This window comes from Qaidamihabitans albus (assembly GCF_016464705.1).
GTDB lineage: Bacteria > Actinomycetota > Actinomycetes > Mycobacteriales > Pseudonocardiaceae > Qaidamihabitans > Qaidamihabitans albus.
The window spans coordinates 1-198,201 of record NZ_JAEHOB010000014.1; the positions used below are offsets into that span (position 1 = coordinate 1).

Annotated in this window: 148 protein-coding genes and 1 pseudogene; 50 read left to right on the top strand and 99 right to left on the bottom strand. The window is 71.4% G+C overall.

What is annotated here, in order from left to right; translation table 11 throughout:
- Positions 1 to 129: 129 nt before the first annotated feature.
- On the bottom strand, positions 130 to 543 hold the full coding sequence (locus JAP66_RS23670; RefSeq protein ID WP_199434172.1) for a PQQ-dependent sugar dehydrogenase: 414 nt from the start codon (positions 541 to 543) through the stop codon (positions 130 to 132).
- Positions 544 to 1,052: 509 nt separating this feature from the next.
- Entirely contained in the window at positions 1,053 to 1,319 is a 267-nt protein-coding gene (locus JAP66_RS23675) for a thioredoxin family protein (protein ID WP_307849694.1), read from the bottom strand.
- Positions 1,320 to 1,451: 132 nt separating this feature from the next.
- On the opposite strand from JAP66_RS23675, the gene JAP66_RS23680 reads away from it, so the two are divergent.
- The 8 genes from JAP66_RS23680 to JAP66_RS23715 all read left to right on the top strand — a co-directional run bounded on the left by JAP66_RS23680 (position 1,452) and on the right by JAP66_RS23715 (position 8,180).
- Positions 1,452 to 1,667, top strand: a complete 216-nt coding sequence (locus JAP66_RS23680) for a hypothetical protein (protein ID WP_199434041.1) — start codon at positions 1,452 to 1,454, stop codon at positions 1,665 to 1,667.
- A gap of 716 nt (positions 1,668 to 2,383) precedes the next feature.
- Positions 2,384 to 2,818 carry an SRPBCC domain-containing protein gene (locus JAP66_RS23685; RefSeq protein WP_235999347.1) on the top strand — a complete coding sequence of 145 codons (435 nt, stop codon included), beginning with the start codon at positions 2,384 to 2,386 and terminating at the stop codon, positions 2,816 to 2,818.
- Entirely contained in the window at positions 2,815 to 3,153 is a 339-nt protein-coding gene (locus tag JAP66_RS23690) for an ArsR/SmtB family transcription factor (protein ID WP_199434043.1), read from the top strand. Before JAP66_RS23685 ends, JAP66_RS23690 begins: the two co-directional genes overlap by 4 nt.
- Positions 3,154 to 3,288: 135 nt before the next feature.
- Positions 3,289 to 4,098, top strand: coding sequence for an SDR family NAD(P)-dependent oxidoreductase (locus JAP66_RS23695; protein ID WP_199434044.1), 810 nt, complete (start codon positions 3,289 to 3,291; stop codon positions 4,096 to 4,098).
- 7 nt (positions 4,099 to 4,105) lie between these two features.
- Positions 4,106 to 4,867, top strand: a complete 762-nt coding sequence (locus JAP66_RS23700; RefSeq protein ID WP_199434045.1) for an isocitrate lyase/PEP mutase family protein — start codon at positions 4,106 to 4,108, stop codon at positions 4,865 to 4,867.
- Positions 4,868 to 5,449: 582 nt separating this feature from the next.
- The gene (locus JAP66_RS23705; RefSeq protein WP_199434046.1) at positions 5,450 to 6,610 is read left to right on the top strand and encodes an acyl-CoA dehydrogenase family protein; all 1,161 of its coding nucleotides are present in this window, start codon (positions 5,450 to 5,452) and stop codon (positions 6,608 to 6,610) included.
- 16 nt (positions 6,611 to 6,626) lie between these two features.
- The gene (locus JAP66_RS23710) at positions 6,627 to 7,643 is read left to right on the top strand and encodes an acyl-CoA dehydrogenase family protein (RefSeq protein ID WP_199434047.1); all 1,017 of its coding nucleotides are present in this window, start codon (positions 6,627 to 6,629) and stop codon (positions 7,641 to 7,643) included.
- Positions 7,644 to 7,739: 96 nt separating this feature from the next.
- Entirely contained in the window at positions 7,740 to 8,180 is a 441-nt protein-coding gene (locus JAP66_RS23715) for a VOC family protein (protein WP_199434048.1), read from the top strand.
- Positions 8,181 to 8,198: 18 nt separating this feature from the next.
- On the opposite strand, the gene JAP66_RS23720 is transcribed toward JAP66_RS23715, so the two are convergent.
- The 7 genes from JAP66_RS23720 to JAP66_RS23750 form a co-directional block, all read right to left on the bottom strand.
- On the bottom strand, positions 8,199 to 9,689 hold the full coding sequence (locus JAP66_RS23720; RefSeq protein ID WP_199434049.1) for an MFS transporter: 1,491 nt from the start codon (positions 9,687 to 9,689) through the stop codon (positions 8,199 to 8,201).
- Positions 9,690 to 9,691: 2 nt separating this feature from the next.
- Complete coding sequence (locus JAP66_RS23725; RefSeq protein WP_199434050.1) at positions 9,692 to 11,737, bottom strand: class I SAM-dependent methyltransferase; 2,046 nt, start codon at positions 11,735 to 11,737, stop codon at positions 9,692 to 9,694.
- Positions 11,734 to 12,969 (bottom strand): acyl-CoA reductase, encoded by a 1,236-nt coding sequence (locus JAP66_RS23730; protein ID WP_199434051.1) that lies wholly within the window; start codon positions 12,967 to 12,969, stop codon positions 11,734 to 11,736. Before JAP66_RS23730 ends, JAP66_RS23725 begins: the two co-directional genes overlap by 4 nt.
- A complete protein-coding gene (locus JAP66_RS23735) occupies positions 12,966 to 14,048 on the bottom strand; it encodes a LuxE/PaaK family acyltransferase (RefSeq protein WP_199434052.1) in 1,083 nt (360 codons plus the stop codon). Before JAP66_RS23735 ends, JAP66_RS23730 begins: the two co-directional genes overlap by 4 nt.
- Positions 14,039 to 15,439, bottom strand: coding sequence for an AMP-binding protein (locus JAP66_RS23740; RefSeq protein WP_235999349.1), 1,401 nt, complete (start codon positions 15,437 to 15,439; stop codon positions 14,039 to 14,041). The genes JAP66_RS23735 and JAP66_RS23740 overlap by 10 nt, the downstream gene beginning before the upstream one ends.
- A 4-nt stretch (positions 15,440 to 15,443) precedes the next feature.
- Entirely contained in the window at positions 15,444 to 16,649 is a 1,206-nt protein-coding gene (locus tag JAP66_RS23745) for a cytochrome P450 (protein ID WP_199434053.1), read from the bottom strand.
- 86 nt (positions 16,650 to 16,735) lie between these two features.
- Positions 16,736 to 17,653: an SDR family NAD(P)-dependent oxidoreductase gene (locus JAP66_RS23750; protein ID WP_199434054.1), complete on the bottom strand. Its 918-nt coding sequence runs from the start codon at positions 17,651 to 17,653 to the stop codon at positions 16,736 to 16,738.
- 95 nt (positions 17,654 to 17,748) lie between these two features.
- On the opposite strand from JAP66_RS23750, the gene JAP66_RS23755 reads away from it, so the two are divergent.
- Positions 17,749 to 18,960 (top strand): cytochrome P450, encoded by a 1,212-nt coding sequence (locus JAP66_RS23755; RefSeq protein ID WP_199434055.1) that lies wholly within the window; start codon positions 17,749 to 17,751, stop codon positions 18,958 to 18,960.
- Between the two features lie 17 nt (positions 18,961 to 18,977).
- Here JAP66_RS23755 and JAP66_RS23760 read toward each other — a convergent pair whose 3' ends face one another.
- Together JAP66_RS23760 and JAP66_RS23765 are read right to left on the bottom strand one after the other, a co-directional pair.
- Positions 18,978 to 20,078: a methyltransferase domain-containing protein gene (locus tag JAP66_RS23760; protein ID WP_199434056.1), complete on the bottom strand. Its 1,101-nt coding sequence runs from the start codon at positions 20,076 to 20,078 to the stop codon at positions 18,978 to 18,980.
- The gene (locus JAP66_RS23765; RefSeq protein ID WP_199434057.1) at positions 20,075 to 21,055 is read right to left on the bottom strand and encodes a ferritin-like domain-containing protein; all 981 of its coding nucleotides are present in this window, start codon (positions 21,053 to 21,055) and stop codon (positions 20,075 to 20,077) included. The genes JAP66_RS23760 and JAP66_RS23765 overlap by 4 nt, the downstream gene beginning before the upstream one ends.
- Positions 21,056 to 21,147: 92 nt before the next feature.
- Here JAP66_RS23765 and JAP66_RS23770 point away from each other — a divergent pair, with 92 nt between their 5' ends.
- The 6 genes from JAP66_RS23770 (at position 21,148) to JAP66_RS23795 (ending at position 27,797) form a co-directional block, all read left to right on the top strand.
- Positions 21,148 to 22,467: a condensation domain-containing protein gene (locus JAP66_RS23770; protein ID WP_199434058.1), complete on the top strand. Its 1,320-nt coding sequence runs from the start codon at positions 21,148 to 21,150 to the stop codon at positions 22,465 to 22,467.
- Between the two features lie 61 nt (positions 22,468 to 22,528).
- Positions 22,529 to 23,917, top strand: a complete 1,389-nt coding sequence (locus tag JAP66_RS23775; protein WP_199434059.1) for an LLM class flavin-dependent oxidoreductase — start codon at positions 22,529 to 22,531, stop codon at positions 23,915 to 23,917.
- Between the two features lie 50 nt (positions 23,918 to 23,967).
- Positions 23,968 to 25,125 carry an acyl-CoA dehydrogenase family protein gene (locus tag JAP66_RS23780; protein WP_199434060.1) on the top strand — a complete coding sequence of 386 codons (1,158 nt, stop codon included), beginning with the start codon at positions 23,968 to 23,970 and terminating at the stop codon, positions 25,123 to 25,125.
- Positions 25,122 to 26,357, top strand: coding sequence for a cytochrome P450 (locus JAP66_RS33025; RefSeq protein WP_199434061.1), 1,236 nt, complete (start codon positions 25,122 to 25,124; stop codon positions 26,355 to 26,357). The genes JAP66_RS23780 and JAP66_RS33025 overlap by 4 nt, the downstream gene beginning before the upstream one ends.
- A 107-nt stretch (positions 26,358 to 26,464) precedes the next feature.
- Complete coding sequence (locus JAP66_RS23790; protein WP_199434062.1) at positions 26,465 to 26,761, top strand: acyl carrier protein; 297 nt, start codon at positions 26,465 to 26,467, stop codon at positions 26,759 to 26,761.
- On the top strand, positions 26,739 to 27,797 hold the full coding sequence (locus JAP66_RS23795) for a methyltransferase (RefSeq protein WP_199434063.1): 1,059 nt from the start codon (positions 26,739 to 26,741) through the stop codon (positions 27,795 to 27,797). Before JAP66_RS23790 ends, JAP66_RS23795 begins: the two co-directional genes overlap by 23 nt.
- Before the next feature lie 50 nt (positions 27,798 to 27,847).
- Here the strand turns inward: JAP66_RS23795 and JAP66_RS23800 are convergent, their stop codons facing one another.
- Both JAP66_RS23800 and JAP66_RS23805 read right to left on the bottom strand, forming a co-directional pair.
- Entirely contained in the window at positions 27,848 to 29,068 is a 1,221-nt protein-coding gene (locus JAP66_RS23800; protein ID WP_199434064.1) for a cytochrome P450, read from the bottom strand.
- Complete coding sequence (locus JAP66_RS23805; protein WP_199434065.1) at positions 29,065 to 30,300, bottom strand: cytochrome P450; 1,236 nt, start codon at positions 30,298 to 30,300, stop codon at positions 29,065 to 29,067. Before JAP66_RS23805 ends, JAP66_RS23800 begins: the two co-directional genes overlap by 4 nt.
- Positions 30,301 to 30,437: 137 nt before the next feature.
- On the opposite strand from JAP66_RS23805, the gene JAP66_RS23810 reads away from it, so the two are divergent.
- The 7 genes from JAP66_RS23810 (at position 30,438) to JAP66_RS23840 (ending at position 36,464) form a co-directional block, all read left to right on the top strand.
- Positions 30,438 to 32,063 carry an FAD-dependent oxidoreductase gene (locus tag JAP66_RS23810; RefSeq protein ID WP_199434066.1) on the top strand — a complete coding sequence of 542 codons (1,626 nt, stop codon included), beginning with the start codon at positions 30,438 to 30,440 and terminating at the stop codon, positions 32,061 to 32,063.
- Positions 32,060 to 32,800 (top strand): alpha/beta hydrolase, encoded by a 741-nt coding sequence (locus JAP66_RS23815; protein WP_199434067.1) that lies wholly within the window; start codon positions 32,060 to 32,062, stop codon positions 32,798 to 32,800. The genes JAP66_RS23810 and JAP66_RS23815 overlap by 4 nt, the downstream gene beginning before the upstream one ends.
- Complete coding sequence (locus JAP66_RS23820) at positions 32,797 to 33,648, top strand: alpha/beta fold hydrolase (RefSeq protein ID WP_199434068.1); 852 nt, start codon at positions 32,797 to 32,799, stop codon at positions 33,646 to 33,648. Before JAP66_RS23815 ends, JAP66_RS23820 begins: the two co-directional genes overlap by 4 nt.
- The gene (locus JAP66_RS23825) at positions 33,645 to 34,667 is read left to right on the top strand and encodes a 3-oxoacyl-ACP synthase (RefSeq protein ID WP_199434069.1); all 1,023 of its coding nucleotides are present in this window, start codon (positions 33,645 to 33,647) and stop codon (positions 34,665 to 34,667) included. The genes JAP66_RS23820 and JAP66_RS23825 overlap by 4 nt, the downstream gene beginning before the upstream one ends.
- A gap of 68 nt (positions 34,668 to 34,735) precedes the next feature.
- Positions 34,736 to 35,032 (top strand): acyl carrier protein, encoded by a 297-nt coding sequence (locus JAP66_RS23830; RefSeq protein WP_199434070.1) that lies wholly within the window; start codon positions 34,736 to 34,738, stop codon positions 35,030 to 35,032.
- Entirely contained in the window at positions 35,029 to 36,075 is a 1,047-nt protein-coding gene (locus JAP66_RS23835; RefSeq protein ID WP_199434071.1) for a methyltransferase, read from the top strand. The genes JAP66_RS23830 and JAP66_RS23835 overlap by 4 nt, the downstream gene beginning before the upstream one ends.
- On the top strand, positions 36,072 to 36,464 hold the full coding sequence (locus JAP66_RS23840; RefSeq protein WP_199434072.1) for a VOC family protein: 393 nt from the start codon (positions 36,072 to 36,074) through the stop codon (positions 36,462 to 36,464). Before JAP66_RS23835 ends, JAP66_RS23840 begins: the two co-directional genes overlap by 4 nt.
- Positions 36,465 to 36,472: 8 nt before the next feature.
- Here the strand turns inward: JAP66_RS23840 and JAP66_RS23845 are convergent, their stop codons facing one another.
- The 11 genes from JAP66_RS23845 to JAP66_RS23895 all read right to left on the bottom strand — a co-directional run bounded on the left by JAP66_RS23845 (position 36,473) and on the right by JAP66_RS23895 (position 57,349).
- Positions 36,473 to 37,246 carry a thioesterase II family protein gene (locus JAP66_RS23845; RefSeq protein WP_199434073.1) on the bottom strand — a complete coding sequence of 258 codons (774 nt, stop codon included), beginning with the start codon at positions 37,244 to 37,246 and terminating at the stop codon, positions 36,473 to 36,475.
- Positions 37,243 to 38,376: a Gfo/Idh/MocA family oxidoreductase gene (locus JAP66_RS23850; RefSeq protein WP_307849695.1), complete on the bottom strand. Its 1,134-nt coding sequence runs from the start codon at positions 38,374 to 38,376 to the stop codon at positions 37,243 to 37,245. The genes JAP66_RS23845 and JAP66_RS23850 overlap by 4 nt, the downstream gene beginning before the upstream one ends.
- Complete coding sequence (locus JAP66_RS23855; RefSeq protein WP_210770583.1) at positions 38,373 to 39,512, bottom strand: saccharopine dehydrogenase NADP-binding domain-containing protein; 1,140 nt, start codon at positions 39,510 to 39,512, stop codon at positions 38,373 to 38,375. Before JAP66_RS23855 ends, JAP66_RS23850 begins: the two co-directional genes overlap by 4 nt.
- Positions 39,509 to 43,744, bottom strand: a complete 4,236-nt coding sequence (locus tag JAP66_RS23860; RefSeq protein ID WP_199434075.1) for a non-ribosomal peptide synthetase — start codon at positions 43,742 to 43,744, stop codon at positions 39,509 to 39,511. Before JAP66_RS23860 ends, JAP66_RS23855 begins: the two co-directional genes overlap by 4 nt.
- Positions 43,741 to 50,367, bottom strand: a complete 6,627-nt coding sequence (locus JAP66_RS23865; RefSeq protein ID WP_199434076.1) for a non-ribosomal peptide synthetase — start codon at positions 50,365 to 50,367, stop codon at positions 43,741 to 43,743. The genes JAP66_RS23860 and JAP66_RS23865 overlap by 4 nt, the downstream gene beginning before the upstream one ends.
- Complete coding sequence (locus JAP66_RS23870; RefSeq protein WP_199434077.1) at positions 50,354 to 51,997, bottom strand: (2,3-dihydroxybenzoyl)adenylate synthase; 1,644 nt, start codon at positions 51,995 to 51,997, stop codon at positions 50,354 to 50,356. The genes JAP66_RS23865 and JAP66_RS23870 overlap by 14 nt, the downstream gene beginning before the upstream one ends.
- A gap of 111 nt (positions 51,998 to 52,108) precedes the next feature.
- A complete protein-coding gene (locus JAP66_RS23875) occupies positions 52,109 to 53,752 on the bottom strand; it encodes an AMP-binding protein (protein ID WP_199434078.1) in 1,644 nt (547 codons plus the stop codon).
- Between the two features lie 13 nt (positions 53,753 to 53,765).
- On the bottom strand, positions 53,766 to 54,113 hold the full coding sequence (locus JAP66_RS23880; protein WP_199434079.1) for an MmcQ/YjbR family DNA-binding protein: 348 nt from the start codon (positions 54,111 to 54,113) through the stop codon (positions 53,766 to 53,768).
- Positions 54,114 to 54,151: 38 nt separating this feature from the next.
- Entirely contained in the window at positions 54,152 to 55,393 is a 1,242-nt protein-coding gene (locus tag JAP66_RS23885) for a cytochrome P450 (RefSeq protein WP_199434080.1), read from the bottom strand.
- 43 nt (positions 55,394 to 55,436) lie between these two features.
- Positions 55,437 to 56,195: a class II aldolase/adducin family protein gene (locus JAP66_RS23890; protein WP_199434081.1), complete on the bottom strand. Its 759-nt coding sequence runs from the start codon at positions 56,193 to 56,195 to the stop codon at positions 55,437 to 55,439.
- Positions 56,195 to 57,349 (bottom strand): LLM class flavin-dependent oxidoreductase, encoded by a 1,155-nt coding sequence (locus tag JAP66_RS23895; RefSeq protein WP_199434082.1) that lies wholly within the window; start codon positions 57,347 to 57,349, stop codon positions 56,195 to 56,197. Before JAP66_RS23895 ends, JAP66_RS23890 begins: the two co-directional genes overlap by 1 nt.
- Before the next feature lie 150 nt (positions 57,350 to 57,499).
- On the opposite strand from JAP66_RS23895, the gene JAP66_RS23900 reads away from it, so the two are divergent.
- The gene (locus JAP66_RS23900) at positions 57,500 to 59,905 is read left to right on the top strand and encodes a CoA transferase (protein ID WP_199434083.1); all 2,406 of its coding nucleotides are present in this window, start codon (positions 57,500 to 57,502) and stop codon (positions 59,903 to 59,905) included.
- 28 nt (positions 59,906 to 59,933) lie between these two features.
- Here the strand turns inward: JAP66_RS23900 and JAP66_RS23905 are convergent, their stop codons facing one another.
- The 15 genes from JAP66_RS23905 to JAP66_RS23975 all read right to left on the bottom strand — a co-directional run bounded on the left by JAP66_RS23905 (position 59,934) and on the right by JAP66_RS23975 (position 73,797).
- Entirely contained in the window at positions 59,934 to 61,391 is a 1,458-nt protein-coding gene (locus tag JAP66_RS23905; protein WP_199434084.1) for a class I adenylate-forming enzyme family protein, read from the bottom strand.
- A gap of 46 nt (positions 61,392 to 61,437) precedes the next feature.
- Positions 61,438 to 62,586 carry an acetyl-CoA C-acyltransferase gene (locus JAP66_RS23910; protein WP_199434085.1) on the bottom strand — a complete coding sequence of 383 codons (1,149 nt, stop codon included), beginning with the start codon at positions 62,584 to 62,586 and terminating at the stop codon, positions 61,438 to 61,440.
- Positions 62,583 to 63,269 (bottom strand): 2-hydroxychromene-2-carboxylate isomerase, encoded by a 687-nt coding sequence (locus tag JAP66_RS23915; protein ID WP_199434086.1) that lies wholly within the window; start codon positions 63,267 to 63,269, stop codon positions 62,583 to 62,585. The genes JAP66_RS23910 and JAP66_RS23915 overlap by 4 nt, the downstream gene beginning before the upstream one ends.
- A gap of 23 nt (positions 63,270 to 63,292) precedes the next feature.
- Positions 63,293 to 64,201: a thioesterase family protein gene (locus JAP66_RS23920; RefSeq protein WP_199434087.1), complete on the bottom strand. Its 909-nt coding sequence runs from the start codon at positions 64,199 to 64,201 to the stop codon at positions 63,293 to 63,295.
- A complete protein-coding gene (locus tag JAP66_RS23925) occupies positions 64,198 to 64,995 on the bottom strand; it encodes an alpha/beta fold hydrolase (protein WP_199434088.1) in 798 nt (265 codons plus the stop codon). The genes JAP66_RS23920 and JAP66_RS23925 overlap by 4 nt, the downstream gene beginning before the upstream one ends.
- The gene (locus tag JAP66_RS23930) at positions 64,992 to 65,876 is read right to left on the bottom strand and encodes a beta-ketoacyl synthase N-terminal-like domain-containing protein (protein WP_199434089.1); all 885 of its coding nucleotides are present in this window, start codon (positions 65,874 to 65,876) and stop codon (positions 64,992 to 64,994) included. The genes JAP66_RS23925 and JAP66_RS23930 overlap by 4 nt, the downstream gene beginning before the upstream one ends.
- Positions 65,873 to 66,997 carry a beta-ketoacyl synthase N-terminal-like domain-containing protein gene (locus JAP66_RS23935; RefSeq protein WP_199434090.1) on the bottom strand — a complete coding sequence of 375 codons (1,125 nt, stop codon included), beginning with the start codon at positions 66,995 to 66,997 and terminating at the stop codon, positions 65,873 to 65,875. Before JAP66_RS23935 ends, JAP66_RS23930 begins: the two co-directional genes overlap by 4 nt.
- On the bottom strand, positions 66,978 to 68,069 hold the full coding sequence (locus JAP66_RS23940) for a beta-ketoacyl synthase N-terminal-like domain-containing protein (RefSeq protein ID WP_199434091.1): 1,092 nt from the start codon (positions 68,067 to 68,069) through the stop codon (positions 66,978 to 66,980). Before JAP66_RS23940 ends, JAP66_RS23935 begins: the two co-directional genes overlap by 20 nt.
- Positions 68,066 to 69,271, bottom strand: a complete 1,206-nt coding sequence (locus tag JAP66_RS23945; protein WP_199434092.1) for a beta-ketoacyl-[acyl-carrier-protein] synthase family protein — start codon at positions 69,269 to 69,271, stop codon at positions 68,066 to 68,068. Before JAP66_RS23945 ends, JAP66_RS23940 begins: the two co-directional genes overlap by 4 nt.
- A gap of 3 nt (positions 69,272 to 69,274) precedes the next feature.
- A complete protein-coding gene (locus tag JAP66_RS23950) occupies positions 69,275 to 69,529 on the bottom strand; it encodes an acyl carrier protein (protein WP_199434093.1) in 255 nt (84 codons plus the stop codon).
- Positions 69,526 to 70,062: a 3-hydroxyacyl-ACP dehydratase FabZ family protein gene (locus tag JAP66_RS23955; RefSeq protein ID WP_199434094.1), complete on the bottom strand. Its 537-nt coding sequence runs from the start codon at positions 70,060 to 70,062 to the stop codon at positions 69,526 to 69,528. Before JAP66_RS23955 ends, JAP66_RS23950 begins: the two co-directional genes overlap by 4 nt.
- Positions 70,059 to 70,472 (bottom strand): ApeI family dehydratase, encoded by a 414-nt coding sequence (locus tag JAP66_RS23960; protein WP_199434095.1) that lies wholly within the window; start codon positions 70,470 to 70,472, stop codon positions 70,059 to 70,061. Before JAP66_RS23960 ends, JAP66_RS23955 begins: the two co-directional genes overlap by 4 nt.
- Complete coding sequence (gene fabG / locus JAP66_RS23965) at positions 70,469 to 71,293, bottom strand: 3-oxoacyl-[acyl-carrier-protein] reductase (protein WP_199434096.1); 825 nt, start codon at positions 71,291 to 71,293, stop codon at positions 70,469 to 70,471. The genes JAP66_RS23960 and fabG overlap by 4 nt, the downstream gene beginning before the upstream one ends.
- Positions 71,290 to 72,393 carry a ParB/RepB/Spo0J family partition protein gene (locus JAP66_RS23970; RefSeq protein WP_199434097.1) on the bottom strand — a complete coding sequence of 368 codons (1,104 nt, stop codon included), beginning with the start codon at positions 72,391 to 72,393 and terminating at the stop codon, positions 71,290 to 71,292. Before JAP66_RS23970 ends, fabG begins: the two co-directional genes overlap by 4 nt.
- A 783-nt stretch (positions 72,394 to 73,176) precedes the next feature.
- Positions 73,177 to 73,797, bottom strand: coding sequence for a TetR/AcrR family transcriptional regulator (locus JAP66_RS23975; protein WP_199434098.1), 621 nt, complete (start codon positions 73,795 to 73,797; stop codon positions 73,177 to 73,179).
- Between the two features lie 96 nt (positions 73,798 to 73,893).
- Here JAP66_RS23975 and JAP66_RS23980 point away from each other — a divergent pair, with 96 nt between their 5' ends.
- The 3 genes from JAP66_RS23980 (at position 73,894) to JAP66_RS23990 (ending at position 77,042) form a co-directional block, all read left to right on the top strand.
- Positions 73,894 to 74,718, top strand: coding sequence for an oxygenase MpaB family protein (locus tag JAP66_RS23980; protein ID WP_199434099.1), 825 nt, complete (start codon positions 73,894 to 73,896; stop codon positions 74,716 to 74,718).
- Between the two features lie 547 nt (positions 74,719 to 75,265).
- A complete protein-coding gene (locus tag JAP66_RS23985) occupies positions 75,266 to 76,231 on the top strand; it encodes an arginase family protein (RefSeq protein ID WP_199434100.1) in 966 nt (321 codons plus the stop codon).
- Between the two features lie 370 nt (positions 76,232 to 76,601).
- On the top strand, positions 76,602 to 77,042 hold the full coding sequence (locus JAP66_RS23990; RefSeq protein WP_199434101.1) for a VOC family protein: 441 nt from the start codon (positions 76,602 to 76,604) through the stop codon (positions 77,040 to 77,042).
- A 774-nt stretch (positions 77,043 to 77,816) separates the two neighbouring features.
- On the opposite strand, the gene JAP66_RS23995 is transcribed toward JAP66_RS23990, so the two are convergent.
- From JAP66_RS23995 to JAP66_RS24050, 12 genes are all read right to left on the bottom strand, one after another.
- Positions 77,817 to 79,013, bottom strand: coding sequence for a class I SAM-dependent methyltransferase (locus tag JAP66_RS23995; protein WP_199434102.1), 1,197 nt, complete (start codon positions 79,011 to 79,013; stop codon positions 77,817 to 77,819).
- 30 nt (positions 79,014 to 79,043) lie between these two features.
- Positions 79,044 to 79,844 carry a thioesterase family protein gene (locus JAP66_RS24000; protein ID WP_199434103.1) on the bottom strand — a complete coding sequence of 267 codons (801 nt, stop codon included), beginning with the start codon at positions 79,842 to 79,844 and terminating at the stop codon, positions 79,044 to 79,046.
- Positions 79,841 to 80,680: a fatty acid desaturase CarF family protein gene (locus tag JAP66_RS24005; protein WP_199434104.1), complete on the bottom strand. Its 840-nt coding sequence runs from the start codon at positions 80,678 to 80,680 to the stop codon at positions 79,841 to 79,843. The genes JAP66_RS24000 and JAP66_RS24005 overlap by 4 nt, the downstream gene beginning before the upstream one ends.
- A 105-nt stretch (positions 80,681 to 80,785) precedes the next feature.
- A complete protein-coding gene (locus tag JAP66_RS24010; protein ID WP_199434105.1) occupies positions 80,786 to 81,739 on the bottom strand; it encodes a molybdopterin cofactor-binding domain-containing protein in 954 nt (317 codons plus the stop codon).
- Positions 81,740 to 81,812: 73 nt separating this feature from the next.
- A complete protein-coding gene (locus JAP66_RS24015; protein WP_307849696.1) occupies positions 81,813 to 83,012 on the bottom strand; it encodes a thiolase family protein in 1,200 nt (399 codons plus the stop codon).
- On the bottom strand, positions 83,009 to 83,770 hold the full coding sequence (locus JAP66_RS24020) for an enoyl-CoA hydratase/isomerase family protein (RefSeq protein WP_199434106.1): 762 nt from the start codon (positions 83,768 to 83,770) through the stop codon (positions 83,009 to 83,011). The genes JAP66_RS24015 and JAP66_RS24020 overlap by 4 nt, the downstream gene beginning before the upstream one ends.
- Before the next feature lie 97 nt (positions 83,771 to 83,867).
- Complete coding sequence (locus JAP66_RS24025) at positions 83,868 to 85,427, bottom strand: class I adenylate-forming enzyme family protein (protein ID WP_199434107.1); 1,560 nt, start codon at positions 85,425 to 85,427, stop codon at positions 83,868 to 83,870.
- Positions 85,428 to 85,438: 11 nt separating this feature from the next.
- Entirely contained in the window at positions 85,439 to 86,341 is a 903-nt protein-coding gene (locus JAP66_RS24030; protein ID WP_199434108.1) for an SMP-30/gluconolactonase/LRE family protein, read from the bottom strand.
- Complete coding sequence (locus tag JAP66_RS24035; RefSeq protein WP_199434109.1) at positions 86,325 to 87,197, bottom strand: enoyl-CoA hydratase; 873 nt, start codon at positions 87,195 to 87,197, stop codon at positions 86,325 to 86,327. The genes JAP66_RS24030 and JAP66_RS24035 overlap by 17 nt, the downstream gene beginning before the upstream one ends.
- Positions 87,194 to 88,342 carry an acyl-CoA dehydrogenase family protein gene (locus tag JAP66_RS24040; protein WP_199434110.1) on the bottom strand — a complete coding sequence of 383 codons (1,149 nt, stop codon included), beginning with the start codon at positions 88,340 to 88,342 and terminating at the stop codon, positions 87,194 to 87,196. The genes JAP66_RS24035 and JAP66_RS24040 overlap by 4 nt, the downstream gene beginning before the upstream one ends.
- Before the next feature lie 7 nt (positions 88,343 to 88,349).
- Positions 88,350 to 90,020, bottom strand: coding sequence for a long-chain fatty acid--CoA ligase (locus JAP66_RS24045; RefSeq protein ID WP_199434111.1), 1,671 nt, complete (start codon positions 90,018 to 90,020; stop codon positions 88,350 to 88,352).
- Between the two features lie 14 nt (positions 90,021 to 90,034).
- Entirely contained in the window at positions 90,035 to 90,796 is a 762-nt protein-coding gene (locus JAP66_RS24050) for an SDR family NAD(P)-dependent oxidoreductase (protein WP_199434112.1), read from the bottom strand.
- 181 nt (positions 90,797 to 90,977) lie between these two features.
- Here JAP66_RS24050 and JAP66_RS24055 point away from each other — a divergent pair, with 181 nt between their 5' ends.
- Both JAP66_RS24055 and JAP66_RS24060 read left to right on the top strand, forming a co-directional pair.
- Positions 90,978 to 91,640 (top strand): TetR/AcrR family transcriptional regulator, encoded by a 663-nt coding sequence (locus JAP66_RS24055; RefSeq protein WP_199434113.1) that lies wholly within the window; start codon positions 90,978 to 90,980, stop codon positions 91,638 to 91,640.
- A gap of 123 nt (positions 91,641 to 91,763) precedes the next feature.
- Positions 91,764 to 92,816 carry a saccharopine dehydrogenase family protein gene (locus JAP66_RS24060; RefSeq protein WP_235999352.1) on the top strand — a complete coding sequence of 351 codons (1,053 nt, stop codon included), beginning with the start codon at positions 91,764 to 91,766 and terminating at the stop codon, positions 92,814 to 92,816.
- Between the two features lie 205 nt (positions 92,817 to 93,021).
- On the opposite strand, the gene JAP66_RS24065 is transcribed toward JAP66_RS24060, so the two are convergent.
- The 14 genes from JAP66_RS24065 to JAP66_RS24130 all read right to left on the bottom strand — a co-directional run bounded on the left by JAP66_RS24065 (position 93,022) and on the right by JAP66_RS24130 (position 113,988).
- Positions 93,022 to 94,644: a PucR family transcriptional regulator gene (locus JAP66_RS24065; RefSeq protein ID WP_307849697.1), complete on the bottom strand. Its 1,623-nt coding sequence runs from the start codon at positions 94,642 to 94,644 to the stop codon at positions 93,022 to 93,024.
- Positions 94,645 to 94,732: 88 nt separating this feature from the next.
- On the bottom strand, positions 94,733 to 95,839 hold the full coding sequence (menC, locus tag JAP66_RS24070) for an o-succinylbenzoate synthase (RefSeq protein WP_199434116.1): 1,107 nt from the start codon (positions 95,837 to 95,839) through the stop codon (positions 94,733 to 94,735).
- The gene (locus tag JAP66_RS24075) at positions 95,839 to 96,774 is read right to left on the bottom strand and encodes a GNAT family N-acetyltransferase (RefSeq protein WP_235999353.1); all 936 of its coding nucleotides are present in this window, start codon (positions 96,772 to 96,774) and stop codon (positions 95,839 to 95,841) included. Before JAP66_RS24075 ends, menC begins: the two co-directional genes overlap by 1 nt.
- Positions 96,771 to 97,919, bottom strand: a complete 1,149-nt coding sequence (locus JAP66_RS24080; protein WP_199434177.1) for a M20/M25/M40 family metallo-hydrolase — start codon at positions 97,917 to 97,919, stop codon at positions 96,771 to 96,773. Before JAP66_RS24080 ends, JAP66_RS24075 begins: the two co-directional genes overlap by 4 nt.
- 19 nt (positions 97,920 to 97,938) lie before the next feature.
- Complete coding sequence (locus tag JAP66_RS24085; protein WP_199434117.1) at positions 97,939 to 101,274, bottom strand: serine hydrolase; 3,336 nt, start codon at positions 101,272 to 101,274, stop codon at positions 97,939 to 97,941.
- 22 nt (positions 101,275 to 101,296) lie between these two features.
- Positions 101,297 to 102,235 carry an ABC transporter ATP-binding protein gene (locus tag JAP66_RS24090; RefSeq protein WP_199434118.1) on the bottom strand — a complete coding sequence of 313 codons (939 nt, stop codon included), beginning with the start codon at positions 102,233 to 102,235 and terminating at the stop codon, positions 101,297 to 101,299.
- Positions 102,228 to 104,132, bottom strand: a complete 1,905-nt coding sequence (locus JAP66_RS24095) for a dipeptide/oligopeptide/nickel ABC transporter permease/ATP-binding protein (protein ID WP_199434119.1) — start codon at positions 104,130 to 104,132, stop codon at positions 102,228 to 102,230. The genes JAP66_RS24090 and JAP66_RS24095 overlap by 8 nt, the downstream gene beginning before the upstream one ends.
- A gap of 4 nt (positions 104,133 to 104,136) precedes the next feature.
- Positions 104,137 to 105,138 (bottom strand): ABC transporter permease, encoded by a 1,002-nt coding sequence (locus JAP66_RS24100; protein ID WP_199434120.1) that lies wholly within the window; start codon positions 105,136 to 105,138, stop codon positions 104,137 to 104,139.
- 13 nt (positions 105,139 to 105,151) lie between these two features.
- Entirely contained in the window at positions 105,152 to 106,732 is a 1,581-nt protein-coding gene (locus tag JAP66_RS24105; protein WP_199434121.1) for an ABC transporter substrate-binding protein, read from the bottom strand.
- A gap of 340 nt (positions 106,733 to 107,072) precedes the next feature.
- Positions 107,073 to 109,151 carry a BTAD domain-containing putative transcriptional regulator gene (locus JAP66_RS24110; protein ID WP_199434122.1) on the bottom strand — a complete coding sequence of 693 codons (2,079 nt, stop codon included), beginning with the start codon at positions 109,149 to 109,151 and terminating at the stop codon, positions 107,073 to 107,075.
- 45 nt (positions 109,152 to 109,196) lie between these two features.
- Positions 109,197 to 110,114 (bottom strand): carbohydrate ABC transporter permease, encoded by a 918-nt coding sequence (locus tag JAP66_RS24115; protein WP_199434123.1) that lies wholly within the window; start codon positions 110,112 to 110,114, stop codon positions 109,197 to 109,199.
- Positions 110,111 to 111,469, bottom strand: a complete 1,359-nt coding sequence (locus JAP66_RS24120) for an ABC transporter permease (RefSeq protein ID WP_199434124.1) — start codon at positions 111,467 to 111,469, stop codon at positions 110,111 to 110,113. Before JAP66_RS24120 ends, JAP66_RS24115 begins: the two co-directional genes overlap by 4 nt.
- 12 nt (positions 111,470 to 111,481) lie before the next feature.
- Positions 111,482 to 112,780 (bottom strand): ABC transporter substrate-binding protein, encoded by a 1,299-nt coding sequence (locus JAP66_RS24125; RefSeq protein WP_199434125.1) that lies wholly within the window; start codon positions 112,778 to 112,780, stop codon positions 111,482 to 111,484.
- A gap of 11 nt (positions 112,781 to 112,791) precedes the next feature.
- Entirely contained in the window at positions 112,792 to 113,988 is a 1,197-nt protein-coding gene (locus tag JAP66_RS24130; RefSeq protein WP_199434126.1) for an ABC transporter ATP-binding protein, read from the bottom strand.
- A gap of 423 nt (positions 113,989 to 114,411) precedes the next feature.
- On the opposite strand from JAP66_RS24130, the gene JAP66_RS24135 reads away from it, so the two are divergent.
- Both JAP66_RS24135 and JAP66_RS33030 read left to right on the top strand, forming a co-directional pair.
- Positions 114,412 to 115,140, top strand: a complete 729-nt coding sequence (locus JAP66_RS24135; RefSeq protein ID WP_199434127.1) for a response regulator transcription factor — start codon at positions 114,412 to 114,414, stop codon at positions 115,138 to 115,140.
- The gene (locus JAP66_RS33030) at positions 115,137 to 116,489 is read left to right on the top strand and encodes a sensor histidine kinase (RefSeq protein WP_199434128.1); all 1,353 of its coding nucleotides are present in this window, start codon (positions 115,137 to 115,139) and stop codon (positions 116,487 to 116,489) included. The genes JAP66_RS24135 and JAP66_RS33030 overlap by 4 nt, the downstream gene beginning before the upstream one ends.
- A 164-nt stretch (positions 116,490 to 116,653) precedes the next feature.
- Here the strand turns inward: JAP66_RS33030 and otsB are convergent, their stop codons facing one another.
- The 4 genes from otsB to JAP66_RS24160 form a co-directional block, all read right to left on the bottom strand.
- Positions 116,654 to 119,203 carry a trehalose-phosphatase gene (gene otsB, locus JAP66_RS24145; RefSeq protein WP_199434129.1) on the bottom strand — a complete coding sequence of 850 codons (2,550 nt, stop codon included), beginning with the start codon at positions 119,201 to 119,203 and terminating at the stop codon, positions 116,654 to 116,656.
- 74 nt (positions 119,204 to 119,277) lie between these two features.
- A complete protein-coding gene (locus JAP66_RS24150; RefSeq protein WP_199434130.1) occupies positions 119,278 to 141,213 on the bottom strand; it encodes a WXG100-like domain-containing protein in 21,936 nt (7,311 codons plus the stop codon).
- A 44-nt stretch (positions 141,214 to 141,257) separates the two neighbouring features.
- A complete protein-coding gene (locus JAP66_RS24155) occupies positions 141,258 to 141,560 on the bottom strand; it encodes a hypothetical protein (protein WP_199434131.1) in 303 nt (100 codons plus the stop codon).
- Positions 141,550 to 141,966, bottom strand: a complete 417-nt coding sequence (locus JAP66_RS24160) for a YbaB/EbfC family nucleoid-associated protein (RefSeq protein ID WP_307849698.1) — start codon at positions 141,964 to 141,966, stop codon at positions 141,550 to 141,552. Before JAP66_RS24160 ends, JAP66_RS24155 begins: the two co-directional genes overlap by 11 nt.
- 60 nt (positions 141,967 to 142,026) lie before the next feature.
- On the opposite strand from JAP66_RS24160, the gene JAP66_RS24165 reads away from it, so the two are divergent.
- Positions 142,027 to 143,328 (top strand): S8 family serine peptidase, encoded by a 1,302-nt coding sequence (locus tag JAP66_RS24165; protein WP_235999354.1) that lies wholly within the window; start codon positions 142,027 to 142,029, stop codon positions 143,326 to 143,328.
- 100 nt (positions 143,329 to 143,428) lie between these two features.
- Here the strand turns inward: JAP66_RS24165 and JAP66_RS24170 are convergent, their stop codons facing one another.
- The 5 genes from JAP66_RS24170 to eccD form a co-directional block, all read right to left on the bottom strand.
- On the bottom strand, positions 143,429 to 143,719 hold the full coding sequence (locus JAP66_RS24170; RefSeq protein WP_199434132.1) for a WXG100 family type VII secretion target: 291 nt from the start codon (positions 143,717 to 143,719) through the stop codon (positions 143,429 to 143,431).
- 45 nt (positions 143,720 to 143,764) lie between these two features.
- Complete coding sequence (locus tag JAP66_RS24175; protein ID WP_199434133.1) at positions 143,765 to 144,106, bottom strand: hypothetical protein; 342 nt, start codon at positions 144,104 to 144,106, stop codon at positions 143,765 to 143,767.
- A gap of 179 nt (positions 144,107 to 144,285) precedes the next feature.
- Positions 144,286 to 145,200: an SseB family protein gene (locus tag JAP66_RS24180; RefSeq protein ID WP_199434134.1), complete on the bottom strand. Its 915-nt coding sequence runs from the start codon at positions 145,198 to 145,200 to the stop codon at positions 144,286 to 144,288.
- A 31-nt stretch (positions 145,201 to 145,231) separates the two neighbouring features.
- Positions 145,232 to 146,659: a type VII secretion protein EccB gene (eccB, locus tag JAP66_RS24185; protein WP_199434135.1), complete on the bottom strand. Its 1,428-nt coding sequence runs from the start codon at positions 146,657 to 146,659 to the stop codon at positions 145,232 to 145,234.
- 2 nt (positions 146,660 to 146,661) lie between these two features.
- The gene (gene eccD / locus JAP66_RS24190; protein WP_199434136.1) at positions 146,662 to 148,071 is read right to left on the bottom strand and encodes a type VII secretion integral membrane protein EccD; all 1,410 of its coding nucleotides are present in this window, start codon (positions 148,069 to 148,071) and stop codon (positions 146,662 to 146,664) included.
- Between the two features lie 151 nt (positions 148,072 to 148,222).
- On the opposite strand from eccD, the gene eccCa reads away from it, so the two are divergent.
- The 5 genes from eccCa to JAP66_RS24215 all read left to right on the top strand — a co-directional run bounded on the left by eccCa (position 148,223) and on the right by JAP66_RS24215 (position 157,589).
- The gene (eccCa, locus tag JAP66_RS24195; RefSeq protein ID WP_307849702.1) at positions 148,223 to 152,191 is read left to right on the top strand and encodes a type VII secretion protein EccCa; all 3,969 of its coding nucleotides are present in this window, start codon (positions 148,223 to 148,225) and stop codon (positions 152,189 to 152,191) included.
- A gap of 186 nt (positions 152,192 to 152,377) precedes the next feature.
- On the top strand, positions 152,378 to 153,502 hold the full coding sequence (locus JAP66_RS24200) for a hypothetical protein (RefSeq protein ID WP_199434138.1): 1,125 nt from the start codon (positions 152,378 to 152,380) through the stop codon (positions 153,500 to 153,502).
- A gap of 33 nt (positions 153,503 to 153,535) precedes the next feature.
- Entirely contained in the window at positions 153,536 to 155,497 is a 1,962-nt protein-coding gene (locus JAP66_RS24205; protein WP_199434139.1) for a WXG100 family type VII secretion target, read from the top strand.
- Between the two features lie 166 nt (positions 155,498 to 155,663).
- The gene (locus JAP66_RS24210; protein WP_307849699.1) at positions 155,664 to 156,644 is read left to right on the top strand and encodes a sigma-70 family RNA polymerase sigma factor; all 981 of its coding nucleotides are present in this window, start codon (positions 155,664 to 155,666) and stop codon (positions 156,642 to 156,644) included.
- 66 nt (positions 156,645 to 156,710) lie between these two features.
- Positions 156,711 to 157,589: an SGNH/GDSL hydrolase family protein gene (locus JAP66_RS24215; RefSeq protein ID WP_199434141.1), complete on the top strand. Its 879-nt coding sequence runs from the start codon at positions 156,711 to 156,713 to the stop codon at positions 157,587 to 157,589.
- Between the two features lie 60 nt (positions 157,590 to 157,649).
- Here JAP66_RS24215 and JAP66_RS24220 read toward each other — a convergent pair whose 3' ends face one another.
- The 4 genes from JAP66_RS24220 to JAP66_RS24235 all read right to left on the bottom strand — a co-directional run bounded on the left by JAP66_RS24220 (position 157,650) and on the right by JAP66_RS24235 (position 162,111).
- Positions 157,650 to 157,967: a hypothetical protein gene (locus JAP66_RS24220; protein ID WP_199434142.1), complete on the bottom strand. Its 318-nt coding sequence runs from the start codon at positions 157,965 to 157,967 to the stop codon at positions 157,650 to 157,652.
- A gap of 116 nt (positions 157,968 to 158,083) precedes the next feature.
- A complete protein-coding gene (locus tag JAP66_RS24225; RefSeq protein WP_199434143.1) occupies positions 158,084 to 159,145 on the bottom strand; it encodes a hypothetical protein in 1,062 nt (353 codons plus the stop codon).
- The gene (locus tag JAP66_RS33035; RefSeq protein WP_199434144.1) at positions 159,142 to 160,266 is read right to left on the bottom strand and encodes a type VII secretion protein EccE; all 1,125 of its coding nucleotides are present in this window, start codon (positions 160,264 to 160,266) and stop codon (positions 159,142 to 159,144) included. The genes JAP66_RS24225 and JAP66_RS33035 overlap by 4 nt, the downstream gene beginning before the upstream one ends.
- A 156-nt stretch (positions 160,267 to 160,422) precedes the next feature.
- Positions 160,423 to 162,111: an AfsR/SARP family transcriptional regulator gene (locus JAP66_RS24235; RefSeq protein WP_199434145.1), complete on the bottom strand. Its 1,689-nt coding sequence runs from the start codon at positions 162,109 to 162,111 to the stop codon at positions 160,423 to 160,425.
- A gap of 271 nt (positions 162,112 to 162,382) precedes the next feature.
- On the opposite strand from JAP66_RS24235, the gene JAP66_RS24240 reads away from it, so the two are divergent.
- A complete protein-coding gene (locus JAP66_RS24240; protein WP_199434146.1) occupies positions 162,383 to 164,068 on the top strand; it encodes a right-handed parallel beta-helix repeat-containing protein in 1,686 nt (561 codons plus the stop codon).
- Positions 164,069 to 164,104: 36 nt separating this feature from the next.
- Here the strand turns inward: JAP66_RS24240 and JAP66_RS24245 are convergent, their stop codons facing one another.
- The 7 genes from JAP66_RS24245 to JAP66_RS24270 form a co-directional block, all read right to left on the bottom strand.
- Entirely contained in the window at positions 164,105 to 164,299 is a 195-nt protein-coding gene (locus JAP66_RS24245; protein WP_199434147.1) for a hypothetical protein, read from the bottom strand.
- A gap of 165 nt (positions 164,300 to 164,464) precedes the next feature.
- A complete protein-coding gene (locus JAP66_RS24250; RefSeq protein WP_199434148.1) occupies positions 164,465 to 167,518 on the bottom strand; it encodes a BTAD domain-containing putative transcriptional regulator in 3,054 nt (1,017 codons plus the stop codon).
- Between the two features lie 358 nt (positions 167,519 to 167,876).
- Complete coding sequence (locus JAP66_RS24255) at positions 167,877 to 168,761, bottom strand: divalent metal cation transporter (protein ID WP_199434149.1); 885 nt, start codon at positions 168,759 to 168,761, stop codon at positions 167,877 to 167,879.
- Between the two features lie 404 nt (positions 168,762 to 169,165).
- Complete coding sequence (locus JAP66_RS24260; RefSeq protein ID WP_199434150.1) at positions 169,166 to 170,251, bottom strand: sialidase family protein; 1,086 nt, start codon at positions 170,249 to 170,251, stop codon at positions 169,166 to 169,168.
- Entirely contained in the window at positions 170,248 to 170,583 is a 336-nt protein-coding gene (locus JAP66_RS32380) for an aldolase/citrate lyase family protein (RefSeq protein WP_372449010.1), read from the bottom strand. The genes JAP66_RS24260 and JAP66_RS32380 overlap by 4 nt, the downstream gene beginning before the upstream one ends.
- A complete protein-coding gene (locus JAP66_RS33040; RefSeq protein WP_307849700.1) occupies positions 170,580 to 170,798 on the bottom strand; it encodes an HpcH/HpaI aldolase family protein in 219 nt (72 codons plus the stop codon). Before JAP66_RS33040 ends, JAP66_RS32380 begins: the two co-directional genes overlap by 4 nt.
- A gap of 237 nt (positions 170,799 to 171,035) precedes the next feature.
- Positions 171,036 to 172,046: an aldo/keto reductase gene (locus JAP66_RS24270; RefSeq protein ID WP_235999357.1), complete on the bottom strand. Its 1,011-nt coding sequence runs from the start codon at positions 172,044 to 172,046 to the stop codon at positions 171,036 to 171,038.
- Between the two features lie 229 nt (positions 172,047 to 172,275).
- On the opposite strand from JAP66_RS24270, the gene JAP66_RS24275 reads away from it, so the two are divergent.
- The 4 genes from JAP66_RS24275 (at position 172,276) to JAP66_RS24290 (ending at position 175,783) form a co-directional block, all read left to right on the top strand.
- A complete protein-coding gene (locus tag JAP66_RS24275) occupies positions 172,276 to 173,547 on the top strand; it encodes a four-carbon acid sugar kinase family protein (RefSeq protein ID WP_307849704.1) in 1,272 nt (423 codons plus the stop codon).
- Positions 173,544 to 174,617 carry a 4-hydroxythreonine-4-phosphate dehydrogenase PdxA gene (pdxA, locus tag JAP66_RS24280; RefSeq protein ID WP_199434152.1) on the top strand — a complete coding sequence of 358 codons (1,074 nt, stop codon included), beginning with the start codon at positions 173,544 to 173,546 and terminating at the stop codon, positions 174,615 to 174,617. The genes JAP66_RS24275 and pdxA overlap by 4 nt, the downstream gene beginning before the upstream one ends.
- On the top strand, positions 174,607 to 175,395 hold the full coding sequence (locus JAP66_RS24285; RefSeq protein WP_199434153.1) for a DeoR/GlpR family DNA-binding transcription regulator: 789 nt from the start codon (positions 174,607 to 174,609) through the stop codon (positions 175,393 to 175,395). Before pdxA ends, JAP66_RS24285 begins: the two co-directional genes overlap by 11 nt.
- A gap of 127 nt (positions 175,396 to 175,522) precedes the next feature.
- Entirely contained in the window at positions 175,523 to 175,783 is a 261-nt protein-coding gene (locus JAP66_RS24290; RefSeq protein WP_199434154.1) for a hypothetical protein, read from the top strand.
- A gap of 152 nt (positions 175,784 to 175,935) precedes the next feature.
- On the opposite strand, the gene JAP66_RS32765 is transcribed toward JAP66_RS24290, so the two are convergent.
- Positions 175,936 to 176,442, bottom strand: coding sequence for a MarR family winged helix-turn-helix transcriptional regulator (locus tag JAP66_RS32765; RefSeq protein WP_307849701.1), 507 nt, complete (start codon positions 176,440 to 176,442; stop codon positions 175,936 to 175,938).
- A gap of 124 nt (positions 176,443 to 176,566) precedes the next feature.
- Between JAP66_RS32765 and JAP66_RS24300 the strand changes: the two genes are divergently transcribed.
- The 3 genes from JAP66_RS24300 (at position 176,567) to JAP66_RS24310 (ending at position 178,965) form a co-directional block, all read left to right on the top strand.
- The gene (locus JAP66_RS24300) at positions 176,567 to 177,652 is read left to right on the top strand and encodes an alkene reductase (protein WP_199434156.1); all 1,086 of its coding nucleotides are present in this window, start codon (positions 176,567 to 176,569) and stop codon (positions 177,650 to 177,652) included.
- A 12-nt stretch (positions 177,653 to 177,664) separates the two neighbouring features.
- Positions 177,665 to 178,414, top strand: coding sequence for an SDR family NAD(P)-dependent oxidoreductase (locus tag JAP66_RS24305; RefSeq protein ID WP_199434157.1), 750 nt, complete (start codon positions 177,665 to 177,667; stop codon positions 178,412 to 178,414).
- Positions 178,415 to 178,476: 62 nt separating this feature from the next.
- A complete protein-coding gene (locus JAP66_RS24310; protein WP_199434158.1) occupies positions 178,477 to 178,965 on the top strand; it encodes an SRPBCC family protein in 489 nt (162 codons plus the stop codon).
- Positions 178,966 to 179,051: 86 nt separating this feature from the next.
- On the opposite strand, the gene JAP66_RS24315 is transcribed toward JAP66_RS24310, so the two are convergent.
- Entirely contained in the window at positions 179,052 to 179,351 is a 300-nt protein-coding gene (locus JAP66_RS24315; protein WP_199434159.1) for a hypothetical protein, read from the bottom strand.
- A gap of 61 nt (positions 179,352 to 179,412) precedes the next feature.
- Here JAP66_RS24315 and JAP66_RS24320 point away from each other — a divergent pair, with 61 nt between their 5' ends.
- On the top strand, positions 179,413 to 180,048 hold the full coding sequence (locus JAP66_RS24320; protein ID WP_199434160.1) for a TetR/AcrR family transcriptional regulator: 636 nt from the start codon (positions 179,413 to 179,415) through the stop codon (positions 180,046 to 180,048).
- 78 nt (positions 180,049 to 180,126) lie between these two features.
- Here the strand turns inward: JAP66_RS24320 and JAP66_RS24325 are convergent, their stop codons facing one another.
- The 6 genes from JAP66_RS24325 to JAP66_RS24345 form a co-directional block, all read right to left on the bottom strand.
- Entirely contained in the window at positions 180,127 to 181,281 is a 1,155-nt protein-coding gene (locus tag JAP66_RS24325) for a low temperature requirement protein A (RefSeq protein WP_235999358.1), read from the bottom strand.
- 339 nt (positions 181,282 to 181,620) lie between these two features.
- Positions 181,621 to 184,671 carry a M14 family metallopeptidase gene (locus JAP66_RS24330; RefSeq protein WP_199434162.1) on the bottom strand — a complete coding sequence of 1,017 codons (3,051 nt, stop codon included), beginning with the start codon at positions 184,669 to 184,671 and terminating at the stop codon, positions 181,621 to 181,623.
- Between the two features lie 163 nt (positions 184,672 to 184,834).
- Positions 184,835 to 185,278 (bottom strand): SRPBCC family protein, encoded by a 444-nt coding sequence (locus JAP66_RS24335; protein WP_210770584.1) that lies wholly within the window; start codon positions 185,276 to 185,278, stop codon positions 184,835 to 184,837.
- 41 nt (positions 185,279 to 185,319) lie between these two features.
- Positions 185,320 to 185,898: a hypothetical protein gene (locus tag JAP66_RS32395; protein ID WP_235999360.1), complete on the bottom strand. Its 579-nt coding sequence runs from the start codon at positions 185,896 to 185,898 to the stop codon at positions 185,320 to 185,322.
- Positions 185,899 to 185,943: 45 nt separating this feature from the next.
- Entirely contained in the window at positions 185,944 to 186,078 is a 135-nt protein-coding gene (locus tag JAP66_RS32770) for a hypothetical protein (protein WP_268963296.1), read from the bottom strand.
- 81 nt (positions 186,079 to 186,159) lie between these two features.
- Positions 186,160 to 187,185: a helix-turn-helix transcriptional regulator gene (locus tag JAP66_RS24345; protein ID WP_199434163.1), complete on the bottom strand. Its 1,026-nt coding sequence runs from the start codon at positions 187,183 to 187,185 to the stop codon at positions 186,160 to 186,162.
- A gap of 68 nt (positions 187,186 to 187,253) precedes the next feature.
- Between JAP66_RS24345 and JAP66_RS24350 the strand changes: the two are divergent.
- Together JAP66_RS24350 and JAP66_RS24355 are read left to right on the top strand one after the other, a co-directional pair.
- A pseudogene (locus JAP66_RS24350) lies at positions 187,254 to 187,835 on the top strand (DinB family protein).
- Positions 187,832 to 188,293: a VOC family protein gene (locus JAP66_RS24355; protein ID WP_199434164.1), complete on the top strand. Its 462-nt coding sequence runs from the start codon at positions 187,832 to 187,834 to the stop codon at positions 188,291 to 188,293. The pseudogene JAP66_RS24350 and the gene JAP66_RS24355 overlap by 4 nt, the downstream one beginning before the upstream one ends.
- A 131-nt stretch (positions 188,294 to 188,424) precedes the next feature.
- Here the strand turns inward: JAP66_RS24355 and JAP66_RS24360 are convergent, their stop codons facing one another.
- Positions 188,425 to 189,327: a bile acid:sodium symporter family protein gene (locus JAP66_RS24360; protein ID WP_199434165.1), complete on the bottom strand. Its 903-nt coding sequence runs from the start codon at positions 189,325 to 189,327 to the stop codon at positions 188,425 to 188,427.
- Between the two features lie 255 nt (positions 189,328 to 189,582).
- Between JAP66_RS24360 and JAP66_RS24365 the strand changes: the two genes are divergently transcribed.
- The gene (locus tag JAP66_RS24365; RefSeq protein ID WP_199434166.1) at positions 189,583 to 189,786 is read left to right on the top strand and encodes a hypothetical protein; all 204 of its coding nucleotides are present in this window, start codon (positions 189,583 to 189,585) and stop codon (positions 189,784 to 189,786) included.
- A 129-nt stretch (positions 189,787 to 189,915) separates the two neighbouring features.
- Positions 189,916 to 190,323, top strand: a complete 408-nt coding sequence (locus tag JAP66_RS24370; RefSeq protein WP_199434167.1) for a RidA family protein — start codon at positions 189,916 to 189,918, stop codon at positions 190,321 to 190,323.
- Positions 190,324 to 190,359: 36 nt separating this feature from the next.
- Here JAP66_RS24370 and JAP66_RS24375 read toward each other — a convergent pair whose 3' ends face one another.
- Both JAP66_RS24375 and JAP66_RS24380 read right to left on the bottom strand, forming a co-directional pair.
- Positions 190,360 to 190,740, bottom strand: coding sequence for a winged helix-turn-helix transcriptional regulator (locus JAP66_RS24375; RefSeq protein ID WP_199434168.1), 381 nt, complete (start codon positions 190,738 to 190,740; stop codon positions 190,360 to 190,362).
- Positions 190,741 to 190,836: 96 nt separating this feature from the next.
- On the bottom strand, positions 190,837 to 192,723 hold the full coding sequence (locus tag JAP66_RS24380) for a heavy metal translocating P-type ATPase (RefSeq protein ID WP_199434182.1): 1,887 nt from the start codon (positions 192,721 to 192,723) through the stop codon (positions 190,837 to 190,839).
- Positions 192,724 to 192,871: 148 nt separating this feature from the next.
- On the opposite strand from JAP66_RS24380, the gene JAP66_RS24385 reads away from it, so the two are divergent.
- Positions 192,872 to 193,225, top strand: coding sequence for an ArsR/SmtB family transcription factor (locus JAP66_RS24385; RefSeq protein WP_199434169.1), 354 nt, complete (start codon positions 192,872 to 192,874; stop codon positions 193,223 to 193,225).
- 78 nt (positions 193,226 to 193,303) lie between these two features.
- On the opposite strand, the gene helR is transcribed toward JAP66_RS24385, so the two are convergent.
- From helR to JAP66_RS24400, 3 genes are all read right to left on the bottom strand, one after another.
- The gene (gene helR, locus JAP66_RS24390) at positions 193,304 to 195,532 is read right to left on the bottom strand and encodes an RNA polymerase recycling motor ATPase HelR (protein WP_199434170.1); all 2,229 of its coding nucleotides are present in this window, start codon (positions 195,530 to 195,532) and stop codon (positions 193,304 to 193,306) included.
- A gap of 749 nt (positions 195,533 to 196,281) precedes the next feature.
- Positions 196,282 to 197,604 carry an SGNH/GDSL hydrolase family protein gene (locus JAP66_RS24395; RefSeq protein WP_235999364.1) on the bottom strand — a complete coding sequence of 441 codons (1,323 nt, stop codon included), beginning with the start codon at positions 197,602 to 197,604 and terminating at the stop codon, positions 196,282 to 196,284.
- A gap of 134 nt (positions 197,605 to 197,738) precedes the next feature.
- The coding region (locus JAP66_RS24400) for a glycoside hydrolase family 11 protein (RefSeq protein ID WP_199434171.1) at positions 197,739 to 198,201 on the bottom strand (463 nt) is incomplete at its 5' end.

A 198,201-nucleotide genomic window follows, 5' to 3' on the forward strand; every position in this document is an offset into this window, starting at 1 on the left:
CACGTGCCGAGAAGTGGTCAAGATTCGCGTGCCGTTGACAGATGTGGTCGTCGCCAGGGCGCGGGGCGGTCCCGCCCCAGGTGGCCTGATCAGTGTTCGAGGTCACGCCCCACAAAGCTCCGTCCGGGGCTACTTCGACCGTACGGATGCGACCGTACTCGCCGACGAGGTGGTCGACGGCCTCACCGCTCGCCCGCGACCGTCGACAGGCAGCTGCCACAGGCGCTGCCCGCCCAGTGCTCCCATCCAGAGTGATCCGGCGGCGTAGGCGATGCCTGACGGAGACGCGTCGTCGGGGTGGATGATGAAGATCGGCGGCCGCCCGCCTTCGCCGTCGGTGCCCTCGGCCTCGGGCCAGCCGTAGTCGGCCCCGGACGTGAGCACGTTCACCTCGTCCCACGTGCGATGGCCGAGCTCCGAGGCGTACGTCGTTCCGTCGGGGCCGAACGTGATGCCCTGGACGTTCCGATGCCCGCTGGAGTAGATGGCGGTGCCGGACGGATTGTCGTCCGGGATACTGCCGTCCAGCCGAATTCGCAGGATCTCACAGCGGAGGAGGACGCTGGCGTGCTTGTGCTCGCGTCCGCATCAGACGATCCGATATCGCAGCTGCGGGCCAGGAAGCGATGAGCCAGGTTCTGCTCACCGCCACCGGTCTGAGACTGGCCGGTTGCCCGCTCACCGAACCGCTGGAGGTCAAAGGGCTCGGCACACGATCCGGCAACAGGTCCTCGCCGGCGACGGGCACCCACAGGCCGTGCTCCGTGTGGGCTGGGCCTCGGTGAACGCGGAACCATCGCCCGCCACACCACGGCGTCCGGTCGGTGAGGTGCTGTCCGCACTCGGTAAACCTCCGTCACCTCCCGCTACGGAGCCCGTGAGCTGACGCCCAGCAACAGGGCCCGCAAGCGGAAGCACTGCTTGCGGCCCCTGTCGTCTTTGCGTTCTTGCTAATGACGGAGTAGTGGTGACTGTATGAGCTATCGATTGCTTCAATGCAGTCGTGTATAGAGCATTATACATCTTGATGCGGCATGGCGTTGGGGGCGGGCTCAGCCCACGCGCCCCAGCTCACGGCTGTTCGGCTGGACCGTGCGCAACGTCGCGATCAGCTGGTCCAGCATCGACTCCGGCATGGCACCGCGCAGCGCCACAAGGGTCGGGATGGACCGAACGTGGAACGCACGGGCGATCTGCGGCTGCGCCTCGGTATCGACCTTGCCGAAGACAATGTCCGGATGTTTCTCCGGCACCCGCTCGAATACCGGCCCGAACATCCGGCACGGCCCGCACCACGCTGCCCAGAACTCCACCAGCACGCTTCCCGGCCCGTTGAGGGTCCGGGAAAGGTTTCGCTCGTCAGCTCCACAGTCGCCATCTGACTCCTCAATTTCGAACCACTCACCTCGTTCGTGTGGTGGACGCTCGCGGCCACTCTGCTTGCCGGTGCCGTGGCCGCCCTGCTGGGGAGATGGGAGCGCGGCGGCTGGGCGACCCACGACCGGTTGGCGGCATGCTTCGGCGCGACGCTCGCGGCGGCGTCGTTCGGGCTGCTGCTGGTATCCCTAGCAGACCGGACGGAAGACGTCGTGTTCCAGGTGATCATGATCGGCGCGATCGTGGCCGGCTACGCCTGGTGCCGCCGACGCATCAGCATGGCGGGATGAACCTCGTACCTCCCTGGCGCTTCGGGGCACTATCAAACATGTTCCGCAAGGCCCTGGAGCGCTACACCGCGCGCGCCCGACATCCCCACGGGTGCCTGGGCGTCCAGGGCGCCCTGGCCACCGGCGACTCCGGGCGCGCGGTCCGCGACCTTCTCGCCGCCTGGCGTAACAACGGCTGCTTCCGCGTCCGGGACGCTTCCAGCGCGCCGTCGACGACGGCGACCTGCCTCGGGAGACCAATCCGGCGTTAGTGGCCCGCTACGTCACCACCCTGGCATTCGGCATCTCCGTGCAAGCCGCGAGCGGAGTCGGCCGCGACGAACTCCAGGAAATGGCCGACACCGCCCTACGCAACTGGCCACTCTCCTGAGAACCACCCGGCGTTCGTCTTCGCGACCAACTGAACTTTGCCAAGCTGGTTTACGCGACGCCCCGGCTGACCTTCATTCAGCTCGGCCTCAGTGGCGAACAGGAACGAGTGGATCGCCGTCGTCACGCGCTCAAGGACCTGCGCGTCCCGTTACGTCATTCCGAGCGCCTGCCCGCGCTGACCGAGCGACGGAGCCAGAACCATCTCGTCGTCGTTGTCGAGGAACGTCCTGGCCGGTCAGGCCTGCCCGGCGCGCAACAAGCGGTTGCGCAATGCTGCTTGTGTGTGGCACAGTGAACCGCAACAGGTGGTTGCCTATCGGAGGTCTGCAATGGAGTTCAGAACGTTGGAACGCGAGATCCGTATCGACGCGGCACCGGAGGTCGTGTTCGATGTGGTGAGTCGTCCCGAACACATCAAGATGTGGTGGGCCGATGACGCGTCGTTCAAGCCCGTGCCGGGCGAAGTCGGCGAACTGACCTGGGGCGACCGCTCGAAGGTTGCACCTCTGACGGTCGTCGAGGTCGACCCGCCTCGCAAGTTCGCGTTCTACTGGGTCGCTCCTGACGGCCAGACGCCTGCGGCAGACAACGCGCTGCTCGCCACCTTTGAGCTCGAAGCCTCCGGTGACGGCACGATCCTGCGCCTGACGGAGAGCGGCTGGCGGGACAAGGGCTGGGAACCTGATGTGCTCGAGGAAGCGTTCCACGACCACGAGCGCGGCTGGGACCTGTTCCTGCCCAGGTTGCAGAGGTATGCGGCGTCCGTGGTGACGCGATGACTGTCACCGTTGATGATGAAGTCTGGTCGGCGATCGGCGACCCGATCAGGCGCCGCGTGATCGATCTGCTGCTCGCGCACGGAGTCGCTACGCCGACCGGCCTTAGTGATCGTCTTCCGATATCGCGCCAGGCGGTCACCAAGCATCTGGGTGTTCTCGACCGCGCCGGCCTGGTGCACGCGACACCGATGGGCCGTGAGCGCCGTTACGAAGTGGACCAGGCGCAGCTCTCCCGCGCTGTCCGGCAACTGAATGAAGTCGGCAAGACCTGGGATGAACGCCTGAACCGCATCAAGCGCATCGCAGAACAGATCCAGCGTCAGCAGCACAGCTGACGACAGGTTGCCGGAAGCGACCCCTTCGGCCGATGTCGGCCCTTGTCGATGTCGCACGCACTCAAGCGGAGTAGCAGATCATGCTGCAAGAAACTCACCCCGCCGCGCTTTGGCCAACCCACGAAAGGTCAGGTCGTGACTGAATTGCTGTTGGAAAAGAAGAACGCGGTCATCTATGGAGGCGGAGGCGCTATCGGTGGCGCCATCGCGCGGGTATTCGCCCGGGAAGGCGCACGGGTCTTCATCGCAGGTCGGACGCAGGCGAAGCTCGACGCCGTCGCGGGCGATATCACCGCCACGGGCGGAATGGTCGAGACCGCACAAGTTGACGTATTCGATCAACAGGCGACCGAAAGACACGCAGATGCGATCGCGGAGACGACCGGCAGCATCGACATCGCCGTCAATGCCGTGAGCATCATGCATGACCAGGGGACCATGCTCGCAGACCTCTCGCTGGGCGAGTTCATGCGGCCAATTGACGGCTTCCTGAGGACGATGTTCATCACCAGCAAGGCCGTGGCGCGCCACATGGGTCGCGAGCGTCCCGGCGTCATACTGACCTTGTCCGAACCGGGTGCCAAGCTGGCTGTCGGCGGCATTCTGGGGCACGCGGCGAGCGCCGCCGGCAAGGAGGCCTTCTCGCGGGTGCTGGCCGCGGAGCTGGCCCCCAGCAACATCCGGGTCATCGGCATCCGCCCGCACGCTGTCGCCGATGCGCCTGCGGCAGGTTCCTACACGAAGGACCTCTTCCAGCCGGGTGCGGAAGCAACCGGGAAAACAGTGCAGGAATTCCTCGACGAGGGACTGGCTCAGGGAACGCTGCTCAAGAGACTGCCTACGCTTTCTGAGATAGCAGAGACGGCCGCGTTCCTGGCCGCAGATCGAGGTGGGGTCATGACCGGAACCATCGCCAACCTCTCCGCCGGCGCACTCGTCGACTGAGGCCACTGTGTCCGATCAGACCGACAAGGCCAAGCTCCTTCGTTCCTTGCACATCCCGGGCGCTCCGCTGGTGCTGCCGAACGCCTGGGATGTGGGAAGCGCCCGCGCCGTCGCCGACGCGGGCTTCGCGGTAGTCGCGACCGCGAGCAACGCGATCTCCGCCGCTTTGGGCTATGACGACGGTGAGGGCGCCCCGAGAGAGGAGATGATGTTGGTCGCCCAACGCATCGCAGCCTCTGTCGACGTGCCGGTCACCGTCGACGCCGAGGCCGGCTACGGGATGGCGCCGGAGGAACTCGTCGAACTGCTGCGCGGGATCGGAGTCGTCGGCTGCAACATCGAGGACTCCGATCACGCCAACGGCGGCCTTGTTGACGCCGATGTCCGCGCCACGTACATCGCCCAGATGCGCGCGGCCGCCGACCGCATCGGGGTACCGCTGGTCATCAACGCCCGGATCGACTCGTTCGTCTCCTCCTCGCCTCTGGTGGGGAATCAGAAGCGTGCCGATGCAACCAGCAGGGCTGCGGCGTACTGGTCGGCCGGCGCTGATTGCGTATTCCCTATCGGAGCAGGGCCGGATGATCTCCGTGCCATCGTCGCCGAGGTCGGCGCACCGGTGAACGCTGGTCTTTCGCTGAAAGGCGGATCGCTGGACGAGCTTCGTGCCATCGGCGTGGCCCGGGTTTCCGTGGGACCCCAGCTCTACCGCAGCGCGCTTGACCACCTGCACACCGATCTCCAACGTCTTCTCGCGCTGTGCGGCTGATACTGGTCTGACGCCGACCCCCGGATCGCACCGACGTACTGCCTTGAGAACGTCCGTCCGCCGCTGGATCAACGAACGGAACGCCGACTCGAAGCCGTTCGTGTCGACCAGGACCGCCGACCAGATCCGCGACACCCTCGCCGCATACTGCACACGCCTGCGGATCTGGGATTCGCACAGCGGAACCGCCCTGGCCTCGATGCCCGTCGACGGGCCCCTCCGCTCATGCCATTGGCTCGGAGGATTCCGGACGATCTGCGCGGTCGGGGTGCGCGGGTGCTACGCGTTCGATTGGTTCGGCCGGAGCGGCCGCTCGGAGCAGGCGCCAGGCCGTCGCTTCGCGGCAAGCCGGGCAGGAACCCTCATCGAAGCCCTGTTATCCCAGGAGAACCAACAGTATCGTCAAAGAACTTCCGCCGATACTCGAACAGTAGAGGACCGACCAAACCACCAGCTGTCGCATGTCAATGGACCGACACGGTCGACCTGCACACTCAACTTTCGCCAGAACCGGAGCATGCGGCGGGCTCATCGTTCACCGAGGCTGTCCCGCCAGGGCCATCCCGGCTACCTTCGTGGGCCATGCGCCTGAGCGATAGCGAGCGGGAGCGCGAGTTCCGCGCTGCAGTCCGGGAATGGCTCGACGCCAATGGCGCACCCGCTGGTCCGGGTGCGCCACGCGTCTGGGACGCCGCCGCGTTGCGTGAATGGAGCCGCGCATCGTGGAAAGCCGGATACGCCGGTATCACCTGGCCGACCGAGTACGGCGGTCGCGCGCTCGACGGAGGCTACCAGGCCATCCACACCGAGGAATGCGCGCTGGCGGAAGCGCCCGACCACGTCAACGTGATCGGCACGAACATGGTCGGACCGACTATCATCCGGTACGGCACCGACCGGCAACGCTCGGCCTTCCTGCCCCGCATTCTGTCCGGAGACGCCTTGTTCTGTCAGGGTTTCTCCGAGCCGGAGGCAGGATCCGACCTCGCGGCCGTGCGAACCGTCGCCAGGTCGCACGCGGACGGGTTCGTACTCGACGGCGAAAAGGTCTGGTCCTCATACGCCCACCTCGCCGACCACTGCCTGCTGCTGGCCCGCACCGAGCCGGAAGGGCCGAAACACGAGGCGTTGAGCTGTTTCCTGATAGACATGCGCGCTCCCGGGGTGGAGGTGCGGCCCCTGCGCCAGATGTCCGGTGACGCCGACTTCAGCAGGATCGCGCTCACCGGCGTGGTCGTGCCCGAGGATCGCCTGCTCGGCCCACGCGGTGGTGGCTGGCGGGTCGCCATGACCACTTTGGCGCACGAGCGGGGCACGTTCGGCATCGCACTGACGGCACGCCTCTCCGTCCAGTTCGCCAGGCTGGTACGGACGGCCATCGAGTTGGGGAAGGATCGAGATCCCGTGGTGCGCAAGGACATCGCGGACCTGCACGTGCAGCTCGAAGCCCTGCGGCACACCGGCTACCGTGCGCTCGCCGCTCTCGAACGCACGGGCGAGCCCGGCCCGGAAAGCGCCATCCTCAAGCTGCGCTGGTCGAGCGTGAACCAGCGGGTCGCCGCGCTGGGCTGCCATCTGCTCGGGGAGCAGGCGCAGCTCGGCGGACCGGGCACCTTCTGGGGCGGTTACTGGCAGCGGCAGCGGTTGCGCAGCAGGACGAACAGCATCGAGGGAGGTACCTCGGAGATCCTGCGCGGCGTTGTCGCCGAGCGGGTGCTCCGGTTGCCCCGGTCGCGGACCTGACGGAGGACGACGGCGGATGGACTTCTACCCGACCCGGACGCAGGCCGATCTCAAGGCCACAGCCCGCCGATACCTGGACGACCGCTACCCGCTCGAACGGGTCGCGCAGCTATGCCAGTCCGGTACGCCGCACGAGCACTGGACGGAACTGGCCGAACTGGGGTGGCTCGACGCCGAGCTGGGCACCGTCGAGCTCGCCCTGATCGCCGAGGAGACGGGGCGGACGCTGGCTCCGGCGCTGTGGTACGCCGCCGCGGGAGCGGCCCTGCCGTGCTACCGGGCCGCGGGCGTCGAGCCGCATGGTCCGGTCGCCTTTGCCGGCAGCGTGGCCACGTGCGACGCACGCAACGGAGGCGAGCGATGGGCCCTCCACGGCAGACTCGCCCTCGTGCCCGGTTCCCGGTCGGTCGGCGAGATCGTCGTCGCGGCGAGCACGGCGGACGGTCCCGCGCTGTTCGCAATCTCGTCGGACGGCCCTGGTGTGGCGGTGCTCGACCACTACGGCGTCGACAGCATCGACCCGCTCAGGCGGCAGGCCGACGTCGAGCTCTCGGCGGCGCCGGCCCGGCTGCTCGCGGCCGATCCGGACGGCCGGCTGCTCGGCACGGTCACCGAGCGCACCGGCATGATGCTCGCCTCGGAGGGGGTGGGCGTCGCCGAGCGAGGGCTCGAACTGGCCGTCGACCATGCCACGAACCGGGTGCAGTTCGGCAAGCCGATCGGCTCCTACCAGGCCGTGGCACACCCACTGGCCGAGGCGTACGCCGACGTCGAACTCGCCCGCTCGCTGGTCTACCGCGCCGCGTGCGTACTGCAGGACGGACCGGGCGGCGAGGCGGAGGTCGCCGCGGCCGTTCACGCCTCGACGCGGTGCGCCGTCTCGGTGTGCGAGACCGCCGTGCAGACGTTCGGAGGTACCGGCGTCACGTGGGAGTTCCCGCTGCACTGGTGGTACCGGCGGGCGCTCTGGCTCGACGCGCACCTGTCACGGACCGGCCCCCTCGACACGATCGCGGACACCGTCCTCGGTTGATGGCGGTGTGCGCGTCCACAACGACCAACTGGCCGGAGGCGGCCACCGAGGCCACAATGACGAGCGTCACCACAGCAGCCGCAGGAGGTACAGACCATGGAACAGACCGGCACGGCGACGGAAGCCGGCGAAGGCACGGCCGCGGCGCGTCCCTCGGCGGTGTGGCCCACTCTGCGCTACACCGACGCCAAGGCGGCCATCGCGTTCCTGTGCGAGACGTTCGGCTTCCGGCAGACGATCGAGGTGCCCGAAGGGGACCTCGTCGCTCACGCGGAGCTCGTCTGGCCGGACGGGGGCGCCGTGATGATCGCGTCCGCCGCTGTGGACGAGGGCGCGCCGGATCCCCTTCCCGCCGGTGTCGGTGCCGTGTACCTCGTCACGAGCGAGGACCGCGTGCGCACGCTGTGGGAGCGGGTACGCCAGCTGGACGTCCGCGTCATGTTCGAGCTGCACGAGGCCAGCTACGGGTCCACGACCTTCACCATCCGCGACCACGAGGGCGTGTACTGGACGATCGGGACCTACGCCGGCGCCTGACCCGGACAGCACGTCCAGTCAGGCCCGCGCCGCCCGCGTGGGCTCGGCCGGTACGCGCTTACCGGCATCAGGGCCGACGAGCCAACCCGCGATGGCGGCGGCGAGCGCCGCTGCGGCGGCCGCGGTGAGGATGGCGGCGCGGAAACCGTCCACCGCGGTGGCGGCGCCCGCGCCGCCCCCGACCGACGGCCCCACGGTGGTGGACACGGCCACGAGTACGGCGATCCCCAGCGAGCTACCGATGTGGCTGGCCGAGGTCTGCACCCCGGACGCGAGGCCGGCGTTGTCCTCGGTGACCCGGTGCAGCGCGCCCACGGTGAGCGTCGGCAGGGTGAGCCCGGCGCCGAGGCCGATCACCAGTGTCGCCGGCAGGAATGCACCGCCGAACGTCGCGTCCGGCCCGATCAGCAGGGCCAACAGCGCGAGCCCGGCCACGGTGACGAGACTGCCGCACACCAGCATCGCCCTCGCCCCGACGCGGGGCACCAGCATGCTCGACGTCGTCGCCCCGCCGACGATCAGCAGGCCGTAGGGCACGTACGCGAGGCCGGTGCCGAGCGCGCTCCAGCCGAGCACGCCCCGCACGAACAGCGTGAGCAGGAAGAACATCGCGAAGAACCCGGACGCGAAAAGCAGGCTCGCCACGCACGCGGCGACCCGGACCCGGTCGCGGAAGAACCCGAGCGGCACGAGCGGCTGCGCCGAGCGCCGCTCCACCACCACGAACGCGGCGGCGAGCAGCACGCCCAGTGCCAGCGGCCCGGTCACCGACGGATCCGTCCACCGGTGGTCCGCGGACCGGAGCACGGCGTACACGATCCCGAGCGACCCGCCGGTGAGTGTCAGCGCGCCGAGCACGTCGGTGCGGCCCGCGAGGTCGCGCCCCGGCGAGCCGCGGGCGACGAACCTGCCGGCGAGCAGCATCGCGACCAGGCCGACCGGCACGTTGATCAGGAACACCCAGCGCCACGACGCGTACTCGTTGAGCAGGCCGGACAACGTGATGCCGAGCGTCCCGCCGACGCCGCTGAGTCCGGCGAGCACACCGAGTGCCTTGCTGCGCTCCCCCGGCTCCGTGAACGTCGTCGCCACGATCCCGAAGATCGCCGGCGCGGCGAGCGCGTCGCCGACGCCCTGCGCGAACCGCCCGGCCACCAGCATCCACGGCTCCTGCGCGAGTCCCGCGGCCAGTGAAGCGGCGGTGAACAGACCGGTGCCGACGAGGAACAGTCGTTTACGCCCGAACAGATCCCCGGAACGGCCGCCGAGCAGCAGCAACCCGCCCGCCATCAGGGCGTAGCCGTTGACCACCCACGCGAGCCCGGACTCGGCGAACCCGAGGTCGGCGCGGATGCTGGGCAACGCAACGTTCACCACGGTCAGGTCGAGCACGAACACGGCCTGCACCGTGCCGAGCACGGCCAGCGCCCACCAGCGGCGGGGATCGGCGGCCCGCGGTCGGCCCCCGGCGAGCGGCGTGCCGACCGGCGGGGTCGGTGGTTCCGTCATGGTCAGGCCCCCCTCTTGTTCGGCTCTCCCGGTAGTTGCGGCTGTTCCGGTGGTTCCCGGTTCGCGGGTGGACCTTCCGGTGGGCCTGCCGTGGCGATCAGCAACGTCTGCCCGAGCGCGGCCCCTTCGTGTTCGACCGGCGGCAGCTCGCACTCCACGCGGAACCCGGCAGCGGCCAGTTCCGCCCGCCACTGGCCGGCGTCGAGGAAGATCCGGTCGGTGCCCGCACGGCCGTCGGCGGAGCCGGGGCGCGCGCCCCCGTCGTCGGCGGACATCAGGAACTGCATGGACGCGAGCAGCGGGTAGCTCTCCCGCGTGGACTCGATCACGGCGAGCATGCCGCCCTCGCGCAGGGTGGCGCGGATGGTGTGCAGTGTTCTGCCGATTTCCACCGCGTTGTGCAGGACGTGCGCGGCGACGACGGCGTCGGCCGACCCGGCGGGGGCGCCCTGCGCGACGAGGTCGCCGTCGATGTCGAGCAGCGCGTGCCGCATGCCCGGCCAGGACCGTTGCCTGCGCGCTGCGGCTACGAGGAACAGCCGCGAGATGTCGCTGAAAACGTACCGGAGATCCGGAGGTCCAGCGCCGGCGAGCTCATCGAGAACCGCGGTGGTGGTGGCGCCGACACCCGCGCCGAGCTCCAGCACGGTCGGGGTGCCGTGCGCGCGGTCCAGCACCGCGCGCACGGCATGTGCCACGGCGGCGTTGAGGTAGCGGCCCGGCCATCCTCGCGCGTACAACGCCTCGGCGATCTCCGTACCACCCCGGGGAAACAGCAACTCCCGCACCGACGTCTCGTCACGCACGATCTCCGCGAGGCGCGCACGGACCTCGGCGTGGAACGCGCCGACGTTCGGCGGGAAGCCCAGCGCCGCATACGCACGCTCGATGTCCCCGTCCGCTCCGCCCTGCCCGTTCTCCCCGCGCGGCGCGACGGCGGCGCGCAGGCTGCCGCCGCGGGCCTCGAGCAGTCCCTCCTCCGTGAGCACGGCCACCCAGCGGCGCAGGATCCAGGCGTGCCGGCCTGCCGCGCGCATGCGGCCCAGTATGTCGTCGACCGTGCGCCACCGCCCGTCCCCGCACGGGCCCCCCAGCACCTCCGCCATCGCGGCGACGGCCGTGCGATCGAGGTCCCGCGCGGCACTGGACGGCACCGAGGGATCGCCGGCATGGCGCAACCCAGCCTGGTGCGCGGCATCGCAGAGCCCGGGCGGGAACGTGGGCGGCGGGGTCTCGCCGAGCGCCGTGTTCAGTTCCTCGGCGAGCCGGGTGATCGAGAGGTCGAGCTGGGCGTCCGCCGCGTCCCTGGCCCCGGTGCGGCCGGCGGCCACCGCAGCGTGCCACGTGGCCAGCCGCTCCCGCAGCGTCGCCACCAGGCCGGGCATTCCGCCCTGCCGGCTCGGCTCGCCTCCGAACGGACCGGGTAGCCACGTGACGCCATCGGCGGAGCCGATGACGGTACCGGCGGGGCCGCGCAACACGATCCGGTCCGGCTGGAGATCCGCCGGACCGGTGGCGGGGCGCATCGCGATCGTGGTCGCGGCGCCCGCGACCGTGCCGACCGCCAGCCCTGGTGTACGCGCGGTGAGGCGCCACGGTCGCAGGGCGGGAAGCACCGCATGCAGAACGCGCAGCGCGGTGTCGAGGCCCCCTTCGGGAGTCGACACCTCCACTTCGGACACGCCACCGTCCCCGAGCCGTTCCCGTGCGGCGGTGACGAGCGGGTGCACCGCTCCGGAAAGGTCGACCAGCGAGCAGCCCACCCCGGACCGCCGCGCGGCGCGCAGGGCCGACGCGAGCGCCCGGTGACGCGATGGCGAGTGCATCAGCACGGGTGTCCCGCGGCCGAGCAGGCCCTCGGCGTGCGCACCGGCGTCATCTGCCCCGAGGTAGGCGGCGTCGATGTCGTCGATGTCGTCGCCGAGCCCCTCTCGCACGCTGAACCAGTCCCCCAGCCCGGCAAGGGCCGACCACACCGGATGCCCCGGCTCGGCGTGCACGCCGAGCCGGGGCATCCGCGGATCTCCCGGTGCGGCCTGCGGGATCATCCGCGCACCGTCACGATGCGGGTGAACTCACGCGGCAGGTCGTACCCGTCCCACACCGCGCCGAACCGCATAGCCTCGCCGGCGGGCACCAGCCGGTCGACACCACGGGAGCCGAGCGCCCTCGCCAGCCGGAGCAGGTCCGCCCGCGCGAGTCCGAAATGGACGACCGTCTGGTCGCGCCGGTGCAGCAGGGGAACCAGCTCGACGGGGTCATCGAGGCGGATCTCGGCAAGGGTGCCCGCGCCGAGCCAGCGGCGGGGCAACCGGTCCGGCGAGACAGGGTCGAGCACGGCGATGTCGTTGCCGTGGAAGCGCACGGTCCGCACCGCCGACGTCGCGGCCAGCCCGTACGTGGCGACGTGCTTCTCGACGGCCATCGCGGCGTCCACCGACGTGCCACGCCTCGCGACGGTCTCCCCGAGCAGCTCGACCAGCTCGGCACCGGCATCCCGCGCGGTGGCCTCGTCGCCGACCCACACGAGGGTGCGCGGCGAAGCGCACGCCGCCTGGTCGAACAGGAACACGTCGTCGTGCAGGCCGGCGGCCGCCGCCCGTCGCTGCCGTGGTGTCGCACTCGCCCAGCCCTCCGCGCTGAACAGGGCCAGCGAGGAGCGGTCGGGGAACGTGAGGTCGCGGGCCCTCGGCGGGAGCGGGTTCCTGCGGATCGCGTCGACCGTGGCGTCCCCGCCCCAGATGACCCGCAGATCGCACGCCGAGGACAGCTCGGCGGTCGCGGCGTCCTCGCGTGGGTAACGGACGAACCGCTGGGTGCGCGCGAGGTCGGGGTCCGCCTCGGCGAGCACATCGGCCACGATGTCCAGCAACGCGGTCGCGGCGCCCGAGACGCGCTCGGAGACGCGGACGACGTTGGCATTGCCCGCGAGCAAAGACAGCGCCCATGAGTAGCCGAGCAGTGTGTCCACATTGGCTGGTGGGATGTGGAACACGAGACCGCGGGGCAGCCGCACCTCGCCTTCGCCACCGTCACCACCGTCGAGGCGGCGCAGAATGCCCGAAACGCCCGCCCCGCGCAGGAAGAACCCGAGCGGCGCCAGTTCCGGGTGCCGCCGCGTCAGCGCGGGATCGAGCAGCCGCCGCGCGAGCTCCGCCAGCAGCTCGCGAACACGGGGGTCGCCGACCTCCAACGGCCTCGCCGGCGCGGCCACCTCGGCGAGCACTGCCGCGACCTCCACCGGGCCTCCCGTGGGCACGACCGGCGCCACCACGCTCATGGTCCCGCTCCGGTGTCGCCGCAGCCGCGGGCCTCCGCGCGTGGCAGCCTGCCGAGCACGGAGAACCACGTGCCGTCGCCATCGGTGTCGGCGTGGGCCATCCCGAGGTCCTCGGTGAGCAGCGAGTGTCCCGGGTAGGACCGGGGCAGCGTGCTCACGACCTGGATGAGCCCGGCCTGGCCGGGCGGCGCCTCGCGCCACGTCGCCGGGTCGCGGATGATCACCTCGGCGCCGTCGGGTGGGCAGAGCAGGCCGGGGGTGTCGTGTTCCAGGTGCACGACACCGATCTGCTCGACCATGCCGTAGAAGTCGTGTGCGCGAGTCAGCCCGGTGCGCAGGGCGGCGGCACGGAACGTGCCGGCGTCGACCGCCTGGTCGGCGAGCCGCTTCCAGCCACCCGAATGCAGCAGGATCCCGCCGGAGAGGTCCATGCCGGCCTCATCGGCAGGCCGGATGAGCCGGGTCCACACGAGATAGGTGAAGCCGAAGACGAGAAACGGCGTACCGGAGTGGCGACGCAGGAACGCCGACAGCGCGGTGGTGTCGAGCCGGTCGTCGGCGTCGAGCACGAACGTGTGGTCGCGGCCGGCACCCATCACGCCGAGCACGCCCGCGGCGCGGGCCGACCGGGTGGCACCGCGGCCGGCCTGCGCGCGGCTGTCGACGACGAGCATCGGCAGCCGCCTGCCGTCGAGAACCGGCCGCAGGGCGTGCAACAGGGAGCGCTGGTGCGCGCGGGTGGCGGCGGCGTCGAGGTGGATAGTGCTCGGGCGTCCGGTGGTACCACTCGACGTGAGCACGGACGCGACCCGCTCGGCGGGCACGCTGCGCAGCAAGTGCTCCTTGAACAGCCGCGCCGGCAGCCATGGCAGCTCCTCGACGGTGGTGTAGCTCCGCCCGGGCCCGTGACCGGTCGCGGCGAGGATCCGCGCGTACTCCGGGCAGTGCCACCGGTGATGCTCGACCAGCTCCGCGAGCTCGGGCAGCAGCTCGGCCCGGCGCCTGCCGGTGCGCCGCCCCTCCGCGGCGCCCGCCCCGGCGTCCCGCTGGGCGTTCGACGCCGTGTCCGCTACCCGCACGGTGCCCGTCCTGCCTCGGCTACCCGCAGCCGCTGGTAGTCGACCTTGCCGTTGGCCAGCCTCGGCAGCGCGGCGACCCTGCGCACGACGAAACCCGAACGGTGCACCTGGAACTCGCGGGCCAGCCTGCCCAGCAGCTCGGCGTCGCTCGCGGCGCCCGCCGACCACACGGCCACCCGGTCGTCCTCGGCGAGGGCGGCCGCGGGGCCGAGGTCGTCCAGTGCGTGCTCGACGTCGTCGAGATCGACCCGTACCCCGAACACCTTGCCGAGCCGGCCGAGCCGGCCGGTCAGCCACAGGAAGCCCTCGTCGTCGAGGGTTCCGGTGTCACCCGTGCGCAATGTCCCGCCCAGCTCGTCGCCACGCGCGAGGTCGTCGGCGTCCTCGGCGTACCCGAGCATCACGTTGGGCCCCCGGTAGACCACCTCCTCGCCGTCGACCCGCACGCTCCCGCCCGGGATCGGCGGCCCGACGGAGCCCGCCTTGTCCCGCAGCCGCCCGGGTGGCAGCACGGTCATCCTCGCCGTCGCCTCGGTCTGGCCGTACATGACGAACATGCGACCTGCACACGCGTCGGCCATACCGGCGAACCGCCCGACGAGCCTCGGCGCGAGACGGCCACCGGCCTGCGTGAGCGTGCGCAGTGTGGGGTGCGCGGCCAGGCGCCACCCGGCCCGGTCGAGTGTCTCGTAGGTGTGCGGGACACCTGCCAGCGACGTCGCGCCGTAGCGGTCGACGGCACGCCAGAATCCGCGCGAGAGCACCCCGCCTTCGCAGAGCACCACGGTCGCCCCGGCGAGCAGGTGGCTGGTCAGCACCGAGAGGCCGTAGCTGTAGAACAACGGCAGGCTGGTCGGCGCGACCTCACGGGGCCCGATACCGAGCGCGGCGCCGATCGAGGCGGCGTTGGCCCGCACCGCCGCCGCGGACAACCGGACGGCCTTGGGCGCACCCGTGGACCCCGACGTGGTCAGCAGGAGGCCGAGGTCGCCGTGCGGGGTGACGTCCAGACCACCGGTGCGGACCCAGCCGGACAGCTCGGGGTGCTCCTCGCGGCGGTGGCCCGCCGGCGGGTCGTCCCGAACCGGTTCGGCGTCCGCCAGCCCGAGCACCGCACGCAGGCCGAACCGCCCCGCCAGCCCGGCGAGACGCTCCGCGAGGAGCCGGGGCGGCAGCAGCATGACGGGCCTGCCGGTCTCGAGTGCGGCGAGCAGCCGCAGCACCGAAGGCAGGCACGGTGCCGTCCTGGACCCGACGGCGCCGGGCGGCAGCCGGTCGAGCGCCGCCTTGACCCGGTCCACCGCCTGGCGCAGCCCGGGGGCATCGAGCGTGGCGCCCGTTCCCGCTTCGACGAGCCGGGCACCATCGGAGGCGATCATCCCCTCGCCCATCGGCTCACCAGGTCACGGGCAGTTCGAGGTACCCGCCCGTCATCACGTGGCTGCGGATCCGCAGCCGCTCCTCCGGCACGGCGAGCGCCAGGTCCGGGAACCGCCGCGGCAATGTCGCGAGCAGCGTCTCCAGTTCCAGGCGGGCCAGTGTCGCACCGACACAGTGGTGCGGGCCGAAGCCGAACACCATGTGCGGGTTGGAACGCCGGGTGATGTCGAACCGCTCCGGGTCCGGTCCGAACCGCTCCGGGTCCAGCGCGGCGGAGGCGAAGCACAGCAACACGAAGCTGTCCTTCGGGATCGTGACGTCGCCGAGCTGGATGTCGGTCGCGGCCCAGCGCTGGTGCCCCGACGTGCCGACGCCGGGCGGGTACAGCCGGAACACCTCCTCGGCCGCGCCCGCCGCGAGCCCGGGGTCCTCGCGCAGCGCCTTGTACTGCTCGGGATGGCGCAGCAGCACGACCACCGAGTACTCGATCTCCACGGTCGTGGTCTCGTATCCGGCGACGAGCGTGCCCGCGGCCAGCATCGTCGCCTCGTGCAGCGTGAGCCCGTCCTCGCCGTCGAGCTTGCCTGCCAGGTCGGTGAGGAAGTCGTCGGCGGGCTCGGCCTTGCGCCGCCCGAGCATCTCGCCGAGGTAGGACGCAATGTTCTGCCACGCCGCCGCCGGTTTGGCCGGGTCGCCGTCCGGCGACATCAGCAGGTCGCCGGACCACTCGACGAACTTGCCCCTGTCGTCCATCGGGACGCCGAGCAGCTCGCAGCTGACCTCCATCGGCAGCGGCAGGGCCAGGAGGGTGTGCAGGTCGGCGGGCTTCCCCGCAGCGACGACCCCGTCCAGCAGCCGGTCCACCACCGCCTGGACGCGGGGGCGCAGCCGCTCCACCCGCTTCGCCGTGAAGGTCGGCCCGATGATCCGCCGCAACCGCGCGTGCTCCGGGCCGTCCATGGACAGCAGCCCCGCCTGCGTGAACACGGGCGGCACGCCGTAGGGAATCGCCCGTTCCCCCACCGAACCCGGCGCGCGCAGGCGCGAGTCGACGAGCAACGTCCGCACGTCGTCGTAGCCGGTGACGAGGTAGCCGGTCAGGCCGTCCTCGCCGACCCCCACCTCGATCACGCGGCCGCGGTCATGCAGCTCGAACAGTTCCGGTGACGGGTCGATACCCCGGGGCCGGCGAAACGGCACGACCGGCAGCTCTGCGGCCATCGGCTCCCCTCCTTCCACAATGGCCGGTGCGGTGGCCCGCACGGTGGTATGCCGGACTTTGTACGGCAGGCGCGGCGAGGTGTCCATCAGTCCGGAACACCCTCGCCGACGACGGTGGCGACCAACCGCCGGGACAGCTCCCGCAGCTGCTCCGGCGAGTCCGGCCCTCCCGCCTCGGCGGGGCGCGGATGCACGGCGAGGTCCTCGCAGAACCCGCCGGAGCCCTCCGCGGCCGCTTCGCCCGTCGCCGCCCACACGATCTGCTCCGCGCCCTCGGCAGGCGTGCGCGGGCGCATCCGCCTTCGCTGTTCGCGATCCCGTGGCACGAGGGACATCAGGTGCTTGATCTGGTCGCGGGTCAGGTGCTTACCGAGGTCGGTCACGGCGACGCCGGGGGCGACCGACACCGCGACGAGCCCGTCCTCGCCGAACCGCTGGTGCAGCCCGGCCGCGTGCAGCACCGCGGCCGACTTGCTCTGCCCGTACGCATGGAACGGGTCGTAGTCGCCCTCGTCGAAGTTCGGGTCGTTCCAGCGAATCGGGCGCAGCACGGGTGCGCTCGTCGTCACCGTCACCACGCGGCCCCTCGGTGCCGCCAGCAACGCCGGCAGCAGCCGCTCGATCAGCACGAAGTGGCCGAGGTAGTTGGTCGCGAGCTGGAGCTCGAATCCGTCCACGCTCCGCGCGAACGGCACGGCCATGATTCCGGCGTTGGCGACGACGAGGTCCACGGCCGGCAGCCGCCGTGTCAACCGGTCGGCGCAGTCCGCGGCACTGCGCATCGACGCCGTGTCGAGGTGCTCGAACGACACCTCGCCGGCTACCTCCGGAGTAGACAGTTCGGCGACGGCTTCGGCGCCGCGCCGCTGGTCGCGGCCGGCGAGCACGACATGCGCTCCTCTCGCGGCGAGCGCGCCGGCGGTCTCCCTGCCCAGGCCGCGCAGTGCGCCCGTCACCACGGCGACCGTGCCGCGCAAGTCCTCCGCGATCTGCTGTGCCTGCATACTCGTTGTCCCTCCAAGGTTTTTCCGGCGACGCGTTGCCTCGACGCCGGGCGGCTCGGCTTGTCCGTCCCCGTGCGCCTTCCTACTGTCGGCGCATGAGCCCGGCCCGGCGTAGCAGTCTGCCTCGCTTCGACTCGCACGATCCCGCCGTCTTGGACGATCCGTACGCGGTCTACGCGAGGCTGCGTGAGTACGGCCCGGTGTGCAGGGGCGGGACGGGCCAGTGGGTGCTGACGCGGCACGAAGATGTCGCCGCCTTCCTCGCGGACCCCCGGCTGAGCTCGGAGTACCCGCCCGAGTATCACCGGCTTTCCGTAGGCGACGGCCCCGCGGTGTCGTTCTTCTCCCGGATCCTGCTCGACCGCGATCCTCCCGCGCACACCCGGCTGCGCAAGGCCATGCACCGGGCGTTCCGGCCTGCCGCCGTCCGCGCGCTCACCGACCGGATCGGTGCGCTCGTCGACGACTTCCTCGTTCCCGCTCTGGACCGGGGCAGCCTCGACGTGGTGGAGGAGCTCGCGTTCCCGCTGCCGGTCAGTGTCGTGTGCGAGCTGATCGGCATCCCGGCGGCCGACCGCGCGCTGATCCGTCCGCACGCCGTCGACCTCGCGCGCGGGTTCGGCCTCGTCGTCGCGGACGACGACCGAGCGGCGACCCACGTCGCCGTGACGTGGCTCCGGGAGTACGTCGGCGCGCTCGCGGCCGACCGTCGCCGGAGCCCGGGTGACGACGTGCTCTCGCATCTGCTCGAACCGGACGCCGACGGCATCCGCCTCGACCTCGACGAGGTGGTGGACAACGTGGTGTTCCTGTTCTTCGCCGGGTTCGAGACGACGATGAACCTGCTCGCCAACGGTGTCGCGGCGTTGCTCGACACTCCGGACGAGCTGCGTCGGCTGCGTGCCGACCCCGCACTCGTACCGTCCGCCGTCGAGGAGTTCCTCCGCTTCGACGCGCCGATCCAGGCGGCGGCGCGGCTGGTCCGCGAGCCGATGACCGTGCACGGGCACGCCATCCGGTCGGGCAGGCTGCTCGTGCTGCTGCTCGGATCGGCGAACCGGGACGAGCGCGCGTTCGCCGACCCGGATCGGCTCGACGTGGCCAGGCGCCCCAACCCCCACGTGAGTTTCGGCGGTGGCGCGCACCTGTGCCTCGGCGCGGCACTCGCCCGCATGGAGGGTCGCATCGCGTTCGACCGGCTGGCGCGGCGGTTCCGGGACATCGAGCCCGCGGGTGAGCGGCAGCGCAGGCACAGCACGTCCTTCCGGTCGCTGTCGCGGCTGCCGGTCACCGTGCGCGCCACGTGAGCCGCACGAGCTCGCGGTCACGCCAGCCGGTACAGGCGGTGGAACCGGTGGGCCACGTCCACGATCCGCACGTCGGTGAACCCGGCGGCCGCCGCGTACCGGCGTACCCGCTCCGGGCGGATCATCGTCCCGGTGGCCACCGAAGGTGTCTCGGCGAGACCGACGGGAAGGCAGTGCAGCAAGCTCACGGTGTAGAAGAACCGCTCGGTCTCGTCCGAGGGCGCGTGGAACTCCTCGCGGACTCGCGGTTCCATGAGCAGCAAGGTCCCACCCGGTGCGAGCATGCGCCGGCAGCCGGCCAGCACGGCGACCGGGTCCGGCATGTCGTGCAGTGCGTCGAAAACGGTCACGACGTCGTAGCACCGCTCTCGCCGCAGTCGCGCGACATCGGCGACTTCGAACCGCACCCGGTCGGCCACCCCGTCCTCCCGCGTGGCGGCGCGGGCGAGGCCGATCGACGGCTCGTCGAGGTCGAAACCACTGACCTGAAGGCCCGGGTACGCCGCGGCGAGCGCGAGGCTCGACCGGCCGGTGCCACAGGCGACGTCGGCAAGGCACGCACCGTCACGGCGCAGCACATCGTGTACGTCCGGCAGTGCCCTCCGGATCCAGCCCGGAAGCTGCGCGCGGAAAACGTGCTCGTTCAACCCGGCTTGCCCGCCCCGGAAGTCGGCGCCGTACGCCCCGTAGGGCACTCCCTCGCCGCTGCGGTAGGCGTCGAGCAGCAGCGGCAGCACCGCGCCCATGCCCCCGACCGGCATCAGTGTCAGCGGGGCCACCGCAAACGGGCTGTCGCCGTCGAGCAGTGCCTCGGCATGCCCGCCGGGCAGCGTGTACCGGCGGCCCGCCGGGTCCAGCAACGGGTCGTCGACGTCGAGGAAGCCGGCCGCCGCCTGCTGCTCCAGCCACTCGCGGGCGTACCGGGACGCGACGCCGGCCCGCTCGGCCAGCTCGGCGGCCGACGCGGGCGTGTTCCGCAGTGCCGCGTACAGGCCGAGCTTGATGCCGAGGTAGACGGTCATCAGCTCGCCCGCCCCGAGGCTCGCCGTGAACAGCCGCGCCGCGAGGGCCTGAGCCCGCGCCGCGTCACCGAGCGAGCCGCCGTTGCCCCCGGTCATCGACGCGCGCCAAGACCGACGGCCGCCGCCCGGCCGGAGGAGTAGCCGAGCAGGTCCAGCTTGGACAGCCCATCGTGGACGGCCGGCGTCATCAGCCCGATCCGGCCGAGCGAGGTCACCACCCGGGCGAAGATCGCCTGCCGGTAGGCCACCATCAGCTCGTGGCCTGCCGCGAACGTCACCCCCTCCGCCGTGTCCACCTCGAGCCGCTCCCACACGTCCTCCAGCAGGAACCGCCTGCGCATCAGCGCGGCCCCCTCCAGCACGAGCTCCTCGCGTTCGGCCAGCTCCGCCGCGGTCAGCTCACCGTAGATGCCTTCCAGCGACAGCACGCCGAACGAGACATGCCTCGCCTCGTCCCGCGCCACGAGCCGCACGATCGAGCGGATCAGCCCGTCGTGGAACGTCCGGTCGGCGAGCCGGAACGCGGCCATGGCGAGCGCCTCGACCAGGATCTGCATGCCCAGCGCGGTGACGTCCCAGCGCTCGTCGCCGAGGATGTCGGTGAGCAGGGTGCGCAGCGACGGCGAGATCGGGTACGGCTCGGGCACGTTCTCCCGCAGGTAACGGGAGAACACCTCGGCATGCCGTGCCTCGTCGACGGCCTGGCTCGCGGCACAGTACTTGCTCTCCAGGTCCGGCATGGTCGCGGCGAGCCTGCCTGCGACGACGAGCGCACCTTGCTCCCCGTGCAGGAACTGCGACACCATCCACGACTGCAGCTCCCACTGGAACATGTCCCACATCGGCTTCCCGCCGCGCGCCAGCGGGGATGATGAGAACGCCGCCACGGAGAACCACGACGTCTCCGGCAGCGGCTCCCCGAAGGGCACCTCGATGGACCAGTCGATGTCGTGCTCCGCGCTCCACTGCGCGCTCTTCGCCCGCTCGTACAGGGTGCGCAGCGACGGGTGCGTTGGCTCGTAGCTCCAGTCCAGGACGGACTCGAGCTCGCCACGAACCTGCAAACGTGCCATGCGGGCATGATGTCCGCGCGCGCGAGACGGCGACAAACAACCACGAGCGCGCCCTTCGCGTCCGCCCTGGCATCACGGCTACGTTCGCCCGCATGAACCAGGTCACCGGCAACCAGTCCACGGCCCCTCCCCCCGCCGAAGGGGTGCAGACCGCGTCAGCCTCACTCGGCCAGCGCATGCTGTGGGCGCTGGCGCGGCACAGCAGCGACAAGTCGGTACTCAACGTCCCCGTGCTCGCCCGGCTGCGTGGGCCGCTGCCCCTGGACCGGTGGCGGGCGGCGCTCGACCGGCTCGTCGCCGAGCACGAGACGCTGCGAACGACGTTCGACGGAGCCGGTCACCGGCTGCGCCAGGTCGTGCACCCACCTGCGCCCGTCCCGCTGCGGGTCGTCGAGCTCGACGGCGCGGCCGATCCGGAGGCAGCGCTCACGGAGGCCGTCGCGGAGGAGTCCGCTCGCCCGATCGACCCCACGGTGTGGCCGACGCGCGCGACGTTGTGGCGTGTCGCCGCCACCGACCACGTGCTGAGCCTCAACGTCCACCACCTGTGCACCGACACGGCGTCGTCCGCGCTGCTGTTCCACCGCCTTGCCGAGCTGGCGAGCGGCGAGGCCGGACCGCCCGCCCCGGCCTGGACCTACCGGCGGTTCGCGCGGTGGCAGCGGGAGCGGTTCGCCTCCCCCGCCGTCGCGGAGCAGCTCGGCTACTGGACGGACCGGCTGCGCGGCGTGTGGTTCACGGAGCTGCCGCATCCCAGCGGCGGCGCCGATCCCGGCGGCCGGCTGACCGGTGAGCTCGGCACCGGGCTCACCGATGCGCTTCGCGCCGTCGCCCGCACGCATTCCACGACGCTGTTCACGGTGCTGCTGGCCATCCACTACACCGTGCTGCACGCCACGACCGGGCACCGGGACCTCACCGTCTCGTCGATCTTCGCCAACCGCGGCAGGCCCGAGACCGAGGGCACGGTCGGCTTCCTCGCCAACATGCTCGTGCTGCGCGCCCGCATACCCCGCACCGGCACGTTCGCGGACCTGTTGCGCGAGGTCCACACCACAGTCAGCGGCGCCGTGCGGCACCAGGAGGTGCCCTACCACCTCGTGCCACGCCCCGGCGACGCGGCCGGGCCCGCACGCGCGGACGAGGTGGTCTTCCAGATGATCACGGACCGGGTGGGCAGGGTGCCCGCGGGGCCGGTCGAGGCCGAGGCGCTCGTGCCGGAGGGCGTCGGCGGCAGGTTCGGCCTCGAACTCGGGATCGTGCCGGTCGGCGAGGGCATGCGGGTGGTGCTGATGGCGGCGGCGAACCGCTTCCCGCAGGGGCTGCCGGCGACCTTGCTGCGCCGTTATCTCGCCACCGCGGCACTCGTCGCCCGCACGCCGTCGGTGCCGCTGTCCGCGGTCGTCGGCTGAGTGCCGGTGCCGCGTTCACGATCCGGCGGGGCCGCACCGCCGCCGCCGTTACGCTCGCGCGGTGCATCTGAACCTGTTCACCGAGTGTGCCCCGGTTCCGTCCTTCGAGGGCCTGTGGCGCGACCCGGGCGATCGCACCGCCGAGGGCCACGGCAGCCTCGAGTACTGGACGGGCGTGGCGCGGCGGCTGGAGGAGGCGTGTTTCGACGCCCTGTTCTTCGCCGACGTGCACGGCACCTACGACGTGTACGGCGGCTCGTGGGCCACGGCGGCGCGCGACGGCGTCGCGCTCCCCTCGATCGATCCGGTGCTGCTGATCCCCGCGCTCGCCGCCGTCACCGAGCGGCTCGGGTTCGCCGTCACGTACTCGACCACGTACCACCCGCCGTACCTGTGTGCCCGTGCATTTTCCACACTTGACCACCTGACGCGGGGCCGGATCGCGTGGAACGTCGTCACGTCGTACCTGCGCTCGGCCAGCGACAACGGGCTCGGCGAGTTCTTGCCGCACGACGAACGGTACGACCGCGCCGACGAGTATCTCGCGGTGGCGAGGGCATTGTGGGAACGCAGCTGGGACGAGGACGCCGTGCGCGTCGACCGCGAGGCCGGCGTGTTCACCGATCCCGACCGCGTGCGCCAGATCGACCACCACGGCCGCTGGTACGACGTCCGCGGACCGCATCAGTGCGCGCCGAGCCCGCAGCGGACGCCGGTGCTCTACCAGGCGGGAACGTCCGAACGCGGCCTGCGGTTCGCCGCCGAGCACGCGGAGGTGGTGTTCGTGACGCTCGCCGAACCGCGCCGCGGCGCGGAGGTGGTCGCCGACCTGCGCCGCAGGGTCGCCGACGCGGGCCGCGACCCCCGCTCGGTCACCGTGCTGCAAGGGATGCCCGTGGTGGTGGGCGCGACCACCGAGCAGGCCAAGGCCCGGCTCGCACTCATGGAACGCTTCCACAGCGCGGAGGGCAGGCTCGCGAAGTGGTGCGGCTGGACCGGCATCGACCTCGCCGGTTACCCGGAGGACATGCCATTGTCCGAGCTTCCCGTGCAGGGCACGCGCAGCGCGCTCGACGCGGTGCGGCGCACCGACCCGGGCAGGGAGTGGACGGTCGGCGACGCCCGCCGGACGGTGTCGACCGTCCACCTTCCGATGCGCGGCGGGCGGTTCATGCTCTTCGGCTCGGCCGGCGAGGTGGCCGACCAGATGCAACGCTGGCAGGAGGTCTCCGACGTGGACGGGTTCAACCTCGTTCCGTTCCCTCCTTCCAGCGGCATCGACGACATCTGCGACCTGCTGGTGCCCGAGCTGCAGCGGCGCGGCGTCTTCCGCACGTCCTACGACCCCGCGGAGACGACGCTGCGGGAACGCTACCGGGGAGCGGGCAACGCGCGGCTGCCGTGGCGGGACCCGGCCCGGTCCCCCGCGGTGAGCACGGCACCCGGCTGACCGGCACCTGGCTGCCAGCACACGAGTCCGGCACCGGCCTAGGGAGGGACATGGCGAGCACGACCGAGGAACGCGCCCGCGAACTCGCCGGGGACGTCACCCGGTGCGCCGAGCGCACCGAGCGGGAACGACAGGTGCCCGGCGAGCTGCTCAAGGACCTGGCTGCCTCCGGCTGCCTGCGCATGGCGGCCCCGCGCGAGCACGGCGGCGACGAGCTGCCACTGCCCGACGTGCTCGGCGTCGTGGCTGAGCTCGCGAGGGCCGACGGGGCGGTCGGCTGGACGGTCGGGCAGGCGGCCATGGCCCAGGTCGTGCTGTCGCGGTTCCCGCGCGAGACCATCGACACCGTCTACGCGGCGGGCTGCGACGTCGTGGGAGCCGGCGCGGCGGCACCGAAGGGCAAGGCGCGCAAGGCGGAGCACGCGTGGCGGGTCTCGGGGAGGTGGCCGTTCGCCACCGGGATCGGGCACGCGTCGTGGTTCTACGGCCAGTGTGTCGCGTTCGGCCCAGGCGTCCCGGAGGGCTCCGGCGGGGTACCGGCCACCAGGATGGCCCTGCTGTGGCCCGCCGAGTACACGGTGCTCGACACGTGGAACGCCACCGGACTGTGCGGTACCGGCAGCCACGACGTCGTCGCGCACCGCCTGGACTGCCCCGCCGAGCGGACCGCCGTGCTCAGCGGCTCGTCGCCGACACTGGACCGGCCCGCCTACCGCGTGCCCGCCGTGGAGTACAGCGGCATGGTCGTCGCCGCGTCCGGGGTCGGCATCGCCGCGGGCGCCGTCGAGGACGTCCTCGAACTGGCCACCGGCGGGAGGCGGCCGTCGTTCAGCCCGCGCAAGCTCGCCGACTCCCCCGTGTTCCAGGACCGTGTCGGTGCCGCGCTGCTGGAGGCCGAGGCCGCCCGCGCGCTGCTGCACCGGCTCGCCGGGCTGCTGCACGCGCATGCCGGGAAAGGCACTGTGCCCAGCGTGGAGGAACGGGCGCTGGTGCGCGGCGGCTGTCACCACATCGCCGCCGCCGTCACCAGAGTCGTCGACACCGCGCACACACTGGCCGGAAGCTCCGGTGTCTACATCGGAGCTCCGATCGAGCGCAGGCTGCGGGACGTGCACACGCTGACCCAGCACGCGACGACGGCGCGAGAGTCGGTCAAGGTGCTCGGCGCCACGCGGGTCGGTGAGATCGACCCCTCACTGACCTGGTGACCACACGCACCCGGGAGGCGACGATCAGCACGACGAACAGCGCCACCGAGCACCTCTTCCACCCGAGCGTGGCCGCCGACCCGTACCCGTACTACGCGCGGCTGCGCGCGGCCGGCGGCGCCGTGTACTCGCCCGAGCTCAACGCATGGCTGGTGAGCACCCACGAGCACGTCTCGGCGGGGTTCCGCGCCCACGACGTGCTCTCGTCGGCGCCGCCCGGCGGTTCACCCGACGGCGCGCGGTTCCTGCTCAACTCCGACCCGCCCGAGCACACCGCGCTGCGCAAGGCGGTCAACCGGTTCTTCGACGCGGCAACGATGCGCGCGCTGGAAGGCCGCGTGCGCGCGGTCACCGAGCAACTCGTCGACGGGCTGCTCGCGGCCTCCCGCGCGGGCGAGGCGGACCTCGTCCGCGACGTCGCGGGCCCGCTGCCCATCACGATCATCGCGGAGCTGCTCGGCGTGCCCCCGCAGCGCCGGGACGACTTCAAACGGTGGTCGGACGCCACGATCGGCGGGCTGAACATGCCGCCCCGCGAGATCGCCGTCGCCTCGTGGGAGATGGGCCGGTTCTTCGCCGAGACCGTGGCCGACCGCAAGGCCGACCCCGGCGACGACCTGATCAGCCGCCTCACCCGCCGCGAAGAACTCACCAGCAGGGAGATGGAGGCGTTCTGCACCCTGCTGCTCATCGCGGGCAACGAGACGACGACCAACCTGATCACCAACCTGTGCCTGGCCCTGCTGGACCATCCCGAGCAGGCCGAGCGGGTACGCGCCGACCGTGACCTGATCGGGCCCGCCGTCGAGGAGACGCTGCGGTTCGACGCGCCCGTGCAGGCGGTGTGGCGGCTGGCGCTGACGGAGTACGACATCGGCTCGGCCCGCGTGCCCTCGGGCGCACGCGTGCTGCTGTTGCAGGGGTCGGCCAACCGCGACCCCGAGCGGTTCGCCGAGCCCGACCGGTTCCTGCCCGGCAGGCCCGCCCGCGAACACCTCGGCTTCGGCACCGGCATCCACTTCTGCCTCGGCACCCAGCTCGCGAGGCTGGAGGCCAGGATCGTGCTGGAGACGCTGCTCGACCGGGTCGCCGCGCTGGCGAGGGCCGGCGAGGCCGAGCGCATCCTGCCTGCTGCTTCGGCCCCGCGGCGCCGTGGCAGGCCGCGTGTGCGCCGGCATCCCGTGGTGCGCGGGCTGCGCAGGCTACCGGTGCACGCCGTCGAGTCGTCCTGAGTGGACATTCTCGGGGTGCGGTGTGCGGGGCACGTTGCCGAAGCGGCGGGCCCAACCCTAGCGTGCAGGCCAATGGCAAGGAGTCTGCACGCGACGGAGGGCACGAGATGACGGAAGCGGTCGCAGAGGAACGCTCCGAGGAGGAGGTCCGCCAGACGATCCGCGGCATCATCGCCGAGGTCGCGCCCGAAGGCGGCGACGAGGTGCGCAGCGAGCTGCGGCTGGTGGAGGACCTCTCGTTCCACTCGCTGTCGCTGCTGGAGCTGGCGTTCACGCTCGAGGACGAGTTCGACCTCCCGCCCATCGACGAGGAGGTGGCCCGCTCGATCACCACCGTGGACCACGTCGAGCAGCACGTCGTCGACAACCTGGCCGAGCGCGGTGAGCTCGCCGGCCGGGAGTGAGGCACGCGGGGCGCGGCGGGCGGCCCCGCGCTTCGACGTGCCCTCGGTGCTGCGCCTGACGGAGTTGGCCGACATCGTCGTGCCCTTCGCGGTGCGCGTTGCGTGCGAGCTGCGCATCGCCGACGAACTGGCCACGGGGCCGCGCGACGTCGACGACATCGCCACCGCGGTGGGCGCCCAGCCGCGCTCGCTGCTTCGGCTGCTGCGCGCCCTCGCGGCCAGAGGGGTGTTCACCGAGGTGGAACCCCGCACGTTCGGCAACACCCCGTTGTCCGAACCGCTGCGCGAGGACCACCCGCTCTCGATGCGCGAGGCGTACCCGCTGATCCCCGCCGACATCGAGGCGTGGGCGCGGCTGGACGTGAGCGTGCGCACGGGCGGCTCGGCGTTCGAGCACGTACACGGGCAGGGCTACTGGGAGCACATGGCCGAGCGGCCCGAGGAGAGCGAGCGGTTCGACGGCACGCAGCGCGCCGCGACCCGCCTCGAGCTGCGCACGATCCTGCCGGCCTACGACGGCTGGGGCAGCGTGCGCACACTCGTGGACACCGGAGGTGGCAACGGCGCGTTCCTCGCCGGGATCCTGCGCCGGTTCCATGGCACGCGCGCGACCCTGCTCGACCTGCCGCACGTGGTCGCCGGTGCCGAGCGGGTGCTCGCGGCCGAGGGCGTGCTCGACCGGTGCACGGTCGTCGGTGGCAGCTTCTTCGACGAGATCCCCCCGGGCGCCGACGCGTACCTGCTCAAGCGCGTGCTCTACCACTGGGACGACGAGCAGGCCGGTGTGCTGCTGGGCAACCTGAGCGCGGCCATGCGGCCCGACAGCAGGCTGCTGCTGCTGGAGCCGGTCGCCGAGCCCGGTGACGACCTGAACGCCGGCAAGCTCTACGACCTCATTCTGCTCACCATGGCGGGCGGCGGGCTGCGCTCGCTCGACGAGATCGAACGGCTGCTCGCCCCCGCGGGGCTGCGGCTGGCGCGCGTCGTGCGCACTCTCATGTTCCCGCTGCTGGAGATCGTGCCCGCCGGCTCGTGAGTGTCCAGCCGGGTCGGTCGGCACCGGTTCAACACTCCCGACCGTGACGTTCAGCAGGGTGTGCCGCGCACGGGCACCGACTCGTGGGCCCGGAAGTTCGGGTGCAGCGCCCGCACCGGTTCGCCGGCGAGGTCCAGTTCCCGGAAGCGGTCCAGCAGGGCGCCGACCGCCTCCTCGCAGACGGCGCGGCCGAGCGCCCTCCCGACGCAGTGGTGCGGCCCGCCGCCGAAGGCCACGTGCCGCAGATCGCGGCGGCGCACGTCCAGGCGGTCCGGATCGGCGAAGCGGCGCTCGTCCCGGTTCGCCGAGCCCATCATGAGCAGCACCATGCGTCCCGGTCGCAGCACTCTGTCCCCAACTGCCAGTCGCGCCGAGGTCAGCCGGATCGTGTACTGCGCGGGGGCGTCGAAGCGCAGCAGCTCGTCGACCGCGGCGGGGACCAGAGCGCGGTCGTCCGCGACGACCCGCCACTGACCTGAACGGCTCGGCAGCAGCTCACTCACCGAGCCGAGCACGTTCATCGTCGTCTCGAACCCGGCGAAGCACAGGAACACGAGGTTGTCCACGGCGAGGGCGCGGGAGACCCGCCCCTCGGAGACGGCGCGGGCGAACGCCGTAAGCAGGTCGTCGCGTGGTTCGGCGGCCCGCTCCGCCAGCCCGCGGCCGAGCAGCTCCCGCAGGTCGGTGGTGATTCCGTCCGCCACGCGGACCTGCTCGGGCCCGGGGATGCGGTACGGGATGAACGTGCGGCCCAGCGTCATCGCGCGCGGCCACACGACCGCCCGGTCCTCATCGGACAACCCGACCAGCCGGGCGACGACCTCGGCCTGCAACGGGAACGCCAGGTCGCCGACGAGGTCGAACGGGGCACCGTCGGCGTGTGGTTCGAGCAGCCGGGCCGCGGCGGTGGCCGTGAAGGCGCGTAGCCGCCCGACGGCGGCGGGCGCGAGCCCCGTGCGCAGTACCTTCCGCACCGCCTCGTGGTCAGCGCCCTCCAGCGCGCTGGTCATCCGGCCGGACAGCTCTCCGGCGGGTCCGGTGCCGAACAGTGGCAGGTCCCTGCCGACCCCCTCCGGCAGCCGCTGGGTCAGCGCCGGATGCGCCAGCAGCGCGCTCACGTCGGCGTACCTGGGGACCATCCACACCCCCGGCCCTCCCCGGCACAGGGGCCCCGCCGCACGCAGCTCGCGATAGCGTGGGTAGGGATCGAGCAGCACGTCGGGGTCCATGGCGTCGAACCTCGGTGGCCGCGAGGCCGTGCCGGTGCTCATGCCGCGCGCACCGCGACGGGCACGGCGGCGTAGCCGCGCAGGTTGGGATGTGGGCGCACCACCGGGGGACCGGCCGCCTCCAGCTCCGCGCACCGCCGCAGCAGCCCGCGCAACGACGCCGCGGCCTGCGCCCGCCCGAGGTGCAGGCCCATGCACCGGTGGATGCCCGAACCGAACGACAGCTGCCCGTTCGGCCGCCTTCCGATGTCGACGCGATCCGGGTCGGCGAACTGCCGGTCGTCGCGGTTCGCCGAGGCCAGCAGGAGCAGCAGCATCCGGCCCGCGCGCACGGTGCGCCCCGCGGCCTCGACCGGCTCGCTCGTCACCCGCACGATCCACTGGATCGGGGCGTCGTAGCGCGCGAGCTCCTCGACGGCCGTCGTCATCAGCGAGGGGTCCGCGCGCAGCCTCGCGAGCTGGTCCGGAAACGACAGTAGCGCCGACAACCCGCTCGCCAGCAGGTGAATCGATGTCTCGAAGCCGGCGAAGAACAGGAAGACGACGTTGTCGACGATCTCGTCCGTGGAAAGCTCCCCCGTGCGGCCCGCGGTGGTGACGAGGGTCGAAACGAGGTCGTCCTCCGGCCGTCGCCTGCGCTGCGCGACGAGGCCGGCGACGTAGTCGCGCAGCCACCGCGCCTCCGGCACACCGTCGCCGAGCTCGGGCGAGACGAAGGGGAAGAGGATCAGCGACCGGCCGAGCGCGACACCGTGCCTCGTCACCTCGGCCCTGTCCTCCTCGGGCACTCCGACCAGCGTGCAGGTCATCGCGACCTGCAACGGGAACGCCAGCTCGGTGACGGCATCGAACTCGCCCCGCTGCAACGCGGTGTCCAGCAGCTCGTCCACCGTCCGCTCGATCAGGGCCGTCATCCCGCGCACCACCGGTGGCGTCAGTGCCTGGCTCAGCGCGGCGCGGATCCTGGTGTGCGCGGGCGGCTCGATCGCGGACACCACGGTGGGCAGCTCGAAGTTGGGCCGGGTGCCGAGCAGCCGGTCCGGGCGGCCGAGCTCCTCGGGAAACGCGTGCCCGACCCTCGGATCCCGCAGCAGCGCGGCGACATCGGCGTAGCGGGTCACCGCCCAGGTGGCCGGACCGCCCCGGCACAGCGGCGACTCGTCCCGCAGCCGCCGGTACAGCGGGTACGGGTCGATGAGCAGCTCCGGGTCGAGCGCGTCGAACTTCGGCGGTAGCCCCGACGTGACCATCTCCACGCCCGGCAGTGTCCCCACGACGGAAAACCCCGGCAACGCAACGGCAACACCGTCCACCGGGAGCAGCGGCCGGTGCCGCGCAAGCCGTGTCGGGACGGCCGCCCGGTGTTACCGTCGCCACGTCTGGACAACATAGCGTCGCCGAGGGGGTCACCGTGACCGCTGCTGACCAGGAATCCACCGACTACGACGTGATCGTCGTCGGCTCGGGAGCCGCGGGGCTCACCGCGGCGCTCGCGGCCGCACGGTCCGGGGCGACCGTCACGGTGCTGGAGGCATCGGGGAGATTCGGAGGCACCACGTCGGTGTCCGGAGGCCAGGTGTGGATTCCCGGCAACGACCACATGGCCGAGATCGGCGAGCAGGACAGCACTGCCGACGCGCGTGCGTACTGCGCGGACCACTCCCCCGGCCGCGACCCGGCGCTCATTGACGCCTTCATCGACGCGGCACCGGTGGCGGTACGCGAGATCGAGCGGCACTCCCCCATCCGGTTCACGCCGATGGACACACCGGACTCACTCGCCGAGCATCCCGGTGCGCGGCTGCGCGGCCGCAACCTCGAACCGGCCCCGCTGGAGACCGGGCCGTTCACGCCGTGGGAGGAGTGGACATGGTCGCCGCCGTACCCTGCCGTGCTCACCAACGCCGAGGTGGCCGGACTCAAGCTGATCTCGGGTGGCGCGCCGCCCATGGACCTCATCGGCCAGCGGATGCGCGACTCGCTGGTGACGCTCGGTGTGGGGCTGGTCGTGGGGTTGCTGCGGGGCTGCCGCGACGCCGGTGTCCGGCTGGAGCGCGGCTGCCCGGTGCGGGAGCTGGTCCGCTCCGGCACCGGGGTCGTCACCGGCGTCGTCACCGAGCGTGAAGGGCGGCCGCTGACCATGTCCGCGCGGCACGGCGTCGTGCTCGCCACCGGCGGCTTCGAACACGACGAGGCGATGCGCCGCATGCTGCTCGACCTCCCCGACCCGGTGCCGGCCTCGCCGCCGGTGAGCAAGGGAGACGGGCTGCGGCTGGCCGCGAGTGCCGGCGCGATGCTCGGGCACCTCTCGGAAAGCTGGTGCTGGCCGGTGATCGTGGGCAAGGCGACGTGGGACGACGAGCAGGCGACGCCACGCGCCGACCTGATGATCGCCGAACGCGCCCTGCCGCACACGATCTGGGTGAACGCGGCGGGCCGCCGGTTCGTCAACGAGGCCGCCCACAACTGCGCGCTCGCCTTCACGGAGACCGACCCGGCCACGGGCCGCCCCCGCAACCTCCCCGCGTACGTCATCGGTGACGCCCGGTACCGCGAGCGGTACGCGCTCGCCGGCGCCCCGCCCGGCGAACCCGCGCCGGAGGGCGTCGTCACCGCGGACTCCCTTGGTGAGCTGGCCGTCGGCACCGGCATCGACGCGGAAGCGCTGCAGGCCACGGTACGCGCGTTCAACACGGACGCGGCGTCCGGTGTGGACACCGCGTTCGGCAGGGGCGAGGGCGCCTACGACCGCGGGATCGGGGACGGCGACGCGGCGCACCCGAACCTCGGCACTGTCGAGCGGCCACCGTTCTTCGCGCTGCCGGTGCGCACCGGCATGGTCGGCACCAAGGGAGGTCCGTGTACCGACGGCGACGGCAGGGTCCTCGACTGGTCGGGCGTCCCGATCGCCGGCCTGTTCGCGGCGGGCAACGCCGCCGACTCCGTGATCGGTCCAGGCATCCTGTCGTCCGGGATGACGCTCGGCCTCGCCGTCGCGTTCGGATGGCGCGCGGGGACCGTGGCGGCGGGCCGGTGACCGCCGCGGTCCTCGTCGGCGCCCCCACGTTCCGGGTGGGCCTGCTCGGTGAGGCGCTCGCACCGGCACTGGCGGGCTCCGGCCTCGAGCTGGACGTCGTGCCCTGCGGGGAGCTCGTCGAGAGGGGCGCGGAGCCGACGCCTGCCGGGCTGGCGGCCGCGCTCGGCGAGCGGCTGGCCACCGCCGGGCGCCCCGAGGTCCTCATCGGCGATCGCGCAGGCGTCCTCCTCGTCGCACACGTGCTCGCCGCGGATCCGGGCGCGGCGGGGTGTGCGGTGCTCACCGGGGCCCGCAGGGTCCCGAACGCGCTGGAGCGGCTTGAGGCCGCCGAGCTGGCCGCCCGCGAAGGCCCGGTCGGCGCGAGGCCGCTCGCGCTGCTGCGCGCCGCCGGGCTGCTGGGCCCTTCCCGGCTCGCGGACGACACCGCGCTGGCCGCGCTCCTCGACCGGCTGCGGCCCTGGCCGGAGGAGTCGGCCGCCGACGTGGCGGTCCTCACCGCCGCGGCGGCCGCCGAGCTCCCCGCCGAGACGCTCGCCGCCGTCACCACGCGCTGCCTCGTGCTCGCCGCGGCACTGGACCCGGTGACGTCGCCGCACGCGGCGCGTGCGGTTGCCGACGCGCTGCCGGAGGCCACCCTGCGGTCGGTCCAAGCAGGCGGTGGCGGCGCGATCGACGCGCCGCAGCCCTTCGGCGAGGAGGTCGGCGGGTTCGTCGAGTCGGCCAGGGTCGTGCCATGACCGCCGGCTCGCCGACGGCCACCGAGACGTTCGCCGTGCCGCTGCCCACCGGGATCACCGCCAGCGTCAACATCGACGGCGTCGACGGCGACGGACCGCACCTGCTCATGCTCGGCGGGCCGCACAGCGCCGAGCTGATGCGCGGCTTCATCGGCCCGCGCTTCACCTCGGCAGGCTTCCGGCTCGTCACCGTGGAGTACCGGGGCATCCCGCCCACCGACGTTCCCGAGGGCCACTACACGGTCGCGCAGCTCACCGCCGACCTGATCGCGCTGCTGGAGCAGTGCCGCCTCGCCCCGATCCGCGTGTACGGCTACTCGCTCGGCGCGAACGTGGTACTCGAACTGCTCGCCGAGCGGCCCGATCTCGTGGAGCGCGCGGTGCTCGGGGGCACCCGCACCGCGCACCCGTTCGCGTCGGCCGAGATGCACGACGAGTACCTCGCGAGGACGGCGGGCTCCGGGGAGCCCGAACCCCCGCCACACACCGAGTTACTGCTGCGCGCCCGCCTGATGTTCGGGCCACGGCGGCTCGCCAGCGACGCGTTCACGGGGGCGATCCGGCAGGTGCTGACGCTGCCGCCGACCGAAGGACACAACGTGCCGGGACTGACCGCGGCCTCCCGCGGCCACGAGCCGAGCCCGGACCGGCTCGCGACGATCCGCACACCGTGCCGGGTGATCGGCTTCGAGCACGACGTACTCACCCCGGCCGCGGGCGCGCGCGAGATCGCCAGGCTGCTGCGGGCCGAGTACCGGGAGATCCGCAACTGTGGTCACGGCGCCTTCATCGAGCAACCGCGCGAGCTGACCCGGCTCGTCACCGAGTTCCTTGGAGGGGCCGCATGAGCACGCATGTCGCTATCCTCGGCACTGCGGGCTACCTGCCGAGCCGATGCCAGCCCGCGAGCGAGGTCGCCGAGCTCGCCGGGCTGCGCGAGCGCACCGTCACCGGCAAGTTCGGCCTGACCGGCAAGTACCGCGCCGCGGAGGACGAGCACGTCTCCGACATGGCCACCGCGGCCGGCGAGCGTGCGCTCGCCGGCGCCGGGATCGGCCCCGCCGACGTCGGCGCGGTCGTCTACTTCGGATCGACCTTCAAGGACTACGCCGTGTGGCAGGCGGCGCCCAAGATCGCCCACAACCTCGGCTGCTCCGGCGCGTTCGCGCTCGAGCTCGACTACGTGTCGTGCGGAGGTCCGGTCGCACTGCGCGTGTGCCGGAACATGTTGCTCGCGGAGCCGGACATCGGGCCGGTGCTCGCCGTGGGGGCGTCCCGCGAGTCCGACCTGCTCGACCACACCGACCGCTGGTCCCAGTTCGTGCTCAGCTACGGCGACGGCGCGGCGGCCGCGGTGCTCGGGCCCGCGGGCGAGCCGCCCGAGGTCGAGGTGCTCGGCTCGCACATGATCACCGAAGGGCGGTTCGCCGACGACACGATGGTGCCCGCCGGTGGCTCGGCCGAGCCCGCCAGCCACGACACCGTCGACAAGGGACGGCACGTGCTGCGCGTCGAGAACCCTTCGTCCATGGCGGGCCTGCTGATCGTCACGCTCAGCAGACTCACCGACGCGGCGAGCGGTGCGGCCAAGCGCTCCGGGCTGTCCCTCGACGACATCGACTTCGTGTGCACCTCCCACGTCAAGCGGACCGCCCATGCGGCTTTGCTCGACGCGTTCGGCGTCGACGTGGAACGGTCGGTCTACCTGGCCGACACCGGCCACATGACCGGTGTCGACACCCTGTTCGCTCTGGACAGGGCCGCCCGCGAGGGCAGGCTGAACCCTGGCGAGCACGTGCTGCTCGTCGCGTCGGGAACCGGCTGCACGTGGGCGGCGACCATCGTGCGCTGGGGCACGCGCGGCTAGGCCGAGCCCGCCGGCGCCCGGTGAGCCGGCGACGAGACGGCCGCGATGGCGGCCGGGAAGGGACAGCAGTGGCAGACGATCACGGGGCTCCCCCTGTCGGCGAGGTGGCCGTGGACCCGGACACACGGCTGCGGCAGGTGTTCGCCGAATGCCTGCTCGACGAGAACGGCAACGCACCACCCGACCCCACGGCCGGCAGGCGCGGCGAGACCAGCGGTTGGGACTCGGTGACCCACCTGCAGCTCGTCGCGCGGATCGAGGAGTGTTTCAGCGTCGAGCTCGATATCGACGACATCGTCGAACTGGAGAGCTACGCCGACGCCGTGAGCATCCTGCGCAAGCTCGGAGCGGAGGTCGGAGCATGACCACGGAAACCACCTCCGCGGGGACCACCGCGGAGCAGAACCCACCGGCCGACGTCGCCGCCATGAACCAGCTCGTGCGCATCGGCGACTACGTGACGCCGATCGCGCTGCGCGTCGTCGTCGAGCTGCGCGTGCCCGACGCGCTCGCCGGCGGCCCCCGCACGGCCGACGACCTGGCGGCCGAGGTCGGCGCGCACGGTCCCTCGCTGTACCGGGTGCTGCGCGCACTCACCGCGAGCGGCGTTCTCCACGAGGACCGCGGACACCGGTTCGCGCTCACGCCCGTCTCGGACCTGCTGCGCGAAGCGCACCCGTACTCGATGCGCGGCATGTACCGGCTGTCTCCCGCCGACCTGCACGCGATGGCGGAGCTGGAGCACGGCGTGCGGCACGAGGAGTCGGCGTTCGAGCACGTGCACGGCATGAGCTTCTGGGAGTACACCGCCACCCATCCCGAGCACCACGAGCGCTATCAGCACAACATGTGGTCGATGGCGACCCTGGAGATCCCCGCCGTGCTGCGGGTCTACGACTGGTCGGCCACCCGCACGCTCGTGGATCTCGGCGGCGGCACGGGGCAGATGATCGCGGGCATCCTCAAGGAACATCCCGGGATGCGTGGCGTGCTGCTCGACCTGCCCGACGTCGCGCCGCACTCACGCTCCTTACTGGAGCGCGAGGGCGTGCTCGACCGGTGCGAGATCGTCAGCGGGGACTTCTTCCACTCGGTTCCCGCCGGTGGCGACACCTACCTCCTGAAGCGGGTGTTCTACGACTTCACCGACGACGAGTGCACCCGGATCCTGCGCTCCGTGCGCAGTGCGATGCACCCGGACGCACGCGTGCTGGTGCTCGACGGCGTGGTCCGCTCGGACAACCGGCACGACTCCGGCAAGCTGCACGACCTGTACGTACTCGCCATGGGGCAGGGCAGGTGCCGGTCGAAGGCCGAGCTCTCCGCCGTATTCGCCGGCGCCGGCCTGCGGCTGACCAGGGTCATCCCCACCGGCGCGTTCCCGCTCGTCGAAGGGAGGGCGGCATGAGCGCCCAGCCCGCGGTGGTGCCGTACCTGCTGTGCTCCGACGTCGCCGCGGAGGCCGAATGGCTCGCGAAGGCATTCGGCTTCACGGTGCGGCACCAGGCCACCGACGAGACGGGCCGCGTGACGCACGCCGAGCTGGAAACCGGTGGCGGCGGTGTCGTCATGCTCGGCGACCCTGGCCCCGACTACCGCAATCCCGCCGCCGTCGGGCACGCGACACAACTCCAGCTCGTCACGGTCGCCGACGTGGACCAGCACTACGCCACCGCCGTCGCCGAGGGCGCCCGCGTCGTCGCCGAGCTGACCGGCCGCGACTACGGCCGCTCCTACGGCGCCGAGGACCGCGAGGGCCATCAATGGTACTTCGTCGCCGGTTCCCCGCCCTCGTGAGCTCTACGTCACGGCGTCGACGGCCACGGCTGGTCCGGCAGCAGCCGCGCGAGCCTGCGCAGGATGTCGGCCGTGACGGCCTCCCGCCCCGGCACCAGGAAGAAGTGGTCGCCGGGCAGCACCCGCAACGTGAAGTCGGAGCTCGTGGTACGGGCCGCCCATGCCTGCATCGAAGCGGGATCCACCTCGGGGTCGTCCCGGCCGCCATAGGCCGTCACGGGGCAGTCGACGGTCGCGCCCTCGTCGCCGACGTAGGTCTCGCTGAGCCGGTAGTCGGCACGCATCGGCGGCAAGGCCATGGCCCGCACGGCAGGGTCGTCGACCAGCTCCTCGGGAGTGCCACCGAGCCCGCACGCGTCCGCCCACAGGGTGTCGTCGTCGGCGAGGTGCCGCCGTCCCGGCCAGGTCGGCTCGGGCCGGCCGGAAACGAGCAGATGCGCGGGTGGGTCGCCGCGCCGCGACCGCGCGAGCGCCACCTCGAAGGCCACCGCCGCGCCGAGGCTGTGCCCGAACAGGGCCAGTGGCGGGGCCGTCCCTCCGGCGAGCTCGGTGTCGAGCGCGCGGGCGACGGCGACGGCCAGCGTCCGTAGGTCGGGACAGAACTCCTCGCGGGCACGCTCGGCCCTGCCGGGGTACTGCACGGCTACGACTTCGACGGCGGGCGGGAGCCGCAACGCCCACGGCCGGTAGAACTGCGCCGACCCACCCGCGTGCGGGAAGCACACGAGCCGCAGGGCGGGCCGCTCGGCGGGCCGGTAACGTCGCAGCCAGGACCCGGTCATGGCGCCACCCTTGCCGCTCGGCCGGACGAGGCGTGCCCTTCGCGGGCCGGGTTCGCCTCGGCGTACGGGAGGACGGCTTCGGCGCCGAGCACCGTGGGATCGGGCCTGCGCACGAGCCGCACCGGGCCGAGCAGTTCGTTCACCTCCCGCGCGAACCGGGCGAGCCGCAGCTGGCGCTGCCCATGGGCGCGGCCGTCCTCGTCACGCAGCGCGGATACGGCACGCAGGATGGCCTCCGGCCACAGCGTGTCGACCGCCTGCCGGTAGCTCGGGGCGTCGGCGGAACCGATGACCCGAGCGCTCGGCAGGTCGAGGTGCGGGGCGGGGCTGTCCCCGAGCCGCACCGCGTTCGCCGGCTCGGCCGGCAGGTGCGGCCTGGGGCTCCATACGACGGGACCGTGCGTGTTGACCAACGTCAGCTGTCCTCCCTCGGTGCCGATCGTGATGCGGTGCAGCAGATGCGCGTGGTTGTCCGGCTGCCCGGGATCCAGCTCGTGCTGCACCCGCACCGCGAACGGCACACCGGCCAGCTCACCCTTAACCGTCCGAAAAGGACTCGGTTCGGGCGGGGTCACGGAGAGCGCCCGAACCCGCAGTCCGCCGAGCGCGGCACCGAGCACGTCGAGCAGGGTGTACAGCACCTGGTACGCGCAGGTCGCCTCCACGAAGATCGCCTGCTGCCGGGCGAGCAGCCTCCGCGCCGACGCCACGAAGCGGCGCACGGGCTCGACGTGTACGAACAGGGTGTCCACGTGGTAGGTGACGCCTTCCCGGTGCGCGGCGCGCAGGCAACAGGCCAGCTCGTCCGGATGCAGTGGATGTTCCTGCAACACGTGCATGCCACGGTCGAGAAACCGCTCGGCGAGCGCGGCGCCCGGCCCGCCGGCAAGCCCCGACCCGACCACGACGCAAGCCAGCTCCACGTCGCCGGGCACGTCGTCCACTTCGTGGTACAGCGGCACGCCGTAGTACTCGGCACACGCACGCGAGCGCTCACTGCCGCGGGCCACCACGCCGCGGAGCCGGTAGGGACTCGCCGGCAGGCCGAGGGCCCTGAGGTAGATCCTGCCGAACCGCGTTCCGCAGACGACGGCCCCCGGACGGTCGTCGCCGGCCCCGGCGGCCGTCACAGTGCGCCCTCCTCGACGGCGTCGTCGACAGCGCCGTCGACAGCGCCCTCGGCGCCGGTGCCGGCATCGAGCCGTTCGAGCGCGGAGACAACCGGTTGCTCGCGCAGCCATGCGCACAACGCCGCGGGGTCCACGACGTCCTCGACGTGGTGGGCTCCCGGCGGCACGGCGCCGTCGAGCAACCGCTGTGCGGTGAAGGCGGCGACAGCCGCCGTCAGCTCGTACGTATCGGTGCCGCGCAGCAGCAGTGTGCGGCTCTCCCGCTGTCCGTTCTCGCCGGAGCCATCCAGCCGGAACAGGAGGATCTGGTACGGCTCACGGCCGAAGAGGTCCAGCTCGGCCGCGGCGCAGAGCTGCCGCGCCGCGGGCTCGACGTCGCCGCCGATCCCCTCCGCCTGGAGCCTGCCGAGGGTCCGCAGCATGTTGCCCGCGCCGTCGAAGGCGTTCCACCAGTCCACATCGGAGACACCGAGCCGGGCGGCGAGTCGCTCGGTCTCCAGGCTGAGGTATGGCTGCAGGTCCACGGGTGCGGGGAAGAACGGTACGCGCACGGCCGAGTCCGGTTGCAGCGCGCGGGAGCGGCGCGCGCCGTCCCGCCACGCCGCCATGGCCTCACCGTGCTCACCGGCGAGGGTGAGCAGGTACTCGGCCGCGCCGACCGGTGTGAGCCGGTCGAGCAGTCCGACGTGCGCGGTCAGCGATCGGCACTCCCGCATCCCGGTGGCGAGCCAGCGCGGCAGGATGCTCGTCAGGCCCGGCATCAGGCCCGCGTTGACGACGGCGGCGGTGCGGCCGCTCGCAGCCGAGAGCGCGCGGAACAGGGGGACGTCGCCTCCGGGGTCGACGTAACCGGCGCCCGCGGCGGCCGCGGCACGCGCGACGCGATCGACCACTCGGTACGAAGGACCGGCGCAGTTCACCACCACGTCCACGCCGGAGCAGAACTCCGCGAGCCGGGCGTCGTCCCACAGGTCGACGGCGACGATCTCGGTATCGGGCCCGCCGGCGGGGCCGGGTGCCGCCTCGACACGGCGCGCGCCGAGGCGAAGCCGTCCGGCGCCGAGCACCGCCAGCATGCGCGCGGCGTGCGCACCGACGCCGCCACTCGCGCCGAGCACCGCCACGGCGCCGCTCACGGCCGTACCCCCGGCCGCGCGCCCTCGGCGAGCAGGAAATCCGCGACCGCGTCGACGGCCGGCGCACGCACCAGGCCGGCCGGGGTGCTCGCCGCCCCTTCGACGACCCGCACCTCGCCGACGCAGATCTCTTCCCAGCGCCGCTCGGCCTCGGCCCGGTCGGCCTCGCCCGCGAGAACGACGGTGAGGTCGCCGACGTACGATTCCTGGTCCCACTCGCCCGCGGCGGCGAGCCAGTGCCGGTACAGCGGCAGCACGGCGGCCACATCCACACCGTTCACACCAGCCGGGCCGTCCACACCATCCATTTCGGCCGGGGTGCTCCCTTCGGCGGCGCAGGCGTGCCTGCGGTCGAATGCCTCGCCGGACAGGCCGAGCGCCCACGCGAGCACGCGCCGTGCACCGGCGTCACCGTGCACGGCATGGGGTGGGTCGTCGCCGACGACGACCACCCGGGTCACGTCCACGCCCTCGTCGACGAGCAGCCGCGCGGTGTCCACGGCCACACGACCGCCCAGCTCGTACGCGACGAGCCGGACGCGGTCCGCCCCCGCCGCCGCGATGGCGTCCGCGTAGCGCTCGGCCGCCCACCCGGGCAGGTCGGCAGCGGGCTGGTCGAGGAACGCCTGCCGGTCCTCGATGGTCACGAGGGCGAGCCCGGTGGTTCCGGCCAGTGCCCGGACGATCGGGTCGAGCGCGGAGTGCGTCCCGGTCGCGTCGGGCAGGAGCAAGGTGAGCGGACCGTCCGTCGGCCCGCCCATGTCGAGCACCGTGACCGGCGACGACACGGCCCGCGCTCCGGGCATGGCACCGGCATCGGCTTCGGTATCGGGCGCCGCCTGCCCGCCCGCGGCCGCACCCGGCCGCAGGCGCCGCGCGAGCGTGGCCACGGTCGCGCCCTCCAGCAGTTCCCGCAGGACCTCGTCGAACTCCAGCGAACCGTCCGAGACCTCCTCGCGGAGCCGCCCCGCAAGCCGCGCGGCGAGCAGCGAGTCGCCACCGAGGAAGAAGAAGTCCTGGTCCCTGCTGACCTCGGTGCGGCCGAGCGCCTCGGCCCAGCATGCGGCGATCGCCGCCTCCCACTCGCTCGCCGGTGCCTGCCCCGCCGCGGGCCGGGGTGCGAGCAACCGCGCCAGTGCCGCCCGGTCGACCTTCCCGTTGGCCGTCTGCGGTAGCGCGTCGAGCACCTCGACCCTCGCCGGGAGCATGTACTCGGGCAACCGGGTCGCCACGTCGTCGAGCAGCGCGTCCACGTCCAGCTCACCGTCGGCACGGTGTTCGCCGTCGCCGGAGGCGACGACGAACGCCGCGAGCGCCCGCTCAAGCGGTTGCGTGCCGTACACGACCACCGCGACTTCCGCCACCTGCGGCGCCGCCACGATCCCGGCCTCGACCTCGGCCAGCTCGATGCGGTGCCCTCGGATCTTCACCTGAGCGTCCGCACGGCCGAGGAACTCGACCTCACCGCTGGGCAGGTACCGGCCGATGTCGCCGGTGCGGTAACGCCGCTGCCCACTGTGCGGGCAGGTCACGAACCGCTCGCGGGTGCGCTCCTCGTCGTGCAGGTACCCCTGCGCGACACCGGCACCACCGAACACGATCTCGCCGGGCACGCCGTCAGGGCACTCCAGCATGCGCTCGTCGACGACGTGCACCGTCTGGTTGGCCAGTGGCCGCCCGTAGGGCACGCTGCGCCACTCGGCAGGAACGGGGCGCTCCACGACGTCATGGGCGATCGACCAGATGGACACCTCGGTCGCCCCGCCGAGCGCGACGACATGCGCGCCCGGCAGAAGCTCACTGATCCGGTCGGGCAGCGGCAGCGGCACCCAGTCACCGGACAGCAGCACCAGCCGGAGGCGCCCGGGGCGCTGCTCCGGCGCGAACGCCAGGTAATCGGCAAGCATCTGCATCTGCGCCGGCACGGAGTTCCACACGGTCACCCCGCACTCGCCGGCGAGCCCGGCCCAGTGCGAGGGGTCGGCGCGGCGGCCAGCGTCGGGCAGCACGAGGGCGCCACCGACGCTGAGCGGGCCGAACAGGTCGAACACGGACAGGTCGAAGCCGAGCGCGGCGAGCCCGAGGACCCGGTCGTCCTGCCCGATGCGGTAGCGGTCGAGGAGTTCGGTGATCGTGTTGGCAGCCGAGCGGTGCGTCACCACGACGCCTTTCGGCTTCCCGGTCGATCCGGAGGTGTGCATGACGTACGCGACATCGTCCAGCTCGGCCGGCGGGTCCGGCACCTCGGCGACGTCATGTCCCGTGCCGAGGCCTTCCACGCACACGACGAGGTCCGCGGGCGGTGTCGGCAGGGATGACGAGGTGACCACGGCGGCGACGCGCGCGTCGCGGAGGATGCCGTCCCTGCGCGCGGGCGGCTGGGTGGTGTCGACCGGCACGTACGCCGCACCGGCCAGCAGCGTGCCGAGCACGGCGGTCACCTGGTCGGCGCCCTTGTCGAGGACGACGCCGACCAGGTCGCCCCGGCCGACCCCGCCGTCGCGCAACGCGGTCGCCACGGCATGGGCGCCGCCCACCAGCTCGCCGTAGCCGATCGTGCCCGCGCCCGTCACCACGGCGGCCCGCTCCGGCGCGCGCCGGGCCTGCTCCAGCACGCCGTGCGCGAGCGTGCGCAGTGGCAGGTCCTTCGTGGTGTCGTTGAGCGCAGCGCGCCGGTCCCGCTGCCCGGCGGGCAACCCCACCGGGCAGGGCCGCACCCACGCCTCGTCGTCGACGGCCATCCAGGTCAGCAGGTCGGCGTACGCGGCGAACATGTCCTCGACCATCCCGTCGGGGAACACGCCGAGCCGCACATCCCAGTTCGTGTCGAGCCCGTCGCCGCGCTCGACGTTCTGGCAGTCGACCCACACCTGCGGCGTCTGGGAGAGGCCACGCAGGAACTCCCCTCCGGCGCCGGGATCGCCGGCGTCACCGAGCCCGATCGCACTCGTGTAGACCACGGGAAAGAGCGCGGAGTCCGGCCCTCGCCTGCGCCCGATCTCGCGCATCACCTCGATGCCGGAGAAGTGCCGGTGTTCGAGGTCGCGCCACAGCCGGTCCTGGTGGGCGCGCGCCCGCTCGGCCAGGCATCCGCCACCCGCGGTATCCAGTTCGAGCAGCTCGATTCCGGTGAAGTCGCCGATGAGCCTTCCGACGTCGGGATGCAGCGGTTCGCGGTTGAGCAACGTGAGATCGAGGGTGAACCGGCCCGAACGGCTCCACCGACCGATCACCTCGGCGAACGCGGCGAGCACCGCGACCGAGGGGCTGATGCCGTGCTCGCGGGCCTTCCGGCACAGCGCCACCCACTCGTCCGGTTCGAGCCGCAAGGCGTGACGTGCGAACCGCACGGCGCCGTCGCCCCGCCCCGTTTCGCGCCCGCCGTCGAGCACGGGAAGTGCCGGGCCGGGTGACAGCTCGTCGACGCGGGCGAGCCAGTAGTCGCGAGCCCGCTCGAACCGGGGCCCTCTGCGCAGCCCGCGCTCGGCCTCCAGGTAGTCGCGGAAGGTCAGCCCGGGCGGCGGAGGCGGGTTCTCCGGTTCCGTGTACAACCGGTGCAGGTCCGCGAGCAGCACCTGGATGCTGACGAAGTCGGCGATGAGGAAGTTCAGCGACACGTGCAGCAGGGATCGCCCTTCGCACAGCGTGAGCCCGATGCCCAGCAGCGGCCAGGTACCGGGCTCGTAGTCGCGGTGCTCCCAGCCGGCGCGAATACCCGCGAGCGCGCGCTCAGCTTCAACCGGTGACAGCCCTCGCAGGTCGTGTACCTCGACCTCGAGCCGCCCCGGGTCGGCGAGGACGCGCTGCCCGCGTTCGGTGTCCACGACGGCGCGCAGCATGTCGTGCCGGGCGACGAGCGCGTCCACGGCGCTCTGCAGCCGCTGTGGGTCCAGCTCCGGGTAGCCGAGCTCGCCGTAGCCGTGGCAGCCGACCCCGCCGTACGCGAAGGACGTGCGGCTGCCGAGCAGGTAGGCCGCCTGCACGTCGGTGAGCGGGAAGGGCTCGTGTCGTTCGGCGGGGTTGGCACGCACCTCGGGGAGGGCCTCGGCGCTGCGCAGGTGGTCGAGGAGATCCTGTTTGGACTCCCGCAGCCGCGCTACCCGCTGCTCGGTCATGACGCCGCGCGGGGCGCGGTAGCGCAGCCGCCCTTCCTCCTCCCACAGGACGACACCGAGCCCCTCCAGCTCCGCGAGCAGTGTCGCGGCCTGCGGCCGACCGGCCGTGATGGTCATAGCACTCCCTCCTCGATGTCGGCTCCGCAGCCGCGCAGGTCATCGACGACGGTGGCCAGCCGCTCGACGGTCGGGGCCACCGTGAGCTCGCGCAGCGAGAGCTCGATACCGAAGCGGCGCCGCATCCGTTCCACGAGGCGGGTGCCGAGCAGGCTGTCCCCGCCGAGCAGGAAGAAGCTGTCGGCGCGCCCCACGCTCGGCACCTCGAGCAGCTCGGCCCACAGCTCGGCCAGCTCGGTCTCCAGCGGCCCCTGCGGCAGCGCGGGCGTGCCGGGACTCGCCGACGCGACGAGCGCAGCGGCCACGGCGGAACGGTCGATCTTGCCGTTCGGGGTCAGCGGCAGCGTCTCCGCCAGCTCGACCCGGTCCGGCAGCATGTGCGCGGGCAGCTGGTCGGCGAGCAGGGCCCGCAGATCCGGCAGCGCGGCGTAGGCGTCCGCAAGTGCACCGTCGCCGGGCGCACCGAGGTCCCGCGCCGCGGACGCGACCATGGCGGCGAGGTTACGGGCAGGCTCGTCCAGCACGACCGCGACGGCGCGGTCCACGGCGGGATGCCGAAGCAGCGCGGCCTCCACCTCGCCGAGCTCGACGCGGTGCCCGCGGATCTTCACCTGGGTGTCGCGCCTGCCGAGGAACTCCAGCACACCGCCGGACCGGTACCGCCCAAGGTCACCGGTGCGGTACCAGCGACAGGGGCCACGGCCGTCCGATATGGACCACACGAACCGGTCCTCCGTGCGCGCGGGGTCGCCACGGTAGCCGCGCGCGAGGCCGTCGCCACCGATCCACAGCTCTCCGGTGACCCACTCGGGGCAGTCCCGGCCGAGTTCGTCGACCACCCGGTAGGCCTGACCGGGCAGCGGGCCACCGTACGGAACGGACCGCGGCGGCGGCTCGCCGGGCGTCGCGCACGACGAGCCGGTCACGTCATGGACATTCGACCAGATCGCCGCCTCGGTCGCGCCGCCGAGTGCCGACAGCCGCGCCCGCGGGGCGCCTCCGGCGAGGCGCTCGCCGAGGTCCAGCGGCACCCAGTCGCCCGAGACGAGCACGGTACGCAGGCTCGCGAGGTCGCCGGGGCCCGCGGCGGTCAGCGCCATCTCCAGCAGCGCGGGCACCGAGTTCCACACGGTCACCCCGTGCCGGCGTGCGAGCCGCGCCCACGCGTGCGCGTCCCTGCGCTCGTCCTCGCCGACGAGCACGAGCGCGCCGCCGGCGGCGAGTACGCCGAAGACGTCATAGACGGAGAGGTCGAAGTCCATGGCCGACACGGCGAGTACGCGGTCCCCGGGGCCGATCCCGAACCGCTCGTTGACCGCGGTGACCGTGTTCAGCGCCGCCGCGTGCGTCATCTCGACGCCCTTCGGGGTGCCCGTGGACCCGGACGTGTAGATGACGTACGCGAGGTCGTCGCCCGAGACGGGCACGGGCTCCGGCAGGGGCCGCGCCACGCGCAGCTCGGCCGGTGGCACGGCGGCGGGCACGTCCGCCGTGTCCGTGATGACGAGCTTCGCACCCGCGTTCTCGACGATCGTGCGCAGCCGCCCCGGTGGCTGGTCGACGCCGGCGGGCACGTAGGCGGCACCGGCGGCGACGACACCGAGAACGGCGGCGAGCTGGTCGGCGCCCCTCGGCAGCACGACGGCCACGGTGTCCCCATGGCCGACACCGGCCGCGCGGAGCCCACCCGCGATCGCCAGCGCGCGCCCGGCCAGATCACCGAAGCTCACCTCGCCGGCGGCGGTCACGAGGGCGGTCGCCCCCGGGTTCCGTTCCGCGGCGGCGAAGAACCCGTCGTGCAGGGCTGCCCGCTCGCCGAGGGTCATGCCGGGCGGCGCGGTGCCCGCGGCGCCCGGCACGGGCGCGACAACGGCAGCGTCCTCCCACTCGCCGCGGGCCAGCAGGCGCAGCAGGTCGACGAACGCGGTGAACATGGCGTCGAGCACGCCGGGGCACAGCAGGCCCTCCACCGCGTCCCAGGTGACCGAAAGCCCGCCCGCGCGCTCGGTGATCTGGTTGTCCAGCCACACCTGCGGGGTCTGGGAGAGACCCCACACCGGCTCGCCGAACGGGAACGGATCCTCGTCGTCCGCGACGCCGAGCGCGCTCGTGAGCACGACCGGCATGGTGACCGCGGGGTCGCCGGTGCGGCGCGCCAGTTCGCGCAGCACCCACAGCGCGGAGGCGGCCCGGTGCTCCATGGCCTCCCAGATCCGGTCCTGCACCGCGCGGGCGTCCTCGGCGAAGCTCGCACCCTGCCGCGGCCGGTAGGGCACGAGTACCAGCGAGGTGAAGTCGCCGACGACCGCGTCGATGTCGGGATGCACGTCCCTGCGGTCGAACAGGGTCAGGTTGAGCGTGAGATCCGTTCGTGCGCTCCACCGGGACAGCACGGCGGCGTATGCCGTGGCGACGGCAGCCGACGGGGTCACGCCGTGCCGCCGGGCGGTGTCGGCGAGTCCCCGCCACTCGGCGGGTTCCAGCCTGGCCTCCAGCCGGCCGAACCGTGGCGCCACCATGCCACCCGGGTCGGCGGCCAGCGGCAGCATCGGCGCGGGTGGCAGGTCGTCGAGGCGGGCCAGCCAGTGCTCGCGGGCACGGGCCAGCTCACCGCTCGGCGGGGTGGCACCGAGGACGTAGTCGCGGAACGTGATGCCCAGCGGTCGCAGCGGGGCTTCCGGGTCGCGGTAGCGGGCGGCCAGCTCACGCAGGAGGACGACAATGCTCAGCGCGTCGAGCACGAGGTAGTCGAAGCTGAACGCGAGCCGGGTGTGCCTTCCGACGGTGACCGCCTCGACGTGCAGCAGCGGCCAGCGGGCGGGGTCGGCGATGCGGGTGGACAGCCGCTCGCGCATGCGGTCGCGTTCTGCGGGGTCGTCGGTGACGGTGACGGGGATCCGGAAGCGTCCGACGGCAGGCAGCACCCGTTGGCGCCCGTCGGCGTCGAAGACGGCACGCAGCATGTCGTGTCGCTCGATGAGCCCGTTGAGCGCGTCCTCCAGCCTGCCGATGTCGACGTCCTCGCCGTCGAACTCCCAGTACCAGTGCGAGCCGACCCCGCCGAGCGCGAACTGGTCCGAGCGGCCGAGCCAGTAGGCTCGCTGCGTCTCGGTCGCCGGGAAGGGGTCGAACCGGTGCTCGGGATCCGCGACGACGGCGGGCATCGTCTCGGCGGTGCCGAACCGCAGCCCCCCGGCGAACTCGGCGAGCACGGGATGGTCGATGAGCCGGCGCAGCGGGACCTCGATGCCGTGCTCCCGAAGCCGCGCGAGCATCCTGGTGGCCACGATGCTGTCGCCCCCGGTGAGGAAGAAGTCGTCACCGCGCCGCACCTCGGCCACGTCGAGAAGGTCCCGCCACACGGACGCGACGAGCCGCTCCACGGGGCCCTCCGGCTCGCCGCCGCGGTCGCCTTCATGGACATCGCCCGGTTCCCGTTGCCGCGCGATCAGGCCCGCGATGGCCGCGGAGTCGGCCTTGCCGTTGCGGGTCAGCGGCAGCGCGGCGACCGCGACCAGTGTCTCGGGGACCATGGCGGGCGGTAGCTGCCCCGCCGCGTGCCGCAGCACGTCGGTGACGTGGAGCGAGCCGGGGTCGGCCGTGGTCACGACCGCGCCGAGGTACGGGTGCGGCCCCGCCGCGACCACGGCGACGGCGGTGCCGACCTCGGGATGTCCGGCGAGCGCGATCTCGACCTCGCCGAGCTCGATGCGATGGCCGCGCAGCTTCACCTGGTTGTCGGCACGGCCGAGGAACTCGAGCACGCCACCGGGCCGGTACCGGCCGAGATCGCGTGTGCGGTACCAACGCTCGCCGTCGACAACGGGGAACTGCTCGGCCTTCCGTGCGGGGTCGCCCCGGTAGCCGAGCGCCACGCCCGCACCGCCGATCCACAGCTCCCCGGTGACCCAGTCGGGACAGTCCCTGCCGTGCGGGTCGACGACCCGGAACCGCTGCCGCGGCAACGGGTACCCGTAGGGCATGGACCGCCACACCGGCTCGCCGGGGCCGAGTGCCTGCGGCAAGCCGTCCGGGCCGGGTTCGAACACATTGGACCAGATCGCGGCCTCGGTGGCGCCGCCGAGCGCGGCGAAGCGGGCACCGGGCGCATGCTCGCGCAGGCGCGCGGCCAGGTCCACGGCGACCCGGTCACCGGAGACGAGCACGGTGCCCAGCGAAGCCAGCTGCCCGCCGTCGGCGGCGACGAGCAGCATCTCCAGCAACGCAGGCACCGTGTTCCACACGGTCACGGCATGCTCGGCGACGAGCCCGGCCAGCGCGCGGGCGTCCCTGCGCTGCTCTTCGGTGACCGTCACGACCGCGGCGCCGACGGCGAGCGTGCCGAACAGGTCGTACACGGACAGGTCGAAGTCGAGCGCCGAGACGGCCAGCACGCGGTCGCCGGGCCCGATCCCGAACCGCTCGTTGACAGCGGTCACCGTGTTCAGCGCCGCGGCATGAGTGATCTCGACGCCTTTCGGCTCACCGGTGGAGCCCGAGGTGAAGATCACGTAGGCGAGGTCGTCCCCGCCGAGCGGAAGCGGCTCCGCGCGCGGGGGCGCCGCCCGCAGCGCCCCCGGCCGGACGGAGGGCGGTCCGGCCGGGTCCTCGCCGGCGCCGCCGGGACCGCCGTCCTCGGCGACCAGCAGCGAGACCCCGGCGCGGCGCAGCATCCGCTCGCGGCGGGCCGCGGGCTGCTCGACGCCGATCGGCACGTACGCGGCACCTGCCGCGAGCACGCCGAGCACGGCGACGAGCTGCTCGGGTCCCTTCGGCAGGCACACGGCGACGAGATCACCGGGACCGACGCCGTGGCGGGCGAGGCCACCGGCGACAGCGAGCGCCGCCTCGGTGAGCTCGGCGTAGCTCAGGGTCCCTTCCGGTCCGGTGATCGCCCGCACGTCCGGGGTGCGGGCGGCCTGCGCGAACACGTGCCCGTGCAGCGTCCCGCGCGGCGCGCTGCCGCCGGCGTGTACCGGGCCGTCCCTTCCCCTCCGCACCGGCCGGGGATCGGGTGCCGGAGTGTCCCATTCGGACCGGCAGGCCCACTCCACGGTGGCGGCGACCGTGTCCACGATCGCGTCGGCGACCCCGGGCAGGAGAACGCCGTCGGCGATGTCCCAGTGCGCGTGCAGCGCACCGGCGCGATCAGTGAGCTGGACGTCGATCGCGACCTGCGGGTTCTGCGACATCGAGTAGACCGGCTCGCCGAGGCAACTCCGCACGAAGGGCTCGAACAACTCACCGAGGCCGAGCGCGCTGGTGAACACGACCGGCGCAAGCACGGGGTCGCCCTCGCGGTGGGACAGGTCGCGCAGCACGTCGATGCCGGAGTACGCGGAGTGAGCGAGGCGGGCGCGCAGGTGGTCCTGGAGCAGGCGGGCCTTCTGCGCGAACGGTGGCTCCCCCTCCGCCGCCGGCGCGGTGTCCACATCGAACAGCACCATGCCGGTGAAGTCGCCGACGATCGCGTCGACGTCGGCGTGCACGGGCGCGCGGCCGTAGAACGGGACCGTGAGCAGGAACCGGTCCCGCTCGCTCCACGCCGCGAGCGCGTCCGCGAACGCGGTGAGCACGACCGAGGACTCGGTGAGCCCGTGACGGCGGGCGCGGTCGGCGAGCACAGCACGCTCACCGGGGGCGATGGTGAACGAGCGCTGCACCGTACGGTGCCCGCTGACCTCGGTGAGGTCACGCGCATACGGCAGGGCGGGACCCGCGCCGGGCAGCTCGGCGAGCCGCTCCCGCCAGTACCCCATGGCCTTGTCGCGCTCCCGCCGCCCCGCCGCGTCGGCCGCGACGGTGTAACCGGGGAAGTCGATCGCGGGTGACGGCGGGTCGAAGGCGGGGTCGGTGTAGCGCGAGACCAGCTCGCCGAGCAGGATGCGGAAGCTCGTGGCGTCGCAGACCAGCATGTCGATCTGCACGTGCACGCGGCCGCGGCCGCCGGGCAGCAGGGACAGCCGCACGTCGAAGACCTCGCCGAGCTCGACGGCGAGCCTGCGGTGCGCGAGTGTTCGCCTGGTCTCGGCGAGCCGCCGCTCGCGTTCGGCTTCGGGAACGTCACGCAGGTCGTCGACCCGCATGCCGGGCCACGAGCCGGTCTCGGCGATCCGGCCGAGACCGTCGGCGGCGAAGTGCGCGCGCAGCATGCCGTGGCGGCGTTCCAGCCAGCGCACGGCCGCGGACAGCCGGTCGGGGTCGAGCGCGGCACCGTCGAACTCGACGTAGAAATGCGAGCCGACCCCGCCGAGCGCGAGCGCGTCGGACCGGCCGTAGCGGTAGGCGTGCTGCACGGGCGTCAGCTCGAACGACCCTTCCTGCCGCGCGGGCACCGGCTCCCGATCCGGTTCCGGTTCTGCCCCGGGCCCGCTCTCCTCCGCCGCACGGGGGAGGCGGTCCAGCAGCGCGGCCCACTCCGCCGGCGTGGACCACTCGATGAGCTCGCCGAAGGACACGTCGAGACCCTCGGCCTGCCAGCGGGCGGCCAGCCGCATGACGGCGAGCGAGTCCAGCCCGAGGTGACGCAGGTCGTCCTCGGACCGGATGTCGCCGGCGGCGATGCCGAGCGCCCCGGCGACGTCGGCCCGCACGCGGGTGAGAGTGCTTTCATCCGGCGGCATGCGTGCCTCCGGCCGGGACGGTGCCGGTGAACTCGCCGCGCAGCCGTTTCTTGTCCACCTTCCCGATGGAGGTCCTCGGCAGCTCGGCCACGACACGCAGATGGTCCGGCAGCTTGTGGTCCGCGCAGCCGCGCTCGGCCAGGTGCAGCCGCAGCTCGCGCAGGGTCGGCGGGTCCAGCCCGTCCGCCGCCGTCACGAAGACGCAGGTCTTCTCGCCGAGCGAACGGTCGGGTACCGCGACGGCGCTCGCCTCCGCCACGGCGGGATGGGTGCGGACGTGCCGCTCGACCTCCTCGGCGGCGACCTTCTCACCGCCCCGGTTGATCACGTCCTTGATCCGCCCGCACACCACGATGTTCCCGCCCGCCGTCCTGCGCACGACATCGCCGGTGCGGAAGAACCCGTCGGCGGTGAACGACACCGCGTTCTGCTCGGGTGCGCGGTAGTAGCCGCGCAGGGTGTAGGGGCCGCGCAGCAGCAGCTCACCCTCGGCACCATCGGGAACGTCGTCGCCCTGGCCGTCGACGATCCTGGTCTCGTCAGCGGGGCAGATCGGCCGCCCGTCCGTCTCCAGCCGCACGTCTGCGGGATCACCGGGCCGGGTGCAGCACAGCACGCCCTCGGAGATGCCGAACCACCGCGACACGGTGAGGCCGAGCGCCTCCTCCGCCTTGCGCGCCGCGGCCGGGTCCAGCATCGCCCCGCCGACCTCGGCGACGAGCCCTTCCGCGCGTGCGGTCAGCAGGGGAACCGCGTCCGTCCACAGTGCCAGATGCGCGGGCATGAGCGTGGTCAGCGTGACCCCCTCGCCGTACAGCAGCGGGAAGACCTCGTCGGGGCTTGGGCTGCTCGCGAGCACGACTCGCGCGCCGAGCTGCAACGCGCCGAGCACGCCAGGGCAGCCCAGCGCCGCGTTGTGCGCGGCGGGCAACGCCGCGAGGTAGACGCCCCGCTCGTCGAACCCCATCACGGCCGCCGCGGCCCTGCCCTGCAACGCGTAGTCGTCGTGCGTACGGGGAATGAGCTTGGGCCGCCCGCTGGTGCCACCGGAGAGCAGCAACAGCGCGACGTCCGACGGTGCCGGATCCGGCACCTCCGGCCGCGCCGTGCCCGCCTGGCGCTCCAGCTCGTCCAGCCCGGTCAGGCCGTCCGGCTCACCGGCGACGAGCACATGTCGCAGTGCGGGCACCTCGGCGCGCACCTCGCGGGCGAGCGCGCGATGGTCGAACCGCTGGTGCACGTCCGGCACCACCAGCGCGGCGGCGTCGGTGTGCTCGCACAGGTACGCCAGCTCGGCACGCCGGTCCGACGGCAGCGCCAGCACGGGGATCACGCCGAGGCGGAACAGGGCGAGGCACGTCACCAGGAACTCGGGCCGGTTGGGCAGCGCGACCACCACCCGGTCGGCTGCGCGCAGCCCGATCCCCGCGAGCCCCGCGGCAAGCCGGTCCGCCCGCTCGTCCAGCTCGCGGTAGCTCATCCGGCCGCGCGCCGTCACGACGGCCGTCCTGGTTCCGTCCATACGGGACTGCGGCCGCGCCAGATCGGCCAGCGTGCGGCCGGTCCAGAGACCTTCGCTCCGGTAGCGGTCGGCGAACTCGTGCGGTACCGGCACGGTTCCTTCGAGCATGGCTCTCCTCAACGCAGGCGAGTCCGGTGTTCGCGCCACTCCCCCGGGAACCGCGTCCCGTGTGCTGGCACGCCCGGGCATTGCCGACCGTCACAAACCGCCGTTGCGCGGTCAAGAAATCGGGTACGTCCCCGCGACCTCGTCGAGCTCGCCCGCGAGGAAGCGGCGGAACAGCTCGCGCCGCCTCGGCTTGCCGCTCGTCGTGCGCGGGATCCTGGCGGCGGGAACGCGCCGCACCGCGACCTCGGCGCCTTCGCCGACGCGGGCCAGCACCGCCCTGATGTCCCTGACCCGCTCGGCGGGCTCGGTGGCACCGACCACGGCGAGCAGCACCGGCTCGCCCGCGCGGGGGCCGAGCGCGATCACCGGGCGGGAGCCGCCCTCGGCGAGACCTGCCTCCAGCTCCTCGGCGAGCACGGTGCGGCCGCGCAACTTCATCGCGTCCCCGAGCCTGCCCAGCACGTACAGCTCGCCGTCGAGGAGGAACCCGGCGTCGCCGGTGTGCAGTGTCGCGCCGTCCAGGCGCGAGCCGGCGATGCCCTGCCCTGCGGTGTAGCCCGCGGCCACCGTCGGGCTCTCGACCACGATCTCGCCGACCACCCCTTCGTTCACGGCGTGGCCGTCGTCGTCGACGACGCGCACGCGGGTGGGCGCGAGCGGCGGTCCCGAGCTGACGATCTCGGTACCGCGCCGCGGCCCCTCGCGCACCCGCGAGCCGGGCACGAGCGTCGCCGGGTCGGCGGTGACGGACCGCCAGCCCCGCAACATCGGCGTGCCCGTGACGGCGAGCGTCGCCTCGGCCAGCCCGTACGCGGGCACGATCGCGGCCGGATCGAAGCCGTACGGCCGGAGCAGGTCCCCGAAGCGGCGCAACGCACCGGCAGCGACGCGCTCCGCGCCGACGATGAGCACGCGCCACGGGCTGAAGTCGCAGGCGTCGAGGTCGCGCGGCCGCACCCGGGCGGCGACGTGCTCGAGCCCGAACGCCGGCATCGCGGACAGCGCGGCGCCGTGCTCGCCGAAGCAGCGCAGGTAGCGGGAGGGCCTGCGGATGAACTCCTCGGTCGGCAGCAGCCACAGGTCGGCCGAGTGCGCGATCGGGCTGAGCAGGCAGCCCACGAGCCCCATGTCGTGATGCAGCGGCAGCCACGAGGCCGTGGCAAGCTCCGGCGTGTGCCCGAGCCACGTGCCGAGCTGGGAGATCGTGGTGGTCAGCGCCGAGCAGGGCACGCGGATCCCCCGGGGTGCCGCCACCGAGCCCGACGTGAACTGCACGAGCGCGATGCGGGCCGAGTCGTGCGGCACGGCGACACCGGTGCTCGCCCCTTCCTCGTTCCGCTCGGCGAGGAGTTCCTCGGCGATGACGGTGGGCAGTGCGGCGGCGTGCGCGCGGTGCCGTGCGCCGGTCACCACCACGGCGGGGGTGGCGGTGCGCAGGGCGGCGGCGATCCGCGCGGAGTGCTCGCCGTCGTCACCGAACAGCGGCGGCGGGGCGACGGGCGCCGCGGCGGCGCCGACCACGGCCGCGGCGTAGAACGCCGCCACGAACTCGGGGCCGGTGCCCAGTAGCAGGGCGACCACGTCGCCGTCGCCGATCCGCATCGACCGGTAGGTGGCCGCGAACCGCCGGGTCAGCCCCGCCAGCCGCGGGTAGCTCCAGTGGTCCCAGCCGTCCCGGTGCGCGAAGCGCACGCCCCGGTCGGCCGCCGGGGCACGCAGCCACGCCGTGAGGTCGGGATGGTCGGGCCAGGACACGGTAGGCCCGCGCTCAGTCCCCAGCGTCGTCGAGCGCACGCAGCGCGCGCTTCGGCGCCTTCCGCCGCCACGACTCGACCAGCAGCTCCCCGAGCTGGTCCTCGTCGACGTTCGCGAGCGTGATGAGCACCGTCGGGTAGTTCTCGTAGTGCGGCGTGATGAAGAACGTCCCGGGGTTCTCCGTCAGCAGCGCGTCACGCTCGCCCTGGTCGACGAACACCACGATCGACTCGCCGTCCTCGCGCAGCCGCGCGAACAGCTTGCCGCGGACCTTCAACGCCGGTGTGTGGTACGACGTGCTGTGCTCCAGCTCGGGCAGCAGCCGCTCGGCGAGCCGGCACACCGTGTCCCAGTCGGCCATGGCGGATTCCCCTCTCGACGCCCGCGCATCGGGCCGGCTCATCGTCCCAGACCGACCGGCAGCTCCTTCAACCCATTCATGAAGTTGGACGCGAGCCGCCTGGGCGGCCCCGTGCGCTCGATGCGGGCCAGGTACGGCCGTAGCGCGGTGAACAGCTCCACCGCCTCCAGCCGGGCCAGGTGGCCACCGAGGCAGAAGTGCGGCCCCGCGCCGAAGCTGAGATGCGGGTTGTGGTCGCGGCCGAGGTCGGGAACGTCGGGCCGGTCGAACACCGCCTCGTCCCGGTTCGCGGAAACGTAGTAGAGGATCACCTTGTCGCCTTCGGCGACGGGTTGCCCCGCCAACTCGGTGTCCGCCGTCGCGGTGCGCCGGAACTGCATGATCGGCGTGATGCAGCGGAGCATCTCCTCGACGGCGGGTGGCACGGCCCCGCCGTCCGCGAGCGCGGCGGCGAGCCGGGGATGCTCCAGCAGCAGGTCCAGCCCACCGGAGATGAGGTGCCGGGTCGTCTCGTTGCCCGCGACCACCATGAGCAGCCACGCGTGGCAGAACGTCGCCTCGTCGAGCGGGTCGTCGCGGTTGACGAGCGCGCTGACGAAGTCCTCGCGCGGCTGGCGGCGGCGCTCGTTCGCCAGGCGGCGCGCGTAGCCGAACGCCTCGCCGATGGTGCGGGTGAACGTGGTGACATCGCCGCCGCCGATCTCGGGATCGTCGAAGCCGACAAGGTTGTTGCTCCACTCGTAGAACAGTCCCCGGTCGGCCCTCGGCACCCCGAGCAGGTCGGCGAGCACGAGCAGTGGCAGTTCCGCGGCGAGGCGCGCGACGGCGTCCCCGCCACCGTCCGCTTCGAACGCCGAGACGAGCGTGGCGACGTGGTCCCGCACCGACTGGACCAGCCGGGCGCGGCTCGGCATCGCCGCGACCATGCTCCTGCGCAGCACGGCGTGCTCGGGCGGGTCCATGCCGATCAGCAGTTGCCGCGCCCGTTCGAGATCCGCGTGGGACTTCGGGTCGCTGAGGAACGCGCCGCGCGCGGCCGACGAGAACAGCCGGGGCTGCCGTGACACCGCCAGCACGGTCTCGTACCGGGTGACCGCCCAGAACCCCGTGCCGGTGTGCTCGACGGATCCCGCTCCCGAGCGCAGCCGCCGCGTCGGTTCCGGCAGCCACGCGACCGGTGCCTCGCGACGCAGCCGCGCGAACTCGGCGTGCGGTGGCCCATGCGTGTAGCTCCCGGCGTCGGCGACGCTGCCTGCGTGCACGTCGTCCCTGGTCGGCATGCTGCGGTTGTCCGTTCCTTCGGGTCGGTCGGGTCCTTCGTGGTCAGTCGAGGAGATCGGGGTGCCTGCGCACGATGTCGGCGTACAGCGGCCGGAAGTTGAGCCTGCCCATCTCGGGCGTGCCCATGGTGGCGTAGGTTTTCCGCGCCGACTCGTCGTCGATCACGTAGGGCTCACCGGCCGCATCGGCGGCAAGCTGCACCTGGCACGAGCGGTCCATGGTCAGGAACCACCACGCCGCCTCCTGCACCGTGCCGCCGACCGTGAGCAGGCCGTGGTTGCGCAGGATGACCGCCTTGCGGGGGCCGAGCGTGATGGCGATCCGCTCCGCCTCCTCGGCATCGGTGACCACGCCGGAGAACGCGTGGTGCACGGCGTGGTCGTCGAAGAACGCGCACGCGTCCTGCGTGATGGGCGTCAGCGGCCTGCCCAGCGTCGCGAACGCCCTGCCGTGCGTCGAATGCGTGTGCGCTGCGGCCACCGCGTCCGGGCGTGCCGCGTGCACGGCGGAGTGGATCGCGAAGCCTGCGGGGTTGATCCCGCCCTCGCCGTGCACCACGGCGCCGTCCGGGCCGACCAGCAGCAGGTCGCTGACCCGGATGTGACCGAAATGCACGGCGAGCGGGTTGATCCAGAAGTGGTCGGTGCGCTCGGGGTCGCGGGCCGTCACATGCCCGCCGACGCCTTCGTCGAAACCGCGCTCGGCGAACAACCGCAACGTCGCCGCGAGGCGCTGCTTGCGGCGCAGCCGCTCCTGTTCAGCCGTGCGGTGCGCCGTCGCGGTGGCCGCCACGGTCGCCATCACACACCGCCTCCCACCAGCTGCGGGGCCTGCTCACCGAGCACGCCGCGCTCACGCAGCAGTGGCAGGACACCCTCGCCGACCCAGTACGCCTCCTCCAGGTGCGGCTGGCCGGACAGGATCAGGTGCTCGACACCCGCGTCGTGCAGCTCGGTGATCCGGTCGGCCACCTCGGCGTGGGAGCCGACGAGCGTGATGCCGGGCCCCTGCCGGATGAGGCTGAACCCGGTCCAGAGGTTCGGTGCCACCTCGAGGCCGGCTGCATCCAGTGTGGACGTTTCGCCGGTACCGTGGTCGCCGTCGTGCAGGGCGGCCATGCGGCGCTGCCCCTCGGAGTCGGAGGCCGCCATCCGCCGCCGCGCGTCCTGCACCATCCGAGGGTCGAGGTGCTCCAGCACGCTGTTGGCGACGGCCCACGCGTCCTCGGCGCGGTCCCGCGTGATGACGTGCAGCCGCGTGCCGAACTCGAGCTCGCGATCCGGCGCGGCCCGTTCCGCCTGCTCGCGGACACGGCCGAGCTGGCGGGCCAGCAGCGGGATCGGCTCGGCCCAGCACAGGTACACGTCGGCGTGCCGGCAGGCCACCCGCACGGCCGCGTCGGAGGAGCCGCCGACGAAGACCCGCGGCCACGCGGCGGGCGGGCGGGCGACCCTTCCGCCCGCCACCGTGAAGTGGTCCCCGCTGAAGTCCGTGCGGCCCGCCCACAGCGAGCGCAGCACGGTGAGGAACTCGTCGGTGCGGTCGTAGCGGCTGTCGTGGTCGAGCCAGTCGCCGTAGCGGTGCTGCTCCTCGGGATCCCCGCCGGTGACCACATTGAGCAACAGCCTGCCACCGGAGATGCGCTGGAACGTCGCACACATCTGGGCGATCAGCGTCGGTGACACCAGCCCCGGCCGCAGCGCGATCATGAACCGCAGCCGCTGGGTCTGCGCGGCGAGAGCCGACGCGACCAGCCACGGGTCCTCGCAGAACAGCCCGAACGGTGTGAGCACGCCGTCGAAGCCCTGCCCGTCGGCCGCCCTGGCCACCTGCGCCAGGTAGTTCAGGTCGAGGTCCCTGCGGCACTCCCGGCCCCGGCCGTCACCGCCCCTGGTACCGGCGAGGTCACGACCGTCACCGTGCAGTGGCAGGAACCAGTACATCCGCAGCGTCATGGTGTCCTCTCGCGGTCCGCGCTCGCCTTGCCGCCCACCCCACGCGCCTCACGCTCGCCGTGCGGCACCGGGATGTCAACGTGAGAGGAACGCACGCGGGCGGAACCGAAGTGTTGCCACCGCTTTCGTGCCCGCCCGATGGTGCGGGGCATGGTGACCACTGCGGACGACGACAACGCGCGGGCGAACGCACCGCTGGCCGGGCTGCGGGTGATCGAGGTGGCGACGGGGGTGGCGGGCCCCTACGCGGGACGGCTGCTGGCGATGCTGGGCGCGACCGTGGTGAAGGTCGAGCCCGCCTGCGGCGACCCCGCGCGCCGGATCCCCGTCGACGGCGGGACGCAGGGCGGCCCCAGCCCGCTGTTCGTGCACCTGGGCGCGGGAAAGCGCTCGGTGAGCGCGGACGCGGTCGCGGTTCCGTCCGCACTGGACTGGGCCGACGTGGTGCTCAGCGACCGGGTCCGGTCCGCGTTCGGGCCGTGGGAGGACACCGCCTCCGTCTCGGACCCTCCGCTGCTGGTCTCGGTGACGGCTTGGGGAATCGACGCGGACAGGCCCGGGGAACCCGCCGACGAGCTACTCGTGCAGGCGGCGTCCGGGCTGCTGGCCGCGACCGAGCAGGACGGTGCCCTGTGGCGGTTGCCCGGCCGCCAGTCGCAGTACCTGGCGGGCGCATACGCTGCCGCCGCGGCGCTGGCCTGCGCAGACAGGCACGCGCACGCCGAGGTCACGTGGGTCGGCGCGGCGCGCTCGGCGGCGGAATGCCAGGCGGCGGCCACGCTGTACGCGTGCACGTCCCCGCGCGGGGACGACCCGGAGGAGGAACGCAGGCAGGCGGGCTTCCAGACCGGCACGTTCCCGTCCGGCGCGTTCCCGTGCGCGGACGGCCACGTGGTGCCCGGCACGGTGCGGGGCAAGGACTGGGTGCTGCAGTGCGACCTCTACGGCAGGAAGGACCTGGTCGCCGATCCCCGGTTCAGCTGGGCCAACCGGTGGCGCAACCGGGAGGAGCTGCGGGCCGAGATCGCCGGCTGGTACCTGGCCCGTACCAGGAGGGAGATCTTCGACCTCGCGCTGGAAGCGGGGTGGTCGGCGGGCATGGTGCTCTCGGCACGCGACGTGCTCACCGACCGGCACCTCGCCGAGCGCGGCTTCATCGGCGAGGTCACGGGCGCGGCGCGGGGTCCGATCGCCACGCGGCCGTGGCGCATCGACGGCCGGCCGGGTCCGGATCCGCTGCGCCTTGCCCGGCCGGGCGAGGACGACGCGTGGTTCGATCCGGCGCGGCCGAGGTCCCGCGGCTTCGCGGGAGCACGGACCGGCTCGCGTGTCGTGGAGCTGACGTGGGCGTGGGCGGGGCCGTTCGTCGGGCGGTTCCTCGCGAGCACCGGCGCCGACGTGATCAGGGTCGAGGCCGGCTCGCATCCCGACGGGTGGCGAACCCGGTTCCGGTTGCGTGACCTCGGCGTCTCCCCCGGCGAAGGGCTCGAACCCGACGACATCACCTACGACGCCTCCGCGCAGTTCAACAGCCTCAACCGGGGCAAGCGCGCCGTGTCGGTGGATCTCCGCGCGGAGGCGGGCCGTCAGGTCTTCCGCGACCTGGTGGACACCGCCGACGTGCTGGTGGTGAACATGAATCACCGGGTGCTCGCCGACCGCGGCCTCGACGGGTTCGTGGCGGAACGAGTGCGGCGCGGCCTCGTGCACATCACGATGCCTGCCCTCGGCGCGAAGGGCCCCGACCGCGCCATGGCGGGCTTCGGCATGCTGACCGAGGCCATGGGCGGGTTCGCCGCCCGCTTCGGCCCGCCCGAAGCAGGGGCGCGGACGAGCCCGACGTACTACCCGGATGCCGTGGCCGGAGTGCATGCCACCGTCGCCGTCCTCGCCGCACTCGCGGCGCGGGCCGGGGGCGGCCCCGGCAGCGCCATCGACCTTTCCCAGCAGGAGACGCTGTGGTCGCAGTTCGGTGAGGACATCGTGCTCGCGGGCCAGGAGCACCGGGACCCCGCGCGGCTCGGGAACGCCGAGCCCGGTGCCGCGGGCGCGGGAGTGCTGGCCACGGCGGACGGCCACGTCGCTTACGTGCTCGCCGACGGCGGAACCGGTGCCGGTCCCGCCGGTTCCGGCGGGCTCGTCCGCTGGGCGGCGGCCCGGCCCGCCGACGAGGTGTGCGCGGCGTTGCGGGCCGGGGGTGCTCACGCCCAGCGCGTGCACTCCATGAGGTCCCTGCTGCGCTCGGGAGCCCTTGCCGAGGAACGGATGCTGGAGCTCGTCGACCATCCGGTCGTCGGCCGGCGCGCCTACCTCGGCATCCCGGTCACCGTCGATGGTGAGCCGCTGCGGGCGGCCACGCCGGCGCCGATGTTCGACCAGCACACCGACGAGGTGCTCGCCGAGTGGCTCGGCTACCCGCCTGGGCAGCTGGCCGACCTGCGGGAGGCCGACGCCATCGGCAGCGTGCCACCCGCTGCGGCACGCCTACGAGGCCGTCCTCGCACCCCTGGAACAGACCAGGGTGCACTGTTTCCGCAGATCACCGGTCGTGAGTGAGGAGCCGTGTTCTAACTCGCGTGCGCACTCACGAGCGGTGACCAGGCACAACGGCTCGCGCCAGCCGCGCCAGCTTCCGCCTGCTCACTTTGCCGTTGGCGGTCACGGGAAGCTCGGCGACGCGAAGCACGTCGTACGGCCGCTTGTCGTCAGAGATCCGGCCGCGCAGCCACTCGCGCAGCTCTTCGGCACCGACGTCGCGGTCGCTGATCACAGCGGCGGCGACCCGCTGTCCCCACACCGGGTCGGCCAGCCCGAAGACGGCGCAGGCCCGCACCGCCGGATGCGCGTTCACGACCGTCTCGATGTCGGAGGGGAACATGTTCACCCCGCCACTGATGATCATGTCGTCGGCGCGGCCGGTGACGTGCACGTAGCCGTCCGGGTCCACGAAACCCACGTCCCGCACCGTCGCCCAGCCGTCACCGGCGCCGGGCGGTGCCGCCCCGCCGGAACCGCCGGAACCCACGTAGCCGTCGAAAGCCAGCGGCGTACGCGCGTGCAGCACGCCCTCCTCACCCGGGCCGAGCCGCTCCCCCTCGTGGAACGCGGCCACCTCGACACCGGCGAACGGGCGCCCCGACGAGCCGGGACGCGCACCGAACTCGCGTGCGGGCAATGCGGTCAGTGGTCCCAGTTCGGTACTCCCATAGCACTCCACGAAGCCGGGGCCGAACGTGCGCACGGCGTCCAGCCTGAGCTCGTCGGGAAAGGGCTCGCCCGACACGACGACATGGTCGAGCGCGGGCCGCGGCCCCCGTGCGGCGCCCGCGGCGCGCACCAGCAGCCGCACCTGCGTCGGGGTGAGGAACCCGCTGTTCATGGCCTGCTCCGCCGCGAAACCCAGCCAGCCGTCGGCGTCGAACCCGGGCAGGATACCGACCGTTCCCCCGCGCGCGAGTGCCATCAGCGAGCATGTCCACGGCCCGGAGTGCGCCAGCGGCCCGGACACGACGAAGCGCGTCGTCTGCCCGATACCGAAACCGTCGGCGATCGTCTCGGCGAGCCGCCGGTCACCGCGCGTGCGCAGGGCGGCCTTGGGACTGCCACTGGTACCGGACGTGAACAGCAGCGAGGCGCCGGCCCCGAGCCGGTCCGGCACACCGGTACCGACCGGAGCCCGCGGGGCGGGTCCGGTCGGCAGTGGGGTGTCGACGTCGAGCACCGGCACATCGCCGGCGGCGGCGCGCACGCGCTCCCGGTCGACGGCGTCCACCACGATCACCGAGGGCCCCGCGATCCTGATCCGCCCGGCCAGTTCGTCCCGAGTGCACCGGCGGCCGAACGCGACGACGGGCGCGCCGAGCCCGCGAGCTGCCAGTGCCACAGCGAGCACCTCGGCCCGGTTACCCATCATCCAGCCGACCCGGCCGTTCGGCCCGGCGCCGTGTGCGGCGAGCGCGGCGGCGAGTCCGCAGACCAGCTCGTCCAGCTCGGCACGGGTGAACTTGCGGGCTGGTTCGACGACGGCCGGTTCCGGTGTCATGCCATGTCCCTTCGTGCCCTGGTTCCTGGTTGTCCGGTATGGACGGTCACAGGCGCCGCAGGATCGTCGCGGTGCCCAGCGAGCCGCCACAGCACATCGTCACCAGCGCGTGCTCGGCATCGCGCCTGCGCAGCTCGCCAAGCGCCGTGGCCATAAGCCTGACCCCGGTCGCACCCATGGGGTGCCCGAGCGCGATCGCCCCGCCGTTGACGTTGACACGGTCCAGGTCGGCGCCGGTGCGCTCGGCCCACGACAGCACCACGCTCGCGAACGCCTCGTTCACCTCGGCGATGTCGATACCGGCCAGCGTCATGCCGGTCGAAGCGAGCACGGCGCGGGTCGCGTCGAAGGGGCCGTCGAGCAGGTAGTACGGGTCCGCCCCCACGAACGCGTGACCCGCGACCTGCCCCAGCGGGCGCAGGCCCAGCTCCGCCGCGCGGTCGCGCGAGGCCCACAGGACGGCCGAGGCACCGTCGGACACCTGCGACGTCGTCGCCGCGGTGTGCAGGCCGCCACGGATGGTCGGCGCGAGCGCCGCGAGTCCCTCCGGCGACGTGTCGCGGATGCCCTCGTCCTCGGTCACCTCGCCGTCCGGAGTGGACATTGGAACGATCTCGCCCGCGAAAACGCCGTCGGCGCTCGCCTTCGCCGCACGCCGCTGGGAGCGCAGCCCGTAGTCGTCGAGGTGCTCCCGGGTGTGCCCCTGGCGGCGGGCGATGCGCTCGGCACCGCCGAACTGCAACCCCGGCGGGTCGTCCCACGGGTAGTCGTCGGTGCGGTAGTCCGCCTTCCCGCCGGGAATGTTGGCACCCGCCGGCACCCTGCTCATGCTCTCCACGCCGCACGCGATCGCGAGGTCCAGCGTGCCTGCCTCGATCTGCGCACGGACCACCTCGCTCGCCTGCTGTGCCGAGCCACAGCTCGCGTCGAGGGTCATGCACGGCACCGCGTAGTCGAGCCCGGTGGACAGCCACGCGCACCGGGTGACGTTGAAGCCCTGTTCCCCGACCTGTGTGACGGAGCCGCCCACGATCTGGTGCACTGCGGACGGTCCGATGTCGTTGCGCCGCAGCAGCTCGCACAGCACGGTGCGCAGCAGCTCGGCCGGTCGCAGCATCGAGAGGGTGCCGGCCCGCTTGCCGATCGGCGTGCGCACCGCGTCGACGATCACGGCCCTCGCACTCGCCCCGGTCATCCACAGCCCCCCGCGGTGTCGGTGTCGTACGCGCCGACCAGCTCCGCGACCGCGGCCGGCACCGGAGCCACCTCCACCGGGGGCCCGCCGGTCAGCTCGGCGATGAAGTCGTCGACCCGGTCCAGTCCCCAGAACCGCTGTCGGCCAGTCCGGAAGTACGGAACCCCGAACACGTCGTCCTCGTAGGCACGCACGAGGGCATCGACTCCGGCCTCGCGCAGCCGCGGGTCGTCGGGCGCAGCGGCCAGCTCGTCCCCGGGAAGTCCGGCCTCCTCGGCGATCGCGCGCACCACGGCTGGGTCGCACACGTTCTCCCCGCGCTCCCACCGGGCGGCTGTCACCCCGGCATAGAACCGCGTCCCCTCCCCCAGCTCGACGGCCCGCAGCCAGGCCAGGTGGGGCAGTTCCCACCACGGGTCCACGTCGACCGGCCACGTCATCGTCAGGCCGTGCCTGCTCACCTGGCGGCGCACGTCGTAGAGGATGTAGAGGTGCTTGGCCTTGCTCATCTGCTGGTAGTGGAAGTCGGCATCCCGCGCGCGGAGCGCCTCGGCGGTGCGCTCGTCCGGGTCGAAGTACGGCAACAGCTCGACGTGCCGGTCGAGGTCGGGCACCGCACGCAGCAGCCTGGTCAGCGCGATCCAGCTGAACGGGCTGCGGAACGAGAAGTGCACGCGGGGCATCGCGGGCTTCCTCCTGACCGTCCTCACCGGACCCCCTTGCCCAGAAGCAGCTCCGTCATCTCGTCGCCGAGCTCGGCCAGCTCGCCCGCGCGCTCACCCTTCGTCATCGCATAGCCGTGCAGGATCGTGCCGTCCGCGACCATCCGCCGGCGGCCCCCTTCGACGACGTGGCACGCCATCCTTCCCTCGAACGCGCGCCCCGCGACGACGTCGTCGACGCCGAACGTCGTGCGCACGACCTCGTCCATCCGCGCGTCGCCGTGCAGGGTCACCCGCGCCCGCGACACGACCGGGATCCAGCCACGCCCGGACAGCACGGACGGCACCGAGAGGCCGACCTCGTGCAGGAAGCGGTCCACGGCCTCCTCGAGGGCCGCCACGTACGTCGAGTGCTGAACGACGTCGGAGTAGTGGCAGTGGAAATAGCGGACCCGCCAGTTCCAGCCGAACCCGTCAGGCGGGGCGGGAGGCCGCCCGCCGCCTTCGGGCGCGCTCCCCAGCATCGCGCGCAGCTCGTCCGGCACGTCCACGCCCGCCTCGGCCGCAGCCTCGGGGACGAGCGCGACGGTGACCTTGCCGCGCAGCACCCGCTGTGCCGCCGCACCGCCGCCCGCGCGCAGCCGCACCGTGAACGTGTCCACTCCGTTGCGCGTGACCTCGGCCGTCACCTCGTCGTCGACCTCCAGCACGGCGGGCAGCAACACGGACGAGTCGAGCACGCGCAGCCCCACGCCGCATTCGTGGAACAGGTGCCTCGGCCCGAACCCGCGCTGCCGGAACCACCCGAGCACCGCCTCCTGGGCCAGTTCCATGAACTGCTTGAAGCCGATCCACGTGCGGATGTTGGCGCTGGCATAGCGGGGGCGCAGGGCGGGCACGACGCTGCCGGCCCCTTCGACCGTGACCGGGCCCGCGGCTGGTTCGGCGCTCATCGCTGTTCACTCCTTTCGACGGTGTGCTCGGCAGGCGGCGCCGCGAACCGGGACAGCAGTTCGGCGACGTGCCCGGCATGCCGGATGTGGCAGAAGTGGTCGAACTCGGCGTGCCAGGACAGCGCGGCGTTCGGCAGGGCGGCCGTCAGCTCGGCCATTCCCTCGCGGGAGGTGCTCGGGTCCCGCTCCCCGCCCACGACGAGGACGGGCACGCCCAGCGTCGCCACCGGCAGGTGACCGCTCGAGAGGTACTGCTCGAACACCGAAAGGAACCCGGGCAGTCCGATGCGGTCGAACACCTTGCCGGTCATCGACTCGACGATCTCGTCGACGAGCCGGTCCCGCCTTCCGGCGAGCCGGACCCGAACGGCCTCCCGCATCTGCTCCTCGAACGCCACCCGGCAGCGGTGCCACGTCCGCCAGGTCGGGCGTGGCACCGGCGGGCGGTAGAACGGCATCACCATCGCCAGCGCAGCCGCAGCGGTGTACCCGCGCGCCGCCGCCTCCAGCGCGGCGTTCGCGCCGAAGGAATGGCCGACCAGCAGGTCGGGCTCGCGGTCGAGCTGGGCAAGCGCGGTGGCCGCCCACGAGGCGGGCGAGGCGCTCCACCGCCAGTCGTAGTCGTTGCCCGCGCGCCATGGCAGGTCGAGCGCGATCGCGTCCCAGCTCTCGCCCAGCGCGCCGGCCACGGCACGCCACGAGCGCCAGTCGTCCTCGAGGCCGTGTACGAACGCCACCAGCGGGCGGTCCGGCCTGGCTTCGCCGAGGCGGCGCGGTCGCGACGTGGTGCTCACGCGGCCCCCAACGTCACCCTCGGCGAGCCGACGAGCGCCGAGCGGAACCCCTCGGTCCTCGAGCCGCACACGGCGGTCACCGACCGCACGCCAGGATCGTCCGTCACCACGGCCGCGGCCACGGCCACCTGCAGGACCCCCTCGGCACCGTAGCCACGGCCATCACTTCCGGTGTCCAGTTCGGACCTGCCGTCGTCGCCACGGTCGGCGACGACGTGTGGCCTTTCCGTGTTCGACACCGGTGCCACCTCGTGCAGCGGCGCGCCGACGCCCTCCGGTTCCAGCACGACGCACGCGGCCACGGCGACGCCCGGCTCACCCGTGGCATCCGTGAGCAAGGCGTCCGCCGTCGCATCCCTCGGTTCGACGCCGACGACCACGACCCGCCGCGCGCGACCGGACAGCAACAGCATGTGGCCGAGGCCGACGGCGTCCAGTCCGGAAGGATGCCCTGAGCACACGGTCAGGTTGGGCCCGCCGAACCGGAACCAGATCGCGACGGTCGAGGCGATGACGTTGCCGGAGGCGTTCGGCGCGTCCAGTGGGCTCGCGGCCCGCACCCCCTCCTCGCGCACCGACGTGCTCAGCCGCGCCACGGTAGCGATGTTGCCGAGGTTCGAGCTGATCACGACGGCGGTGTCCGGGGAGAGGTCGCTGGCGGTGCGGCGGGGCGCACGCTCGGGCAGCCCGAACGCCCGGTGCACGGCGCACAGCGCGAGCCTCGTCGCCGGCTCCTTGGCCAGCAGACCCTTGCGTCCAAGCAACTCGCCCGCCCGCTCCGGTGGCGGCACGTCGTCCGGGGCCCACCCTTCGAACGTGGTGCCGGGCGGCAGGCCGGGCAGGCACACGGCCCAGCGGGTGAGCACGACCGGGCGGCTCATCGGGCCGCCCCCGGCGCCGCCATCAGGGTGACCGCGTTGAGCCCGCCGAAGCCGAACGCGTTGACCTGGGCCAGCCGCACCGGCGTGTGCCCCGGTTCGCCACCCGCGAGGCGGAACTCGGCAGTCTCGGGGATGGGAGTGCGCAGCCCGACGACCGGTGGCACGCGGCCTTCCCGCATCGCCCGCAGCGCGACATCCACGTTGACGAGCGCCGCGGCGCCCGAGGTATGCCCGACCGCGCCCTTCACGGCTGTGAGCACCGGCCGGCCCGGCGCGGTGAAGACGCGGCGCAGCGCGCGTGCCTCGGCCGGGTCGTTCTGCTCGGTCCCCGTGCCGTGGGCGACGACGAGGTCCACGTCGGCGCTGCGCACCCCAGCGCGGGCGTAGGCGTCCTCCATCGCGCGCACCATGCCCGCCTCGTCGGGAATGGTCTCGTGGCTGGCGTCGCACGACAGCCCGGTCGCGAGCAGCTCGGCCTCGCCGTCACCGGCGGGCCCCGCCGCGACCACCACGGCCGCGGCGCCCTCGCCCAGCAGCACCCCGGTGCGTCGCGTGTCGAAAGGGCGCACCTGCCGTGTCGGCTCCGGCGCGACGCGCCCGATCATCGCGAGCATCGACACGGCCATCACGTCCGCGCCCGCCGCGACCACGTGGTTCGCGAAGCCCAGCTCGACCATGTCGTGCGCGAGCGCGAGTGCGTGCCCCGACGCGCTGCACGCGTTGGACAGCGTCACCACCGGGCCCAGGGCCCCGCCGACCCCGGCGACGGCCGCGCCGAAGTGCAGCCGCTCCAGCTCGACCGGCCGCTCGCCTGCCGCCCAGCGTTCGATGGCACGCGACTCGCGAAGGCCCGTGCCGACCACGACCGGTACCCGGTCGGTGTCCGGGTCCAGCCCCGCGTCGGCGAGCGCGCTCGCCACCACCACCGAAAGCAGCCCGCCGGCGCCGTAGCCCGGTTCCGGAGCGTCGCCGTCGATCGAGTAGCCGCACGTCACGTTCACCGAGCCCGCGTCGATGTGCGGCAGCGAACCGACCCCGCTGCGGCCGTCGAGCAGCGCCGCGAAGGTCGCGGCGCCGTCGCCGAGGCACGTCAGCGCGGCGCTAGCCCTGATCCGGACCACGCGACCATCCCCTCACCACGGCCGCGCCGACCGCCCCTTCGGGCGAGTGGGCCGCGAGCACCGTGAGCCTGCCGTCGAGGTCGCCGCTCGCCCGGTGCCGTCCGATGAGCGCGGCCAGGTCGAGTGCGGCCGTCGCGGCCCCGCAGTCGCCCGCGTGCCGCCGCGTCGTCAGCGACTCCGGTTTCCTGGCTCCCGCTTCCTCGGCCGCGCGGCACACCGCCCGCCACATCGCCCTGTCCTGCCGCTCGTCGGCGGTCGAACGCATCGACACCGTGGTCACGTCACCGGCGCGATCGGCGCCGACGGTCGCCGCCGAGGCCAGCGCGCGCCGCACGCAACGGCCGAGCGCGGCGGGCCGGTCGCCGAACTCCGGAGCGAATCCGAGCGCCACTCCGAGGATCTCGGCGTCCGGCGCGGCCTCGCGACGGGCCGCCGACAGCGTGAACACCGCACCACCCTCACCGGGCTGGGTCGACGCGGGCAGCCCGGTGGTGCGCGCGAGCCACGCCGCATGCGGGGTGAGCTCGTCGACGACGCCGGCGAGCAGCACGTCGGCCTGACCGGTGCTCAACAGGTTCGCGCCGTAGCGCAGCACAGAGACCAGTGCCAGCGGCCCGCCGGCGAGCGTGGCGTTGACACCGCGCAGGCCGAACCAGATCGCCGCCTGCCCCGCGGCACAGTTCATCACCGTCGTCGGGAACAAGCCCGGGTTGACCATGTGGGGACGGTCCTGCGTGAACGTCTCGACGGCGTACTCGACCGACGACTTGACGCTGCCCGCCGAGGTGCCCAGCACGATGCCGACCCGCTTCCGGTCGGCCGTGGCCAGGTCGATACCGGCATCCTCCAGCGCCGCACGGCACGCGACGACGGCGAGCGCCGTCCTGCGGTCGAAGAAGCTGGTGCCCTTGCGGCCGAGCTCGGCCCTCGTGTCGAAACCGGGAACGCCGAGACCGGGCTCCCCGGGGTCGCATTCCGGCGTGGCGGTGCCGCTCAGCGCGGCCGCCAGCTCCGCAGGCGCCCGCCCGGCCGCGCTGAGCACGCCTGCGCCGGTGATGGCCACGGCAGTCACGAGGCCGCTCCCAGCATCACGATCGCGTTGTTTCCGCCGAACGCGAAGCCGTTGTTCTGCGCGACCCTGACCGGCGCCTGCCGGTGCCGGTTCGGGATCGGGTCCAGCCACGCCATCTCCGGGTCCGGTGTGGACCAGCCGATCGTCGGTGGGAGGAACCCCCGCGCGATCGCCAGCGCCGACGCGATCGCGCCGAACCCGCTCGCCGCGCCCATCGTGTGCCCCAGCATCGACTTGATGGAGCTGACCGGCGGCACGTCTCCGCCGAACGCCTCATACAGGGCCTGTGCCTCGGTGACGTCGTTCGCCGGTGTCCCCGTGCCGTGGGCGCAGACGTAGTCGACGTCGCCCGTCTTCACTCCTGCGGTCTCGTGCGCCGCGCTGATGCAGTCGGCTATCGAGCTCGCGTTCGGCATGACCATATGAGTCGCGTCGCAGTTGGACGCGTAGCCGAGGAACTCCGCGTACGGCACAGCGCCACGTGCCCGCGCCAGCTCGGCCTTCTCCAGCACGAGCATGCTCCCGCCCTCGGCGGTCACCATGCCGGTGCGATCGCGGTCGAAGGGTGAGCAGGTCCGCTCGGCGACCGCGCCCAACCGGAGGAATCCCGCGTGCGCCCAACGGCACACCGAGTCGGCCCCGCCGCTGAACACGACGTCGGCCTCACCGCTGACGATGAGGTCGTAGGCATAGCCGAGCGCGTAGTTGCTCGCCGAGCAGGCTGTCGCGATCGTCATCGACTCCCCGTGCGCGTCGAGCTCCGCGCTGACCGCCGAGGAGAGCCGGTCGGCGGGCAGCCGCCGCGCGATGTCCGGATCGACACCCTCGAACCCGCCTCCGACGAGCTGCTGCGCGAACATTTCGGTCACCTTGGCCTCGCCGCTCGTGGTGCCGATGACCACCGAGACCCGTTCCGGGTCGATCCGCTCCCACTGCAACCCGGCGTCGCGCGCGGCGAGGCGAGCGGCGGCCGCGGCGAACTGGCTCGACCGGCCCCACTCCTCCGGTTCGATCCGGGACAGGATCGAACCGGCGTCGAAGACCTGGACCTCTCCACCGAGGACACGCGGGAAGCCGGTGGTGTCGAAGCTCCCGATCGGTCGGATGCCGCAGTGCCCGGCGCGCAGCCCGCTCTCGAACGCAGCGGCGCCGATGCCGATGCTCGACACCGGCCCGAGCCCGGTGATCAGCACTCGAGTCATGGCCTAGGAACGCCATCCGGCGTAGCCGGCCGTGACAGCGTACACGGCGTCGAAGTCACGCATGGTCGCGAGTTCCTGCTGCGGGATCTCGATCTTGTACTTACGTTCGATGCGGGCGAGCAGCTCGATCGCGCGCAGCGAGTCGCCGTCGTAGTCCTCGACGAAGTCGCCGTGGTCGGTCAGCTCGTCCGGTTCGATCTCCAGCACCTCCGCGACGAGCTCACGTAGCTCGGTCTTCCGGTCCTCGACGTTCGTCACCGCAACGCTCCTTCTGCCGTCGGATTCCCGTTCGCGCGAGACGGTGCGGGCCGGCCGTTACCGCGACCCGCCTTTCCCGCGTTCCCTGTCACCGCCATCAGCTCGCCGAACTCCGCAATCGTGCATTGGCCCACCGCCGTATGCCCAGAAACGATGGCGGTGTTCGGGCCGGAGTGGTCCAGCTCGACGTGGTGGCACAACACGTCACCGGGATACGCCCGGCCGAGGAACCGGCAGCGGCGGATCACCGCGAGCATGGGGATCGCGCCGGTGGCGGACAGCTCGGTGTCCTGTGTCGCCTGCCAGAGCACCACGGCGGCCTGGCCGAAGGACTCGACGAGCAGCGACGAGGGCAGTGCCCACCCTTCGGGTGGCGTGTTGCCGTCCAGACCCGCGAAGCACGGCTCGCCGACAGTCACGGCCTTGCTCGCCTCGACAACGCGTCCTGGAACGAGCAGCTCGACCCGGTCGAGCAGGACCATCGGGTGGCCATGTGGCAGCAGTCGGTGGACGTCCCGCTGCCCCGGTCTCATGACGGACCCTCGCCGGAGAACCGCGCGCGGACCCTGGCGAGCCGGATGCCGTCGAGACCGGTGAACGTGGCGTCCACGACGGCGGGCACCTCGGGCAGCCCGTGCGGCACCCGGACCGACAGCCGCACGACGTCGCCGCCGCGCGCGGGCGCTGTGAACCGCGCGGACTCGACCTCGACCAGGCGGGTACCCGGCGGCTCGACGGCGCTGACTGCACGGTCCAGCAGCTCCAGCAGGAAGACGCCGGGGAACACCGTGTCCCCGGGGAAATGCCCGCGCAGATAGGGGCCGTCAGGATCGACGTGCGCGGCCGCGGTGACCGTCGTGGCGTCCTCGTTGACGGTGGCGCTGAGGTCGTGCACCGTGATCGGGGACGCCTCCGGTGGGAGCCGCGTCGGCCGGATGATCATAGGACCATGCCACCGTCGACGGCGAACACCTGGCCGGTGATGTAGGAGCCTTCGTCGGAGAGCAGGAACGTGACGAGCGCGGCCACGTCCTCCGGCTTGCCGAACCGGCGCAGCGGGATCGCGGCCCGGGCCTTCTCCTGGCCCTTCGCCGACAGGCCGGCCGTCATGTCCGTCTCGATGTAGCCGGGCGCGACGACGTTCGCACGGATCCCCGCCGGGGCCACTTCCTTGGCAAGCGACTTGGTGAGTCCGATGATCCCGGCCTTCGACGCGGCGTAGTTGCCCTGCCCGGCGTTGCCATGCACGCCCGCGATCGAGGAAATGTTCACCAAGGCCCCGCGCCTGCGCTTGAGCAGCCGGAAGGTGGCGGTGCGGCACACGTTCCAGGTGCCGGTCAGGTTGGTGTCGACCACCGTGCTCCACTGCTCGGGATCCATCATCACCGTGTTCGCGTCGCGGGTCACGCCTGCGTTGTTCACGACCGCCGTCAGCGGGCCGAGCGCCTCCTCCGCCGCCGCGACGAACCGCTCGACCTCGCCGGCGTCTCGCACGTCGCACCGCTGGAAGTACGTCTTCGCGCCAACGGCGGCAAGCTCGTGCTCCAGGCGTTCGGCCTCCTCGCTCCTGCGCTGGAAGCAGCCGGCCACGCGGTAGCCCGCACCGGCCAGCCGGACGCCGACGGCGCGGCCGATACCCCTGGCCACGCCGGTCACCAGCGCGACCTCGTCAGCGTGATCCGCTGCGTCGGGCTGCTCCGGCGCGCCGGCGTTCGCCCCAGAGCCCGCCTCGCCGGCCGTGCCGCTCGTCTCGGCCGGTCTCATAGTGCCTTCTCGCTTTTCTCGTGCGTGGCCGCGAGCGCCGCCTCACGGGCCGCGGAGTCCTCGAGCTGGTTCGCGAGCGCGATCCACGCCGCGGCGACCTCGCGGGCGAGCTGCGCGACGCGGCCGGTGAGGTGGTCGGGGACGGTGCGGACCAGGGACTCGCACTCCACCGGGTTCACCACGTGGCTACGGAACCACACGAGCATGGCCCGGCCCGACTGCGTCAACCGCAGGCGCGGGTCGCGGGAGAGCGTCGCGAGTGTCGCCGCAGGATCCCGCGTGCGCCGGGCGCCCTCGAACTCCACCGGCGTCACGGTGGTCGGCCGCACTCGCGGCATCTCCCGGTCTTTCGGGTCGGCCGGGGCGAAACCGTCCTGGTCCACCGAATTCTCGTGCGGTTCCTCCGGCACGCTTCGCCAGCTCTGCTCGGCCTCGCGCAGCCGCGCCGGCACCGGATCGTCGTCGCGGTCGAGGCGTGCCCGCACGTCACGCGCGGTCGCGGGTGAGATTCCGGCGCTGCGCGCGACTTCCCGTAGCGAGGCGTTGGGCCGCTCGGCGAACAGCATACTCGCGATCCGCCTGCCCTGCGCGATGTTCGCCGGGCGGACCCGCCCGTCCTTGCCGACGCGTTTGGACTGGTCTTGGTCGCCCAGCACCTGCTGGCGCAACGAGCCGACGGTCTTCGGGGACAGCCCGGCAGTGCGGGCGATCGAGCGGTCGGACAGGTGCGGCTGGGCTTTCAGGATACGGCTGGCGGCCGCGCGCCGGTCCGCGAGCGTCAGCGGTAGGCCGTGCATGACGTTCAGGGTCACGGCCAGCCGGAACGCGTCCACCTCCTCGCCGTCGAAGAACCGGACCCGGATGTGGTCCTCCTGCCGGATGACCGCGGCCCGCAGGCGGTGCATGCCGTCCACGACCCGCATCGAAGCGCGGTGCACGATGATCGGCGGCACTCGCTCCCCCAGCTCCGCGAGCACCTCGGCGTGCTGGTTGTCCTCGCCGGAGAGGCGGGGTGAGTCGGCTGGGCGCAACGTGTGGATCGGGACGAACTCGACCGGCCCGAGCAAGTCACCGCAGTCCCGGCCGAGCTCCGCGAGCACCGACGACGGTGCCGCTGCTGGTGGCGCCGGAACGGAACGATCGGCCTCGTCTCCCGAATCGCTTGTACTTCTTCGTTCCACCAGATCATCCCCCAGAGTTCGGGCCACCTGTGGATTGCCGATAAGCCGCATGATTACGGCGATCAGGACCCCGCCGCAACCCACCGAAGTCGCCTCGGCGCTGGCGTCGAGACGATGAAAGAAAGACGCGACGAAAATGGTGACCGACGATTGTCGGCCACCCCGGATGTGAATGGGCTCCTCGCCGCGAAGATGTTCAACTGCCGCTTGTACACAGTTGAACATTCGTTCTGACGCCAGCATCCCCAACTGTCGACGGCATACTTGTCAATAACAGGTTTCGCCAATACGCACGGTGCCGTAACGCAATTCGGGCCACCCGCTTGCGATCAACCCCAGACTGGCGAACCGCGTGCTGCCGCATCGTATCGAGGTCCGACGGTCATCGGCAATGAACAGACCAAAAACTTCTGTCCAATCCCACCTGCCGGTGCTGACTCTCTGTGCAGAAACGTGAGCACTGAGTGCCAACGGCAGCTCGCGAGCCGGTGGCAATGTGAGAAAACCGTGAATTCCCAACACTTTTCGGGAACGGGAAGCCGTGTCCCACCCGGACCGCGAGTCGCGCACTCAGGCACGCGAGTTGCGCGTCCAGACCCGCGAGTTCTGCACTCGAGGCAGACCAGGGGGTCTCCACGAAACCCGGTGCGCTTCACCCTGCGAGGCGCACCGCCGTACCACCCGGCGGGAATCAGCGGCGACTCACGCCGCCGTGGCGACGCTGACGAAGATGTCGGTGCACTGCTCGACGATCTCGGTCTCACTCAGCGCCAGCTCCCCGCTGAGCCACGACGTGAGTACCTGCGCGAGCCCGCCGACCAGCAGCTCGGCGCCCACGTTGAGCCGCGCGCTGTCGTCGACGCCGTAGAACTCGCGTGCCTGCAGCCCGAGCAGCCGCACGAACAGGCGGCTCGACTCGACCCGTTTGGCGGCCAGCACGCTCCCGCCGAGTGCGGGTGAGAAGAGCAGCCTGCCCCTTCGGGGGTCCTCGGTGACGTGGCGCACCAGCGCGGAGAGCCCGGCGCGCACCTTCGCCCTCGCCTCGTGCGGCGCCACCTCCGCGGCCTCCAGAGTCGCCGCCGCCAGGCCCTGGACCACATGGTCGTACACCGCCGCCACGAGCGTGTCCCTGTCGGCGAAGCTCTCGTAGAAGTACCGGGTGGCCAGCCCCGACCGCCTGCACACGCCTCGCACGGACAGGTTGGGCTCCCCCTCCGCGGCGCCGAGCAGTTCGAGCCCGGCCTCCACGAGCTGGGCCCTGCGCTCGGCGGTGCGGTCGCTGCCCGCGACTCCTCCGTAGGTCCGCAGCGGTGTCGACTCCATGGGCCCATCTTGACATCTCGGCCGACCGCGCGGTTGCATATCTGATAACGCACGTATTCAGATGCGCGGCACCCAGCCCCCGGGAGGACGACGACCGTGAGCGCGACGCGAACCCAGCAGGACATCCGGGACAGGACGATCGTCGGAGCCGGGCTGCTCGCGGGTGGCGCCAACGTGATCATGCAGCTGGCCCACCCCGCCGTCGGCTACGGCGTGGTGGAGAGCCGCGTCGACGACGGCAACATCTACAAGCGCCCGGTCAAGCGAACCCGTACGACGCTGACCTACCTGGCCGTGGCGATGCTCGGCACCGACGAGGAACGCAGTGCCTACCGGCGCGCCGTCAACAGGCAGCACAAGCAGGTCTACTCCACCGAGTCGAGCCCGGTGTCCTACCGCGCCTTCGACCCACAGCTGCAGCTCTGGGTCGCCGCGTGTCTCTACCGCGGCATCGAGGACGTGTACCGCGTCTTCGTCGGGCCGATGGACGACGAGACGGCCGACGAGATCTACGAGGCCGCGGCGGCTCTCGGCACCACGCTGCAGGTCCGGCCCGAGATGTGGCCCGCCGACCGGAACGAGTTCCAGCGCTACTGGGAGCGGTCCCTCGGCGACGTCTCGATCGACGACACCGTGCGCGAACACCTGTACGGCATCGCCACGCTGCGGTTCCTGCCCCGGCCGTTCAGCCTGCTGCTCGGCCGGTTCAACCGGTTCATCACCACCGGGTTCCTGCCCCTGAGGTTCAGGGAGGAGATGCGGCTGGACTGGTCGCCGAGGCAGCAACGCCGCTTCGACCGGTTCATGAAGGTGCTCGCCGCCGTGGTCATGCGACAGCCGAGGATCCTGCGGGAGTTCCCGTACAACGCCTACCTGTGGGACCTGCGCAGGCGGCTGCGCACCGGCAAGCCGCTCGTATGACACGCGAAGCGCGATCAACCCCACGCCGCGGCGCTCAGCTCGCGCACGCCGCGAACACCAGGTGCTTCACCTGGTCGGCCTCCGCGAGCCTGCGGCGGTCCATCGAAAGGTCGTGCACGATGTTCAGCGCCGCATGCGCCGCCAGCCTTCGCCATACCCTCCGCCGATAACCACTGCCGTCGCCGGCGATCAGACTCCACCTGGTTCGGCAACGCAAACTTGACAAACACCCACCTCGAACAGCCGGGTGAATCTGGATTCGCAACGGAGCCGAGTCCCGGAGGCTGACATGAAACGCGGCGCCACCACGGTCGAGGCCGTAGCAGGCGATCTTCGGTGATCCCGTCGTCGGAGCCGCCGACCGCCTGGACTCGGACGATCTCGCCGTCTCACCCGGCCGACCTGCACGATGTCGAGCGCGCGCGAACCCGGTCGGTGCGATGCGGCAACTGCTGTTCCGCGCGCACCGAGCTGGGCCTGCTTGTGTACCTGGTCCTGGATGAGCAGACGCGGTCGACGTGCTGCCCGTTCGGCTAGCGTGGGTATGGTGACTACGCCCGGCATCGACGTGCTCGCCGTTCCCTACGACTCCGGCCACCACGCGGAGCGGATGGGGGCCGGGCCGGGACACCTGCTCGCGCACGGGCTGCTCGACCGCCTGGGGCCTGGCGCCCGGAACGACACCGTGCACGCGGGGGCCGGGTTCGCAGGCGAGATCGCCTCGGCGTTCCGGGTGCAGGCGGCCGTCGCGGCCCGGGTCAGCGAGGTCCTCGCGACCGGGCGCGCCCCGTTCGTGCTCGCCGGCAACTGCAACACCACCGTCGGCGCCGTCGCCGCGTTGCTCGACACCGGCGCGAATGATCTGGGCGTTGTCTGGTTCGACGCGCACGGCGACTTCAACACGCCGGAGACCAGTACCAGCGGCTTTCTCGACGGGATGGGCCTGGCCGTGCTCACCGGCGGCTGCTGGCGCCCGATGGCCGCGACCGTGCCCGGCTTCCGGCCCGTGCCGGAGCACCACGTCGTGCTGGCCGGGGTCCGCGACATCGACACCGCGGAGCGGGAGCGGATCGAGCGCAGCGCACTGCACATGCTGCCGCCCGAGCAGGTGGACGAGGCCGGGATGGCCGCGACGCTGGCCCGCCTGCCCGCAACCGTGCGCAGGATTCACCTGCACGTCGACCTCGACGTGCACGACCGCGACAGCGTGGGACCCGCCAACTCCTACGCCGCGGGCGGCGGCCCCGACGCGGGGCAGGTGCGGGCGGCGATCGCCGCCGTTGGCGCGGCCTACCCTGTGGTCAGCGCCACCTTCGCGGCCTACGACCCCGCCGTGGACGGCGAAGGGCGCATGCTGCCCGTCGCGGGCGAGCTGGCCGCCCGGGTCGCCACGCTGCTGCACTCGCCGACGGCGGCGGCAGCCCTGGGGGCACGTGAACCGGCGGCTGCGGCACCGACCCCGGCGAACAGCAAGCCCAACGCTCCCCCATCGAGGAAGATCAACCCAAAGTAGAAACAACAACGGATGAGGGTCGGTGGGCGCCGCGACGCCGAGCCGGATCAGTGCCACCAGCACGACCACAGCAACACCGATTCCCGTGCTCGCGACGGTTCGCGCTGCCGAACGGGCAAGCGTCACTCTCTTCGTCGTTTTCGTACCAGAGTTCCAGCGGATCGAACTTCCCGCCCAACTCCGCCACCCACAGCGCTGCTCACACCAGACCGTTTGGTCCGCCGAACCAGCACGACTGACGGATGACGGTCATCGCCGCGTCAAGAGGTTCCCAGGAACACTGTTGCGAAGGATGTCGAGAACGGCCTGATGGCTCCGTCTCAGGAGCGGATGCGGCCACCGTGGCCGTACAGCCCCAAAGGAGCCCGGCATGACGATCCACCGGCTGGACAACGTCCTCATCGTTGTCGACGACCTTGACGCTGTTATTTCGTTCTTCGTCGAACTTGGCATGGAGCTGGAGGGCAAGGGGCCAGTCGAGGGACGTTGGGTGGAGCGTGTCATCGGGATCGACGACGTCCGACAGGACGTCGCCATGCTGCGGACCCCGGACGGCCACGGCCGAATCGAGCTGGCGATGTTCCACACACCGAAGGCGATCAGCGCTGAGCCGAAGAATGCACCGGCGAACACGCTGGGCATTCGTCGCATCATGTTCGCTGTCGACAACATCGAGGACGTCGTTGCCCGCCTGCGCACCCACGGCGCCGAACTCGTCGGCGAACTGGCGCAGTACGAGGACAGCTATCGACTCTGCTACGTCCGCGGCCCCGAGGGCATCATCGTCGGACTGGCCGAACAGCTCAGCTGAAAGGTACCGAAGGGGAACGTGCACCTCCTGCCAAGCGCTCGACACGATAGCCGCGGAACTCACCGGAGACACACCACGCCGCGCGCCAAGCATCCACTACCAGTCGACCCAGAATCGGTGATTCGCCTGCGGGCATGGGACAAGGGCGCCCGCGATCGATAGTGACCACCAACCTGGACGCCCCTCCCATCGGACTCTACGTGTGAGTGGCCGACCACGTCCTACTCCACGCGATCAGCCCCGGAAGGCGGGGCCGCCCTCGCCGGCAGGCCTTGTGGACCGCCGGACGCGGCCGCAGTTCCCGCCCGGAACCACCACCGCCGAGGTGATGTGTCATAGCGCTGGACGGGCTGTGGCGGGCGCTGGGGCGAATGACACCTTCGTCCTGGTCGGCAGCGCCCGAGCCGTGGAAGCAAGTGCGAGAACTGACCATGCAGTCACGTGGGCTGTCGAGCGGTTCGCATGTTGACACGAACGACGCGGCCCAACTGAACCCCTTGCACTCTGCGACCCCCAGATCAAACCCCTTGGGGGTAGTCCTGGAGCACGGTGTGTCGTCGATGTGCGCAGGCCATGTTCATAGTGCTGCGGCGGTGACCGAGGAAGGATATGACGGTTTTGCAGACGGGCGCCATCCTCGGCGAGCTGTGTGCCGACGGTGTACCGGAATGGGCAACGCAGGGGACCCGAGGCACTGCCCAACGCCCCACCCGAGCTGAAACGATCCCGGCGGCGCGGGTAGCGGACCTCATCAAGTCCCACCTGGTACCAGGCTTATCGCAGGGATGCCAGGAATCCTCCGACGCGGCGAGCGAGTCCGGGGCGGGGTCCTTCGTCGGGGCGACGTTGTGCCACGAGGTGGTATGCCTGGAGCCGGTTCGTGTGGAAGGCGTGCGCGCCTCCCCAGAGGAACACGCGGAAGGCGCGGTATGTCTTTTCGCCCCACCGTTGGATGATGCGTTCGCGGTGCTGTTCGAGCCGCTGCGCCCAGTGGGTGATGGTCAGTTCGTAGTCGTGGGTTTCGCGCCGGACGTCGACGACGTCGAAGCCGTGAAAGAGCAGCTCCTGCAGCATCTGTTGCAGACAGAGGAACGTGTGATGCCCGGTCCAGGTGAACGCCCGGGTCACTGGACTCATCGCGAACTTTTCCTTCGTCGCCGAGGCGTCCATGTAGAGCCGGCCGCCGGGTTTGAGTACCCGCCACAGCTGTTGGCAGAACTTGATGTAGTTCGGGATGTGTTCGATAACCCCGTAGATCACGACGTGGTCGAAGGGTTCGTCAGTGGTGAAGTCGAGGAAATCGCCGAGCACGACGTCGACGGAGAGGTCTTTGCGCTGGGCGAGGTCACGGATGTAGGCGGCCGATTCTTCCACGAGCGTGATGCTGGTGACGTGCACGCCTCGGGGACTGCAGTATTCAGCGACGCCGCCCCAGCCGCCGCCAATGTCGAGCAGGCGCATCCCCGGCTGCAGGCCCAGCGCCTGCCACATACTTTCCAGCTTGTGCTCGGCAGCTTCCTCGAGGGTTTCGGTGTCGTCGTGGAAGAGACAGTGCGAGTAGAACCGGTACCGCTGGTCGACGAAGGTGAGGTAGAAGTCGTCGCCGAGCGTGTAGTGATCCTGGATCGCGGATTGGTTGGCTTTCTGCGGCGAGGTCAGAAACAGGGTCGCGGCGAACTTCACCATGTCCGCGATCGGCATGCCGACGGCGAGTTCGTCCCGCAGCGCCAGTACTGCCCACATGTCGCCGTCGATGTCGAGCTCGCCGGCGATGTAGGCTTTCCCGATCGCCCATTGGCTCAGCCCGGTCTGCACGGCTTGCTCGCTGTGGAACACCACGCGAAACTCGGTCGGCCCGGGAGCTGTCCGCAGTGTGTGGCCATCGGGGAATTCGACCTCGCACCGGGCACCCACCCGTTGCAGGAACTCGACGATGGCCGACGTCGGCGCCGCTTCGGTTGCCGTGCTCATCCGGGGCATCTCACTTCGGGCGACGCGGTGTCATCGGTCGGCGACGAGCAGAGTTTGCGCGCTCGCTCCGGTGAGGCCTTGATCGTCGTAGACCTCGGCGGCAGCCCAACCCGCTCCGCGTGCGGAATACTGCGCGGTGGCGTCGAAGCCGATCCACTCACCGACGGGCTCACGCAACAGCCGCACGGTCAGGTCCACGTTCGGGAAGGCATATCGAGCGGGATCCAGGGCAGCTGCGGCACCGCTGACCGAGTCGGCAGCGACCACCAGCCGCTGCATCGGCGACGGTTCCCGGTCATCGACGAGGGGGTGGCGCATGCGCAGCCACACGAACGCCGGACCTGGATCGCGCCACCCACCCTTGGCGAAGCGCCACTCCATGGCGGTGTGATAGCCCTCCTCGTGCGGAATGTCGAAGAACGGCGTGTCGGTGCCGGTCAGGTCTTCGGGTCGCGGCATGGGTGTGTCCTCACCCAGGGCCGAAGCCGCCTCCGGTAGTGACACGTCGGCCTGAGAAAAGCGCCAAGCGGTGCAACTCAACAGGATCGTTCCGTCCACTGTAGAAAGCTCACCGCCGACGAGTTCCGTCCGGCGACCACCGCGGATCGACTCGATCCGGACTCGCACTCGCTCGACCGGCACCGGTCGTTGAATCTCGACCTTCAGACGGGCGGTGAACCGCTCGTCACCGGCGTATTGCCGCTCGATCGCGTCGACGAGCAGCGCGGTGGGCGGGCCCGCGTGCTGAATGCGCGGATCCCACGGCCCACAGGTCGCCGTCGTCGGCTCGAATACGTCGCTGCCCTCGGCATGGTAGAAACAATCGGTCACTGTTGCTGCCTTTCTCTGTCGGTCCGGTCCTGGACCGGCCGCCCGAAAGCCCGCCGCCAGCCCCGGTCGTCGATGCGCGGTGAGTTCCCTGTCCAGGCAGCGACGAGCCGTTCCAAGGCGCGAAACAGCCCCAGGCGACCAAGTGTGCGGTCTGCCCATCCATTGACGATGCAGTAGTGGGTGTCGTGCTCGGCCCGATGGTGCTTCATATGGTGTGCAGGCGTAAGTACCAGACCGAGGCGTTGCAGTGCCCGCACAGCCCAGCCGGGCGCGAAATTGTGCCCGAGCTTGTGCAACTCGAGCGAGAACGAGGCACCCAGCGACGCAACCACCCCACCAACGACCATCCCAACAGCCACCGGCGCGGGAGCTGTGGTCAGTGTGGCCAGCAGCCACGTTGCGGAGACGACGGCGAGCCCGAACCATGACAGGATGCCGAACTCATGAGTCCAGCGGTACTTGAAAATCTGCTGGGGATAGACATGATGCTCGCGCACGATCAGCACGATGCGACGCACGGCCCGCACATTCTCGTTGAACCACGTGTCCAACGCCCAGTGCAACACCCCGCTAACGAGGTCGGCGACGAACCATCCGCCGACGACGAATACGAGGACGACCGGGACGGTCACTCCGCTGACTGGAACATTCACGGTCGTGACGACAATTGCTGCCGCACATACCGTGATGTTCGCGACAGCCCCCGTCACGTGCACCAGCAGTTCCGACGTACGGAACGCTCCGGCATCGAAAAGCGCGGCCTGAGGCGTGAGGAGGTGTGCCGCAGCAGACTTGGGCAGAACAACGGGGCCAACTTCTTCACCCCGGGGCGCCATGACGAGACTCCTTACACCGCTCTATTCTCCAGTAAATCAGGGACCCAGCCGGCAGCGCAACGCAGCGCATCCGCACAATTACAAATATCGATGGACCGTTCGGGATCAGGCTGAGTACCGCTCAATGAGTCGTCTTTCGTCGCGTGAAGGCATAGCGGGCCGCGTCGTCGTGGACGGGATGGCTGGGACGGATATCGCCCCGCGCATGACCAGCCTCGGACACGCTCGTTTGCGGGCTGGTGACCGCTTCCCTACCGGCGCGGCGGCAGTGGTTCGTCGAGGAGACCTTCCAGACCAGTCTGCTGAGGTTCGACGAAATCTCCGCCGAGCTGGTTGGCGGCGGCCGGTGACGGCACCGATATCAACGTCCTCGCCTTTCACCAGTGCAAGCCATTGGACAACGGCCTGGCTGTCGAACTCGGCGCGTTCGTCCCCGCGAGCGGAAGGAACTGGTCGGCCGAGCGCCTTGCTGTCCCGGTCCGGGCGGTCCACGAAGAACGCCTCCATCGAGAGCGTGTCGGCGCAGACAGGCACCAGGTGGCCCGACAGGTTCGGGTTGACCACCCGCGCCGTGTTCTGGTCCACCACCGTGTGCTCCATCAGCGCGAAGCCGATGCCCCAGGTCACGCCGCCGATCACCGGACCGCGCGCGGTCCGGTGGTTGAGCACCCGGCCGGGGTCGTATGCGGCCACCACCCGGCTCACCCGCAACGCGCCGAGCCTCGGCCGGATCCGGACCTCCACGAACACCGTGCCGAACGAGTGCCTCGCCGTGTTCTGCACGCTCCCGCTCACCTCGACGGGGCGGCCGTGGCGGGACATGATGCCGGAGTAGCTTTCCCTGCGGTCACGGTCGCCGCGGACGAACAGGTACCCGCGCTCGGCCACGACGTCCTCCGCGGGCACGCCGTGCAGCGGCGAACGCGGGTCGGCGACGGCGATCGCGACCACGGCGTCGCGCCCGCTCCGTGCCGCGTGGGACACCGGGCCGATCACGCTGGGCATCGTGGCCGCCACCGCGGCCAGTGACGCGGCCGGGAACCCCGTGTCGCCGAGCATGGCCCCCGGCTGACCCAGGAGCACGGCAGGGGCCGCGGAAGCCGGCGCGGTGGTTGAGTGTGACCGGCCGGCCTTACCCGGCCGCGAGGATGGTGATCACGCAGGACGCCGGTCCTGGCCCGAGGTGGCCGCCGACGTTGTGCGCAAGCCCGATCCTCGCGTGGTCGACCTGCCGTGGTCCGGCGCGCCCCCGCAGTTGGTCGACCAGCTCGACGATCTGCGCCAGTCCGGTCGCCCCGATCGGATGGCCTCGGGCCAGCAGCCCGCCGGACGGGTTGACCGGGCAGGTGCCACCGAGGTCGGTCCGGCCGTCCCGGAGCAGGGCCACGGCATCCCCGGGCCTCGCGAGACCGAGCTGCTCGCACGCGATCAGCTCCGCGGGTGCCGCGGCGTCGTGGACCTCGACCACGTCGAGGCCCTCCGGCCCGGTGCCCGACCGCGCGTAAGCCTCGGCAGCCGTGCGTTCCACCAGATCACCTGCGTCGTCGCCACTTCCCGACCCGGCGACCGAGGCCCGCACACGCACTCCGGCCAGGCCGCGACGGGCCGCCATTCCGGGCGCGCAGACTACGATCGCCGCCGCGCCGTCACCGATCGACGAGCACATCGGCCTGGTCAACGGCGGGACGATCGTGCGAGCCGCGAGCACCTCGTCGACCGACAGTGGCGATCCCACCTGCGCCCGGGGGTTCCTGCTCCCGTTGCGGATCGCCTTGGCTGTGACGGCGGCGAGGTCCCGCGGTGTGGCCTCCGTCCGCTCCAGATAAACACGTGCCTGCTCGGCGTAGATCTCCATGAACACCGGGCGGGACCCTGCGGCCTCGGCCGCGCGTGGATCCAGTGCCACATCGAGCCCGGTCGCGAGCACCCTCGAGGCGAGGGTGCGATCCGGACCGGTCATCTTCTCCGCTCCGACCGCGACCGCCGCGCCGACCTGACCGGAACGCACCGCGAGGCACGCCAGGTGCAGGGCGCTCGAGCTCGAAGCGCACGCATTCTCCACATTGATCAGCGGCCTGCCCGCCAGCCGGGAACCGCCGAGCGACACCTGGCCACGGATCATCTCCTGCCCGGTGAGCAGGCCGCCGGCGGCGTTGCCGAACACGACGAGACCCACCTCCTCGGGGCTCAGCCCGGACTCGTCCAGCGCCCGGTCGGCCGCCGCCACGGCGAGCTCCCGCAACGGCACCTCGGTGAACATGCCGAACCGGGTGCTCCCGGCTCCGATGATCACCGGGTCCGCTGCCGGGCTCGCCACCGGCCCGCCGTTCACGGTGCCGCCTTGCGAACCGAGAACCGCGCCAGTGATCCCGCGATGTCCACTCGGCGCCAATGCGTGGCGAACACCTCCAGCTCCCGGGCCAGCCCGTCCTCGGTCGTGAGCTCGTGACGGTCCAGCAACAGTCGCTTCATCGCCGCCCGTGCTTCCGGGCTGCCCGCGGAACCCGCCTTCTCGGCCGCCCGAGTCACCGCACCCTCGAAGTCGTTCTCCGGGGCGAGCTCGTACACGAACCCGGAGGCCACGAGATCCTCCGCGGGCAGCAACTCCCCCGTCAGCATCATTCTGCGCGCGAGCGGCTCCCCCACCTTGCGCGGCAGGCGCACGCTCGAACCCGCCGCGGGCAGCAGGCCGTTGCGGATGTGGCCGTCGCCGACGAGCGTGCCGGCTCGAGCCACCACCAGATCACACACGAGCGCCAGTTCGAGCCCACCCCCGACCACGTGGCCGTGGACGGCGGCGACGACCGGTTTCGGCGCATGCTCGATCCTGGTGAAGCAGGTGGACACATCGCGCAGGAACCCGAACGGCTCACCGCCGTCCCGCACCACCTCGAGCAGATGAGCCAGGTCGGCACCGGCACAGAAAGCCTTGCCCTCACCGGCGATCACGACGGCGGCCGTGTCCGGGTCGGACATGGCGTCACCCACCGCACGATCCAGCCGTTCCACCAGCGACGGCGTCAGCGCGTTGAGCCGCCGCGGCCGGTTGAGCCGCAACCAGCGAACCGAACCACGCTGCTCGATCAGCACCGGCGCAAGTTTATTCTCGACAAGGCGTGAGCGCCCGGTCCACGGGTCCATCAAGCGGCGCCCTTTCCATCTCCAAGCCCGTTGACGTCGGTGCGGCTCACGCTCGCGCCTGGCGAGCGGCCGCCGATGCGTACTGCTCGCGGACGACCCGCCGCAGGACCTTGCCGATCGGTGTCTTCGGAAGCTCGTCGGCGAAGCTGACGCCGGTCACCTTCCTCACGGAGCCGACCTTCTCCCGGGTCCATTGGATGAGTTCGTCCTCCGTCGCCCGAGCTCCATCGGCGAGTACGACCACGGCGTGGGGCGTCTCGCCCCACTTCGGATGGGACACTCCGACCACGGCGGCCTCCGCGACGGCCGGGTGCGCGGCAAGTGCGTTCTCGAGCTCGATCGGCCAGATGTTGTACCCGCCCGAGATGATGGTGTCCTCCTTGCGGTCCGCGAGATACAGGAACCCGTCGTCGGAGAGCCATCCCATGTCCCGCGTCCGGACCCACCCGTCCGGGGTCATCCGTTGCGCGGTCGCCTCGGGAGCTCCCCAGATCTCGCGCATGCGGCCCGGGGTGCTGCCCGCGACCTCGCCTACCTCGCCGACCGGCAGCTCGTTGCCGTCGTCATCGAGGATCCTGACGTCCGAGTTGGGCGTCGGCCTTCCCGCCGAACGCAACCGGCGCCGCTCGTGTTCGGGACCGTCGACTACGTGGTGCCGCGGCCCCAGGATGGTCAAGGGCAGCGCCTCGCTCTGGCCGTAGACCTGGTACATGATGTTGCCCCACACCTCGATGGCCTTTCTCAGCGTGGTCTCCGTCGCCGGCGCGGTGCCGTAGCCGACGATCCGCAGGCTGGAAAGGTCCCGGGTGGCGGCATCGGGATGGTTGGTGACCATCTGGATCACGGTCGGCCCGACGATGGTTGTCGTCACCCGCTCCCGTTCCACCAGTTCCAGGAAGTCCGCGGCGTCGAAGGCGGGCATGACCACTGTCGACGCACCGACGGCGAGCAACGGCCACGAGATCATGCCCGCGGCATGGCTCAGCGGTCCCGCCGCCAGGTAACAGTCGTCCTCGTGGAAACCGCCGAGCACGAGCGCCATCTCGTTGCCCATGTCGGTCCAGCCGCGCACGGTGTGCAGGATGCCTTTCGGCAGGCCGGTCGTCCCCGCCGAGAACCGGATCACGTGCGGGTCGTCGTCGCGGAGGGCGACGCCCGGGGGCTCCGGTGCCGCTGCGCCCAGCAGCTCCTCGTAGTCGAGTGTGCCTTCCGGAGCCGTGCCGACGACGACGGTGACCCGCACACTGCCCATCCGCTCCAGCATCGGCGCGATCGCGGCGTAGTACTTCTCCTCGACGATCAGGGCGGTGGCGCCGGTCAGCCCGAGCAGGTACTCGTGCCGCTCGGGCACGTCATGGGTGTAGAGCGGGCAGCGGACGTATCCACCCAAAGCCAGACCCGCCACCTGTTCCAGCGTCTCGAACGCGTTGTCCCCGAGCAACGCCACCCGGTCGCCGGGTTCGACCCGCGCGTCCCGCAGCGCGTTGGCGAGCCTGCTCGCGCGCTCGAGCAGTTCCGCGTAACTCTGCCTGCGATCGCCGCAGACGACCGCGACGTTGTCCGGGTAGATTCGTGCGCTCTTGCGCAGCAGTGCCGCCGGATCCATGTCGTCTCCCCTCAGGGCCTGCCGCCGTGCGGAACGTCGACTCGGGTGGTCAGCAGCACACCCTCGCCCCGGTTGCCACCTTGAGCCGCGGCGAAGAAGTCGGGCGCGGCGCACAGCAGTAGCGTCCTGCCGTCCTCGCCACCGAGGGCGCAGGCGAAGATGTCCTGGCCGTGGGGCGAGACGACCTCGTCGACGATGCCGCCCTCCGGGGAGATGCGCACACAGCGTTGCCGTAAGGGGTCCGCGACCCAGACGTGGTCCTCGGCGTCCGCCGCGGCGCCGTCCGGGACGAGTGCGGCGGCCGCGAACATGTCCTCGGTCGAGCCGGGTGCGGGAGCCTCGCCGACCTGGGCGTGGACCCGGCGGTCGGTGAGCGAACCGTCGTCGCTGATCGTGAACGCGGTCAACCTGCTGGCGAACGACTCGCCGATGACCAGGGTCCGCTCGTCGGTGCCGATGACCATGCCGTTGGGGCACCACAGGTCCTCGGCCGCGACCGTGACGGTGCCATCCGGGTCGACCCGGAACACCGGCCCCGTCCTCGGTTGCTCGCCTTCGGCGATGGCGAAGCCGATCGTGCCGACGAAGGCCCGGCCCTTCTCGTCCACCACCATGTCGTTGAGGTCGGTCTTGCACGACGAGGACAGGTCGGCGTGCACGGACACGCTGCCGTCCGGGTCACGCCGCAGCAGGAGGCGATCCTGCATCGAGACGACCAGCAGCGAGCCGTCCGGAAGCCAGCCGAGGCCCGACGGATGATGCTCGACCCGCATGACGTCCTCGCCGCGGCCGCCGGTGTCGTACGTTCGCACGGTGGACTCGAAGATGTCCGACACCCACCAGCGCCCCTCATGCCAGCGCGCGCCCTCGAAGTAGGTGCCGCCGCCTGCCAGCTTCTCAACCGTCCTCGCCACGATCCTTCTCCTCTCGTTGTGCTGCTTCTCCCAGGCGTGCCGAATCGCGGATCACGGCTCGCCCGCCCGGGTCGACGAGCTGACCGTGCAGCTCGCGGTTGTGTGCGTGCGCCACGTGGTGCAGGCCGAACGCCGACTCGACGGCCGACCGCTGGCCCTGCAGGTCGAGCGACTGGTTCACCGCCCGTTTGGCCAGCCGAAGTCCGAACGGCGGGCGCCGTGCGATGCGCTCGGCCAGCTCCAACGTCGCGGACTCCAGCTGCTCTGGTGGCACGATTCGGTTGACCATTCCCATCGCCAGCGCATCCTGCGCGCTGATCGGCTCCCCGGTGAACAGCATCTCTTTCGCCCGGCGCGCACCCAGCTCCCACAGGTGGGTGAAGTACTCGGCACCGTTCATGTCGAAGGCGCCAACCGGATCCACAAAGGACGCATCCGAGGCGGCGACAACGAGATCGCACGGCCAGACCAGCATCAGGCCGCCGCCCATGACCCTGCCCTGGACCTGGGCGATGGTCGGCCGCGGGATGTCGCGCCAGCGCAGGCACAGCCCGGTGAACAGCTCCTCCTCGGTGGCAAACCAGCTTTCCGCTCCTGGCGCGCCGAACCCGCCGGTCATGGTGCGCGACGCCACTCCGTCCATCGCCCAGTCGCTGTCCAGGTCGTGCCCCGAGGAGAAGTCGGGGCCGTCGGCGGCGAGCACGATCACCCGGACCCGCTCGTCGCGCAGCGCCCGCGCGTAGGCGTCGTCCAGCTCGTAGAGCAGGTCGCGATCCTGGGCGTTACGTTTCTCCGGCCGCGCCAGCACGATGCGTGCAACGCCCGGAACGGGCCGCTCGTCGCGAATCGAGCTCATAACCGGTAGGTCCGTCCGATGATGTCGCGCTGGATCTCGCTGGTGCCCGCGAACACGGTGGCGATGATGTTCTGGCGCAGGTAGCGCTCCATGTCGTGCTCGGTGGTGTAGCCCGCACCGCCCATCATCTGCATTCCCTCGATGGTGACCCGTTTCGCGGTCTCGGTGACCTTCAGCTTCGCCATCGAAGCCTCGCGCGGCAGCTGCCGCTCGGGGTTCGCGTCGACCCTGCGCGCCAGGTCGTAGACGAGCAGGCGGCAGCACTCCAACTCGGTCGCGAGGTCGGCGATGCGGTGCCGGAGTGCCTGGAAGCTCCCGATCGGCCTGCCGAACTGCTCGCGCTGCCGCACGTAGGCCAGCGTGTCGTCGAACGCGCGGCGCGCGTTGCCGAGGAAGGTCGCCGCACAGACGAGGCGTTCGAAGTTCAACCCGGCGGTCAGCTGCTCCCACGCCTGGCCTTCGGTTCCGATGAGGTGCTCGGCGGGGACATAGGTGTCGGTGAAGTACACGTCACTGACCTCACGCCCGGCCATCGTCTCGATCGGACGGATATCGACGCCGGCCGCACTCGTCGGCACCTCCAGCATCGTGATTCCGGTGTGCTTGGGCCCCGAGGTGTCCGTCCGGCACACGAGCAGGATCCGAGTCGCGTAGTGCGCGCAGGAGATCCACGTCTTGTGCCCGTTGACGACGTAGCCGTCGCCGCGGCGTTCAGCCCGGCATCTCATGGACGCGACGTCCGACCCGGCGTCCGGTTCGGACATGGCGACCGAGAAGACCTCGCCGCGGCAGAACCCGCCGATGAGGCGGTGCCGTTGTTCCTCGGTGCCGAACCGCTCGGCCGTCTTGGCGACGATCATCGAGATGCCGAGGCCGAACAGCGGCACCTGGCCGTAGGCCAGCTCCTCCAGCAGAAGGCACGCATCGGTGACTCCACCCCCACCGCCGCCGTACTTCGTGGGCAGTGCGACGCCGCTCCAGCCCAGTGCGGCGACCTTCTCGTTCACCGTCTGGTTGTGGCCTGCCGTGCCGTTGTCGGTCAGCGCCGCGCGCTGCTCGCGCGTTCCGCATTCTCGCTCGGCGAGGTCGCGGATCGCCGCGACGAACGCGGTCCGGTCGTCGGTCTCGATCGCCTCTGTCGTCATGCGCCGCTCAGTTCTCCTCGGCGGTCGGGGTACGGATGGGCGGCAGGGTTCGCTCTCCACGGGCGAGGCCGCCGTCCGCGAGAAGCGCACGCAGCTTCTTCTTGTCGAGCTTGCCGGTGCTCGTCCGGGGTATGGCGGGCACGAAGGCGTACTCGTCGGGAAGCCACCATTTCGTGATGCGCGGCCGCAGCCATTCGGTCAGCCGCCGTCCGTCCAGCTCGGCTTCCGGCTCGACGACGACGCAGGCGAGCGGGCGTTCGGTCCATCGCTCGTCCGGCATGGCGATGACCGCCGCCTCGCGCACGGCCGGATGCCCGACCAGCTCGTTCTCCACCGCCACCGAGGAGATCCATTCCCCACCGGACTTGATGACGTCCTTCGCCCGGTCGGTGATCCGCACCCAGCCGTCCCGGGAGATCGCGGCGACGTCACCCGTGCGCAGCCAGCCGTCCTGGAACTTCTCGGCACCGTCCGGCTCCCGGAAGTAGCCCGCGGCGATCCACGGTCCGCGGACCTGGAGCTCCCCGTCGGTCTCGCCGTCCCACGGCAGCTGTGCCCCGCGCTCGTCGACGATCCGGGCCTGTACGAACGGCAGCAGCTTGCCCGCCATGCCGCGGTATGCCCATCGCTGTTCGCCTTGTGCCCGCGACGGCGGGTGCGCGATGGTCGCGAGCGGACTTGTCTCGGTCATTCCCCACACCTGGATGATCGGCACGTTATGGCGCTCCTCGAGTTCCTGCATCAGCGAGCGCGGGACGGCCGCTCCGCCGCAGGCGACCATGCGCAGGCTCGACAGGTCGGGGCGGTGTTCCTCGGCGTAGCGGAGGAGATCGTGCCAGATCGTCGGTACCGCGCAGGCGAGCGTGATGCGCTCCGACTCGATCAGCCGCGCGATGGCTGCCGCGTCGACCGCGCGCCCTGGCAGCACGACATCGGCACCGGCCAGGGCACTGGCGTAGGGCAGTCCCCACGCGTTCGCGTGGAACATCGGCACGACGATCAGCGCCCGGTCCGCCGCACAGGTGCCGAGAGAGTCGGCCGCGCACGCTCCGAGGGCGTGCAGCAGGGTCGATCGGTGCGAGTACAGCACGCCCTTCGGGCGGCCCGTCGTGCCGCTGGTGTAGCAGAGCGCGGCCGCGGCGCGGTCGTCCAGCGCGGGCCAGTCGAACGGGGTGTCCGGGGCCGCGGCGAGCAGTTCCTCGTAGCGCAGCACGGTTCCGGGAAGTCCGCTCCCGTCGCCGGCGCCGACGACGACCCAGTACCGCACCGAACGCAGACGGTGCGCGAACTCGCGGACGGCGGGGATCAGCGAACCGTCCACGAACACCACGCGGTCCTCCGCATGGTCGACGATGTAGGTGAGTTCGTCGGCACTCAGGCGCAGATTGAGCGTGTGCAGGACGGCCCCGTAGGAGGGGATCGCCAGGTAGAGCTCCAGGTGCTCCTGGCAGTTCCACAGGTAGGTGGCCACCCGCTCGGTCTCGCGCACCCCTAGCGACCTGAGCGCGTGCCCCAGGCGGTCCGCGCGGGCCCCGAGCTCCCGGTAGCTCTCGCTCGTGCGGGAACCGTCGCCGCGGACGCTGGTGCACGTGGAGTCACCGTTGACAGTGCGCATCCGGTCGAGCAGGTAGCCGGTCGTCAACGGAAACTCGTGCTGGACGAGGCCTTCGAGGCGCATGATGACTTCCTTCGTCACGAAGCGGAGTTGGCGTTGTCGACGACGTAGATCAGGCCGGAGGTGAACGAGGACTCCTCGCTCGCCAGGTGCAGTGCGACGCAGGCGACTTCCTCGGGAAGGCCCCAGCGCCCCTGCCGCTGCACGAGGTAGGTGTCGATCGCGGTTCCGAATGCCTGTTCCAGGGCTTCTTCGCTGCGCAGGGCGCCCGTGGTGCGGATAAGCCCCGGCGCGATCGCATTGACCCGGATGCCCGCAGGCCGCAACTCCACGGCGGCACACCGGGTGAGCGCCTCGACTCCCGCCTTGGCCGCGGCGTACGCGCCCAGCCCGGGTACGGCGCGCTGGGCCGCGATCGACGAGACGTTGACGATGGCCCCACCGCCGCGGGCTCTCATCGCGGGCGCGGCGTGCCGGATGCCGTGGAACGCGCCGCCGAGGTTGACGTCCAGGGATCGCCGCCAGGACCGTTCGTCGAGTTCGGCGAGCGCCCCGGCACGTTCCCGCGCCGCGTTGTTGACCAGGATGTCGAGACCGCCGAACGTGTCGACCGCCGCCGCGACGGCGGCTTCGACCTCGCCGGAGTCGCTGACGTCGCAGCGCACCGAATGCGCCGCGGAGCCGATCCGCGCTGCCGCGGTCCGGGCCTCGTCACCCGCGATGTCGGCGAGGACGACTCGCGCGCCTTCCTGGGCGAAGCGTTCGGCCACTGCCATGCCGATGCCGTTCGCGGCGCCCGTGACCAGCGCGATCTTGCCCTGCAGCGTGGCACCAGGCACGTGGTGCCCCCTTTCTCGCGGGATCGAGCGATCTCCGTCGCACGAGCGCTTCGCCGTCGACGGGAGTAGAACGACCCGCGCTACATTAGATACATCCCGGGATGGATGTCAATGCGGCGACTCGGGCATCTCCTCCCGTGCTCGTGACCGGGGCCGCCAGGGGCGCGGTTAGTCTGACGTGGTGCAGCCGGAGACACAGGTGGCCGACGACGAGCGGAGCGGAGACGTTCGCCAGCGCAGGTCCAACGCCGAACGGCGGGCCTCTACCCGCTCCGCCGTGCTGGACGCGACCATCCAGGCCATCGTCCGCTACGGCTATGTCGGGGCGACCTCGACCAGGATCGCCGAGCTGTCGGGTTTCACGCGCGGCGCGCAGAAGCATCACTTCAGGAACAAGGCCGCGATGGTCGCCGAGGCACTCGTGCACCTGCACGAGAACCTGATGCACAACACCCTGCGAGAGCTCGAGAGCGCGGCGCAGGACAGTGTGCGGTCACTACTGCAGGCACTGTGGAAGTCGTTCCAGGACGACCTCTTCACCGCCGCGGCCGAGCTGCGCGTCGCGGCACGGATCGACGAGGAGCTCAGGGGCGTGCTCATTCCCGCGGAGCGGCAGATCGGACGCCGCATCCGGCAGTTCGTTTCGGACTTCCTCGACGACGGCAAACACTCGCAGCAGCGGCTGGACGAGGTCGGCGACCACGTGGTGAACGTCCTGCGAGGAATGGCGTTCCAGCGCGCGCTCTACTCGAACGAGGAACGAGAGGCACGGCAGCTGCGCGTGCTGGACGAGACCGTGCACGCGCTGCTGGCCGCGGCCGACCGGTACCAGCCTCGGCCGTAAGGATCGCCACCGCCGTCCCATCGCGCCACCCGAGTTCTGCCGTATTGACATCCATCCCTGGATGTATCTACCTTGACTAGCCATTGCCAGACCTCGACGAGGGACGGAAACACCATGGGATGGATGATCTACGGCGCCAACGGCTACACCGGCCGGCTGGTGAGTGAGCTGGCCAGGTCACGAGGCGAGCAGCCGATCCTGGCAGGCCGGACGACAGCGCGGATCTCGCCACTGGCCACGTCGTTCGGGCTCGAGCACCGGATCGTCGACCTGTCCGATGACAAGGCGCTACGGGACGGCCTGCGAGGGGTGGACGTCGTGGTGCACTGCGCGGGCCCCTTCTCCCGCACCGCCGCGCCCATGGTCGAGGCGTGCCTGGAAGCCGGCACCCACTACGTCGATGTCACCGGGGAGATCGACGTCTTCGAGCATGTCGCGAGCCGGGACGAGGCCGCCAGGGAGGCGGGGATCGCGCTCATGCCGGGGTCTGGTTTCGACGTGGCGCCCAGCGACTGCCTCGCGGCGATGCTCGTCGAGGCCCTGCCTGGCGCCGTCCAACTGGAACTGGCCTTCGTCCTCGACGGCGGGCTGACCGCCGGCACCGCCAAGACCGTGGTGGAGAACATGGGCCGCGGCAGCCGGGTCCGGGTAGACGGGCAACTGCGTCCGGTCCGGTTCGGATGGCGCCGGCGCCGGGTGCCGTTTCCGAACGGGGAACGGACGGCCGTCGTAGCCATCCCCTGGGGCGATATCAGCACCGCGTACCGCACTACCGGTATTCCCACGATCACAGCATTCAGCGCACTACCCGCGGCGAGGCTCAACGCGCGGCTGCAAGCCGCGATGAGCCCCATCATGCGGCCACCTCGGATGCAGCGGCTGGCCGTCGCACTGATCGAGCGACTGGTGAGCGGTCCCGACGCGCCGAAGCGCGCCCGCAACGGCGTGGAGGTATGGGGCGAGGTACGCGACGCCGCCGGCCGTACGGCCACCGCCGCTATCACCGGGCCCAACGCCTACACCGTGACGGCCGACTCCGTGTTGCGGATAGTCCGGCACCTGCTCGACGGAGACGTGAAGCCCGGCGTCCAGACCGCCTCCACCGCACTCGGCGCCGACTACCTGCGCGAACTTGAGGGCTTCCAGATCCACGAGCCGGTACTGAGCGGGAACTGACGGAGCGCCGCGGCGGCCTTGTCACCGAGCGCCATCCCGGGTCGCTTACCCGGCAGGCACATCGATCCGGGCAGCGCGAGACCACGACGAGAGAAGGGCGGTAGCGGCGGCGCGGCCTCGCGCGATGGTGGCAACCTCGTGGGGGTCCGGCCGAACCGGCACGGTCCCGGCCGGGCCCGTCGGAGAGCCACACCTGCCGTGCGGTTCAGGCGGGCGCGACCACCCGCAGCTGAAGCATCGCGGCGAACCTCGCCTCGGGATCGGCGAGATCGATGTCCCCCACCTCGGCGAGCCGGCGAAGACGGTAGCGGAACGTGTTCGGATGTACGCCCATCGACGACGCCGCCCCCACGACATCGCCGAAGGCGTCCAGCCAGGCCCGCAGGGTGCCCACGAGAGCGCTGCCGTGTTCCGCGTCGTAGGCCAGCAGCCGGGCCACGGTCCCCGTCGGGCCATCCCCGCGCGCCGCGACGAGGTCGCGGAGTTCCAGCACCAGGGCCTCGACATGCACGTCGACCAGCCGGGCGACGCGCCGCACCCCATCCTTGCGGGAGCGCAACACCCGTAGCGCCCGGTCCGCGCTCGCCCGGGCGGCGACCAGGTCCGCGGCGTCCTGCGCCCGCGGTCCGATCCCGATCACCGCGCGGGTGCGGTCGCCGACACGGTCGAGGAAGTCGGTCGCGATCCGGACCACGCGCCGCTCGGCCTCATCCTCCCGGCTCACGGGTATCAGGCCGTAGACCACGTCACCGAGGAGCGCGGCCGCACACCGCGAATGCACGGCGTTCAGATGCATCGCCAGCCCGTCGGCGAGGCGTTGTCGCTCCGTGACCGCGGTCGCCTCGGCACCCGTGGAGTCAGGTGTGGCCATGGCCAGCACGACGACCGGTTGATCGGCGAGGCCGAGACGATGCAATGCGTCCCGCGCTCCGGCGCCGCCTTCCAGCGCGGTGCTCAGCAGGTCGGTGCGCAGGCGCCGGGCCACGTCGGCACCGGCCCGGATCCGAAGCATGTGCAGGGCCACCAGCTTGGCGGCATCACACAGGGCAACGGTCCGCTCCTCGCTGAGCGGCGCGCTCACCGCCGCCCAGATGGAGCCGAGGATCTCGTCACCGGCCCGCACGGCGACCGCGACCCTCGGCATCGTGAAACTGTCGAGCGTCTCCGTCACCGGCTCGATGTAGAGCGGCCGATCGTTGCGGTAAAGCGTGCGGAAGACACCGAGCTCGGTCAGCACCCGGGAGTACCGTTCCGGCACCTGGCGGCCCAGGATGGTGGCGACACGCGACGCGTCGGCCTCGTCCTGCCCGCCGGAGAACGCGAGCACGCGCCAGTTTCGGTCCTCGATGGTCACCGGGGCGTCGAGCAGGGCCGCGATCGCGTTGGCGAGCGCGAACAGGTCACCCGACGGCATGCCGCCCAGCGTCTCCCGGCCCGCGTCGCCGACGTCGTCCTCGGCCAGCAGTGAGCGCAGCATCGCGGCGAGCTGGGCCCACGACGCCCCCGGGGTGAGCCCGAGAAGCGCGACGCCGGACTCCTCGGCGGCGGCGGCGAGCTCGCGGGACAACGCCACGGGTGCGCGCAGCACCAGACCGGTGGCCTCGTGCCGGCCGAGGTCGTGCAGCAGCCGCACCACCTCGGCCTGCTCGTGCAGACCGATACCCAGCACCAGGGCGTGCTGTGGCAGCACCGGTTCCTCGAGTGGGTCGTGAATGGTGATCCCGCCGATCACACCGGTGCGATCCACGTTGCCGTGCACCAGTTCCAGCAGGGTCGTCCCCAGGTCGTCGAGAACCCTGCCGAGGCTGGCGTGCGGTCGCTGACTCACCGGATCGAGCACCACCCGAATCTAGGCCTCCGCGTGTCAGCCTAGTTCGTTCAAGGGCACGAAACCAGCGCCCGGAGTTCGGACGTTCTCACAACGACAGCCACTCCGTGCGGACCGTCACCGACTCCAGGACGTCAGGCAGCGGCTCGACGCCGAGTCCGGGCCCCGTCGGCACCGGCAGGTGCCCGTCCTCGAGCACGAACGGCGCGGTGATGTCGGCGCGATAGTAGCGACCGGACGCTGAGGTATCGCCTGGCAGGAGGAATCCGGGCAGCGCGGCGAGGGCCACGTTCGCCGCGCGCCCGAGGCCGGTCTCCAGCATTCCGCCGCACCAGACGGGCACACCGTGAGCGGCGCACACGTCGTGGATGCGCCTCGCTTCGAGGTATCCGCCGACCCGGCCGGGCTTTATGTTGACGTTCCGGCACGCTCCCAGCCGGATGGCATCGGCGGCTGCCCGAGCCGACGTGATCGACTCGTCCAGGCACAGCGGCGTGGTGAGGCGCGTGGCGAGTTCGGCATGGCCGAGGAGGTCCTCCTCGTCGAGCGGCTGCTCGATCAGCAGCAGGCCGAACGGGTCGAGCCTGGCGAGATGCCGCGCGTCGGCGACCGTGTAGGCCGTGTTGGCGTCCACCTGCAACAGCACGTCGTCGCCGAACCGCTCGCGCACCGCCCGGACCGGCTCGACGTCCCAGCCCGGTTCGATCTTGAGCTTGATGCGCACGTACCCGGCATCGAGGTAGCCGCCGACCGTGTCGAGCAGCTCACCGATCGAGTCCATGATGCCGACCGAGACCCCGCACGGGACCCGCTCGCGGACCGCGCCGAGCTCCCTGGCCAGCGGCCTGCCCTCGGCCCGCAGCTCGGCGTCGAGCACCCCCATCTCCAGCGCGGCCTTGGCCATCCGGTGCCCCCTGACGGGGGCGAGTGCCGGGGCGACGCTGTTCGCGTCGAGCCGGCGAGCTGCCGCGAGCGCGGGGACCAGGAAGTGGGTGATCGCGTCCGCGGCGGCATCGACGTACTCGGACGAGTACCGCGGTTCGGACATCGCGACGCACTCGCCCCAGCCCTCCGCGTCGCCGGTCACCACCCGCAGCAGCAGGACCTCACGCGCGGTCTGAGTGCCGAACGACGTGCGGAACGGTGTGACGAGCGGCATCCTGACCCAGCGCAGCTCCACTCCGGTGAGTTTCATCAACTGTCCTCTCCGGACGCGGTCGTACCGACCACGTACCATCCGGCCCGGTCGAACCCGGTGACACGGCCGCCCTCCGCGAGCAGGTTCCCGAGCACCTGGCGCACGGCCACCCGCCACCGCCGCGCGGTGTCCGGGTCCGTCGTGCGCAGCCGCTCGATGTCCCGTGGGACTGCGACGAGCACGGTGTGGCCGTGCGTCGTACCCGCCACCGGCAGGCCGTCCGCCGACCGGCCGAGCCCCACGACCGCGCCCGCGACACGCTCGGCCTCCGCGTCGCACGGGACGGGAGTACCGGAGCAGGCGGCCGCGACCCGTGCGGAACCGAGGCCCCAGCGCACGAGCAGCCGGTCCGTGTCGTCGGTGCCGTTGATGCCGTCGTTGACCCCGCCGTAGAAGTTGGTGAGGTACTCGGCGGGCACCGCGGCCAGCTTCGTGAGGTTGAAGTAGGCGTTACGGCCGACCAGCGGATCGAACGTCCAGCCGATCGATGCGACGCCGCGGCGCAACGCCCACGCCCGCTGATGCAGCTTCAGCGCGAAGCCGACGCTGCGTCCCGCGACCACCGGGGAGACTCCGGCGATGTGGCTGTGCATCACCCCGTCGGAGGGCGCGCCGAAGAAGCCGACGCACGCGCCGAGCAGCCGGTTCCCCTCGTATGCTCCCGCGACGTAGTTGCCGCCTTTGGTGAGCGCCCGCAGCAGTTCGGTCGTCACCGGCGGGTTCTTCGGGTCCGGGTGCCAGATCCCGTCGTAGAGCCGGTAGACCTGTTCCAGGTCGGCGAGGTCCGTGAGCTCGCGGACACGCACGCCCGCCGCGCGAGCCGCGGCCTCGGCCGCCAGCACCGCGGCCTCGACCTCGAGGGGCGTCGCGAGCAGCACGCCCGGCTGATCGTGGAGGCCGCTCGTTCCGGCGAGCTGCCGGATTTCGCTCATGAACGCCTCCCGCTCGCGGCGACGGCGGCCGGGGAACCCGCCCGCCCGGTCTCCAGGAGGTCCGCGACGAGCGAGGCGACGAGGGCCGAGCGCCTCGGCAGTTCGGCGACCACCACGTGCTCGTCGTCGGCGTGCGCGCCGCCGCCCACGGCGCCGAGGCCGTCGAGCGTCGGCGTGCCCACGCCCGCGGTGAAGTTCCCGTCGGAAGCGCCGCCCACCGCGGCGGCGCGCAGCGGCGGCAGGCCGAGCGCCCTCGCCAGCACACCCGCCCTCGCGAACAGCCCTTCCGATGAACGCGCCTCCAGCGGCGGCCGGTTCGGTCCGCCGAGGACTTCCAGTGCGGCGCCGCCGAGAACCGGCCGGACCGTCCGCATCGCCGCATCGACCCGGTGCTGCTCCGCGCGGCTGGCCACCCGGACGTCGACCGCCACCTCGCCCATGGCCGCGACGGTGTTCGTCGTGGTGCCCGCCGACAGCAGGGTCGGGGTGACCGTGGTCCCCGCCGCGGGGTCGGCCAGCCCGCCCATGGCGAGTACCTGGTGCGCCAGCTCGACAGTGGCGTTGACTCCGCGCCAGGGCTCCAGTCCGGCATGGGCCGCCTTTCCGGTCACGGCGATCCGGTAGAGCGAGACGCCCTTGCGCTCGGTCTTGAGCGCGCCGCCCCCGGCCGCGGCCTCGACGACGAGCGCAGCCGCACACCCTTCGGCGGCCGACTCGATCAGCTCCCGTGAGGTGGGCGAGCCGACCTCTTCGTCCCCGGTGACCAGCAACGTGACGCCCGAGAGGTCGGGGAGTACCGACAGCGCGTGCATCGCGATCACCAGCCCCGCCTTCATGTCGAGACAACCGGGCCCGCGGAGCACCTTCCCGTCCACTGTGTACGGATGGGTGGCCAGCGAGCCGATCGGCCACACCGTGTCGTGGTGGCCGAGCAGCAGCACGGTGGCCGGGCCGTCACCGAACCGCCAGCGCAGGTGCGTGCGCCCGGAGCGGACGATCCGCTCGGGTTCCCGGCCGAGCCTGCGCGCACCGACCCTCGCCACGACATCCGCGCTCGCGGCCACCGCGGCGAGGTCGGTCGACGGCGACTCGCACGTCACCAGCTCCTCGAGATCGGCGAGTACGTGCCGCACCCGGCTCTGCATGCGGGCGACGGAATGCACCTCACACCACCTTCGGCGTGGCACGGGCACCGAAGTGGACGTAGCGCTCCCCCGTCGGCAGCTCGTAGAAGGTCAGCGGAATCCACATCCGCATGCCGGGATCCTTGGCGACGAACAGATCGTCGTCGACGGGCACCAGCCGGTACTCCTGCGTGGCCTCCGGCACCAGCTCCGCCAGCGGCCCGGTGACGGTCGTGCGCAACGCGGGCGTGCCGTCCTTGCCCTCGGTGAGCACCTCCATGCGCACGCTCTCCCGTTCGTAGGTCCCGGCGTGCGTGCTCAGGTCCACTGCGACGGGCTCTGCCGGAGGCTCCAGCGGCTGAGGCATCGCGACACCCGCCACCTCCGCGAAGATTTCCCGGTACAGATCCTCGTACAGGTCGTGCGCGCTGTCGCCGTTGGTCAGCAGGGTCACGGCGAGGCCCTGCTCCGGCAGCAGACGGAGGAAGGCGGACTGGCCGATGGTGTTGCCGTCGTGCCCGATGAGCCGGTGGGAGTCCCAGTCGAACCGGCACCAGCCGAGTCCCCACGAGTCCCCGAGCAGGTACTTGTCCGGTAGCTCGACCTGGAAGCCCGCCATCGCCTCCGCCGAGGTCTCGCTGAGCACGTGGCCGCCGTCGGGAGCGCGACCGCCGGTGAGATGCATGCGCGCGAAGCCGAGCACGTCCGCGGCGGTCGAGCAGACGAGGCCCGCCGGGCCCGCGGCGCGCTGGAGAGTCCACACCGGTGCGCGCCGCGGTTGCCCGTCCTCGGTGACGTGGCCGACGGCGGCACGGTGCAGCAGTGCCTCCTCGGGCAGCGTGCCGGTGTGCGTGAGCCCCAGCCGGTCGAACAGCCGCTCGCGCATCGCCTGGTCCCACGTCGTACCGGTGAGTTTCTCGATCACCCTGCCCGCGAGGGAGAACCCGGAGTTGCAGTACGACCAGGTGACGCCGAGCGGGTGGTTCTGCGCCACGTCGGCCAGCACGGTGACGTACTTCTCCAGGCAGTCGTCACCGCGGCCGGTGTCGGTGAACACGTCGCCGTCGATTCCGCTGGTGTGGGTCAGCAGGTGCCGCATGGTCACCTTCTTCGTGGTGTCCGGATCGGACAGCCGCAGCTCGGGAAGGATCTCGGCCAGCGGCATGTCCAGATCGAGCAGGCCCTCGTCCACCAGCTGCAGGACGACCGTGGTCGTCCACACCTTGGAGACCGACCCGATCTGGAACACCGAGTCGGTGGTCGTCTCCACCCCGGTGTCGACGTTGAGCACACCGCAGGCGGCCTCGACCAGCTCGTCCTCGGCTCCCGGCCGCAGCCGGAGGATTCCCAACGTGGCGCCGGGGACGCCGTGCCACGCGGCCAGCTCGGTGAGCCTGCGCTGCCAGTGCGCGGCGTCCAGCCGGGGGCGCCGCGGCCCCGCCGTCTCGCCCGCGTACTGCTCGACCCAGTCCGCGACGCGGCGGTTGTAGTCGAGACGCTGTGCGGGAGGCCCGTTCAGGATGAACAGGTGCGACGCGTCCGGGTAGAGCACGAGCCTGCTCGGTACACCGCGCTCGCGCAGGCTGGTGTGCCACTGCTCGGCCTGCCCCACCGGGCACAGCAGGTCCGCCGTACCGTGCAGGATCAGGGTCGGTGTGCGCACGGAGTCCACCTCGGACAGCGGGGACATCGCGGCGTACCGCTCCGGCACGGCCCACGGTGTGCCGCCCAGCTCCAGCTCGCCGAGGTAGTGACCATCCACTGAGGACCCAGCGGCACTCACCAGGTCGGTGATGGCCCCGCCGGTCACCGCGGCGGCGAACCGGTCGTCGCGGCTGGTGAGGTAGCAGGTCATGAAACCGCCGTAGCTGTAGCCGGTGACGGCCAGCCGTTTCGGGTCGGCGATACCGTCCGCGACGAGTTCGTCGACGGGTTCGAGGAAGTCCCTGGCGTCTGCCTCCCCCCAGCCGCCGCCGACGGCCGTGAAGAAGCGCTCGCCGTAGCCGTCGCTGCCGCGCGGGTTGAGCAGCAGGATCGTCCACCCGCGCGCGGCGAGTTCCTGGTGGTAGAGGTGGATCTCGTCGGCGACGCCGTTCCACGCGTTGTGCGGGCCGCCGTGGATGTCGAGCAGCAGCGGCCCCGGCTTCGCCGCCTCCGGGTCGCGGACGAGCCAGCCGTGCACGACGGTGCCGTCCGAGATCGTGAACTCGCGCTCCTCGCGCGGGAACAGCTCGACACCGTCGAGGTACTCGCCGTGCGCGGTGAGCGTGGTCTCCTCGCCCGTCTTCAGGTCGACCCGCACGATCTCGCCGTAGGAGCCGGGCGTATTGAGCACGACGGCGACCGTGTCGCCGGACACCGAGAAGCCGGTGACATTGCGTCCGGCGCCTTCGACGACCGGCCGGGGCATGCCGCCGGCGGCGGGGACGGCGTAGAGGTGGGTGCAGCCGCGCTCGCGCAAGCAGAACAGCACCGTGCGGCCGTCCTCGGCGAGCCGCGGAACGCCGCCGGGGTAGCCGGGGTGCCCTGGCATCAGGTTACGGTCCAGGCCGGCACCGAGGTCGGTGACGGGACCGCCGTCGAGCGGCACCCGCAGCAGCCTGGTGTGGCCCACCGGGTCGCCCTCCATGCCCGCGACGAGCAGCGCGGTACCGTCCGCCGTCCACGTGACCGGCCCGCCGAACCCGTCGGCCAGCCCGGCGACCTCCGGCACCGCCTTCGCGTCGGTCACGTCGAGGACGTGGACGGGCGCGCGCAGGCGGAGATCCGTGTCCGGCGCGGTCGCCGCGCAGAAGGCGAGCTTCGCCGAGTCCGGTGACCACGACGGCGGACCGGCGTGCCAGTCGCCACCGGTGACCTGGCGGCAGGTGCCGGTGGCGAGGTCGAGCACGTGCAGATGGGTGCGGATGGTGCGCAGCAGCCCGGCGCCGTCGGCGCGGTAGTCCAGCCGGTCGGCGACCACCGGTGCGGTCCCGTCGCCACCGGCCGGGCCCAGCAGGTCCACCGGGGCCGCGAAGGCGATCCTGCTGCCATCCGGGCTCCAGACGGGTTCGCCCGCACCGAGCGACAACGACGTCAGCGGCTCCGGCTCCCCACCGTCCACGGGCAGCGACCACAGCTGCGGCGGTCCGTCCTGAGCACGGAGGAAGGCGACCTGGGTCCCGTCCGGCGACCACGTGGGCGTGCTGTCCGCCACTCCCCTGGTCAGCCGCCGCGGTGCACCCGCACCGGCGCACCAGATCGCGTGCCTGTTGCGGTCGACGTCCGCGTCGGCGGTGCGCAGCACATAGAGGCAGCGCGTCCCGTCCGGGGAGAGCGCGGGCTGCCCTGGCACGGCGAACCCGGTCAGGTCCTCGGCGCGTTGGCGGTGGGTCATCGGAATCCTCCTCGGTCGGTGGTCAGCGCTCGGCCGCGAAGTGGCAGGCGGCGAGGTGAGGGTGTCCCTGTGGGACGGGTTCGTGCTCCCGGCAGATGTCCCGGTCGTCGAGCACGGCCGGGCCCATCGGGCACCGGGGGTGGTAGCGGCATCCGGGTGGTGGGTGGTGCGGGTCGGCGGGTTCGGTGTCGGCGACGGCCCGCAGCGCCGGGTCGAGGTCGCCGGGGTCCACCGGTTCGGAGACCGCCGCGAGCAGCTCCCGCGTGTACGGGTGCCGGGGACGGGCCAGGACCTGGTCGGCGGGCCCGTACTCGACGATGCGGCCCAGGTACATCACGGCGATGAAGTCGCTGACATAGCGCACGACGGCGAGGTCGTGCGAGATGAACAGCACGGAAAGCCCCAGCTCGCGCTGCACGTCGCGGACGAGGTTGAGCACGGCGCCCTGGATCGAGACGTCGAGCGCCGAGGTGATCTCGTCGGCGATGATCACCCGCGGGTCACCCGCCAGCGCTCTGGCGAGCGCCACCCGCTGGCACTGCCCGCCGGAGAGCTGGGCCGGGTAGAGGCGCGCCCGGTCGCCGCTGAGCCCCACCAGCTCCAGCAGCCTGATCACCTCGGCGCGCCGCCCGGGCCGGCCGCGCGGGACCGCCTCGGCGATCGAGTCGCCGATCGTCATGCGAGGGTCGAGCGAGGAGGAGGGGTCCTGGAACACCATCTGCAGCGGGGGCCGGGACCGCCTACGACGCACGGATTGCCCGCCGAGCAGGATGCGGCCCCCGGTGAGCGGGATCAGGCCGACGGCGGCACGGGCCAGAGTGGACTTGCCGGACCCGGACTCGCCGACCAGCCCGACGACCCTGCCCTCGGGCACGGTGAGGTCGACGGTGTCGACCGCGGTCAGCCCGTGCCGGTGGCCGCCGTAGCGGACGGAAACTCCCTCGAAGCGCAGCTCACTCACCGACCCGCACCTCCTCCGCCATCATGGGACGTCCGCCGGTGACATCCGCGTGCCAGCACGCCACGCGCCGCCCCTCGCGGTCGGCGACCAGGGGCGGGTCGGCCCCGCGGCACTGCTCGTCGGCGAACGGGCAACGGGCGGCGAAGGCGCAACCCACCGGCACCCGGGCGGGGTCGACCGGACGACCGGGGATCACGGCGAGCGGGCGCTCCAGTTCGGTGCTCATGTCGGGAACCGCGGCGAGCAGCGCCCTGGTGTAGGGATGCCGTGCGCGGGCGGGCAGGTCGGCGGCGGGCAGGTCCTCGACGATGCGGCCCGCGTACATCACCAGCACCCGCTCGCAGAACCGCCGGACGACGGTGATGTCGTGGCTGATCAACAGGATCGCCACGTCGTCGGCCGCACGCACGGACTGCAGAAGCCGCAGCACCTGCCGCTGCACGGTGACGTCGAGTGCCGTGGTCGGCTCGTCGGCCACGATCAGGGCGGGCGAGCCCATCATGCCCATGCCGATCATTGCCCGCTGCCGCATGCCGCCGGAGAACTCGTGCGGGAACTGCTTCGCCCGGCGCGCGGCCGCGGGCACCCGGACGGCCTGGAGCCGGTCGATCGCGCGGTCGAGCGCCTGCCTTCGGCCGAGCCCGTGGTGTTGTTCGGAAACCTCGGCCAGTTGACGACCGATGCGCTGGGTCGGGTTGAACGAGGTCATCGGGTCCTGGAAGACCATCGCGAACGACGTGCCGAGCAGCTGCTGCCGCGTACGGTCGGGAAGCTCGTGCAGCGGTTGTCCCCGGAACTCCAGCCGGTCGGCGGTCACCTCGCCCGGTTCCTCGATGAGCTGTGCGACCGCGAGCGCGGTGAGCGTCTTGCCGGAACCGGACTCCCCGACGATCCCGACGGACTCGCCGCGCCGCAGCGCGAAGCTCACCCCCCGCACCGGGGCGGTGCCACCGGGGAAGGTGACCCGCAGGTTCTCGACCGCGAGCACGGACCGCCGGTCCTCCCCCGCCGGAGCCGGGGCGACCGGCTCGTCCCGGTCCCGGCGGCGGAACACCACCGGGGCGGAGCGCAGCCCGACGCCCTTGGCGATGGCCTCGCCGAACAGGTTGAACGCCAGGCCGGCCACCACGACGGCCGTACCCGGCGCGAGCGCCGCGGCCGGATGGATGTAGAGACCGGCGAGCCCGTCAGCGAGCAGCCGTCCCCAGTCGTATGCGGGAGCCTGCACGCCGAGTCCGAGGAACGACAGCCCGGCGAAGGCCAGCAGCGCGCTGCCCGCCGCGACCGTGGCGTTGACCACCAGCGGTTCGGCGACGTTGGGCAGCACGTGCCGGGCAAGCAGGCGGACCCGGCCGAGCCCGGCGATGCGCGCGGCGGCGACGTAGTCCAGTCCAGAAACCTTGGCCACCAGCGTCTGCGTGAGCCGGGCGAAGGCGGGCGCGAGGGCGAACCCGATCGCGAGCACCGCACCGCTCGCGCCGACACCGAAGACCACGGCGAAGAACAGAGCCAGCAGCAGGCCGGGAAAGGCCACCGCGATGTTGACCATCGCGCTCACTACCCGCCCTGCCCTGGCGCCCAGCAGTATCGGCGCGGCACCGAGCAGCAGGCCGGTGAGCACTCCGATCGCGGTGGCGAGCAGTGCGAGGCCGACGGAGAGCCCGGTGGCGACGAGCACGCGGTGGAAGACGTCCCGGCCGAGGCCGTCGGTGCCCATCCAGTGCTCGGCCGAAGGGCCGCGCAGGATCTGTCCGGTGTCGACGGCAGCGGCCTCGTCCGACCACAGCAGCGGCGCGACAACGGCCAGCAGCAGGACAGCGGCCAGCAGCGTAGCCGCGCTCACCCCCACCGGCGTGCGCAGCACACCGGCCCATTTCGACTTTCCGGGTGAGGGCATTCGCTCAGCTCTCCTTGATCGTCGAGCGGGGGTCGAGGAGGGCGAGTGCGATGTCCACCGCCAGGTTGACCAGCAGGACCCCGGTGCCGTAGACGAGGACGATGCCCTGCACCAGCGGGTAGTCCTTGGCGAGGATCGACTCCACGATGGTGGTGCCCAGCCCCGGCCAGGCGAAGACGTTCTCCACCAGCACGGTGCCTGCCACCATCGCGCCGAGCAGGAGACCACCGACCGTGATCGTGGCCGTCACGGCGTTCGGCAACGCGTGTCTGAGGTAGACGATCCGGCCGGGCAGCCGTTTGGCCCGCGCGGTCCGGATGTAGTCGGCATGCAGGACCGCCAGCGTCTCCACCCGCAGCAGCCGCGCCAGCACCGCGGCCGGTCCCGCCGCGAGCGCGAGCACGGGCAGGGCGTAGGAGACGAGGCCGGAGCGGCCGGCCACCGGCACCCAGCCGAGCCGGACACCGAAGACGTAAACCAGGCCGACGGCGAGCAGGAACTCGGGCACCGCGCCGAGCACCACGCTGGTGGAGGTGAAGCTCAGCTCGGTCCTGCGGCGCCGGCCGCCCCGGGTGAGCACGGCCATCGCGACGCCGAGCGGGACCGCCACGACCACCGCGACCACCGCGACCACGAAAGCGAAACCGGCGAGCTCCACCGTGGCCGGCAGCCGGTCACCGATCACCCGCGACACGGGCAGTCCCGAGGTCACCGAGGTGCCGGCGTCGCCGGAGAACAGACCGCCGAGGTAGTGGACGTACTGCAGCCACAGCGGTTCGTCGTGGCCGAGCGCCGCGCGGCGCTCGGCCACCAGCTCCGGCGACGCGGTGAGGCCCAGCGCTGCCCGTACCGGGTCGCCCGGGATCAGGTGGATCATCAGGAACGCGGCGGTGACCAGCACCCATACGGAGATCAGGAGCCGCACCAGCCTGCGAGCCGCGAAGTGCAGCCAGGTGTTGCCGGCGAGTCCGCGGAGGGTCCGGGCTCCGCTGAGCAGGGCCGTCATGCCGCCACCCCGGTCAGCCGAGCATCCGGATCGAGCTGGGCAGCACGTCGCCGTCGCTCAGCACGAACGTCGCACCGTTGCCGAACATCGGCCGGTTGGTGTTGGCGAACGGGATCACGTCGACGTGGTCGATCACGGCACGCTCCGCCTCCGCCCAGCTGTCGCAGCCGTCCGTGCCGGTGGCCTGCGAGGCCTGCCCGACGGCCGTGATGTACTCGGCGTTGTCGATGCTGGCGAAGTTGTTGCCGTTGGGCGGGGTCGGCCCGGACAGGAACGGCACGAGCTGGGTCGGCAGGGTCACGTTCAGGGGGAGGAACGCGGCGTGCCACGTGCCCTGCCCCGCAGCGACGACCTGCTCGACCTGGGCATCGGTGCCGCCCCGCAACTCCACGTCCACGCCGACGGCCCGCCAGGAGCGTTGCACGAGCTCGGCGGCCGACTGCATGGGAGCGCCGAGCTTGCTCGGGTAGTGGAACGTCATCGACAGCCGCTCGCCGTCCCTGACGCGGATGCCGTCCGGGCCAGCCACCCAGCCCGCCTCGTCGAGCGCGGCGGCCGCCGCCTGCCTGTCGTGCTCGGGCAGGCGAGGCGCCGCCGTTTCACACGGTCCCGACCCGGTGGCGACGAGGCCGGAAGCCGGTTCGGCCATCCCCCCGGTGATGACGTTGCGCAGCTCTCCGAGATCGAGTGCCTGCGCCAGGGCGCGCCGGACCGGTTCCGGCTCGGTGGGCATCCCGGCCTTCTGGTTGAACCACAGCTCGCCCAGCACGGCGAGGAGGTCCCGTTGGAGCAGTCCCTGTGCCTCCAGCCGCCTGCGGTCAGGTCCGACCACCGACCCCGCGTTGACCTCGCCGGAGCTGAGCAGGTTCGTCGCCGTCGTCTCGTTGGGCACGATCCGCAACACCACGGTGTCGGGCAGTCCGGGCTGGTCCTGCTGCCAGTCACCCGGACCCCACGTGTAGTCCTCGCGCCGGTCCAGCGTGTAGTGGTCGCCCTGGACGGCCTCGGTCAGCGTGAACATGCCCGTGCCCGCGCCGCCGCGTTCGAGCAGGCCGCGGTCGTCGAGGCCGGGCCGGCACACGATCGGCAGGCTGCCGATGTTGCGAGCGAGGAAAGCATCCGGCGCCGGGCTCTCCACCGTCACCGTCCGGGCGGCGTCATCGGCGGTGGCGCTCGCTCCCGGTGGCACGTAGAGCCCGGCGACGGCGGACCCGTTCTCGGGATTCCCGACGAAGTTGATGTTGTCGGCCACCACGCCGGCCGTCAGGGGGCTGCCGTCGGCACACGTGACACCCTCACGCAGGGTGAAGGTCGCCTCGGTCGTACTCGCCTCCCACTCCTCGGCGAGCCCGGACGCCAGCTCGCCGTCGACGTCGACCGTGACCAGCGAGTTGTAGAGGAACCGGTTGACCTGCATGGTGACCGCGAGTGTGCTGAAGTGCGGATCGAGGTTGCCCGGATCGCCGCCGAGCACCATCGTGAACGTCCCGCCGTCGACGAGGTCCTCCCCCGCCGTCCCGCCCCCGGAGCCTCCGCACGCGGCGAGAGTCAGAGCGAGCGCGCCGGCCGTGGCGATGGTCAGCACCGATTTCATGACGCCTCCAGCTCCAACGAGATCCTTGGACGAGGAGCCTGCCCACCGCGGACGCTCATGTCTTTGTTCGGCTCAACCAGAAATCGCCGGCCTTCTCGTCGTCGCGTCCGAACGACTCGCGCGGCACGCCCGTCGTCGGCGCAGGGGCGGCCAATTCGACGTGGGCGCGCATCTGGACGGCCGAGCCGGCCGGTTCCTGGCAACGGGCCGGTCCGACTGCCACGTGCGGCGGCGGTCACCAACGCGATCTTCCACCCGACGGGCTACCGAGTACGTGACCTGCCGCAAGTACCTCTCGGTCGACCAGCTGATCCGGACCGTGCCGCAGGCACCGGCTGGGCTACCGCAAGCCTCCCCTGTCCAGGGTGCGATCCAGCAGCCGGATGGTGGCCGCCCGCTGCGCGGCCTCCGGCTCCTCGGTGTCCAGCCGGTACCGGGCGTAATCGGCGAGCAGTGTGTGCATACCGTAGCTGTCGCCGTCGAGGATCGTGATCAGATGCTCGTCGACGAGCCGGTCGAGCAGCGACCGCACGTGCTCGACCGGCAGGTCGGCCAGCGCGGCCGCGTCGCCCGCGCTGAAGCTCGCCGAGGGATGCAGCGCCAGCAACCGGAACAGCCGCCGCTGAGCCGGTTCCAGTACGCGGTACGACAGCGCGAATACCTCCCGGAGCCCGTCGCTGCCGCCGGCGAGCTCACCCAGCCGGTCCTCGCCGGCTGCCATCAGCTCGGCCAGTTTCCGGACACCGCCCACCGAGCGGCTGCGCACACGGCGGGCGGCCAGCTCGATGGCCAGCGGCAGCCGGCCGCACAGGTCGGCCAGCCACCGGACTGCATCGGGATCCGCCCGCGCACCGGCCTCGCCGGCCATCCCGGACAACAGCTCCGCGGCGGCGGAAGGCGAAAGGACGTCCAGGAGGAGGCTCTGGCTGCCGTCGACGGCGAGAGTGCGCCTGCTGGTGACCAGGACCAGGCTGGCCGGACCAGCCGGTAACAGCGGCGCGATCTGCGCCTCGTCGGCCGCGTCGTCCAGCAACACCAGCGCCCGTTTGCCTGCCAGCCGGTCCCGGTACAGCGCCGCGCGCTCACCGAGATCCTCCGGCATCCGGTCAGCGGGCACACCCAGCACCCTGAGGAACGCGGCCAGCACCGTCGCCGGGTCGGCGGGGGTGCGGCCACGACGCCCCCGCAGGTCCACGTACAACTGATGGTCGGCGTAGTGCCCGGCGGCGACCAGCCGGTGTGCCATGTGCACGGCCAGCCTGGTCTTGCCAACGCCGGCCATACCCTGGAGCACGTGCACCGGCACCGCCGTCGCACCCACGGCCGCGGCGACTGCCCCGCGCAGGGCGGCCAGCTCGGTGTCCCTGCCGACGAACTGGCCGACATCCGGAGGCAGCCTGCGCAAGACCGGCACCGGCTCGTGCTCCAGCGGCGCCGGCCCTTGGGCAAGCACCTGCACTCGCGCCCGTTCGAGCTCCGGCCCAGGATCGGCACCGAGTTCCTCCGCCAGGCGTCTCCGCAGCGTGTCGAACACCTCGATGGCCGCCGCCCTGCGTCCGCATCCGGCGAGTGCGACCATCAGCGCGGCGTGTGCCGCCTCGTGCAGCGGGTCGGCCTCCGTCACCTGCCCCAGCACCGGCAGCACGGCCTCGTGCCTGCCGAGTTCGGCGGCCACCGTCGCATACTCCACCGCCGCGGCCTGCCACTGGCGGGTCAATGACGCCACCACCGGGTGCGAACGCAGCTGTGGCAGGTCCGCCACCGGGTCGCCCCGCCACAGCCGCACGGCGTGCGCGAACGACCCCGCCGCCTCCACCAGCTCCCCTGCCGCGCGCTCGCGCCGAGCACGGGCGAGGAGGGCCCGGAAACTCAGCAGGTCGACCTGCTCGTCGGTCACCGTCAGCTGGTAGCCGCCCGGCACGGCGCGCAGCAGCTGCCCGGAGCGCGGGGAATCCGGTCGCAACAGCCGGCGCAGGCGGGAGATCCGAGACTGCACCGAGTCCGGCGATGTCGATCGCACCCGCCCCGCGATCTCGGCGAGGCTCTGCCGGCTCACCGCGACGTTCGGCGTCAGTGCCAGTGACGCCAGCAGGACGCGCTGGATCTGTGAGCCGAGGTCCAGCTGGGTGCGTTTCACGACAACCCGCAGCGGCCCGAGAACGTCCACCCGCACTCCGCTGCCGTAAGCGCCGCCGTACCAGGCGGTCCTGGACAGTTCAACGGCCTCCTCGTGGGACAGCCGCAACGCGGCGGCCAGCTTCCGCAACGTGCTGGCGCGCGGACTACTCACCCTTCCCTGCTCGACGTCGCGCAACGCCGCCACACTCAACCCGGCGAGCATCGCGGCCTCCCGCTGGGTGAGCCGGGCTCGCTGGCGGAAGTTCCGGATCAGCGCACCCAGATCCGGAGAGGCGTACATGCTACCCCATTCCAATGTGGATGGTCACCGAAGGACGTTGCCGGATCACTTGGTCGAGCCGGCGAGCACTCCCTGCACGAAGTACCGCTGGAAGGCGAAGAAAACCGCCAGCGGAACGAGCATCGACAGGAACGAGCCGGTAGCGAGCAGGTCGATGTTCGAGCCGAACTGGCGCAGCTGCGACTGCAACGCCACCGTGATCGGCTGCGACTCCGGATCGGCGAAAACGAGCGCGACGAGTAGATCGTTCCAGACCCAGAGGAACTGGAAGATCGTCAACGACGCGATCGCGGGCAGGCCGACCGGAACGACCACCCTGCGGAAGATGAGCCACTCTCTGGCACCGTCCATTCTGGCCGCCTCGATCAGGTCCCGCGGTATGCCCACGAAGAAGTTCCGCAGTAGGAACACCCCGAACGGCAGCCCCAGCGCCACGTGGAACAGTACGACGCCGGCTATCGAGCCGAACATGTCCAGCGCGCCGTAAAGCCGCGCGATCGGGATCAACGCGACCTGGATGGGCATCACGAGCATGCTCACCACGGTGACCATCACCCAGTCCCTGCCGCGGAAGTCGATCCAGGCCAGCGCGTAGGCTGCTGCGGCCGAGATCACCACGACCAGCACGGTCGCCGGCACCGAGATCAGCACCGTGTTCCACAACGAGTCCAGTATCGTGTCATTGCTGACGATGTCCCGGTAGTTGTCCAGCGTCAGCTGGGCCGGAGCGGTGAAGATCGTCCACCACCCGTCGGCACGGTTGCTGGTCTCGCTGCGCAGTGACGCCACGAGCAGACCGAGCACGGGCATCAACCAGAACAACGCGATGACCACCAGCGCACCGCGCAGCAGCCGTGATCCGAGCCAGCCTGCGACCCGGGAGACGATGCCGCGCGGCGGCGGGCCACCGGTTCCGGTGTCGCGTGTGGCCCGTTCGGGGACGGGATCGGCTACGAGTGTCATCCGGATCGCGCCTTTCGGAATCGACGGATGTTGAACAGCATCGCGGGTACCACCAGCAGCAGGAGAATGACGACGAGGGCACTGCCCATGCCCTGGTCCCCGCCCGCGCCGAAGGACACCTGCCACATCTGGAGTGCGAGCACGTTCGCCTCCGCCTGCGACGATCCCGGCGCCACCACGTACACGAGCTCGAACACCTTGAGCACGTTGATCGCCAGTGTCACGAAGACCACGAGAAGCACCGGTGACAGCAGCGGCACCGTGACTCGCCGGAACACCTGCCCCTCGGTCGCCCCGTCCACCCGTGCCGCTTCGAGCGCTTCCCTGGGAATGGCCGAGAGGCCGGCGGCGATGAACGTCATGGCGAACCCGGTCATGATCCAGATCCAGGCCGAGATGATCACCGGTGTGACCAGTCCGGGACCGAGCCACGTCAGACCGCGGAACGGTTCGGCGAAGTTCTCGGCGGGCAACCGGATGGTGTAGCCGCCATCGGCGAGACCGGGAAAGACGAATGTGCCGTCATCGGCCGTCGTCGTGGAAGCCACCACCTGCCCGTCCCGGACGGCGTGCACGGTGACACCGGGCAGGCCGGCCTCGCTCGCGCCGACGGCACCGTCCTGCCCCGACGAACCGACGTCGCGCCACAGGTAGCCACGCAGCTCGCCCACGGTGGGTTCGAGAATGGTCGCCTGCTGCGCGTGCTCGGGCATCTCGCTGTCCCGCAGGCCCACCATGGGGATGGCGACGACCTCACCTGGCCGGACGAGTTCGGCGCTGCGGTAACCGCCATCACCGGTGGCCGCCATCCCTGCTTCGTCCCTGGGCTCCGCGCCGGGGAACTCCGCGGACGAGGCGAACATGTCGTGCGCCGTCACGACCGCGGCGTTGGCGACCCCGAGGTCGGGATCCTCGTCGTACACGAGGCGGAAGATCACGCCCGAGGCGAACAGCGAGATCGCCATCGGCATGAACAGCACGAACCGGAACGCGGTCGCCCAGCTGACTCGTTCGGTCAGCACCGCGAACAGCAGCCCGAGTGCCGTGACCAGCGTCGGCGCCACCAGCAGCCAGACCAGGTTGTTCCGGAACGCCACCAGGGTGCGCTCGTCGGAGAACGCCTCGATGTAGTTGCCCAACCCGAGGAATTCCTCACCGGAGGCGTCGAAGAGGCTCCGTCCCAGCGAGAACGCGATCGGATAGACGATGTAGAGGACCAGGAGTATCGCGCACGGCCAGAGAAACAGTGCCGCGCGCCGGCCCCCGCTGCCCTGGATGCCGGATCGCCTGCGCCTCTTCCGTGCGGTTCCGCCGAGTTCTAGCACCTCGACGGAACCCACGTCCTTGCTTGCCATGAACGGCTCCCGCTACTTCTCGAAAGCTTCGGCCGCGTGCGTTTCCAGATCGGCCGTGGCCTTGCGGACATCCCCGCTACCGAGGAAGTCCTGCAGGTCCTGCCACATGCCCGCACCCACGGTCGCGCCGAAGGAGGTGGGAACGAGGTCCGACATGTCGAACCGCACGTTCCCCCCGGCCTCCCGCAACTGCTGGGCGATGGACCGGCTCAGCTCGTCCGGGTAGCTCTCCAGGTTCACCTGCTCGTTCGGCGAGAGGAACCCGCCACGCTCCGCCCAGATCTCGGCCGCCCGCGGGGAGGCGAGGAACTGCATCAGTTCCTTCGTCGCCGCGTCACCGGTGAAGGCGACGGCCGCGTCGCCTCCGACCACGGCACTGCGCTGGCCACCCTCGAGCACCGGGAACGGGAACAGCTGGGCGTCCTCGCCGAGGACGGAAGCGGTGCTCGAGGTGATGACGCCACCGACGAAATCTCCCTCGTACACCATCGCCGCCGAAGGGTCGTCACCGAACACGTTGTTCACCGAGGTCGGGAAGTCGGTCTGCAACGTTCCGCCGGTGCCGCCGGCGAGCCGGTCCTTCGCCAGCAACTCGCGCATCTTCTCGAGCGCTTCCCGCACCGAAGGGTGGGTCCACGGGATCTCGTGCCGGCTCAGCTTGTCGTACATCTCGGGTCCCGCGGTCTGCAGGTAGATGTTCTCGAACCAGTCGGTGAGCACCCAACCGTCGGCACCACCCACCGACAGCGGTGCGATCCCGTTGTCCGCCAGTGTCTTCATGACACCGGCGAGCTCCTCGCCCGTCGAGGGCGGGCTTACGCCGGCCTCGTCGAACAGTCCCGTGTTGTACCAGAAGGTCGACTTGTTGGCGGCCTTGAAGTACACCCCGTACATCTCACCGTCTACGGTGCCCAGTTCCCGCCACAGCTCGGGATAGTCCTGCTCGACAGTGTTCCGGGTGGCTTCCGGCAGCGGTTGCAACGCACCCGCGCGGGCGAACTGCTGTACCAGTCCCGGTTGTGGCAGCAGCGCGACATTCGGTGGCGTGGAACCGTCGATGCGGGTCTGCAGCACCGTCGGCAGGTCGTCCCCCGCCGACGTGTAGTTCACGCTCGCGCCGGTCTCGTCCTCGAACTGGGCCAGCACCTCCTCGAAGGCCTTCTGCTCCTCACCCGACCAGTACCCGGCCACTTCCAGTTTCTGTCCACCGAGGTCCGCCGCGTCGTCGCCGCCACCGGCAGAACCACATGCGGCGACCCCCGTGACGGCGAGAACGGCCACTAACAGCCGGGAAACCTTCCGCATTCTCATCTCTGACATCCTCATCGATTCCAGATCGCTGTACCGGTTTGGTGATCGAAGAACTGCAAGCGTGCGGTATCCACGCGTACCTCGATCTGCTGTCCCTCGAAAATGCGTGTACGCGGGCTGAACCTGCCCACCAGCACGGTTGACCCGACGCCGCGCGAGCCAACCGGCTCGCCGGCGTCGCGGGCGAGTTCCACCGTGTCGTCGGTAACCACCGGTCGCGCCTCGACCGGAAAGTGGACCATGACGTCGGAGCCCATCGCCTCGACCAGGTCGGCCGAAGAACCCAGCACGGCGCCCTCGACCGCCCCGTCGAGTGCCGCGTCCTCCATGTCCTCGGGGCGGATGCCGAGCACGATTTCCCTGCCGTCATAGGCGGCCAGTGCCGGACGCCGCGCGAGGAGGCCGTCCGGCAACACGAGCCGCTGGTCGCCGACCTCGACCGAGTACTGGCCGTACTCCGTCGAGCGCAAGGTCGCGCTGACCAGGTTCATCCCCGGCGAGCCGATGAAACCCGCGACGAAAAGGTTGACCGGCCGGTCGTAGAGTTCCTGCGGCGGCCCCACCTGTTGCAGCACGCCGCGCTTCATCACCGCGACCCGGTCTCCGAGGGTCATCGCCTCGGTCTGGTCGTGGGTGACGTAGACGGTCGTGACGTTGAGATCACGCTGGATCCTGGCGATCTCCGCGCGCATCTGCATGCGCAGTTTGGCATCCAGATTGGACAGTGGTTCGTCCATCAGGAAGGCCTGCGGCTCCCTGACGATCGCCCGCCCCATGGCGACCCGCTGCCGCTGGCCACCGGAAAGGTTCTTCGGCTTGCGCTCGAGATGCTCGTGCAGGTCGAGCACGCGAGCGACCTCCCGCACCCGCCGGTCGATCTCGCCCTTGTCGAGCTTGCGCAGGGTGAGTCCGAACGAGATGTTGTCGTAGACGTTCAGATGCGGGTACAGCGCGTAGGACTGGAAGACCATGGCGACGTCCCGGTCCCGCGCCGGCAGGTCGTTGACGACCGTGCCGCCGATCTCGACCTTGCCTGAGCTGATCTCCTCCAGCCCGGCGATCATCCGCAGTGCGGTCGTCTTGCCACAACCAGATGGTCCGACCAGTACCAGGAACTCTCCGTCCGAGATCTCCAGGTCCAGGCCCTCGACGGCATGAGTGCCGTCGCCGTATCGCTTGTCGAGCTGAGTCAGTGCGATTCCCGCCACGCGAACCTCCTCTCCTTTGATGAAGGCGAATTCTGCGGGCAGCCGCGTCGTTCGAGCGGTGACAGGAAAGATAGGGGGCAACACCCTAAGGGAGCCTTAACAGCCGAGACCGTTCCACTTAACCGCCTCGATTGTTCACAGCAGGCCACCGATGAGCCCCTACCAGCCGAGGCGCCGCCGACGTACGCTCGCCCGTCACCGGCCGACGTCGGACAGCGCGCTCGCGGCGTCGTAAGCGCGCGGGCGCCGTACCCGTACCGTTCCCGCACCCGCCGGCCGCCGAGTTCCCGTGACCAGTGGTTTCGCGATGGCCGCCACGCGTCGGGCCGGTCCGCGATCTGCCAGGGGGACCGGTGAGGCTGACAGCGGCCGCGCACGCGGTTGGCCGCGCGGCGCGACGAGCATCCGGTGAGAAGGCAGGCGATGACCACTGACGCTTCCGGCGAGCATCCACCCGGGTTCCCGGGACACTCGGTGCTGCTGGTCGAGGACGATGAGGCCGTGCAGGCGGCGCTGGTGCGAACACTTTCCGCGCGCGGCTACCGGGCGCGTGCCGTTGGCACGGCCGCCGACGCGCTGCGGGAGGCCGCCTCGACCCAGCCGGATCTCATCGTCCTCGACCTCGGACTGCCCGACCTCGACGGTTCGGCCGCGCTGCGCATGATCCGCGGGGTGAGTGACGTCCCGGTCATCATCGCCAGCGTTCGCCGCGAGGAGGACTCGGTCGTGCGGCTGCTGAACGACGGCGCGGACGACTACGTCATCAAGCCGTTCTCCGGCGAGCAACTACTGGCCAGGATGCTGGCCCTGCTGCGGCGGGTGTCCCCCACGACCGCGCCGCGCAGGCAGGACATCGAGGTCGGTGGGCTGCACATCGCACCGGACTCCCGGATCGCGTTGCTCGAAGGGCGGGAGCTCGACCTGACGCGCAAGGAGTTCGACCTGCTCACCTTCCTCGGCGAGAACGCCGGCCGCGTGGTGACCCGGCAAGCCATCGTCGACCAGGTCTGGAGGGACATCGACGGTGGCAGCAACCAAAGCATCGACGTACATGTCTCCTGGCTGCGCCGCAAGCTGGGCGAGTCGGCCACGGCCCCTCGCTACGTGCACACCGTGCGCGGCGTCGGGTTCAAGCTGACCGAACCCTCGTGATCGCGTCGATCGCCCGGCTCCTCCTTGTCTGCTGCTCGGTGACCCTGGTCGGCGTTCTCACCGCGTACGTGGTCGTCGACGGTGCCGAGACCAGGGCTCGGCAGCGGGCGGAAGCCCAGATCGAGGTGGCAGCCCTCGTCGCCGTCGTACTGATCGACCCGAACGAGGAAGCCCTCCGCAGGGCACTGGCGCGGATTCCGGCCGGGAGGCGGGGAGGCGCCGGCGTCCACCTTCCGCCCGGCGGGCGGAAGGTCGGTACGGCAAGGGCGCCGGTCGAGCAGGTCCGGGACACCGCCCGATCCGGGGTCCGGCGCACCGTGGACACCGACGCAGGCCGGTTCCTCCTGGTTCCCGTGTCGCTGGACTCCGGCCGGACCGCTGTCGTCGAGGTCCGCACGGCCGACCCCTGGTTCGGCGAGGCGGCTGGAACACGGTTGCTCGTGCTTGCGGGCGCGGGTGTTCTCGCCGCGGCGGCGTCCATGCTGATCGTCATGGCACGGGCCAGGAAGCTGGCGGAGACCGCCGGCACGCTCGGCGAGTCGGCGGAGTCGCTCGGTTCCGGGCGGCCGGTGCCCGGCGTCCCGCGCGAGACCCCACCCGAGCTGGTGCGCCTGCGCGACGCCCTGGCCGGCATCGCGGCTCACTGGTCTCGCCTGCGCACCGACGAACGCAAGCTGGTCGCCGACCTGTCCCACCGGCTCCGGACGCCACTGACCGCGCTGCGCCTCGACGCCGAGGCGCTCGGGGACGAGCCCAACGGCGAGCGCATCCGGCGATCGATCAGCGCGCTGGAGTCCGAGGTGGACTCCGTGATCAGAAGCTCGGACAGCGCGGAGCCCACGGACCGGGCCACGCCGGATCTCGCCGAGGTGGTTCGCTCCAGGATGTCGTTCTGGACCGCGCTGGCCGAGAACCAGCAGCGGCACTGCGAGGTCGAGCTGACCGCGCGGCCCACCCCGGTTGGGCTCACCGAGAAGGACGTCCGTGGCATCGTGGACAACCTGCTGGTCAACGTGTTCCGGCACACCGCGGCCGGCACGCCGCTGGCGGTGTTCGTCGTCGAGCACGCCGGCTGGATCACGCTCGTCGTCGACGACGGAGGACCCGGCATCGTCGACCCGGACTTCGCCCTCCGGCGCGGCTCCAGCGGGCGCGGGTCCACCGGGCTCGGCCTGGACATCACGCGACGGCGCGTGGAGCGGCTCGGCGGCAGCATCCATGTGGAGAGCAGTTCGCTCGGCGGCGCGCGGGTGCGGCTGAGACTGCCGACCGCCGGCACCCGGCCACGGGAGCAGCCCCATCGCGCCTGGCGGATGTGGCAGCTCAGTACCCGCTCGAACGGTCGCTGAGGTCGGCACCGCGAGTCCCGCGCTCATGCCCGCGAGTCTCCCGCTCCTGCCCGCGAGTTCCCCGCTCACCGGCACTGAACGCCGCCACCGGCCCCCCGGCTGCCGGATTTCGTACGGCGGTCCGACGAGTCGCCGTCATCGGTCCCGGGTCCATCGTCCGGCCTTCACGAGCTCTCGGAAAGCAGTTGGGCGCAACGGATCAGGCCCAGGTGCGAGTACGCCTGCGGGTGGTTACCCAGCGACCGCTCGGCCAGCGGGTCGTACTCCTCCGGCAGCAGCCCGGTCGGACCCGCGGTGTCGGCAAGGAGCTTGAACAGTTCTTCGGCGTCGGTCCGGCGCCCGGTCAGCAGGTAGCTCTCGATCAGCCACGCGGTGCACAGGTGGAACCCGCCCTCCTCGCCGGGCAGACCGTCGTCGCGCAGGTACCGGAAGACCGTGGGTCCGCGGCGCAGCGACGCCTCGGTGGCCGCCACGGTGGACCGGAACCGCTCGCTTCCGGGATCGAGCAGGCCGGACAGTCCGATGTGCAGGGTCGCGGCGTCCAGATCGACGCCATCGTAGGCCGCGGTGTACGAGCCTCGCCGCTCGCTCCACCCCCGGGTGAGCACGTCGCCGGCGATCTCCGCCCGCAGCGACGGCCATGTCGGGTCGGCCTCGACATGAAAGGTCCCGGCCAGCCACAGCGCCCGGTCCACCGCGAGCCAGCACATCACCTTCGAGTACACGTGGTGGCGGGTGCGCGAGCGCTCCTCCCACAGGCCGTGGTCCGGTTCGTGCCACCGCCGGGCCACAGCGTCGACCATCGCCCGCACCAGTGCCCACTCCTCCTTACCGACCGAGCCCTTCCGCGCCGCGAGGTCGGCGACCAGGTCGACCACCGGTCCGAAAACGTCGAGCTGCACCTGCTGGTTGGCCAGGTTGCCGACCCGTACCGGGCGCGAACCGGCGTAACCGGGCAGACCGTCGAGCACCGCTTCCGGCCCGAGGGGCGCGCCGGACACGGCGTAGAGCGGGTGCAGCCGCTCCGGGCCGGCGGTCGCCGCCACCACGCCCCGCAGCCAGCCGAGGAACGCCTCAGCCTCCCCGTGCGATCCCAGCGACACCAGCGCCTTCGCGGTCAGCGCGGCGTCGCGGATCCAGCAGTACCGGTAGTCCCAGTTCCGGACGCCACCGATCTCCTCGGGCAGCGATGTCGTTGCCGCCGCGATGATCGCCCCGGTACCGGAGTGACAGAGGGCTCGCAGTGTCAACGCCGAACGGGCGACGAGTTCGCGCTCCAGCGCCGGCAGCCGCAGCCCGCCGAGCCACGCGGACCAGTGCTCACCGGAGGCGGCGCGGCGCACCGGTTCCGGCACCGACTCCGCCGAGAGGTCGTCCACGCCGCAGCGCAGTTCCAGCACAACCGGCCGGTCCACCGACGGGTGCACGGTCGCGGTGGCGACATCGTGGGTGCCGTCCGAACCGACCCGCCACTCGACCCCGGGCGCGTACAGCACGATCGGGTCCGAGAGGCCGGTGATCCGCAGGCCACCCGCTTCCTGGCGCAGGCGCACGGGAACCTGCCCGAATTCGGGGCGGGGTGCGAACTCGACGACGGCGGGCACGTCACCGTCGAGCACGCGAACCAGGTCGGTCCGCTCGGCGTCGGCGGTGTGGTCGAGGTAGTCCGTGACTGTCAGGCCCGCCCACCGGGTCTCGACCGTCATCGTGCCCGGCAGGTAACGCTGGCCCAAGGGGAGCCCCCGGGCCAGCGGGTTCACCGAGAAGTGGCCGGCGCCGTCACCGCCGAGCAGGTGCGCGAACAGCGCGGCCGAGTCCGGCTCGGGCTGGCACATCCACGTGATCCGGCTGTCCGGGGTCACCAGCGCGACGGCACGGCCGTTGCCCAACATCGACAGCCGCTCGATGGGCGGCGCCTGCTCGCCGAACAGCCAGCTCCGGCGCTGCTCGGCGAGGAAGGCGAGCACCACGCTCGCCTGCGCCGGGTCGGTCACGCGGTAGTGCGCGCTCGTCGGCCCGGCACCCACCTTGATCGTCACGTCCGCGCCGGTGAGCCGCTCGAAGGCCCGCTCGTCGGTGACACTGTCGCCGATGAAGACCGTCGCGGTCGCGCCGGCCCGCTGGCGCAGTGCGGTCAGCGCGTCGCCCTTGTCCGTCGGGACAACCGACAGATCGATGACCTCCTTGCCCTCGACGGCCTGCACGCCCGGATGCCGGGCCGCCGTTTCTCTCGCCTGTCGCAGGATCCGCTCCGCCACCGTCGGGGCCGCGTTGCGCACGTGCACCGCCATCCCGGACGGCTTCTCCTCGATCAGCACACCCTCGGCACCGTTGGTCAACTCGTGCACGTCCCGGTGCAGGCGCCGCTTCAGCGCCACCGCCTCGCCGTCGAGCTGCCGGACGAAGCCGACGTCGAACTCGGAACCGTGGCTACCGACGAGAATCACCTCGGCCGGCAGTCGCGACAGCGTGGCGAGATCTCGCAGCGCACGGCCGGAGATCACGGCCGCACTGGTCTCGTGCATACCGGCCAGCGCCCGCAGCGCGCGAACCGACTCCGCCACCGGTGTCGCCGATTCCGGGTCGGGTACCAGTTCCGCGAGTGTGCCGTCGTAGTCGCAGCCAACCAGCAGCCGCGGTGTGCGTGCCGCGTGCCCGAGGCTCGCCCTCAGGTCGGCGGGCAGCATCTCGGCAGGAACGTCGATGGTCGCCATGCCCGAGACGTTAGGTCCGCTACCCGTCCGTCCGAAGTGGTCTCAACGTATCGTGCCCGCGATTTACGGCTGACTTAAGGAACCGTGCCGTTCTCAGCGAGCAACATATCCACGTCGACATCCGCCAGCTTTCCACGGAAGGACGTACCCGGCAGCATGGTGGCCTCCCACACCGCGTGCCGCACCCCGTGGTCTCGCAGCGCCGCGCGCACCCGCCGCAGCACCCGTTGATCCAGTTCGCCCCGGTAGGCGGTCAGCTCCGGTGTGGCGTAGTAGATGCGCTCGACGATGCGCACGGCCGGTTCCGGTGCTGTCTCGTCCTCGGTAGGCAGGAACCGCTGGATCAGCTCCAGCGGGTGCGCCCCGACCGAGCGGTGGGTCACCGCGTTCGCCAGAACGGAGCGGTCCACCTCCAGCAGCCTCCCCCGCTGGGTGGCGGTGAGCCCGTGGCGCAGCAGCAGGTCCGCGGCGAGGGAACGCAGCAGCCGCCCGTGTTCCCGGGTGAGCTCGCCGGAGCCGGTCTCGGCTTCCCGGATCCCCGCCTCGCCGAGCAGCGCGCGGAAACGCGCCCGCCCTGCCGACGAGTCGTCGAAGCCGAACAGCGGCGCCAGCTCGGACACGCTCCGCGGCGTGGCTCCCGCGGCGATCTGGTCGATGCGCTGCCTGATCTGGCGTCCCTCGTTCCAGCGGAGCCGCCACGCGTCGCGGTAGATCTCGATCAGATCGACGTCGCCGGCAAGCGCCCGCGAAAGGTCTGTGCTGGAGAAGCCGGCATCACGCAGTGCGCGGTGGAACCCGCCGACGTCCGTCGTCCAGTCTTCGCGGGCCCGTTCCGTCGCCGCGGTGAGCGCTTCCGCCCGGTCGTACCCACCACGGTCGGCCGATTGGATGACGGCGTCGATGTTGACGCCATAGCGGGCGGCCCGCGCGACCTCGCCATTGGGCATCGTCGCCATCGCCTTGTCCACCGGCAGGCCCGTCTCCAGCGCTTGCGCGGCGACCGCGTCGGGGTCGAGGCGCCGTGTTCGCAGCTCCTCCCGCGCCCCGGCGAGAACCCGTTTCGCCCCGAGGTCGGATTCGTCGTAGTAGACGCCGCCTTCCGGGGTCGCCCAGATCCGGGTCTCCGGCTTGCCGTCCGCGCTCACCTGCCGCAACTGGATCTCGATGCCGAGTTTCCTGGCGATGTCCCGAACCTGCGCCAGTCGCTCGGCCGGGTCGGACCGCCGGTACGTGGCCTCGAACTCCTCGACCCACCGAGGCAGCGCCGCGTCGCGACGGCCGACCTCGCCGGGCAGCGCGTGCACCGCCCTCGCCAGGTCCGCGGCACGCCCCGCCCACGGGTTCCAGCGCGCCAGCGCTTCCGCGAACTCCATATCCCCCCGTGTTGCCACCCGTTCGCCCGAGGAGTCGCTTGACTGCTGGGCGACCGCGCCCCGGGCTTCGCGCAGACGGGCCACCGCGATCTCGGACCACAACAGGTCGTCCCGCAGCGAAGGATCGACCTGCCCCGGCCGCTCGCGCTCCAAGCGGTCGAGCCGGTCCCGGACGGCGATCAGGATGCGCTCGTGCTGCGCGATCCGGTCGCCGAGCGGGTCGCTGGTGGCCACGAACGTTCGCAGCGGCTCACCGGCGTTCTGCCCGCCGAACAGCTCGCGGTACCGCGCGGCCGTCTCCCGCTCGGCCCGGTGCCGCGGGGTCTCCGCCTCCTCGGCGGCCACCGCGAAGGCGCGTGCCACGGCGAGGCGGGGCTCGGGATCCGTCGAGGCGTCGCGCAGGACGGCCTCGACATCCACAACCGGTGCGTGGTCGGCACGCTCGGCCAGCAGCCCGCGCAGCACGTCGACGTCGAAGGAGCTGTCCTCGGCCAGCCGTTGCCGCTCGGCGAGGTCGGGCGGGCGGATACCGTCGAGCAGTTCGGGAAGGTCACGTTCGTAGACCCACACATAAGCCTCGCCCAGTGGCTGGGTCGTGCGCGCGGCACCGGCCGCGAGCTCCCGCTCGCCGTCGAATCCGGACTCGCGTGCCGTCACCGTCCAGTTGCCGGTGAGCCGGACCAGCGCCAGCCGCGCCGTCGTCTTGACCGTGTTCTCCCTGCGCTGTCCCGAAACGGAGTCCACACCGGACGAGGTGCTCAGGTCGACCGCGCCGCTGAGCGCGCCGAGGGGAAGCTCGCCGGCCCGCAGGTTGCCGCCGTCCGACTGGCGCATCGAGATCGCGGTGGTCTGCTGGAGCCGGTCGACGTTGCCGATGCCGCCTCCCGCCTCCTTCTCGGACCACAGGATCACCTCGGCGTCACTGACGTTCAGCCGGGTGCCGAGCGACACGGAACGCCCGGTACGACCCACGTCGTCGACAGTCCACGACACGCCGCGCACCTGCTCCGCGATGTTGATCGCCAGTGCCTCGTCGGAGTACCGCTTTGCGAGCGCCGCCTCGACGGCGTCGAGGTACCCGCTGCCGAAGCGGGAGAGCAGTCCATGGACCGCGCCTCGCAGTTGCCCGCCGTCCACGAACTGCCCGAAGGTGCGCTGCGGCAGTTCGGTGATCTCCGGGTATCCGCGCTCGGTGGCGGGCACCGCCTCGGCGGGAGTGCCCTCGACCTCGGACTCGGGCACGAGCACGACGAACTCGACGAGGTAGGTTCCGACGTGTGGCGCGCCCCTGCCGGGCCGGGTGGTGACGTCGAGCTCCCCGGTAACGCGCATCTCGTACATCCCGAGCCCACCCTGGTGGTGCCGGATGTTGATGCTCTGCCGCGCGGTGGTGGTGCTGGTGGCACTGCCCCGGCTGACGCCACCGCCGAAGACGGCGCCCAGCAACCCTGCCTCGGCACCGAGCTCGGTGGAGCCACGCCGAGACCGCCCTTCCGGACGCTCCGCGTAGCGGTAGTCCTGCTCCTCCCCCAAGCGCCTCGGGTCGTAGCCGACGATCGCCGCGTCGCGGATGCGCAGCTGCGCCGACTGCCGTACGGACGGGTGCCACAGCTTCCTCGGGTCCCACCGCAGGCGCCACCCGCCGTCGCGGCTGAGACCGAACGGCCAGCGCGGCAGGCGCCGCGCCGGTACGGTCACCAGCGGGTACGGGCCACCGGTGAGCAGCGAGAGCAGTCCCTTGATCCGGTCCGGTGCGCCCATCATCTCCGTGGCCAGCGTGGTGAGCCCGTCCGGGGCCCTCCCGGTGACTCCGGCGGCGAGACCGCCGAGTTCCCCGGAGAACTCGACCGCGTCGCCCTTCGAGCCGTCCGGCCGCATGGTGTGCACGCTCACCGACTTCACGCCGTAGGGGCCGATGCCCTTCCGCGCGGCCAGGTGCTCGGGCACGGTGGCGGGCAGCTCGGGTTCGGGGAACGCCGCCGCCGGCGGATGCTCGACGCCCGTGCCGTCGGTGTCGAGCCGGTTCGCCGCGCGCCGGGCGACGTCGTGCGGCAACTTCAGCGGCTCGTCGGGCTTATGGCTCCGCTGCAGCGAGTCGGCCACCGTCTCGGCTGGCAGGTCGAGCTCACCGTCGGCATACATCCGGATGGCGTCCGGTTCGGACAGGGCAATGGTGGCCGTCATGGTGGCCTCGCCACGGCCGAGGTCGCCGGTGGTCTCCAGTCGCGTGTCGACCCGGAACAGGAACTTCCGGTTCAGGTCGATGTCGATGTTCTCCCTGCCGAGGGTTTCACCGATGCGGGTGGCGGTGCCCCAGCCGAAGCGTTGGGCGATGTTCGCGGTCAGCCAGCCGAGCTTGCCGTCCAGCCCGAGTCGGATCTCGTGGCTCGTGCCACGGCTGGTGCCGAAGGACGGCAGCCGCAGCACGATGTCGCCACAGACGGTCTTGTCGCTGAAACCGAGATAGCTCACCCTGCCCTCGGGCCGACCCTCGGCGTCGCGCGGCATCACCATCCGAGCGGACGAGTCCTGCCGCCACGGTTTCCGGTCCTCGCTGACCGGGACGGTAGCGCCCGCGGTGAACAGCCGCGCGAACCGCGCCCGCAGCATCCCGACACTGGTCGCCGCCCTCAGTGCCGTCCCCCTTGCCGCGCCGCGCCGCTGTCTGGCCGAGGTCACCTCCTCCATCGCGCGGGCCGCATCCGGGACGTGCAGCGACAACACGTTGCCCTGTTCCACCAGGGTCACCGGCACCGTGTCCCGCGAGGCCACATGCGACCCGGTCGCACGAACCAGGTCGGTGGCCACGCCCAGGTCGACCGTGTAACCTCGTTCGGCCGTCAGGGCACGGCCGTCCGTGTCGCGCAGCGGTTCGCCGTTCTCGTCCCTCGCCTCCAGCCGGAGCGTGCCGGACTGGACGAAGATGCTGACCCCGTTCACCTCCACGAGGGAGACGCTGTTGGCCCGGTTCGTCGCGTTCACCTCACCGGCGCGTGCGTAGGTGTAGGCGGCCAGCAGTGCCGAGACGGTACGGGAAAGGTTGTCGGACCGCGCGTACCCGACGGCCTCCATCGCGATGTCCAGCACGACCGCGACCCAGTCCGGCCGGTCGCCCCGGTACTCCGGCAGGTGACCGTCGAGCCTCACCCGCACGGACACCTCCCGGTAGCCCTTGACGCTGGTCAGGGACGCGGGAACTCGCAGGGGGACGTCCACGCCCTGCTGGCTGAGCTGGTCGTACTGGCGCTCGAACCACGCCGGAGTGATCTGCTCGCTGATCAGCCTCTCGTTCATCAACCGCAGCTGCTTCAGCTGGTTCGCCGGCAGCCGGTCCTGATGCGGTTTGAGCAGCTCGGTGCCGAATCCCCGCAGCCGCTCGCGTACCCATTCGACCCCGTCCCCGGGGTCGTCGGCGACGGTGAACTCGTCGACGATGGCCTGGCCGGTGGCCCAGGTGGCCTCCCCGGTCGCGGCCGGCCCGCTGAGGAAGTCGGGGTGCTCCGGCACATCGTCCGTGGCGACGAGGGTGCCTCGGCGCAGCGCCCCTTCGGCGTCCACGGCCTCGGCGGCCACCGGGGCCCCGTAGTCGTGGAAGGCGTCTTCCCTGCCCCACAGCAGGGCTTGCTGGCCTGCCACCGTGTTGCTGGCGTCTCCGACGGAGACGGTGAACCGCACATCGTCGAACCGGGTGAGCTGTAGCCAGCCGGCGTACCGGTTGACCGCGACGCCGATCGCGACGGCCGCCGCGGATGCGGATTCCCGGCGCTGCCGGGACAGCTCGGCCGTGCCGGCAGGGCTCGCCTCGCCGCCGAGCGCTGCCGGCACGGCGGAGCCCGCCGAGTTGGCGGACTCGTTGAACTCCACCCCCACCTTCTCCAACAGCAGGGGCCCTTCGGGATTTTCCGGCTCCTTGGGTACCGCGGTCGTCACCACCGTCGCGTTGCGCCGGTCGACGTCGGCCTCGATGACCAGCTCGTGCGGCCTGCGCAGCCGGTCGACCACGGTGACGCGGAAGCCCTTTCGCGCGGTGTCCGCGAACCGGGACTGGGTGGCGGTCTTGACGGCGGTCTCGAGCTGCTCCAGCACGGCCGGGTCGTCGCGCATGTACCGGGGAAGCAGGTCGCGGGCCGCCGCCACCAGCCGCTCACGCCCGGTGACCTCCAGCGGGTAGACGTGCGGCAACCGCCGCGCCGGTGGCCACTCGTGCTCGGGGCGCTGGTGACTGGCCGGCGGGGAGTGGCGATAGACGGGCGGCGTTGCCACCACGACGTCGCCGTCCGGGCTGCCCTCGGGGGCGGTGATCGTGTACCGCGGTCCCACCCTGCCGCCGTGCTCCACGCCCATCACGAGCTCGGTGCTGATCGACAGCGGCGTTGCCTCGGCGCGATGGTCGAGAGCGCTGAGGTAGCCGTCGACCGAGTTCACCCCGACGACGTCGAACGACTCGCCGCGCCCGCCACCGGCCGATCCGCCGACGCTGTCGTCGCCGGCTTCCATCTTCGCGCCACCCGGTACGTTCCCGCCCACCGCGTGGCCGTCAGGGTGCCCCTGCTTGGCGGTGCCCTGCTGCAGGGCGTGCCGGGCCTGCTGGGTGGAGTCGACCGAGCTCGGCACGATCCGGTCGCTGCCGGGCACGGCACGCAGCCTCAAGGTGACACGTACGCGGCCGTTGGCGAAGGTCAGCAGCAGCCCGTCGCGGGAGGCCGTCGACGGCCAGTCGGACACCAGCAGCCGGCCGAGCTCCTGCGGGGTGATCCGGTCGGCGAGGCCGTGCCGGGCGAAGTAGGCGTTCAGCTGCCTCGCGGCCTGCTCCATGTGCGGCAGCAGGCCCTCGCCCATCGGCACCCCGCCGAGCAGCCGCAGCCCGGTCGGCCCCAGATCGGCGACCCGGTTCGCGTGTTCGCCCTCTCCCGTGCCTCCACCCGGCACGTCCGGCGACGCCGCGGTGTCTGCCGGCTGGTCGCCGTCGGAGGGGTGCGCCGCCAGCTCGCCTCCGGGTTCGCGCGGCCCCGGCAGGATGTCGTCCGGTGTCACCGGCCGCTCCGGTGAAGCCGGGCGCCTGCCGTCCTCGCCGGGACCCTCGACGGCGTCGCCGCCTCTGGCGGCCTCGACCACCGGATGACCCCCGGCGACCGCCTGCACGGCGCGCTCGATGAACCACCGCGCCCCCAGAGCATCCCCGTAGCGGAACTCGACCACACCCCGCAACGTGTCCTCGGACCACTCCGCCACCTGACGCACATGCTCCGGCAACTCCACACGCCGACCCGACGACAACCCCTCGACATAGGCCCGCAGCCACCGAAGCGCCGCCGCATGATGCGACAACTCCCGCCGCACAAAGAACTCGAACCGCTCCTGCTCCCCCAACCCGGCAACACCCTCGCGGTCGATCGGATCCGACGCGGTCACGATCTCCTTCACCAAAGTCAACGCCCGCTCCACCGGATGAAGACCCGGCCGAACACCAACCCGCGGCGAATCACCGAACCACACGACCACACCCGCCACACCCCGCCCGACCATGTCCGACAACACCCGCTCGGTATAGACATCCACACCAAGCCCCGCGACACCCGACTCGGACAGCTCGAACACCTCCCCCAACAACACCTCCACCCACGCCCGATCCGGCCAGGACCCCCCAGCGGACCCCGCCCACAGCCGCTGGAACCCGACGAGCACCGCGGAGCGCGCCTCGTCGGCATGGGTGAGGCTCGTCCGCTCGCCGGGCGCGATCCTGACCAGTGGCTCACCCCCGGGCAAGTGCCTGTTCATGATCGACTCGAAGATCGCCAGCTGGCCTTCCGTGCGCGGTTCCCAGTAGAGGTGCGGTCCGTGCTCGACCCGGACTCCGGCTTCACGCAGCTCGGCGAGGATGCGCCGCAGCGTCTCGTCCGGCAGTGGACTGCCGTCGACGGTTGTCACGTCGAACAGGTCGAGGTCGCCGGCGATGAGCACCGGCCTGGTGAACTCCTCGACGGAGACGTACCGTCCCGGCCGTATAGTCGGCTCACCGTCCGGGCCGACTCCCGCCGTGTTCTCGACGATCGCCCTGGGGTCGGCCGACTCCACCACGGCAACCACCACGCCGTCGACGACGGCGTAGCGGCCCGATTCGACCACCCGCCGGTTCTCCGGGTTCTCGAACTCGGCGGCGCGCTGCCGTGCCCGCTCGCGCACGGCGGCCCGCAGCTCCATCGGCACGGCGTCGGGGTCCATCCGGGGAGCGAAGTAGCCGACGAGGCCGAGGTGGCGCGGATCGGCTCCGAGGAAGACGTCGAGCTCGTTGATCGTCTTCATCTTCACCGCCTCCGGCTTGGCCAGCGCGCCGGATTTCCACCAGTGCGAGCCGTGTGCGCCGCTCGGCCGGGCGCGGAACACCACACCGTGGGTGTCGGCGACCCGCCGCAGGGCACGCTGCTCCCGCAGCGACACACCGAAACGCCCGGCCAGTTCGAGAGGATCTGCCCCGGCAGGCTGGACGTTCGCCGTGCGTGCCGAGTCGCCGTCGGTGCCCCCGGCGATCTCGGTCGTGTCGGTCTCCACCTGCTCCGGCGGCGGTGTCCGCCGAGCCTGCTCGTACGCGCCGCCGATGCCGGCGTAGAACCGCGTCGTCGTCCCGTCCCGGTCCGTGTGGTCGTACAGCACGTCGACCATGTGCCCGGTGTGCGAGAGTTCGAGCGCGAGATGGTGCGCGAGCACCCGGGGGTCGTGCCGGGGTGGGGCCTGTGCGGGATCGAGCGCGGCAGGCACGTCCACGTTTCGGCCGGTGAGTGCCGTCGTGTCGGCGGCGGCCTCGGTGAGCCGGTCGAAGCCCGCCCTGGCCCGTGCCAGCACGGCTCGCTGCTCGCCCTCCAGTGCGGCGAGCGCGAGGCGGGCCTGGCGCAGCTGGTCGTCGGCCGCGTCGAGCGCCTGGCGGGCGCGGGCCAGGCGCCTGCGTGGCCGCCGCCTGGTCTCGCCGTCCTCGGCCCGCTTCTCCAGTCCGGCGAGGTGACTCGCCAGCGCTTCGCGCGTCGCGCGCAGCTCGCGCACCTGGTCGAGGGCGCCGGCCAGGCGGCCTGCCCACCGGCCGAGCTCGCCGAACGCCTCGCCGGCCTCCGCCAGCCGCCTGCCGACCACGTCGGCGCGTTCCCCGCTGTGGCCGGCCAGCCCGGCCCGTACCCGCTCGGCGAGGTCCAGCCCTTGACCGGCGATCTCGTCGTAGTGAGCGAGCGCGCCCGCGAACTCGTCGTCCACCACGTTGACGACCGCGGCGTTCGGGTAGTGCTCCCGCACCGCGCGCGCCGTCGCGATCCACGGGCGGTCCGGATCGCCGTGCCCGCTCCGCTCGCGCTCCTGCCGCAACGCCTCCTGCAGGTCGACCGGTTCCGCCTCGGCGGCCCGCTCCCGTTCCCGCAACCGCAGGCGCACGTCGTCCGCGCTGACTCCCGCCCGCTCCAGCAGTGCCTGCTGCTCGGCGAGGGTGGCCTGCTGCGCCTCCATCCGCCGTTGGAGAGCCGTCCACTCGTGTTCGTAGAGCTGCACCACGACGTCCACCGGCTCCGCCCGGCCGGTCTCGGTTCGAAGCGGGCGGTGCAGGAGCGAACCGATGTGACGGGACAGGCTGCCGCCCACCGTGAGGTGCATGCGCAGCCGCACGCGGACCGTGGGGCCCCGGAGGTCTTCCAGCACCGTACCGCGCTCGTGGCCCGTTTCCAGCGACGTACCGGTGCTTGACTCGGCGCGCAGGCGGGCGCGGAACCGGCCAACCATGTCGAGCGCGTCCTCGTCCGGCCCGGTCCCGGAGCTGCCCGACCCGTTCGGCTCGGCTTCCCTGCCGAGCGCGGCGACCGATCCGGTCCGCTCGGTGATCGACGCCTGCCCGATCCGCGTCGTCTCCCGCAGGGACTCCTCATCGGCGAGACCGTGCCGCCCCTGGCTGTCGTACCGGGCGAGAACGGTGTACTCGGAGATCCCGTCCAGTCGCAGCCACAGCTTCAGCGAGCGCAGGCGGCCGGCTTCGACGCTCGGGAGCGGTAGTCGCGAGTCGCTCGCCAGCCGCGGCCAGCGCCCACGAAACGCGCGCTGCTCCAGCATTTCCTGGAGGGACAGCTCCTCGGTCCGGTTGAGCTTGCCCAGCAACGCGGTGGCGACCTCGTGCACTCCGCCGGTCAGCGGGCGCAGGCCGATGTGGTCGAAGGCGGGACGCAGCTGCTCTGGCAGCCGGTCCAGCCACACCGCACGCGCCGGATCGGCGCGCTCGGGCGCGACCTTGGGCTCGGTGTACTGCACGGAGACCGTCCCGGTCGAGGTGACCGTCCGCACGATCGGCGGCGCGGTGGAGCCGCCCGCCCTGCCGCGCACCGCCTCGATGACCCGTCCCGTCGCGCCGGGCAGTGGCGTCAGCCGTGCCGTGTACCGTGCCTCGACGGGCAGTCCCAGGCGCACCGCGTCGGGCCAGTCCAGAAAACCGTGCTTGCGCCCTGCCCGGGAACGCGTGCCGGTGTCGCGTGTCCCGCCGTGGGCGGCCGAGAAGCCAGGACCGAGCCCGAAATCCGCATCGGCCCCAGCGGGAACGCCGGCGCCGAGCCCTTCGGCCTCGGGGCCCTGCATGGATGTCCGGTAGTCGTCCCGGCGCACGGTGTCCACCATGTCGCCGTAGCTCTGCGCGCTGCCGCCGGGCAACACGCGGTCCACCACCGCTTCCCCGGTCGGGACCAGCTCATGCCGGACCTCCACCAGCATCCACTGCCCGTTGGCCAGCCGCACCGGCTTGGTCAGCACGAGCGTGCCACCGGTGGCGAGCGCGGACTTCTGCACCCCGCGCAGCGTGTCGCCGGAGAGCACGTCCCGCAGCACCGCGTCCAGGTCGGGATCCCGGTCGAGCAGGCCGGTGTCCGGCCGCTGGTGTGGATCGAGTCCCTCGGCGTGGCCCTCCGCCTGCCGCAGCGCGTCCGCGACGGCCGCGTACGGGGTGGGCGCCTCGGTGCCGTCGGCCGACGGGTTCTGGTGGAAGCCGACCACCCTGGCCGCGCCGAGGGCATAGGATTCCGCCCCGGGCCGGGGTGCGTACGCTGGCAGGCGATAGTCGGCCAGCGAGGCCGGGGCGTCACTGCGCAGCACCAGGTTCGCGGCCAGCCGGCCGAGGACGACCAGGTCGGCGGGGTCGGCCCGGCGCGCGATCTCGGTCAGCTCGTCGCCGGCGGGCGCGATGAACCGGTCGAGCGGCACGCTGTGCCCGTCCTCGTACAGGGCGAGTACCTCGCCGAGCAGGCCCCGGTCGAGCGGCCTGCCGGCCAGCGCGTCGTTCACGGCAAGCCGGTAGGCGGCGCCGGCGACGATCCGCCGGTCGAGCTGGAGCGCCCGCTCCGGCCGCAGCTCGCGCCGTTCCAGCTTGGCCGCGTCCGTGCGCCACCGGTCGAGCAGCTGGCGCACCAGGTCGTCGGGAATGGCCTCCCCCGGCAGCTCGGCCTCGGCATAGGCTTCGAGAACGCCGGGTACGGACTTCACGATGCGAGCACGCCGGGTGGTCGAGCCCTCGCCCGATGGCGAGCCGTCGCGCGCGGTGGTCCTGAAGCTGCCCTCCACATCGAACACGACAGAAAGCCCGTACCACAGTTGCAGTTCCTCGTCCCCGGCCACGTGGTCCTCGGTGCGGGCGACGTCGTGCGCGTAGGCACCCTGCACACTGCCGATGCCATGGCCGCCGACGTCCTCGAGCTCGCCGAGCGACCCGTCGCCGCTGCCGTCCTGGCCGTCGAGGGTGGTGTCCTCGCGGTAGGCGCCCGTGCCGTCGTGCGCGGTCTCGCTGCGCTCCTGCCACTCGTGGCCGAGCAGGTCCCGGTACATCGGCCCCTGCAGGGTCGGTTCCCGCAGGCCGGCGAACCGGATGTGCTCAGGTTGCCACCGCAGCACCGCCGAGCCCCGCTCGGCGTTGATCACCACCCCGTTGGTCATCAGCGCCGGCAGACGGGCCAGCAGCGCGCGCGGATGCAGGGCGGCGAGCACGCGGAACCGGCCACGCTGGCCCGCCGTCGCGGTGTGCGGCTCCACGTCGGCCAGCACGCCGCGGGTGTCGAGTTGCAGTGCGGCGCTGTCGGAACCGACGAAGTCGACGGCCGCGGCCCTGGCGGCGTCACCGATGTGCTCCCCGCCGCGCGCCGGATCGATCGCGGTGTCCAGCGGAGTCTTGACCTCGGCGATCTGACCGCCCACTTCGGTGCCGTCGAGCGGGCGGATTCCGTCGGCGTCCGCGATCGCTGCCCGCAGGCCCACCGGCACGCGCCAGTGGGTGACCTTGCCGAGGTACCGCGAGCGGAAACCCCCGTAGCGAACCCAGCGCAGGCCACCCGAGGTCCGGTCGGTGACCACGCGGAACTTCTCCGATGCCTTGCCCCACAGCCAGAACCGGCCGCGTGCGGCGGCCCGCTCACTCGACAGTCCGACCTCCGTGCGGCCCAGCGCCGCCGAGGTCACCCGCGTGCTTGCCCCGTAGCCGAGTACGGTGGCGCGTTCCGGGTCCCACTCCGCCGTGATCACCAGCTCGGCCGGCCGCATCCCGCTCGGTGTCCTCCTCGCGATCGGGATCCGCTTGCCTTCTTGCAGTGCCTCGGCCAGCCAGTGCCGTGCGGCCACCGGGGAGAGCTGCTCGCCGGCGGCCTGCCGCGCCAGCGTGTAGCCCTGCTCGGCCAGCTGCGCCAGCACCGCTCCGGCGAAGCGGTGCATGCCCGTGACCCTGGTGACGTCGTCGTTGATACCCGGCCCGCCCTTGCTCAGCGCGTGCTCGCGGTTCGCCCGCTCACCTTCCGCGGAAGGATCGCGTGGCGGCTCGAAGCCGCCGCGCACGAGCGGAACCTCCCGCCTGCCCCATCGGGCGTTCTCGACCACGTCACCGTGCTGATCCACCGGCGGCTCGGCGACGATACGGACGTCGATCGAGCCGTCGTCGGTGCGCAGGAAGGTCCCGGGGTCGACGGGCAGCCCGTTGCGGGCGGCTACCTCGGTGGCCACCTGCACCGTCACCGTGGTGGGTAGCTGCCGCGTCGACTGTGCCGCCGCCACGACCGGGGAGCCGGTCAGCCGTCGCGTGGTGACCGTGGTCCGGCCGGGAACCCGGTAGGTGTCCTTGGGCCGGACGTCGAAGGCGTCCTGGCGGGTGGCCGACCCGATGTCGACGGTGCTGCCGATCTTCGAGAAGAATCCCCGCAGGCCACCGAGCATCATTCCCCAGCGCAGTCCACCGGCCACGGCCGGTTCGGCGCCCCATGCGTTGTTCCGGGCGGTGCTGCCGGAGGTAGCGCCACTGGAGTTGCTGCCGTGCAGGATGTCGCCGGTCGCGGACGCCGCGTGCAGTGGCGTGGCCGAGTCCCACCGGAACGTGGTGCTCAGCTCGACCTCGTAGGCGGGCCTGCCCCGGCTGTCGTGCACCAGCAGCCGGTGCGGGCGCCCGGGCGCGGCGGCACCGGAAGCACCGCAGGCGCGCGCGGCGATGTGGTCGATGAGCTGGCCGCGCACCGCGCCGCCGACCCGCAACTCGCGCTCCGGCACGCCGATCTCCCGCAGCTGGCGCACCGCTTCGGCCAGTAGGGCCGGCGAGCCGTCGTACCCGTAGACGCGGCTGGCGGACAACAGTTCGGCCTCGTCGCGCCACCGTCGTGGCCGGCGCGCGTCACCGGCGCCGGAGAAGAACCGTTCCTGCCGCTCCGGCGGCGGGTCGTCGTAGCCGTCGTACACCTCGACCAGCAGTGGTTCCCGCTCGCCGGTCGGATCGGCGCCCGCGACGACGGTTCGTTCGAGCGCGTCGGTACGCACCTCGCACTCCAGGGTGAGGTCGAGGTCGTACTGGCTGAACGAGCCGTGGTGCTCGTCGCCCGTTCCGGCGAAGGTCGACCAGTCCGCGTCGCTGGAGGTATGCCGGTCGGCGGCGACCATGGCGCTGGGTGTCACGTCGGCGACTGGGTCCCGCTCCAGGCCCAGTGCGGCGTAGATGCTCCCCAGCGGGTCCAGCAGCCGCCGCAGCGAGAACCGTGGGGTGTAGCTCTGCCGCACGGACCGGTCACTGGACACCTTGGGTTCGGTGACGCGTCTCTGGCCGGTGGCGAACTTGGTGATCCTGCCGGGCGCGTTCGTGCGGCGGCCCGCGACCGGCCCCGTGCCGTCCGGGCCCGTGGCGAGCACCAGCCGAGCGTCGATCTCCGCGGTACCGCCGCTGCCGGTGACGACGAACGTGCGGCCACCGGTTCCGGGCGTCGTGCTGAGCAGTTCGCGGAACGAGGGCAGGAGCAGCCGGTTCAGCTGCTCGGCTTCGAGGCGCTCACCGGCTTCGGTGAACACCCCCGCCTCGCGCAGCACCTCGGTGATCCGGCTGGCGGCCTCGTCCAGGTAGGGAAGGCGGCGTTGTGCGGGCACCGCGTGCGCGACGGCAACCCGGTTCGGCCCTTCGCCCGGCGAGAGGCTCCCTACCTCCGGTCCGGAGGGGGATTCCGGCCCATCTCCCGCAGTGCCCGCTCGCTCGGCAGCACCGTGCCCAGCGCCGTCGCGGCCCACTCCGCCCGCTGCCTGCTCACCACTGTCAGCCGCTCGCTCGCCTCCTCGTCGAACAGCAGTGTCGCGGCCGCCTCCGGGTTCGCCGTCCACCTCCCGGCCGTCCGGTCCCAGATGATCGCCCGAAGTGGACCGGTCGAGCTCTCCGTCACCAGTACGCTCTCCGGACGCTCCGGCGTGCCCGGCGGGTGCACTTCCCGGTAGTACAACATCGGCGTTCCTTCCTGCCCCGAGGTGGACCTCCGGGTCGAAGCCGGGGACGTCAGAGCGGTCGAGGCCGTGGGCAGCGAGCTCGTCGTCGAACGTCCGGCCCGTTTCGACGAGCCGTTCGGCATAGCCACGCATGATGTCCGGCCGGGCGCTCGCCCAGGACGCGAAGTCGCGGCGCCGTGCCACGAGGCCGGCCTCGGTGACTCCTGGAACGTCGGCGAGCGCGGTCAGCTCCGGAACCGTGGCCGAGAGTCGCTCCTCCTTGTTGGCGCGCAAGACTTCGAGGAAGGCGTGCACCCGCTCGACCGGGGTCGCGTGTGCGGAGCGCACGACTCCGTAGTCGCCGTGCGTGCGGTTCACCATGTCCCACGACCGCGCGGTGGGCAGTTGCAGCTCGAACAGGAAACCGTCCGGCGAGCGCAGGTAGGCGTGCATGCCGAGGTACCGGTTGCCGGCACGCCAGTAGTTGCGCACACCGTTGCCGGGCCCGGTGTCGACGGTGTAGCCGTGGTCCCGCACCAGCCGCGTGAGCACGTGGGCGGCGAGTTCGCCGTAGCCGGTCTCCGGCAGCCGCAGGGCGAAGCGCACCCGGTCGTGCACCTCGTCGAGGAACTCGTCGATGCTCCGGCCGGCCAGCCGCGACTCGGCGTCGAACTTCCGCGCCAGCGAGGCCGAGGACTTCACCCGGTTCTCGGTGCCGGCCAGCGTGAGCGCGTCGCCTTCGGCCAGGCCGGAGTCCGCGTTGACGGCTCCCACCACTTCCCGGAGGTCGTCGAGGACCCGGTCGGCGACCTCCCGCGCCCGGCTCTCGGCGGCCTCCAGTGTGCTGGGGACACCGGTGTCCGGAACGATCTGGTTCGGCCCCGGCAGCCCGGTGTGCTCGACCTGCCGGCCCAGCGTCGCGTCCAGCACCACGAACGCCCGCTCCAGGAAGGCCGGCAACCGCTGCGCAGACGGCATCGCGTCCAGCACCACCGTCGCGGGCTCCGACTGCACCCAGTTCTGCCCGTTCCACCGCAGCGCGGGGGTCCGCACCTCGGCCCGCTCCCCGAAGCGGAAGTCCACCACGGCGCGCAACCCACCCAGCATCCGCACCTCAGCCGTCACCGCGTCGCCGGAGACCCCGAGCACCCGATCCACCCAGAAACCGGGAGCGAAACCCGACGCCGCCGCCGAAAGGTGCCGCAGCGAGTCCGCGAGCACGTCGATGTCCTGGACCGTGCCGGCCTGTCCATCGGCGGCGCCTGCCCCGGAAAGCGGCGTCCGCTCCCCCCGCGCCGAGAGCGCGCCTTCCCCGCCTGCCGGCGGCGAGGATGCACCGGCCAGCAGGACCGGGCGCACACCTGTGGTGTCGGCGACGTTGCGCACGTAGTCGCTGGTGTCCGGCAGGTAATCGAGCAACCCGACCACCTCCTGGTTCAGCGCGCGGCTCCAGCCGCCCCGCTCAGCCGTGCCGGCCACGTCCGCGAGGTCGTCGGGCAGGCTTGCCCGCGACGCGATCGTCTGCAGGAACAGCCGCACTGCGTTGTCCGCGCGCTCCTCGAGGTCCACGACGTGCTGCCGCCGCGACGCGTGCTCCGGCACGGCGTGGCTCAGCCGATGCGCGTCCCGGCCGGCCTCGTGCACGGCCTCGTGCACCAACAGCGCGGCCAGGTCGACCACCGACGTCGCGCGGGCGCCTTCGCCGTCCGCCTCGCCGTCCCGTAGGCGCACACCCATCCGGCCACGATCCGTCTCGGGGTCCGGGTACAGCACGGCCCTGGGCCCGCGGTCGTCGAGATACGGTTTCAGCCGGTCCAGCGCCTCCTCGTCGAGCGTCTCGCGGACGTCCCGTTCGGTGAGCTCGAACATCCCCGCCGCGAGGCGTTCCAGCACGTGCCCGGCTTCCTCCCTGGTGACACCCGCGGCCGCGGCAACCGCGTCCCTGCCCGGTAGCGCGGTGGAGATGACGTCGGCCCTCACCCTCGCGGTGAGCCTGCCCACCTCGTCGGCGAGTCGCGCCGGAACCGGCGGCGCCGGAGGCGGATCGGGCCGCTGCGGCGCCGTTCCGATGTCGAACACGGCCGACTCGTATCCGGCGTAGCGGGGCATCTGATGTCCGTAGCGGCCCGTGCCCCCGCCGGACGTTTCCTGCTCGACCCTGGCCTTGGCGTAGCGGTAGTCGAGCCGGCCCTGTGCCCATGCTCGCCACAGCTCGTCCGCCACGACCGCGTCGATGCCGCCGCGGCCCGCCATCGTTTCCAGGATCGCCTCGACGTAGCGCGGATGCCCCTGCTGGTATCGCCTGCTGTCGCCGCCGGGGCCACGCCGGCCGCCCAGGCCGGCCGCCGGGCCCTTGGCCTCCACCACGACGTAACGCCCACCGACCACATAGCGGCCGTCCGGGCCGACCTCGCGGTGGATCTGGTCGAACCGGCCACTCGCGCCGACCGATTCCACACCGGACTCCAGCGGGAACTCGACCTGCTCGAAACGGTGTCCCTCCGGCAGCTCCGCCTCCAGGTCGTGCACCATTTGCGTGCCCGCCAGCTCGCCGATACCCTCGCCGAGCTGTCTGCGGAGGTACTCGAACGCTTCCCAGTCCTTCGAGTCAAGCGCGTGGACGCCGGGGTCGAGCACCCCGCGCAACGCCGACGCGCGTCCGCGTACCTTCCGCCCGGTGGCCGCCGCCGCGTCCTGCTGCACGGCGGCCCTGAGTTCCATGCCCTCGGCGAGGTGTTCCGCCACCGGGCGCAGCTCGGCCGGCAACGAACTGGCGTCGCCGTGCACCCGAGCACCCCGGAAGGTGGCCTTGACGGTGGGCGCGGTGCGGGTGGGCTCGGCGGTCTCCTCCGCCCCCGGTGCACTGAGCATTCCCATGATCCACATGAGTGCCGTGTCCACCGCGAGCCTGCCCACGGTGCGCCCCAGATGGTCATCGGCAGGCAGCAGCGGCGGGTGGATCACGGCCGGACCGTCCAGCCGCGCCATGCCGCCCTCCCGGCGGCCTCCCGGCAGGTCGACCCGCACCTGTGATGGATCGGTACCCTGCCGGAGCTCGATGTCGACCCGCCGTCCGTCCTCCAGCTCCACGGTCCGGCGGCCGGGTTCCCCGCGGTCCACGACATGGCCGAACCGGCGGTTCTCGGGCTGCCCGAAGTAGTCGTCCAGCACGGCGTCGAGGTCGATGGCCTCGGCCCGCTCGATCCGCCCTGTGCTGTCCCGGAACACCGCATCGGAATGCGAGCGTTCGTCGAACGTGCCGTTGGCGCCGGCAGCGGCCCACTCGCGGGTGCCCGAGCCGTCGGGCAGGTGCTGGAAGCCCCCGGCGTAGGCGCCGTCCTCCGGGTAGGCCGCACGGACCACCGCATCGACCAGTTCCCGGGACCAGCGGGCCGTGGCGGCCAGCTCGTCGCGAAGCGGGGTGGCGTGCTGCCCGAGCCACTCGTAGACCCTGCCCTCGACCCAGTGGGCGAGCTGTTCCCGGTGCACGATCGCCTCGGCCGACCGTCCGGCCGGCGACCCGGAGACCTCGTGCTGGAAGCTGTGCGTCACCTCGTGCGCCAGCACGCCGATCAGGTCGGTCAGCGCCATCCCGTCCCGAGGCCAGACCTGGACACGCTGCGCCCCGTCGGGGTCGGTGAGCAGTTGCGCCCTGGCGGGGCCGTCCCCCGGCACGACGGTCATCCCGTCCAGCAGCTGCCGCATCCGCTTGCGCACCGCCTTGTCGTCGACGGCGATCCCGTCGGCCCGCAGCCAGGCGGCGACGACCGGCGCCGCGGCGCGGACGAGGCGGCGCAGGGTTCCCTTCCGCTCGGCGAGCTGCTTGTCGGTGCGCACACCGGCTTCCAGCGCGTCCCGCAGTGCGGGTTTCAGCGGCGTGTCGCGGATCGCACCCTGCGCGTGCAGCAACCGGGACATCGCCATCAGGTTCGGCCACGAGGCGTCCGGGTTCAGCGAGGCACGGCGCGCCGGCGCGCTCGCGCCGGTGGTGGTGGAAGTGGGCGGTGCCGGCGACCAGAGACCGATCTCCTGCGCGATCTCGGGGATGTCCTCTGTGGACATCTCGGTGCCGTTCGCCCTCATTCCTTCGACCCGCTCGGCCGCCACGGCCTCCTGCTCGACATCGAAGTCCAGTGGTCGCGCTCCCGGACGGAACAGCATGCCAGCGGCGGCGACGGTGACCTGGAGGTCGTCCGCGAGCCCCTGCATGAACTCGTCGGCCTCGTCCGGCCACAGCTGCGTGCGCACCATCCGCCATTCGATGCCGTGCGCGGGCCCGCCGTCGAGCAGGCCCATCTCGCGTACTGCGGCGGCGAAGACCTCCCCGGCCTGCCGGCCGCCGCGGAACACCGTGGCGAGATTGCCTCCCGCGGTGACGCTGTCGAAACCCACGACCGCACGCGTGGGATGCGTGTAGGACTCGCTGCCGGAGCCCGCCAAGGCCACATTGCCCGGCCCGTGGTGCGAGCGGACGAGGACGCGGCGCAACGCCAGGACCGCTTCCTTTACCACGCGCTCGGAAACGGCGGGTGGCGTGGCCACTTCCGGGGAAGGCCGGTGTGCTGTGGACTCCGTGGAGGGAGATTCGGCCGGGGAGGCCCCGGGGGCTTGCTGCGGTGTGACCAGCCTGTCAAGGGTCCTCCGCAGGTCGGCCCACACCTGTAGCCGTGAGCCGGTTCCGGGCTTGACGGCTACGCGCGGCCGCGCCTCTCCGCTGCCCGTTTCCGGGTCGAGGGCGAGCTCGACCCGGACGGTGCGGTCACCGATGCGTACCGGCAGGGTCGCGGCTTCGTCGGCCATCTCGATGCCCGGCTCCAGAACGGCGTCGTAAGGGATGTCCCTGTTCCCGGCCGGGTCGAAGAACGAGACCGCCGAGGACACGGCCCTCTCCAGCGCCGCCGCGCGCTCCGGGGCGACCTCCCCGGTCTTGGCGTAGCCGGACGCCGGCTGCTGCCGCCGCTCCAGCGCTTCGATCAGGGACTCGAGCTGGGCCCGGCGTTCCTTGCGCATCGCGGGAAGGTCGGTGAGCCCCTTGCTGGAAACCCCGTAGACGACGGGACGTCCGCGCTCCTCTGCCTCGCCCTTCCCCTTCCACGCTGACGTGTCCAGGTAGGTCTGCCCGGCAGCGAGGCCGGGATCGATGCGCAACGCGACCACGACGTTCGCGCCGTCGGGCAGGTGAACCACGATCGACGCGTCGTCCGAGTTCACGTGGAGCAGGCCCTCGTGCTGCATGTCCCCGAGTGCTGCCAGCAGCGCGGCTCGCGTGCCTTCCGTCCAGTCCGCGGTGTTCGGCAGTGTGCCGGGCCGAACGTCCAGGATCCGCCCGGACGTCTCCGCCGTCACCACCATGGCGGTTGGCTCGGTTCGACCGTCCGGTGTGTACTCGCCGGACAGCAGCAGCCGGTCGTTGAGCAGGCGGACATTCCCTTCGCCCGGCTCCCGTAAGGCATCGGTTGCCACGTCGACCGCCGCCTGCCGCAGGGTCTCGGTGGACCATCCCCGCTCGGACGGGAACCCGGCGGTGTCACCGTCGCTCCCGTCCGTGACACGCGACCTGCCCAACGCCTCCGCCTGCCGCTCGGCCAGCTCGACCGAATCCGGATCAGGTAGCTCGCTGAGGTTCAGGACCGGCTCGGTGGTGTCGCGGGAACCGGTCCCGGCGACCGTGCCGCTGGTGCTGTCGGCCTCGGATTCCGGCGACGGCGCGGCCATGTCCTTTCCGGCGACGGCCTGACCGTCCCCGGACACCGTGCGGTCGGCGTCCTCATGGCTCTTGCCGTTCTCGGTGTTGCCGGTGTTGCCGGCACTCCCGGCGTTCTCGGGGTGCTCGGCCGTCGGCTCCGGCGATACCTCGGCATCTCGCTCGACGGCACCGGTCTGGTCCGCCTCGGCCGCAGCCGATTCACCCTCCTCGGAAACCGTGCTTTCGGCGCCGGCCGCGGGATCGGCAGAGTCTCCGCGATCCGGAGACGCCGGGGCTCCGGGCTCGGGTTCCTCGTTCTGGCTCCCCGCCACGGCGGTATCCGACTCGCCGCCCGCGGCGGAAGGCGCATCGAGAACCCTGCCCCTCGGCTTGCCGTGCTCCGGGTTGCCCGCGTCGGCCTCGCCGGGCGGCGAACCGATCGTCCGCCCTCCGTTGGGCTGTGCCGATGCGCCTGGCGAGGTGGACGTTCCCGTCGATGGCGGAGATGCCGAGGCAGTCGTGCCGGCCGGAGCCGTCCCCGCTCCTCCCGGCACACCGCCGGCGCCCGGCGGCGCCCCGGACAGCAGCGCCGGCGGCGCCAGCTGCGCGGCCGGGTTCGCCAGCGGGGTCAGGGCCGACAGCGCGGCCGGATCGCCGAGCGCGCCCACGCGCTCGTCCAGCTTTCCCAGCCCCATGTTGTCGGCGCCGGAGCCGATGTAGCGCTCCCACACACCTTCGAGCGCGCCGCCGAGCAGCGCGTCCCCCAGGCTCTCCCCCGCGCCGAGCTTCGCGGCGCCCGCAAGCTCGGTGTCCTCCATGCCGAGCGCGGAGGTGACCTCGGCGCCGAGGTGCTCGGCGAGTTCGGCAAAACTCTCGACACCGAGCGCGTCCTTGAAGCCGAGGTCGGGATTCAGCGCTGCCTCCACCGCGGCATTCGCCGTGAACGCCGCCGCACCCCCGGCCATGCCGGTGGCGACGTAGCCCGCCGTCGTGTTGGCCGTGCCCATGAAGGCACTCGCGGCAGCGGCCCCCACCCCCGCCTGCAACGTGGACTGCCATTGCGGCGTGTAGCCCACCCCCTGGTCCGCGGCCTGCGCCTGTGCCGCCAGCTCCGCGCCCACGCCGAGCGCCGTGCTCGACACCGTGAAGCGGGCCACCCTGCCGCCGAGCACCGACCAGGGCGTCGCCCCGGAGGCCATGAACCGGCCCACGGCACCGGCCACCGCCTGCTCCTTCGCGGACATCCGCGCCACCTGGGCGGCCGTCGGCGCCCTGCCGGCGAGGGCGTCGGCGAGCTGCCGCTCGACTATCCGCCTGGTGGCGCGATCGGCCCCCGCGCGGCCCAGCTGCCGGCCGAGCTCCCGCACCACCGTGTTACTCGATGCCCTGGCCGCCGCGCCGGAGAAGAGGTGGTTGGCGCCACGCCGCACGACGCCGGCACCCGCCGCGGCGCCTCCCCTGGCCAGCGCGCCGCCCGTGGCGCCGACGCCACCTCGCGCGAGCACACCACCCGTGGTCCTGGCGGCCCCGCCGAACCCGGATACCGCCACCCGGCGCAGGCTGATCGGTATGGCGATGGACCCGGCCCGCCGGATGCCGGCCATGATGAGCTGCCGGCCGGCCCTGGTACCGAGGGTGACGACAGCGGGGACTCCGAGCAGCGAGGCCCCGTACGTGCTGATCGCGGAGTACACCAGGTGCAGCAGCTCGCCGAGCATGAGCACGAGGTTGGCGCGGTAAAGGCCCTTGGTGTAGGCGACGGCCTGCGCGAACTCACCGACACCGCCGGCGAGGTTGTTCAGCGAGCCCTGCAGGTCATCGAGTGCGGCGGTGTAATCCGCCATCGTCGACGAGAACGAGTCGGCCGACTGGCCCGACCACACCTGCTCCGCCAGGATGCGCACGGCCTCCGCCCGCGCCTCCTCATTCCAGCTGCCGACCTCCTCGGCCGCCGCCGCCCACTGCCGGGACAGTTCGGCCGCCTGCTCCTCGTCGGCACGGGGAAACTCGCCGAGCATGGCATGCGCCATCGGGGTCAGCTTGGGGATCTGGACGCCGACTCCGATCAGCCCCGCCGCGGCGATCGGCAACCCGGGGGCCGATCCGGCCAGGAGGAATGCCTCCCAGCCGGGATCAAGCAGCCACTCGTTGATCTTGTCGATGAACTCGTCGATCTCCGCCAGGGCGTCCAGGAAGGCGTAGATGACGGGATCGCCGACCTCATACCACGACACCGTGCACTCCCCCGCTCAGCACCGCGCCCGTGAACCGGCTGGACTCACACACCGCCGCCGAGCTCGCCGGCGGCCTCGTCGTCGGTGGCCTGGAGCATGCCGGCAGACGCGGTGACGTTGCCGCCGATCAACCGGCCGCTCTCGGCCAGATGATCCCGGTTCTCGAAGACCTCGGCGGTGTCCGGGTAGTTCGCCGCGAAAGCCCGCCCCATCTCGTCATCGCCGAAGTGCTCCAGCGACGTGATCACGCCCATGTTCGACGACACTCCGAACTGGCCGGCGACCGCCGAGATCCGGGCACCGCCGGCCACCAGGGCCGACGCTTCGACGTTGATCTCACCGCTCATGTGTTGTCTCCCTTTCGGACAGGATTTCCGCATCGGTGCGCAGCATTCGTTCGGTGGGAGCCGGTTCGCCCGGCCGGAGCTGGGCGCGCAGGTCGTTCAGCTCCGGCGGGAGTTGGTCCTCCATGACCTCGCGCGTCTTCTCGAGTACCGTGCGGACGGCCGCCGCGTTCGCCGCGATGATCGCCCCGCGCAGCGCGTACGCGTCTGGCCGGCGGAACACCTTGGGGTCGATGTGCACGTCGACGAGCTGGCCGCGCGGTCCGACCTCGACCTTGACCGTGCGGTCGTCGGACCAGCCCACCCCGGTCAGCGACATGAGGCGTTCCTGTGTGTTCGGCAGGTTTCTCGACGCGTCCCGCAACTGCTCCATCAGCTCGGTCAGCATGGACGTGCTCGGCGGTTCCACGGTTGCCTCCCTCGGTGGACGCGTCTCGACTGTTGCGTCCGGTGTGTTCAATCTCAGACCATGCGCGGCACCCGGTTCTGGATACTCGCTCTCGTGACCGCTCTCTGCGGCACCACCGTGCTCGCCACGGCTGTAGTTGGCGTCCGGCCGGCCGTGGCGCGGCAGCAGCAGTGCCGGGACGTCACGGAGCTGCCCGCCCCGGTCCCGTGGCCACAGCGGATGCTGGGCGCCGAGCGCGTCTGGCCGATGACCACCGGCGCCGGGCAGGTCGTCGCCGTGATCGGCACCGGTGTCGCCGATACGCCGTTCCTCGCCGAGCGCCAGGCCGGCAGCACGGATCTCGCGCCGGCGACCGGATTCGGCGCGGAAAGCGGCCGTCCCGACTGCCTCGGTGTCGGAACCGGCGTCGCCGGCATCATCGCCGGCCGGCAACGTGCCGGCATCGGCTTCCACGGGCTCGCGCCCGGAGCCCGAATCCTCTCCGTCAAGGTCGTCGGCGACAGCTACCCGGCCGATCGGCAACCGCGCGGCTCCGTGGATCCCGCCACGCTCGCCAGTGGGATCGAATGGGCGACCGGTAACGGTGCGACCGTGATCGTGGTCGCCGAGGTCGCCTACCAGGACAGCCCGGCGCTGCGTGCCGCCGTGCGGCGTGCGCTGGACTCCGGCATCCTCCTCGTGGCCGCGGTCGGGGAAACCCAGCGCGACGAGCCCTCCGGCACCACCCCGTACCCGGCCGCGATCGACGGGGTGCTCGGGGTGGGCGCCATCGACGCGGAAGGGATGGCCGCCCGCGGCTCCCGCCCGGCCCATGTGGATCTGGTCGCACCCGGGGACGACGTGCTCACCACACTGCCCGGTGGCGGGCTCGGCACCGTGGCCGGCACCGCGTACGCCGCCGGCCACGTGGCCGCGACGGCGGCACTGGTCCGCGCCCACCGGCCGGACGCGTCGCGGGAGGAGGTGACCCAGCGCCTGCTCGCGACAGCGGCGCCCGCACCCGAGGGTGAGGGCAGCGCTCGCTACGGCTACGGCGTCGTCAACCCCTACCCAGCCGTGCTGGAACGGGCGGTAGCCGGCGAACCCGCCTCGCTGCCGGCCATGACCCGCTCGCGCATCAGCGCCGAGGAGGCCGCGCGGGCGCGGGAGACCGACCGCGCGAACACGCTCGCCTACCAGCTCGTCGCCGCCGGTGCGGGGCTCACCGTGCTGGTCGCCGCCGCCGTCGCCTTCGGCCCGAAGGGTCATCGGCGGCGCTGGCGCAGTGGCCTCGCCGCGGTGCCCGAGGACCGGCCCGAGGACGAACACCCGCAGCCGCCGGTCGAGCTGCTGGCCGACCGGGGTAAGCCCGCGGGTAGCTGACATCACGAGTTCACGGCCGTTCCACGATCGTTCGGCGTGCCGGGCGTGCGGGCGCCGAGCAGGCAACCCGCCCGCTCGATGCCCGCACGCCTCCGGCACTTCAGACGAAAAGCCCCGCGCACTTGTTGTCGGTCGCGTGCATGTCCGTCGCCGCGTTCTGCGTCGCGATGCCGCACCTGTTCTCGGCGTCGCTGAGTTTCTTGGCGGCGGCGTCCCACTTCGTGTGCGCTTCCTGAAAGCCGAGAGCCGCGCCACCCTGCCAGCCCTCGCCGACGATGGACTTCGCCCTGGTCATCAGGTCGTCGAACAGCGCCTGCATCTGCGCCGAGATGCTGGTCGCGCTGCTGCCGACCTCGCCGATGGCGCCGACGTTGTAGGTGATCCTGGACATGAAGGTTCCTTTCCGTACCGTGTGGACGGACTTGGGGAGGTCAGCTCAGGCCAGGCGGGCGAAGTTGGGCATCGCGCCGCCACCGTCGGCATTGACGACGTTGTGCGCCTGGGACGCCTCGTCGTCCGCGGCCCCGATCATGTTCTCGGTAGCGGCGATGTTGTGCTGCAGCTGAGCCAGGATCGGCTGCAGTTGGCCGGTCCAGATACCCATGAGCTCGTTCTGCTTGTTCATCCCCGCGGCCGATGCCGTGCCGCGCCACTGCGCGTTCACGATGCCCGCGTAGTTGTTGTTGCTGTTCTGGATCAACGCCCGCCCCTGCTCGGCCGTATCGCTGATCGCGAGCTTGAGCTGCTGGGTCTGCTCCGGCGTGAGTTCGATGGTCAAGGCTTCTCACCCCAATCGTTTCGGTCGTAGCCAAGCCTGCCCACGACCGCTCGCAGCCGGTGCTCAGCACCCACGCCACAGGAGCCCGGTAACCACCTGGTCAGCGGCTCTCCGGCCGCACGCCGCGGGGGCGGTGCGGGTTCGGTACGGGAATCGCGATCCCGGGTGAGCCCACCTCGTCACGGCCGGCCCTCCGTGTCGAGCACTGCGCCGACCATGTCGGAGAGCGTGTCGCCCGGCAGCACGAGCTCGGTCATCGCACCGGGATTGAGACACAGCACGTGCTCGGCACTGGGCCAGTTGACCAGGATGTCGATGAACGACACCTGAACACGATGCGGCGTGCCGAGCCGCTCCAGCATCTCCGGTGAACTGAAGACGGGAATCACCGGAACCCCGGCCGCGTCGACGACCCGCCAGGGAAAGCCCGCCTGATGAATCATTCCCGGATCCGGCACGGCCTCGCCGGTCGGGAGCACCAGCTCGGCCGAGGCGACGGCCAGGGCGAACCCACCACCGTCCTGCTCGTCGAGCGCGTCCCGCAGCCGCCGCTCCAGATCGTTGGCAGGCGGGTACTCCCGCAACGGCTCCTCGCCGGTGTCCAGAGGCTCCGTAGCCGCTTGCCCCAGCGCGGCGAGACAGAACCGGCGAACGTGCCGCGGCAACGCATTGGTCGCGGCCCCCTGGAGACCGTCCAGCGACACCAACGACACCTCGCCCCGCGCCATCGCGGGCACCGTGCCGATCGGCAGGAAAACACCGATCGGGACGTGCGGGTTCACCGCGAGCTGGTACCGCGAATCCGGCCATATCCTGGCCAGCGCTTCGAAATCGACGTCGTGGTAGTGCTGGGCCAGCTCGCCCATCACCCAGCGCAGGGTCTCCGGCGAGGTGAAGGCCAGCACGTAGTCCCTTCCGAAGGGGAAAGCCGCCGCGAGCCGAGCCCATTCCGGCGTACCCGGGTCCGGCAGCACCGGAAGGTAGAGCCGGCACGACTCCAGCAGCCGCGCGTAGCGCCGCCCGTCCCGCTCCTCCAGCGCCGCGGCCATGTCCTGCTCCGTGTCGGTGGCCGGACGCCACGCCTGCTGCCGCAAAGGCTTCCTCCTCCTCTCGTGCGAGCCGGAATCAGCCGACGGGACCGTGCACGGGAGCGGCACGCATCGCCGCGGCCGCCGACAGGGTCGGGCCGGAGGGGATCCGCCGCACCAGCGTCTCGGGAGCGTCCACTGCATCACCGGGTTGGAACCCGAGCGCGGCGAGCTCCTCCCGCGACGGCACCGGGAACCGCAGGCCCCGATCCGTCACGACGCTGAACGCCCCGGCACGCGCGGTGCTCGACGGCAGCGCCCGCACGACAGCCACCCTGCCGGGCGGCACGAAAACCCGGTCGGCGAGCCGGGCGCCCGTGCCCGAGGCCACGCTCGTCTCGACTCCCGCCCGCAGGTTCGCGGTATCGACACCGAGCCGGATCTCCGGCGTCGCGCCCACACCGGAGGTGACGGAACACAGCGAGATCCGGCCGTCGGCGGGCAGTGACGCCAGTCCGGGCGGCGTCTCGGGCGGCTCCGTCTCACCGCCGGCGGGTGCGAGCGCGCGGCTGGTGGGTGCCTGACCGGCCTCCTGCGCGGACACGCGCTGCGGCTCGGTGGGTTGCTGCCCCTGCAACACGCGCACCTGCAGGTCGGTCAGCGGGGCCAGGCCGTCGTCGAGCACCAAGTAGTGCTGCCGCATGCCGCCGGTGATCGGGTGGTACACCACCTCCCCGACGGTGCGCCCCGGCACCGCGGTCGAATCCTCACCCCGCGCGGGTACAGCGATCGGTTCGATCGCCTGCCCCGCCGGCAGCACGTTGAGCCACGCGGCGCCGGTCTCCACCGGTTCCCGTCCGGCACCGTAGAGGGAGCGGACGACACTCTCCGGAGTGTCACCGGCGATCGGGTAGCGGTGCCCGCGCCACACGAGATAGGTCGCGCCGTCCGAGGTGTCGCGGACGAGCAGGCCCCGCTGCCCCAGCGGCGCGCCACCCGGTGGCCGCTCACCGACCATGAGCGTGGTCGTCGTGGTCGGTGTGCCTGCCGTGTCCTCACCGGGTACCTCGCAGGTGCTCCACGGCATGCCGAGGGTCTGGTCCCTCGCGGGAAGCGAGTCCGGCGCGCCGGGAATGCCGACGGTCACGCCGCGCGGCACCCCGGCGAGATCACCCGTGGAAAGACGGTGCGCCTCGGCCTGCGGCTGCCCGCTGATCAGCCGCGCGGAGGCGTAGTTCAGGACGGGACGCACCGCCCCGTCGTGGTACACGTACGTTGCGCCGGTCTCCTCCTCCAGGATGATCGAGCCGTTCTCGCGCCAGCCCGAGCCGCCGACGTTGGTGAAAACACCGATCACACCGAAGATCACCGCCACCAGCGCCGCGATCATGATGCCCGCGAACGCGGCGCCCACTCCCCTGCGCAGCGGCGTCTGTTCCGGGTCGGTCTCGTGCACCATCAGCGACGACACCACGCGCTGCATCATGAACTGGTACGAGTGCAGCTGGTCCTTGCGGCTGGGCATCGCTAACCGATCCCCGCCGCGGCGCCCCGTACGAACGCGTAGAAGCCGGTGATGGAACAGGCCAGCGGGATCAGTGCGAGGACGGCGAGGACATCGACGATGTCGGCGATCCGGCCGAGATAGGGCGACGGGTTGCGGTTGCTGTACACCAGCGCCGCGAACGCGGCCAGCGCCGCCACCACCGCCGTGACGAGCAGCAGCAGCACCCAGGCCGAGTCGTCGAAGCCGGCCGAGAACGCGACGGCCAGCAGCGCGCCGACCACGGTACCGGCCACCAGCAACGGGATCCGCTGCCGCGGCACGGCGAACAGGCGGGCTCGCAACAGCAGCGCCACCGTCACGGCGGCCAGCATGCCCAGCCGTGTGGCTTCACCGTGCACCGCCAGGTAGCTCCCGGCCGTAACCGCGACCACGGAAAGGCCGAGCAGCAGTCCGGAAAGGACCTCGTCGGAGCGGGCCGCGGCGGCGAAGACCACCGGCGGCTTCGGCGATGGTGCGTCGTCGAGCAGATCGGCCGGCCGCTGCGGCAGCACCGGCAGCGGCAGCCTGCCGAGCCGGATCGCCAGCAGCGGGTACCCGGGCAGGGCACCGATGCCCACCGTCAGCACCAGCGCCGCCGCGCCGTCCGGTTCCATCGAACCGCCCAGCGCGGCGCCGAACGCCCCGATCAGTCCCGCCGTGGCCGCCGCCACGAAGATCCGGGGCAGCGCGGCGACCCCGAGGTAGCCCGCGATGCCGAACACCAGCAGCGACACCGAGGCCAGCAGCAGCTGCGGCGCTCCGAAGCCGGCCGGTGCGGCGTGCTCGGGTCCGGTCAGCAGCAGCCCGCCGAGAAACGCGTAGGGCAGACCACAGCCGGCGAGAACGGCGCCCGCCGTGGCGTCGGGCAACGCGCGGGCGATGACAGCGCCCAGCGCGACCAGGACGACGGCCATCCCGTACAGCACCAGGCCCGGCACCAGCCACGGTGGCTCGAAGAGGAGGGTGACCAGCGTCCCCGCCAGCAGCACGCCGGCGCAGGCGGCGAGGCCGCAGCGACGGGTGGCCGCCCTCCCCCAGCTGCGCCCGTACCGCCGGGCACCGCTCGCGATGGACTCGATCACGTCGTCGTACTCCAGCTCCGGCCACTCCAGCTGGCCGGGCACGAGGTGCAGCACCTCGCCGTCGAGCACCTTCTGCGCGGCCAGCGTCTGCCGGGTGTCCACATCGTCCCCGGTGGGACGCCGCAACATCCAACCGCCGTGCCGCTCGCCGGCATCGGCCGCGTCGTCGCCGGCATGCCGCAGGATGTACGGCAGCAGCTCGGCCACGGGCACGTCCTCGGGCAGGGCGACGTCCATCCTTCGCCCGGAAACGACGATGGTCACCCTGGCCAGCGCGGCAGCGCCCAGGGCCGAAGCCGGGGCCGTCATCGACGTACCTCCACACGAGATGGTCCGAACCGGTGAGCCCGGGAGGGTAGCCAGGCGAACTCATACTAGGTCCGGCAGGCAACACCCATCCCGGACCGAGCCGCGGCAACCGGCTCGGCGGCACCACCCGAAAGGCGAGCAGTTGGCAACGGTGATCGTGCAGCGGCCCGTGCGGCGGCCGGCACCAGAGCTGCCGTCCGGCGACGTCGTCCTCGACCCGCCCCCGGAGAACCCCGAGCCGAAGGGCCGGAACTGGACGCGCTCGCTGATGGTCCTGCCCATGCTCTGCATGATGGGTGGCATGGTCCTGATGATCGGGGCGCGGGGCGGCATAGGTGGCCCGATCATGTACGTCGCGGGCGGGCTGCTGGCGCTCGGCATGCTCGGCATGATCGCGTTCACGCTGCTCAGCCAGGCCGGTCAGGGAGCGACCAAGCAGGAGACAATGGTCGAGCGCCGGCGCTACATGCGCAAGCTCAGCCGGCTGCGGACACAGGTCCGTGGTACGGCGGACCAGCAGCGCGCCGCCATGCTCTACCGGCATCCCGACCCGGACCGGCTGTGGTCGACGGTGCGTAGCGCCCGCCTGTGGGAGCGCAGGCCAGGCGACTGGGACTACACGATCATCCGGATCGGAGTGGGCCCGCAGGAACTCGCCACCCCGATCACCCCACCGGAGACCAAACCGGTCGACGAGCTGGAACCCATGTGTGCGCTCGCGCTGCGCAGGTTCGTCACCACCTACTCCACCGTGCCCGACCTACCGGTCGCCGCGGCGCTGCGCGGCTTCTCCCGCATCCACGTCACCGGAGACACCGATGCCAAGCGGGCGCTCGCCCGCGCGATCGTGGCGCAACTCGGCGTCTTCCACGCACCGGGTGACGTGCTCATGGCCTTCTGTGTCGACGCCGACGACCGGGACGAGTGGGAGTGGACCAAGTGGCTGCCCCACGTGCTGCACCCGGCCAAGCACGACGCCGTCGGCCAGCTCAGGATGGTGACGACGAGCGTCAGCGCCCTGGAGGCGATGCTCGACGACGTGCTCGCCAACCGTCCACGCTTCGACCCGAACTCCGCCCCGATCGACGGCGCGGCGCACCTGGTGGTGTTCCTGGACGGCGGCGAGACCCAGAACTCGGAACACCTCACGATCGAAGGCGGTGTCGAGGGCGTGACACTGGTCGACCTGGTCGGCGAGCCGCCACGGATTCTCGACCCAACGACCCTCATCCTCGACATCGCCGCCGACGGGACACTGAGCAGCAGGACCATGGACGGGACCAGCCCGGTCGGTACCGCGGACCAGCTCGACACCGCCGACCTGCTCGGCCTCGCGCGGTCACTGAGCCCGCTGCGGCTGTCCTCGGCGGCGGCGAGCGAGCAGCCGCTGGCGGGCACCCTGGAGCTGACGGATCTGCTGGGACTCGGCGACGCCCGCGAGTTCTCGCTGACCAGGAGCTGGGCCACCCGGTCCAACCGGGACCGGCTGCGCGTACCGTTCGGGGTTTACCCGGACGGTCGGCCGATCGTGCTCGACCTCAAGGAATCCGCGCAGGACGGCATGGGGCCGCACGGGCTGATGGTCGGTGCCACCGGTTCCGGGAAGTCGGAACTGCTGCGCACGCTGGTGCTCACCCTGGCGGTGACGCACGACCCGGAGACGCTGAACTTCGTGCTGGTCGACTTCAAGGGCGGCGCGACCTTCACCAAGCTGGACCGGCTGCCGCACACCAGCGCCGTGATCACCAACCTCGCCGACGAGCTGCACCTCGTCGACCGCATGCTCGACGCCATCCAGGGCGAGCTGCAGCGCAGGCAGGAGCTGCTGCGGAAGGCGGGCAACTACGGCTCGCAGCGCGAGTACGAGCGCGCCCGCGCGGCCGGCGCGCCGCTCGAGCCGCTGCCCTCGCTGCTGGTCATCGTGGACGAGTTCTCCGAGCTGCTCACCGCCCGGCCGGACTTCATCGACATGTTCGTCCAGATCGGACGGCTCGGCCGCTCACTCGGCGTACACCTGCTGCTGGCTTCGCAGCGGCTCGACGAGGGCAAGCTGCGTGGCCTCGACTCGCACCTGTCCTACCGGATCGCGCTGCGCACTTTCTCCGCCATGGAGAGCAGGACGGTGCTCGGCGTCCCCGACGCCTACCAGCTTCCGCGCTCACCCGGAAACGGGTTCCTCAAGACCGGAACCGACGAGCTGGACCGGTTCAAGGCCGCCTACGTCTCCGGTGCGCAGCGGCGCGGCACCGTGCGCCGTACCGACAGCGAAGGCAGGCGGATCGACCCGGTGCAGGAGTACTCGACGCGGTACCTGGCGCCGCGGCTGGCCGAGCAACCGCAAGGGACTGAACCGGAGGTGGACGACGAGGACGAGCTCGGCGAGACCCTGCTGGACGTGCTGGTCAGCCGGATGGAAGGGCAGGGCACCCCGGCACTGCGGGTCTGGCTCCCGCCGCTGGCCGAACCACCGACGTTGGACCAGCTGCTCGGCGAGCTGACCACGAACCCCGACCGGGGCCTGACCACCGCGCGGGTGGCCGACCACGGCTCGCTGCAGGCCATCGCCGGGGTCATCGACCGGCCCTTCGACCAGCTCCGCGAAACCTTCCGGCTGGACCTCTCGGCCGCCGGTGGCCACGTCGTCGTGGTCGGCGGCCCGCACAGTGGCAAGAGCACCGCGGTGCGCAGCATCATCGGCAGCCTCGCGCTCACCCACACCCCTCGTGAGGTCCAGTTCTTCTGCCTCGATTTCGGTGGTGGCGGGCTCGCCACGATGCGTGAGCTCGTCCATGTCGGGGGTGTCGCGACCCGGCGGGAAGGCGACCGGGTGCGGCGCGCCGTCGCCGAGGCGGCGACCCTGCTCGCCGAGCGGGAACGCCGGTTCGCCGAGCACGGTGTGGACAGCATGACCACCTACCGGAAGCTGCTGCGCGCGGGCAGGTTCCCGGAGGACCGCTTCGGGGACCTGTTCCTCGTCATCGACGGGTGGCTGACCCTGCGCACCGAGTTCGAGGATCTCGAACCCGCCGTGGCCGACCTGGTCAACCGGGGGCTCGGCTTCGGGATTCACGTGATCGCCGCGACCAACCGGTGGATGGACATGAAGATGAACACCCGGGACATCTTCGGCACCCGGCTGGAACTGCGGCTCGGCGATCCCGCGGACTCCGTCGTGGGCCGCCGCCAGGCCATGACCGTGCCGGAGGAGACGCCGGGCCGCGGTCTCACCCGGGACGGCCTGCACTTCCTCACCGCCGTCCCGCGCGTGGACGACGAGGCCACGGACGAGCGGCTCGGCGATGCCGTGAAGGATCTCGTCACGTCCGTCAACCAGGCGTGGCACGGCGAGCCGGCGCCCACCATCCGGCTGCTGCCCGCGGAACTGCCGTACCCCGCGCTCCCACCCGCCGACGCGGCACCCGAGCGCGGCATCCCGATCGGTATCTCCGAGCGCGATCTCCAGCCGGTGTACCTCGACTTCGAGAAGGATCCGCACCTGCTGGTGTTCGGGGACGTGCAGTGCGGCAAGAGCTCGTTCCAGCGTTCGATCGCGACGAGCATCATGGGCCGCTACACCCCGGAACAGGCTCAGATCGCCCTCATCGACTACCGGCGGAGCATGCTCGGTCTCGTGCCCGACGAGTACCAGGTCGGCTACGCGACGAACAGCCAGACCGTGCAGCAGATGGTGGCGCTGACCGTCGACGCCATGACCAAGCGGCTGCCCGGCGGCGACATCACCGCCGAACAGCTCCGAAAGCGCAGCTGGTGGAGCGGTCCCGAGCTGTTCGTGCTGATCGACGACTACGACCTGGTCGCGACCAACCCGCACGAGAACCCGCTGGTGCGGCTGCTGGAGTTCATGACCCAGGGCCGCGACATCGGGCTGCACCTCGTGGTGACCCGCCGCTCAGGCGGCGCGGGCAGGGCGATCTTCGACCCGATCATCTCCCGAATCCGCGACCTGGCCTCACCGGGCATCCTGATGTCCGGCAACAAGGAGGAGGGGCCACTGCTGGGCAACCTGAAGCCGCAGCCGCTCCCGGCCGGCCGCGGCTGGCTGGTGACCCGCGACTCCGGTGCCCAGCTCGTGCAACTGCCCCACCTGCCACCGGAGTGAGAACCTGTCCTTGGTCCCAGGAAGGCGCGGCGTTGTGCCTGGTCACCTCTCGTGAGTGCGCACGCGAGTTAGAACACTGTTACGCACTCACGACCGCTCTGAGAACCGCCGAGGGCATGGGCACGTTGACACCCGGTGCTTAGCTTGCGGGTAGCGGATCATCACGGACGTCGCCGGGAGGGCACGATGACGGGAGCGGCGGGAGAAGGTACGTACTGGTACTCGGACGGCAACTCGGTGAGCTCTCCGAACCTGGGCGCTGGCTGGGCGACCGGCGGTGACGAACCGCTGGACGCCGACCTGGGAACACTTCGCGGCTTCGGCGAGAACACCGCCAGCATGGCCGGCAACCTGCAGGACGACCTCATGGGCGAGGCCAGCTACGTAACCGGGGACGGCGAGTCGTTCAGCACGGGCGGCTTCCCTCCCGGCGACCGCGCCCAGGACGCCGCGGGGCTCGCGGCGAGCGACATGCTGGAGGCGCTGCGTATTTCTGAGACGAACCTCCGCGCGCTGTCGATGGCGGCACACGTCTGCGCCGACCTCTTCGGCGACACGGACAACATGAACAGCTCCGCGCTGAACGCGGTCAGCTACGCCTTCGCCGAAGAGGGTGCCGGCAGGCCGGCCGGCCTGCCCGGCTACATCGACGGAACCCTGCACGACAGGTTGGGCATCGGTGGGGCGGATGGCGACTATGCCGGCGGAATGGAGCTGGTCGAGGAACGCACGATGACCTACGCCGCCGGGGTGACCGTGACCATGCGGGTCTACGAGGCACCGGACGGCAGCCGCCGCACCACCTGGACACACGCCGACGGCACCTACCGGGAGACGAGCTACGACTCGGACGGCAATCTCCGGTACGAGACCAGCGGCACCGAAGGCGGGACGTTGACGACGAAGATGTGGGACGAGCAGGGCGACCTCACCTCGGTGAGCGAAACCCGGGGCGGCGAGTCCGTCACCACGCAGTACAGCGGCGGCCAGGTCGTCGGCAGGGTCGAGCAGACCCGCACCGAGTCGGGCAGCGCGGCGCACGGTTTCATCGAGCGCAGGACGATCACCGAGCACTACGACGCCGACGGCAACCTGGTGCCCGACCGGACGAGGATAGAGACCGAGCGCACCTACGACGACGGAACGGTGGAGATCGGCACCACCGACCCCGACGACGGCACCTTCGCCCCCGACCGGCACATCCCGGCGCTGGAAGGGGACCCAAGCCCGGACGGCGTCGACCCCTCGGACGCCGCCGACCTGGCCGAGCACCGCGCCGAGGAAGCCCTGGAGTCGGTGCCGGGCCACTAGCACCCGGCGGATACGGAAGGCGGAGTTGCCACGATGGCGGTCTGGGAGAGCGGCCCCGGCACCTGGGGCGCCGGCGACGGTACCGGCTCGAACATCGAAATGATCCGGCACCAGATCCAAGGGGAGCGGCCAGGGGCGACGGCGGAACGCGGCGACCAGTGGCTCAACATCGCCACCCTCGCGCGGACCAACAGCTCCCAGCTCGGCACCCAGGCCAACAGCCTCATGGAGGACTGGTCGGGCCAAGCCAAGAACGCCTTCGCGGAACGGGTCGGCCTGACCAAGGCGTACTTCGAGCGCCTGCACGCCCATGCCGAGCTCATCGGCCGGACCTTGCATTCCCTGAGTACCGTCATGCTGGACGGCAAGGAACTCATGCAGGAGCTGTGGCTGGAGTACAAGGCCGAGCTCGCGAAGGATCCCCCCGCGGAATGGCACACCAATCACCAGGCCAACGAACCCTCCGACCAGGCGATCGAACGGCACAAGACAGCCGTCAAGGAGAAGTACGACCGGTACGCGAGGAACCTCGCCAACCAGATGGCGAACTGGTACGCCCCGTACATCTCGACGCTGGAGTCGGCACGCGTCGTACGGATGGATCCGCTCAACGCTGCTTACCACCCCGGCGGGCAAGGCATGCCGATCGGGCCGGGAGCGCCCGGTGCCCCCGGCGCCCCGGGTGCGCCGGCACCGCCCGGTGCCGCGGGCGGGCCGGCCCCGGCCGCGCCCAGCACCCTGTCGGCGACCGCACCCGGCGCTCCCACCGCGCCAGGCGGGGGCGGCGCCAGCCCGCCCGGTGCACCCACCGCGCCGCCTGCACCCGCTCCCCCCGTGGCACCGGCGCCACCGGCGCCACCACCGGCAGCGCCCGGCGGCGGCCCGGTTCCGTTCGCCGCGCCCATCGCGCCCGCACCGCCGGGGGCGCCCTCTCCCACCGCGCCCGGCGCGCCCAACGGGCCTCATGCCCCGGCCCCACCGCGCGCGCCGGGAAACCCGTTCGCGCAGCCCCCTGGCAACAGCGGCAACCCAGGCGTGCTGCGCGCCCCGGCGACGTCGCCGTCCACCCCGACGGCACCGTCCACTCAGCCCCCCACCGCGCCGGGAACTCCTGGCACCGCACCGCCGTCGGCGGCGCCACCCGGCTCCCCCACCCCGGGCTCCGGGATGCCCCCCGGTTCCGGCATGCCACCAGGCTCACCGGCCGGCCCGGAAAAGCCCAAGCCGCCGCAACCCGGACGGGTCCTCGGCAACGGCAGAGGGTTCCGGATACCCGGCCTCGGCGAGCTTCCACCGGGCGCGGGTTCCCCGGGGACGCCAGGAACACAACCCACGGGGAGCGGCCAGCGGCAGAATCCCGCGCCTGGTGATCCCGCTCGGCAGGAGGCGTTCCTGCCACCGGGCACAGGAGGCAGCGCCCCGCCGGTACTGGGCAACTCCGACCGGAGGCGGCCGCGACCCGGCGGTGTCCAGGAGGCTCCGCCGGGAAACGGCCACACCGGTGGGACGCCCGGCACCACGGACCCGGTGCTGCTGAACAAGCGCCGGACCGGACCCGCGAAGACCTACACCGAGGAACTCGCCGAGCTGCGCCGCAGGCGCGCCGAGCGGGAGGGCCGCGACACCGCGCGGCAGCGGTCGACGTTCACCGCCGGCGCCGGAACCGGCGCGGACAGCGTCCTGGCGGGGCGGGCGAACGTGCCGGTGGACACCACGGCCGAGCAGGACGCCGTGCTGCCGGCGGGCCTGCGGGGTACCGGCCGGTCGGCGCGGCCGAACGAGCACGAATCGCCGGCCCCGGCGGCCGACCGCACCACGCGCCGCACCTACTCACCCGAGGAGGGCGGCCAGCAGGCCGGGCAGCCTGCCGCGAGATCAGAGGTGGAAGCGTGGGAGCTGGAGACTCCCGGCGGCCCGGTACTCGCCGGCGGCGAGGGCGCGCCGGGGCACTCCCGGCAGCCGCCGGCACTCGGGGCCAGAACCGGCGAGCCGTAGTCGCCCCGCACACCCGTCGACGCCACCACATCGCGGCCCGCTGACCAGCGGGATCCTCGCCGCAACCGCGGTACCGGCACGACGGTGCCGTGCCAGCACCGCGATGCATGCTGATCCGGCAAAGCCGGACGGTATTTCCGCGAGAGGCCTGGAGGTCGGCGAAGCGGTGACCACAGCACTCATCCGCCCGGAGCCGGGAGTAGACGACGAGCGGCGAGCAGCCCGCGGAAGCGATCCGGTCCGGACGTACCTCACGGGTATCGGCCGCACGCCGCTGCTCACGGCCGAGCAGGAAGTACGGCTGGCCAAGCGGATCGAGGCCGGCCTCTACGCGGCCGCGGTCCTGGCGCACAGCCGCGACGGCACTGATCCGCCGCTTCCCGCCGACCTGCGGGCGGACCTGGAAACGGTCGCCAGGGAGGGCGCCGAGGCGAAGAACCATATGGTCGAGGCGAACCTCCGGCTCGTGGTGAGCATCGCGACGCGCTACACGAAAAGCGGCATCCCGCTCGTCGACCTGATCCAGGAGGGCAATCTCGGCCTGATCCACGCGGTGGAGAAGTTCGACTACACCCCCGGTTTCCGGTTCTCGACCTACGCGACCTGGTGGATCCGCCAGGCGATCACCAGGGCGTTGGGCCAGCAGGCCCGCGTCATTCGCATACCACCGCGCGTGCTCGACCGGATCAACCGCCTGCTGCGTACGCGTCACGAACTCTCCGACACGCTGGGACGCCGGCCGCACAACGACGAGATCGCCGAGAATCTCGACCTGCCCACGACCCAGGTTGTCGAGCTGCTCTCGTACTGCCAGGAACCGGTCAGCCTCGACCAGCCGGCTGCCGTGGACAGCGACACGCCACTTGGCGAGCTCATCCAGCTGTCCGGTCCAGACGATCACGAGAGCGATTCCGCCGCGCTGCCCCGGGATCGGCTCGACGAACTGCTCGCGACGTTGAAGCCGCAGGAACAGAGGGTGATCCGGCTTCGCTACGGCCTCGACGACGGCCGCCAGCGCACGCTACACGAGGTGGGCAAGGAGTGCGGCGTGACGAGGGAGCGCATCCGCCAGGTGGAGAAGCGAACGCTGGAGAAACTACGCGCGCTGGTCGCGGACACGCGGGAGGCGGCGGCAGCCACTCGATAGCGATTCGCGACGCCGGAGAACGAGAGGATGACAGTGAGAAGACCGAGCACGGTTGCCATCGCGGCCATGTCCACACTGCTGCTCGCCCCTGGGCTGGTGCACGCCGAGACCCCGGAACCACTGCACGTGGTCGCACTCGGCGACTCGTACGGCTCCGGCACCGGGGCAGGCGACTACCAGGACGGTACCGAGGGAAGCTGCTGGCGCAGTGCGAACTCGTATTCGGAGCTGATCGCCACGCGGCTACGGGAAGGCGGGCGGCAGGTGGAGCTCACCAACGTATCCTGCAGCGGTGCTGCGACCGCCGACCTGAGCCGGCCGTTCAAGGGTGAGCCGGCTCAGCTCGACACACTGGAACCGGGCACCGACGTGGTACTGCTCAGCGTCGGCACCAGCGACGTCGACTTCGCCGGGTACGGCGGGCGGTGCGTGCAGGCAGACTGTGCGGGCGAACCGACCAGGACCGTCGTCGAACGGCTCCCGGAAATGGGCCGGGACGTGGCCGGTGTGCTCGACGAGATCGAGCGGCGCAGTCCGGAGGCCGAGATCGTGCTGACCGGCTACGGCCGCCAGCTCACCCCCGGCGCGAACGCGCCGGACGTACCGCTCGACCCTATCTGCGACCCTTCGGTATTCACCAAGCGTGAGCGGATCGAGGGCAACGCCGTGGCGAGCGTGCTCGACCTCACGTTGCGCCGCACCGCGTGGGCGTCCGCCGAGAAGGGCATCGACGTCCGCTTCGTCAGTCCGTACACGAACTCGTTCTCCCTCGAACCCACCTTCGCCGGCCACTCGCTGTGCGAGGCGGACATGCCTTACTACCGTGGATTCGACGCCCTGGCACCCGGCCAGGAAGGGCAGGACGCCGTACTGCACCTGAACATGTCCGGCCAGGCGGTACTCGCCGACCTCGTCCAGCGCGAGACTCCAGCGCTGGCCGGCTGAGCCGGGCCGGCGGTTGGTGGGTGCCGAGCACACTTTCCGCTCGACACCCACCAACCGTCGTCAGATCGCCAGCACTCCCGCGAGCACGGCGACACCTCCGACAACCGGAGCCCAGTACTGCATCGGCACGAAGAAGAACGTGTGCCGGTTGCGGATCATGATCCGCTCGCCCGTCCGCTCGCTGAATCCCGGTGTGGGGCGGTTCAACCGTCGGCCGACGAGCCAGGTCCCGACCGCCGCGGCGGCAAGCCCCAGCGCCGTGCCGAAGTTCGTGGGCTCCGCGACCACACCGACCGCCAACCCGGTAAGGGTGCCCACCATCGCGCCGAGCATGGCGAACACCAGCGCGAGGAACCCCCAACCGGACCAAAAGATCATCTTTCGTCAACCTCCTGTGTTCTGTACGAACGTACTGTCGACGAGCGCTCACGGATCACCACCGTGCCGCCGCACGCACTCCGCGCACCATCCGGCGATCTGCGGTCCGCGCGCGCTCACCTCTCACCTGGCCCGCGTACGCGGGCCTGCGAGCCACCTTGCGCTCCGCCTCGATCTCCCTGCCCGGACCCACCGTCCGGGTCCGTCCACACGTACCGCGCGATGCCGGCCGCGACCATCGCGAGCATGTCTTCGTGCAGCACCCGCAGTAGGTACGCATCGTCGACGGGCAGCCCCAGCGCGGCGGCCGCCGCGCTGGCCTCGCCGGGAGGCAGGCGGCGCACCAGCGCCACATCGGCCGTTCGCAGCAGCTCGAGCCGCTGCGGCGTGCCGTCCCGCAGTACAAGCAGGTCCGTCTGCCAACCAGAAGGTGCCGGTTTCGCCGACTCCGCCCCGGCGACCGTGACGGTACGGGGGACGACGGCGGCGTCATGGACCCACAGCACGGGCGCCACCGGCGTGCCGTGCCTGCTGAACCACTCCTCCGGCGGGACGATGGACACCCGGTCCCGCCGTCCCGTCGCCGCCGGACCGATGTCCTTCCAGTAGTCCGGCCGGTCCGTTCGCACCACGGCACGCGCACCGAAACGCAGGGCGCGGAAGACGATCATCCTGGCAGTGGCCGGCTCGCCGAGCACGGCGACCGTAGTCGGCCGCGGGCGGAACATCGGCAACACGACCGGTCCCGATTCCTGGCTGCGGCCGAGCGGAAGGCCGAAGGAACCGGCGGTCAGCTGGATCCGGTCGAGGCCATCGGCGGTTGCCGCGTGCCGGCCGATGCGCAGCCTGGACAGCCTGCGGTGACGCCGGGCACGCCAGCCGGCCCGGTCACCGCGTACAGGAGCGGATCCCGCTCCGTCGCCGGGCCCGGCGGGCACCGGAGGCACGGCCGCGGCCGGCACGGCCACCGGCCGGCCGCCGTCGCGCCCGGCCGGCGCGGCAGCGGCCTCCGCGTCGGCACCGGCGCGGTCACCGGGTTTCGCTGTCTCCGGTGTCGGCTCCCGCGCCAGCTCCTGCGTGCGCTCGCTGTCCTGCCGGCCGGGCGGTACACCGAGCACGGCGGCAGCCAACTGCTGTTGCTGCCCGGCCGGCTCGGCGGGCGGTCGCTGACCGTTCATCGCGCACCTCCCCCGCTGGGCGCCGACGCGTAGACGGCGGGCGCGTGCTCACCGTCCAACCGGTACAGCTCGGCACCCGCCCGCTCGGCGAGGCTCGACACGGCGGCGCACGCCGACCGGTGACTCTCCCCACGGTCGGCCAACCGCACCAGGCAACACAGATCGACATCCTCGCGCGCCGGCTCCAGCACCACGGCGATGCTCACCAGCGCGGCGGGAACCTCTGCCAGCGCGGCCAGCAGCCAGCCGCCCCGATCGGGGTCGGGCCACGACCGCAACCAGAAGCAGGTGTGGGTCCACTGCGTCGAGTGCCACCCTTCCCAGCGCTCGTGCGCGGTCGAGGAGAGCTCGGCGCCGAGGAGGTCGCAGGAGCGGGCCAGCGCGTCGATGAGTCCGTCGGCATCGAGTGGTCTGGCCTCGAGCCCGCTGCGGGAGAGCAACCGCCCTGCGCGCCTGGTCATCTCGGCCAGCACCTGTGGAACGTCGACATCGGAACCGCCGTCGGAGGCGTCCACGACCGACTCGGCCACCGCCTGCGCGTCCAGCCGTACAGCGACCCAGACGTCCTGGTGCCGCCGGGCCGTCCGGGCCGAGACCACCTGTATCACCACACCCGGCTGCTCGGCCTCGGAAGCCATCCTGGCCAGTTCGGACAGTGGGACGGGCGGGGACGAGTGTGCCGTGCCCGCACCTCTCACCGCGAGTACCGAGTACCAGCCCGCGCCGTCGCCGGCCATGCCCACCGAGCCTGCCGCCGCGCCGCCTTCAGCGGTCTCCACCACCAGATCCGGCACGAGTTCACGCAGCGCCGCGAGCCGGGCGTCACCGTCCGAACCGCCGGCTCCGTGCGCTCGGCCGCGACGCGCCCGGTAGCGCAGCCACGACATCAGCAGCTCGGTCCACCAGCGACGGCCGGTGCGGCCGAACACGCCTACGAGCACCAACCCGCCCAGCACCGCGCCCACGATCGTCAGCCACAGTTCCCGTGTCGCGGCAAGGAGTACCAGCACCAGCACGCACTGGAACACCAGCAGCCGCGTGATCTCCACCGCGCCGATCCGGCCGGGCCGCCGGCGCACCGGAAACCAGGAGCTCTCCTGGCGGGCGATCACGGTGACCACTCGTCGTGACCCGGGTCCGCGCCACCGGTGGCACAGCACGCGCACCGGTCGATCAAACCGGTCGAAACGGCGAGCATGGCGGTGACCAGCGAATCGTGCCGGGCGCGGCCCGGCTGTCGGAGCCAGTCCGCCGCGACCGTCGGTACCGGCGGCGGCTCACACCAGGACATCGCGCTGGAGCGCGGCCACGAGCCGGCTGATCGTCTGCTGCAGGCGCGGGTAGCCATCGTCTCCCACCAATACGGCCATCATCTCGTTCACCGTCCTGCCGACGGCGGCGCGGTTGTGCTCGCCGTGGAACAGCAGCAGCGCGCGCCACAGCCCTTCCACCCGCGGCAGCAAGGCGACCCCCTTGCGCAGCGCCCATTCCGCCTTCCGGTAGTCGCCTTCCGCGGTGGCCAGCTCCGCGGCTCTGCGTACCGTGTGGACGGCCAGGGCGTGCACCTCCCCGGCGGTGGCGACCACGTCCCGCAGCGGCGAACCGCTCCGGCCGGCCGCGGCCAGGAACTCGCCCCGGATCAGGGACAGCGCGCTCACCAGACGCGCACTCTCGTCACGCCGCTCGCCCGTGGTGGCCAGCTCACGGAAACGGTGCCAGTCGACCCGGACATCCCGGGTCAGTACCCATCCGCCGTCGCCCCACACCAGCCGGGGCTGCCCGTCGTCCGATGTCCCCAGCCACCGCTGCAGCTCCCGCAACGCGGTCTCGGCCGCCTCGGCCGAGCCGGCCTGCCGGTTCAGCGCTGCCGGCGTGAGCCCTTTCGGGTGCAGCGCGGCGACGGCGAGCAGCTCGGTCAGCACCGTTCGCATGCCGTCGTGCACGGGACCCGGTGCTCGCACCTCGAGCGGGCCGAGCACGCGGATCTCGACCGAACGCTCGCCGGGCGGCCGCGTCGTTCCGGCGACCTCCGTTCCCCGCGCGGCCCGCAGGCGGCGCTGGTGCCGTTCCACGTCGTCGGCCAGACCGTGCAGCCGCATCCGATGCGGTTCCACGAACACCTCACCGTCCGGGGACGCGGTCAGCCGCAACCGGGCGAAACGGGGGTGGCCGAGACACAGCACCAGCACCGGGCAGTGCGGATCCTCCGCCAGCCGCACCAGCTGCCCGACCAGGTGGTCCGCGGGCGGGTGGGCCAGCACGACCACACGCGTCTCGCGGTGCCCACCGTTTCCGGCCGCCTCACGGGCGAACCGCTCGGCATCGGCGAGGGCGTCCTCGACCGAGGGCGTGTAGCGCACGCGCGTGGGATCCGGCGCCTCGATCCGCTCGCCGAAGCCGGCCAGCGTACCGGTGACCTGCCGGCACCACGGGTTGCTCACCAACTCGAACAGCAGCCCGTTCAGGAGGCGACGGGCCTGCCGGGCGTCACCGCCCACCCCGACCACGCCACGTGCCCGGCCAAGGTCGAGCAGCGTCAGCACATCGCCGCTGCTGCCCAGTGGCACGAGAGTCGGGAACGGCAACCGGTCCGGGTGCCGGCGGCGAAGATCCCCGGTCGGCACGGCCCACGATCGCCGGTGTCCCCCGGCCGAGGGCCGCCACGGGCCGGCCGGGCGGGCCGTGACGTCCGTGGCGAAGCGCACGGTGATCCACGTTTCCGACACGAAGACCGCGTCGATCTCGGGGACGTCGCGACGCATCGCGGCAAAACAGCCGATCAGCTCCCCCAGGGCACTGGACAGCGAAGCCGCCAGCCTCGCGTCCCGGCACACCCAGGTCGCGTAGCTCACCGGTGTGCTCCGGTCACGGCCGATCCACCAACGCCGCGCCCGGTCGGCCAGGGCGGCGGTGGTGGCGAGCGCCACCGCGCCGAGAGAGAACCACAGCATCGTGCTCAGCGGCATCCACACCTTCTCTCGACCGGCGGTTTCTCAACATCACGGGGAGGACGTTTCCGCACGCCACCCTGCCGCACGGTGCTGTCAGCGCCCTGCGGGTCGCGTCCCGGCCGGCGGCGCGGTAATCCCAGCTCAGGCCGCCACAGGGTGGGCGGATCGGGCGGCGTGCTGTTTGGGTACGGGAACGTGCGCGGCCACCCGATCATGGGTAGGCTCTCGGTCCCGGGGTTGCGAGTTTCCTTACCCACGTCCAAGTTTTCGAGTCCTTGTCGGAGCCATGGCACGCACTCTTCTCGTCGCGCCGGAGCAGCGGGGCGCCCTGCCGTCGATCAGAGACGCGCTGGACGCGGCCGAACCGGGCGCGGTCATCTCCATCGCCCCTGGCGAGTACACCGAGACCCTTATGCTGAACCAGCTGGATCTCACGCTGACGGCCAGAGATCCCGGAACTGTCACCATCACCGCGCCGGCCGGCCACCAGCCGGCACTGTCCTGCGCCGGTTCACGGTTGCGACTCAGCGGCGTCACCGTCCATGCGACGGACTCACCCGCCGTCGATATCCGGGGCGGCACGGTGCGGATCTCCGACTGTGCGGCCAGCACCGCTCACTCCTGCGGGGTCAGCGTGTCCGACGGCGCCGACGTGGAGATCGCCGGAACGGCCATCAGCGGCGGCCAGTTCGGACTCGTGATCGAGGACTCGGACGCGATGGTGCAGCGGTGCGAGATCTCGGACATCGCCGACGACGGAATCATCGTGCGGCTCGGCGCGCACGCCACGTTGCGGCAGTCGACCGTGAGCGGCTGCGGCGCCCGCGGAATCTACATGTACCAGGCTGGTGACTCGTCGGTCGACCGCTGCGAGGTCGCGCGGACCGGCGACGCCGGTATCGCGGTGGCCGACCAGACCTCGCCCACGATCACGGCCTGCTGGGTGCACGACACACAGGGGGTGGGCATCTCCGTCGGCCGGGGCTGCGGCGGCCTGGTCGAGGACTGCCGGGTGGAGAACACGGCCCAACCGGGAGTCTCGCTCGCCGAGGGTGCCCGCACCGAGTTGCGCGAGGCCGATCCGCACCACAGAGCGCCCCGCGCGGGCGCCACCTCCGCCAGCGGCGGCGCCGAGCAGGATCCCGAGCGGATGGAGCAACTGCTGTCCGAGCTGGATGACATGATCGGACTGGACAGTGTGAAGAACGAAGTGCGTGCCCTGATCGACGAGATCCAGGTCAACGAGTGGCGCCGGGGTGAGGGACTTTCGGTCGGCACCACCAGCCATCACCTGGTGTTCACCGGCGCGCCCGGTACCGGCAAGACCACGGTCGCCAGGATCTACGGCGGACTGCTGAAGGCGCTGGGAATCCTGCCGCACGGCCAGTTCAAGGAAGTCGCCCGGCGTGACCTGGTCGGCCAGTACATCGGGCACACCGCGGAGAAGGCCGCGTCCGCCTTCGAACAGGCCCGTGGTGGCGTGCTGTTCATCGACGAGGCGTACACGCTGTCCCGTTCCAGCGGCAGCGGAGCCGACTTCGGCCAGGAAGCCATCGACACGCTCGTGAAGCTGATGGAGGACCACCGAGCCGAGGTGGCCGTCATCGTGGCCGGCTACACCAGCGAGATCCACGAGTTCCTCGACGCCAACCCGGGTCTCGCCTCCCGGTTCGGGAAGACGATGGAGTTCGAGAACTACTCCGCCGACGAGCTCGTACGGATCAGCGAGCACCTCGCCGCCGGCGACGACTACACACTGGACGGCGACGTCGGCGCGACCTTGCGGGAGTGGTTCGTCCAGCTCGACCGGGACGAGAACTTCGGCAACGCCAGGGAAGCGCGCAAGCTCCTCGAACGCATGCGCAAGGCGCAGTCCACCCGGCTGCGCTCGCTCGGCCGGCGGCCGAGCCGCGACGAGCTGCGCACGCTGACGCTCGACGATCTCCTCACTGCCACCGGGGAAGCGGAATAGGGACGCGAAGATCCGACCCGGCAGCGCGGACGGTTGTCAGCTCGCCCGGTAGATCCGGACGACGTCCGACACACCGGATATCCGATCACCGCCCCGAACTTTGCCGTCGGGGCATTTGGGACACGGCTGCCATTGGGAGTCGACGAGTCCCGTGACCTCATCGACGACGGGCTCCAGCAACCAGTCGGTGCCCCCGCAGGCGGTGCAGGTCTGGGTGTTGTTGTCGCTCATGTACCCAGCATCGCGGAAGGGGCTGACCGGCAGCGGCTTCGCCCACGACGGGCCTGGCGACACGAAACCGCTGCGCAGCGCGCTGCTCACGGCGAGCGCGGTCCGTACTACTGTCCGCCTACGGCGCTGATGCCGGGGTACGGGCCGGAGCGCACGCCGGAGGTCTCAGCGGGGCCTGGCTGGTGCGATCGCCGCGTACACGTGTGGCCCCAGACCGTCCAAAATGGTCCGCGACTCCGCACGGCACTCCTCGACGCCTGCCTCGTCGCCGACCTCGTGCAACGCCGCCGCCAGGGTTTCCAGCGCTTCCATCAGGTAGGCGTTACAGCGTTCCTGACGGTAGAGTTCGCAGGCCCTCCGCAGCACCGTGATCGCCTCCTCGTGCTCACCGCTTCGCAGGAGGGCGGCGCCCAGACCGTCCAAGGTCTGCGCCACGCCAACCGGATCGGCCCACCATTCCTTCCTGAGGTCGATGGCGGTCCGGAAGTTCCTGATCGCGTCGTCGTGCAGCCCGGCGAGGGCTTGCGCGTGCGCCAGATTGCTGACCACCCTGGCCTCGGAGAACACGTCGCCGGACCGGCGCGCCAGCGGTAGCGCGTCCTCCAGGTCGCGGATGGCCTGGTGTGGGTCACCGGACAGGGCCACGGCGACGGCGCGGTTGTTCAACGTCCCGGTCTGCTCGCGCACGTTGCCCTGGGCGCGGCGCAACTCGGATGCCAGGGTGAGCAACTCGATCGCCTCGTCCAGGCTGCCGATCTGGCTGAGCGCCGTGCCCAGGTCGTTGAGCACCCTGGCCTCGCCATCACGGCTACCAGCCCGCCGGGCGGCGAGCAGGGCCACCCTCCCGGTGGCTATCCAGTGGTCCCATTCGCTGGCCCGCTCGAAGTAGTTCCGCAGCGCGGCAGACAGTTGCCACGTCGCTTCGAGAAAGCCACGCTCCGCTGCCAGCGCGCTCGTGGCGACGAGGGCACCCTGCTCGATGCGGAGCCATTCGAAGGCGGCCGCGCTGTCCCGGAACATCGGTATCGCCGGCGGGGCATCGTCTTCGCCCGCCACGGCGTCATCCTCGCAGGGCTTCTTCAGCAGCACGTTCGCCGCGTTCGCGGCGTGCAGGTACCAGTACACGATGCGCCGGGTGGCCTCCCGGCAATCGTCCTGCCCGTCCTGCTCGGCGAGGTGTCGCGCATAGTCGCCGAGCAGGTCGTGCAGCCGGTACCGGCCGGCCGGGGCCGAGGTGACGAGATGCTCGTCGACAAGATGCTCGAGGATCCGCCCGCTGATCGACGGCGGCACCCCGGCGAGCGCGGCGGCGGACTCGGCGGTGAAGTCCTCACCGGGGTGCAGGCCCAGCAGCCGGAACACCCGCTGGGCCTCCGGGTCGAGCGCGCGGTAGGAGAGGTCGAACACCGCGCGCACCTGGCGGCTGCCCGCGGCCAGCTCCCCCACCCGGTCCGCGGCCGTGCGCAGCCGCGCTGCCACGTCCACGAACCGCCACGCGGGCCTGGCCTGGAGCCTGCGGGCCACCAGGCTCAGTGCCAGCGGCAGCCGCCCGCACAACTCCACGACCGCCCTGGTCGCCACCGGGTCGTCGGCCACGCGCTGCCCCACGATCCTGGTGAGCAACGCTTCGGCGTCGGCGGGGCGGAACCCTTCAAGCGTCACGGTTCGGGAGCCGTCCAGCGCGAGCGTGCGACGGCTGGTGACCAACACCAGGTTGGTCGGGCTGGCCGGCAGCAGCGGCCGCACCTGGTCCTCGCTCGCGGCGTTGTCCAGCAGGACCACGGCGTTGCGGTCGTTGAGCAAGCTGCGGTACAGCGCGGCCCGGTCGTCGAGGCCGCGCGGCACGGCGTCGCCGGTCACCCCGAGCAACCGGAGGAACGAAGCCAGCACCGTGGCCGGGTCCGCAGGCGGCTGGTCGGCGTGCCCGCGCAGGTCGACGTAGAGCTGCGCGTCCGCGTAGCGGCCCTCGGCGAGCAGCTGCTGGGCCAGGTGTACCGCCAGCCGCGTCTTGCCGACACCACCCATGCCCTGGATCGCAAGGAGACCCGAGGCGGTGTCGCCGCGCGAAGCCGCCGGCAGCCCGGCGCGCAGCTCCGCCAGTTCGGCTTGCCGGCCGGTGAACTCGACGATGTCAGGGGGTAGCTGGCGATGCGCGGTCACCGGGTCGGTGCCGGCCGGCTCGCCCCGGACCACCTCCTGCCGCAGCACCCGCTGATGGGCCTCGGCCAGTTCGGGCCCGGGGTCCGTACCGAGCTCCTCACGCAGCCGGCACCGCAGCTTGTCGAACAAGGTCAGCGCGGCGGCCTGCTGTCCACTGCCGGCCAGCGCGATCATCAACCGCGCGCTGGCCACCTCGTGCAGCGGATCGTCCTCCACGAGTTGCCACAGCGCGGGTACCACCTCATCGTGCCGTCCGATCGCGGCCGCGGCCTCGGCATAGTCCACGACCAGCGACTTCCACTCCTCCACCAACGCCGTCACCGCAGGTTGCACGCGAAGGACCTCCAGGCCCGCGAGCGGCTCGCCCCGCCACAGGCCGAGGGCCTTGCGAAACGAGGCGCACGCGCGAGCCGTCTCCCCCACCTGGTGCGCCTGCCTGGCCTCGGCTGCGCGATGCCGGAATTCGAGTAGGTCGAGCTGCTCCCTGGAGACGGCGAGTCGGTAGCCACCACGGGTCACGGTCAGCACCTTGGCACGCTCACTACCCGACCGTTTCGGCGCGAGCCGGTGCCGTAGCCGGGAAATGCTGGTTTGCACCAGGCCGACCGCGTTGCCGGGCACCTGCTCACCCCACACGGCTTCGATCAGCGTGTCGCGGCTGACCGGCGCGTTCGGCGACAGCGCGAGCAGCCCCAGCAACGTCTGCTGGCGCACCGGCCCCGGATCCACCTCGGCACCGTTGACGGTGACCCCCAGCGGGCCGAGCACCCGGATCCGCATGTTCGGCTCGGCGGGCTGCCCCCGCCTGCCCATGGCCACGAGGTCGTCGGCTTCGTCAGGCGAGAGCCCCAGCGCGGCGGCGAGCCTGCGCAGGCTCGCCGGGCGGGGCGCGGTCACCCGGCCCTGCTCCACGTCGCGCAGGCCGGCGACGCTCAATCCAGCGAGGTCAGCGAGCTGGCGCTGGGTGAGGCCGGCACGAACGCGCAGCTCACCGACGACCTCACCCAGGCGGCGGGGTGAGCCGTCGACCTCCGTCATGTCGCCTGTCATCACCGTCATCCGTCCTGCCTGTGCGGCGGCGTCTCGCTACCGTTGACGCCCGGAAACGCTCGATGGTTCCGGTTCCACGATCGGTGCCCAGCTTCCAACTCCCGTAACGATCATGACACACCGGCCGCGGAAGCAGGCAGGCCGGACAGGCGCGACGTTGTGCCTGGTCACCTCTCGTGAAGTGTTCAGCCGAGTTAGAACACGGCTCTTCACTCACGAGAGGTGACCTGCGGAAACAGTGTGCCGGGGGCACGCGTCCCGACTGCCGCGATCAGACCCGTGACACGGTCTGGATCACGGCCACCACGAGTTCATACGTCGCCCGCAGCCCGACCGCGCCGATCGCGGCCAGCACCACGTTCTCCCATCACCGGTTGGCGTAGCCGGGAAGCATCAGATCCTTCCGCATCGTGATGGCCAGCAGGCCGGCGATCAGGGCCGGGACGGTCAGGACGCTGAGCCCGTTGCCGAGCAAGGTGAGGACGATCAGGTCAGGCGCGAAGGGCAACGAGAACACGACGGGCACGACCATGATGAAGAGCAGCACCGACTTGAACAGGATGTCGGTGTGGTGCAGCTGGTCCGGGGCAGTGGAAGGGGACGCCGCTTGCAGCCTGTGGAGCCGGGCCGGCCGGGACTTGTACACCGATTCCGCCAGCATCTGCACGAAGACGCGGGGCTGCGTCACGATGTTGTCGAAGACGACGAAGAAGATCGCCAGCCACATGAGGGTCGGCCCCGCCGGGCCGACGGCGCGCTCCATCATGAGCACCAGGCCATGCTCGGAGTCCACGCTCGCGCCCGTTCCGTGCAGTGTCTCGGCGGCGACCACCCACACGGCGAGCACCAGGCCGAACATCACCAGCGTTCCGGTGATGAGGTCGTACCTCTGTAGCCGGCGGAACTCCACGCCTCGCCAGCCCTTCTCGTGCATGAGGTAGGGATACAGCAGGTTCGCGGCGGACCCGCCGACCGCGCCGATGAGTGCGACCGCCGTGGTGACGGCCGTGATGTAGCCGCTCTCCCCAGGCGGAAGGTCGAACGCCAGGCCCCGGAAGAGCCCGGGCAGGTCGATCCCGGTGCCGATGAGCGCGATGAGCGCGATGAGGCAGCACAACACCAGTGCCGCCATGGTCACCTGCGCCAGGATCTCCAGCCCGCGGTAGTGCTTGCGCTTGAGAAACGCCAGCCATGTCGCCGCACCGCCTGCGACGGCCGCCCAGACAGGAGTCCCCCAGGCGCCGAGCGGCACCACTCCGCCGACAAGGTTGTTCAGCGCCGTGCCTGCCGCCGAGGTAGAGCGGAAAGCCCTTCCACAGCCTGCGGTACCCGTCGAGGATGGTCCCGTCCCCCACGGCATTGCACAGCGGGTACTTCGACATCGCGGAGACGATGAAGTAGCGGGACCCCACAGCGAGGATCAGCGTCCAGATGAGTGCGTAGCCGTACGTCGAGCCGGATACCGCGGAGCTGATGAAGTCACCGGTACCCAGCTAGGAGAGCACGACCACGATCCCGGGGCCCATGCCCTTGAGAAAGCCCATCAACGTGGTCGGCGGAACGGGCTTGCGCGAGACATTCTCTGCCGAAGCTTCTTGGCGCGTCATTGCGTCACTCCGAAAGGTGTGGGATGGGGAGGGCCGAGTCAGCGGACGTCTATGTGTCGAGCCACGCCGGATCCAGCCGAACGTGCTTGATCGCTTGCCGGAACCGCGTGTAGGCGAGGTGCAGGACACCGTCGCGAGACTGCACGAGCGAGGGGTAGGACAGTTCGCGGTTGAGACCTTCGCGGGAGTTGTTGGTGAGGCAGTAGCCGTCGCCCTCCTCCACGTTCCTGCGGACCGGCCAGGTGCGGCCGCCGTCGGACGACACCGCCAGCGTGAGCGGCGCCCGCGGCGCACCCCAGAAGGCAAGTCTGGGACCGGTCGGCGTGTCCTCTTCGACCGCATCCGCGGCGCTGCTGTGGTTGTAGGCGACGACGATGCGGCCGTCGTGAAGCACGAGCCCCTGAATCGACGAGTTGTTGTTCGGCAGCTCGGTGGGCACCGGCGCACTCCACGTGACGCCGTCACTCGAGTGACTCCGGTGGATGGTGTCCGCCTGCCGTCGCCGGAAGAGGGCCAGGAACGAGCCGCCGGGAAAACGCAACACGTTCATGTGCACGCAGCCCGTGCTCCCGGGGACCTCCTGCGTCGTCCACGTCGCCCCGCCGTCCGACGACACCAGTACCCCGCTGTAGTCGTCGTCGCCGACCCAGCGCCCACGGTCCGGCCGGGGGCAGTAGAACGCGAGCAGCACCAGCCTGCCGTCGTCGAGCGCCACCGGTGGCTGCCGGATGAAGACGCCCACCCCCTCCTTGGTGGGCACTCCCGTCCGGCCTGCCTCCCACGACCGGCCACCGTCGCGCGAGATCGCGAGCCGGAGCTGCGCCGTGTCCTGCCGTCCCGCGTTCTGGGCCGTGTAGAACACGCGCAGCTCACGTCCGGCAACGAATGGCACCGGGTTCTGTTCCGAGCGCGTCGGGTCGTCGCTGACCTGCACAGGCGCGGTCCAGGAACCGTCCGGCGCGAGCCGGGAGAACCAGATCGCGATGTCGGAAAGACCCTCCTGCGTGCCCCCGAACCACGCGCATCCGACCGATCCGTCCGGCAGTAGCACGAGGTTCGCGGCGTGGCACTGCACCGTGGAGGCAGGCAGGAAACCGTACGACGTCGTCGTGGGAGTCCTCGGCAGGCTGCTCATGTGTGCCTCCGCGCCGTCTCGAGGTGGCTGAGGGCCGCCTGTTGCAGGTGGACCAGATCGCACGCGACGGTCGCGAACGTGTAGCCCTCCGCCAGGCGGCGGGCCGCGGTGGAACCATCCGGTGTGTGGATGCCCGCGGCGACGCCCGTGGCACGGGCGACCTCGGCGATGTGGCGGACGGCCTCCTCGAAGGCGTCGTCGACGGAGGGGTCGGTCGACGTTCTGCCGCCCACGGCCAGCCGCAGGTCCGAAGGCCCGACGTAGACGCCGTCAAGGCCGTCGACCGCACAGATCTGCTCGACGTTGCGCAGGCCTCCGGACGTCTCGATCATCGCCAGGCACACCACGGCCTCGTCCGCGTCCCCGGGAGCCGGCCCACGCGCAGCTGTGATCGCATCGGCCCGTAGGACCGTCTGCCGCGTGGCGGGTAACGCGTGGCCGCGACGGCTCGCTCGGCGCATTCCACGTCGTCGACGAGCGGCACGATGACGCCGGTCGCGCCCGCGTCGAGGACCCGCCCGATGGCAAAGGGGTCGTTCTGTTCCACGCGGACCACCGCCGCGGCCCGGTTCCCGCGTCGACGGCGAGAATGCCGTTGCGGACCCCCTCGTAGCCCAGCAGACCGTGCTGGGCGTCGATGGCGATGTAGTCGTAGCCGAGGCGGGCCAGCCGCTCCGTCGCTACCGGGTCGTCCAGCACGACCCAGTAGCCGACGGTCCGCTGCCTACCGCGCACGCGACGGGCGAATTCGAGTGCAGTCATGGGATGCTCCGGGAAACGGGGGTCAGCGGTGGTATGCGGGCATGGGTCCGCGCAACCGGGCGCCGACCTGGTCGCACGCCTCGACCACGTCGGCCGCCAGGGGGCCACGAGCCAGGTACGCGATGTTGGACTCCAGGTGGGCCGGGCGCGAGCCACCCAGCAGAACGGCATCCGTGGTCGGCCGGGAGAGCAGCCACCTCAGCGCCAGCTCGACGAGCGTGACGCCCGCCTCCCCGGCGATCCGCCCCAGCTCGGTGACGGCTTCGAAGAGCTGTTCGTTCCAGTAGCGGCGGCGATACATCTCGGCCAGCCGGGACTCGCCGAAGCGGCCGTCGCGCGGCTGCTCGTCGAACCGGTGCCTGCCGGCGAGCAGCCCTCCTCCCAGCGGGTTGTAGACCATGGTCCGCAGGCCGCTGGACAGGGCCATCTCCGCGTACTCCTCCTCGAGCCTGCGCGCGAGCAGGTTGTGCAGCTGCTGTGCCACGGCGGGCCGGGGAGCACCGACCTCGTCCGCGACCGCGCCGAGTCGCACGATCTGCCAGGCCGCGTAGTTGGACACTCCCAGTGCGCGGACCTTGCCCTCCGCGACGAGCGCCGCCACCTCACCCAGGGTGTCGTGCAGCGTCGCCGAGCGGTCGGGCTGATGCAGGTACAGCAGGTCCAGGTACTCCACACCGAGGCGACGCAGGCTGCCCTCCACTGCCGCTCGCAGCCCTGCGGCGGAGAGCGGAGACTCGTCGCCCGCGTCCGGGTGCGGCATCCCCGCCTTGCTCGCGAGCACGATCCGGTCGCGCCGGCCGGCGAGCAACGGGCGCAGGATCTCCTCGGTCCACCCACCGACGTAGGCGTTGGCGGTGTCGATCGCGCTGATGCCAGCTTCCAGTGCCATGTCGAGCATGCGCTTCGCGCCGTCGGCGTCCACGGTGTCGCCGAACGTCATCGTGCCGAGGACCAGGCCCGACACGGGCACGTCGACACCCGGGATCCGGAAGCCCTGCAACGGGGCGGCGGTGCTCGTGCTGGAAGCGCTCATCGGGGTCCCTTCGGTTACCTGCCGCTGATTCCGGGGCTCGTGTGGTGGCGGTCACGCACTCTGTCACTTCTGCGTGAACCACGCAATACTTCTCGCGCGTTTTGCGCATCAAGGCTAGTGTGGTGGGCACGCGGTCCGCGACGCGCGACGCGTCAGAAGAGCACGAAGGGAGTGAACCGAGATCACGTCGACCCAGCGGGATTTCGTACCCGCAGGCGAACACGCTCTGATCGTTCTCGGAGACGACCTGAGCGGCACCAGCGAGGCGCTGGCCGCATCGGCGAGCGAGCAGGGGGAGGCGTGGGTTCACCTCGGCGTGAGCAGCTTCCGTGCGTGTTTCGCGCAACGCGGCGAGTCGGACCCTCAGCGATGGGATGCCCTCGATCTCGACGTCCGCCACGTCCCGCAGGCCACCGCCCGCGCGCGCTACCAGGCGGCGGCCGGGCACGCGCTCCGCGGCGGCCACCACGATGTCCTGCTGCTCAAGGTGGACTCGTTGCTGCGCGGCAATATCGCCGCCGCCCTGGCGGCCGTGTCCCCCGCGCCTGACCGGCCGGTCATCCTCGCGCCGGCGCTGCCCGCGCAGGGGCGCCACACCGTCGGCGGCAGGGTCCGCCTCGCCGAGGGAAGCGGGCCGCTGCCCGGTTCGCTGGAGGGCACCCGCACCGACATCGCGGCCGCCGCGGCGCGCCCGGCCGCCCTGCTCGACCTGGACCTCGTGCGCGCGGGCCCGCACATTCTCGGCACGCGCCTCGGCCAGCTGGCCGACGACGGCATGGTGGCCGTGTGCGATGCCGAGACCGACGAGGACCTGGCCGCCGTAGCGGCCGCGGCGACGCGGCACCGGCATCCGGTCGTGGTGGGCGCGGGCGGCGTCGCCGCCGCCCTGGGGCGCGCACTCCGCGGTGCGCTCACCGACACGGGCGGCCGGTTCCCCGGCGGCTGTTCCGGCCCCGGCGAGCCAGGCCGCCCCGTCCTCGTCGTCGCGGGCACCGCAGAACCCAGCTCGCACGCACAGGTCGCCCGGCTGGAGCGGGAAGGGGCTCGGGTCGAGACGCTGGAGCCCTCGGAGCATGGAGCCGCCGCGGACGCCACCCGCGGGGTCGAACGGGGTCTTCGCGGCGGTTGCGCCGTACTGCGGGTGGCGCCCCGGCCGATGGCTCCGGCCCGGTCCGGGCTGGTGCTCGAGCGCCTGGCGAGCACGGCGGCCGCCGTGCTCGAGCGGGACCCACGCATCCGTGTGGTGCTGACCGGTGGAGCGACGGCGCGAGCCGTGCTGACCCGGCTGCGGGTCAGCACGCTTCGCCTGCGGTGCCAGGTCCACCCCGGCGCCGTCCACCTCAGAACCGATGACAACCGCGACATCGTGACCCGGCCGGGGAGCCACGGAGGGCCCGACAGCCTGTCCCGGCTCGCCCACCATCTCGGCGCTCCGCTCGCCCAGCCACCACGGACTCCAGCCCCGACAGCTGCGCACCACTCGACGGAAGGTCAGTCATGAACAGCCTCGACAGTCCCACGACGCGTTCGGCCGGGGAGCACACGCCCATCGTCGCCGTCACCATGGGAGACGGAGCCGGTGTCGGACCCGAGGTCGTGGTCGGCGCCCTCGCCGGCACCGCGACCTCACGAAGGTGCCGGCCGGTGGTCATCGGCGACGCAGCACGGCTGCGCCTCGCGGCTTCGATCCTGAACCTGGACATGGTGATCCACCCGGTCACGGCGGTCGACGAGGCGCGCTTCACACCAGGGACCGTCGATGTCATCGATCTGGCGCTACTGCCCCACGACCTGCCGTGGGGCGCAGTGTCGGCGATCGCGGGCGACGCCGCCTACCACTATGTCCGCGTGGCCTGCGAGCTCGCGGTGCGCGGTGACGTCGACGCGATCTGCACCGCACCGCTCAACAAGGAAGCATTGCACGCCGGCGGGCACGCCTTTCCCGGCCACACCGAACTGCTCGCGCACCTCACCGGCACGGACGAGGTGTCGATGATGCTGTCGTCGTCCCGGCTCAAGGTCATCCACGTGACAACCCACATCGGGCTCATCGACGCTGTGCGCAGGATCGAGCCCGGCCTCGTCGAACGCACCGTTCGGCGCGGCCACGCCGCTGTCGTGGCCGCGGGGGTGTCCGATCCCGTCATCGGCGTCCTCGGCATCAACCCGCACGCGGGCGAGAACGGCCTTTTCGGGTACGGCGAGGAAGAGGAGAAGATCGTCCCCGCCCTGCAGCGGCTCCGCGCCGATGACATCGACGCACGTGGGCCACTGCCGGCCGACACGGCGTTCTTCCTGGCAGGCCGCGGAGACTACGACCTGATCGTGGCGATGTACCACGACCAGGGCCACGGCCCCGTCAAGGTTCTCGGCATCGACGCGGGGGTCAACATCACCGTGGGACTGCCCGTCATCCGTACCTCGGTCGACCACGGAACCGCCTTCGACATCGCCGGAACGGGCAAGGCCGAGGCCGGTAGCATGATCGAGGCCCTGCGGCAGGCAGCCGAGCTGGCGCCCGCCTCGGGTGCGCACCGACCCGGTTCCGAGGAGGTCCCCGGTGCGTCGTGACAACCACGTACGACGTCAGGCCATCGTGGAGCTGGCGTCGACCAGCGGCCTGGCGAGCGTGGACGAGCTCTCCCAACGGTTCGGTGTCACCGCCTCGACCATCCGCCGCGACCTGGCGCAGCTCGAGCAGTCTGGGCAGCTCGCCCGGACCTACGGCGGAGCGCGAGCGATTCTCGCCCACCCCGAGGCCGACCTACGGCAGCGGCTCGGCGAGGCCCATGAAGCCAAGCGCGCCATCGGGAAATGGGCCGCCTCGCAGGTCCAGCCCGGTGAGACGATCCTCCTCGATGCCGGCACCACCACCGCGGCCGCTGCCCACGAACTTCGGGACCGCGACCGCCTGACCGTGGTCACGCCGGGAATGACCGTCCTCAACGAGCTCTCGTCCGCGGACGGCGTCGACGTCGAGTGTCTCGGTGGCACCTTGCGGCAGCTGAGCCAGGCCTTCCTCGGCCCGATCACCGAGGCCGCACTGGAGCGCCGCACCTTCGATCGGGTGTTCCTCGGAGCCGACAGCGTCACCGCGGATCGCGGCATCTGCGAGGCCGACATCCGCCAGACCCGGCTCAAGGAGCTCATGACCCGTCGGGGCAAGCACATCTACCTCCTCGTGCACGCAGCCAAGATCGGGCGGGCACCCTTCCACGCGTGGGCACCCATGCCCCGACACTGGACGCTCGTGACGGATCAGAGCGTCCAGGAGGCTGCGCTCGAGCCGTTCCGCTCGCGCGGCGTCGACATCGCCGTCGTCGGCCCGCAGGGCCAGCGGCTTCGGTAGCGCCGATCGTCCACGGTCCCCGGGACGTCACCGGCGTGGTCGTGGTGATGGTGATGCGGCATGGGCGAACCTCGTCTGCCCGGGTGAGCAGGTGAGAACGTTTCGGGTAATTGGTTCGCTCGCGGTCGTGGCTACCGCTTCCCTGAACGTCCCCGCCGCAGCCGCCGCAGAAGCGGGCGGAGAGTTCTCGGTGCTCACCTACAACATCGCGGGCCTGCCTGAGCCGCTGTCCTCGGCGGATCCGGAGCGGAACACCCCGATCATCGGCTCCCGGATCGGCGGCTACTCCGTGGTAAACGTCCAGGAGGACTTCAACTACCACGCCGCGCTCTACGCCGCCGACGACCATCCGTACCGGACCCCGACCAGTGGGGGTGCCCTTCGGTGATGGCCTCAACACGCTGTCGGCGTTCCCGTACACCGACTTCACAGTCGTGAGTGCGCACGCGAGTTAGAACACTGTTACGCACTCACGACCCCCTCTCGGTAGCAAGTCAGGTACTTGCCCGAACAATCAAGCGAGCGGGCGTTATTCCCGGGTCAGCGATCCCCTCTGCGACTCTCCTCTGAAGTAGCCAGGTTGCGCTCGAGCTCACCGAGTGCCTGCAGCACATCCCCCTGCCGGCTCTCACTCATGTCGGCGACCGTCATCCGCTCCAGGTCCGCCCAGATTCGCTCGACGGCCTGCCGTAGCCCCATGCTCGCGGGGGTCGCCTCGATGATCGTCACTCGCCCGTCCGTCGGGCTGGGCGAACGGCGCACGAACCCGGCACGTTCGAGGCGCCGCACTGAGCGGGTGACGGTAGGCGCGTCGGCATCGAGAACAGCGGCCAGGTCGGCCTGCCGCTGCGGGCCCTCATCCCAGAGCCGCATCATCAGCAGCTCCTGCCCCGGATACAGGCCCACCTCGCGCAGCAGCTGCCCCGCGAGCAGCTTGTGGATGCGCGCCACCCGGAAGATCGCATGACTCACCGGCCCCGCGCTGGCGACCCGGCGACCCGGCCCCGCGGCCGCCGCGCCGGCACCGGCGTTGTTCGTCGTACTCACCCGGCCCAGTCTAGGACATAGCCCACAGTTGACCGAGCAAGTTTTTTCGCAAAAGGGCTTGATGGACCGGTAACGCAGGCGCATAGTGAAGGTACTTGTTCGAGCAACTAATCGAGGAGGAGCAGTGCGAGCAGCCTTCAAGCCCGGCCGCGTCGGCCGACAGGAGCTGAAGAACCGGATCGTCATGTCCCCGATGACCCGCAGCAGGGCGTACGGCCCGGACTTCGCCCCGACCGACATGATGGCCACGTACTACGCGCAGCGCGCCGGCGCAGGGCTCATCATCACCGAGGGCATCCAGCCCAACGTCGTCGGCCAGGGCTACCCGAACACGCCCGGCCTGCACACCGACGCCCAGATCGCCGGCTGGCGCAAGGTGACCGACGCGGTTCACCGCGAGGGCGGAGTGATCTACGCCCAGCTGATGCACACCGGCCGCATCGGCCATCCCGCCAACTACCGAGCTCCCCAGCGCCCCGTCGGCCCGTCCCCGGTGAAGGCGGAAGGCCAGATCTTCACGCAGGACGGTCTGCAGGACTTCGTCATTCCGCGAGAGCTCAGCGCGGAGGAGATCAACCAGACCATCCGCGATTTCGCCGACGCGGCCGAGAACGCCGTCGCCGCCGGCTTCGACGGGGTCGAGCTCCACGGGGCGAACGGCTACCTCATCCACCAGTTTCTCTCCGCGAACGCGAACCGGCGGAAGGACGGCTGGGGATCCTCAGCTCGCAACAGGGCTCGCTTCGCTCTCGAGGTCACGGCGGCCGTCGCCGAAGCGATCGGCAACCATCGCACCGCCATCCGCATCTCCCCCGCCAACCCGCTCAACGACATCGAAGAGGGCGATCTCGCGGAGACCTACCACCACCTGGTCGCCGGGTTGAACAGCATCGGGCCGGCGTACCTGCACGTACTGGAGTCACGGGCGCCCGAGTTCACCCTTGAGCTGCGCCAGACATGGAACGGTGTGCTGATCCTCAACCCTGCCACGCCCGGAGCGAGGACGGGGCGGGAGCAGCTCGCTCTCATCGACGAGGGCACGACCGACCTGGTCTCGTTCGGCCAGCTCTTCATCTCCAATCCTGACCTGCCCGAACGGCTGGCGGCGGGGGCCGAACTGGCCGATCCCGACATGTCCAAGGCCTACGGCGGCGACGAGCGCGGCTACATCGACTACCCCACGCTGGCCGGCAGCGTGACCCGATCCTGAGAAGGAGCAGCAATGTCCACACCGCACGAAACGAACCGCATCGTGGTCATCACCGGGGCCAGTGGTGGCGTCGGGACCGAACTCGCCAGACGATTCCTCGCGGGCGGCGACACCGTGATCGCCACCGACCTCGCACCGGATGCACTCGACAGACTGGCCGCCGATATCGGGCGGCGGGACCGGCTGGTGACCGTCCCGGCCGACATCACCGACGAGGCCGATGTCGCCCGCCTGGCTGAGGTGATCGAGGACAGGGGCGGGCTGGACGTACTCGTCAACGGCGCCGGATTCTTTCCGATCGACACCTTCGAGAACACCACGCCGGACCGCTGGCGCCAGGTGATCGACATCAACCTGACCGGATACTTCCTCGTCACACACGCCCTGCTACCCCTGATGCGGGGCCGCGGGTGGGGTCGGATCGTGAACTTCGGCTCCGCGTCGATGTATCCGGGAGTGCCCGGCCAGGTGCACTACGTCTCCGCGAAGGCCGCCCTCGTCGGCTTCACCCGCAGCCTCGCTCGCGAGGTCGGCGACGACGGCATCACCGTCAACCTCGTCACGCCCGGGCTCACCCTCACCGGCCCTATCATCGACAACTTCCCCGCCGAACTCATCGAGTCACAACGGAATGGACGTGCTCTCAAGCGGGACCAGCATCCGGAGGATCTGGTCGGGCCCGTGTTCTTCCTGGCGTCACCCGATGCCGACTTCGTTTCCGGTCAGACCCTGAACGTGGACGGCGGCATGTTCATGAACTGACCCGGCAACGTGCCGGACCGCTGCCCGTGCCCTACCCCAACGAGTATCAGATGGAGAGCGTAATGCCGCGTACACAATGGACGGAGAACGTCAACGTCCCTTTCGGCCGGGTCGTCGACCTACTACGCGACAAGGTGGAGAACCCACAGAAGTACGTGCCGTCCGTGCGGTTCAGCCGGATACTCGAACGTGCGGACAGCCATGTCCTGCGCGAAATGTATCAGCCGTATCCCGGCGACCTCACCATCAGGGAACGCATCACCGAACACGAGGTCGCGGGCGGCATCGACTTCGTCTTCGAGTACGTCGACAACCCCACTTACGTGGGCACCTTCCACAACACGGCCGTCCGTGCCGGGGACGGCGTCGAGCTCACCTACGTCATGGACTGGACACCCCGACCGGGGGTCAGCGACCCGATTCCCTCAGGTGTAGCCGAAGCCATGGTGCGCGACGGCGTCCAGCACCTCAAGCGGCTCGCCGAGGCCGCGGCAGTGGGCCACGGCCAGGGCGGACGAGAAGTCATTGACGGCGACGACCGGGACGCGTGACGCTTTCACCAGGGCCCGCGCTTCACGCTGATCACGGCAGGCGTAGTAGGCCTTGCTCAGCCCCTGCACCTCGATCGCCGGGACGTTCACGGCTTGCCTCGGTCCTCGTCGATGATCTCGGCCTGTTCGACCGTCGCGTTCGTCGTCACCGCGAACGCAGCCGCAGCCTCCGGCAGGCCGGCCTGCGCGACGGTCATCGCCGAGTCAGCGGAGTCCCAGTGCCAGATGTCGACCCACGTTCCGTCTTCGGCCCTCGTCAGTCGGGTATCGAGCAGTCCGGAGTACGACGCCCGAATCGTTGAGATCAGTGCGGTGCGCCTGGCCAGGAGCGCGTCGGTGTCGACGGAGGGAGCGGCACCGAAGCGGGTGATGCGGATGATCGTCATGGCAGCTCCATTTTCGCTAGATGTCAACTCTAGTTGTGTTCTCTAGTGTTACACTACAGCGATGAGGCAGGTCAAGCGAGAAGGCAAGCGGGCCGAGCAGGCCCGGAAGACGAGGCAGCGGATGCTGCACGCCGCGAACACGCTGTTCCTGCAGCACGGGTACGGCGCGACCACGTTGCAGGACATCGCTGATCAGGCCGGCGTTGCCGTGCAGACCATCTACTTCACGTTCGGCAACAAGCGCTCCCTGCTCAAGGAGCTCGTCGACGTCACGATTGCGGGCGATGATGAGCCTGTGGCCACAATGGACCGGCCGTGGTTCCGCGATGCCCTGGCCGCCGAGACCGCCGAGGAACACCTGCGTGCGCATATTGCAGGTACCTGCACCGTGCTGGAACGTTTCGCGCCGATCTCGGCGATAATCCAGGCGGCGACCGCCGCTGACCCCGATGTCGCCGCGCTCTGGCCCGACGAAGAGGACCTGCGCTACACGGTTCAGTCCACATCGGCTAGGTCCCTGATGGCCAAACCGGGAGCACGGCAGGACGTCTCCGTCGAGTATGCGGCGGACCTACTGTACGGCCTGCTCAGCCCCGAGCTCTATCTGCTTTTCGTCCGCGAGCGCCGGTGGCCATACGGCCGATGGGAACAGTGGATCCTGGACACACTGCTGACCCAACTCTGTACGGGCCGATAGCTATTTCCGCAGGTCAGCGGTCGTGAGTGCGCACGCGAGTTCTAACTCGGCCAAACACTCACGAGAGGTGACGTCGGGTCATCCGCCAGCCACCGCAGGAGTCCTCCTTGCGGTGACCTGGGTGACGACAGCCAACGTGCCCATCACCGTGGCGGTCGCCAACCCGATGACGACCGACGGCAAGGCGTGGCCCAAGGCCAGGCCGACGACGCCGACGACAACCAGCGCCGCCGCCGCCAGGTAACGGGCACGGGCGACCGACCCGGTCCGCGAGCGGAGGAACAGGATGTTGCCCACCAGGTAGATCAGCGGCCCTCCCACGCTGGTCAGCACCAGCGCCGGGTCGGTCGCGGCGTGACTGATGCGCAGCTCGATCGAGACCGCGACGACGATCGCGCCGGCGACCATGAGCGCGTGGGCGTAGGCGAACGCCGACCGCAACACGCCGGTACTCGCGTCTCCCCTGCTCGCCTGCGTGTCGTGGCCGGCCAGTGCGAAGTAGGCCCACCACAGCACGAACAGGCCGAGGAATCCGAGCAGCGTCGCGACGACCGCCCGCGCCGGTACCGGGTCGAGCTCGGAAAGCGTGAACCCCATGATCAGGATCGACTCGCCGAGCGCGATGACGAACACCCCGCGGTTGCGTTCCGCGAGGTGCTCGGGGTCGGTGGGCCAGGTGTGCATCGGCGCCGCCCCCAAGCCGGGAAAGCGGAACTCGAACCGCGGTGCCGCCACATCCACGATCAGGGCGGCCAACCAGACGGCCAACCGCGGACCGGGTTCAAGAAACGCCCCCACGATCCAGAGCACCCCCGCCGAGGCGCTCCAGGCCAGCAGATTCGTGTAGTTCTTCGCGAGCACGTGGCCCCGCAGCGCGACGGCCATGAACGCCGCACGTCCGACCTGGGCTCCCACGTAGCAGGCCGCGAACAGCAGGCCATCCTCGGCGAAGGCGTGCGGCAACCCGAGCGACATGCCCAGAGCCGCGAGCATCAGCAGGCCGTTGAGGACCCGGACGATCCCACTGCGGGGATCCAGCCAGTTCATCGCCCACGCCGAGTAGTTCCAGGCCCACCACACGGCCCCGAACAGGACCGCGACCTCGAACACACCCATCCAGGTGAGGTGCGCGAGCAGCGTATGCGAGACCTGGATGATCGCGAAGACGTAAACCAGATCGAAGAAGAGCTCGATCGGCGCGACCTCCGAACGGCGAGCCCCCTCCGACCGCATCAGACGAGGTCGTGTTGCCTCCCGCGTTCGGTGCGGATCGGGATCCTGACTCACGATGTCCTTCCCTGGGCGAGGCGCGGCGTGTCGCCGGGTCATTGACCGTCGTACTTCGGCAGCGGGCGGTGAATATATCCAGCAGCTTGTTCGAAGTGCCAGCCGTCGGGCGGGCGGCCCACCGTGGCAGACCACACAACTCGTGGAATTCACCCGCTCGGGGGTTCTGTGGGCAGCACAGATCCCCCGGCAGGCGAGGTGTTTGAGCAGCGCCGCCTGACCGGGCTACCGCCGGGGAACCGCCGGGGAGGGTGCGGCGGGCCGCCGCACCCTCCACGTGACTCGCTAGTCCGCGCGTGCGAGCAGGTAGCGCAGCGAGTCGCCGAGCACCCTCCCCCGCTGTTCGGCCGTCGCGACGGACTCCAGTCCGAAGCCGAGATACACGGTGTCCTCGGTCGTGACCGCCGCGGCGCGCGGCTGGACCAGGGACTGCGAGCGCTGCCATGCGGCCCCCGTGTCGGGACTGCCCTCGGGTGGTGCCGCGATGCTCCACGGCGCGAGACCGTCCTCGAACCCGCTCTCGTCGACCACCTGACCGTCGACGGTCACCGAGGTGTCGTCGAGGAAGGCGCCCACCTCACCGGTGGCCGGGTCGGTGACGTAGCTGACCGCGATCTCGACCTGGCCTCCCGCGTACCGCGACAGGTCGAACGTGGCCGGTCCCCACTCCGAGCTACCGGTGAAGCCGTTCCACGAGCCGCTGGTCCCCGTGGGACGGCAGGCGTCGCCGTCGATCGTCAGGTACCGCTCCAGCCACGGGTGCAGCTCCAGCAGGAAGCCCTGCTCGCATTGAGTTGGCACCTCGGAGCTGGCCCTGCCTTCGGCGTCCGCGAGCGTGGTCCACTGATCCGTTCCCACTTCTCGAGCCTCGACGACGACGAAGTCGTAGCCGGACTCCAGGTTGTAGGAGAGGTTCAGCCCGAGCGACGCTGTGCCGGCCGAGGACAGATCCACCGTCCTGGTCAGGCGCTGGTAGGACTGGTCGGTGTGCAGCGCGCCCGCGTACCACTCGCCGCTCAACGGTTGTTCCGGATCGGGCCCGGTGGGCACGTACCGCGCGATCTCGCTGCTCGCGAACTGGGGGAAGTCCTCCTCCGGCAGCACGTCACCGGTCACGCGGAACTCACCTGGCCGCTCCTGGTTGTCCGCCCCGTCGCCACCGGCGATCGGGAAGTCGCCCTCCAGCGGCGACGCCGTACCGTTGACCTCCTCCGGCGCCTCGGCGGAGCTCCGGGAGAACGCGCCGAGGTAGTACTGGTAGAAGTCGTTGGAATACAGGCACAGGCGGAACGAGCTGGATTCGGGCGCGCACGGCTCCTCGGGGTTGTCGAAGTACAGCGAGCCGCCCTGCCCGAAGTAGCCCGCGTACTCCCCCGTGTGGAGTAGCTTGCCACCTTCGTTGAGGAAGTCGCGGACCGCCAGCGTGGTGTCGTGCTGCACCTTCGCGACCTGGTAGCCCGGGAGGCCCGGCTGCTTCTGGGTGATCACGTTGTCGCCGGTGTACCAGACGACAGCCTCGTAGTGGTCCAGCACGCCGAGGGGATGCGGTGCACCGCGCCGGGTCATGTCCCAGACGTCGTAGGAGATCCCGTTGGCTTCGAGCGCCGCGGTGTACGCGTCCAGATGTCGTGGCCCAGACGCCGGTGGCGCCGGGTTCGGCACCGGCGGGTCGAAGCCCTCGTAGTCCTCGTTGGAGATGACCAGCACCCGCTTGTCCGCCGCCTGCTCGACGGTGTAGGTGAACGGCTCGGTGCGGTGTCCGCGGGACTGGAAGACCACCTCGACCTGGTCACCGGAGCTCGCGCCCCGGAGATCGGCGCGCACCTCCCGGTAGTGGACGTCGAAGCCGTCGCCGTAGCGCTCGCCGCCGTCCCACTCACGCGCGAGGGCGATGCGCTGCCTCCCCCCGTTGATGCGGTACCGGACCAGGACCGGCCCCGGACCGCGCTTGGCGATCGCGGACACGGTCTGCGTCTCGCCGAAGGACGTCGTGAACGGCTCCGCGACGATCTGCGGCGCGGTGTTGCCCAGGTGAGACTCCGGGTTGGCCGGGTCGGCAGTCGAGCGGGCGATGTCGAGCGCGAACGGCAGGTTGCGTTCGAACTCCTCCTGGATCAGCTCCTCGTCATCCGGGAAGTTGAATCCGCTCTGGCAGTCCTCCGGGCGCCACTCATCGTCGGGATCGCTCCGGCTCACCACCTGACAGGTGGTCTGCTCCGGGGTGAAGCTGATGACGCCGTAGCGCGCCTGCGCATGATTGGTGGTCTCGCCGTTCGTCGTGTAGAGCTCGGCCGAGACGTCCGGATCGAATCCCACGACGCCCGGCTCCGCGTCCGTGCCCGCCAGCGTCCTGGCGAGCAGGTCGTCGGGCGAGTCCGTGTTCACCTGCCAGCCCACGCCGTAGAGCAGCAGCTCCGCGGCCGAGTGGTAGTTGACGAGGAAGCTGAAGTCCACCCTGCGGAAGAGACCGTCGAGCGCCCGCGTCTCGGGTTCCGAGGCCGGCGCCGGGCCGCGGTAGACCTGGCTGGTCGGGTTGGGCGAGGAGCCCTCGTTGTCGTAGCCCCACTTGTAACCGAAGTTCCGGTTCAGGTCGACGCCGTCGCTGACGGTGATCTCACCGTCGCCGTCGTTGTCCCGGAGGTTCTTGCGCCAGAGCCGGTTGCCCTCGGTGAACGTGTGGTCGTAACCGTCGGGATTGGCGACCAGGACGAACCAGTACTCGTTGCGGTTGAGCAACCGCGTGATCTCGCGATCGGAGCCGTAGTTGTCGATCATGTGGTGCATCAGCCGCCGGTTGGTCTCGACGGTGATCCACTCCCTGGCGTGCTGCGTCGAGGCGTACAGCGACGCGGGGCGGACGCCGTCCGGGAGGAACCGGGCACCGCGCGTCAACTTGACCGCGAGGATGTCCTGTCCCTGCCGTGTCGTGCCGATCGGCACCAGCTTGGCCAGCCGCGGGTTCTCGGCCACGGTCCGCCGGATCTCTTCCGCGATCCCACCGGGACCGCTGTACGGCCGGTACACACCCTCGGCCGCGGCCTCCTGCGCGGAACGGGTACGCGCGCTCGGACCTTTCGGCGACAGCTCTACTCCTCTCGACCGCAGCTCCTCACGCTGCCGGTCGGTGAGGATCAATTCGACTCCTGGACCCGGCACGTCCAGCACGTCATATCCGGCGGCCGTCAGCTCCTGTGCCTTGCCGGGCGCCAGTTCGGCCCCGTACGCCCTGAGATCGCCATCCGGCGCGGCGGGGGGCGCGGGCGCCGCGGAGGTTGCCGTGGCGGAGCCGACCACGAGGGCGGCGGCGAGCAGCGCAACAACGAATCTTCGCCTCATCGCGTGACCTTTCGCTCGACGAACGACTCATTGAACTCCGGCCCCATGGCGGCCGCAATCGTCCGTTCGTCGCGAAGTTCGCCCGGTTCTCGTGCCGGTTTCCGGCCCCGGCACGACGCCACCTCCACCGGTGGTGACGCCGGTGGAGGTGGCAGGTGGAGCGTCAGTTCCAGTTGTCGATCTTGACGTCGTGCGGCTCCGGAGCGCCCTTCCCGGCTTCGACCAGCGACTTCAGGCTCATCAGAAAGACCGCCCACTTGGTACTGCAGTGGTGCATGAACTCCACCGGCTCCTTCCAGCCCTGGTGACTGAAGAGAACGATGGTGTAGTCGTCGACCTGATTGAGTTCCCAGTCCACATGCGTGCCGATCCATTCCTCGGGTCCGTCGACCACCTCCCACAGCACGCGCTTGCCTGGGTCGAGCTGGAGGATCTTCATGTCGAATCCACCGGCCCGGAACCGGAACTCGAGCACGCCGCCGAGGTCGCCGGCTTCACCTCGGGTGTCGGTCGTGTACCAGCCGGCAAGTCCCTCGACCGTGGTCAAGGCCGCGTAGACCTCGGCCACCGGCGATTTGATTCCGACCCTGTGCAGGATGTCCACCATTTTCGATTCTTCTTTCCAGTGTTGGTTCGACCTTCATGAATTCACTGCAGCGTGCCGCGCTGGTCTTTCGTGCGCTGAATCGCCTCGGCGATCCGCTTGATACGCCGGAACCTGGCATCCCACGCCGCCCCCACCGAGGACAACTGCTCGACCGCGCGAGCAAGTTGCGCCTCGTCCAACCGGTACCTCCTCTCTCGCCCTGCAGGCGTGGCGTGCACCAGGCCGATGCGGTCGAGCACGCCGGGATGTTTCGCGATGGCCTGCCGTGTCACGGGCTGCTCACTGAGGCTGGTGGCCGTGCCGTCGCCGTCCGCCAGAAGCAGGTCGAAGCATTCGCCGACGGGTCGGATCCCCGACCGCGGACCACAGGTCGTCGTCGACGGCGGCGGTCGTGGGGTCGGCACCAGCCGCGCGAGGTGCTCCCCGAGCCGGGGAACAAAGGTGTCCCAGCCGACGCTGTGCTCGCGGTAGCGCTCCGCCGGCTTCGCGGCCTCCCAGGCCATCTCCCGGAACCCGGTCCCGGTGAGCCGAACCCTGGTGCCCGTCTCCGACGGGCTGAGCGAAGGTGACCAGCAGCGAGCCGTCGGCGGCGTCGGCGGCGTCGGCGTTGTCCTTGCCATCGGGATAGCACCAGCGGAACGAGAACAACCGAGGCGGCTCGGCGCTCACCACGGCGATCGGACGACCTTTGCCCTGTCGCCCCAGACAAGCTCCCCGACCGCGCCGGGAGTCGCTTCGACCTCGGGTGAGGCGTCGACGTGGATCTCTCGTTCGATACTGCCGTACTCGACGCTCTTCACGATTCCTCCATGCGCAACAATCGGTTGCGTCTCACGCTAGCCGACCTTCTGCCGGTATGCAACTATTAGTTGCACATTGCCTCATGACTCCTCTGTGTCCGGCACCGGTGAGATCGCCGAACCGGCTGACAGCAATCTCTCCGCCAGCACACGACAGCGCTTCCCGAGTTCCGGAGGGTCGACCACCTCGAAGTCGTGTCCGAGCAGGAGGACGTGCATGAGGACGAAGTCGAGGCTCCCGGCGCCACTGAGTACCTCGCAGACGTTGCTCCCTCGCTGTCGTACGACGGCCGCCGACGCCGGAATCTGCGCGCGCACCGTGCCGGCCGGAGCGTGCACGAGGAAGCGCGCCTGGTGCGGGTAGACGCGGCTCGCCACACCCTCCTGCACGTAGGTCGCCGCGTCGGGCGCCGGCCGCGGGCGGAAGCGCCAGTTCCGTGCGGACACATCGGTCATCCGGTCGACGCGGAAGCTGCGCCAGTCGTCGCGATCAAGGTCGTAGGCGAGGAGGTACCAGCGCCGGTCGGAGGCGACCAGGCGGTAGGGCTCGACCCGCCGCCGTCGCACCTCGCTGCCTGGGGACACCTCCCGGAGGAGGTCCGGGCGAGGGTAGTCGAAGCCTGCCTCAACCTCGTCGCGGCAGGCTCTGGCCAGTGTCAGGAGCACCTCGGGACCGACCGGCGTGCGTCCGCCGCCGAAGGACTCCACGGAGCCGGAGAGCGCGCGCACCTCGTGCCGCAGCCGGGTGGGCAGCACCCCGTCGAGCTTGGTCAGCGCCCGGAGTGCGGCATCGCCTGCGCCGGCGACCGCGCCACCCGCACCGGCGAGCAGCGAGACCGCGGTGGCGATCGCCTCCTCGTCGTCGAGAAGCAGCGGCGGCAGGTCCTGCCCCGGACCGAGCCGGTAGCCACCGCCGACACCCTGGCCAGCATGCACCGGATAGCCGAGCGTACGCAGCCGCTCGACGTCGCGCCGTACCGTGCGCGGCGTGACCGCCAACCGTTCGGCGAGCTCGGGACCGGTCCAGACCCGGCGCTGTTGCAGCAACCCGAGCAGGGTGAGCACCCGCTCCGTCGTCCCCCGCTCTTCACCGCTTGCCACGTCCATGTCGACTCACCTGTTAGAAGACAGATAGCGGACCGATCCTGTCCGCCGAGAGTGTCAGGGTGCATGACATGGACGCAGAACTCGACTGGAACCGGACACTGCGCGAGCAGTGGGAGTTCCACTGGAACCAGCAGCTCCGAGCCCGGCTCGACGGCCTCACCGACGACGAGTACTTCTGGTCGCCGGTGCCGGACGCCTGGAGCGTACGGCCGCGTGGCAGCTCGACGGCACCCGTGCAGGTCGGCGCCGGGAGCTTCACCATCGACTACGCCTTCCCCGAGCCGGTCCCCGCGGCCTTCACCACGATCGCCTGGCGACTCGGTCACGTCATCGTCGGCGTGCTCGCCGCACGCAACGCGGCACACTTCGGTGCGCCTGAGGCTTCGTACGAGACCTGGGAATATGCCGGCAGCGCGGCCGGCGCGCTCGACCAGCTGGAGGCGCAGCTCGACGCCTGACTGGCCGGGGTGCGCGACCTCGGCGAGGCCGGGCTCCGGGTACCGGTCGGCGCGAAGGAGCCCTTCCGCGAGGCGCCCATGGCCGATCTGGTGCTGCACATCCACCGCGAGCTGATCCACCACCTGTCCGAGGTCTGCCTGCTGCGCGACCTCTACCTGCACACGAGGCCACGACGAGGAGCGAACCGATGAGCCGCCACATCCAGGTCACCTTCGACGCCCACGACCCGAGGGCGCTGTCCTCCTTCTGGCGCGACGTACTGGGCTACGTCCACCCCGGCCCGCCCGGAGCCGACCTGCCCGAGGGCGCCGACCCGCTGGCCGCGTGGGACGACTTCCTCGCCCGGCTCGGCGTACCGCAGGAGCAGCGCAACACGAAGTCGGCCGTCGAGGATCCGGACGGGCACGGCCCACGGCTGTTCTTCCAGCAGGTCCCGGAGGACAAAGTCGCCAAGAACCGCCTCCACCTCGACGTCCGCGCGGCTCCCGGGCTACAGGGAGAGAAACGGATGGCGGCGCTGGAAGCCGAGTGCGACCGGCTCGTCGCACTGGGAGCGACGCGGGTACGTCGCGACGAGCCCGCTCCCCCGATGAGCGCAGGCTTCATCGCCATGACCGACCCCGAGGGCAACGAGTTCTGCCTGGACTGACGCAGCTCGGCCGTTGACGTGCCGGCAGGCGGTGCTGAGCTCTCGGCAAGCGTGGCCGTGGCCGAACGGCAACGGGCCACCCGGTCGCGGACGGCGACCGCGGGCGAGGCGGTCAGGATCGCCCGCGCCGCCTACGGGGTCTCGGGAACCACCTCGCCTGCGGTGGGCGCCCTACGGGCCCTTCGGCGCCCGTAGGCCACGACGCCGACAGCGGAGGCGTACATCAGCACGCCGTAGACGGCCGACGGCACCGCCAGGGCCTCGGATCCGATCACGTTGACGGCGATGAGAATGCCGAGGGTGGCGTTCTTGATCCCCAACTCGATCGCACCCGCGAGACGGCTCTCGAACGAAAGGCGGGCGAGTCGCATGATCCCGTAGCCGACGGCGAGTCCACCGAGGTTGAGCAGCACGGCGGCGACCCCCGCCTGCCGGAGATAGGTCCAGATGTCGGCACCCAGCGAGATCGCGATCGCCACGATGAGGACGGCCAGCACCACCCCGCCGAACAGCGACACCGCCCGTTCGAGCGCGGCGGCACGCTCGGGCCACCTGGCGCGGAGCACCATACCGATCGCCACCGGAACCAGCACGATGACGACCAGTAGGGCGATGGTCCGCAGGACAGGCACCTCGATCGCGACGCCCGACGCGGCGGGTTGCCAGCGCAGTGCGAGGTTGGCAGCGATCGGCAGGGTCACGATCGTGATCAGGCTGGCCAGCACGGTCAGCACGATGGACAGCGCGACGTTGCCCCGCGCGAGATACGCGATGAGGTTCGACGTCGTGCCGCCAGGACAAGCGGCGATGATGACGAGGCCCACGGCGACCGCGGCCGGCAGCGACAGCAGGTACGCGATCAGGAACGCCAGCGCGGGCATCAGCACGATCTGGCCGAGCGTCCCGACGATGATGCCGCGCGGGTCCCTGGCCTCCCGGGCGAAGTCCCTCGACGTGAGCGTCAGCCCTATGCCGATCATGATGAGGAACAGGGCGACCGGCAGGCCGACCTCGACAAGCGCGTTCTGCTCCACGATGAGCTCCTTCGGTAACGTCGGCCAAACCCGCACAAGGCCGAACCGGGCCCCGTCGGCGACGATTCTCGTGCACGGCTGTCATTTCGTGTAGCGCAGCATCAGAGCCGCTCCGCTCATCCCGCTCGCCGCGTCGCCGTCCTGGCGTCGAAGGGAGCGCGTCAGTCCGTCAGGTGGACTTCCTTGAGACGCCGAGCGCGGTGAGTGATACTCCGCTCACGCTGTGTCCCTATAGCGCGGGAGAGGAGTAGAGAGATGGGTTTCTGGGCAGAGGCCGGTCGCGTGCTCGACAGGTCCGCGGAGCGGGTCGCCAACCGCAAGTGCAAGGTCGTGCGGACCACGAAGAAGGTGGTGGACGGCCTCTGCGTCGGATGCCTGCGCCCGACGGGCAAGCAGCAGTGCGGCGTCCCCTGCTGCGGCCGCACCGAGTGCATGCGTGTGGTGGTCGACCGCATCTGAAGCCGGCCCTGGGCGAGCCTGCGAACTGCATGGTCACCATCAGGTTCCCCAGTCACGAAAAAGTGCGTTCTTCCATGTCGTCGTTCACTCTCCTATGGTTCCTGAGTAACCAGAAGAGAGGCAGGCGACATGGCCATCACCCTGACGAACCCCACCGGACTGCCGGAGATCGACGCCTACCGGCAGGTGTCGATCGCGACCGGGTCGAAGCTGGTCCACATCGCCGGGCAGGTCGCCTGGGACGCCAGGGGGGTCACGGTAGGCGAAGGTGACCTCGCCGCTCAGGTCGAGCAGTGCTACCTCAATGTCGGCACCGCCCTCGCCGACGTCGGCGGCTCGTTCGACGACGTGGCGAAACTGACCGTCTACGTCGTCGACTGGACCCTCGACAAGATGCCCCTGTTCCTGGAGGGCGTCGCTCGGGCGGCCGCGAAGCTCGGGAGTGCGCCGGTCCCACCGGGCACGCTGCTGGGCGTTGCGGCACTGGCCGCGCCCGACCATCTGGTCGAGGTCGACGCGACCGCGGTCCTCGACTGAGCAGATGCCGTTCGCTCGGATAGTTCGGGAAGCCCGTCAGGTGTCGAAGCGGCGGCGGGAGGCTTCGATGTGACCGAGATACTGGCGGGTCCAGGCGCACATTCCATCGATCGTCCCTCGTAGGGCCCGGCCCGACTCGGTGAGGGTGTACTCCACCCGCGGCGGCACGGTGGGGTGCACGTTCCGCTCGACCAGGCCGTTGCGCTCAAGCATGCGCAGGTTCTGGGTGAGCATCTTGTGGCTGATGCCCTCGACCTCGTTCCGCAGCTCGCTGAAGCGCAGGGTGCCTTCGCCGAGGAACTCGATGATCAGCAGCGCCCACTTGTTGGCGACGTCCGAGAAGATCTCCCGCGCCAGGGAGTCCGCGCGCGTCAGGTCCGCTTCCTCGGACGAGGCTCTCAACCGCTTGGTCGCCATTAGTGCGTTCCTCCACGTCTTCAGACACTCTCCTACGGTGCCTGAGTAACCACAAGAGAGGCCACGCGCCGGTTCGATCGGGTGGGCCGCCGGGCTTCAGCCGCGGCCGGCGCGCTCCCAGGCGGCGCGGCGCAGCAGGCGCAGTCCGTTGAGGCCGACGATGACGGTGGAGCCTTCGTGTCCGGCCACCCCGAGCGGCAGGGGCAACGTCGCGAACAGGTCCCAGGCCACCAGGACGCCGATGAAGGTCCCCGCGATGACGAGGTTGGCGGCGACGAGACGGCGAGCTCGGCGAGCCAGCGCGAGGACGGCGGGCACGGTGGCGAGGTCGTCGCGGGTGATGACCGCGCCCGCGGTGTCCAGCGCCAGATCCGATCCCGCGCGACCCATCGCGATTCCGGTGTGGGCGGCGGCCAGCGCGGGAGCGTCGTTGACGCCGTCGCCGACCAGCAGCACCTTGGCGCCCTTGGCCTCGAGTTCGCGCACGGCGGTGACCTTGTCCCGGGGCAGCAGGCCCGCGCGGACGTCGGTGATGCCGGCCTCCGCGGCGAGCCGGGCGGCGGCGCGAGGACTGTCGCCGGTGAGCAGTAGTGGCCGGGCGCCGGTCAGGGCGGTGAGCCGGGCGACGGCGTCGGCGGCGCCGGGACGTAGCCGGTCGGCCAGCCCCAGCACCCCGGCCGGGGCACCGTCGATCTTCACGATGACGGCCGTGCGCCCGGCCCGTGCCAGCTCGGCGACCGTGCCGAGCGCCGTCTCGTCCCGATCGTCCAGCAGCTGGGCCGGGCTGCCGATCTCGACGTGGCGTTCGCCGACCCGAGCGGTGACGCCTCGCCCGGGCGCGGATGTGAACGCCTCGGCAGGGCGCAGCGGTATCCCGGCGTCATCCGCCGCGGCCACGACGGCACGCGCGAGTGGATGCTCCGAGGGGTTCTCCGCGGCGGCGGCCAGCGCGAGCAGCTCGGCGTCCTTCATCCCGGCCCCGGGCAGGGAACGGATCTCGGTCAGCCGCGGCGTGCCTTCCGTGAGGGTGCCCGTCTTGTCGAAAGCCACCCGGGTGGCGGTACCGAACCGTTCGAGAACCACGGCGGACTTCACCAGTACGCCGTGCCGCCCCGCGTTGGCGATCGCGGACAGCATCGGCGGCATGGTCGCCAGCACCACCGCGCACGGCGAGGCGACGATCATGAATGTCATGGCACGCAACAGGGTGGGCTCGACCGCGGCACCGAGCAGCAGCGGGATCACGAAGAGCCCTACCGTGGCGGCCACCATGCCGACCGAGTAGCGCTGCTCGATCTTCTCGACGAACAGCTGGGTCCGTGCCTTGGTGGCACTGGCCTCGGCGACCATCGTGACGATCCGGGCGATCACCGTGTCACCGGCCGGGCTGGTCACCCGCACCCGCAGCACACCGGTGCCGTTGAGGGTGCCCGCGAACACCTCGTCCCCGGGTGCCTTGTCGACCGGCAGCGACTCACCGGTGATGGTGGCCTGATCGACCTCGCTCCCACCGGCCACCACCTCGCCGTCGCCGCCGACCCGCTCGCCCGGACGTACCAGGATCACGTCGCCGACCCGCAACGCCGCGGTGTCCACGACCTCCTCCCCCGTGCCGGTGAGCCGGGTGGCCCGGCTGGGAGCCAGGTCCAGCAGGCCGCGGACCGAGTCCTCGGTGCGTTTGCTCGCGATCGCCTCCAGGGCCCCGGAGATGGCGAAGATGACGATGAGCAGACCTCCGTCGAAGACCTGCCCGATCGCGGCCGCGCCGATGGCCGCCAGGACCATCAGCAGATCGACGTCGAGCCTGCGTTCGCGCAGCGCCCGCAGCCCCGCAAGGCCCGGCTCCCACCCGCCCGCGCCGTAGCAGGCCAGGTACAGCGCCCACCACAGCCAGATCGGGCCGTCGGCGAGCTGGGCCAGCAGGCCGAGCCCGAACAGGGCCGTCGCCACGCTCGCCCACCGCACCTCCCGCAACGCCCACATCCCGCGCCGGCCGGCCTTCCGCCGGCGGGTGCCGATGCCGGTGCCGACGTTGTGCTCGGGGGTTCGCGCCGCGACAGTCACTCAGGCATCGTATATGCGCACTCACGCAGATACGCAAGTAGCTGGCCAGGCAGGTTATGCTGGGGCCATGCACACATCGTTGCCGGACTTCGACATGCCCACGGAGGAGCAGGTGCATCTGGCGGCCGAGTCGTTCCGGCTGCTTGCCGACCCGACCCGGATCAAGGTCCTGTGGGCGTTGCTACAGGGTGAGTCCTCGGTCGCGTGCCTGGCAGAGCTCGCCGGTGCCGCCCCGACCGCCGTCAGCCAGCACCTGGCCAAGCTCCGGCTCGCCGGTCTGGTAAAGGGCAGACGCGAGGGCACCTTCGTCTACTACTCCGCCGCCGACGAGCACGTGCGCCGCCTGCTCAGCCAGGCCCTTTTCCACGCCGACCACGTCGACCGCGGCATGGCTGACGATCCGCACAGCGCCGCTCGCTGACGGCAGCAGGTCCGTTATGGACAGTGCGGCATCTCTTCGAGCCTCTTCGGACCGCGGTCGAGGTGGCGGCGGTGGGTGCTACGCCGGCCGCCGACTTCCGGCCCTGGCGGGGATTCCGGTTTCGGCGAGTCCGGTCAGGGCCTGCGGCAACGGGCCCTGGTGCAGGACGCCGAGGCGCTGGGTGGCGCGGGTGAGGGCGACGTAGAGCTCGGCCGCACCGCGTGGGCCGTCGGCGAGGATCCTCATCGGTTCCACGACGAGGACGGCGTCGAACTCCAAGCCCTTCGTCTCCGAGGGCGGCACAGCGCCCGGCACATCCGGCGGCCCGATCACGATGCTGGTGCCCTCGCGTGCGGCTTCGTCCCGCACGAACTCATCGATGGCGGCGGGCAGCTCGTCCTCGGTGACCCGCTTGGACCACGGCCGGACGCCGCACGCGCGGACCGACTCGGGTGGCCGGACTCCTGGCGCGAACTCGTCGAGCAGCGCGGCGGCGACGGCCATTATCTCCGCAGGGGTGCGGTAGTTCACCGACAGCGAGCGGTAGACCCAGCGGCCGGGCACGTACGGCTCCAGCATCTCCTCCCAGGATGCCGCTCCGGCCATCGAACGGCGTTGGGCGAGATCGCCGACCACCGTCAAGGATCGGGAAGGGCAGCGCCGCATCAGCACCCTCCAGTCCATTTCGGACAGCTCTTGCGCCTCGTCGACCACGACGTGCCGGTAGGTCCAGTCCCGGTCCGCGGCGGCGCGTTCGACGAGGTCACGCGTGTCGCGCTCGACGAAGCGATCGGCCAGGTCCTCGGCGTAGAGCAGGTTCTCGGCGACCAGTTGGACGTCCTCGTCCAGTTCCTCGCGGTCCAGCTTCATGAGGTCCATCACCCCGGCGGCGTACTCGGCCTCGGCCTTCCGTTCCCGCTCGGCGGCCTGCTCGGCGGAGTTGTCAGCCGCCTTGTCGCGACCCAGCAGGTCGACCAGCTCGTCGAGCAGCGGCACGTCCGACACCGTCCAGGCGTCCCCCTCGGCGCGCCACAGCGCCTGGTCGGCGCCTGCCGCCCGCAGCCGTTCGGGAGACTCGTACAGCGATGCCAGCAGTGTTTCCGGGGTCAGTATCGGCCAGAGTTCGCCGAGCGCGGCGCTGAACGTGTCGTCGCCCACGAGCTCGGAGAGCAGGTCCGCCCGCAGTTGCTCCCACTCTTCGCGATCCGCCCGGGTCAGCCAGCCCCGGCCGATCCGGGCGATCGCCCGTTCGGTGAGCACATAGGTGACGATCTCACCGAACACCGCGCGGGCCTCGTTGTGCGGCAGCCCGCTCGCCCGCGCCTCCTGGATGGCCCACTCCGCGGTCTCGGCGTCGATCCGCAGCGTGACACCTCCCAGTTCGATCGGCAGCGGCTGCTCCGGCAGCCGCTGCCGATCGGCGATCGCCGCCGCGAGCACGTCCAGGACCTCGAGCGAGCCCTTCAGCCGCGCGACTTCCGGGCTGTCCTCTGCGGTGACGCGCAGACCGGGTACGAGGTCGCCGGTGGTCATGAACACCACGTCGGTCTCGCCCAGCGACGGCAGAACGCGGCCGATGTAGCTCAGGAACGCCGGGTTCGGCCCGACCACGAGCACACCATGGCGTTCCATCCGTTCCCGCTGGGTGTAGAGCAGGTAGGCGACGCGATGCAGCGCCACCACGGTCTTCCCGGTACCCGGACCGCCCTCGATCACCAGCACCCCCGGATGATCGAGCCGGATGATCTCGTCCTGCTCGGCCTGGATCGTCGCCACGATGTCGCGCATCCCGTCGCCACGCGGAGCGTTGACCGCCGCGAGCAGGGCCGGGTCCCCTCGCTCGTCACCATCGGGGCGGCCGAGCACCTCGTCGGTGAAATCGAGCACCTGACGCCCGCGCGTGTGGAACTGGCGGCGCCGACGCATGCCCTCCGGGTTCGCGGCGGTGGCGACGTAGAACGCCCGCGACGCCGGTGCCCGCCAGTCGAGCAAGAGCGGCTCGTACTCGTTCTCCTCGTCGAAAAGGCCGATGCGGCCGATGTAGGAACGCGCACCCGAATTGGTGTCCAACCGGCCGAAGCACAACCCGTCGTCCGCCACGTCCAGCCGCTTCATCTCTTTGGCCAGCGTGCGTACCTCGACATCGCGTTCCATCGGTGTCCCGCCGCTTTCCCGACCGACAGGGCCACGCAAGGCCGCGTCGTACTCCCGCTTCACCCGCGCGCGCTCGGCGTCGAGCCGCGTGTAGAGCCCGGCCACATAGCTCCGCTCGGACCGCAATTCCTCTTCGTACCCCTGAGTTGACACATACCCCTCACAGTGAGCCTGTCGTTGATCCCATGCAGGCGCGCCGTTGTGCCTGGTCACCTCTCGTGAGTGTTCAGCCGAGTTAGAACGCGGTTCCCCACTCACGACCGGTGACCTGCGGAAACACTGCGGCCGCGTCGAACCGGCCGGAGTGCACGTAACCGCACGGTGAGTCCCACCAGCGGTTCGACGTCCCCGCACGACCCATACGTCGGCAACAACACACGCACCTCGCGACTCCCGTTTCCGGAGGTTCCGACCTCGGTCGGCAATCTTGCGGCACGACCCGGGTCTTGCCGCAAGTCCCCCGGTGCGCTATATGTTGAGAGTGGGACGGAGTGAGTAGCTTCCGTTCCCGTTTTGTTCGTCCACTGGGCCTGAACATGCGGCCGCGGAACGAGAAATCCTCACTCTCGTCAGCGAGACTCGTCGAAGACGATCCAGGGAGGCTGCTCAGGGCGTTTCGAACGCGCGCCGGTAGTCGGTAGGCGTCACGCCGACCCGGGCGGCGAAATGGAGGCGCAGGTTGGCCGCCGTTCCAAGGCCGCTGTGCTCGCTGATCTTCTCGCCAAACTCCGATGAGACTGTTCCGCAGGTCACCGGTCGTGAGTGCGTAACAGTGTTCTAACTCGCGTGCGCACTCACGAGGGGTGGTGGCCTACCGGAAGAGGCGGGCGGGGACGGCGTCGGCGAGCATCTGGTAGCCCGCCGGGTTCAGATGCAGGTGGTCCCCCACGTCGGCGNGTGGCCTACCGGAAGAGGCGGGCGGGGACGGCGTCGGCGAGCATCTGGTAGCCCGCCGGGTTCAGATGCAGGTGGTCCCCCACGTCGGCGGCGGGGAGCAGCCGCTCGGAGTTCGCGGGGTCACGGACCACAGCATCGAAGTCGATGACCGCGTCGAAGCGGCCACTCGTCCGGATCCACCGGTTCACCGCCTGGCGGGCGGCTTCCCGGCGCCCGTCCGGGTCGTCGTAGGTTTCGTTGCCGCCGAACGGCAGCAGTGTCGCGCCGTAGGCGCGGATCCCCTGCGCGTGCGCACGGACGATGATCTGCTCATACGCCGCGATCAGATCGTCGGCGACGTTCTTCTGGGCGGCTTCCGTGGCGTCCGCCGTGCCGATGTCGTTGACGCCCTCGAACACGATCAACCATTCGACCCCGCTCTGCGCGAGAACATCGCGGTCCAGCCTGGCGAGGGCATTGGGGCCGAGACCGTCGTTGAGCACCCGGTTGCCCCCGGCCGCCTGGTTCAGCACGGCGATGCCGGCCGTGCGGTGGTGGGACTGGAGCCGGTCGAGCAACTGGTCCGGCCAGCGATCGTTCATGTTGGTGGTGGAGCCGCGGCCGTCGGTCAGCGAGTCTCCCAGCACCACCGCGCCTGCCACGGTGCGTTTGGCTCGCACCTCGATACCGCTCAGGAGGTACCAGTGGTCGGTGGGCGTCGCCCCGGGCAGGTCCACGTCCTCGACGTGGCTACCGCTGAGCAGGTGGGAAGTAGTCCTGGAGCCCGGATGTGACGTGATGTCATTGGACGCCTGCCCTTCCGCCAGGTACACCGTGACCGCGAGGTTCGTTCGTGGTGCCACGGGGTAGTCCAGCGGGTCGGACACCATCTGCGCACCGGTCGGAACGACCACGGACGAACGGCCGTTGAAGGTCACCGCACGCGAGGTGCCCGGCTGGATGGCCCGCGCACCGGCCTCACCGCGCGCCGGCAGCGCCACCGATACCGCGGTGATCGGCAGCGCCGCCCCGCCGAACGCGTTCGAGAACCGCAGCCGCATCCGTTGCCCGCCAACCGATACCCGCACGGTCTGCCGCAACGTGCTGTCGGCCATCACCAGGTTGTCCTGTGTGAACGGTGGGGGCGGCATGTTGTGCGGTTCGGTCAACTGCGGCATCGACACCCACGTGTTGACCCAGTGCCCGCGTTCCGTCACCGAGGCCACGTCGCCGCCGGCGGCGGGTGCGGTGACGTCACGCGCGGATGTCGCGACGACATGCGCCGTCAGCACGAGGGCCATGACGAGTGCGGCGACGGCGGCGATGCCTGGAAACGGTCTTCCGCGCATGGTCCACGTCCTCCGGTCTTGGGCCGAGTTCGAAGACTCTGGGTACTGTGGCGCGGCGACTCGTGGACGCCGCGCCACAGGCAAGGTCAGCCGGTAATCCAGAGATCAACCGGAGACGGTCTTCTCGGGAATGTTCATCCCCTCACCGAGATATTCGAGTTCCCGCTGCTCTGGTACCCCTCTGTCGCGAGAATCATGTAGTAACTGAAATTACCGAGGTTCATTCCGTGCCGTGCCCATGCGTCGAAGTGGTTGCCGGTGGTGATGGTTCCGCCCGTCCTCTTCGACTGCCGGACGCTCCAGAACTGAGGGAAAGTCCGGGTGCCTTCGACGGAGGGCGAGTCGTATCGCATCGTCTGGTAGATGTCGTACGTTCCGCCGTCACTGGTGACCGTGCCCTTGTAGTCGCCCGTGGGCCGGTAGGTTCCCCAGTTGTCCACTACGTAGTACTCCACGAGCGGGTTCGACGTCCACCCGTAGAGACACAGGTATCCGTTGCCGGACGGATTGAAGCTGCCCGAGTAGTTCACGTTCCTGCGCCCGCCGTTGCTCCAGCCTGTGAAGTTCGGGGACATCGGTGACAGTGGAAGTCTCTGG

Coding starts and splice junctions, on each gene's coding strand:
- JAP66_RS23800 (WP_199434064.1), bottom strand. CDS start 29,068: ATGAGCACCGGCACGGCCTCGCGGCCACCGAGGTTCGACGCCATGGAC.
- JAP66_RS32380 (WP_372449010.1), bottom strand. CDS start 170,583: ATGATCGAGACGTCCGGAGGCCTGCGCAACGTCGAGCAGATCTGTGCG.
- JAP66_RS24385 (WP_199434169.1), top strand. CDS start 192,872: ATGCACACATCGTTGCCGGACTTCGACATGCCCACGGAGGAGCAGGTG.
- JAP66_RS23885 (WP_199434080.1), bottom strand. CDS start 55,393: ATGCCGACCAGGGACGACGTGCACGCAGGCAGCGTCGCCGACGCCGGG.
- JAP66_RS23920 (WP_199434087.1), bottom strand. CDS start 64,201: ATGAGCGCCGAACCAGCCGCGGGCCCGGTCACGGTCGAAGGGGCCGGC.
- JAP66_RS23905 (WP_199434084.1), bottom strand. CDS start 61,391: ATGACACCGGAACCGGCCGTCGTCGAACCAGCCCGCAAGTTCACCCGT.
- JAP66_RS23720 (WP_199434049.1), bottom strand. CDS start 9,689: ATGACGGAACCACCGACCCCGCCGGTCGGCACGCCGCTCGCCGGGGGC.
- menC (WP_199434116.1), bottom strand. CDS start 95,839: ATGAAACTCACCGGAGTGGAGCTGCGCTGGGTCAGGATGCCGCTCGTC.
- JAP66_RS23995 (WP_199434102.1), bottom strand. CDS start 79,013: ATGAGCACGGCAACCGAAGCGGCGCCGACGTCGGCCATCGTCGAGTTC.
- JAP66_RS23745 (WP_199434053.1), bottom strand. CDS start 16,649: ATGGCCGCAGAGCTGCCGGTCGTGCCGTTTCGCCGGCCCCGGGGTATC.
- JAP66_RS24395 (WP_235999364.1), bottom strand. CDS start 197,604: ATGCGCGGAAGACCGTTTCCAGGCATCGCCGCCGTCGCCGCACTCGTC.
- JAP66_RS23790 (WP_199434062.1), top strand. CDS start 26,465: ATGACGGAAGCGGTCGCAGAGGAACGCTCCGAGGAGGAGGTCCGCCAG.
- JAP66_RS24125 (WP_199434125.1), bottom strand. CDS start 112,780: ATGAGAATGCGGAAGGTTTCCCGGCTGTTAGTGGCCGTTCTCGCCGTC.
- JAP66_RS23780 (WP_199434060.1), top strand. CDS start 23,968: ATGGCGAGCACGACCGAGGAACGCGCCCGCGAACTCGCCGGGGACGTC.
- JAP66_RS24060 (WP_235999352.1), top strand. CDS start 91,764: ATGATCTACGGCGCCAACGGCTACACCGGCCGGCTGGTGAGTGAGCTG.
- JAP66_RS24220 (WP_199434142.1), bottom strand. CDS start 157,967: ATGATCTTTTGGTCCGGTTGGGGGTTCCTCGCGCTGGTGTTCGCCATG.
- JAP66_RS24270 (WP_235999357.1), bottom strand. CDS start 172,046: ATGAGCGCTTCCAGCACGAGCACCGCCGCCCCGTTGCAGGGCTTCCGG.
- JAP66_RS24045 (WP_199434111.1), bottom strand. CDS start 90,020: ATGCGCCTCGAAGGCCTCGTCCAGCACGAGTTTCCGTTGACGACCGGC.
- JAP66_RS24320 (WP_199434160.1), top strand. CDS start 179,413: ATGAGGCAGGTCAAGCGAGAAGGCAAGCGGGCCGAGCAGGCCCGGAAG.
- JAP66_RS24325 (WP_235999358.1), bottom strand. CDS start 181,281: ATGCGGTCGGAGGGGGCTCGCCGTTCGGAGGTCGCGCCGATCGAGCTC.
- JAP66_RS23910 (WP_199434085.1), bottom strand. CDS start 62,586: ATGACCGGGGCGAGTGCGAGGGCCGTGATCGTCGACGCGGTGCGCACG.
- JAP66_RS24305 (WP_199434157.1), top strand. CDS start 177,665: ATGTCCACACCGCACGAAACGAACCGCATCGTGGTCATCACCGGGGCC.
- JAP66_RS23870 (WP_199434077.1), bottom strand. CDS start 51,997: ATGCTCGAAGGAACCGTGCCGGTACCGCACGAGTTCGCCGACCGCTAC.
- JAP66_RS24380 (WP_199434182.1), bottom strand. CDS start 192,723: ATGTGGGCGTTGCGGGAGGTGCGGTGGGCGAGCGTGGCGACGGCCCTG.
- JAP66_RS24355 (WP_199434164.1), top strand. CDS start 187,832: ATGAGCCGCCACATCCAGGTCACCTTCGACGCCCACGACCCGAGGGCG.
- JAP66_RS23860 (WP_199434075.1), bottom strand. CDS start 43,744: ATGACCATCACGGCCGGTCGGCCGCAGGCCGCGACACTGCTCGCGGAG.
- JAP66_RS24040 (WP_199434110.1), bottom strand. CDS start 88,342: ATGACGACAGAGGCGATCGAGACCGACGACCGGACCGCGTTCGTCGCG.
- JAP66_RS24035 (WP_199434109.1), bottom strand. CDS start 87,197: ATGAGCTCGATTCGCGACGAGCGGCCCGTTCCGGGCGTTGCACGCATC.
- otsB (WP_199434129.1), bottom strand. CDS start 119,203: ATGGCGACCATCGACGTTCCTGCCGAGATGCTGCCCGCCGACCTGAGG.
- JAP66_RS24135 (WP_199434127.1), top strand. CDS start 114,412: ATGACCACTGACGCTTCCGGCGAGCATCCACCCGGGTTCCCGGGACAC.
- eccB (WP_199434135.1), bottom strand. CDS start 146,659: ATGCCCAGCCGCAAGGACCAGCTGCACTCGTACCAGTTCATGATGCAG.
- JAP66_RS23740 (WP_235999349.1), bottom strand. CDS start 15,439: ATGGGCGAGGGGATGATCGCCTCCGATGGTGCCCGGCTCGTCGAAGCG.
- JAP66_RS24205 (WP_199434139.1), top strand. CDS start 153,536: ATGGCGGTCTGGGAGAGCGGCCCCGGCACCTGGGGCGCCGGCGACGGT.
- fabG (WP_199434096.1), bottom strand. CDS start 71,293: ATGAGACCGGCCGAGACGAGCGGCACGGCCGGCGAGGCGGGCTCTGGG.
- JAP66_RS23900 (WP_199434083.1), top strand. CDS start 57,500: ATGGTGACCACTGCGGACGACGACAACGCGCGGGCGAACGCACCGCTG.
- JAP66_RS24235 (WP_199434145.1), bottom strand. CDS start 162,111: ATGCCGCTGAGCACGATGCTGTGGTTCTCTCTCGGCGCGGTGGCGCTC.
- eccD (WP_199434136.1), bottom strand. CDS start 148,071: ATGACGGCCCCGGCTTCGGCCCTGGGCGCTGCCGCGCTGGCCAGGGTG.
- JAP66_RS24330 (WP_199434162.1), bottom strand. CDS start 184,671: ATGAGGCGAAGATTCGTTGTTGCGCTGCTCGCCGCCGCCCTCGTGGTC.
- JAP66_RS24075 (WP_235999353.1), bottom strand. CDS start 96,774: ATGAGCGAAATCCGGCAGCTCGCCGGAACGAGCGGCCTCCACGATCAG.
- JAP66_RS23820 (WP_199434068.1), top strand. CDS start 32,797: ATGACCGCCGGCTCGCCGACGGCCACCGAGACGTTCGCCGTGCCGCTG.
- JAP66_RS23765 (WP_199434057.1), bottom strand. CDS start 21,055: ATGGCACGTTTGCAGGTTCGTGGCGAGCTCGAGTCCGTCCTGGACTGG.
- JAP66_RS23840 (WP_199434072.1), top strand. CDS start 36,072: ATGAGCGCCCAGCCCGCGGTGGTGCCGTACCTGCTGTGCTCCGACGTC.
- JAP66_RS24200 (WP_199434138.1), top strand. CDS start 152,378: ATGACGGGAGCGGCGGGAGAAGGTACGTACTGGTACTCGGACGGCAAC.
- JAP66_RS23880 (WP_199434079.1), bottom strand. CDS start 54,113: ATGGCCGACTGGGACACGGTGTGCCGGCTCGCCGAGCGGCTGCTGCCC.
- JAP66_RS23930 (WP_199434089.1), bottom strand. CDS start 65,876: ATGAGCCGCCCGGTCGTGCTCACCCGCTGGGCCGTGTGCCTGCCCGGC.
- JAP66_RS24370 (WP_199434167.1), top strand. CDS start 189,916: ATGGCCATCACCCTGACGAACCCCACCGGACTGCCGGAGATCGACGCC.
- JAP66_RS24095 (WP_199434119.1), bottom strand. CDS start 104,132: ATGCCCTCACCCGGAAAGTCGAAATGGGCCGGTGTGCTGCGCACGCCG.
- JAP66_RS23770 (WP_199434058.1), top strand. CDS start 21,148: ATGAACCAGGTCACCGGCAACCAGTCCACGGCCCCTCCCCCCGCCGAA.
- JAP66_RS24085 (WP_199434117.1), bottom strand. CDS start 101,274: ATGACCCACCGCCAACGCGCCGAGGACCTGACCGGGTTCGCCGTGCCA.
- JAP66_RS23955 (WP_199434094.1), bottom strand. CDS start 70,062: ATGAGACCGGGGCAGCGGGACGTCCACCGACTGCTGCCACATGGCCAC.
- JAP66_RS24375 (WP_199434168.1), bottom strand. CDS start 190,740: ATGGCGACCAAGCGGTTGAGAGCCTCGTCCGAGGAAGCGGACCTGACG.
- JAP66_RS23990 (WP_199434101.1), top strand. CDS start 76,602: ATGACGATCCACCGGCTGGACAACGTCCTCATCGTTGTCGACGACCTT.
- JAP66_RS24315 (WP_199434159.1), bottom strand. CDS start 179,351: ATGACGATCATCCGCATCACCCGCTTCGGTGCCGCTCCCTCCGTCGAC.
- JAP66_RS23845 (WP_199434073.1), bottom strand. CDS start 37,246: ATGACCGGGTCCTGGCTGCGACGTTACCGGCCCGCCGAGCGGCCCGCC.
- JAP66_RS24215 (WP_199434141.1), top strand. CDS start 156,711: ATGTCCACACTGCTGCTCGCCCCTGGGCTGGTGCACGCCGAGACCCCG.
- JAP66_RS24110 (WP_199434122.1), bottom strand. CDS start 109,151: ATGTACGCCTCTCCGGATCTGGGTGCGCTGATCCGGAACTTCCGCCAG.
- JAP66_RS24115 (WP_199434123.1), bottom strand. CDS start 110,114: ATGACACTCGTAGCCGATCCCGTCCCCGAACGGGCCACACGCGACACC.
- JAP66_RS23755 (WP_199434055.1), top strand. CDS start 17,749: ATGAGCCCGGCCCGGCGTAGCAGTCTGCCTCGCTTCGACTCGCACGAT.
- JAP66_RS23760 (WP_199434056.1), bottom strand. CDS start 20,078: ATGACCGGGGGCAACGGCGGCTCGCTCGGTGACGCGGCGCGGGCTCAG.
- JAP66_RS23750 (WP_199434054.1), bottom strand. CDS start 17,653: ATGCAGGCACAGCAGATCGCGGAGGACTTGCGCGGCACGGTCGCCGTG.
- JAP66_RS23945 (WP_199434092.1), bottom strand. CDS start 69,271: ATGACTCGAGTGCTGATCACCGGGCTCGGGCCGGTGTCGAGCATCGGC.
- JAP66_RS24120 (WP_199434124.1), bottom strand. CDS start 111,469: ATGGCAAGCAAGGACGTGGGTTCCGTCGAGGTGCTAGAACTCGGCGGA.
- JAP66_RS23715 (WP_199434048.1), top strand. CDS start 7,740: ATGGAACAGACCGGCACGGCGACGGAAGCCGGCGAAGGCACGGCCGCG.
- JAP66_RS24225 (WP_199434143.1), bottom strand. CDS start 159,145: ATGAACGGTCAGCGACCGCCCGCCGAGCCGGCCGGGCAGCAACAGCAG.
- JAP66_RS23710 (WP_199434047.1), top strand. CDS start 6,627: ATGGACTTCTACCCGACCCGGACGCAGGCCGATCTCAAGGCCACAGCC.
- JAP66_RS23825 (WP_199434069.1), top strand. CDS start 33,645: ATGAGCACGCATGTCGCTATCCTCGGCACTGCGGGCTACCTGCCGAGC.
- JAP66_RS24025 (WP_199434107.1), bottom strand. CDS start 85,427: ATGGATCCGGCGGCACTGCTGCGCAAGAGCGCACGAATCTACCCGGAC.
- JAP66_RS32395 (WP_235999360.1), bottom strand. CDS start 185,898: ATGGCAAGGACAACGCCGACGCCGCCGACGCCGCCGACGGCTCGCTGC.
- JAP66_RS24245 (WP_199434147.1), bottom strand. CDS start 164,299: ATGAGCGACAACAACACCCAGACCTGCACCGCCTGCGGGGGCACCGAC.
- JAP66_RS24260 (WP_199434150.1), bottom strand. CDS start 170,251: ATGAGCAGCCTGCCGAGGACTCCCACGACGACGTCGTACGGTTTCCTG.
- JAP66_RS23725 (WP_199434050.1), bottom strand. CDS start 11,737: ATGATCCCGCAGGCCGCACCGGGAGATCCGCGGATGCCCCGGCTCGGC.
- JAP66_RS23730 (WP_199434051.1), bottom strand. CDS start 12,969: ATGAGCGTGGTGGCGCCGGTCGTGCCCACGGGAGGCCCGGTGGAGGTC.
- JAP66_RS24155 (WP_199434131.1), bottom strand. CDS start 141,560: ATGAGCGGTGAGATCAACGTCGAAGCGTCGGCCCTGGTGGCCGGCGGT.
- JAP66_RS23865 (WP_199434076.1), bottom strand. CDS start 50,367: ATGCCGCCGGATGAAAGCACTCTCACCCGCGTGCGGGCCGACGTCGCC.
- JAP66_RS23915 (WP_199434086.1), bottom strand. CDS start 63,269: ATGCCCCGCGTGCACTTCTCGTTCCGCAGCCCGTTCAGCTGGATCGCG.
- JAP66_RS24345 (WP_199434163.1), bottom strand. CDS start 187,185: ATGGACGTGGCAAGCGGTGAAGAGCGGGGGACGACGGAGCGGGTGCTC.
- JAP66_RS23960 (WP_199434095.1), bottom strand. CDS start 70,472: ATGATCATCCGGCCGACGCGGCTCCCACCGGAGGCGTCCCCGATCACG.
- JAP66_RS24170 (WP_199434132.1), bottom strand. CDS start 143,719: ATGTCCAGGATCACCTACAACGTCGGCGCCATCGGCGAGGTCGGCAGC.
- JAP66_RS23895 (WP_199434082.1), bottom strand. CDS start 57,349: ATGACGCTGCGGATGTACTGGTTCCTGCCACTGCACGGTGACGGTCGT.
- JAP66_RS24335 (WP_210770584.1), bottom strand. CDS start 185,278: ATGGTGGACATCCTGCACAGGGTCGGAATCAAATCGCCGGTGGCCGAG.
- JAP66_RS24365 (WP_199434166.1), top strand. CDS start 189,583: ATGGGTTTCTGGGCAGAGGCCGGTCGCGTGCTCGACAGGTCCGCGGAG.
- JAP66_RS23835 (WP_199434071.1), top strand. CDS start 35,029: ATGACCACGGAAACCACCTCCGCGGGGACCACCGCGGAGCAGAACCCA.
- JAP66_RS24080 (WP_199434177.1), bottom strand. CDS start 97,919: ATGCAGAGCCGGGTGCGGCACGTACTCGCCGATCTCGAGGAGCTGGTG.
- JAP66_RS24250 (WP_199434148.1), bottom strand. CDS start 167,518: ATGACGGTGATGACAGGCGACATGACGGAGGTCGACGGCTCACCCCGC.
- JAP66_RS24100 (WP_199434120.1), bottom strand. CDS start 105,138: ATGACGGCCCTGCTCAGCGGAGCCCGGACCCTCCGCGGACTCGCCGGC.
- JAP66_RS24310 (WP_199434158.1), top strand. CDS start 178,477: ATGCCGCGTACACAATGGACGGAGAACGTCAACGTCCCTTTCGGCCGG.
- JAP66_RS24005 (WP_199434104.1), bottom strand. CDS start 80,680: ATGGCGCCCCGGGGTGAAGAAGTTGGCCCCGTTGTTCTGCCCAAGTCT.
- JAP66_RS24240 (WP_199434146.1), top strand. CDS start 162,383: ATGGCACGCACTCTTCTCGTCGCGCCGGAGCAGCGGGGCGCCCTGCCG.
- JAP66_RS23690 (WP_199434043.1), top strand. CDS start 2,815: ATGACTGTCACCGTTGATGATGAAGTCTGGTCGGCGATCGGCGACCCG.
- JAP66_RS24105 (WP_199434121.1), bottom strand. CDS start 106,732: ATGAAATCGGTGCTGACCATCGCCACGGCCGGCGCGCTCGCTCTGACT.
- JAP66_RS23975 (WP_199434098.1), bottom strand. CDS start 73,797: ATGGAGTCGACACCGCTGCGGACCTACGGAGGAGTCGCGGGCAGCGAC.
- JAP66_RS24010 (WP_199434105.1), bottom strand. CDS start 81,739: ATGCTCGGCGACACGGGGTTCCCGGCCGCGTCACTGGCCGCGGTGGCG.
- pdxA (WP_199434152.1), top strand. CDS start 173,544: ATGAACAGCCTCGACAGTCCCACGACGCGTTCGGCCGGGGAGCACACG.
- JAP66_RS23705 (WP_199434046.1), top strand. CDS start 5,450: ATGCGCCTGAGCGATAGCGAGCGGGAGCGCGAGTTCCGCGCTGCAGTC.
- JAP66_RS24165 (WP_235999354.1), top strand. CDS start 142,027: ATGCGCGGCACCCGGTTCTGGATACTCGCTCTCGTGACCGCTCTCTGC.
- JAP66_RS23890 (WP_199434081.1), bottom strand. CDS start 56,195: ATGGCGACCGTGGCGGCCACCGCGACGGCGCACCGCACGGCTGAACAG.